This window comes from Flavimobilis sp. BM9 (genome assembly GCF_058313055.1).
In genome coordinates, this window is sequence record NZ_JBZEMO010000005.1 from 114,021 (window position 1) to 344,706 (window position 230,686).

201 protein-coding genes, 2 tRNA genes and 1 pseudogene (2 of these 204 only partly in view) are annotated in these 230,686 nt (G+C 72.3%); 132 read left to right on the forward strand and 72 right to left on the reverse strand.

All coding sequences use genetic code 11. The features are described 5' to 3' along the window. The 19 genes from AC4F3Q_RS10125 to AC4F3Q_RS10215 all read left to right on the forward strand — a co-directional run. Positions 1-378: the 3' portion of a PKD domain-containing protein gene (locus AC4F3Q_RS10125; RefSeq protein WP_491039852.1), read on the forward strand. The gene continues 4,779 nt to the left of window position 1, outside the view; only the last 378 of its 5,157 coding nucleotides appear in the window; its start codon lies off the left edge, out of view; it ends in the stop codon at positions 376-378. A 23-nt stretch (positions 379-401) separates the two neighbouring features. Next, the gene (locus tag AC4F3Q_RS10130) at positions 402-1,307 is read left to right on the forward strand and encodes a glycosyltransferase family 2 protein (protein ID WP_491039853.1); all 906 of its coding nucleotides are present in this window, start codon (positions 402-404) and stop codon (positions 1,305-1,307) included. Between the two features lie 46 nt (positions 1,308-1,353). Next, positions 1,354-2,694 (forward strand): hypothetical protein, encoded by a 1,341-nt coding sequence (locus tag AC4F3Q_RS10135; RefSeq protein ID WP_491039854.1) that lies wholly within the window; start codon positions 1,354-1,356, stop codon positions 2,692-2,694. 42 nt (positions 2,695-2,736) lie between these two features. Beyond that, a complete protein-coding gene (mfd, locus tag AC4F3Q_RS10140) occupies positions 2,737-6,360 on the forward strand; it encodes a transcription-repair coupling factor (RefSeq protein WP_491039855.1) in 3,624 nt (1,207 codons plus the stop codon). A gap of 103 nt (positions 6,361-6,463) precedes the next feature. Continuing rightward, positions 6,464-6,967, forward strand: coding sequence for an FAD synthase family protein (locus AC4F3Q_RS10145; RefSeq protein WP_491039856.1), 504 nt, complete (start codon positions 6,464-6,466; stop codon positions 6,965-6,967). Positions 6,968-7,322: 355 nt separating this feature from the next. Beyond that, positions 7,323-8,852 carry a sugar transferase gene (locus AC4F3Q_RS10150; RefSeq protein WP_491039857.1) on the forward strand — a complete coding sequence of 510 codons (1,530 nt, stop codon included), beginning with the start codon at positions 7,323-7,325 and terminating at the stop codon, positions 8,850-8,852. Between the two features lie 376 nt (positions 8,853-9,228). After that, entirely contained in the window at positions 9,229-11,307 is a 2,079-nt protein-coding gene (locus tag AC4F3Q_RS10155; protein ID WP_491039858.1) for a carbohydrate binding domain-containing protein, read from the forward strand. 164 nt (positions 11,308-11,471) lie between these two features. After that, positions 11,472-12,752 carry a phosphopyruvate hydratase gene (gene eno / locus AC4F3Q_RS10160; protein WP_491039859.1) on the forward strand — a complete coding sequence of 427 codons (1,281 nt, stop codon included), beginning with the start codon at positions 11,472-11,474 and terminating at the stop codon, positions 12,750-12,752. 162 nt (positions 12,753-12,914) lie between these two features. Then, the gene (locus tag AC4F3Q_RS10165) at positions 12,915-13,517 is read left to right on the forward strand and encodes an FtsB family cell division protein (protein WP_491039860.1); all 603 of its coding nucleotides are present in this window, start codon (positions 12,915-12,917) and stop codon (positions 13,515-13,517) included. Between the two features lie 22 nt (positions 13,518-13,539). Continuing rightward, on the forward strand, positions 13,540-14,121 hold the full coding sequence (locus tag AC4F3Q_RS10170; RefSeq protein WP_491039861.1) for a DUF501 domain-containing protein: 582 nt from the start codon (positions 13,540-13,542) through the stop codon (positions 14,119-14,121). A gap of 70 nt (positions 14,122-14,191) precedes the next feature. Continuing rightward, positions 14,192-15,145 carry a Ppx/GppA phosphatase family protein gene (locus AC4F3Q_RS10175; RefSeq protein ID WP_491039862.1) on the forward strand — a complete coding sequence of 318 codons (954 nt, stop codon included), beginning with the start codon at positions 14,192-14,194 and terminating at the stop codon, positions 15,143-15,145. After that, positions 15,138-16,355, forward strand: a complete 1,218-nt coding sequence (locus AC4F3Q_RS10180) for an acyltransferase family protein (RefSeq protein ID WP_491039863.1) — start codon at positions 15,138-15,140, stop codon at positions 16,353-16,355. Before AC4F3Q_RS10175 ends, AC4F3Q_RS10180 begins: the two co-directional genes overlap by 8 nt. 76 nt (positions 16,356-16,431) lie before the next feature. Beyond that, a complete protein-coding gene (locus AC4F3Q_RS10185) occupies positions 16,432-17,868 on the forward strand; it encodes an NAD(P)/FAD-dependent oxidoreductase (RefSeq protein WP_491039864.1) in 1,437 nt (478 codons plus the stop codon). Positions 17,869-17,945: 77 nt separating this feature from the next. Next, positions 17,946-18,019 (forward strand) — tRNA-Leu (locus AC4F3Q_RS10190). 90 nt (positions 18,020-18,109) lie between these two features. After that, positions 18,110-19,099, forward strand: coding sequence for an aldo/keto reductase (locus AC4F3Q_RS10195; RefSeq protein WP_491039865.1), 990 nt, complete (start codon positions 18,110-18,112; stop codon positions 19,097-19,099). Between the two features lie 28 nt (positions 19,100-19,127). Beyond that, a complete protein-coding gene (locus AC4F3Q_RS10200) occupies positions 19,128-19,535 on the forward strand; it encodes a MerR family transcriptional regulator (RefSeq protein ID WP_491039866.1) in 408 nt (135 codons plus the stop codon). Between the two features lie 131 nt (positions 19,536-19,666). Continuing rightward, entirely contained in the window at positions 19,667-20,476 is an 810-nt protein-coding gene (locus tag AC4F3Q_RS10205) for a Bax inhibitor-1/YccA family protein (RefSeq protein WP_491039867.1), read from the forward strand. A gap of 86 nt (positions 20,477-20,562) precedes the next feature. After that, positions 20,563-20,964 carry an FKBP-type peptidyl-prolyl cis-trans isomerase gene (locus AC4F3Q_RS10210; protein ID WP_491039868.1) on the forward strand — a complete coding sequence of 134 codons (402 nt, stop codon included), beginning with the start codon at positions 20,563-20,565 and terminating at the stop codon, positions 20,962-20,964. Between the two features lie 106 nt (positions 20,965-21,070). After that, positions 21,071-21,988 (forward strand): LLM class flavin-dependent oxidoreductase, encoded by a 918-nt coding sequence (locus tag AC4F3Q_RS10215; protein WP_491039869.1) that lies wholly within the window; start codon positions 21,071-21,073, stop codon positions 21,986-21,988. A gap of 15 nt (positions 21,989-22,003) precedes the next feature. On the opposite strand, the gene AC4F3Q_RS10220 is transcribed toward AC4F3Q_RS10215, so the two are convergent. Then, positions 22,004-23,179: a class I SAM-dependent methyltransferase gene (locus tag AC4F3Q_RS10220; protein WP_491039870.1), complete on the reverse strand. Its 1,176-nt coding sequence runs from the start codon at positions 23,177-23,179 to the stop codon at positions 22,004-22,006. Between the two features lie 76 nt (positions 23,180-23,255). Here AC4F3Q_RS10220 and AC4F3Q_RS10225 point away from each other — a divergent pair, with 76 nt between their 5' ends. The 4 genes from AC4F3Q_RS10225 (at position 23,256) to AC4F3Q_RS10240 (ending at position 26,768) form a co-directional block, all read left to right on the forward strand. Next, positions 23,256-24,662, forward strand: coding sequence for a cystathionine beta-synthase (locus tag AC4F3Q_RS10225; RefSeq protein WP_491039871.1), 1,407 nt, complete (start codon positions 23,256-23,258; stop codon positions 24,660-24,662). A gap of 77 nt (positions 24,663-24,739) precedes the next feature. Then, positions 24,740-25,936 (forward strand): cystathionine gamma-synthase, encoded by a 1,197-nt coding sequence (locus AC4F3Q_RS10230; protein WP_168447738.1) that lies wholly within the window; start codon positions 24,740-24,742, stop codon positions 25,934-25,936. After that, complete coding sequence (locus AC4F3Q_RS10235) at positions 25,933-26,358, forward strand: Rdx family protein (RefSeq protein ID WP_491039872.1); 426 nt, start codon at positions 25,933-25,935, stop codon at positions 26,356-26,358. The genes AC4F3Q_RS10230 and AC4F3Q_RS10235 overlap by 4 nt, the downstream gene beginning before the upstream one ends. After that, on the forward strand, positions 26,355-26,768 hold the full coding sequence (locus tag AC4F3Q_RS10240; RefSeq protein ID WP_491039873.1) for a VOC family protein: 414 nt from the start codon (positions 26,355-26,357) through the stop codon (positions 26,766-26,768). Before AC4F3Q_RS10235 ends, AC4F3Q_RS10240 begins: the two co-directional genes overlap by 4 nt. 74 nt (positions 26,769-26,842) lie before the next feature. On the opposite strand, the gene AC4F3Q_RS10245 is transcribed toward AC4F3Q_RS10240, so the two are convergent. Beyond that, on the reverse strand, positions 26,843-27,253 hold the full coding sequence (locus AC4F3Q_RS10245) for a DUF5997 family protein (RefSeq protein ID WP_491039874.1): 411 nt from the start codon (positions 27,251-27,253) through the stop codon (positions 26,843-26,845). 67 nt (positions 27,254-27,320) lie between these two features. Between AC4F3Q_RS10245 and AC4F3Q_RS10250 the strand changes: the two genes are divergently transcribed. Continuing rightward, on the forward strand, positions 27,321-28,280 hold the full coding sequence (locus tag AC4F3Q_RS10250) for a LysR substrate-binding domain-containing protein (protein WP_491039875.1): 960 nt from the start codon (positions 27,321-27,323) through the stop codon (positions 28,278-28,280). A 200-nt stretch (positions 28,281-28,480) separates the two neighbouring features. Here AC4F3Q_RS10250 and AC4F3Q_RS10255 read toward each other — a convergent pair whose 3' ends face one another. Both AC4F3Q_RS10255 and msrA read right to left on the reverse strand, forming a co-directional pair. Beyond that, entirely contained in the window at positions 28,481-29,698 is a 1,218-nt protein-coding gene (locus AC4F3Q_RS10255; RefSeq protein WP_491039876.1) for a pyridoxal phosphate-dependent aminotransferase, read from the reverse strand. Between the two features lie 71 nt (positions 29,699-29,769). Beyond that, positions 29,770-30,426: a peptide-methionine (S)-S-oxide reductase MsrA gene (msrA, locus tag AC4F3Q_RS10260; protein ID WP_491039877.1), complete on the reverse strand. Its 657-nt coding sequence runs from the start codon at positions 30,424-30,426 to the stop codon at positions 29,770-29,772. A 152-nt stretch (positions 30,427-30,578) separates the two neighbouring features. On the opposite strand from msrA, the gene AC4F3Q_RS10265 reads away from it, so the two are divergent. Next, positions 30,579-31,901, forward strand: coding sequence for an AI-2E family transporter (locus AC4F3Q_RS10265; protein ID WP_491039878.1), 1,323 nt, complete (start codon positions 30,579-30,581; stop codon positions 31,899-31,901). A gap of 47 nt (positions 31,902-31,948) precedes the next feature. Beyond that, positions 31,949-33,118, forward strand: a complete 1,170-nt coding sequence (ilvA, locus tag AC4F3Q_RS10270; protein ID WP_491040035.1) for a threonine ammonia-lyase — start codon at positions 31,949-31,951, stop codon at positions 33,116-33,118. A 63-nt stretch (positions 33,119-33,181) separates the two neighbouring features. Here the strand turns inward: ilvA and greA are convergent, their stop codons facing one another. Both greA and AC4F3Q_RS10280 read right to left on the reverse strand, forming a co-directional pair. Next, the gene (greA, locus tag AC4F3Q_RS10275) at positions 33,182-33,667 is read right to left on the reverse strand and encodes a transcription elongation factor GreA (RefSeq protein ID WP_168447742.1); all 486 of its coding nucleotides are present in this window, start codon (positions 33,665-33,667) and stop codon (positions 33,182-33,184) included. A gap of 168 nt (positions 33,668-33,835) precedes the next feature. Beyond that, positions 33,836-34,270 (reverse strand): DUF4307 domain-containing protein, encoded by a 435-nt coding sequence (locus AC4F3Q_RS10280; RefSeq protein WP_491039879.1) that lies wholly within the window; start codon positions 34,268-34,270, stop codon positions 33,836-33,838. Between the two features lie 36 nt (positions 34,271-34,306). Here AC4F3Q_RS10280 and mca point away from each other — a divergent pair, with 36 nt between their 5' ends. Genes mca through AC4F3Q_RS10295 form a run of 3 tightly spaced genes read left to right on the forward strand, consistent with a single transcriptional unit; the run spans position 34,307 to position 36,326 of the window. Beyond that, positions 34,307-35,191 (forward strand): mycothiol conjugate amidase Mca, encoded by an 885-nt coding sequence (gene mca, locus AC4F3Q_RS10285; protein WP_491039880.1) that lies wholly within the window; start codon positions 34,307-34,309, stop codon positions 35,189-35,191. After that, a complete protein-coding gene (locus AC4F3Q_RS10290; RefSeq protein ID WP_491039881.1) occupies positions 35,188-35,520 on the forward strand; it encodes a hypothetical protein in 333 nt (110 codons plus the stop codon). Before mca ends, AC4F3Q_RS10290 begins: the two co-directional genes overlap by 4 nt. 2 nt (positions 35,521-35,522) lie before the next feature. After that, a complete protein-coding gene (locus AC4F3Q_RS10295; protein WP_491039882.1) occupies positions 35,523-36,326 on the forward strand; it encodes a carbon-nitrogen hydrolase family protein in 804 nt (267 codons plus the stop codon). A gap of 36 nt (positions 36,327-36,362) precedes the next feature. On the opposite strand, the gene trhA is transcribed toward AC4F3Q_RS10295, so the two are convergent. After that, positions 36,363-37,073, reverse strand: a complete 711-nt coding sequence (gene trhA / locus AC4F3Q_RS10300) for a PAQR family membrane homeostasis protein TrhA (RefSeq protein WP_491039883.1) — start codon at positions 37,071-37,073, stop codon at positions 36,363-36,365. A gap of 170 nt (positions 37,074-37,243) precedes the next feature. On the opposite strand from trhA, the gene AC4F3Q_RS10305 reads away from it, so the two are divergent. Further along, positions 37,244-38,005, forward strand: coding sequence for an isoprenyl transferase (locus AC4F3Q_RS10305; protein WP_491039884.1), 762 nt, complete (start codon positions 37,244-37,246; stop codon positions 38,003-38,005). 3 nt (positions 38,006-38,008) lie between these two features. Here the strand turns inward: AC4F3Q_RS10305 and AC4F3Q_RS10310 are convergent, their stop codons facing one another. From AC4F3Q_RS10310 to AC4F3Q_RS10320, 3 genes are read right to left on the reverse strand one after another with little or no spacing between them, the layout of a single operon-like run. Continuing rightward, on the reverse strand, positions 38,009-40,663 hold the full coding sequence (locus tag AC4F3Q_RS10310) for a multicopper oxidase domain-containing protein (RefSeq protein ID WP_491039885.1): 2,655 nt from the start codon (positions 40,661-40,663) through the stop codon (positions 38,009-38,011). Next, positions 40,660-41,814, reverse strand: coding sequence for a DUF8744 domain-containing protein (locus AC4F3Q_RS10315; protein ID WP_491039886.1), 1,155 nt, complete (start codon positions 41,812-41,814; stop codon positions 40,660-40,662). The genes AC4F3Q_RS10310 and AC4F3Q_RS10315 overlap by 4 nt, the downstream gene beginning before the upstream one ends. Beyond that, on the reverse strand, positions 41,811-42,674 hold the full coding sequence (locus AC4F3Q_RS10320; RefSeq protein WP_491039887.1) for a helix-turn-helix transcriptional regulator: 864 nt from the start codon (positions 42,672-42,674) through the stop codon (positions 41,811-41,813). The genes AC4F3Q_RS10315 and AC4F3Q_RS10320 overlap by 4 nt, the downstream gene beginning before the upstream one ends. 80 nt (positions 42,675-42,754) lie before the next feature. On the opposite strand from AC4F3Q_RS10320, the gene AC4F3Q_RS10325 reads away from it, so the two are divergent. After that, entirely contained in the window at positions 42,755-43,093 is a 339-nt protein-coding gene (locus AC4F3Q_RS10325; RefSeq protein ID WP_491039888.1) for a DUF2249 domain-containing protein, read from the forward strand. Between the two features lie 3 nt (positions 43,094-43,096). Here the strand turns inward: AC4F3Q_RS10325 and AC4F3Q_RS10330 are convergent, their stop codons facing one another. From AC4F3Q_RS10330 to AC4F3Q_RS10365, 8 genes are all read right to left on the reverse strand, one after another. After that, positions 43,097-44,263 carry a DNA glycosylase AlkZ-like family protein gene (locus AC4F3Q_RS10330; protein ID WP_491039889.1) on the reverse strand — a complete coding sequence of 389 codons (1,167 nt, stop codon included), beginning with the start codon at positions 44,261-44,263 and terminating at the stop codon, positions 43,097-43,099. A 56-nt stretch (positions 44,264-44,319) separates the two neighbouring features. Next, positions 44,320-44,724: a FluC/FEX family fluoride channel gene (locus tag AC4F3Q_RS10335; protein ID WP_491039890.1), complete on the reverse strand. Its 405-nt coding sequence runs from the start codon at positions 44,722-44,724 to the stop codon at positions 44,320-44,322. After that, complete coding sequence (locus AC4F3Q_RS10340) at positions 44,721-45,134, reverse strand: fluoride efflux transporter FluC (RefSeq protein ID WP_491039891.1); 414 nt, start codon at positions 45,132-45,134, stop codon at positions 44,721-44,723. The genes AC4F3Q_RS10335 and AC4F3Q_RS10340 overlap by 4 nt, the downstream gene beginning before the upstream one ends. Before the next feature lie 47 nt (positions 45,135-45,181). Continuing rightward, positions 45,182-46,195, reverse strand: a complete 1,014-nt coding sequence (locus AC4F3Q_RS10345) for a LacI family DNA-binding transcriptional regulator (RefSeq protein WP_168447920.1) — start codon at positions 46,193-46,195, stop codon at positions 45,182-45,184. A gap of 166 nt (positions 46,196-46,361) precedes the next feature. Further along, positions 46,362-47,273 (reverse strand): carbohydrate ABC transporter permease, encoded by a 912-nt coding sequence (locus AC4F3Q_RS10350; RefSeq protein WP_491039892.1) that lies wholly within the window; start codon positions 47,271-47,273, stop codon positions 46,362-46,364. Beyond that, positions 47,270-48,274, reverse strand: coding sequence for a carbohydrate ABC transporter permease (locus tag AC4F3Q_RS10355; protein ID WP_168447754.1), 1,005 nt, complete (start codon positions 48,272-48,274; stop codon positions 47,270-47,272). The genes AC4F3Q_RS10350 and AC4F3Q_RS10355 overlap by 4 nt, the downstream gene beginning before the upstream one ends. A 137-nt stretch (positions 48,275-48,411) precedes the next feature. Beyond that, positions 48,412-49,734, reverse strand: a complete 1,323-nt coding sequence (locus tag AC4F3Q_RS10360; RefSeq protein ID WP_491039893.1) for an ABC transporter substrate-binding protein — start codon at positions 49,732-49,734, stop codon at positions 48,412-48,414. Positions 49,735-50,048: 314 nt separating this feature from the next. Beyond that, complete coding sequence (locus AC4F3Q_RS10365) at positions 50,049-50,555, reverse strand: DUF2505 domain-containing protein (protein ID WP_491039894.1); 507 nt, start codon at positions 50,553-50,555, stop codon at positions 50,049-50,051. Between the two features lie 105 nt (positions 50,556-50,660). Here AC4F3Q_RS10365 and AC4F3Q_RS10370 point away from each other — a divergent pair, with 105 nt between their 5' ends. Beyond that, complete coding sequence (locus tag AC4F3Q_RS10370; protein ID WP_168447921.1) at positions 50,661-52,121, forward strand: sensor histidine kinase; 1,461 nt, start codon at positions 50,661-50,663, stop codon at positions 52,119-52,121. Positions 52,122-52,166: 45 nt separating this feature from the next. Here AC4F3Q_RS10370 and AC4F3Q_RS10375 read toward each other — a convergent pair whose 3' ends face one another. After that, a complete protein-coding gene (locus tag AC4F3Q_RS10375; RefSeq protein WP_491039895.1) occupies positions 52,167-52,901 on the reverse strand; it encodes an alpha/beta fold hydrolase in 735 nt (244 codons plus the stop codon). Between the two features lie 87 nt (positions 52,902-52,988). Here AC4F3Q_RS10375 and AC4F3Q_RS10380 point away from each other — a divergent pair, with 87 nt between their 5' ends. Then, positions 52,989-53,699 (forward strand): helix-turn-helix transcriptional regulator, encoded by a 711-nt coding sequence (locus tag AC4F3Q_RS10380; RefSeq protein ID WP_491039896.1) that lies wholly within the window; start codon positions 52,989-52,991, stop codon positions 53,697-53,699. A 102-nt stretch (positions 53,700-53,801) separates the two neighbouring features. Here the strand turns inward: AC4F3Q_RS10380 and AC4F3Q_RS10385 are convergent, their stop codons facing one another. Beyond that, a complete protein-coding gene (locus tag AC4F3Q_RS10385) occupies positions 53,802-54,050 on the reverse strand; it encodes a WhiB family transcriptional regulator (protein ID WP_098458591.1) in 249 nt (82 codons plus the stop codon). 221 nt (positions 54,051-54,271) lie between these two features. On the opposite strand from AC4F3Q_RS10385, the gene AC4F3Q_RS10390 reads away from it, so the two are divergent. Further along, positions 54,272-54,697, forward strand: coding sequence for a hypothetical protein (locus tag AC4F3Q_RS10390; RefSeq protein WP_491039897.1), 426 nt, complete (start codon positions 54,272-54,274; stop codon positions 54,695-54,697). A 42-nt stretch (positions 54,698-54,739) separates the two neighbouring features. Here AC4F3Q_RS10390 and AC4F3Q_RS10395 read toward each other — a convergent pair whose 3' ends face one another. From AC4F3Q_RS10395 to AC4F3Q_RS10415, 5 genes are all read right to left on the reverse strand, one after another. After that, positions 54,740-58,717 (reverse strand): FtsK/SpoIIIE domain-containing protein, encoded by a 3,978-nt coding sequence (locus AC4F3Q_RS10395; protein ID WP_491039898.1) that lies wholly within the window; start codon positions 58,715-58,717, stop codon positions 54,740-54,742. A 106-nt stretch (positions 58,718-58,823) separates the two neighbouring features. After that, entirely contained in the window at positions 58,824-61,418 is a 2,595-nt protein-coding gene (locus AC4F3Q_RS10400) for an ABC transporter permease (protein ID WP_491039899.1), read from the reverse strand. After that, on the reverse strand, positions 61,415-62,239 hold the full coding sequence (locus AC4F3Q_RS10405) for an ABC transporter ATP-binding protein (protein WP_098458594.1): 825 nt from the start codon (positions 62,237-62,239) through the stop codon (positions 61,415-61,417). Before AC4F3Q_RS10405 ends, AC4F3Q_RS10400 begins: the two co-directional genes overlap by 4 nt. 175 nt (positions 62,240-62,414) lie before the next feature. Then, positions 62,415-63,131: a response regulator gene (locus AC4F3Q_RS10410; protein WP_491039900.1), complete on the reverse strand. Its 717-nt coding sequence runs from the start codon at positions 63,129-63,131 to the stop codon at positions 62,415-62,417. Next, positions 63,128-64,486 carry a sensor histidine kinase gene (locus tag AC4F3Q_RS10415; protein ID WP_491039901.1) on the reverse strand — a complete coding sequence of 453 codons (1,359 nt, stop codon included), beginning with the start codon at positions 64,484-64,486 and terminating at the stop codon, positions 63,128-63,130. The genes AC4F3Q_RS10410 and AC4F3Q_RS10415 overlap by 4 nt, the downstream gene beginning before the upstream one ends. Before the next feature lie 186 nt (positions 64,487-64,672). On the opposite strand from AC4F3Q_RS10415, the gene AC4F3Q_RS10420 reads away from it, so the two are divergent. Together AC4F3Q_RS10420 and AC4F3Q_RS10425 are read left to right on the forward strand one after the other, a co-directional pair. Beyond that, positions 64,673-65,356 (forward strand): response regulator transcription factor, encoded by a 684-nt coding sequence (locus AC4F3Q_RS10420; protein ID WP_168447763.1) that lies wholly within the window; start codon positions 64,673-64,675, stop codon positions 65,354-65,356. Between the two features lie 2 nt (positions 65,357-65,358). Then, positions 65,359-66,696: a sensor histidine kinase gene (locus AC4F3Q_RS10425; RefSeq protein ID WP_168447764.1), complete on the forward strand. Its 1,338-nt coding sequence runs from the start codon at positions 65,359-65,361 to the stop codon at positions 66,694-66,696. Between the two features lie 12 nt (positions 66,697-66,708). Here the strand turns inward: AC4F3Q_RS10425 and AC4F3Q_RS10430 are convergent, their stop codons facing one another. Further along, positions 66,709-67,212, reverse strand: a complete 504-nt coding sequence (locus AC4F3Q_RS10430) for a GtrA family protein (RefSeq protein WP_491039902.1) — start codon at positions 67,210-67,212, stop codon at positions 66,709-66,711. 70 nt (positions 67,213-67,282) lie between these two features. On the opposite strand from AC4F3Q_RS10430, the gene AC4F3Q_RS10435 reads away from it, so the two are divergent. Further along, positions 67,283-68,485, forward strand: a complete 1,203-nt coding sequence (locus AC4F3Q_RS10435; protein WP_491039903.1) for a 5-(carboxyamino)imidazole ribonucleotide synthase — start codon at positions 67,283-67,285, stop codon at positions 68,483-68,485. A 35-nt stretch (positions 68,486-68,520) separates the two neighbouring features. Then, complete coding sequence (gene purE, locus AC4F3Q_RS10440; protein WP_491039904.1) at positions 68,521-69,054, forward strand: 5-(carboxyamino)imidazole ribonucleotide mutase; 534 nt, start codon at positions 68,521-68,523, stop codon at positions 69,052-69,054. Between the two features lie 42 nt (positions 69,055-69,096). On the opposite strand, the gene AC4F3Q_RS10445 is transcribed toward purE, so the two are convergent. The 3 genes from AC4F3Q_RS10445 to AC4F3Q_RS10455 all read right to left on the reverse strand — a co-directional run bounded on the left by AC4F3Q_RS10445 (position 69,097) and on the right by AC4F3Q_RS10455 (position 71,749). Continuing rightward, the gene (locus tag AC4F3Q_RS10445; RefSeq protein ID WP_491039905.1) at positions 69,097-70,485 is read right to left on the reverse strand and encodes an LCP family protein; all 1,389 of its coding nucleotides are present in this window, start codon (positions 70,483-70,485) and stop codon (positions 69,097-69,099) included. A gap of 166 nt (positions 70,486-70,651) precedes the next feature. Then, on the reverse strand, positions 70,652-71,065 hold the full coding sequence (locus AC4F3Q_RS10450; RefSeq protein WP_168447768.1) for a DUF2304 domain-containing protein: 414 nt from the start codon (positions 71,063-71,065) through the stop codon (positions 70,652-70,654). A 6-nt stretch (positions 71,066-71,071) separates the two neighbouring features. Further along, positions 71,072-71,749, reverse strand: coding sequence for a glycosyltransferase family 2 protein (locus AC4F3Q_RS10455; protein ID WP_491039906.1), 678 nt, complete (start codon positions 71,747-71,749; stop codon positions 71,072-71,074). 163 nt (positions 71,750-71,912) lie between these two features. Here AC4F3Q_RS10455 and AC4F3Q_RS10460 point away from each other — a divergent pair, with 163 nt between their 5' ends. The 10 genes from AC4F3Q_RS10460 (at position 71,913) to AC4F3Q_RS10505 (ending at position 82,802) form a co-directional block, all read left to right on the forward strand. Then, positions 71,913-72,512 (forward strand): acyltransferase, encoded by a 600-nt coding sequence (locus AC4F3Q_RS10460; protein ID WP_168447770.1) that lies wholly within the window; start codon positions 71,913-71,915, stop codon positions 72,510-72,512. Then, positions 72,509-73,627: a DegT/DnrJ/EryC1/StrS family aminotransferase gene (locus tag AC4F3Q_RS10465; RefSeq protein WP_491039907.1), complete on the forward strand. Its 1,119-nt coding sequence runs from the start codon at positions 72,509-72,511 to the stop codon at positions 73,625-73,627. Before AC4F3Q_RS10460 ends, AC4F3Q_RS10465 begins: the two co-directional genes overlap by 4 nt. Further along, positions 73,627-74,616: a Gfo/Idh/MocA family protein gene (locus AC4F3Q_RS10470; protein ID WP_168447772.1), complete on the forward strand. Its 990-nt coding sequence runs from the start codon at positions 73,627-73,629 to the stop codon at positions 74,614-74,616. Before AC4F3Q_RS10465 ends, AC4F3Q_RS10470 begins: the two co-directional genes overlap by 1 nt. Further along, on the forward strand, positions 74,613-75,887 hold the full coding sequence (locus tag AC4F3Q_RS10475; RefSeq protein ID WP_491039908.1) for a glycosyltransferase: 1,275 nt from the start codon (positions 74,613-74,615) through the stop codon (positions 75,885-75,887). Before AC4F3Q_RS10470 ends, AC4F3Q_RS10475 begins: the two co-directional genes overlap by 4 nt. Next, positions 75,884-77,698: an ABC transporter ATP-binding protein gene (locus tag AC4F3Q_RS10480; protein WP_491039909.1), complete on the forward strand. Its 1,815-nt coding sequence runs from the start codon at positions 75,884-75,886 to the stop codon at positions 77,696-77,698. The genes AC4F3Q_RS10475 and AC4F3Q_RS10480 overlap by 4 nt, the downstream gene beginning before the upstream one ends. Then, a complete protein-coding gene (locus AC4F3Q_RS10485; protein ID WP_491039910.1) occupies positions 77,688-78,839 on the forward strand; it encodes a glycosyltransferase family 2 protein in 1,152 nt (383 codons plus the stop codon). The genes AC4F3Q_RS10480 and AC4F3Q_RS10485 overlap by 11 nt, the downstream gene beginning before the upstream one ends. Positions 78,840-78,852: 13 nt before the next feature. Beyond that, positions 78,853-80,100 carry a hypothetical protein gene (locus tag AC4F3Q_RS10490; RefSeq protein ID WP_491039911.1) on the forward strand — a complete coding sequence of 416 codons (1,248 nt, stop codon included), beginning with the start codon at positions 78,853-78,855 and terminating at the stop codon, positions 80,098-80,100. A gap of 76 nt (positions 80,101-80,176) precedes the next feature. After that, positions 80,177-81,322 carry a glycosyltransferase family protein gene (locus tag AC4F3Q_RS10495; protein ID WP_491039912.1) on the forward strand — a complete coding sequence of 382 codons (1,146 nt, stop codon included), beginning with the start codon at positions 80,177-80,179 and terminating at the stop codon, positions 81,320-81,322. Further along, positions 81,319-82,455, forward strand: coding sequence for a glycosyltransferase family protein (locus tag AC4F3Q_RS10500; protein WP_491039913.1), 1,137 nt, complete (start codon positions 81,319-81,321; stop codon positions 82,453-82,455). Before AC4F3Q_RS10495 ends, AC4F3Q_RS10500 begins: the two co-directional genes overlap by 4 nt. A gap of 41 nt (positions 82,456-82,496) precedes the next feature. Beyond that, complete coding sequence (locus AC4F3Q_RS10505; RefSeq protein ID WP_491039914.1) at positions 82,497-82,802, forward strand: hypothetical protein; 306 nt, start codon at positions 82,497-82,499, stop codon at positions 82,800-82,802. Positions 82,803-82,809: 7 nt separating this feature from the next. Here the strand turns inward: AC4F3Q_RS10505 and AC4F3Q_RS10510 are convergent, their stop codons facing one another. The 3 genes from AC4F3Q_RS10510 to wecB form a co-directional block, all read right to left on the reverse strand. Further along, the gene (locus AC4F3Q_RS10510; protein ID WP_491039915.1) at positions 82,810-83,667 is read right to left on the reverse strand and encodes a hypothetical protein; all 858 of its coding nucleotides are present in this window, start codon (positions 83,665-83,667) and stop codon (positions 82,810-82,812) included. A gap of 163 nt (positions 83,668-83,830) precedes the next feature. Further along, positions 83,831-85,021: an ornithine--oxo-acid transaminase gene (gene rocD / locus AC4F3Q_RS10515; RefSeq protein ID WP_491039916.1), complete on the reverse strand. Its 1,191-nt coding sequence runs from the start codon at positions 85,019-85,021 to the stop codon at positions 83,831-83,833. A 118-nt stretch (positions 85,022-85,139) separates the two neighbouring features. Next, positions 85,140-86,231 carry a non-hydrolyzing UDP-N-acetylglucosamine 2-epimerase gene (gene wecB, locus AC4F3Q_RS10520; RefSeq protein ID WP_491039917.1) on the reverse strand — a complete coding sequence of 364 codons (1,092 nt, stop codon included), beginning with the start codon at positions 86,229-86,231 and terminating at the stop codon, positions 85,140-85,142. Positions 86,232-86,302: 71 nt separating this feature from the next. Here wecB and AC4F3Q_RS10525 point away from each other — a divergent pair, with 71 nt between their 5' ends. From AC4F3Q_RS10525 to AC4F3Q_RS10540, 4 genes are all read left to right on the forward strand, one after another. Next, on the forward strand, positions 86,303-87,460 hold the full coding sequence (locus tag AC4F3Q_RS10525; RefSeq protein WP_491039918.1) for a glycosyltransferase: 1,158 nt from the start codon (positions 86,303-86,305) through the stop codon (positions 87,458-87,460). Further along, positions 87,457-88,623, forward strand: a complete 1,167-nt coding sequence (locus AC4F3Q_RS10530) for a glycosyltransferase (protein WP_491039919.1) — start codon at positions 87,457-87,459, stop codon at positions 88,621-88,623. The genes AC4F3Q_RS10525 and AC4F3Q_RS10530 overlap by 4 nt, the downstream gene beginning before the upstream one ends. Before the next feature lie 83 nt (positions 88,624-88,706). Further along, entirely contained in the window at positions 88,707-90,008 is a 1,302-nt protein-coding gene (locus tag AC4F3Q_RS10535; protein WP_491039920.1) for a nucleotide sugar dehydrogenase, read from the forward strand. Next, positions 90,005-92,083, forward strand: coding sequence for a DUF6541 family protein (locus tag AC4F3Q_RS10540; RefSeq protein WP_491039921.1), 2,079 nt, complete (start codon positions 90,005-90,007; stop codon positions 92,081-92,083). Before AC4F3Q_RS10535 ends, AC4F3Q_RS10540 begins: the two co-directional genes overlap by 4 nt. Before the next feature lie 63 nt (positions 92,084-92,146). On the opposite strand, the gene AC4F3Q_RS10545 is transcribed toward AC4F3Q_RS10540, so the two are convergent. Further along, entirely contained in the window at positions 92,147-92,914 is a 768-nt protein-coding gene (locus AC4F3Q_RS10545; protein WP_491039922.1) for a TIGR03089 family protein, read from the reverse strand. Positions 92,915-93,022: 108 nt separating this feature from the next. On the opposite strand from AC4F3Q_RS10545, the gene AC4F3Q_RS10550 reads away from it, so the two are divergent. From AC4F3Q_RS10550 to AC4F3Q_RS10560, 3 genes are read left to right on the forward strand one after another with little or no spacing between them, the layout of a single operon-like run. After that, entirely contained in the window at positions 93,023-93,349 is a 327-nt protein-coding gene (locus AC4F3Q_RS10550; RefSeq protein WP_286189564.1) for a WhiB family transcriptional regulator, read from the forward strand. A gap of 49 nt (positions 93,350-93,398) precedes the next feature. Further along, positions 93,399-96,749 (forward strand): glycosyltransferase, encoded by a 3,351-nt coding sequence (locus AC4F3Q_RS10555; RefSeq protein WP_491039923.1) that lies wholly within the window; start codon positions 93,399-93,401, stop codon positions 96,747-96,749. Continuing rightward, the gene (locus tag AC4F3Q_RS10560) at positions 96,746-98,458 is read left to right on the forward strand and encodes a DUF5719 family protein (RefSeq protein ID WP_491039924.1); all 1,713 of its coding nucleotides are present in this window, start codon (positions 96,746-96,748) and stop codon (positions 98,456-98,458) included. The genes AC4F3Q_RS10555 and AC4F3Q_RS10560 overlap by 4 nt, the downstream gene beginning before the upstream one ends. 7 nt (positions 98,459-98,465) lie before the next feature. Here AC4F3Q_RS10560 and AC4F3Q_RS10565 read toward each other — a convergent pair whose 3' ends face one another. Continuing rightward, entirely contained in the window at positions 98,466-98,978 is a 513-nt protein-coding gene (locus AC4F3Q_RS10565; RefSeq protein WP_168447791.1) for a metallopeptidase family protein, read from the reverse strand. A gap of 82 nt (positions 98,979-99,060) precedes the next feature. Between AC4F3Q_RS10565 and AC4F3Q_RS10570 the strand changes: the two genes are divergently transcribed. The 5 genes from AC4F3Q_RS10570 (at position 99,061) to AC4F3Q_RS10590 (ending at position 102,556) form a co-directional block, all read left to right on the forward strand. Further along, entirely contained in the window at positions 99,061-99,438 is a 378-nt protein-coding gene (locus AC4F3Q_RS10570; protein ID WP_168447792.1) for a DUF3499 domain-containing protein, read from the forward strand. 16 nt (positions 99,439-99,454) lie between these two features. Continuing rightward, entirely contained in the window at positions 99,455-99,781 is a 327-nt protein-coding gene (locus AC4F3Q_RS10575) for a hypothetical protein (RefSeq protein WP_491039925.1), read from the forward strand. Between the two features lie 49 nt (positions 99,782-99,830). Next, the gene (locus AC4F3Q_RS10580; RefSeq protein WP_491039926.1) at positions 99,831-101,285 is read left to right on the forward strand and encodes a phosphohexomutase domain-containing protein; all 1,455 of its coding nucleotides are present in this window, start codon (positions 99,831-99,833) and stop codon (positions 101,283-101,285) included. Between the two features lie 11 nt (positions 101,286-101,296). Next, positions 101,297-101,506 carry a Trm112 family protein gene (locus tag AC4F3Q_RS10585; protein WP_491039927.1) on the forward strand — a complete coding sequence of 70 codons (210 nt, stop codon included), beginning with the start codon at positions 101,297-101,299 and terminating at the stop codon, positions 101,504-101,506. 126 nt (positions 101,507-101,632) lie between these two features. After that, positions 101,633-102,556, forward strand: a complete 924-nt coding sequence (locus tag AC4F3Q_RS10590) for a cation diffusion facilitator family transporter (protein ID WP_491039928.1) — start codon at positions 101,633-101,635, stop codon at positions 102,554-102,556. On the opposite strand, the gene AC4F3Q_RS10595 is transcribed toward AC4F3Q_RS10590, so the two are convergent. Further along, positions 102,517-103,650 (reverse strand): acyltransferase family protein, encoded by a 1,134-nt coding sequence (locus AC4F3Q_RS10595; RefSeq protein ID WP_491039929.1) that lies wholly within the window; start codon positions 103,648-103,650, stop codon positions 102,517-102,519. The genes AC4F3Q_RS10590 and AC4F3Q_RS10595 overlap by 40 nt on opposite strands. Before the next feature lie 144 nt (positions 103,651-103,794). Between AC4F3Q_RS10595 and AC4F3Q_RS10600 the strand changes: the two genes are divergently transcribed. Both AC4F3Q_RS10600 and AC4F3Q_RS10605 read left to right on the forward strand, forming a co-directional pair. Further along, positions 103,795-105,084, forward strand: a complete 1,290-nt coding sequence (locus tag AC4F3Q_RS10600) for a hypothetical protein (protein ID WP_491039930.1) — start codon at positions 103,795-103,797, stop codon at positions 105,082-105,084. 58 nt (positions 105,085-105,142) lie between these two features. Further along, positions 105,143-106,408, forward strand: coding sequence for a CHAP domain-containing protein (locus tag AC4F3Q_RS10605; RefSeq protein WP_491039931.1), 1,266 nt, complete (start codon positions 105,143-105,145; stop codon positions 106,406-106,408). Positions 106,409-106,438: 30 nt separating this feature from the next. On the opposite strand, the gene AC4F3Q_RS10610 is transcribed toward AC4F3Q_RS10605, so the two are convergent. Further along, a complete protein-coding gene (locus AC4F3Q_RS10610) occupies positions 106,439-107,530 on the reverse strand; it encodes a glycosyltransferase family 2 protein (RefSeq protein WP_491039932.1) in 1,092 nt (363 codons plus the stop codon). A gap of 81 nt (positions 107,531-107,611) precedes the next feature. Between AC4F3Q_RS10610 and AC4F3Q_RS10615 the strand changes: the two genes are divergently transcribed. From AC4F3Q_RS10615 to AC4F3Q_RS10635, 5 genes are all read left to right on the forward strand, one after another. Beyond that, on the forward strand, positions 107,612-110,470 hold the full coding sequence (locus AC4F3Q_RS10615) for a CDP-glycerol glycerophosphotransferase family protein (protein ID WP_491039933.1): 2,859 nt from the start codon (positions 107,612-107,614) through the stop codon (positions 110,468-110,470). Further along, positions 110,467-112,311: a hypothetical protein gene (locus AC4F3Q_RS10620; protein ID WP_491039934.1), complete on the forward strand. Its 1,845-nt coding sequence runs from the start codon at positions 110,467-110,469 to the stop codon at positions 112,309-112,311. Before AC4F3Q_RS10615 ends, AC4F3Q_RS10620 begins: the two co-directional genes overlap by 4 nt. 87 nt (positions 112,312-112,398) lie before the next feature. Further along, positions 112,399-115,914: a CDP-glycerol glycerophosphotransferase family protein gene (locus tag AC4F3Q_RS10625; protein ID WP_491039935.1), complete on the forward strand. Its 3,516-nt coding sequence runs from the start codon at positions 112,399-112,401 to the stop codon at positions 115,912-115,914. A 97-nt stretch (positions 115,915-116,011) separates the two neighbouring features. Then, a complete protein-coding gene (locus tag AC4F3Q_RS10630) occupies positions 116,012-116,914 on the forward strand; it encodes a polysaccharide pyruvyl transferase family protein (RefSeq protein WP_491039936.1) in 903 nt (300 codons plus the stop codon). 90 nt (positions 116,915-117,004) lie between these two features. After that, positions 117,005-117,706 (forward strand): phosphocholine cytidylyltransferase family protein, encoded by a 702-nt coding sequence (locus tag AC4F3Q_RS10635; protein WP_168447928.1) that lies wholly within the window; start codon positions 117,005-117,007, stop codon positions 117,704-117,706. 52 nt (positions 117,707-117,758) lie between these two features. Here the strand turns inward: AC4F3Q_RS10635 and AC4F3Q_RS10640 are convergent, their stop codons facing one another. After that, a complete protein-coding gene (locus AC4F3Q_RS10640) occupies positions 117,759-120,008 on the reverse strand; it encodes a glycosyltransferase family 2 protein (protein ID WP_491039937.1) in 2,250 nt (749 codons plus the stop codon). Position 120,009: 1 nt separating this feature from the next. Next, positions 120,010-121,434, reverse strand: coding sequence for an SDR family NAD(P)-dependent oxidoreductase (locus AC4F3Q_RS10645; protein WP_491039938.1), 1,425 nt, complete (start codon positions 121,432-121,434; stop codon positions 120,010-120,012). 349 nt (positions 121,435-121,783) lie between these two features. Here AC4F3Q_RS10645 and AC4F3Q_RS10650 point away from each other — a divergent pair, with 349 nt between their 5' ends. Both AC4F3Q_RS10650 and AC4F3Q_RS10655 read left to right on the forward strand, forming a co-directional pair. After that, entirely contained in the window at positions 121,784-122,686 is a 903-nt protein-coding gene (locus tag AC4F3Q_RS10650; RefSeq protein WP_491039939.1) for an ABC transporter permease, read from the forward strand. Beyond that, the gene (locus tag AC4F3Q_RS10655) at positions 122,679-123,530 is read left to right on the forward strand and encodes an ABC transporter ATP-binding protein (RefSeq protein WP_491039940.1); all 852 of its coding nucleotides are present in this window, start codon (positions 122,679-122,681) and stop codon (positions 123,528-123,530) included. The genes AC4F3Q_RS10650 and AC4F3Q_RS10655 overlap by 8 nt, the downstream gene beginning before the upstream one ends. A gap of 21 nt (positions 123,531-123,551) precedes the next feature. Here AC4F3Q_RS10655 and AC4F3Q_RS10660 read toward each other — a convergent pair whose 3' ends face one another. Next, positions 123,552-125,459, reverse strand: coding sequence for a SpoIID/LytB domain-containing protein (locus tag AC4F3Q_RS10660; protein ID WP_491039941.1), 1,908 nt, complete (start codon positions 125,457-125,459; stop codon positions 123,552-123,554). Between the two features lie 232 nt (positions 125,460-125,691). Between AC4F3Q_RS10660 and ahcY the strand changes: the two genes are divergently transcribed. Continuing rightward, on the forward strand, positions 125,692-127,179 hold the full coding sequence (ahcY, locus tag AC4F3Q_RS10665) for an adenosylhomocysteinase (RefSeq protein WP_491039942.1): 1,488 nt from the start codon (positions 125,692-125,694) through the stop codon (positions 127,177-127,179). A gap of 79 nt (positions 127,180-127,258) precedes the next feature. Here ahcY and AC4F3Q_RS10670 read toward each other — a convergent pair whose 3' ends face one another. Next, positions 127,259-128,077, reverse strand: a complete 819-nt coding sequence (locus AC4F3Q_RS10670; protein WP_491039943.1) for an RDD family protein — start codon at positions 128,075-128,077, stop codon at positions 127,259-127,261. 68 nt (positions 128,078-128,145) lie between these two features. Here AC4F3Q_RS10670 and AC4F3Q_RS10675 point away from each other — a divergent pair, with 68 nt between their 5' ends. Then, complete coding sequence (locus tag AC4F3Q_RS10675; RefSeq protein ID WP_491039944.1) at positions 128,146-129,132, forward strand: stage II sporulation protein M; 987 nt, start codon at positions 128,146-128,148, stop codon at positions 129,130-129,132. 48 nt (positions 129,133-129,180) lie between these two features. Here AC4F3Q_RS10675 and AC4F3Q_RS10680 read toward each other — a convergent pair whose 3' ends face one another. The 6 genes from AC4F3Q_RS10680 to AC4F3Q_RS10705 all read right to left on the reverse strand — a co-directional run bounded on the left by AC4F3Q_RS10680 (position 129,181) and on the right by AC4F3Q_RS10705 (position 135,132). Continuing rightward, a complete protein-coding gene (locus AC4F3Q_RS10680; protein WP_286189531.1) occupies positions 129,181-129,303 on the reverse strand; it encodes a hypothetical protein in 123 nt (40 codons plus the stop codon). Positions 129,304-129,406: 103 nt separating this feature from the next. Beyond that, on the reverse strand, positions 129,407-130,699 hold the full coding sequence (locus AC4F3Q_RS10685; protein ID WP_491039945.1) for a DUF58 domain-containing protein: 1,293 nt from the start codon (positions 130,697-130,699) through the stop codon (positions 129,407-129,409). Between the two features lie 40 nt (positions 130,700-130,739). Continuing rightward, positions 130,740-131,825: an AAA family ATPase gene (locus tag AC4F3Q_RS10690; RefSeq protein ID WP_491039946.1), complete on the reverse strand. Its 1,086-nt coding sequence runs from the start codon at positions 131,823-131,825 to the stop codon at positions 130,740-130,742. Further along, positions 131,822-133,078, reverse strand: coding sequence for a DUF4350 domain-containing protein (locus AC4F3Q_RS10695; protein WP_491039947.1), 1,257 nt, complete (start codon positions 133,076-133,078; stop codon positions 131,822-131,824). Before AC4F3Q_RS10695 ends, AC4F3Q_RS10690 begins: the two co-directional genes overlap by 4 nt. Then, on the reverse strand, positions 133,075-133,803 hold the full coding sequence (locus AC4F3Q_RS10700; protein WP_491039948.1) for a DUF4129 domain-containing protein: 729 nt from the start codon (positions 133,801-133,803) through the stop codon (positions 133,075-133,077). Before AC4F3Q_RS10700 ends, AC4F3Q_RS10695 begins: the two co-directional genes overlap by 4 nt. 3 nt (positions 133,804-133,806) lie before the next feature. Next, positions 133,807-135,132 (reverse strand): DUF7847 domain-containing protein, encoded by a 1,326-nt coding sequence (locus AC4F3Q_RS10705; protein WP_491039949.1) that lies wholly within the window; start codon positions 135,130-135,132, stop codon positions 133,807-133,809. 107 nt (positions 135,133-135,239) lie between these two features. Between AC4F3Q_RS10705 and mtrA the strand changes: the two genes are divergently transcribed. From mtrA to secA, 7 genes are all read left to right on the forward strand, one after another. Further along, a complete protein-coding gene (mtrA, locus tag AC4F3Q_RS10710; RefSeq protein WP_168447814.1) occupies positions 135,240-135,923 on the forward strand; it encodes an MtrAB system response regulator MtrA in 684 nt (227 codons plus the stop codon). Between the two features lie 4 nt (positions 135,924-135,927). Then, on the forward strand, positions 135,928-137,688 hold the full coding sequence (gene mtrB, locus AC4F3Q_RS10715) for an MtrAB system histidine kinase MtrB (RefSeq protein ID WP_491039950.1): 1,761 nt from the start codon (positions 135,928-135,930) through the stop codon (positions 137,686-137,688). After that, positions 137,685-139,496: an LpqB family beta-propeller domain-containing protein gene (locus AC4F3Q_RS10720; protein ID WP_491039951.1), complete on the forward strand. Its 1,812-nt coding sequence runs from the start codon at positions 137,685-137,687 to the stop codon at positions 139,494-139,496. The genes mtrB and AC4F3Q_RS10720 overlap by 4 nt, the downstream gene beginning before the upstream one ends. Positions 139,497-139,604: 108 nt before the next feature. Beyond that, positions 139,605-140,360: a ComF family protein gene (locus AC4F3Q_RS10725; RefSeq protein WP_491039952.1), complete on the forward strand. Its 756-nt coding sequence runs from the start codon at positions 139,605-139,607 to the stop codon at positions 140,358-140,360. Between the two features lie 179 nt (positions 140,361-140,539). Next, entirely contained in the window at positions 140,540-141,160 is a 621-nt protein-coding gene (gene hpf, locus AC4F3Q_RS10730; RefSeq protein WP_168447817.1) for a ribosome hibernation-promoting factor, HPF/YfiA family, read from the forward strand. A 137-nt stretch (positions 141,161-141,297) separates the two neighbouring features. After that, a complete protein-coding gene (locus AC4F3Q_RS10735) occupies positions 141,298-142,560 on the forward strand; it encodes a winged helix-turn-helix domain-containing protein (protein ID WP_491039953.1) in 1,263 nt (420 codons plus the stop codon). A gap of 154 nt (positions 142,561-142,714) precedes the next feature. Continuing rightward, positions 142,715-145,486, forward strand: a complete 2,772-nt coding sequence (secA, locus tag AC4F3Q_RS10740; protein WP_491039954.1) for a preprotein translocase subunit SecA — start codon at positions 142,715-142,717, stop codon at positions 145,484-145,486. A gap of 75 nt (positions 145,487-145,561) precedes the next feature. On the opposite strand, the gene AC4F3Q_RS10745 is transcribed toward secA, so the two are convergent. Continuing rightward, complete coding sequence (locus AC4F3Q_RS10745; RefSeq protein WP_491039955.1) at positions 145,562-146,062, reverse strand: Rv3235 family protein; 501 nt, start codon at positions 146,060-146,062, stop codon at positions 145,562-145,564. Between the two features lie 136 nt (positions 146,063-146,198). Next, complete coding sequence (locus tag AC4F3Q_RS10750) at positions 146,199-147,080, reverse strand: LysM peptidoglycan-binding domain-containing protein (RefSeq protein ID WP_491039956.1); 882 nt, start codon at positions 147,078-147,080, stop codon at positions 146,199-146,201. A 243-nt stretch (positions 147,081-147,323) separates the two neighbouring features. Between AC4F3Q_RS10750 and AC4F3Q_RS10755 the strand changes: the two genes are divergently transcribed. Then, positions 147,324-147,878, forward strand: coding sequence for a hypothetical protein (locus tag AC4F3Q_RS10755; RefSeq protein ID WP_491039957.1), 555 nt, complete (start codon positions 147,324-147,326; stop codon positions 147,876-147,878). Between the two features lie 21 nt (positions 147,879-147,899). Here AC4F3Q_RS10755 and AC4F3Q_RS10760 read toward each other — a convergent pair whose 3' ends face one another. After that, positions 147,900-148,109, reverse strand: a complete 210-nt coding sequence (locus AC4F3Q_RS10760) for a helix-turn-helix domain-containing protein (protein ID WP_491039958.1) — start codon at positions 148,107-148,109, stop codon at positions 147,900-147,902. A gap of 150 nt (positions 148,110-148,259) precedes the next feature. On the opposite strand from AC4F3Q_RS10760, the gene AC4F3Q_RS10765 reads away from it, so the two are divergent. The 3 genes from AC4F3Q_RS10765 to AC4F3Q_RS10775 are packed head-to-tail and all read left to right on the forward strand — an operon-like array spanning position 148,260 to position 150,887. After that, positions 148,260-148,919, forward strand: coding sequence for a CpaB family protein (locus AC4F3Q_RS10765; RefSeq protein ID WP_491039959.1), 660 nt, complete (start codon positions 148,260-148,262; stop codon positions 148,917-148,919). Positions 148,920-148,939: 20 nt separating this feature from the next. Further along, positions 148,940-150,391 (forward strand): CpaE/TadZ family protein, encoded by a 1,452-nt coding sequence (locus AC4F3Q_RS10770; protein WP_491039960.1) that lies wholly within the window; start codon positions 148,940-148,942, stop codon positions 150,389-150,391. Positions 150,392-150,395: 4 nt separating this feature from the next. Then, positions 150,396-150,887, forward strand: a complete 492-nt coding sequence (locus AC4F3Q_RS10775; protein WP_491039961.1) for a DUF6912 family protein — start codon at positions 150,396-150,398, stop codon at positions 150,885-150,887. Between the two features lie 31 nt (positions 150,888-150,918). Here AC4F3Q_RS10775 and AC4F3Q_RS10780 read toward each other — a convergent pair whose 3' ends face one another. The 4 genes from AC4F3Q_RS10780 to AC4F3Q_RS10795 all read right to left on the reverse strand — a co-directional run bounded on the left by AC4F3Q_RS10780 (position 150,919) and on the right by AC4F3Q_RS10795 (position 154,764). Next, positions 150,919-151,713, reverse strand: coding sequence for an inositol monophosphatase family protein (locus AC4F3Q_RS10780; RefSeq protein ID WP_168447825.1), 795 nt, complete (start codon positions 151,711-151,713; stop codon positions 150,919-150,921). A gap of 82 nt (positions 151,714-151,795) precedes the next feature. After that, complete coding sequence (rsgA, locus tag AC4F3Q_RS10785; protein WP_491039962.1) at positions 151,796-152,845, reverse strand: ribosome small subunit-dependent GTPase A; 1,050 nt, start codon at positions 152,843-152,845, stop codon at positions 151,796-151,798. Continuing rightward, entirely contained in the window at positions 152,842-154,191 is a 1,350-nt protein-coding gene (aroA, locus tag AC4F3Q_RS10790) for a 3-phosphoshikimate 1-carboxyvinyltransferase (protein WP_168447827.1), read from the reverse strand. The genes rsgA and aroA overlap by 4 nt, the downstream gene beginning before the upstream one ends. A gap of 42 nt (positions 154,192-154,233) precedes the next feature. Beyond that, on the reverse strand, positions 154,234-154,764 hold the full coding sequence (locus AC4F3Q_RS10795) for a hypothetical protein (protein WP_491039963.1): 531 nt from the start codon (positions 154,762-154,764) through the stop codon (positions 154,234-154,236). Between the two features lie 107 nt (positions 154,765-154,871). Between AC4F3Q_RS10795 and AC4F3Q_RS10800 the strand changes: the two genes are divergently transcribed. Together AC4F3Q_RS10800 and AC4F3Q_RS10805 are read left to right on the forward strand one after the other, a co-directional pair. Beyond that, the gene (locus tag AC4F3Q_RS10800; RefSeq protein WP_434060856.1) at positions 154,872-155,558 is read left to right on the forward strand and encodes a sigma-70 family RNA polymerase sigma factor; all 687 of its coding nucleotides are present in this window, start codon (positions 154,872-154,874) and stop codon (positions 155,556-155,558) included. Next, positions 155,555-155,863 carry a mycothiol system anti-sigma-R factor gene (locus tag AC4F3Q_RS10805; protein ID WP_491039964.1) on the forward strand — a complete coding sequence of 103 codons (309 nt, stop codon included), beginning with the start codon at positions 155,555-155,557 and terminating at the stop codon, positions 155,861-155,863. The genes AC4F3Q_RS10800 and AC4F3Q_RS10805 overlap by 4 nt, the downstream gene beginning before the upstream one ends. Positions 155,864-155,975: 112 nt before the next feature. Here the strand turns inward: AC4F3Q_RS10805 and AC4F3Q_RS10810 are convergent, their stop codons facing one another. Further along, positions 155,976-156,050 carry a 50S ribosomal protein bL37 gene (locus tag AC4F3Q_RS10810; protein ID WP_098459088.1) on the reverse strand — a complete coding sequence of 25 codons (75 nt, stop codon included), beginning with the start codon at positions 156,048-156,050 and terminating at the stop codon, positions 155,976-155,978. Between the two features lie 193 nt (positions 156,051-156,243). On the opposite strand from AC4F3Q_RS10810, the gene AC4F3Q_RS10815 reads away from it, so the two are divergent. Beyond that, a complete protein-coding gene (locus AC4F3Q_RS10815) occupies positions 156,244-157,329 on the forward strand; it encodes a type IV pilus twitching motility protein PilT (RefSeq protein WP_491039965.1) in 1,086 nt (361 codons plus the stop codon). Positions 157,330-157,403: 74 nt separating this feature from the next. Here the strand turns inward: AC4F3Q_RS10815 and AC4F3Q_RS10820 are convergent, their stop codons facing one another. Further along, the gene (locus AC4F3Q_RS10820; protein WP_491039966.1) at positions 157,404-158,009 is read right to left on the reverse strand and encodes a GDSL-type esterase/lipase family protein; all 606 of its coding nucleotides are present in this window, start codon (positions 158,007-158,009) and stop codon (positions 157,404-157,406) included. A 98-nt stretch (positions 158,010-158,107) separates the two neighbouring features. Here AC4F3Q_RS10820 and AC4F3Q_RS10825 point away from each other — a divergent pair, with 98 nt between their 5' ends. Beyond that, positions 158,108-159,088 (forward strand): aldo/keto reductase, encoded by a 981-nt coding sequence (locus tag AC4F3Q_RS10825; protein WP_491039967.1) that lies wholly within the window; start codon positions 158,108-158,110, stop codon positions 159,086-159,088. A 78-nt stretch (positions 159,089-159,166) separates the two neighbouring features. Here the strand turns inward: AC4F3Q_RS10825 and AC4F3Q_RS10830 are convergent, their stop codons facing one another. The 5 genes from AC4F3Q_RS10830 to AC4F3Q_RS10850 all read right to left on the reverse strand — a co-directional run bounded on the left by AC4F3Q_RS10830 (position 159,167) and on the right by AC4F3Q_RS10850 (position 167,115). Next, the gene (locus tag AC4F3Q_RS10830) at positions 159,167-162,985 is read right to left on the reverse strand and encodes a multifunctional oxoglutarate decarboxylase/oxoglutarate dehydrogenase thiamine pyrophosphate-binding subunit/dihydrolipoyllysine-residue succinyltransferase subunit (protein WP_491039968.1); all 3,819 of its coding nucleotides are present in this window, start codon (positions 162,983-162,985) and stop codon (positions 159,167-159,169) included. A gap of 343 nt (positions 162,986-163,328) precedes the next feature. Beyond that, the gene (locus AC4F3Q_RS10835; RefSeq protein WP_491039969.1) at positions 163,329-164,120 is read right to left on the reverse strand and encodes an ABC transporter permease; all 792 of its coding nucleotides are present in this window, start codon (positions 164,118-164,120) and stop codon (positions 163,329-163,331) included. Beyond that, positions 164,117-165,082, reverse strand: coding sequence for an ABC transporter ATP-binding protein (locus tag AC4F3Q_RS10840; RefSeq protein WP_491039970.1), 966 nt, complete (start codon positions 165,080-165,082; stop codon positions 164,117-164,119). Before AC4F3Q_RS10840 ends, AC4F3Q_RS10835 begins: the two co-directional genes overlap by 4 nt. Positions 165,083-165,125: 43 nt before the next feature. Further along, the gene (locus AC4F3Q_RS10845) at positions 165,126-166,355 is read right to left on the reverse strand and encodes a HAMP domain-containing sensor histidine kinase (RefSeq protein ID WP_491039971.1); all 1,230 of its coding nucleotides are present in this window, start codon (positions 166,353-166,355) and stop codon (positions 165,126-165,128) included. Positions 166,356-166,359: 4 nt separating this feature from the next. Beyond that, on the reverse strand, positions 166,360-167,115 hold the full coding sequence (locus AC4F3Q_RS10850) for a response regulator transcription factor (RefSeq protein ID WP_491039972.1): 756 nt from the start codon (positions 167,113-167,115) through the stop codon (positions 166,360-166,362). A 158-nt stretch (positions 167,116-167,273) separates the two neighbouring features. On the opposite strand from AC4F3Q_RS10850, the gene AC4F3Q_RS10855 reads away from it, so the two are divergent. From AC4F3Q_RS10855 to AC4F3Q_RS10865, 3 genes are all read left to right on the forward strand, one after another. Then, entirely contained in the window at positions 167,274-168,611 is a 1,338-nt protein-coding gene (locus AC4F3Q_RS10855) for a hemolysin family protein (RefSeq protein ID WP_491039973.1), read from the forward strand. After that, complete coding sequence (locus tag AC4F3Q_RS10860; RefSeq protein WP_491039974.1) at positions 168,608-169,672, forward strand: hemolysin family protein; 1,065 nt, start codon at positions 168,608-168,610, stop codon at positions 169,670-169,672. Before AC4F3Q_RS10855 ends, AC4F3Q_RS10860 begins: the two co-directional genes overlap by 4 nt. Before the next feature lie 219 nt (positions 169,673-169,891). Beyond that, a complete protein-coding gene (locus AC4F3Q_RS10865) occupies positions 169,892-171,505 on the forward strand; it encodes a M15 family metallopeptidase (protein ID WP_491039975.1) in 1,614 nt (537 codons plus the stop codon). A gap of 124 nt (positions 171,506-171,629) precedes the next feature. Here the strand turns inward: AC4F3Q_RS10865 and adhE are convergent, their stop codons facing one another. From adhE to AC4F3Q_RS10880, 3 genes are all read right to left on the reverse strand, one after another. After that, on the reverse strand, positions 171,630-174,383 hold the full coding sequence (adhE, locus tag AC4F3Q_RS10870; protein ID WP_491039976.1) for a bifunctional acetaldehyde-CoA/alcohol dehydrogenase: 2,754 nt from the start codon (positions 174,381-174,383) through the stop codon (positions 171,630-171,632). Between the two features lie 168 nt (positions 174,384-174,551). Continuing rightward, positions 174,552-174,977 (reverse strand): hypothetical protein, encoded by a 426-nt coding sequence (locus AC4F3Q_RS10875; protein WP_491039977.1) that lies wholly within the window; start codon positions 174,975-174,977, stop codon positions 174,552-174,554. 60 nt (positions 174,978-175,037) lie between these two features. Continuing rightward, positions 175,038-176,429, reverse strand: a complete 1,392-nt coding sequence (locus AC4F3Q_RS10880; protein ID WP_491039978.1) for a TrkH family potassium uptake protein — start codon at positions 176,427-176,429, stop codon at positions 175,038-175,040. Positions 176,430-176,636: 207 nt separating this feature from the next. On the opposite strand from AC4F3Q_RS10880, the gene AC4F3Q_RS10885 reads away from it, so the two are divergent. From AC4F3Q_RS10885 to AC4F3Q_RS10900, 4 genes are all read left to right on the forward strand, one after another. Next, positions 176,637-177,782, forward strand: coding sequence for a sensor histidine kinase (locus tag AC4F3Q_RS10885; RefSeq protein ID WP_491039979.1), 1,146 nt, complete (start codon positions 176,637-176,639; stop codon positions 177,780-177,782). Beyond that, a complete protein-coding gene (locus AC4F3Q_RS10890; protein ID WP_491039980.1) occupies positions 177,779-178,453 on the forward strand; it encodes a response regulator in 675 nt (224 codons plus the stop codon). The genes AC4F3Q_RS10885 and AC4F3Q_RS10890 overlap by 4 nt, the downstream gene beginning before the upstream one ends. A 248-nt stretch (positions 178,454-178,701) precedes the next feature. Further along, positions 178,702-179,658 (forward strand): metalloregulator ArsR/SmtB family transcription factor, encoded by a 957-nt coding sequence (locus AC4F3Q_RS10895; protein ID WP_491039981.1) that lies wholly within the window; start codon positions 178,702-178,704, stop codon positions 179,656-179,658. Between the two features lie 28 nt (positions 179,659-179,686). Further along, on the forward strand, positions 179,687-180,124 hold the full coding sequence (locus tag AC4F3Q_RS10900) for an arsenate reductase ArsC (RefSeq protein ID WP_491039982.1): 438 nt from the start codon (positions 179,687-179,689) through the stop codon (positions 180,122-180,124). A 74-nt stretch (positions 180,125-180,198) separates the two neighbouring features. Here AC4F3Q_RS10900 and AC4F3Q_RS10905 read toward each other — a convergent pair whose 3' ends face one another. The 3 genes from AC4F3Q_RS10905 to AC4F3Q_RS10915 all read right to left on the reverse strand — a co-directional run bounded on the left by AC4F3Q_RS10905 (position 180,199) and on the right by AC4F3Q_RS10915 (position 181,753). Then, the gene (locus AC4F3Q_RS10905; protein ID WP_491040036.1) at positions 180,199-180,570 is read right to left on the reverse strand and encodes a hypothetical protein; all 372 of its coding nucleotides are present in this window, start codon (positions 180,568-180,570) and stop codon (positions 180,199-180,201) included. Between the two features lie 341 nt (positions 180,571-180,911). Beyond that, a tRNA-Arg gene (locus AC4F3Q_RS10910) sits at positions 180,912-180,987 on the reverse strand. Positions 180,988-181,096: 109 nt separating this feature from the next. Continuing rightward, positions 181,097-181,753, reverse strand: a complete 657-nt coding sequence (locus tag AC4F3Q_RS10915) for a FadR/GntR family transcriptional regulator (RefSeq protein WP_168447845.1) — start codon at positions 181,751-181,753, stop codon at positions 181,097-181,099. Positions 181,754-181,908: 155 nt separating this feature from the next. Here AC4F3Q_RS10915 and AC4F3Q_RS10920 point away from each other — a divergent pair, with 155 nt between their 5' ends. From AC4F3Q_RS10920 to rho, 7 genes are all read left to right on the forward strand, one after another. Continuing rightward, on the forward strand, positions 181,909-182,583 hold the full coding sequence (locus AC4F3Q_RS10920; RefSeq protein WP_491039983.1) for a hypothetical protein: 675 nt from the start codon (positions 181,909-181,911) through the stop codon (positions 182,581-182,583). 29 nt (positions 182,584-182,612) lie between these two features. Beyond that, a complete protein-coding gene (argS, locus tag AC4F3Q_RS10925; protein ID WP_491039984.1) occupies positions 182,613-184,292 on the forward strand; it encodes an arginine--tRNA ligase in 1,680 nt (559 codons plus the stop codon). Continuing rightward, complete coding sequence (lysA, locus tag AC4F3Q_RS10930; protein ID WP_491039985.1) at positions 184,289-185,695, forward strand: diaminopimelate decarboxylase; 1,407 nt, start codon at positions 184,289-184,291, stop codon at positions 185,693-185,695. Before argS ends, lysA begins: the two co-directional genes overlap by 4 nt. Positions 185,696-185,893: 198 nt before the next feature. Beyond that, positions 185,894-187,183 (forward strand): homoserine dehydrogenase, encoded by a 1,290-nt coding sequence (locus tag AC4F3Q_RS10935; RefSeq protein WP_491039986.1) that lies wholly within the window; start codon positions 185,894-185,896, stop codon positions 187,181-187,183. Continuing rightward, complete coding sequence (gene thrC, locus AC4F3Q_RS10940) at positions 187,183-188,253, forward strand: threonine synthase (RefSeq protein WP_168447850.1); 1,071 nt, start codon at positions 187,183-187,185, stop codon at positions 188,251-188,253. The genes AC4F3Q_RS10935 and thrC overlap by 1 nt, the downstream gene beginning before the upstream one ends. A 3-nt stretch (positions 188,254-188,256) precedes the next feature. Then, on the forward strand, positions 188,257-189,177 hold the full coding sequence (gene thrB / locus AC4F3Q_RS10945; protein WP_168447851.1) for a homoserine kinase: 921 nt from the start codon (positions 188,257-188,259) through the stop codon (positions 189,175-189,177). 312 nt (positions 189,178-189,489) lie between these two features. Further along, the gene (gene rho, locus AC4F3Q_RS10950; protein WP_491039987.1) at positions 189,490-191,472 is read left to right on the forward strand and encodes a transcription termination factor Rho; all 1,983 of its coding nucleotides are present in this window, start codon (positions 189,490-189,492) and stop codon (positions 191,470-191,472) included. A 77-nt stretch (positions 191,473-191,549) separates the two neighbouring features. On the opposite strand, the gene AC4F3Q_RS10955 is transcribed toward rho, so the two are convergent. Next, complete coding sequence (locus tag AC4F3Q_RS10955; RefSeq protein WP_491039988.1) at positions 191,550-192,686, reverse strand: glycosyltransferase family 4 protein; 1,137 nt, start codon at positions 192,684-192,686, stop codon at positions 191,550-191,552. 204 nt (positions 192,687-192,890) lie between these two features. Here AC4F3Q_RS10955 and rpmE point away from each other — a divergent pair, with 204 nt between their 5' ends. From rpmE to AC4F3Q_RS11075, 24 genes are all read left to right on the forward strand, one after another. Further along, positions 192,891-193,106: a 50S ribosomal protein L31 gene (rpmE, locus tag AC4F3Q_RS10960; RefSeq protein WP_168447854.1), complete on the forward strand. Its 216-nt coding sequence runs from the start codon at positions 192,891-192,893 to the stop codon at positions 193,104-193,106. Positions 193,107-193,251: 145 nt separating this feature from the next. Further along, entirely contained in the window at positions 193,252-194,355 is a 1,104-nt protein-coding gene (gene prfA, locus AC4F3Q_RS10965; RefSeq protein WP_491039989.1) for a peptide chain release factor 1, read from the forward strand. Beyond that, positions 194,355-195,278, forward strand: a complete 924-nt coding sequence (prmC, locus tag AC4F3Q_RS10970; protein ID WP_491039990.1) for a peptide chain release factor N(5)-glutamine methyltransferase — start codon at positions 194,355-194,357, stop codon at positions 195,276-195,278. The genes prfA and prmC overlap by 1 nt, the downstream gene beginning before the upstream one ends. Further along, positions 195,275-195,967, forward strand: a complete 693-nt coding sequence (locus AC4F3Q_RS10975; protein ID WP_491039991.1) for an L-threonylcarbamoyladenylate synthase — start codon at positions 195,275-195,277, stop codon at positions 195,965-195,967. Before prmC ends, AC4F3Q_RS10975 begins: the two co-directional genes overlap by 4 nt. Then, on the forward strand, positions 195,964-197,100 hold the full coding sequence (locus AC4F3Q_RS10980; protein ID WP_491039992.1) for an MraY family glycosyltransferase: 1,137 nt from the start codon (positions 195,964-195,966) through the stop codon (positions 197,098-197,100). The genes AC4F3Q_RS10975 and AC4F3Q_RS10980 overlap by 4 nt, the downstream gene beginning before the upstream one ends. Then, the gene (locus tag AC4F3Q_RS10985) at positions 197,090-197,536 is read left to right on the forward strand and encodes a Cg1360 family ATP-synthase-associated protein (RefSeq protein WP_491039993.1); all 447 of its coding nucleotides are present in this window, start codon (positions 197,090-197,092) and stop codon (positions 197,534-197,536) included. Before AC4F3Q_RS10980 ends, AC4F3Q_RS10985 begins: the two co-directional genes overlap by 11 nt. 276 nt (positions 197,537-197,812) lie before the next feature. Beyond that, a complete protein-coding gene (gene atpB / locus AC4F3Q_RS10990; RefSeq protein ID WP_491039994.1) occupies positions 197,813-198,595 on the forward strand; it encodes a F0F1 ATP synthase subunit A in 783 nt (260 codons plus the stop codon). A gap of 96 nt (positions 198,596-198,691) precedes the next feature. Next, the gene (gene atpE / locus AC4F3Q_RS10995; RefSeq protein ID WP_434060860.1) at positions 198,692-198,913 is read left to right on the forward strand and encodes an ATP synthase F0 subunit C; all 222 of its coding nucleotides are present in this window, start codon (positions 198,692-198,694) and stop codon (positions 198,911-198,913) included. A gap of 2 nt (positions 198,914-198,915) precedes the next feature. Further along, positions 198,916-199,476 (forward strand): F0F1 ATP synthase subunit B, encoded by a 561-nt coding sequence (locus tag AC4F3Q_RS11000; RefSeq protein ID WP_491039995.1) that lies wholly within the window; start codon positions 198,916-198,918, stop codon positions 199,474-199,476. Beyond that, positions 199,476-200,291 (forward strand): F0F1 ATP synthase subunit delta, encoded by an 816-nt coding sequence (locus AC4F3Q_RS11005; protein ID WP_491039996.1) that lies wholly within the window; start codon positions 199,476-199,478, stop codon positions 200,289-200,291. The genes AC4F3Q_RS11000 and AC4F3Q_RS11005 overlap by 1 nt, the downstream gene beginning before the upstream one ends. A gap of 96 nt (positions 200,292-200,387) precedes the next feature. Next, on the forward strand, positions 200,388-202,019 hold the full coding sequence (atpA, locus tag AC4F3Q_RS11010; protein WP_491039997.1) for a F0F1 ATP synthase subunit alpha: 1,632 nt from the start codon (positions 200,388-200,390) through the stop codon (positions 202,017-202,019). Between the two features lie 4 nt (positions 202,020-202,023). Further along, positions 202,024-202,920: a F0F1 ATP synthase subunit gamma gene (locus AC4F3Q_RS11015; protein WP_491039998.1), complete on the forward strand. Its 897-nt coding sequence runs from the start codon at positions 202,024-202,026 to the stop codon at positions 202,918-202,920. Positions 202,921-202,996: 76 nt separating this feature from the next. Next, on the forward strand, positions 202,997-204,478 hold the full coding sequence (gene atpD / locus AC4F3Q_RS11020) for a F0F1 ATP synthase subunit beta (protein ID WP_168447863.1): 1,482 nt from the start codon (positions 202,997-202,999) through the stop codon (positions 204,476-204,478). A gap of 46 nt (positions 204,479-204,524) precedes the next feature. Then, positions 204,525-204,794: a F0F1 ATP synthase subunit epsilon gene (locus tag AC4F3Q_RS11025; protein WP_168447864.1), complete on the forward strand. Its 270-nt coding sequence runs from the start codon at positions 204,525-204,527 to the stop codon at positions 204,792-204,794. A 21-nt stretch (positions 204,795-204,815) separates the two neighbouring features. After that, a complete protein-coding gene (locus AC4F3Q_RS11030; RefSeq protein WP_491039999.1) occupies positions 204,816-205,229 on the forward strand; it encodes a DUF2550 family protein in 414 nt (137 codons plus the stop codon). Between the two features lie 31 nt (positions 205,230-205,260). Then, complete coding sequence (gene nucS, locus AC4F3Q_RS11035; protein ID WP_491040000.1) at positions 205,261-205,956, forward strand: endonuclease NucS; 696 nt, start codon at positions 205,261-205,263, stop codon at positions 205,954-205,956. A 207-nt stretch (positions 205,957-206,163) separates the two neighbouring features. After that, complete coding sequence (locus AC4F3Q_RS11040) at positions 206,164-207,183, forward strand: LacI family DNA-binding transcriptional regulator (protein ID WP_491040001.1); 1,020 nt, start codon at positions 206,164-206,166, stop codon at positions 207,181-207,183. Between the two features lie 73 nt (positions 207,184-207,256). Further along, the gene (locus tag AC4F3Q_RS11045; protein WP_491040002.1) at positions 207,257-208,564 is read left to right on the forward strand and encodes an ABC transporter substrate-binding protein; all 1,308 of its coding nucleotides are present in this window, start codon (positions 207,257-207,259) and stop codon (positions 208,562-208,564) included. A 102-nt stretch (positions 208,565-208,666) separates the two neighbouring features. Continuing rightward, a complete protein-coding gene (locus tag AC4F3Q_RS11050; RefSeq protein ID WP_491040003.1) occupies positions 208,667-209,644 on the forward strand; it encodes a carbohydrate ABC transporter permease in 978 nt (325 codons plus the stop codon). A gap of 1 nt (position 209,645) precedes the next feature. Then, positions 209,646-210,530, forward strand: coding sequence for a carbohydrate ABC transporter permease (locus AC4F3Q_RS11055; RefSeq protein ID WP_491040004.1), 885 nt, complete (start codon positions 209,646-209,648; stop codon positions 210,528-210,530). Between the two features lie 150 nt (positions 210,531-210,680). Further along, a complete protein-coding gene (locus AC4F3Q_RS11060; RefSeq protein WP_491040005.1) occupies positions 210,681-211,901 on the forward strand; it encodes an N-acetylglucosamine-6-phosphate deacetylase in 1,221 nt (406 codons plus the stop codon). A 188-nt stretch (positions 211,902-212,089) separates the two neighbouring features. Then, a complete protein-coding gene (locus AC4F3Q_RS11065) occupies positions 212,090-213,118 on the forward strand; it encodes a LacI family DNA-binding transcriptional regulator (RefSeq protein WP_491040006.1) in 1,029 nt (342 codons plus the stop codon). Between the two features lie 43 nt (positions 213,119-213,161). Then, positions 213,162-215,426, forward strand: a complete 2,265-nt coding sequence (yicI, locus tag AC4F3Q_RS11070; RefSeq protein ID WP_491040007.1) for an alpha-xylosidase — start codon at positions 213,162-213,164, stop codon at positions 215,424-215,426. A 201-nt stretch (positions 215,427-215,627) separates the two neighbouring features. Further along, positions 215,628-217,073, forward strand: coding sequence for a GH1 family beta-glucosidase (locus tag AC4F3Q_RS11075; protein WP_491040008.1), 1,446 nt, complete (start codon positions 215,628-215,630; stop codon positions 217,071-217,073). Between the two features lie 69 nt (positions 217,074-217,142). On the opposite strand, the gene AC4F3Q_RS11080 is transcribed toward AC4F3Q_RS11075, so the two are convergent. Further along, positions 217,143-218,156: an acetylxylan esterase gene (locus AC4F3Q_RS11080; RefSeq protein WP_491040009.1), complete on the reverse strand. Its 1,014-nt coding sequence runs from the start codon at positions 218,154-218,156 to the stop codon at positions 217,143-217,145. 506 nt (positions 218,157-218,662) lie between these two features. On the opposite strand from AC4F3Q_RS11080, the gene nrdH reads away from it, so the two are divergent. The 4 genes from nrdH (at position 218,663) to nrdF (ending at position 222,612) form a co-directional block, all read left to right on the forward strand. Further along, positions 218,663-218,908: a glutaredoxin-like protein NrdH gene (nrdH, locus tag AC4F3Q_RS11085; protein WP_168447876.1), complete on the forward strand. Its 246-nt coding sequence runs from the start codon at positions 218,663-218,665 to the stop codon at positions 218,906-218,908. Positions 218,909-219,036: 128 nt separating this feature from the next. After that, positions 219,037-219,453 carry a class Ib ribonucleoside-diphosphate reductase assembly flavoprotein NrdI gene (gene nrdI, locus AC4F3Q_RS11090; protein ID WP_491040010.1) on the forward strand — a complete coding sequence of 139 codons (417 nt, stop codon included), beginning with the start codon at positions 219,037-219,039 and terminating at the stop codon, positions 219,451-219,453. Continuing rightward, complete coding sequence (gene nrdE, locus AC4F3Q_RS11095; RefSeq protein WP_491040011.1) at positions 219,450-221,585, forward strand: class 1b ribonucleoside-diphosphate reductase subunit alpha; 2,136 nt, start codon at positions 219,450-219,452, stop codon at positions 221,583-221,585. The genes nrdI and nrdE overlap by 4 nt, the downstream gene beginning before the upstream one ends. Before the next feature lie 46 nt (positions 221,586-221,631). Next, complete coding sequence (nrdF, locus tag AC4F3Q_RS11100; protein WP_168447879.1) at positions 221,632-222,612, forward strand: class 1b ribonucleoside-diphosphate reductase subunit beta; 981 nt, start codon at positions 221,632-221,634, stop codon at positions 222,610-222,612. Between the two features lie 103 nt (positions 222,613-222,715). On the opposite strand, the pseudogene AC4F3Q_RS11105 reads toward nrdF, so the two are convergent. After that, positions 222,716-223,231, reverse strand: a pseudogene (locus AC4F3Q_RS11105) (phosphoribosyltransferase); the annotation flags it as partial. A 140-nt stretch (positions 223,232-223,371) separates the two neighbouring features. Next, positions 223,372-224,328, reverse strand: coding sequence for an FKBP-type peptidyl-prolyl cis-trans isomerase (locus AC4F3Q_RS11110; RefSeq protein WP_491040012.1), 957 nt, complete (start codon positions 224,326-224,328; stop codon positions 223,372-223,374). 140 nt (positions 224,329-224,468) lie between these two features. On the opposite strand from AC4F3Q_RS11110, the gene AC4F3Q_RS11115 reads away from it, so the two are divergent. The 3 genes from AC4F3Q_RS11115 to AC4F3Q_RS11125 all read left to right on the forward strand — a co-directional run bounded on the left by AC4F3Q_RS11115 (position 224,469) and on the right by AC4F3Q_RS11125 (position 226,428). Then, positions 224,469-224,756, forward strand: coding sequence for an Rv1322 family protein (locus AC4F3Q_RS11115; protein ID WP_168447882.1), 288 nt, complete (start codon positions 224,469-224,471; stop codon positions 224,754-224,756). A gap of 10 nt (positions 224,757-224,766) precedes the next feature. After that, positions 224,767-225,537 (forward strand): alpha/beta hydrolase, encoded by a 771-nt coding sequence (locus AC4F3Q_RS11120; RefSeq protein WP_491040013.1) that lies wholly within the window; start codon positions 224,767-224,769, stop codon positions 225,535-225,537. Positions 225,538-225,612: 75 nt separating this feature from the next. Then, complete coding sequence (locus AC4F3Q_RS11125; RefSeq protein WP_491040014.1) at positions 225,613-226,428, forward strand: alpha/beta fold hydrolase; 816 nt, start codon at positions 225,613-225,615, stop codon at positions 226,426-226,428. A 9-nt stretch (positions 226,429-226,437) separates the two neighbouring features. On the opposite strand, the gene AC4F3Q_RS11130 is transcribed toward AC4F3Q_RS11125, so the two are convergent. Together AC4F3Q_RS11130 and AC4F3Q_RS11135 are read right to left on the reverse strand one after the other, a co-directional pair. Beyond that, positions 226,438-226,857, reverse strand: a complete 420-nt coding sequence (locus AC4F3Q_RS11130; protein ID WP_491040015.1) for a hypothetical protein — start codon at positions 226,855-226,857, stop codon at positions 226,438-226,440. Further along, complete coding sequence (locus AC4F3Q_RS11135) at positions 226,854-229,052, reverse strand: coiled-coil domain-containing protein (RefSeq protein WP_491040016.1); 2,199 nt, start codon at positions 229,050-229,052, stop codon at positions 226,854-226,856. Before AC4F3Q_RS11135 ends, AC4F3Q_RS11130 begins: the two co-directional genes overlap by 4 nt. A 249-nt stretch (positions 229,053-229,301) precedes the next feature. Here AC4F3Q_RS11135 and AC4F3Q_RS11140 point away from each other — a divergent pair, with 249 nt between their 5' ends. Beyond that, on the forward strand, positions 229,302-230,686 hold the 5' portion of the coding sequence (locus tag AC4F3Q_RS11140; RefSeq protein ID WP_491040017.1) for a hypothetical protein. 244 nt of this gene lie beyond the right edge of the window; 1,385 of the gene's 1,629 nt are visible here — the first part of the coding sequence; it begins with the start codon at positions 229,302-229,304; the stop codon falls past the right edge of the window.

Sequence of the window (230,686 nt, forward strand, 5' to 3'; positions counted from 1 at the left end):
GCTGGTCGTGCGGTCGGCACGAGCGGGTATGTCGCTCGGGTGCGGGTGGCGACCGACGGTGCGGTGCAGCTGCACGTGGGTCGTGGGATCTCGTCGGTCACGGCGCTGGCCGGTGGTGTGGTCGACGGGTTGACGCTGGTGCCTGGGGAGAAGCTGCGGGTGCGGTTGCAGGTGACGGGGACGTCGCCGACGACGGTGCGGGCCAAGGTGTGGCGTGAGGGTGACGCGGAGCCGGCGACGTGGCGGGCGAGCGTGACGGACTCGACCGCTGACCTGCAGGTCGCCGGTGGGGTGGCGGTGCAGGCGTACGTCGGTGGGGCGGCTGGTAGCCCGGACGTCCTCGTGGCCTGGGACGACCTCTGGGCGGGCCAGCCGTGACCGCGAGGGCAGCAGGCGATGTGGTGACGGTCGGGATCCTCACGTTCCGTCGCCCGGAGGGGCTCCGTGAGTCGCTGCCGAGACTCCTCGAGCAGGTGCGGCAGGTGCCGGGTGCCGAGCTCCTCGTCATCGACAACGACGACGTGCCGAGCGCCCAGGACATCGTCGCCGAGCGCGCGGCAGCCGGCGACCCCGTCCGGTACGTCCACGAGCCCGACCCAGGGATCGTCTCGGCACGCAACCGCGCGCTCGACGAGGCGCGCGGTGACGTCCTCGTCTTCATCGACGACGACGAGCTGCCGTCGCCCGCGTGGCTGACGACGATGCTCGCGACTCACGAGAGGTACGGGTGCGCAGCGGTGGCGGGTGCCGTCGTCGCGCAGTTCGAGTCCGAGCCGGACCGGTGGATCACCGCGGGCAAGTTCTTCGAGCGCAAGCGCTACCCGACCGGGACACGTGTGCCCGCGGCGGGCACCGGCAACCTCCTGCTCGACCTGCGCGCGGTGCGCGCCTGGGGCCTGCGGTTCGACCAGGCCTTCCGGTTCACGGGAGGGTCGGACACCGCGTTCACGAGCGAGCTGGTCGCGCGCGGCGGCGAGATCGTGTTCTGCGACGAGGCGAGCGTCATCGACGTCGTCCCGGTCGAGCGCGCCACGCGCTCGTGGGTGCTGCAGCGGGCGTTCCGCAACGGCAACGCTCGCGCGCGCGTCCACCTGGTCGGCGTCCGCTCGCGCGGCGCCGCGCTGCAGGGGAGGGTGACGCTCGCCGCGCAGGGTGCGGCGCGCGTCGCGGGCGGTGCGGTGCGCTCGCTCGGGGGGGTCGCCACCCTCGACACAGGGCTGCGGGCGCAAGGTGCGCGGACCGCTGTCCGCGGTGCGGGCATGGTCGCGGGTGCTGTGGGCGGCGTCTACCAGGAGTACCGTCGGTGACGGTCGCGCGCCGGTGAGCGCGCGCGTGCACGCCGGGGGAGGCGAGATGACGGCAGGGCAGGTGACGGGGGTGTCCCCGGCGTCCTCCCTGGCGCGTCGCGGCGTGCCGGTGCACAGCGACGTCGACGAGGTGGCCGTGCGCCACGGCCTGCGGCTCACGCAGGGCACGTCCGCGCTGCTCGTCCTCGTCGTGGGGTCCTGGTACCCGGTCCTCGGCGGGCTCACCGCAGGCACCGTGCTCGCGCTCGCGCTCCTCCCCGTCGTCGTGCCTGCGGCCCTGCGCTTCCGCGGCGCCGGCCTGCTCCTGACGGTCGGCGCGCTCGCCCTCGCCAACGGGCTCGCGCTCGCGTCGCTCGCGCAGGTCGACCACGCGGTCATCCGCAGCGTGACCCGGGACGCGGCGCTGCACGTCGTCGGCATCGTCGTGGGCGTGGCAGCGGTCCTGTGGGCACGGACCGTGTGGCGCGACGCGTGGGTCGCGCTGTTCTTCGGTCTCGGGATGCTCGTCGACGCTGCGCTGGGACCGACCGGGACGAACGCGTGGAAGTTCGCGTACAGCCTGCCCGTGACGGTCCTCGTCCTCGCGGTCGCCTGGCTCACCCGGAGGTGGGTCGTCGAGCTGGGAGCGCTCGTCGTGCTCGCAGGCGTCTGCGCGGTCCAGGACAGCCGGTCGATGTTCGGCCTGCTGCTCATGGCCGCGACCCTCGTCCTGTGGCAGGCGTTGCGGCGGCGCTCACGGCGCCGGATGTCCGCGCGCAGCCTGGTCGTCATGCTGGCGGTCCTCGGCGCCGGCGTCTACCAGCTCGGCAAGGCGCTCGCGCTCGAGGGGGCGCTCGGAGCTGCCGCCGCGGAGCGTTCGGCGCTGCAGATCGAGCAGTCCGGGTCCCTCCTCGTGGGCTCGCGCCCCGAGATGGGCGCGTCGTTCGCGCTCGTGGAGGCGCGGCCGTGGGGTTTCGGGTTCGGCGTCGTCCCGAACGGGCTCGACCTGCGGGCGGCCAAGGGGGGCATGGCGCAGCTCGGGTACGACCCGGACAACGGGTACGTCCACCGCTACATGTTCGGTCGGGGCATCGAGCTGCACTCCGTGCTCGGCGACCTGTGGGCGTGGATGGGACTCGCGGGGGCGGTGCTCGCCATCGTCATGACGGTGCTGCTCGTGCGAGGTCTTGTCACCGGCCTCGCGGGCGGGGTCGCGAGTGGTCTCGTCGTCGCGCTGACGCTGCGCTGCCTGTGGGACATGTTCTTCGCGCCCGTCTACAGCTCGATGTCGATCTTCACGCTCGCGCTCGGGCTCGCGCTGCCGCTCCTGGCGGCGCGCGTCCGCCGCGCGCCCGCGAAGCCGCGCAGGGCCGCGCTCTCAGGGAGCAGGGTCGCGCCGCGCACGTAGACTTGGACGTCGCCCGCCCGCTCCCCATGCTCGAGGAAACCCATGTCGCTCACCGGTGTCCTTTCCCTGCTGCGACAGGATCCCGCGGTCGCGGCGGCTCTCGAGCACGTGCACGCGCGCGGAGAGCTCGACGTCGTCACGCCGTCGGGGGCGCGCCCCCCGCTCCTCGCGCTCCTCTCCGGTGCGCACGGCCAGGACGACGCACCCGCGCCCGGCGCACGGCCGCTCGTCGTCGTCACGGCCACGGGCCGCGAGGCTGACGACCTGGTCGCAGCGCTCGCCTGCTACCTCCCGCACGACGACGTCGCGGTGCTGCCTGCGTGGGAGACGCTCCCGCACGAGCGGCTCTCGCCGCGCAGCGACACGGTCGCGCGCCGTCTGGCTGTCCTGCGCCGGCTCGCGCACCCGACGGTCGAGCACGGCCCCGCGGGCCCCGTCCGGGTGCTCGTCGTGCCTGTCCGTGCGCTCATGCAGCCGGTCGTCGAGGGCCTGGGCGACCTTGAGCCCGTCCAGCTCGCCGCGGGCCAGCAGGCCGACCTGACCGACGTCGCCGAGCAGCTCGTCGCGGCGGCGTACACGCGTGTCGACATGGTCGAGCGGCGCGGGGAGTTCGCCGTGCGCGGCGGCATCCTCGACGTGTTCCCGCCGACCGAGGACCACCCGCTGCGCATCGAGTTCTGGGGTGAGGAGGTCGAGGAGATCCGCTGGTTCGCGGTCGCCGACCAGCGCAGCCTGGAGATCGCGGAGCACGGCCTGTGGGCGCCGCCGTGCCGCGAGCTGCTGCTGACCCCCGAGGTGCGTGAGCGCGCGGCCGCGCTCATCCCGCAGCTTCCCGGTGCGACCGAGATGCTCGACCGCATGTCGCAGGGCATCGCGGTCGAGGGCATGGAGTCGCTCAGCCCGGCGCTCGTCGACCGCATGGTCCCCGTCCTCGATCTCGTGGCGGACGAGTCGCTCGTCGTGCTCTCGGACCCTGAGCGCGTGCGGCGCCGCGCGCACGACCTCGTGTCGACGACCGAGGAGTTCCTCGCCGCGGCGTGGACGTCGGCGGCCGCGGGCGGGTCCGTGCCGATCGACCTGTCGGCGGCGTCGTTCATGTCGCTCGCGGACCTCCGGGCGATCAGCGCGCGCCGCGCGCTCGGCTGGTGGACGCTCAGCCCGTTCGGGCAGGGCCCCGAGGAGGCGGACCTCGTCACGGACGGCGAGACGCTGCGCATGCGTGCGCGCGACGTCGTCGCGTACCACGGTGACGTCGAGCGTGCGCTCGACGACGTGCGTGGGCTGCAGCACGCGGGCTGGCGGCTCGTGCTCGCGACCGAGGGTGCGGGGCCGGCGAAGCGCATGGCTGAGCAGCTCGGCGCTGCGGAGACGGCGGCTCGTCTGGTCGCGGACGTCCCGACGGCGCCCGAGGGAGGCGTCGTCCACGTCGTGACCGCGTCCGTGGGCGCGGGCTTCGTCGACGAGGAGCTGCGCCTCGCGGTGTTCTCAGAGCAGGACATCACGGGTCGTGCGGGCGCGACGACGAAGGACATGCGACGCATGCCGTCGCGGCGTCGCAACGTCGTCGACCCCCTGTCGCTGCGCGCAGGCGACTACGTGGTGCACGAGCAGCACGGTGTCGGGCGGTTCGTCGAGCTCGTGCAGCGCACGCTCGGCTCGGGCGCGAACGCCGCGACCCGCGAGTACCTCGTCGTCGAGTACGCGTCGTCGAAGCGCGGTCACCCGGGCGACCGGCTGTTCGTGCCGACCGACCAGCTCGACCTGGTGACGAAGTACACGGGCGGCGAGGCGCCGACGCTCAACAAGATGGGCGGCTCCGACTGGTCACGGACCAAGGCGAAGGCGCGCAAGCACGTCAAGGAGATCGCGGGCGAGCTCGTGCGCCTGTACTCGGCGCGCATGGCGACGCAGGGGCACGCGTTCGGCCCGGACACGCCGTGGCAGCGCGAGCTCGAGGACGCGTTCGCGTACGTCGAGACGCCGGACCAGCTCGCGACGATCGACGAGGTCAAGGCGGACATGGAGAAGGCCGTGCCGATGGACCGCCTCGTGTGCGGCGACGTGGGCTACGGCAAGACGGAGATCGCGGTGCGGGCCGCGTTCAAGGCGGTCCAGGACGGCAAGCAGGTCGCTGTGCTCGTGCCGACGACGCTGCTCGTGCAGCAGCATTTCGACACGTTCAGCGAGCGCTACTCGGCGTTCCCCGTCACGGTGCGCGCGCTCTCACGCTTCCAGACGGACGCAGAGGCGAAGACCGTGCTCGACGGGCTCAAGGACGGGTCGGTCGACGTCGTGATCGGCACGCACCGTCTCCTGTCCGGCTCGGTGCACTTCAAGGACCTCGGCCTCGTGATCGTCGACGAGGAGCAGCGCTTCGGCGTCGAGCACAAGGAGACGCTCAAGCAGCTGCGCACGAACGTCGACGTGCTCGCGATGTCGGCGACGCCGATCCCGCGCACGCTCGAGATGGCGGTCACGGGCATCCGTGAGATGTCGACGCTGCAGACCCCGCCCGAGGAGCGGCACCCGGTGCTGACGTACGTCGGCGCGTACGACGACAAGCAGATCACCGCGGCGATCCGCCGCGAGCTGCTGCGCGAGGGTCAGGTCTTCTACGTCCACAACAAGGTCGACACGATCTCCAAGACGGCGGCGCGTCTCCAGGAGCTCGTCCCGGAGGCCCGCATCGCGACGGCGCACGGGAAGATGAACGAGGCGCAGCTCGAGCAGGTCATCATGGACTTCTGGGACCGGAAGTTCGACGTGCTCGTGTCGACGACGATCATCGAGACGGGCCTCGACATCTCGAACGCGAACACGCTCATCCTCGAGCGCGCCGACGTCCTCGGCCTGTCGCAGCTCCACCAGCTGCGCGGCCGCGTGGGCCGTGGCCGCGACCGCGCGTACGCGTACTTCCTGTACCCGCCGGAGAAGCCGCTCACGGAGACGGCGCACGACCGGCTCGCGACGATGGCTGCCCACACGGACCTCGGCGCGGGCATGCAGATCGCGATGAAGGACCTCGAGATCCGTGGCGCGGGCAACCTGCTCGGCGGCGAGCAGTCCGGGCACATCCAGGGCGTCGGCTTCGACCTGTACGTGCGCATGGTCGGCGAGGCGGTCGCCGCCTACCGCGGGGACGCGGAGGAGGAGGCTCCCGAGGTCACGATCGAGCTCCCGGTCGATGCGCACGTCCCGCACGACTACATCGCGCACGAGCGCCTGCGTCTCGAGGCGTACCAGAAGATCGCGGCCGCGCAGACCTCGGCGGCGCTCGACGAGGTGCGTGCGGAGCTCGTCGACCGGTACGGCGCTCTCCCCGAGGTCGTCTCGGCGCTGTTCGACGTCGCGGCGTTCCGCAACCATGCGCGCGCGGCGGGGTTGAGCGACGTCACGGCGCAGGGCAAGTTCGTGCGGTTCGCGCCGGTGGACCTGCCGGAGTCGGCGCAGCTGCGCCTCAAGCGCCTGTACCCGGGGACGGTGCTCAAGCCGGCGATCCGGGCGGTCCTCGTGCCGTTCCCGACGACGGCGCGCATCGGAGGCCGTCCGTTGCGCGGTGCTGAGGTGCTCGCGTGGGCGACGGAGCTGATCGAAGCCGTGATCGGCGGGTCTGTCTCTGCCGCGGCGGGGGTCGGGACGTCGGGCGCGGCGGGCTCGTCTCGCTGAGCGAATCACCCGGGGGGCCACCCCGCCAGGGGTGTCTGCTGCTCCGTCCCCGCTCCTAGCGTTGAGGTGCCGCGATCGCAGCGGCGCGACACGACGGGGGAGCATGGTGACAGGGACGGCAGGAGGGCGCGGCGCGCGCCCTGCGAGGGGCGCGGGGGTGGTCGGCTACGCCCCGGGGGCGTGGGACCTGTTCCACGTCGGGCATCTCAACGTCCTGCGGCAGGCTGCAGCGCACTGCGACTACCTGATCGCCGGCGTCGTCGATGACGACATGCTCGAGCGCGCCAAAGGGCGCAGGCCGGTCGTGCCGGTGCACGAGCGTGCTGAGATCGTCAGCCACATCGGTTACGTCGACGAGGTCTTCATCGAGACGCAGCCGGACAAGCTCGAGACGTGGCGCCGGTGCTCGTTCGACGTCTTCTTCAAGGGCGACGACTGGCGTGGCACGCCGAAGGGCGACGAGCTCGAGCGGCGCTTCGCCGCGGTGGGCGTCCAGGTCGTCTACTTCCCGTACACGGTGCACACGTCGAGCACGAAGCTGCGTCGTGCGCTGACGCTCCTGGAGTCGCCGAGCGAGGACCTGGAGACGCTCGTTCTCGAGAGCTGAGCCAGGTACCGCGCATGCGGGCCTGCAGCCTGGAGATACACGATCTGGCGAGGGTCACCTCCGGCCACCCTGAGCATCGCCCGCCGCGCGCCGACGATCACCCTCGCGTCGCCTCTCCGAGACCTGTCTCGTCGCTGGTCACGTCGGTAGTTTTCAAAGCAGGAACGAGCCAGGGCTGAAGGTCCTGGGGTCGTCCGGAGAGATTCTCCTCATGTCGCGGGGGCGACAAGGAGACGGACGGGGCACCGAGCCCGCCCGACGCGGCGGAAGACTCCGCCGCCACCGAGGAGAGACAGATCTGAGCAGTGGGGGAGCTGTGACCGCAGAGGCGACATTCAGGGGCAGGACAAGGACGGTGGCGCAGCCTGCGCCCGCGCCAGCACCGGTGCCCGCACCGGCGCCGGCTCGACCGGAGCCGGTCTCCACGTCCGAGCAGCCGACGCGCACGGCCACGAGCAGCGCCCCGGTCCGCCGGGTGTTCCCGTCGATCAGCTGGCCCACGCGCTACTCGTCGCTCGTGCTGGTGACCGACCTCGCTGCGATCCTCCTCGCCACAGCGACCGCGCTCCTGCTGTCGCTCCCGTCTGCGGACCAGGCCCAGCCCCGCGCCTACGTCGTCGGCCTCGTCCTCGTGACGCTCTGGCTCGCCAGCCTCGCGGCCGAACGGTCGCGAGACCGGCGGATCGTCGGGATCGGGGTCGAGGAGTACGGCCGCGTGTGGCGGGCGACGTGGCACGTGTTCGCAGCGGTCGCGCTCGCGGCCTACGTCGCCGAGGTGGACCTGCCGCGCGAGTACGTCGCGGTCGCGATCCCGCTCGGCACGGCCCTCCTGCTCGTCGGCAGGTACGGGGCGCGCGTCTACCTCAAGCGGCTGCGGCGACGCGGCCGGGCGCTGTCCCGCATCGTCCTGACCGGCTCGCGGTCGGGTGTGGCGGAGCTCGCGCGCGAGATCGCCGCGCGCCCGCTCGCCGGGTACGTCGTCGTCGGGGCGTGCGTGCCCGACGGGGACCCGCTCGAGGGGGAGTGGCTGGGTGACGTCCCGGTCCTCGGTGACGTCCTCGACGTGCCGCACACCGTCACCCGGGTCCGGGCGGACGCCGTCGCGGTCGTCGGCGCCGACCACATCAACTCGAGCGTCGTGCGGGACATCGGCTACCGGCTGGAGTCGACCGGCACCGACCTGATCGTGGCGCCGGGTCTCGTCGACGTCGCTGGGCCGCGCATGGTGCTGAGCCCGGCTGAGGGACTGTCGCTCGTGCACGTCGACGCGCCGCAGTTCACGGGTGTGCGCTACGTCGTCAAGGCTGTCCTCGACTGGGTCGTGTCGCTCGCCATCGTGCTCCTGCTCTCGGTACCGATGCTCGTGATCGCGCTCGTGATCCGCCTGACGAGCGCGGGCCCGGCGCTCTACCGGCAGGAGCGCGTGGGTCGGGACGGCAAGACGTTCCGGATGATCAAGTTCCGTTCGATGCGCGTGGGTGCCGATGCGGAGCGTGCCGTCCTCGAGGGTGAGAACGAGGGCAACGGCGTGCTGTTCAAGCTCAAGGACGACCCTCGTGTGACGCCGTTCGGTCGCGTGCTGCGACGTTACTCGCTCGACGAACTCCCGCAGCTCTTCAACGTGCTGAGGGGCGAGATGAGCCTCGTGGGGCCGCGTCCGCCGCTGCCGTCCGAGGTGGCGCTCTACGACGGGTACGCGCCGAGGCGGATGCTCGTCAAGCCTGGCCTGACCGGGCTCTGGCAGGTCAGCGGCCGGTCCGACCTGTCCTGGGACGAGGGCTTGCGCAAGGACCTCTACTACGTCGAGAACTGGACCATCGCTGGTGACCTGCTCATCCTCCTGCGCACGGCGAGAGCCGTGTTCGCGCACGAGGGAGCCTACTGAGCCGCCCCCCCCGATCGGCTCGACAAGAGCCCGGCCGCGCTCCCTCGTGAGGGGGCGCGGCCGGGCTCTCGCCCACCGGGAGGATGTGGGACGTCGGTGGGAGGGCAGGCGTGAGCACGGCGCGTTGCTGCAACGTTGCAGGCGTTCGAGCCGCACGATCTCGCCATCGCCCTCGATGGGGTTGTGTCACCCAGGCTAGTGGAAGGCTTCTGGTCTGCAAACGGTCGGAACTGTTGCAGAGGCGTTGCTGGCGTGCCACGGTGGACGGGCCTGCCCACGCAGGCTGTCGCCTGGGAGGAGCGGCATCGCACGGGTCGCTCAAGGACGAACGATTCGCCCACGAGAGCGCGCCCTTTTCCCCGTGAGAGGCAGCTTGATGCTCAGCAGAAGTAGCACCACCACGACAACGCCGTCGTCCGTGCGGTCCAAGGCGCTCGCGATCGCCGCGAGCGCCGCCCTGCTCGCCGGAGCCAGTGTCGCGAGCAGCGCCGTCGCCGCTCCCGCACCTGCGACGGTCCCCGCCGCGCCCGTCGCGCTCGCCGCCCCCGAGGTCCCTGGACGCGGCAGCACCGCCCTCAACCTGTTCCAGTGGACGTGGAGCTCGGTGGCCGCCGAGTGCACGTCGACGATCGGTCCAGCCGGCTTCGCGTACGTCCAGGTCTCGCCGCCCCAGGAGCACATCCAGGGCACGAGCTGGTGGACGTCGTACCAGCCGGTCAGCTACCGCCTCGAGAGCAAGCTCGGGACGCGCGCCGAGTTCAAGAACATGGTCGACACGTGCCGGGCGGCCGGGGTCGGCATCATCGCCGACGCGGTCATCAACCACATGACGGGCGCCGACGCTGGCTCAGGCACGGGAACCGGCGGCAGCGCCTTCGGCGTCGACTACTTCCCCGGGCTCTACGACGGGAGCAGCTTCAACGACTGCCGCTCGAACATCTCCAACTATGGCGACCGCTACCAGGTCCAGAACTGCCGGCTCGTCTCCCTCCAGGACCTGCGCACCGGCTCGAACGCCGTGCGGGACCGCATCGCTGGCTATCTCAACGACCTCCTGAGCCTCGGCGTCGCCGGCTTCCGGATGGACGCCTCCAAGCACATCCCCGCCGCCGACCTCGAGGCGATCAAGTCGAGGCTCACGAACCCGAACGTCTTCTGGGTCCACGAGGTGATCGGGTCGGCCGGCGAACCGATCCAGCCGTCGGAGTACCTCGGCTCGGGCGACTCGCACGAGTTCCAGTACGCGCGGAACCTCAAGGGCTACATGGACGGCTCGATCGCCGGGATCCGCGGGATCACCAACGGGCTGCTGCCCTCTGACCGCGCGGGTGTCTTCGTCGACAACCACGACACCGAGCGTGACGGCCACGGCACCATGAACTACCAGTGGGGGCAGAAGTACCTCCTCGGCAACGTGTTCATGCTCGCCTACCCCTACGGGTGGCCGACCGTCTACTCCGGCTACAAGTTCACGTCCCGCGACGCGGGCGTCCCCGGTTCGACCGCGACGCGCGTCCCGGACGCGAGCTGCTCGAACACCGCAGTGTGGACGTGCATGCAGCGCAAGCCCGAGATCAAGGGCATGGTCAAGTTCCGCAACGCCGTGACCGGCACCGCGGTCACGAACTGGTGGGACGACGGCTCCAACCACATCGCGTTCGGCCGCGGCGCCAAGGGCTACGTCACCATCAACAACAGCGCCAGCGCCGTGACGCGCACCTACCAGACGTCGCTCCCGGCCGGGGAGTACACGGACCTCGTCTCCGCGACGGGCACCCGGTACACGGTCGACTCGTCGGGCCGGTTCACTGCGACGGTCCCGCAGTACGGGGCCCTCGCCCTCGCCGTCGGCTCGTCGACGCCCGTCGACCCGGGGGAGCCGGGCACGAACCGGACGACCGTGTTCTACCGCACGTCGTGGAGCACGACGAACATCCACTACCGGGTCGGGTCGGGCGCGTGGACGACAGCCCCGGGCCGGGCCATGACACCCGCGTGCACGGGCTACGTCAAGCTCGACCTCGACCTCGGCTCGGCCACGACCGCCACGGCCGCGTTCAACAACGGGTCCGGGACGTGGGACAACAACGGCTCGCGCGACTACACCCTGAGCGGGGCGTCGGTGATCGTCGAGAACGGCGCGGTGCGTGCGGGCGACCCGTGCCAGGCCTCCGCGACGTCGACGACCGTCTACTACCCGGCGCGCTGGGCCACGACGAAGATCCACTACAAGGTCGGGTCCGGATCGTGGACGGTCGCACCTGGCGTCACGATGGCGCCCGCGTGCTCGGGCTGGGTCCGCCACACCGTCGCGTCCGGCGGGCAGCCCGTCGTCGCAGCCTTCAACGACGGCGGCGGGACGTGGGACAACAACGGCTCGCGCGACTACACGCTGACCGGCGCGGTCGCCCGCGTCGACAGCGGACAGGTCTCCGCGACGAGTCCCTGCCCGTGAGGTGAGCGGCGCAGGACGACGGCTGCGGGCCCGGGGCGACGACCGCCCCGGGCCCGCAGCCCTGCGCCGGAGCGGCCGGTCATAGGACGAAAGACGGTCTACGGGAACGCCGGGGAGGTCCTAGGATTGAGACGACAACCACCAAGTCTTCTCAAGGAGTTTCTGTGGCCATCATCGAAGCCGTGCACGCCCGCGAGATCCTCGACTCCCGTGGCAACCCGACCGTCGAGGTCGAGGTCGTCCTCGAGGACGGCACGTTCGCGCGTGCTGGCGTCCCGTCCGGTGCCTCCACCGGCGCCTTCGAAGCAGTCGAGCGCCGTGACGGCGACAAGGGCCGCTACCTCGGCAAGGGCGTCCAGGACGCTGTCGACGCCGTCAACGACATCATCGAGGACGAGCTCATCGGCTTCGACGCGGGCGACCAGCGCGCGATCGACGCTCGCCTGCTCGAGCTCGACGGCACCCCCAACAAGGGCAAGCTCGGCGCCAACGCGATCCTCGGCGTCTCGCTCGCCGTCGCGAAGGCCGCTGCCGAGTCGGCCGGCCTCGAGCTCTTCCAGTACGTCGGCGGCCCGAACGCCCACGTCCTGCCCGTCCCGATGATGAACATCCTCAACGGTGGCTCGCACGCTGACTCGAACGTCGACATCCAGGAGTTCATGGTCGCCCCGATCGGCGCCTCGAGCTTCAAGGAGGCCCTGCGCATGGGCGCAGAGGTCTACCACTCCCTCAAGTCCGTCCTCAAGAGCGAGGGCCTGGCCACCGGCCTCGGCGACGAGGGCGGCTTCGCGCCGAACCTGCCGTCGAACCGCGCCGCGCTCGACCTGATCCTCGTCGCGATCGAGAAGGCCGGCTACAAGCCGGGCGTCGACGTCGCCCTCGCGCTCGACGTCGCGTCGACCGAGTTCTTCAAGGACGGCGTGTACCACTTCGAGGGTGGCACGAAGACCGGCGCCGAGATGATCGAGTACTACGCGCAGCTCGTCGCGGACTACCCGCTCGTCTCCATCGAGGACCCGCTGTCCGAGGACGAGTGGGCCGACTGGTCCGCCCTCGTCGAGGCTGTGGGCGACAAGGTCCAGATCGTCGGCGACGACCTGTTCGTCACCAACCCGGAGCGTCTCGCCAAGGGCATCGAGCTCAAGTCGGCCAACTCGCTCCTGGTCAAGCTCAACCAGATCGGCTCGCTCACCGAGACCCTCGAGGCCGTCCAGCTCGCGCAGCGTGCCGGCTTCACCGCGATGGTGTCGCACCGCTCGGGCGAGACCGAGGACGTGACGATCGCGGACCTGTCCGTCGCGGTCAACGCGGGCCAGATCAAGACCGGTGCCCCCGCCCGTGGCGAGCGCATCAACAAGTACAACCAGCTGCTGCGCATCGAGGACAACCTCGGCGCTGCTGCTACCTACGCGGGCGCCTCGGCGTTCCCGCGCTGGAAGGCGTGACGCTCGCCTAGAGCGACAGCTCGACCGGAGGCCGGTTCCCGCGAGGGAGCCGGCCTCCGGCGTCCCCGGGCCCGTGAGGGCTCGGTGAAGGAAGCACCTCCGCAGCCGGGGCGCCGAGAGTCGCTGACCCGTTTCACGCCGTCGACGGGCGAGGATGGAGACATGTCTGCTCGGCGCCCCGTGACGCCCGTCAGCCCTGTGCGGGCTGGCGGCGCGAAGCCGCGCGCCCAGCGGAACGACGGGGGCCGTCCTGCGTCCTCGCGACCCGCAGGACGCGAGGCCCGGTCCGCACGGACGCCCTCAGCGGCCCCGGAGCGCCCGCGGTCGTCGTGGCCGCGCGTCCTGACGATGCGGTCCGCGGCGCTCGCGATCGTCGTCATGCTCGCGTTCGTCATGCTCTTCCCGACCGTGCGCGCGTACTTCTCCCAGGCGGCCCACCTCCAGGCGTTGCGCGACCAGGTCGCGGCCGCGACCGACCGCAACTCCGAGCTCGAGTATCAGCGCCGCCGCTGGGCGGACGACGCGTACGTCGCGTCGCAGGCGCGCGAGCGCCTCGCCTTCGTCTACCCGGGAGAGACGGCGTACCGCGTCCTGGACCCCGAGACGGTCGAGGCCGCGGTCAACCCGGGGACGGGCAAGCCCGAGAACGACGGGCCCGTGGACGTCGGGTTTGCCGACACCCCCTGGTACTCGACGATCTGGAACTCGTTCGAGGTCGCCGGCGACGTCGTCGTCGACCCCGAGGACCAGCCCGGCGCACCCTGAGCCGCGCGTGCGCGACAATGGGATGCCCCATCCTTCTCCCGACCGACGGAGTCCCGTGAACGACCAGCCTGCGGCGAGCCCTGCCGCCGACGACCCGACCGCCCTCCTCGGGCACGACGAGACAGCGACCGAGGGCGACCTCGCGGTCGTGGCCGAGCAGCTCGGTCGGCCTGCGCGCGGCGTCGTCGAGATCGCGGCGCGCTGCCGCTGCGGCCGCCCGCTCGTCGTGAGGACCGCACCTCGGCTCGACGACGGCACGCCGTTCCCGACGACGTACTACCTCACGCACCCGGTGCTCGTCGCGGCCGCGAGCACGCTCGAGGCGAACGGCGTGATGAAGGAGATGTCCGAGCGGCTCGTCCAGGACGAGGAGCTCGCCGCGGCCTACCGCCGCGCGCACGAGCACTACCTCGCGCAGCGCGAGGCCCTTGGCCACGTCGACGAGATCGACGGGATCTCGGCGGGTGGCATGCCGACGCGCGTGAAGTGCCTGCACGTCCTCATCGGGCACGCCCTCGCCGCGGGGCCCGGCGTGCAGCCGCTCGGTGACGAGGCGCTCGAGATGATCCGCGACACCTGGAACCGCGACCGCTGCTTCTGCTGACCCGCTGGACCGGCGCCGGGGACGGACCGTCCTGCACGCAGCGTCGGAGACAGGTGCGAGGATGTTCCGCGTGACTCGCGTAGCTGCCATCGACTGTGGGACCAACTCCATCCGCCTCCTCGTCGCCGACGTGGCGCCGGACGGCTCGCTGACCGACCTCGTGCGCCGCATGGAGGTCGTCCGGCTCGGGCAGGGGGTGGACCGCACGGGCGAGCTCGCCCCGGAGGCGCTGGCCCGCACCCTCGAGATGACGCGCGAGTACGCCGCGACGATCGCCGAGCTGGGCGCCGAGCGCGTGCGCTTCGTCGCGACGTCGGCGACGCGCGACGCGCGCAACCGCCAGGAGTTCGTCGACGGCGTCCGCAAGATCCTCGGCGTCGAGCCCGAGGTCGTCGCGGGCGACGAGGAGGCCGAGCTTTCCTTCGCGGGCGCGACGAGCGTGCTCGGGTCTGCGTACGACGGTCCGTTCGTCGTCGTCGATCTCGGCGGCGGCTCGACCGAGATCGTGCTCGGCACGACGACGCCGGACGCCGCGCACTCGATGGACGTCGGCTGTGTCCGCATGACCGAGCGCCACCTGAACGACGACCCGCCCAGCCGCGAGCAGGAGGACAGTGCCCGCGCCGACGTCCGCGCTGCGCTCGACAAGGCCCAGCAGACGGTCGACCTGGGGCAGGCCGTCACCCTCGTCGGCCTCGCCGGCTCGGTCACGACGGTGACCGCCCACGCGCTCGGGCTTCCCGCCTACGACCGCGACAAGATCAACGGTGCGGTCCTCCCCGTCGAGGAGGTCCTCGCGGCGTGCGACAGCCTCGTGCACATGACGCGCGACGAGCGCGCCGCGCTCGGCTTCATGCACCCCGGCCGTGTCGACGTCATCGCGGCTGGTGCTCTCGTCTGGTCGGAGGTCGTCGCGCGCGTGCGCGACGAGGTCGCGGAGCGCGGCGGCACCCTCACGTCGGTCGTCACGAGCGAGCACGACATCCTCGACGGCATCGCTCTCAGCGCCGCAGGTCGTGGCTGACGGGGGAGGACTCCGCACGACGGGCGCCCCCACCGGGGTGCCCGTCCGGCCCGCGAGCCGTCCGGCTCGTCTCGATGCGCTCACCGGCCTGCGTTGGTGGGCTGCGTTCGCCGTCTTCGTGCACCACGTCGGCCAGCTCGTCGTCCTGCCGCCGACGCTCGCGCGCACCCTGACCCTCGGCACGCACGGTGTGACGTTCTTCTTCGTCCTCTCGGGATTCGTGCTGACCTGGTCGTCGGGACGGGCTGTCCCCGGGTTCGCCCCACCAGACGCCCGGACGTTCTGGTGGCGTCGTGTCGCACGGATCTACCCGGCGCACCTGGTCGCCCTGCTGCTTGCGCTCCCGGTGTTCACGTCGCTCGTCCTCGCCGAGGGCAGCCATAGCGGTGTTCGTCCGTTCGACGTCGGGATCGTGCTGCTCTCGGTGCTCCTCCTGCAGGGCTGGTCAAGGGACGCGAACGTGCTCTTCTCGGGCAACCCGGCGTCGTGGACGTTGTCTTGCGAGGCGTTCTTCTACGCGCTGCACCCGGCCGCCGACCGCGCTCTCGCACGCACCACGCGGCGCGGGGCACTGTGGGCAGCCGGAGGCGTCGTCGGCATCGCCGTCCTGCTCCGCGTGCTCGTCATGAGCGGGGGCGAGGTCGGCATGACGATCGGCGCCCTGCCGTGGCCCGTCCTGCGTCTGACGGAGTTCCTGCTCGGGATGGCCCTCGCGCGCGCTGTCGCGCTCGGGTGGCGCCCGCGGCTGCGGGTCGGCCTCGTCGCGACGGCCGTCGGCGCGGTCGGTGCGTGGCTCGTGAGCGGCAGCACGCTCCTCGCAGCGGCGGGCCTTGAGGGCGGCGTCGCCGCGCAGGCGCACGCGCGGCTCGCGGGCGGGCTCCAGGAGGTCATGACGGTCGGGCTGGCCGCCCTCGTCGTCGCGGTCGCGGTCGGCGAGCTCGAGGGGCGCTCGAGCACCCTGGGCCGGCCCGCGATCGTCAGGCTCGGCGAGTGGTCGTTCGCCTTCTACCTCGTGCACGCGACCGTGATCTATCTCATGGTGGCCGTGCTCGGTCCGCACCGCGGCCCCGTCGGGGTGCTCGTCGGGGCGCTCGCCCTGGTGCTGTCGCTGGCTGCGGCGTGGGCGCTGCACGCGGCGGTCGAGCGCCCCGCGGAGAGGCGCCTGCGCAGAGCGTGGGACCAGCGGCGCGCGGTCCGGGTGGCCGGCTGACCTTGCCGCACCCGTGGTGATCCCGTGTGACGGACGTGACGGATGCGAGGCTCTGAGCCCGTATTAGCATGACCTCATGCCCCAGAATGATCTGTCCTCGGTGGACGCTGCCCAGAACCAGGCAACGGCCCAGCCGAAGCCCCGCAAGGTCCCGCGCATCGTCGTCCTCGGCGGTGGCTCGGTCGGCCTGTACTCCGCCCGTCGTCTTCGCAAGCGTCTGGGGAAGCGTGAGGCGGCGATCGTCGTCGTCGACCCGCGTCCTTACATGACCTACGCGCCGTTCCTCCCGGAGGCTGCCGCCGGTTCGATCGACGGCCGTCACGTCGTCGCGCCGCTGCGCCGCGCCCTGCGGAACGTCGACCTGCTCCAGGGCATGGTCACGGGTATCGCGCACGCCGACCGCAAGGTCACGATCCAGCCTGAGGGTGGCGAGGCGTACTCGATCACCTACGACCACCTCATCGTCGGTCTCGGCTCGGTCGCCCGCACGCTCCCCATCCCGGGCCTCGCAGAGCAGGCGATCGGCTTCAAGACGGTCGAGGAGGCCATCGCCGTCCGCAACCAGGTGCTCAACCGGATCGACGTCGCGTCGTCCACCTGGGACCCTGAGGCGCGCAAGCGCATGCTCACGTTCGTCTTCGTCGGTGGCGGCTTCGCCGGTATCGAGGCGCTCGGCGAGGTCGAGGACATGGCTCGCGCCGCGGTCAAGTACTACCCCGAGCTCGACGCCGCGGACCTGCGCTTCGTGCTCGTCGAGGGCTCGCCCCGCATCCTCCCGGAGGTCTCCGAGGAGCTCGGCGGCTACACGCTCGAGGTGCTGCGCAAGCGCAACATCGAGATCCACCTGTCGACGTTCCTGAGCTCGTGCGAGGACGGGCACGTCGTGCTGTCCAACAAGGTCGAGTTCGACGCCGACACGATCGTGTGGACCGCGGGCGTCAAGGCCAACCCGGTCCTCCAGGACTCCGACCTGCCGCTCGACAAGCTCGGTCGCGTGACCTGCCTGCCGACGCTCCAGATCGTCGACGCCGAGGGCGCGGTCGTGCCCGACGCCTGGGCCGCCGGCGACTGCGCCGCCGTCCCGGACCTGCTCAACGCGGGCATGTTCTGCCCGCCGAACGCCCAGCACGCGATCCGCCAGGCGAACCACCTCGGTGACAACCTCGCCAAGGTGCTGCGCAGCGCGGAGCCGACCGAGTACAGCCACAAGAACGTCGGCGCCGTCGCGTCGCTCGGCATGTACAAGGGCGTCGCCCAGATGTTCGGGCGCATCAAGGTCCGCGGCCCGCTCGCGTGGGTGCTGCACCGCACGTACCACGTCATGGCGATGCCGACGTGGAACCGGAAGATCCGCATCATGGCCGGCTGGACCGGCGCGTTGTTCCTGCGCCGCGAGGTCATCTCGCTCGGGTCGATCCACGACCCGCGCGCGTCCTTCCGCGCCGCGTCGGCAGCACCGAAGCCCAAGCCCGATGCCGCGCCGGACTCCGCGGTGACGTCGCACGGCAAGTAGTCACGCACAGCGAGAGGGGACGGCCCGGCGGGCCGTCCCCTCTCGCTATGCTCGGGCGGTGCCGCCCGGGGTGGCACGCCCCCGTAGCCCAACCGGCAGAGGCAGTCGGCTTAAACCCGACCGAGTGTGGGTTCGAGTCCCACCGGGGGCACACCACTTCGTGCACCGGTGTCTGCACAGCTGGATCGTCCGTCCGACGCCCCTTGACCTGGAGCGCGCTCCAGGTCTGACGATGGCTCGTATGGAGAACACGAGAACCGACCAGCAGACCACGCCAGCCGCCCCGGCCGCGATCCGGGAGACCGAGGCAGGCGTCGTCCTCGGGACGATGTACTACGGCACCCTCGTCGAGCCCGCACGCGCCTTCGCACTCCTCGACCAGTTCGTAGAGGCGGGTGGTGTCTGGCTCGACACCGCGAACTGCTACTCGTTCTGGACCGACCCGGCGGGCGTCGGCGGCGCGAGCGAGCGTGTGCTCGGTCAGTGGCTGCGCGCCAACCCGGGCGTGCGCGACGTCGTCCGCATCGCGACGAAGGTGCGTCAGGACCCGCTCGTCCCGCACGTGTGGCCGGAGTCCGCCGAGGGCTTGTCCGCCGCCGCGATCGAACGCGGCATCGCAGGCAGCCTCGAGCGTCTCGGCGTCGACCACGTCGACCTGCTGTGGGCGCACGCCGAGGACCGTGCCGTGCCGCTCGAGGAGGCCGCCGAGGCGTTCGGTGAGCTCGTCGAACGAGGTGTCACGAGGCGCGTCGGCGCCGCGAACCATGCGTCGTGGCGGGTCGAGCGAGCCCGCACGATCGCCACCGCCCGAGGGCTCGAACCGTGGTCTGCGCTCCAGCTGCGGCACTCGCTCGCGCAGCCGCGGCCCGGCGCGAGCCTGCCCGACCAGGGCCACCGCCTCCTCACGCCCGACGACCTCGACCTCGCGCGCGACGCCGAGATGAACGTCTGGGCGTACACGCCGCTCGTCCAGGGCGCGTACACCCGTGCCGACAAGCCCTTCCCGGACGCCTACGACCACCCTGGCACGGCCCACATCCTCGAGGCGCTCGACGTCGTGTCCCGCGACGTCGGCGCGACGCCCCACCAGGTCGTGCTCGCGTGGCTGCTCCACCAGGGGATCGCGCCCATCGTCGGGGTCTCGCAGCCCGAGCAGCTCGCCGAGGCGCTCGGCGCCCGCAGCCTCGTCCTCGACGACGCCCACGTGGCATCGTTCGAGGAGGCCCGCTGACCGGGACGGCAAGCAGGGGAGGACCACCATGACGACGACGATCACGCCCGCCGATGCGGCCGAACGCACCGGGCTCACGCTCGACACCCTGCGCTACTACGAGCGCGAAGGCCTCGTCGGGCCCGTCGGCCGTTCTCCGGGCGGCCACCGCGCGTACTCGGAGGACGACCTGTTCTGGGTCGGGCTCGTCACGTGCTTGCGCGACGCGGGGCTCGGCATCGCCGAGCTGCGCGAGTTCACGGCACTCCTGCGCAGCACCGGACCGAGCGCGGACCGGGTCGAGTTCCTCGTCCGACACCGTGCCGAGCTCGAGCGCCGCGCGAGGAGCATCAACGCGGCGATGGCGGTGCTCGACGAGAAGATCGCGTACTACTCGGCCTCTGCGGTCGCCCCGCGGGCCGGGAACACTCAGGCGACGTTCAGCGTAGGCACATAGGATCAGGAGACGCGGCGTGCAGGCGCGGACGGTCCCGGCAGGCGCCGGGAACGGATCGCCACCCTCGTGCGTTCAGCGTGCAGGGGCGTCATCCAGACGCTTCGTGAACACACCCGGCCCCTGGAGGACCAGTGTCCAACCCCGCCTTCGGATCCAACCCCGTCTTCGCCGACCCGGTGAAGCGCCGCGGCGAGGCTTCCGTCAGCCCTGCGACCCTCGACGCGATGTACGGAGCGCCGTCCGCGACGCCGGTGCAGACGAACCGCATGACGTACGACGACGTCATCGTGAAGACCGGCGGCCTGCTCGCGCTGCTCGCGATCGTCGCCGCCATCACCTGGCAGCTCACCGACACGATGCCCGGCCTGTACCTCGTCGGCCTCGGTGTCGGGTTCGTGCTGGCCCTCGTCAACATCTTCAAGAAGACCCCGAGCCCCGCGCTCATCACCGCGTACGCCGTCGCAGAGGGCGTGTTCCTCGGTGGCCTGAGCGCCATCCTCGACAGCGTGTACCCGGGCATCGCGATGCAGGCGCTCATCGCGACGGTCGTCACCGCTGGTGTGACCCTCGCCCTGTTCACGTCGGGCAAGGTCCGTGTGACTGCCAAGTCCACGAAGATCTTCCTCGTCGCGATGATCGGCTACGGGGTGTTCAGCCTCGTCAACCTGGGCATGATGCTGTTCGGTGCGACCGACTCCGCGTGGGGCATGCGCTCCGACATCACGATCGGCGGCATGCCGCTCGGCGTCGTCATCGGCGCGCTCGCCGTCGTGCTCGCCGCGTACTCGCTCGTCATGGACTTCGACTCCATCAAGCGCGGCGTCGAGTCGGGTGCCCCGCGGCAGTTCTCGTGGAGCGCGGCATTCGGTCTGATCGTCACGCTCGTGTGGCTCTACACCGAGTTCCTCCGGATCTTCGCGCTCCTGTCCGGGCGCGACTGACCGACGCGACTGCGACGCCCCCGCGGGCGTCCTAGGCTTGACCACGGTCGCGCTCCTGCGCGCCCGTCCGACGACGAGAGGCAGTCATGGCTTCACTTCCCCAGGCGTCCGGTGGCTTCGGCGACAAGCCGGTCCTGACCTTCCCCGACGCAGCAGCCCCTGAAGAGCTCGAGATCCAGGTGCTCGTCCAGGGCTCCGGCGACACCGTCGAGGCTGGCAACACCATCGTCGTGAACTACCTGGGTCAGACCTGGGGCGGTCACGTCTTCGACAACTCCTACGACCGCGGCGCGTCGATCGACTTCCCGATCGGCGTCGGCGCCGTCATCGGCGGCTGGGACCAGGGTCTCGTCGGCCAGCAGGTCGGCTCCCGCGTCCTGCTGTCGATCCCGCCGCACCACGGCTACGGCTCGCGCGGCGTGCCGCAGGCCGGCATCGGTGGCGACGACGTGCTCGTCTTCGTCGTCGACATCCTCGGCGTCAGCTGACACACCCGCTGCACGCGCAGGGCCGGACCTCGTGAGGGGTCCGGCCCTGCGCGCGTCTGCGCCCCCCTACGAGCCCTGACTGTGAGCCGCCCACTATCGTGGCCGCATGCGAGTCGGCGTCTGCATCCTTCCCCAGTACCGGTGGCCCGAGGCCGAACCCATGTGGCGTGAGGTCGAGGACCTCGGCTTCGACCACGCGTGGACGTACGACCACCTCGCGTGGCGCACCCTCGCCGGCGAGCCCTGGTTCGCAACCGTCCCGACCCTGACCGCGGCCGCGCTCGCGACCGAGCGCATCGGGCTCGGCACGTTCGTCGCCTCACCCAACTACCGGCACCCCGTGACGTTCGCGAAGGACGTCATGACGCTCGACGACATGTCCGGCGGACGCCTCCTGCTCGGCATCGGCGCAGGGGGGCGCGGCTTCGACGCCGCCGTCCTCGGCCAGGACGAGCTCACCCCCGGGCAGCGCGTGCGCCGCCTCGACGAGTTCTGCGGCCTGCTCACGACGATGCTCGCCCAGCCCGTCACCGACCACGCCGGCGAGTTCTACACCGCCGTCGACGCCCGCACGTTCCCCGGCCCGCTCGACGGCCCGCCGCCCCTGCTCGTCGCGGCCAACGGCCCGCGCGCGCTCGACGTCGCCGTGCGCCACGGCAGCGGCTGGGTCACGACAGGCCTCGAGGACATGGAGTCCGAAGAAGCGTGGTGGGAGGGCCTCGCGATGCTCACCGGTCGTCTCGACGAGGCGCTCGTGCGTGGTGGCCGTGAGGACGCCGTCGAGAACCACGAGCTGTTCCCGCGGTACCTCTCGCTCGACTCGTTCACCTACTCGCTCGGCCCCGCAGACGACGGCGGCCACCTCGCGGGCGTCGCCCGGCTCGAGCACATGGTCGGCCGTGCGGCCGAGCTCGGCTTCACCGACGTCGTCGTGCACCGGCCGCGCCCCGACGGGCTGTACGCGGGAGATCCGGCGATCCTCGCCGAGGTCGCCGACGCGCTCCCGCGGCTGCGTGCGCTCTGACGCCCGGCGCGCCCGCTACCGGCGCACCGACCGGGTCACGGTGAACTTGGGGTTCTGCCCCGCGTGCGTCGTCGGGCCGACGACGCGCCCCAGCTCGCCGCGGTACCGCAGGGGCGTGTTGTAGACCGTCCACAGCACCCCGCCCGGGCGCAGGACGCGCGCGGCCGCGCGGAACATCGCCGAGGCGATGTCCGTGCTGAGCGCGGCCCCGGCGTGGAACGGCGGGTTGCACACGACGACGTCGACGCTCGCGTCCGGGACCGATGCCGCGACGTCGTCGCGCAGTACGTCGACCCGGTCGCCGACGCCGTTCGCGCGCGCCGTGAGCCCCGCCGAGGCGACCGCGGCGGCAGACCGGTCGGTCGCCGTCACGCGGGCCGACGGCACCGCACGCGCGACGGCCGCCGCGAGCAGCCCCGTGCCGCAGCCCAGGTCGAGGGCCGTACCGCCCGCGGGCAGGTCCGCCGCGACGTCGTCGAGGAACGTCAGCAGGAAGCGCGTGCCGATGTCGAGGCTCGTCCCCGCGAACGCGGCGCCGTGCGCGACGACGTGCAGGCCGACGTCACCGTGGTGCACCGACCTCGGGAACGGGACCGCGCCCGCGGGCGCCGAGCGAGGGGAGCGCGCGACGAGCGCGCGCGACTTGCCGTGCGCGAGCGTCGCGCGCACGTCGTCGAACCGGGTCGCGAGCACGTCGTTCATGCTGCGGCTCATGTGCTTGAGGCGGCCCGTCGCAAGGAACGTGACGTCCGGCGCGGCGTGGTCGGCGACGAGCGCCGCCGTCTCGGCGAGCGCGTCGAGCGCGCGGGGGAGCCGCGCGAGCACGAGGCGTGCGCCAGCGACGACCGACGGCGTGAGCACGGGCTCGACCCGCAGCTCGGGCGCGAGGCGGGGGATGTCCGCGCCGTCGACCCGCGCGGCGTTCGCGAGGATCGCGCGCTCGCTCGTGACCGCGTCCGTGTGCACGCGCACGCCCCGCGCGCCGAGCGCGATCGCGCCGAGCGCGAGCGCCCCGTACGCGTCGTCGAGCACGACGACCTCGCCCGGCCCGGATGCCGCGATCAGCGGGGCGGCCTCCGCGAGGAGGAGACGGTCGGCGGCGTCGACCGCGACCAGGTCGCCCTCGACGTCGGGCCAGCGGCGCAGGCCGTCCAGGACGGCGTCGACGGCGGGCGGCAGGACGAGCGGCATGGTTCCGATTCTCCCGCACTCCGGACGGCCCGGGCGCGGGACCGCCGGGCAGCCGCCGAGCGGCTAGCGTGGGCGCATGAAGTTTGCCGAGCACGTCAGCGAGCTGGTCGGGAACACCCCTCTCGTCCGGCTGAACACCGTCACCGCGGGCCTGTCCGCGACCATCCTCGCCAAGGTCGAGTACCTCAACCCCGGCGGCTCCATCAAGGACCGCATCGCGCTGCGCATCATCGAGGCCGCGGAAGCGTCAGGAGAGCTGCAGCCGGGCGGCACGATCGTCGAGCCGACGAGCGGCAACACGGGCGTCGGCCTCGCGATGGTCGCGCAGCGCAAGGGCTACCGCTGCGTGTTCGTGTGCCCGGACAAGGTGAGCCAGGACAAGCGCGACGTGCTCGCCGCGTACGGTGCCGAGGTCGTCGTCACCCCGACGTCCGTCGCGCCCGACGACCCGAGCTCCTACTACTCGGTCTCCGACCGGATCGTCCGCGAGACGCCGGGCGCGTGGAAGCCCGACCAGTACTCCAACCTCAACGGACCGGCGTCGCACTACGCGACGACGGGGCCCGAGATCTGGGCGGACACCGACGGGAAAGTCACCCACCTCGTCGCTGGCGTCGGCACCGGCGGGACGATCACGGGCACGGGCCGCTTCCTGCGCGAGGCGTCCGCCAGCCGCGCTCCCGAGGCCGGCGGTGAGGTCCAGATCGTCGGCGCGGACCCCGAAGGTTCCGTGTACTCGGGCGGGACCGGCCGGCCGTACCTCGTCGAGGGCGTCGGCGAGGACTTCTGGCCGAAGGCCTACGACCCGGCCGTCCCGCACGAGATCATCGCCGTCTCCGACGCCGACTCGTTCGCGATGACCCGGCGCCTCGCGCTCGAGGAGGCGCTCCTCGTCGGGGGCTCGTGCGGGATGGCCGTCGAGGCCGCGCTGCGTCTCGCCCGCCGCCTCGAGGACGAGGACCCGGAGGCCGCGAAGCGGGCCGTGATCGTCGTGCTGCTGCCCGACTCGGGGCGCGGGTACATGTCGAAGATCTTCTCCGACACGTGGATGCGCTCGTACGGGTTCCTCGACGCGGGTGAGGGCGTCACCGCCGGCGACGTGCTGCGCGGCAAGGCGGGCGACCTGCCCGCGCTCGTGCACACGCACCCGACCGAGACGGTGCGCGACGCGATCGAGATCCTGCGCGAGTTCGGCGTCTCGCAGATGCCGGTCGTGCTCGCGGAGCCGCCCGTCGTCATCGGTGAGGTCGCAGGCTCGGTGAGCGAGCGCGACCTGCTCGACGCGGTGTTCTCCGGGCGGGCGCAGCTGACCGACACCGTCGGTGCGCACATGGCCCCGGCCCTGCCGAAGATCGGCTCGGGCGAGCCGCTCGAGGCGGTCCGGGCGGCGCTCCACGACGCGGACGCGCTCATGGTGGTCGACGACGGACACCCCGTGGGCGTGCTCACGCGGCACGACCTGCTGGGATATCTCGCAGGCTGAGCCGCGCGTCGTCTCACGTGCTGGCGCGACACGCCCTTCCTGGGCCCGTGTCAGTGCGTCCGCGTAGCCTCGGATACGTGAACGCACACTGGGACGACGCAGGTTTCTCCACCAAGGCCATCCACGCCGGCCAGGACCCGGACGCGACGACGGGCGCCGTCGTCCCTCCGATCTACCAGGTCTCGACGTACAAGCAGGACGGGGTCGGCGGCCTGCGCGGGGGATATGAGTACTCCCGTTCCGGCAACCCGACGCGCACCGCGCTCGAGACCGCGCTCGCCGCGGTCGAGGGTGGGGAGCGCGCGTTCGCGTTCTCGTCCGGCCTCGCCGGCGAGGACGTCCTCCTGCGCGCGCTCACCCGGCCGGGCGGTCACGTCGTCATGCCCGACGACGCGTACGGCGGCACCTACCGTCTCGTCGCGCGCGTGCACGGCGCGTGGGACGTCAGCCACACCCCGGTCAACACGTCCGACCCGCAGGCCGTCGCCGCGGCGATCCGCCCCGGGCAGACGACCGTCGTGTGGGTCGAGACGCCGTCCAACCCGCTCCTCGGCGTCACCGACATCGCCGCGGTCGCCAAGGTCGCTCACGATGCCGGCGCGGTGCTGGTCGTCGACAACACCTTCGCGTCGCCCGCGCTGCAGCAGCCGCTCGCGCTCGGCGCCGACGCGGTCGTGCACTCGACGACGAAGTACGTCGGCGGGCACTCTGACGTCGTCGGCGGCGCCGTGGTCGTCGGGGCGGGCGTCGAGCTCCCGGGTGGTGTCGCCGGCCCGACGGGCACGACCAGCCTTGCGGACGCCGTCGGCTTCCTGCAGAACGCGGCGGGCGCCGTCGCGGGCCCGTTCGACGCGTGGCTCACGCTGCGCGGCCTCAAGACGCTCGCGGTGCGCATGGAGCGCCACAGCTCGAACGCTCTCGCCGTCGCACGGTTCCTCGAGACGCACAGCGCGGTCACGGAGGTCCTGTACCCGGGCCTCGAGTCCCACCCGGGGCACGAGGTCGCCGCCCGTCAGATGCGCGCGTTCGGCGGGATGGTGTCCTTCCGCACGGGCTCGCTCGACTCGGCGCTCGCGCTCGTCGACCGCACGCGCGTGTTCACGCTCGCGGAGTCGCTCGGGGGCGTCGAGTCGCTCATCGAGCACCCCGGCCGCATGACGCACGCGTCGGTCGTCGGGTCGGCGCTCGAGGTCCCGGAGGACCTCGTGCGGCTGTCCGTCGGTATCGAGGACCTCGACGACCTGATCGCTGACCTGACCGAGGCGCTCGGGTGACGGCCCAGGAGAGCTGCCCTGTCGACGTCCCGACCGTCCATGCAGCCGGCGGTGGGGCCCACGTCGAGCCGGGCACCACCGAGACGGGTGCGAGCGGGGCGGGAGCGACCGCCGACGCCCCCGCGCGTGGCGCGCACCGGGTGGCGCTGACCTACTGCACGCAGTGCCGGTGGCTCGCGCGGGCAGCATGGATGGCGCAAGAGCTCCTGACGACGTTCCCCGAGGGCACCGAGGTTGCGCTCGTCCCCGGCCGCGGTGGTGTCTTCCAGGTGCGGGTCGACGACGTCCTCGTCTGGGACCGGCGCACCGGCGGCGGCTTCCCCGAGATCACGACGCTCAAGCGGCTCGTCCGCGACGTCGTGGCCCCGGGCCAGCCCCTCGGGCACAGCGAGCGGTCGCGCGAGACGGTGGGGCAGGCATGAAGCCCCGCGTGACGGTCGTGACGCTCGGCGTCGCGGACGTACAGCGCGCCCGGCGCTTCTACGTCGTCGGTCTCGGCTGGCCGGTGCGCTTCGAGGCCGAGGCCATCGTCATGCTCGACGTCGAGCCAGGGCTCGTGCTCTCGCTGTGGGACCTCGACGCGATGCGTGAGGAGATCGGCGAGGTCGGCGAGCCAGGGCTCGCCCCGATGACGCTCGCACACAACCTCAAGGAACCGGCTGACGTCGACGCGGCGATCGCGGGGGCGGTCGCCGCGGGCGGGCGTCTCGTCTCGGCGGGAGTGCGCCGCGAGTGGGGCGGATACTCCGGCTACGTCGCGGACCCCGACGGCTACCGCTGGGAGATCGCGGTCAACCCTGAGTGGCCCGAGCTCGTGCCCGACAACGACTGAGCCGGGCGCGCGTCGCAGGCGCGCCCGGCTCAGGGCATCCAGGGGTGGGGCGTCGTGCGCGCAGGCGCGAGGTCTCAGGAACGAGGCGCCTTGCGTGCCGCCTTCTTCGCGGCCTCAGCGTCACGCGCCTTGATCCGCTCCTCCTCGCGGCGCACCTCCGCCTGCGTCTCGCGCTCACGCTGGAGCCACGTCGGGTTCGACTCGCGCAGCTCGGTGATCTGCTCGGTCGTGAGCGGCTCGGTCACGCCGCCACGGGCGAGGCCCGCGATCGAGACGCCGAGGCGCGCAGCGACGACGGGGCGCGGGTGCGGCCCCTCGCGGCGCAGGTCGGCGAGCCACTGCGGCGGGTCCGCCTGAAGCGCGTCGAGCTCTTCGCGGGTGATGAGGCGCTGCTGGAAGTCCTCCGGGGTCGCGGGGAGGTACACGCCCAGCTTCTTCGCCGCGGTGGCGGCCTTCATCGACTGCGGGCTCTTGCGTGAGGTCATGGCGACCATCCTATCGGCGTCCGCAGCGGCCGCGTGGTGCCGCAGGACCGACCGGTAGCCTTGGCAGGTGAACGAGACCCCCCACGAGACCGCGCCGACCGAGCCCGAGGCGTCCGCCGCCCCGCAGGCGTTCCGGCTCGGCTTCGCGCCAGGCGTCACCCCCGCGAAGTGGGTGCGCACGTGGCGCGACCGGCTCACGGTCCCGCTCGAGCTCGTGCCGATCGGCACGCTCGACGCCGGTGCGAGCGTGCGCGACGGTGCGGTCCACGCCGCTCTGGTGCGACGGCCCGTCGTGCGGACCGGCCGCCCAGGCACAGCGGAGGCCCGCACGAAGGTCCTGCACGCGATCCCGCTGTACGACGAGGTTCCGGTCGTCGTCGTGGGCAAGGAGCACCTCCTGTCGCTCGCCGACGAGGTGACGATCGTCGACCTCGCCGACGAGCTCGTGCTGCACCCGCTCGACGACGTGCTCGACTGGGCTGGCGTCGGTGACGACGCCGCTCCCGCCGACCGTGGGACGCCGCCCGGGCTGCCCGCGCTCGAGCGTCCCGACGACGCCGCGGCCGCGATCGCGCTCGTCGCCGCCGGGGTGGGCGTCGTCGTCGTACCGATGTCCGTCGCGCGGCTGCACCATCGCAAGGACGTCGTGCACGTGCCCTACGCGGGCGGTCCGACGTCGGGCGTGAGCCTCGTGTGGCCCGTCGACGGTGCCCACGAGCTCGCCGAAGAGCTTGTCGGGATCGTGCGCGGCCGCTCGGTCAACAGCTCGCGCGGCGCCGCAGCGACCGACACGCAGCAGGCGGCGCCCGGGAGCGACCGCCAGGCCGCGCCGCTCACGCGCGCCGAGAAGGAGCGCCGCGCCAAGGCCGCGGCGACCCGCAAGGCCGAGGACCACAAGGCCGCGCGCATCCGCAAGGTGGCCGAGCGCAACGAGGCTGCGCGCGCGAAGGCCATGGGCAAGAAGGCCGCGAAGGCCAAGAAGCCCGGCAAGCTCAGCAAGGGTGGCGGCAAGGGCCGCAAGCGCTGACCCGCGTCCCGTCCCGGCGGCGCGAGGCAGGTGGTGCCGCGCGAGGCAGCTCCGCCAGGACGGCGCGAGGTAGTCGCGCCCGGACGGCGTGAGGTGGCTTCCACGGGAGGTAGGGCTTCCCGCGCGAGGTAGGGGCTTGCAGGGCCCTACCTCGCGTGCAGCCCGCTACCTCGCGTGCAGCCCCTGTCGGCAAGTGGCGGCTAGAGGCGGATCTCCTCGAGGTACTCCGCGATGCGGCCGATCGCTTCCTCGAGCATCTTCACGTCCGGGAGTGCGACGAGGCGGAAGTGGTCCGGCTCGAACCAGTTGAACCCGGTGCCGTGCGTCACGAGGATGTGCTTCGACTGCAGCAGGTCGAGCGCGAACGCCTCGTCGTCCTTGATGTCGTACGCCTCGGGCTCGAGCTTCGGAAAGCAGTACAGCGCGCCGCGAGGCTTCACCGACGTGACCCCGGGGATCTCGTTGAGCAGCTTGTCCGCGAGCATCGCTTGATCGTAGAAGCGCCCGCCGGGGACGATGAGCTCGTTGATCGACTGGTAGCCGCCGAGCGCCGTCTGGATGGCGTGCTGCGCCGGGACGTTCGCGCACATGCGCATGTTCGCCATGAGAGTCAGGCCCTCGATGAAGTCCGTCGCGAGGTGCTTGGGCCCCGAGATCATGAGCCAGCCGGAGCGGTAGCCGCACACCCGGTACGCCTTCGACAGGCCGGAGAACGTCAGGCACAGCACGTCGTCGCCCGCGTACTTGGCGGTGTGGTGGTGCTGCGCGCCGTCGTACAGGATCTTCTCGTAGATCTCGTCGGAGAAGATCACGAGGTCGTGGCGCCGCGCGATGTCGACGATGCCCTTGACCGTCTCCTCCGAGTAGACCGCGCCGGTCGGGTTGTTCGGGTTGATCAGCACGAGCCCGTACGTGTTCTCGGTGATCTTGGACTCGATGTCCTCGAGGTCCGGGTTCCAGCCGTTCGACTCGTCGCACCGGTAGTGCACCGGGGTGCCGCCCGTGAGCGTCACCGCACCGGTCCACAACGGGTAGTCGGGAGCGGGGACGAGGATCTCGTTGCCGTCGTCGACGAACGCCTGGAGCGTCATCGTGATGAGCTCGGAGACGCCGTTGCCGATGAACACGTCCTCGACGTGCGTGTCCGTCAGACCCTCGGCCTGGTAGTACTGCGCGACGGCGGTGCGCGCCGAGTAGATGCCGCGCGAGTCCGAGTAGCCCTGCGCCTCAGGAAGATGATGGATGACGTCCGCTGCGATGGTTGCGGGTGCCTCGAAGCCGAACGGCGCCGGGTTGCCGATGTTCAGCTTGAGGATCTTGTGGCCGAGCGCCTCGAGGCGCTGCGCCTCGACGAGGATCGGGCCTCGGACGTCGTACCGGACGTTCTTGAGCTTCCTGCTCTGTGTGATGGAGCGCATGTTCCATTCTGGCACTTCCGAGCAAGGCCATTCCCGGGGCGTCCGTGCTGGCCGCCCCGGGAGCGTGCAGGTCAGCCGCAGCGCACACCTGTCGCGTGGACGGGGCAGTACCCGTTCGGCACCTTGTGCAGGTACTGCTGGTGCTGCTCCTCGGCGTAGTAGAACGGCCCTGCCTCGGCGGCGGGGCGCAGCTCGGTCGTGATGTCCGAGAAGCCGCGCTCGCGGAGCCTCTCCTGGAAGACGGCGTGGGTGCGGCGCACGACCTCCTCCTGCTCCGGCGTCGTCCAGTAGACCGCGGAGCGGTACTGCGTGCCGACGTCGTTGCCCTGGCGGTAGCCCTGCGTCGGGTCGTGGTTCTCCCAGAACGTCCGCAGGACGTCCTCGTCGCTCACGACGGCCGGGTCGTACGCGACGAGCACGGTCTCGGTGTGGCCCGTGAGAGACGTGCACGTCTCCTCGTACGTGGGGAACCGCGTGTAGCCGCCCTGGTAGCCCGCGGCCGTCGTCACGACGCCGGGCAGCTCCCAGAACAGCTTCTCCGCGCCCCAGAAGCACCCGAGGGCGAGATAGAGGACGCGCGTGCCGTCGGGCCACGGGCCCTGCAGCGCGGTCCCGAGCACGGCGTGCGTCTCGGGGACCGGGTAGGCGGACGCGTCCCGCCCGGCGAGCGCGCGCTCGCGGCTGACCATCGTGGATCTCGCTGACGAACCGAACAGACCTTCGAGCATGACGACCTCCCTCGCTCGCTGCGCACGCGCGGCGGTGGCAGCACCGGTCAGAACGCGGCGACGCGCGCAGATGTTCCCGCCTGTCAGGAGGCGGTGCGGCCCGTAGGCTGGTCGGGTGCGCCCGAGCGGCGGAGCACCCGGCGGGAGGTCAAGTGAGCGCGAACGGCAGCGGGACGACGGACGAGGTCACGGACGGCGGCGCGACCGTCGACGCGGCCGTGGTCGGGCGGCACGACCGGCCGACGGCGGCAGGAGCGGAGTTCCGGGCCGCCGACAGCATCCCTCCGGTGATCCAGAGCGCCGCCGCGTGGACGTGGCGCCTGCTCGTCGTCGGGCTCGGGGTCGCGGCCGCGATCTGGCTCGTCAAGACGTTCAGCCCGCTCCTGATCCCTATCGCGGTCGCCCTCCTGTTCACGGTGCTGCTCGCCCCGCTAGTCAAGACGCTCCAGGTCCACCTGAGGTTCCCGCGCGCCCTGGCCGCGGCGGTCGGTGTGATCGGCCTGATCGCCGTCATCTTCGGTCTCGTGTTCATCGCCGGGCGCTCGATCGTCACAGGCTTCGCGAACCTGTCGACCCAGGCGTCCGAAGGGCTCAACCAGGCGATCGACTGGCTGTCGACGGGACCGCTCGAGCTGGACGTGCAGCGCCTCGACGAGGCGATCGAGACGGCGACGACGACGATCGAGGACAATCTCGGGACGATCCTCGCGGGTGCCGCGAGCGTCACCGCGACGGTCACGGGTGTCCTGACGGGCACCGTCATCGCGCTGTTCTGCACGTTCTTCTTCCTGCTCGACGGCCGCACGATCTGGACGTGGGTGGTGGGCCTCCTGCCGCGCCAGGCGCGTCAGCAGGTGCACCAGGCGGGCCGTCGAGGTCTGGTCACGCTCGCGGCCTACACGCGGACCCAGATACTCGTGGCCGCGGTCGATGCGACAGGCATCGGCGTCGGCGCCGCGATCCTCGGGCTGCCGCTCGCGCTCCCGCTCGGCATCCTCGTGTTCGTCGGTTCGTTCATCCCGTTCGTCGGTGCGCTCGTCACAGGGGCGATGGCAGTCCTCGTCGCGCTCGTCGTCAAGGGCTGGGTGACGGCGGTGATCATGCTCGTGATCGTGCTCGCGGTCCAGCAGATCGAGGGCAACGTGCTCCAGCCGTTCCTCATGGGCCATGCGGTCGCCCTGCACCCGGTGGCTGTCCTGCTCGTCGTGACGGGCGGGACCATGTACGCGGGGATCGTCGGCGCGCTGTTCGCCGTCCCGGTCGCGGCGGTGCTCAACACGGTGCTGCTGTTCTTCCACGGGCACGACAAGTTCCCCGACCTCGGTATCGACGACCGCCTGACTGTGAGACCCACGGCCGAGGCGGAGCTGCGCGCGCGTGCCCGCGCCCTGCGCCGCGGCACGGACGACGGCCCGGACTACTCCGCGGCTGACGAGGGTGACGCTGAGTCGGCGTCGCGCAAGGGCGAGCGGTGACGGGCGCTCCCGTGGTCACGCGCGAGTCGATCCTCGACGCCGCGCGGATGCTCGAGGGTGTCGTGGTGCGCACCCCCGTCGAGACGAGCCGCGTCCTGAGCGAGCTCACGGGGCAGCGCGTCCTGCTCAAGTGCGAGAACCTCCAGCGCGCCGGGTCGTTCAAGGTGCGTGGCGCGTACGTGCGGATGGCGCGGCTGAGCGAGGAGGAGCGCCGCCACGGCGTCGTCGCGGCGAGCGCCGGCAACCATGCGCAGGGCGTCGCGGTCGCAGCGCGGAACCTCGGCATCCACGCGGTCGTCTACATGCCGACTGACGCTTCCTTGCCGAAGGTCGCGGCGACGCGCGAGTACGGCGCGGAGGTGCGGCTCGTCGGTTCGAGCGTCGACGACGCGCTCGCGGCTGCGCACCAGCACGCCCGGGCGACGGGCGCGGTGCTCATCCACCCGTTCGACCACCCGGACATCGTCGCGGGGCAGGCGACGATCGCGTGCGAGATCCTCGAGCAGGTGCCCGACGTCGCGACGGTCCTCGTCCCCGTCGGCGGGGGAGGGCTCGCGGCCGGTCTCGTCGCCGCCTTCGGCTACCTCGCACCGCACGTCCGGGTCGTCGGCGTGCAGGCGGAGCGCATGGCGTCGTACCCCGGCTCGCTGCGCGGCGGCGCACCTGCTGCGGTCGAGCCGCGCTCGACGATGGCGGACGGCATCGCGGTCGGCATGCCCGGGCAGGTCCCGTTCGACGTGATCGCGCACGGCAACGCAGAGATCCGCACCGTCTCCGAGGAGCATCTCTCGCGCGGGCTGCTGCTCGTCGCGGAGCGCGCCAAGCTGCTGGTCGAGCCTGCAGGGGCGGCGGGCGTCGCCGCACTGATCGCGGAGCCGGGCTCGGTCGAGGGTCCGGTCGTCTGCGTCCTCTCCGGGGGGAACATCGACCCGGTCGTCCTGCTGCGGGTCGTCCGGCACGGTCTCGCGTCGGCGGGCCGCTACCTCCAGGTGCGCGTGCTGCTGACCGACCGCCCGGGTGCGCTCGCGAACCTCATGCTCGACCTCGCCGAGGTCGGCGGGAACGTCATGCACGTCGAGCACGTCCGCACGGGACCGCACCTCGCGATCGACGAGGTCGAGGTGGTTGCGCAGGTCGAGACGAAGGGGCACGAGCACTGCGCCGAGCTGCTGGACCACCTGCGTCGTCAGGGCTACGTGCTGCCCGACGAACGCTGACTCTCGAGCGCACGAGGGCCCCGGTCACCTCGCGGTGACCGGGGCCCTCGTCGTTCGTCTGCGTCAGCCCTGGAACGGCTTGGCGCTCTTGATGACGACCGTGATCTCGGCGCCGTTGGGCGCGTTGTACGAGACCGTGTCACCGACGGCGCGGCCGTTGATCGCGGCGCCGAGCGGGGACTTGTCCGAGTACACGGCGATGTCGGTCGTGCCAGCGATCTCGCGCGAGCCGAGGAGGAACTCGATGTCGTCACCCGCGACCTCGGCGAGGACGAGCATGCCCGGCTCGACGACGCCGTCGTCCGGCGGGGTGCCGATCTGGGCGTTCTCGAGCTTCGCCTTGAGCTCGCGGATGCGCGCCTCCTGCTTCGCCTGCTCCTCGCGGGCGGCGTGGTAGCCGGAGTTCTCCTTCAGGTCGCCCTCGTCGCGCGCCTGGGCGATCCTCGTCGCGATCTCGGTGCGGCCAGGACCGGTGAGGTGCTCGTACTCGGCCTTCAGCCGGTCGTAGGCCTCCTGGGTCAGCCACGTGGCGGCGGTGGTCTCGGCCACGATCGCTCCTTCCGTCAGTAAAGAAGTAGGCGCACGGTCAGTCACCGTGCGCCAGATGTGCTGCCCCATCTATTTCGCGCAGGCGCGCGAGATCGAGGACAGCGGTCGAAACACTCAGCATAGCCGGTGCTTCGTGTCTGGCGCGAGACTCGCGCCCGCGCGAGGGCGCTAGCGCGCGGTGCAGCTCTCGACCATGCCGGTCGTCGCGAGCTCTGACGTGCGCACCTCGACGGTGAAGGTCTCGCGCTCGGAGGTGCCCGGGCCGATCGTCACGTCACGGAAGCCGACCTGGCCGTACGCCGTGTTGAGCGCGACGAGACGGCAGTCGAGCGTCAGGTCGGCGTCCTTGGTGACGTTGAAGGTCACGGTCACGACCTCGGGGCCCTGGACGGCGAAGCCGACGTCCTGCGTCGTGAACTTCTCGCTCGCGACCATGCTCCAGCCGCTCCATGCTGCGGCGAACGTGCCGACGACGCCGACCGTCCACAGGGCGGCGACGCGCAGGCGGCGCGCACGCGCGTCAGGAGCGACGGTGCCGTAACGCTCGGCGAGCGCTGCGGGAGCCGGATCTGTCGACGGGCCGCTGGGCGAGGTCTCGGACATAGAATCATTGTCTCTCACCTCGAAGGGAAGTGGCTTATGTCCTCGACTCCGTTGCGCCTGCTGGCGGTGCACGCGCACCCCGACGACGAGTCGAGCAAGGGCGCGGCGACGATGGCCCGCTACGCGGCCGAGGGGGTCGAGGTCCTCGTAGTCTCGTGCACCGGAGGCGAGCGTGGCTCGATCCTCAACCCGAGCTGCACGCTCGCGCCGTCGACGATCGACGAGATGGCTGCGATCCGGCGCGTCGAGATGGCTGCGGCCGCCGAGGCGCTCGGCGTCCAGCACCGCTGGCTCGGGTTCGTCGACTCGGGCCTGCCCGAGGGCGACCCGCTCCCGCCGCTCCCCGAGGGGTGCTTCGCGCTCGTCCCGCTCGAGGAGGCGTCCGCGCCGCTCGTCGAGATCGTCCGCGACTTCCGTCCGCACGTCATGACGACGTACGACCCGTCCGGCGGCTACCCGCACCCTGACCACGTCATGTGCCACCGGGTCGCCTTCGAGGCATACCACGCGGCAGGCGACGCCGAGCGCTACCGCGGCCACGGTGAGCCGTGGGCCCCGTCGAAGCTGTACTACAACCACGACTTCTCGATGAAGCGGATCCGCACGGTCCACGAGGCCATGGCCGACGCGGGCCTCGAGTCGCCGTTCGGCGAGTGGGTCGAGACGCGGGCGGCGCGCGAGATCGTCGAGCGTCAGGCGACGACCGCGGTGCACTGCGCCGACTACTTCGACCGCCGGGACCGCGCGCTCATCGCGCACGAGACCCAGATCGACCCGGACGGGTTCTTCTTCGGCACGCCACGCGACCTCGAGGCCGAGGTCTGGCCTGTCGAGGAGTTCGAGCTCGCCCACTCGCGCGTGCCCACCGCGCTCCCCGAGGACGACCTGTTCGCCGGGATCCGTCACGAGGAGATCGCATGACCGTCCAGCTCGCCCCGCACCCGTCGGCGCTCACGTTCGAGACCGTCAGCCCGAGCCCGTCGCCGACCGACGTGCTGCGCGGTGACCTCAACGAGTACGACGTGACGCCAGGCCTGATCGGCTTCCTCGCGATCTTCTTCATCGCGGTCGTGTGCATCCTCGGCTGGTTCTCGATGAACCGCCGCGTGCGCCGGCTGCGCTTCGAGGAGCGCGCCGAGGCGGCGCGCGAGCCGCGCGACGTCACGGTCGCCGAGGCAGCGGCCGAGGGCCCCGGGGCCGCTGAGCCGGCCGGTGACCACAGTCCGACGCCGGGCCGCGCCGACGGCTGATCGTGCGCGTCTCGCTCGCGCAGGTCGCCGCGGTCGCTGACGCGGACGCGTGCCGTGCGCTCGCGCGCGCGGCGGTCGAGCGCGGGGCCGACGACGGCGCGGACCTCGTCGTGCTGCCCGAGTACGCGTCGTACTTCGATCCGCGGGGCGTGGACGCGGGGGCGGCCGAGCCCGTGGACGGGCCGTTCGTCACCGAGATGCGTGAGGCCGCGCGACGCCACGACGTCGCCGTCGCGGCAGGCGTCACCCTGGAGGGTGACGGCCGAGGGCGCGCGAGCAACGGCGTCGTGCTCGTCGACGCTCAGGGCGAGTTGCGGGGCGTGTACCGCAAGGTCCACCTGTACGACGCGTACGGCGAGCGCGAGTCCGAGCGGTTCGCCCCCGGGCCGTTCGACATGCCCCCGACGATGACCGTCGGTGACGGGACCGTCGGCGTCATGACCTGCTACGACCTGAGGTTCCCCGAGTCGGCGCGGCGCGCGGTCGACGCCGGGGCTGACGTCCTGCTGTGCCCGGCGGCGTGGGCTACGGGGCCGGGCAAGATCGAGCAGTGGACCGTGCTCGCGCAGGCGCGTGCGATCGAGAGCACGGCGTTCGTCGTCGCGGTCGGGATGGCGGGGCGCGGCGTGTGCGGGAGCAGCACCGCGGTGGGCCCGGACGGGACTGTCCGGGCACGGCTGGGTCTCGAGCCTGGTCAGGTGACGGTCGACCTCGACCACGCGGACGTCGTGCGCACGCGTGAGCGCAACCCGTCGCTCGCGAACCGTCGGTTCGCCGTCGTGCCGCGTGAGGGTGCGGGAGGCTGAGCGCAGCTCAGGACGCTCGGGGGAGGGGCAGGCAGGTCAGAGCGTGTTGAGCGCGACGACGACTGCCGCGAAGTGGCACCAGAACCCGACCACGGTGCCCGCGTGGAACAGCTCGTGGAACCCGAACCAGCGCGGCACCGGGTTGGGCCGCTTGGTCGCGTACATGACCGCGCCCACCGTGTAGGCGAGCCCGCCGAGGGCGACGAGCCACACGACGTCCTGGAAGCCCAGCCCCCAGAAGGTCGGCATGTAGCCGACCGCGACCCAGCCGAGCGCGATGTACACCGGCGTGTAGATCCACCGGGGTGCGCCGAGCCAGATCATCCGCGCGGTGATGCCGAGCGCTGCGCCGCTCCAGACGATCAGGAGGAGGATCGTGGCCGCGCGCGTGTCGAGCATGAGCACGGCGAGCGGGGTGTAGCTGCCCGCGATGATCAGGAAGATGTTCGCGTGGTCCGCCCGGCGCAGCGCGGCCTTGACGGAGGGCCGCCAGTTCCCGAGGTGGTAGACGGCGCTCGTGCCGAACAGCAGGGCCGCGGTGATCGCGAAGACCAGGGACGCGACGCGCGGGGCGGTCGGCGGCGCTGAGACCGTCAGGAGGATGCCCGCGACGACCACGAGCGGGAAGTTGATCGCGTGGATCCAGCCGCGCAGGCGCGGCTTGACCGCGTCGACGGGACCGGGGAGGTCGTCTGCGGGGCCTACGGGGTGTGCGGTCGCGTCGGTCGGGCTCGTGTCCTGCGCCATGGCGTCAGACTAACCTACGGTCCCGTAGGTTACGTGTCGGGTGTTGTGAGAGTTTGGCGGACGGGCCTGTGGGGTCCGGTCTGAGGCGCACCGCCGTCCGGTACCGTGATCCTCGTCGCGCCGCGGGCCCCTGCGGGCGGCACCACCTCCGGCACCATGAGCGAGGACCAGTGCGGTTACCCCAGCAGCTCTACGGGCTCTACGAGCGTCAGCTCATGCGGTCGTTGCCGCACGAGGCGCTGCCCCGCCACATCGGCGTCATCCTGGACGGCAACCGCCGCTGGGCGCGCACCTTCGGCGAGTCCACCGCGACCGGTCACCAGCGCGGCGCCGAGAAGATCACCGAGTTCCTCGGCTGGAGCGAGGAGATCGGCACCGAGGTCGTCACGCTCTGGATGCTCTCGCCGGACAACCTCAGGCGAGACCCGGAGGAGCTCGAGGCGCTCCTCGGGATCATCGTGTCAGCGGTCGAGGGCCTCGCGGCGTGCGGCCGCTGGCGGCTGCGCATCATGGGCCGGCTCGACCTGCTTCCCGACGCCGTCGCCACGACGCTGCGCGACGCGGAGGCCAGCACGGAGGGCAACACGGGGCTGCACGTCAACGTTGCGATCGGCTACGGCGGCCGCCACGAGATCGCCGACGCCGTACGCGACTACCTGCGCGACCGCGCGCAGGCGGGGCTCACGATCGCCGAGGTCGCCGACGTCGTCGACGTCGAGGACATCGCCGCGCACCTCTATACGCGCGGACAGCCCGACCCTGACCTCGTCATCCGCACCTCCGGGGAGCAGCGGCTCTCCGGGTTCCTCCTGTGGCAGTCCGCGCACTCGGAGTACTACTTCTGCGAGGCGTACTGGCCGAGCTTTCGACGCGTCGACTTCCTGCGTGCCCTGCGCTCCTACGTCACGCGCGACCGCCGGCTCGGTCGCTGAACCTCACGGCGCCACGACGAACGCCCCGCGCGCGCCGCGCTCGGCGTCCGACATGACGTGCGTGACGAACGGGTAGGTGCCAGCCTCGGGAAGCTCGAGCTCCACGAACCCGCCCTGCGCGACGGTGAGACCGAGCGCTTGCGCGCCGCCCTGCTCGGCGCCGCCAGGGCGCAGGCGGTACGCGCCCTCGTGGAACACCGTGTCGAACTGCCCGCCCACGACGTGGAACGACGAGCCCACGTTCGGCCCCGCCGCGAGGACCCACACGCGCACACGGTCGCCAGCACGGACCTCGACCGGGTCGTGCAGGTAGCCGTCGGCGTACCCGTTGAAGACGACCAGGTCGGGGTGGCCTGAACCGACCCGCTCGGCATCGACCTCGCCGCCCTGCGGGCCGAGGTACATCTCCGACTGCACGAGCACGAGCTCGTGGTCGACGGGCGCGAGGTCGGGCGGGTCGATGACGACCGCGCCCATCATCCCGTTCGCGATGTGCGCGCTCATCGGCGCCGTCGAGCAGTGGTACATCCAGATGCCCGAGCGGGTGGCCGTGAAGCGGTAGGTGAGCGTCTCGCCCGGGGCGATCGTCCGCATCGGCTCGTCCGGGGCGAGCGCACCCGCGTGGAAGTCGATCGAGTGACCGATGCTCCCGTCGTTGACGAGCGTGATCTCGAACCGGTCCCCGACCTTCCCGCGGATGACAGGCCCGGGCGCCGACCCGCCGAAGGTCCACAGGGTCTGCGTGACCCCGGGCGCGACCTCGGTGAGCTGGTCCGTCACCTCGAGCGTGATCCGGTGCACCTTCTCGTCCGTCGCGGGCGCGACGCGCGGGTCGCGGGCCTCGAACCCCGGCGCGGGAGCGCGGGACAGGTCGACGTCGGCGGCGGCGCTCGCGGCCGGCTGCCCGGTCCCCGCGGTCGCGTGGCCCGGGTGGCCACCGACCGTCGCGGTGGGCACGCCGGTCGGGACGATCGTCAGGCGCATGCCCGACTGCTTGTGCCCGACGATCGTGCACCAGCCCTCGATGGTCCGGTCGACGACGCCCACGTCGAGCGTGACCGTCTCGCCGACCCCGATGCGCCCCGAGTGGTGGCCCGTGTCGAGCGCGAGGTCGTGGACCGTCGTCGTGTCGGTGTTGGTGATCGTCAGGACGAGGTGGTCACCCACGGGCACGGTGATCTGCGAAGGGATGAACGTCATGTCGCGCGTCGAGATCGCGACGGTCGTCGTCCGTCCCGTCGGCGTCACGCGAGCCGGCTCCGCATCGGTGGCGGCGGCCGACGTCGCCGGACGCACCGGCGGGTCGAGCGCCGTCGCGCCGGCGACGACGAGGAGCAGGACGCTCACACCTGCGACGAGGGCGCCCGTCGGGCGGCGGAGGGGAGCGGGCTCCGCTGCGCGCGGCAGGTCGCCGCCCGCGGCGACGACCCGGCGGGCGCGCCGGTGGTCGCGCAGCGCGAGCCCGAGCACGGGCAGGAACGAGGCGAGCGCGACGAGCGCAGCGATGCTCGCGAGCGCGGCGAGCGCGCTGCTGCCTGGCAGGACGAACAGCAGCAGCCCGCCGTTCGCCACGACCACCCGCACGACGGCGCCGCTCTCGAACCGCGCCGCGGTCGCCCGGACGGTCGCCGGGCCGCCGCCGAGGACGACCGGCACGAGATAGGTGAGCGCACCGAGGACGAGCTGTGCGGCGAACCCGCCGACGAGCGGCGCGACGAGGGCGCCGACACGCGTCGAGACGGCCTCCCACGTGGGGCTCACGAGCAGCAGCACGACGAGCGTGGCGAGCGAGCCGACGAGCCACGTCGTCGCTGCGGCGGTGGACCATGTCGCGAACGACGACGGTCGTCGTCGGCGGGCGCTCGCGACCATCGGCACGAGCGACACGACGACCCCGCCCACGTAGACGAGCACCCCCGCCGCGGCCACGGGCCGCACGCCGACGAGAGCGCCACCGACTCCGACGGCGAGCCCCGCGAGCATGAGCGCGAGCGTGCGCCCAGCGGCGCGGGGCGCTGCAGGGGCCATCGCGGTGCGCAGCATCGTCGGCCACAGCGTGACGAGAGTGCCGAGGACCGTGAGCCCCACGAAACCGAGCAGGTTCAGTCCGGCGTGCGCGAGGACGAGGCGCACGTGCCAGCCTGTCGCGGCGCCGCCGCGCGCGAGCAGCACACCGAGCGCCGCGCCGAGCGGCAGGAGCGCGCCCGCGGCGACGTAGAAGCGCACGCACACGAGGAACCGGGGCGCGAGCGCGCTGCGGGACTGGAGCCACAGCGTCACGGCGTGCGCGGCGACGGCGAGGCCCACGAGGACGGCGCCGACGAGGGTCGCGGTCCAGCGGCTCGTCACCATCCCGGTCACGGTCGTGACGACGCCGACGTTGAGCACCACGAGGCGGGCAGCCTGCCAGCGCCGCGACGCGGGCGTGACGCGGCGTCGCAGGAGGGCGTCGGCGAAGTGCGCGCTCCACACGCAGACGGCGTTCGTGACGGCGCCGAGCAGCGTCATGTGCACGAGGAGCCACGTGGAGGCCGGGATCTCGCGGTGCGCGACCGCGACGACGACGGTCGCGGCGAGCCAGGCGACGACGGGCGCGTTCGCCCCGAGGTGCCACGTCGACCGTGCCGAGAGCGGGCGGGGGGACGGGGTCGCGGTCATCTCAGGGCGTCCTCGGTGGCGGTGGAGGCGGGCGCGGGTGACGCGGCGCCCTCGGTCGGTCCGGCGGGTGCCGGGGGCGCCGCGGGGGCGCGGGTGCGTCCGCGCACGCCCGCCGCGACCATGGTGACGACGAGCAGGAGCACGGCGACGACGTTGCCGACGCCGCCGACCTGCACGATCGTCGCCAGGCCGTGGGCGTCACCGACCGCGACGCGCACGAGGAGCGTCGCGTGCAGCACGACGACGGGGACGTACATCGCCGGGTGGTAGGGGAGCCGGACGCGCAGCACGGCCGGCAGGATGACGGGTGCGTGCGCCATGATCATCGAGATCGTGAACCCGAGGAAGACGCTGTGCAGCACGGCGTCGTACCCGGGCCCGCTCGACTGCCGGCCGGCGAGGAGCCACACGAGACCGGCCGTCGCGAGCCACGCGTACGCGGCGAGCAGGCTCCAGGCCATGTACCGCGGGAGTCCGGTGCTGCGGACGGTCCGGCGGGCGACGTCGTGCACCGCGAGCCAGCCGCACAGCGCGAGGAGTGCCGCGCCGAGGAGCGGGTAGCCGGCCGTCGGCCAGAGCGTCGTCGCGACGCACGCGCCCGCGATCGCCAGGCACAGCGCGAGCACGCTGCTCTCGGCGCGCGCGCCGAGCATCGCGACGCGCGCGAGCTCGAGCCGCTCGCCTGCGATCGTCGTGACGACGAACGCCGCGAGCCAGGGCACGACGTCGGGCATCGCGGCACCGCCCCACCACTGCAGCGCCGCGCCGAGAGCGAGGACGGCGCCGAGCAGCTGGACGACGACGGAGTCGTCGCGCGTGCGGCGCCACAGCGGTACGTAGAGCGCGACGAGCGCGCCTGTGCCGGCGACGAGCAGCCCTTGCCCGGCGGCGAGCGGGAGGGGGCTCAGCAGCGCGACGCCGCCGAGGCCGAGAAGGACCGGAGCGAGGAAGCCCCAGGCGCGACGCAGCGCGACCGCGCGCTCGAGCGCGATCACCGTGCCGACGAAGCCGAGCGTCATGAGCATGCCGTGCACGAGTGGCAGCCGGGCGGTCGTGACCGGGGCGGGGAGGCCGAGGAGGAGCAGCCCTGCGTCGAGCCCGGCGAGGAGGGCGAGCCCCGCGGGGAGCAGGAAGACGGCGCGGCGGGTCATGCGGGCGCGCCGTCCTCGGCCGGCGTGCTGGCGGCGAGGGCGTTCTCGGCGTCGAGGAACGGGTCGCCTGCGAGGAGGAGCCGGCACGCGCCCTTCTCCGCGAAGGGGACGAGCGTGGTGCCCGCGGTCGGGGCTCCGAGCGCCTCGAGCGCGCCGCGGGCGAGCCCGAGATGGACGGCGCACACGACGTCGGGGTGGCGGTACGCGGCCTCGAGGAGCGGGCAGCGCCGCAGTGCGACGTCGCTCGCGTCCTCGTCGGTCGACGGCGCGAAGCCCAGGTCGTCGAGGAGGCGCACGACGGCGCGGCGGGCATGGGTAGCGTCGTCGACCGCGTCGGGGCCTTGCGGCTCGGGCGGCTGTGCAGCGTCGCGTGGGGCGGGAGCGTCGGGGGTGAGGCCTGCGTCGCTGGCCTCCTGGGGGCGGCGGGTGCGGACGAGCTCGGCGCCCCAGCGGCGCCCTGCCATGATCGCGTCGCCCGACGGGTCCGTGCTCGTGCGTGTGATCGTGTCGGCGAGCACGGCTGCGAGCGATGCGTACTCGACCGCGCCGTCGCTGAGGCCGGGCTGCGGGACGGCGGTCGCGTAGAGCCAGGCGGGTCGGCCGCGGCCCTGGGCGGGCGCGCGGCGGCGCTCGGCGAGCCGTGCGTCGACGAGGGTGTCGAGGTGCTCACGGACGGTGTTCGTGTGCTGGCCGAGGACTGCCGCGATCGCGGCGACGGTGCACGGCTCGGGCTGGGCGGACAGGACGTCGAGCACCTGCATCCGGGCCTTGGAGAGCCGGGCGGTGGGCGGGAGCTGGGGGGTCGGCGACGGTCCGTAGCCGGGGCGCGGGGGCGCGGGGAAGCCCTGTCTATTTTCCACGGATAAAACTGTACTAATATTGCGAGCTCGAGGGAAGCGCGGCGAGCGCGCCCACCCTGCCCCACGACGGAAGGCCCGCCATGACCACCGAACCGATCGCTCTGACCACCGCCGCCGAGGCGGCCGCCGCAGTGCAGCCGGACCTCGCGACCGCACCCGTCCCGGGCACGTGCGGCTGCGGCGGGCACGACGACGCCAGCCTCCCCGTCCTCGACGCCCGCGTCATCCCGCACGCCATCCGGCACGCGACGATCTTCGGAGCGCTCGACAGCGTCCGCCCGGGCTCCGGCCTCGTCCTCCTCGCACCGCACGACCCCGTCCCGCTCCTCGCTCAGGTCGAGCAGCGGTGGCCCGGGAGGTTCACCCTCGAGTACCTCGAGAGCGGACCGGTCGACTGGCGGCTCGCCTTCCTCGGCTGACGCTCACACCGCGACGGCGGCGCGCTCGCCCTCGACGGTGAGCCGCACGTCAGCGACGCCCCGGTGCCTCGCGAGCAGGGCGGCCTGCTCCTCGACGAGGTGCCCCAGCGACGCGCGCCAGCGCCCCCACGGGCGCACCGTCACGTCGAGGTGACGCCCCGAGACCTCGCTCCGCCACGACCCCACGAGCTCGCCGTCTGCGAGCACCGCGCCCGGGCGCCCGACAGGCCGCCACAGGTCCTTGCGGTCGTGCGCGTCTGGCACGAGCAGCTCGCGGTCGCGCGCGCCGAGGAACGGGTCGCCCGGCCCGAGGAGACGCACGCCCGACGGCGCGCCCGCACGCCGTGCCCGGCCCACCGCAGCCTCGTCCTCGGCAAGGATCTCGACGCCGTCCTCGTCGTGGCCCTGGACCGTGACGGGGATCGTGTCCCGCGGCCACGCCGCACGCACGTCGCGCACGGGCGCCTCGAGGAACGCGGCCACCTGCGCGGGCGAGGCAGGACCGTAGAAGCGCAGGTAGCCGCGGACGACGTCGAACCGCGGCGCAGCGTCACCGGCACGGTGCCCGAACATCGCCGGCTCGAGCCCCGGCACGCGCCGCAGCACCGGCGGCGCCGTGTCCGGGCACAGCTCGAGGCCAGCCTGGAAAGCGGCCAGCCGGAACGGGAGCTCGAACAGGTGGCGCGTGCCGCAGCCGGGGCAGTCGCGCAGGTACGGGTCGCCGACCGTCGCCGACAGCGCCGTCGACGCCTCACCCTTGGGCACCGGGTCTCGTGCGATCTCACGCAGGTGCCGCGCGACGATCGTCAGCGCGTCGAGAACCGGGATGCCCGCCTCCCGTAGCGGCTTCGCGGCGTTCAGCACCCGCTTGGCGGCATCGGCCTCCGAGAACGGTGCCGTCGCGACCGCCACCCGGGCGAGGTCCGAGCGCCGGTACAGGTGCGGCGCGCCGCGCAGCGTCCACACCCGCGCGAGCTCGTCCGGGCCGGCAGGCGGCGCCCCACGGTTCGCGAGCGCCCAGGCGCCCGCGGGCGATCCGGTGTCGGGCACGCCGAGGTCAAGGATGTCCGCGTCGCGCGGGTTCTGCGCGACGCCGGGAGCCCGGTCCAGCTGGTGACGCGCGACGCGGAGCCTCATCACGTCCGCGCGCGTCAGGGTCAGTGTCCCCATGCACAACTCCTCGTCGAGTCGTCGGACCTGCACCATATCGCGCGCCCTGCGCGAGGTCACACGATCGTGCCGAGCCGATACCCGATCGTGGCGCAGGCGAGACCAAGGACGACGTGCGCGGCCAGCAGGAGGGCGAGCCGGGCCCGTGCGCGGTCCCGGACGAGGTCGACGATCTCGACGCCGAGCGTCGAGAACGTGGTCAGCCCGCCCGCGACGCCCGTGCCCAGCGCGAGCAGGCCCGTGGTGCCGAGCGCGCCGACGTCGTACCGCCCCGCAGCCCAGCCCAGGAGGACCGTGCCGACCAGGTTGACCGCGAGCGTCGACCAGCCGGGGGAGAGGTACCAGCGCTCACCGTGCCGCGCGAGAGCGTGCGCGAGCACGACCGCCTGCACCCGCTCGGCGAGCGCCCGGAGCACTGCGCCGACGGCCGCTCCCGCGGCCACCACGAGCAGGGCCGTCACCGCGCCCGCCTCGCGATCCTCGACCCGGCGACGCTCCCAGCCGCGGCCGACGCGACCCCGACGACGAACGACAGGCCCAGGTATGCGAGAGCCGTCCCGGCCGAGCCCGAGCGTTCGAGGCCGGCGACCGCATGCATGACGGCGGAGAACGTCGTGAACGCCCCGAGGAACCCGGTGCCGATCAGCGGCCGCCACCAGCGCGGGGCGAGGCCGGGACGCACCCACCCGGTCAGGAGGAGACCGAGGGCGAAGCAGCCGACGACGTTGACCGCCCATGTCGTCCACGGGAAGCCGCTCCCGTCGGGGAACGCCTGCGTCAGTCCGTAGCGTGCGCTGCCGCCACCAGCGCCACCGAGAGCGACGAGGGCGAGCGACCAGCCGAGAGGCAGGTCAGGACGGGGGCGCAGCACGTCGCAAGGGTACGCCTGCCGCAGCGGAGGCGGAGACGCGGAGGCGCTCAGGCGCTCAGGCGCTTGACGAGGCGAGCCGGGAACACGACCGGCGGGACGTCGTCACGCACCGACGAGTGCGTGCCGCTCTCGAGGAGCGCGAGGAGCTGCTCGACCGCGCTCGACGCCATCTCCACGACCGGGTTCCGCATGGTCGTCAGCGGTGGGATCGCGGTGGCCGCGAGGCCGAGGTCGTCGTAACCGATCACCGCGACGTCGTCGGGGATCGACTTGCCCGCCGCGCGCAGCACGCGCATCGCACCGATCGCGAGAGCGTCCGACGCCGCGAAGACCGCGTCGATGTCCGGGTGGGACTGCAGCAGGCGCGCCATCGCACGCTCACCTTCGGGGACCGAGAAGTCCACCTCGACGGACGCGTCCGTGCGCAGGCCCGCCTCGGTCAGCACCTCGAGCCAGCCCGTGCGCCGGTCGATGCCCGCAGCCATGTCCTGAGGGCCCGCGATGTGCGCCACGCGACGCCGACCGAGCCCGAGGAGGTGCTGCGTGGCCATCCGGCCGGCCGAGACGTTGTCGACGTCCGTGTAGAACAGGCGGTCGGCGCTCTCGAAGGGGCGGCCGACGAAGACTGCCGGGACCGGCGACGTCTCGAGGGTCTTCTCGAGCCCGTCCTCACGGTGGTGGGACACGATGACCGCGCCGTCGACGTGCCCCGAGCGAAGGTACCGCGCCACGCTCGCGGCCCCCTCGCCCTGCCGGGCGATGAGCAGCACGAGCTGGAGGTCTGTGTGGGCGAGTGCCGCGCTCACGCCGCGCAGCGTCGCACCGATGAACGGGTCCGTGAGCAGACGCTCGTCGGGCTCAGGGACCACGAGCCCGATCGAGTCGGTGCGCCTCGTCACGAGGGACCGCGCCGCGCGGTTGGGGACGTATCCGAGCTGCCGCGCCGCGTCGTCGACCGCCGCCTGCGCCTCGGGGGAGACCCGGGCGCCGCCGTTGAGGGCGCGCGACGCCGTCGAGCGCGACACGCCCGCCGCCGCAGCGACCTCGTCGAGCGTGGGCATGGAGGAGTCGTTCGCCGTGACCAGAGTTCGAGTCGTCACTGGCTCCTGCTTCCGGTGCGGTCTCCGTCGAGCGGATGTCGACGGCAGGGTAGCGCGTCAGGCGCCCACCCACAGAATCGGCCAGGTGCTGCGGGCGGTGCGGCAGGTGCCGCACCGCCCGGAGACCTCAGCCCTTGACGGCGCCGGCCATGATGCCGGCGACGAGCTGCTTGCCCGCGATCACGAAGACGATGAACAGCGGGAGTGTCGCCAGGAGCACGCCCGCCATGATGAGCGAGTAGTCCTGGAAGTACGACGCCTGCAGCTGACGCACCACCATGGGCAGCGTCGGGTTCTGGTTCGTCAGGATGATCGACGGCCAGAAGTAGTTCGTCCACGAGCCGATCGCCGTGAACAGCGCGAGCATCGCCGCAGCCGGGCGAGCCGCGGGAAGCGCGACGTGCCAGAACGTGCGGATCATCGACGCGCCGTCGACGCGTGCCGCCTCGATCAGCTCGTACGGCAGGGCGTTCTCGAGGAACTGGGTCATCCAGAACACGCCGAACGCGGTGACGATGCCCGGCAGGATCACCGCGCGCAGGTCACCGGACCAGCCGAGCTCCCGCATGACGATGAAGAGCGGGACGACGCCGAGCTGGGTCGGGATCGCCATCGTCGCGATGACGAACACGAGCAGCGGGCCACGACCGCGGAAGCGGAGCTTCGCGAACGAGTAGCCGGCGAGCGTCGAGAACATCACGACGCTCGCGACCTGGACCGCCGCGACGATGAACGAGTTCAGCAGACCCTTCATCAGCGGGATGTCGCTGTCGAAGACGCGCTTGATGTTCTCCGCCAGGTGACCGTCCGGCACGAGGTCCGGCAGCGGCGACTGCGAGATGATCTCCTGCGTCGACGACGCGAGCAGGATGACGTAGTAGAGCGGGTACGCCGAGATCAGGATGACCGCACCGAGCAGGAGGTACGTGACCCAGCCCGGACGCTTGTTCGCGCCACCGACGTTGCGGTTGCGCTTGCGCGCGGCGGCCTTGGCTGCGCCGGGGCCGGCGCTCTGGGCGATGGTGGCGACGGAGCTCATCGCTTACCCCCGATCTTCTTGCGGGACTTCTTGACCATCTGGTCGGAGGCCGCGATGCGGTTGGACAGTGCGAAGTTGAGGATGCCGATGATCACGATCACGAGGAACAGCAGCAGCGCGACCGCGGAGGCGCGGCCCAGGTTCTTCTGGTTGCCCCAGCCCAGGTCGTAGAGGAAGAGCGTCACGGTCAGCCACTGGCCGTCGGCGCCGCCGCGGCCGGTCGAGTCGAACACGCGCGGCTCGTCGAAGATCTGCAGACCACCGATCGTCGAGGTGATGACGACGAAGATGATCGTGGCCTTGAGCTGCGGCACGGTGATCGAGAAGAACTGGCGGACGCGTCCCGCGCCGTCGATCACTGCGGCCTCGTAGAGGTCGCGCGGGATGGCCTGCATCGCAGCGAGGAAGATGAGGGCGTTGTAGCCGGTCCAGCGGAAGTTGACCATGCTCGCGATCGCGAGGTGCGACGGGAGCACCTCGGCGTGCCACGCGATCGGGTCCATGCCGATGAGGCCGAGCAGCTCGTTGATCGCGCCGTACTGGTCGCCGAAGAGGCGGGAGAAGATGAGGCCGACTGCGACGGGGGCGACGATGTAGGGCAGCAGCACGCCCATGCGCCAGAACGTCTTCATCCGCAGGTTCGCGTCGAGGACGGCGGCGATGAGGATCGCCGCGATGACCTGCGGGACCGACGACAGCAGGAAGATCGAGATGGTGTTGCGCAGCGCCAGCCAGAAGTTGGGCTGCTCCATGACGGACGTGAAGTTCTCGAACCCGACGAAGTCGCCCTGCCCGCTCAGCAGGTTCCACTCGTGGAGGGAGACGTACCCCGTGTAGATGAGGGGGAACAGGCCCGTGATGGCGAACAGGATGAAGAACGGCGAGATGTAGAGGTAGGGCGAGACCTTGACGTCCCACCGGCCGATCTTCTGGCTGAACGCGACTCGCCGCGGGGGGCGCGCGGGCGCGTGCGCGGGCTTGTCTGGTGCGAGGACTGACATGGATTTCCTTCGGAGCGCGGGGGGCACGTCGGCGGGCGTGACGCTGATCAGCCCCGGATCGTGGGGTGCGTCGCCCCCGCCCGAGGGCGGGGGCGACGCGTGCGGCTAGGCCGCGGTGTGGCAGGTGAGACGACGGATCAGAGGCCGAGGGCCTTGAAGTCGCTCAGAGCCTTGTCCCACGACGCCGCAGCGTCCGTGTTCTGGTTGACGTCCACGCGGTCGATCGCGTCCTGGACCGTCTGGTGGATCGCGAAGTAGTTCTTGCCCTTGAACGGCTGCGGGACGCCGTCGATGGCCTTCGCGCGGGCGGAGAAGATGGCGCCGACGGGGGCGTCGTTGAAGAACTCGTTCTTGGCGTCGAGCAGGTCCTTCGAGGACTGCGCCTCGATCTGGCTCGGGAAGGTGCCGGCCGAGTTGAAGGCCTTGATCTGGACCTCGGGGGAGGTCAGCCACTGAGCGAGCTTCTTCGCCTCGTCGACGTTCTTGCCGGAGGCCGGGACGGTCAGGAAGGAACCGCCCCAGTTGCCGCCGCCACCGGGGAAGACGTCAGCGACGTCCCAGCCCTCGACGCCACCGGAACGCTCCTCGATCGGACCCGTCATCCACGCGGGGCACAGCATCGTCGCGAAGCCGTTCTTCTGGAACGCGGTGTCCCAGTCGCCCTGCCACTGCTTGAGGTGCGCGGACAGGTCCGGCGCGACGGCGAGGATCTGGTCGTACAGGCCCTTGACCGTGGTGTTCGACGCGAGGTCGGTGGGCTCACCGGTGGCGGGGTCCTCGTACGGCGCCTCGACCTGGCCGATCATGCCCTGGAGGATCGCGTTGGAGTCGTCGTACCAGGCGGCGTCGGACTTGCCGACGAACTGCTTGCCGACCTCGAAGTAGTGGGCCCAGTCGCCCTCGAGGAGCTTCGCGACCTCTTCGCGGTCGGTCGGGAGGCCGGCCTCCTTGAACAGGTCAGAGCGGTAGCAGACGGCCTCGGGGCCGATGTCGGTGCCGTAGCCGATGAGCTTGCCGGACGGCGTCTTGCCCTGGTTGAGCTTCCACTCGAGCCAGCGGCCGTCGACCGCAGCGTCGGTGAGGTCCGTGAAGGCGTCCTCGACCTGCGAGAGCTCGGGCATCCAGTCGATCTCGATGGCCTCGATGTCGGCGAGGCCGTCGCCGCCCGCGGCGATGCGGGTGGTCAGGTTGGCGCGCGCGTCCTTCGACTCGGCGGCCTTGGTGTGGACGACCTTGATGCCGGGGTTGGCGTCCATGTACTCCTTGAGGAGCTCGTCCGTGTAGCCGAAGTTGTTGAACGTAGCGACGGTCAGGGTGATGTCCTTCGCCCCGCCGGAAGTGCCGCCGCTCGCGCCCGGGGTCGCGGGCGTCTCCGTGTCGTTGCCGCCGCATGCCGAGGCGAGCAGCGAGATCGAGGCGATCCCCGCTACAGCGACCCACTTCTTGCTGTTCTTGCGCACTGTGACTCCTTCGTCCTGGCAGGCGTCGTCGCCGTGCCGTCCGCGTGCCTGCCCCTGATGGTCCGACACGATGTCCGGCGGCCCCGGTCCGGGTGAACCGAGGTGGAAGCGCTCCCACATGCAGACCTGCGCGGGTCTGACTCGAGTGTGGAAGCGTTCCCATGCCGCTGGTGTCATCGTGGCTTTGGTGTGGGAGCGCTGTCAAGGCGGGGTGTGACCGGCGCCTCGTCGTCTGTTGCCGAAACAGTGAAACTGCAGGTCAGAGCGTCGCGACGAGCGCTCGTGTTGCGGAATCGTTATGGATACGGGAGCGCTCAGGCGCTCTCGCGCGCCCCGCCGAGCCAGGCGCGGACACGCTCCTCCTCGGCGTCGAGGACCGACCTCAGGGTCGCTGCCGCGGCCTCCTCGACTGCCGCGCCGAACACGGGGAGGGATGCCGTGACGGTCCCCTCGTAGGTGACGGTGCAGCCCTCGGGGGTCTCCGCGAGCGAGACCGTGCCCGACATCCGCACAGGCGTGCCCGTGATCTCGACCGCGACCGTCCCGAACCAGCGGCCAGGCTTCGGCGGCTCCCACACCTCGACGTGGCGCACCTCGAGGCGTGAACCCACGAACGCGCGCACCTGCACGGGGATCTGCGTCGTGGGCATCGTCCTGCGCAGGGTGATCCGCAACGAGCCGTCCGCCGCAGGGTCGACGACGCTCCCCTCGACGGTCGTCGACTCGACCGACGCGCGGAACACGACGAACTCCTCGTCGCTCATGAGCGTCATGAGCTCGTCCGGACGGACGGGAAGGCTCTGCTCGACGGACAGCCGCACGGTCGCTCCTCGATGCTGGGTCTCGGTCAGCACCGAGCCTAGTGCGTAGATCCCCGCGGGGCACGGGGCACCGACCCGTCTCGTTAGGCTGGGCGCGTGTCCACGATGAGCGACCTGATCTCCCACCACGGCGACCTCGACCCGGCCGACGTCGACTGGCTCCACCTGCTCGTCGGCGACTGGCAGGTGATCTCCGACCTGGCGTTCGCCGACCTGGTCCTGTGGCTGCCGACCCGGGAGGGCGACTTCGTCGCGATCGCGCACTGCCGCCCCTCGACCGGGGCGACGGTGCACTACGACGACATCGTCGGGTCGCGGCCCCCGGCAGGACAGGTCGCGTGGCTGCGGCGCGCGCTCGACGAGGTGCGGTCCCAGCGTGAGCGTGAGCCTCGCTGGCTGGGCGCCTACGCCGTGCGCGAGGAGGCGGTGCCGGTCGTGCACCGTGGCCGCCCGCTCGCCGTCCTCGTCCGCCAGACCTACCTCGGCTCCGGCCGGACACCGAGCCGCCTCGAGCTCAACTATGTCGAGGCTGCCGACGGGCTGCTCGGCATGATCCCGCGAAGCGAGTTCCCCCACCCCGACTCGGCTGCAGGCCCCCGCCGTGGCGCGCCGCGCGTCGGCGACGGCCTCGTCCGCCTCAACTCTGAGGGCGAGGTGCTCTACGCGAGCCCCAACGCGCTCTCGTGCTTCCACCGGCTCGGCGTGCTCGGCCCGCTCGTCGGCGAGTCCCTCGTCGAGGTGACCGCCGAGCTCGTCGAGCAGAAGGCCCCCGTCGACGAGTCGATGCCGCTCGTGATGATGGGGCGTGCGCCGTGGCGCACGGAGCTCGAGTCCTCGACCGTGTGCCTCTCGGTGCGCTCGCTGCCGATCACCGAGGACGGCCGGCGCATGGGCGCCGTCCTCCTGTGCCGGGACGTCACCGAGGTCCGTCGTCGTGAGCGTGAGCTGCTCACCAAGGACGCGACGATCCGCGAGATCCACCACCGCGTGAAGAACAACCTGCAGACCGTCGCGGCGCTGCTGCGCCTGCAGGCCCGCCGCATGAACGTCCCGGAGGCTCGGGCCGCGCTCGAGGAGGCGATGCGGCGCGTCGACACGATCGCGCTCGTGCACAACTCGCTGTCGCAGACGATCGACGAAGAGGTCGAGTTCGACGACATGCTCGGCCGCGCGCTGCGGCTCGCCGCGGACATCGCGTCGGCGGACACCTACGTGCGCACGGTCTCGACCGGGTCGTTCGGCAAGGTCTCCGCCGAGGACGCGACCGCGCTCGCGCTGATCCTCACCGAGCTCGTGACCAACGCGGTCGAGCACGGGTTCGTCGGGCGGTCGTCGGGGACCGTGACGATCGACGCGCAGCGCGAGGGCGCGCACCTCGTGGTGCGCATCGCGGACGACGGCGTCGGGCTCGAGGGCGGCACCGCCCCGGGCTCGGGGCTCGGCACGCAGATCGTGCGGACGCTCGTCAGCAACGAGCTGCGCGGATCGATCGACTGGCACGGCCGCCCCGAGGGTGGGACCGAGGTCGTCGTGTCGGTCGACCTGCGCGGCGCACGGCAGGACTAGGCCGGACGGCGCGATCACGCGCGAGCCGCCCGGCCGGAGCCTGCGTCAGGGGCGGGCTGCGACGTCCGCGACGACGCGGGCCAGGTCCGCGGGCCTGCTCCACATCGGCCAGTGGCCCGTCGGGAGGTCCACCACGTCGACGTTCGTCAGGCGTCCCACCTCGGCGAACATCGGGTGCCCGCCGGTCGCGAGCTGGTGCACCTGCTCGCCGGAGATCGAGCAGCACACGAGGGTGGTCGGGACGTGGCGGCGGGCGTCGTCCGTCAGGGCGACGGGAGTGCGGATCGCGGCAGCAGGTTGCGGGACGGAGCGGGCCCGGAAGCGGGCGAGGGCGGCTGCGTCCAGCCCGTCGAGGCTCGCTTGCGCGCCGAGGACGTCGAACGGGGGCAGCGGCACCTCGGTCTGCTCCTCGGGGAGGTCGGGAGCGGGGGTGGTGCCGGGCGTCACAGGGCCGCTGTCGACCCACACCACGTGGCTGATCGATCCCGGGTGGCGGTCGAGGGCGACGCTCACCGGGGCGTTGGCCCCGCTGTGGGCCACGACGACGGGAGCCGTTCCCTCCTCGACGGCGGCGCGGACCGCGGCCTCGATCGCGGCGACCTGGTCGTCGAGCGTCCGCCCGCGCCGCTCCGGGTCGTCGCCGTCCAGGCCCGGAAGGGTCAACGGCACGGGTCGGTGACCCAGGGTGGTCAGCTCGGCTGCGACCTCGTCCCAGGCCCAGGCGCCGAGCCAGTGGCCGGCGATCAGCAGGATGGTCGGTGGTTTCGTGTGCGTCGTCATGGGTCGATGCTCGCAGCGCCCGGGGACAACGTTGTGTCACCATCTCTGACATGATCATCGGACGCGGAGCATGAGGACGAGCACGCGGTGAAGCGGACGGAACGGCTGCACGCGCTGTCCGAGGCCCTGCGCCGCAGCGGCCCGCGCGGGTGCACGGCGCAGCGCCTCGCGACCGACCTCGGCGTCTCCGTCCGCACGATCAAGAGGGATCTCGCGGCTCTCGACGCCGCCGGTACGCCCGTCTGGTCGCGGCCGGGGCCGGGCGGCGGATACGGGCTGGCCGCCCGCACCCGGCTCCCGCCCGTGAGTCTCTCGCCCGCGCAGGCGGTCGCGCTCCTCGCCGCGGTGTCCGCCGCGCGTGACGCCCCGTTCGCCGACCTGGCCGCGACCGGCGTCCGCAGGGTCCTCGACGTCCTCGACCCGGTGGCGCAGGCGCGGGCCGAGCAGCTGGCAGGACGCATCTGGGTGGACTCCGCCCCGGCGTCGCGCCGGACCTGGTCGGCGCTCGAGCAGGCGATGGCGGAGCGGCGGGTGGTGCGGATCCGCTTCGTGGCGCGGGACGGCGCCGTCACCAGGCGGGACGTCGATCCCGTCCTCTTCGCTCAGGCGGGCGGGAGCTGGTACCTGATCGGGTGGTGCCGCCTGCGGCGCGCGATGCGCTGGTTCCTCGTCGCGCGGATCGCGCGGGCGAGCGTGACGTCGACCCCGTGCGACGAGCATGCCGTCGCCGACGTCGGCGTCCCTCCGGCAGGCGCGCGGCCCGTGCACGAGGGACCGCACGTGCCCGGGGCCGTGTAGGGGACGCGGGGGAGGGCCGGGGGCCCGCACGGCAGACCCCGACGACGGACGAGGCCGGCCCCGCCATGCGGGACCGGCCTCGTCGGACGTCGTGCGGAGGGCTCAGCCAGCGCGGCGAGCGCGCGCCGTACGGCGCTTGAGCGCGCGGCGCTCGTCCTCGGACATGCCGCCCCAGACGCCCGCGTCCTGACCGGACTCGAGCGCCCACTTGAGGCACGTGTCGACGACGTCGCAGCGACGGCAGACCGCCTTCGCGTCGTCGATCTGAAGGAGCGCCGGACCGGTGTTGCCGATGGGGAAGAAGAGCTCGGGGTCCTCGGTCAGACACGCGGCGCGGTGACGCCAATCCATGGGTACTCCTCGGGATGTGGACGCTCCTGGGCACAGTCCTGCCCGGGGATCCATCGGTGGGGGAAAGTTGCGGCGACGAAAAGTCGACCTCATCAAGGTTCACACCGCAACGCCCTGATGACAAGAGTGTGACGGTGACTATCTCGAAGAATGGCGTGAGGGTTTTGTCACAGGCCACAAGCCTTTACAGCCGCGCTCGTGCGTTCGCCTAGGGTGGTGGCGTGCATCGATCCCCGCTGGACGAGTCCCCTGCCGTCCCCGTCGTGCCGCCGGCGCTGCGCGTCGTGCTCGCGGCCGTGGCCGTCGAGGTCGTCGCTCTCGTCGCGGCCGGCGGGTTCACGCTCGTCGAGCTCGTGCGCGGCAACGGCTCGGCCGGCATCAACATCTTCCTCGCCGCGTTCGCGTGGGCGCTCGCCGCGGTGCTCCTCGCGGCGGTGCGCGGTCTGCGGGACGGTCGGCGCTGGGGGCGGTCGCCCGTCATCACCTGGCAGCTCTTCCAGGTCGTCATCGCGATCACGTGGCTCCAGGCGGCGCTCAACCCGTTCGCTGTCGGGCTCCTCGTCCTCGCCCTGGGGATCGTCGTCGGGCTCCTCCTCCCGCCCGTTGTCGAGGCGACGACGCGCGACGCGCGCACGCCCGACGCCTGAGCCCGCCCCGGCCGGACACCCCACCCGCGGCTCGCGGCGTCCTCACGGCTCGACGAGCTGGACAGGCTCGACCAGCCGGCCGTGCACGAGAGCGCCGCGCCCGGGGGCGCCCGGACCAGGCTCGGTCGCACGGCCGAGCGGGCTGCCGAGCACGTCCACGCTGCCGGGCCGCCCCGGGTCCAGGACGATCCCCGTGCGGCGCGCCCGCGCGGTCGCGAGCGGCCCGCGCACGGCGCCGAGGGCGGTACCGGTCGTCGCCGTGAGGATCGCCCGCGTCACGGCGGGCACCGCCAGGAGACGCTCGAGCTCGACCGGGGCGCTCTGCGCGAGGAGCGGTACGTCGTCCACGACGACCACGAGGTCCTGAGCCTCACCCGCTGACGCCGCCTCCTCGATCTCCGCCGCGAGCCGGACGAGGTCGGACGGTGAGCCGTCGACCGCGTGGTGCGCCGCCCCGGAGGTGACGAGCGGACCGTCGAGCGCGACGGTCACGACGCGCCCGGCTCCGTGCCGGGCGACGAGCAGCCCGGCCAGGTGGGCGGCCGCGGTCGAGCGACCCGCGCCGGGCGGGCCCACGACGAGCGCGCCGCGACCCACGTCGAGGAAGCGCACCCCGCCGTCGTCCCCGCCCATCCCGACGGGGAGGTGCCACGGTCCGGGCGCCAGCCGGCCCTCGCGGTCTCGCCAGGCTGCGAGCGCGTCGTCGAGGTCGCGTCGGCGGACGCGCCCAGGGACGGGCGCCAGCCGCACGGGCGGCGTGCGGGCGACCGTGGCACCGGCACGGGCCCGAGCAGCTGGGTCGTGGGAAGCCCCGACGTCCGGGGAACCGTCGACGAGCGCAGGCCCCCCGAGCGGGGCGACCGCGGGGTTGGTTCGCGGTCCCGTGCCGGGCAGCAGCACCTGCGCGAGGAGCGGGCCGCCCGGCCCGAACCAGACGGCGCGCCCCGGAGGGCCCCCGAGGCCTGCGAGGGCGGTCGGGACGCCGCGCGAGACGTCGGCGGCCTTGCTCCGGTCCCCGAGGACGACGCGCGAGCCGACGTGGGCGAGCAGCGTGCCCGGCAGAGCCCGCGCGGAGGCGAGCGCGAGGTGCACGACCGTGCTGCGCGCGAGCGCGACCAGAAGGTCCGGTCCTGCGCCGCGGTCCACGAGCGCGAGCGCTGCGAGCACCGTCTCGAGGTCGTCGACGAGCAGGAGCGTCGGGTGCGCGTCCCGTGCACGCGCCAGGCGGTCGAGGAGGTCGGCTGCGCGGCGGGGGTCGCGCGCGTCGACGACCGTGCCGAGCCCCGACGCCGCCGTGTCAGCGAGAACCTCGCCAAGGGTGTGCACGTGCCACCCGCGCGCGAGCGCCGCGAGTCCGAGCAGGCGCAGCGTGCTGCTCCGTCCGCTCCCCGGCCCGCCCTCGACCACGAGGTGCCCGTGGCGCGCGGGGTCCCACCGGGCGAGCGTGCGCCGCTGCTCGGAGGGCACGTCAGCGAGCGCGACCGCGAGCCCGGGGAGTGGGTCGCTGACGCCCTCGACGTCGTCGAGCGTGACGCGTGCGGGCAGGCCGGGGAGCCACGGACGGCGCGGGCGAGCCTGTCCTGTGGCTTCCGCCGCGGCGCGGGCGGCGGTGACGAGACCGCGCAGGACGTCGTCGGGTGAGGTCTGCGGCCCGAGCGCGCGTGCCGTGCGGGTGCCCCACGCGGGGATCCGTCGGGCGTCGGGCGTGTCCACGGGCGCTGCGCTCGAGGCGTGCGCCACCTGCACCGTGCGGGCGCCGCTGCGGCTCGTGACGACGACGGCGCGCCCCGGCGCGTGCGCGGGCAGGTCGGCGGCCTGGGGGGTGTCGACGACGTCGCGCGACTCGGCGGGGTCGTTGACGCGCAGCGCGACCCGCAGCCCGAGGTTGGCGCGCATGTCTGCGTTGACGGCGCCGCCCGGCCGCTGCGTCGCGAGCACGAGGTGCATGCCGAGCGAGCGGCCCTGCGCGGCGAGGCGCAGGAGGGACGGGACGAAGTCGGGGAGGTCCTGGGTCATCGAACGGAACTCGTCGACGACGACGAGCAGCCGGGGGACGAGCTCGTCTCCCGGCCGGGCGAGCGCGCGGTGCTCGTCGAGGGTCGTCGCGCCCGAGGCGGCGAACAGGGCCTCGCGGCGGCGCATCTCCGCCTGCAGCCCGGTGAGCGCCCGCGCGGCGAGGCCGCGTTCGAGGTCGGTGACGATCCCGACGACGTGCGGCAGCCCGGCGCACGCGCCGAACGACGCGCCGCCCTTGTAGTCGACGAGGGCGATCGCGAGGTCCGACGGCGGGTGGGTGAGCGCGAGGCCGCACACGAGCGTCTGGAGGAGCTCGGACTTGCCCGCGCCCGTCGTCCCCGCGACGAGACCGTGCGGTCCGTCCCGGGTGAGGTCGAGCTCGAGGACCTCGGGCGGCCCGACGCGGCTGGCGGCGAGCCCGAGCGGGGTGCGCAGACCGCTCGGAGGGCCGCTCCAGCGGTGTGCGACGGCGTGGGCGACGGCGCCCTGGTCGCTCGAGGCGGGCAGCCCGAGCAGGGCGGCGAGCGGCACGACGGCGGGGAGCGCGCCACCTGCCACGGCGCGGGAGGCGAGGTGCCGGGCGACGTCGTCGGCCCACAGCACGTCGACGCCGGGGCCCGCGACGCGGTCCGCGCACCACGCGGGGACGTCCTGCTCCTCGGCCACGAGGAGCAGGGACGTGGTGGGAGGGGCGCCGGCCCACCACCGGCTGAGGGCGCCGTCGTCGAGGTCGCCGCCCCGCACGACGACGAGCGCCAGGTCCTCGCCGTCGAGCGGCGACGCGCCCGTGACGAGGACGTCGGGACGGGTGATCGTGGCGCCGGGCACCCACCGGCACCAGGACCAGGCGCTCGCGGCGTCTGCGGTCGCGACGACGACGCGTCCGTGCGGGTGCGCCGCCGCCCATGCGCACACGTGGGCCCTGGCGTGCCGCTCGGCGTCGGGGCCGGTCGCGGCGGTCGCGCGCGGGGCCGTGCTGGCCGCGGTGCCGCGAGCGCCACCGTCGCCAGGGGTGCGCAGGAGTGCGTCGAGCAGGGCGGCTGGTCGGTCCCGCAGAGAGGTCCAGTCGACGCCGCCCAGGTCGACGTGGCCGCCTCCCGGCCGCGGCTCGGACGCACCCTGGGTCCCGTCGGTGCGGGCCGCCGGGAGCCCGCCGCCGGACGACCCTGCGGGCTGGGCCCGTCCGGACAGCGCCGGGGGCTGCGTGGCCGACCGCGAGCGCACGAGGCTCTGCAGCCCGAGCGTGAGGGGCCCGGCGAGCGCGAGCAGCGCGTAGGCGGGACGTCCGGTCATCGCCGCGAGCGCGAGGCCCGTCAGGGCGGGGGCGACGAGGAGGGCCCACGGCGGGCCCTGGCGGTGCGGGTCGGTCGACGGGACGCGCGACGTGACGACGGCGACGTGGCTCGCGCCGTTCGCCTGCCACACGAGGGCGCCGCCGGGCCGCAGGAGCAGGGGACGGCCGCTCCAGCGGCGCACGCGTCCGCTCGCCGTGCGGATGCGCACGGCGCGGTCGCGCTCCGGAGGGAGCGTGGCTCGTCGTCGCACGGTCATGCCTCGCGGGCCTGGGGCGGCCCGCAGCCGTGGCCCACCCAGGACCGTCGGGAGGGCGTCGGCCGCGAGGACGAGCCCGGCGTGCGGGCCGTCGACGACGTGCCACACGAGGGCGTCGTCGCGCGCGTGCCGCGCGAGGTCGACGGGACCGAGGCGGTGCGGACCGCGCCGCGCGTCCGTGCCGCTCGGCTCGATGCGTGCGCCGTCGAGCAGCGGCGCGTGCCCCGTGAGGGCGTCGGCGTCGAGCGGGGTGGCTCCGCAGCGGAGCGGCACGTGCAGGAGGTCGGAGCGGCCGAGGGTCCGCGCGAGCGTGGGCCGCAGGTCGGCCAGCCGGATCCCCGCGCGGACTTCGACGTCCTCGTCAGGGGCGAGGGTCAGGCGGACGTACGACGGCGAGGGCCCGGATCGCGGGGGAGCGGGACGGGCGATCGGCGAGAGCGGGGAGCGTGGCACGGGACCTAGCGTGCGTGCCGCTCGCGGGTGCTACGACGCCGGGCCTGCAGCCGGTGGACGAGGTCCACCGGTCCACAGGCCCGGCGTCGTGCGGTGGTGGGGTCCGTCAGTCGACGGCGAGCGCCTCCACCGGGGAGGTGCGGGTCGCGCGGCGCGCCGGGAGGACCGACGCGACGAGCCCGGCGAGGACGGCGACGACCAGGACGAGCCCGAGGTCGCGCCACGGCACCGCGAGAGCGATGTCGCCGATCGTGCCCAGCGCGGCGGCCGAGCCGGCCCAGCCGTACACGGTGCCGAGCACCACGCCCAGGCCGGTGCCGACCAGGGCGATCAGCAGGCCTTCGACCGCGAGGGTGAGGCGCAGCTGCTTGCGGGTCAGGCCGATCGCACGGAGCATCGCGTTCTCCCGCTGCCGCTCGAGGACCGACAGGGACAGCGTGTTGGTCACGCCGATGAGCGCGATGAACACGGCGACCGCGAGGAGGCCGACCACGACTGCGAGCAGCGCGTCGATCACCTGGTCGAACATCGCCCGCTCGACGACAGGACCTGTCGTCCACACACCGAGGTCGTCCACGACCTCCTGGATGTCAGCGACCGTGCTCCGGGGGTTCTCCGGGTCGGCGACCCGGACCAGGAGCGAGTTCGTCACGGCGCCAGGGTCGAGCTTGAGCAGCGTCGCGGTGGTGACGGCGATCTCGAGGCCGGCGGGCATGGACGGCACGACCTGGACGGTGAGGTCGGCGGTGGCACCGCCGGCACCCACGAGGGTGACCTTCTGCCCGTCAGTGACGTTCGAGCCGGATGCCCAGTTCTTGCTGATCACGAGCGAGTCGTCGGTGAACGGTGCGAGGTCCGTCGTGTCCCGCATGACCGTGGCTGCGGTCGCCGGGTCGATCGCGTCGATGATCGGCCGTCCCTCGCCGTCGCCCATCGCGACGTCGAACGGGACGTCGTCGCCCTTCGCCTCGACGAGGCCGCGGGTGATGGTGGCGGTCGCGGTGACACCGTCGACGGCAGCGATCTGCGAGGTGACCCCGGCGTCGAGCTGGGTCTTGTTCTTGCCGTCCGCGCTGAGCTGGTGCCCGCCGAGCACGGCGACGTCGACCGAGTAGCGCTCGTCGAACGACGCGTTGAACGTCTGGCGTGCGCTCTCGGCACCCGTCGTCATCATGACGACGAGCGTGACGCCGATCAGCAGGGCCGTGCTCGTCGCCGCGGTGCGGCGCGGGTTGCGCAGCGTGTTCGCCGTGGCGAGGCGTGCGCTCGGGCCGGTCCTGGCGGCGAGGCTGCCGACCCAGGCGGTGACCTTGGGGATCCAGAACACGGAGCCGACGGCGACACCGACGAAGCTGAGTGCCCCGCCAGGGATGCCCACGAGGAGCCCGATCATCGGCTCCTTCATGAGGCCTGCGGCGGCGCCGAGCCCGAGCATCACGAAGCCGATCACGGTCATGAGGGTCGCCGTGACGAGGCGACCGGTCGAGCCGCGTCGGACCGACGGGGCGTCCGCCGGGCGGAGCGCGGCGAGGGGCGCGACGCGGGTCGCGGCACGTGCGGGAGACGTCGCGGCGAGGACGGTGACGAGCAGGCCGGCGAGGAGCGGCACGGCGAACACGGCCACGGACACGGGAACGACGGTGGGCAGGGGCACGCCGACGTCGCGCGTCGAGAGCACGCTGAGCGTCACCTGGGCGGCGCCGAGGCCGAGCGCGATGCCGGAGAGCGACGCGAGGACGCCGAGGATCGTCGCCTCGAGGAGGACGGACGTGCGCAGCTGCCGCTTGTTGGCGCCGACGCAGCGCAAGAGCGCGAGGGTCCGGGTGCGCTGCGCGACGAGGACCTGGAACGTGTTGGCGATGACGAGTCCTGCGACGATGAGTGCGAGCGCCGCGAACGCGAGGACGACGTACGTGACCGTGTGGGCGTCACCCGTGAGCTGTCGGGCGATCTCGCCCGCCTGCTCCTGGAGCGTTCGGGCCACGACCTGGCGGCCGTCGGTCGACAGGGTCGACTCGATCGTCTGGGCGACCTCGGCGCGGTCGGTGTCGTCGGCGAGCGTGAGCCCGACGGCCTCGGCCAGCGGCTGCTCGCCCCCGTTGTAGGAGAGGAGCCAGCGGTCCACGTCGGCCTGGCTGGCCATGACGGCGCCGCCCTCCATCGCGAACGCACCGTTCGGGTCGTCGAGGATGCCGACGACGGTGAGCGTCTCGGCGCCGGTCGCGTCGGAGCCGTCCGTGGCGACGACGGGCGTCGTGACGGTGCCGCCGACAGTCGCGCCGAGGCGGTTGGCCATGTCCACCGGCAGTGCGACCTGGCCGGGGCTCGTGGGCAGCGCGCCGCGGAGGACGACCTGGGCGTCGAGGCGCGGGTCGCTCGCGGTCGGGACGACGCGCGCCCAGATGTTGCGCTTGTCGGTCTCGATCTGGACGCCGAGCTGGGAGTGGACGGCCGTCGCCTTGACGCCGTCGACTGCCGCGACCTTGGCGACCTCGTCGGGAGTGAGGCGGTCGCCGAGGCCGACGACGACGAGGTCGGACTTGGCGTACACGGCGGCGATCGCGTCGGTCGACGTGCGGGTGATCGTCTCGCCGGCGACGAGGGTCGCGGCGACGAAGGCGGTCCCGATCATGATGGCGACGCCGGCGGCGACCAGCCGGCCGACGCTCTTGCGCATCTGGGAGAGGGTGAGGCGGATCATCGGCGCTGCCCCCCTGCGGCAGCGTCGACGCCCTGGGGCGCGGTGGTGACTGTGTCGAGCGACCGGAGCGCGTCGAGCCCGGCGAGGACGGACTCGGGCGTCGGGTTCGAGATGTCGCCGGCGATGCGGCCGTCGGCGATGAGGATGACGCGGTCGGCGTACGCGGCGGCGGCCGGGTCGTGGGTGACCATGATGATCGTGCGGCCGAGCTCGCGCACGGACGTGCGCAGGAAGCTGAGGACCTCGGCGCCGGAGCGCGAGTCGAGGTTGCCGGTGGGCTCGTCGGCGAAGACGACGTCGGGCTTGGCGATCAGCGCGCGGGCGATCGCGACGCGCTGCTGCTGGCCGCCGGACAGCTCGGACGGCCGGTGGTCGAGGCGGTCCTGGAGGCCGAGCGTGTGGACGAGCGTGTCGAACCACTGCTTGTCGAGCTTGGTGCTGCCGAGGTCGAGCGGCAGGGTGATGTTCTGCTCGGCCGTGAACATGGGCAGGAGGTTGAACGACTGGAAGACGAAGCCGAGGCGCGTGCGGCGCAGGTTCGTCAGGCCGTCGTCGTTGAGGCTCGTGATCTCGGTGTCGCCGAGGAACGCCTGGCCGGCCGACGCGGAGTCGAGGCCTGCGAGCAGGTGCATGAGGGTCGACTTGCCCGAGCCGGACGGGCCCATGATCGCGGTGAACTGACCGCCGGTGAAGTCGACGTCGACGTGGTCGAGCGCGACGACCTGGCTCGCCCCGGAACCGTAGATCTTGGTGAGGGACCGGGCGCGCACCGCGGCGTCGTGCGACAGTCCCGTCGCGCTGGGGGCGGGGGTGGTCTGCATGGGTCGTTCTCCCTGAGGATCGTCGTGCTGTGGTGGGTGCTCGCGGCGGCGAGCTCCCTGACACTGACGACGTTACGGATCCCCAGGTGGCGGCCGCGTCCCGCCTCGGGCGGGTCCTCGGTCGGGGCCTGTCATCCCGTGGTCGTACCCCCGCGTGCGGCGGGGGTACGACGGGTCAGGTACCTGGCCGGACGACGCCCGCCTCGTAGGCGACGACGACGGCCTGGACGCGGTCGCGGGCGCCGAGCTTGGCGAGGATGCGGCCGACGTGGGTCTTGACGGTCGCCTCGGCGACGAACAGCTCGCTGGCGATCTCGGTGTTGGAGCGGCCGCGCGCCATGAGCACGAGGACCTCGTGCTCGCGCTCGGTGAGCGTCGCGACCGCGTCGGCGGCAGCAGGGTCTGCGGCGGTCTCGGGGGTGAGCGCGGTGACCATGTGCTCGAGGAGCCGGCGGGTGCTCGACGGCGCGATGACGGCGTCGCCCTGGTGCACGGTGCGGATCGCGGCGAGCATCTCCTCGGGCGGGGCGTCCTTGAGGAGGAAGCCGCTCGCGCCTGCGCGGATCGCCTCCATGACGTACTCGTCGAGGTCGAACGTGGTCAGGACGATGATCTTGGGCTGCTGGTCGGCAGGAAGGCGCTCGTGCCAGGCGGCGGTGAGCTGTGCGGTCGCCGCGAGGCCGTCGAGCTGGGGCATGCGCACGTCCATGAGCACGACGTCGACGGGGTGGTCGGAGAGCAGGCGCACGGCCTGCGCGCCGTCGCCCGCCTCGATCTCGACGCGCAGGTCGGGCTGCGAGTCGATGACCATGCGGAAGCCGGCCCGGACGAGCTGCTGGTCGTCGACGAGGGCGACACGCACCTGGGCGGTGTCGGTCGAGGGGACGGTCACGGTGTGCTCCCGGGGGTGGGGACGCCAGCGGCGTCGGGGTAGGCCGGTGCGGCTCCTGGCCGCACGGTGACGGGAGGCACGGGGAGCTCGAGGTGGACGCGGAAGCCACCTCCGGGCCGGGGCCCGGCGGAGAGGCTGCCGCCGAACATGGTGGCACGTTCGCGCATGCCGACGAGGCCGTGCCCGGCGCCGTCGCTCGCGGCGGCGGCGCCGCGTCCGTCGTCGGTCACGTCGAGCGTGAGCTGGGTGGCGTCCCAGCGCAGGAGCACCGTGACCGACGCTGAGGGACCCGCGTGCTTGAGCACGTTCGTGAGCGACTCCTGGCACACGCGGTAGACGCTCAGGCCGACTCCGGGCGGGAGCTGCCGCGGGGTGCCCATGCGGACGTAGGACACGTCGACGCCGCTCGCGCGGACCTGCTCGACGAGCGTCTCCAGGTCGCCGGACGCTGGCTGCGGTGTGCGCTCGGCGCCGTCGGCGACCGGTGCGCCTGCGGGACCGGGCCGCTCGAGGCCGGGCTGCCCGCCGAGGCGGCCGGAGGTCGACGACGGGTCGTCGGCCCGCAGGACGCCGAGGAGGCGGCGCATGTCGGCGAGCGCGTCGCGTCCCGTCTCGGCGATCGTGCCGAGCGTGCGCGCGGCGGCGTCGGGGTCGGTCGCGGCAGCGTACCTGCCGCCGTCGGCCTGGGCGATGATCACGGAGAGCGAGTGCGCGACGATGTCGTGCATCTCGCGCGCGATGCGGGTGCGCTCGGCAGAGGTCGCGAGCTGTGCCTGCTGGTCGCGCTCCCGCTCGAGGCGGTCGGCGCGGTCGACGAGCGCTGCGATCGTGTCGCGCCGGGAGCGGCGCATGAGCCCGAACGCCCACGAGGTGACGAGCACCATCGACGACGTGAACATCACGATGACGCCGGTGACGAAGCCCTCACCGGTCGGGTCGCTGCTGAGGAGCGCCGCGTTCGCGGAGAGGATCGCGCAGCCGACGAGGCCGCTCAGGAACGCGGTGAGGTAGGACCAGCGCGGTCCGTGGAGGGTCACGGAGTACAGCGCGACCGGCACGGCCACGACGCCGAAGGGCAGCGCGACCGACGCGTTCGAGAACGCGAGGGGCAGGCCGGCGAGGTAGACGAGGACGACCGAGGTGACGGGGAAGCGGCGGCGTACGGCCAGCGGTGCGAGCAGCGCGACGCTGTAGACGAGCTCGCGGCCGGCGTTGCCGTAGAGGAGGACAGTGAAGAACAGGACCGTCAGGGTGAGGAGCGAGTCGATCCACAGCGCGTTGCGCTCGTGCCAGGGCACGCGTCGCACCGGGGCGGGTGCTGCCCGCCAGGGCGTGGGGTAGGTCGGGTCCGGCACGCGTCCAGCGTAGGTGCGCGCCGACGACGCGGCGTCATCCTGCGGGCCGACGTGGGGGCGCGGCCGGTACGTCCGGGGGCGCACGGCGTGACGTGCGCGACACGACGGCGGTGAGACGTGCGACAACCGGGGCTCTTTCCGCGAGCGAGGACTGGTCTTCAACGACTCATGACCTAACATGAACGAATGACCCATGTGCTGCTGGCTGAAGACGACCCGGCGATCGCAGAGCCTCTCGCGCGTGCGCTGACCCGCGAGGGATACAGCGTGGTCGTGCAGGGGACCGGCCAGGGAGCCATCGATGCTGCTCCTGGCGTGGACCTCGTCGTCCTCGACCTGGGCCTGCCCGACATGGACGGCCTCGACGTCGCCCGGGCGATCCGCTCGCAGGGCCTGACGACGCCCGTACTGGTCCTGACGGCGCGTGCCGACGAGGTCGACCTCGTCGTCGGGCTCGACGCCGGCGCTGACGACTACGTGACCAAGCCGTTCCGGCTCGCCGAGCTCCTCGCGCGCGTCCGGGCGCTCCTGCGCCGCACGCACGGCGAGGTCGAGACGGACGAGGAGCTGCGCGCGCAGGACGTGCGTGTCGACGTGTCCGCGCACCGCGCGTTCCAGGGTGAGCACGAGCTGCACCTGACGACGAAGGAGTTCGAGCTGCTGCGCGTGCTCGTCGCGAACGCGGGCTCGGTCGTCGTGCGGGACTCGCTCATGCGTGAGGTGTGGGGCTCCGAGCTCGTGGGCTCGACCAAGACTCTCGACATGCACGTGTCGTGGCTGCGCCGCAAGCTCGGCGACGACGCGAACGCGCCGCGCTACATCTCGACGGTGCGGGGCATGGGCTTCCGCTTCGAGACCGGAGAGCACTGACCTTGCGTCGCCGGATGATCCTGGCCACCGTCTCGGCGGTGGCCGTCGCGGTCATCCTCCTCGGCTTCCCGCTGGCCTTCCTCGGCGCTCAGCTCGTCAAGGACAACGAGCTGCGCGAGCTGCAGATCCGCGCGACGAACATCGCGCGCGCGGTCGAGGGCCGGCTGGGCCGTGAGGACCCCGTCACTGCCGACGTCCTCGAGCCGTACGTCGGCGGCGAGGGTCGCCTCGGCGCCTACATCGAGGTCGTGCTGCCCACGGGCGAGCGCGTCACGGCGGGCGACGTCGTCGAGGGGCGGCGCCAGATGGTCGGCGCGCTCGGCTCGAGCAGCAACACGCTCGTCTACGTGTACGTCCCGTACTGGGACCTCTACCTGCGCTCAGTGCAGATCATCATGCTCGTCGTCGTCGCGGCGGTCGTCGCGCTCGGCGCGAGCATCCTCGTGGCGATCTGGCAGGCGAACCGCCTCTCGGCACCGCTGCTGTACCTTGCTGCGTCGGCTGAGCAGATCGGCTCGGGCCAGGTGCGGCCGCGCGTCGAGCCGTCCGGTGTCGAGGAGATCGACCTCGTCGCTGCCGAGCTCGTGCGCAGCTCGGACCGCCTCGCGCAGCGGCTCGCGGTCGAGCGGCAGTTCTCGTCGGACGCCTCGCACCAGCTGCGGACACCGCTGACGGCACTGACGATGCGCATCGAGGAGATGGCGCTCGCGGCCCCGGACAACGAGGAGATCCAGGAGGAGGCGCGCGTCTCGCTCGAGCAGGTCGAGCGTCTCGTCACCGTCGTCGACGACCTGCTCGCCCGGACCCGGCGCGCGCTCGGCGGCAACAACGAGGCGGTGCGGCTCGCCGACGTCGTGGGCCAGCAGGTCGAGGAGTGGGGCCCGACCTTCGAGGCGCTCGACCGCGAGCTCGTCGTCGACGTCGACCGGGCGACGATGGTGCTCGCGACGCCGGGAGGTCTCGCGCAGGTGATCGCGACGCTCGTCGAGAACTCCCTCAAGCACGGTGGCGGTACGACGACGGTGCGCTCGCGTGCGAGCGGTACGAGCGGCGCGGTCGTGATCGAGGTCTCGGACGAGGGGCCGGGCATCCCGGACGAGATCGCGCCGCACATCTTCGAGCGTGAGGTGACGTCGGGTGCTGGGACGGGCCTGGGCCTCGCGCTCGCGCGGGACCTCGCGGCCGCTGACGGCGGCCGGCTCGAGCTGTCGCAGCGTCGCCCGCCGGTGTTCTCGCTCTTCCTGTCGGGCGTGCCGAAGTCGCTCGACCCGTCGATCGTCCTGCCGGTCGGGTCGGTCGTGTCGTCGGGCTGGAGCCGACGGCGGCGTCCGCCGACCTGACCGAGCCGTGGATCAGTGCGTCGGGGTGGCCGACGACGGGGCCGCCGGCTCCTGCACGGCGACGTCCGAGACCGCGCCGTCGCGCACGTTGGTGAACACGAAGGTGCGGTAGGCGACGTAGCGGAACGCCATGCCCAGCGCGAGGCCCACCCCGTTGGCCGCGATGTTGTCCGCGAGCGGCGAGTCGAGCCGCAGCACGTACCGGCTCACACCGAGGCATGCGACCGCGATGAGCATGCCGCCGACGTTGACGATGACGAACGCGACGAGCTCGCGTCCGTGGGTGTCCTGGCGGCGCGCCGAGAACGTCCAGTAGCGGTTGCCGAGCCACGACACGAGGGTCGCGACCACGACGGAGATGACCTTGCTGGTCAGCGGCTTGTGCCCGAGCACCTGCCCGGGTCCGAACATGAGCAGGTTGAACAGGCCCATGTCCACGACGAACGCGACCGCGCCGACGGATCCGAAGCGGAAGAGCTCGAGCAGCCTGCTGACGACTGCGGAACGGGACACCATGGTGACCGAGCGTACGCCGTACTGCGGACGCCCCGGTGGTGCGACGGGCCGTCGTCTACCCTGGGTTCCCGTGAGCACACCGGTCGTCGCAGTCGTGGGTGGGGGCCAGCTGGCCCGGATGATGGCGCCTGCCGCCGGGGAGCTGGGCGTGCACCTGCGTGTCCTCGTCGAGGCGCCCGGCGCGTCAGCCGGACAGGTGCTCGCGGACACCCCCGTGGGCGCAGCGTCCGACGCCGCAGCGGTGCGTGCGCTCGTCGCGGGCACGAGCGTCGACGGGTGGGACGCACCTCTCGGGCGTGCACGCGCCGACGTCCTGACGTTCGAGCACGAGCACGTGCCCGGCGAGATCCTCGCCGAGACCGTCGAGGCCGGTGTCCCGGTGCACCCGGGCGCGCACGCCCTCGTGCACGCCCAGGACAAGATCGTCATGCGCGAGCGCCTCACGGCGCTCGGCGTCCCGTGCCCCGCGTGGGCCGCGCTCCCGCGAGACCCGGAGGACGCTTCTGTCGCCCTCGCGGCCTTCCTCGCCGAGCACGCCGACGCGGCCGGCCAGGCCGTGCTCAAGACGTCGCGCGGCGGCTACGACGGCAAGGGTGTGCGGCTCGTGTCCTCGGCCGAGGAGGCCGCGGACTGGTTCGACGGCGTCGCCGCGGGCGGTCCTGCGCTCCTCGTCGAGGAGAAGGTGCCGTTCACGCGCGAGCTCGCGGTCGTCGTCGCACGCCGCCCGTCGGGCGACGCGGTCACCTATCCGGTCGTCGAGTCCGTCCAGCGTGACGGCGTGTGCGCGGAGGTCGTCGCGCCCGCGCCCGACCTCGCCGACGCGCTCGCGCACGAGGCGCGAACGATCGCGCTGACGATCGCCGAGGGCCTCGACGTCACGGGCGTCCTCGCGGTCGAGATGTTCGAGGTCGACGGCCGCGTGCTCGTCAACGAGCTCGCGATGCGGCCACACAACTCAGGCCACTGGACGATCGACGGCGCCGTGACGAGCCAGTTCGAGCAGCACCTGCGCGCGGTGCTCGACCTGCCGCTCGGGGACACGTCACCGCGTGCGCGGTGGACGGTCATGGCGAACGTCCTCGGCTCGGCGCACGCGGAGCTCGCGGACGCGCTGCCTGCGGTGCTCGCCGCGGACCCGGGCGCGCGCGTGAACCTGTACGGCAAGGACGTGCGCCCCGGCCGCAAGCTGGGGCACGTGAACGTCAGCGGGGACGACCTCGCGGACGTGCGGCGTCGGGCCCTCGCGGCCGCGGCGATCCTGCGCGGCGAGTGACCGCGCGCACCGACCGAGATCGAGGAGACACAGCAATGAGCGCAGCACCGGTTGTCGGCATCGTCATGGGCTCGGACTCGGACTGGCCGGTCATGCGCGCGGCTGCCGACGCGCTCGCCGAGCTGGACATCCCCGTCGAGGTGGACGTCGTCTCGGCGCACCGCATGCCGACCGAGATGATCGACTATGGCCGTGACGCGTCGGCGCGGGGCCTGCGTGTGATCATCGCCGGAGCAGGCGGCGCCGCCCACCTGCCGGGCATGCTCGCCGCCGTGACCGAGCTCCCGGTCGTGGGGGTGCCTGTCCCGCTGAAGTACCTCGACGGGATGGACTCGCTCCTGTCGATCGTCCAGATGCCCGCAGGCGTCCCGGTCGCGACCGTGTCGATCGGGGGAGCGCGCAACGCGGGGCTGCTCGCGGCGCGCATCCTCGCGGCGGGCGAGGGCAAGGACGCGGAGGTGCTGCGCGCACGCCTGCGCGGGTTCCAGGAGGAGCTGCGGGACGTCGCCCAGGAGAAGGGGCAGCGGCTGCGCGAGGCGTACGCCGCGGGGGTCAGCGAGGAGGAGTGACCGGAGGGGAGCGACGTCGGCGGCGCGGGTCCGCCGGCCCGGTCACTTCGAGTCGCTGGACTTCTTCTCGTCGGACGTGGACTTCTCCTTGACGAGCCCGTCGGCGTCGTAGCGGCCGGGCTCGAGCGTCCCGGCGAGGATGCCCTTGAAGAACGCGGGGGCCTTGTCGGGTGCGAGCAGGACCGTGGAGCCGACGCCGCCGGGACGGTAGTCGAGCGACTCGATGGGCGGGGTGCCCGTGATGCCGCCCTCGCCCGACGCGGCGCGGAACGCGAGCGCGAGCTGACCGAGGTTCATGATCCCCGTGCCGTCGCTCGCACGGATCGCGCCGAGGCCCGAGTCGATGAGCGAGACCTGCTTGCCGGGGTTGACGAGCGTCCCCGCGTTCGCAGCCTTCTTCGTCACGGCCGAGATGAGCTGACGCTGTCGCTCGGCGCGGCCGATGTCGCCCTTCGGGTCGGAGTAGCGCATGCGGACGAAAGCGAGCGCCTTCTTGCCCTTGACCGTGTGGCAGCCGGCCTTCCACTTGAGCTTGGACTTCTTGTCGTCGACGTCGTAGTCGAGGCACAGCTCGACGCCGTCGACCGCGTCCACGAGGTCCTTCACCCCGCCGAGGCCGACCTCGACGTAGTGATCGACCGTCAGGCCGGTGAGGTTCTCGACGGACGCGACGAGCAGCTCGGGGCCGCCCCACGCGTACGCGGCGTTGAGCTTCGCAGGGCCGCGGCCGGGGATCTCCGTGTACGCGTCGCGCGGGAGGCTGACGAGCGCTGTGGGGCCCGACTCAGGGACGTGGAGCAGCATGATCGTGTCGGTGCGGGCGCCCTCGGTGCCGTCGGCTGCGATCGCGCCGTCGTCGCGCGCGTCCGAGCCCGCGAGGAGGTACGTCGTACCGGGGGTGCCGCTCGCGCCGGAGAGTGCGGCGACGTGGTCGATCTTCGAGCCTGCCCACATCACGAGGCCCACCGGCCACGCGATCATGAGGACGAGCAGGAGCGCGAGGGCGAGCGCGACGATGCGTCGCCGGCGCAGACGCCTCCGTGGCGGCCGGGGTCCACCGCCAGGCCCAGCGGCGTCGCCGCGCCCCGCGGGCCCGCCGGGCCCGCCGGGTCCGGCCGACGTGGACGCGGTCGCGCGCGCCGGCCGGACGGCGCCGTGCGGTGACGAGCTGACGCGGGCGGGACGAGCCGACGGTGGCCGCGCAGCGGGCGAACCGGTGCGGGCCGGGGGCACGGACGAGGGCGGGCGCTGCTCGCCCGCGGGACGACGCGTCGTCGGGCGCGAGGGGACGTGCGAGACGGGCGCATGGTCACCGCCGACCGGGACCGCGTCCTGCGTCGAGCGCGGGCGTCCCGTCGGCGTGTTCTGGGGTGTGAAGCTGGGCGGCGGCTGACCGCCCGCGGACGGCATGCGGCGCGTCTCGTCGTTCATGCGCGCACCCCGCTCGTCGCCACCCGGGGGTTGCGAGCGGGCAGAGGGTAAGAGTCGGTGGTGCACGTCACGAGAAAGATCCTAAGGAAGCCCCTCGGAGGAGGCGGGCACCGCGGGCACCGATCGGGTGGAGTTGTTGTGGAGATGGCCCCGGGCGGCGGTCGCGTCAGCCGACCGGCCCCGCGCTGGTGTCCTCGTCGTCCTCGGCCTGCGCGTCCTGCCCCGGGGCGACGACTCCGCGCGTCTCGGCGTCCTCCGCACGCGCCTGGGCGAGCGTGAGCTCGCGGGCGAGCACCGTGATGCGTGACTGCAGCTGGTTCATCCGTCGGAACGTCGTCGCCATGAAGCTGAGGAACGCGATCACGAGCGCGTAGAGCAGCAGGTCCGCACCACGGCCGACGCCGATGAGGTTCGCGACCCGGGTGAGGATCTGCGGGAAGAGCACCGACGCCGCCGCCCCCGCCACGAAGAGCATCAGCAGGAGCCGGCGGATCGCCTGGTGCCGCGCGTCCGCCGTCGAACGGTTCAGGACCAGGGCGACGCCGACGATCGCGGCGAGAAGGATGAGCTGGATCCACATGGTGGCCTACCGGAAGACGAGGTCGACGAGGATGTTGACCGAGTTGAGCAGCGACTGACCCTTGCCGCGCGAGTAGTCCGTGTACAGGACGTGCACCGGGTGCTCCCGCCATGGCAGGCCGGTGCGGCCGAGGTGCAGGACGATCTCGCTCGCGTGGGCCATGCGGTCCTGGCGCAGGTGGACGCCCCGCGCCGCGTCCGCGCGGATGACGCGCAAGCCGTTGTGGGCGTCGGTCAGCCGCAGCCCTGTCGACTGGTTGGTGAACCACACGGCGACCTTGAGCACGATCTTCTTGAGCAGCCCCGCATCCGTGCGGTCGTCGAGGAAGCGCGACCCGAAGACGATCGCGAGACCCTCGTGCCGGGCCCGCTCGACCATCGCGACGGCGTCGTCCACGCGGTGCTGACCGTCCGCGTCGAACGTCACGACATACGTGGCGCCCGCGCTGACGGCGTAGTCGAGGCCCGTCTGCAGCGACGCACCCTGGCCCAGGTTGATCGGGTGACGCAGGACGCGCGCACCTGCCGCGCGCGCGGCGCCGCCGGACCCGTCCGTCGACCCGTCGTCGACGCACACGACGTGCTCGAAGCGTTCGCGTGCCCCGCGCACGACGTCCCCGATCACGCTCGCCTCGTTGAACAAGGGGACCACGAGCCACGCGTCGCTGATCCGGGGGGTGGGCATGACGGCCATTCTTGCACCCGGACAGGTGACGATCGTCCCATCCGCCACGGTGCAGGGCGGTACTCTGGCCGAGGTCGGTGGCGAGGCGCGCCGCAGGCTGTGCGGGCCCGGGCCCGCCCCGCAGGTCCGCTCCTGCGCTCGCGACGACAGACGGAGAAACAGCATGGGTGTGCGCATCGCGGAGACTGCCGACGTCTCCCCGGACGCCACGATCGGAGACGGCTCGTCCGTCTGGCACCTCGCGCAGGTGCGCGAGCAGGTCGTCCTCGGCGAGGGCTGCATCGTGGGCCGTGGCGCCTACATCGGCACCGGCGTCCAGGTGGGCGCCCACTGCAAGATCCAGAACTACGCGCTCGTCTACGAGCCTGCGTCCCTCGCGGACGGCGTGTTCGTCGGGCCGGCTGCGGTGCTGACGAACGACACGTACCCCCGCGCGATCAACCCGGACGGGTCCCTCAAGGACGCGTCCGACTGGCACGCGGTCGGGGTCACGATCGGGCAGGGCGCGTCGATCGGTGCGCGCGCCGTGTGCGTCGCGCCCGTGACGGTCGGCGCGTGGGCGACGGTCGCCGCGGGCGCGGTCGTGACGAAGGACGTGCCGGCGCACGCCCTGATGGTCGGCGTCCCCGCGCGTCGTGTGGGCTGGGTCGGACGCGCGGGCGAGCCGCTCGTGGCCGACGGCGACGGCTGGCGCTGCCCGGCGACCGGCCAGCGCTACGAAGAGACTGACAACGGAACCCTCCGAGAGGTGGAGAACGCATGACCGAGTTCATCGCACCAGCCAAGCCGATCATCGGTGACGAGGAGCGTGCTGCGGTCGACCGTGTGATGCGCTCGGGCATGGTCGCCCAGGGGCCTGAGGTCGCGGCGTTCGAGCAGGAGTTCGCCGACCAGATGGTCGCCGGCCGCCGCTGCGTCGCGGTCAGCTCGGGCACGTCCGGTCTTCACCTCGGTCTGCTCGCTGCGGGGATCGGTCCGGGCGACGAGGTCATCGTGCCGTCGTTCACGTTCGCCGCGACCGGCAACTCGGTCGCGCTCACGGGTGCGACGCCGGTGTTCGTCGACATCGAGCCCGACACGTTCAACCTGTCGCCTGAGGCCGCCGCCGCTGCGATCACCGAGCGCACGCGCGCCATCATGCCGGTGCACCTCTACGGCCACCCGTTCGACGCGCCCGCCTTCCAGGAGCTCGCCGCCGAGCGCGGCCTGCAGCTCTTCGAGGACGCTGCGCAGGCGCACGGTGCGAGCCTGGGCGGCCAGAAGGTCGGCACGTTCGGCACGTTCGCGATGTTCAGCCTGTACCCGACGAAGAACATGACGTCGGGCGAGGGCGGCATGGTCTCGTGCGCGACCGACGACGTCGCCCGCCAGGTGCGTCTCCTGCGCAACCAGGGCATGGAGAAGCAGTACGCGAACGAGGTCATCGGCTTCAACACGCGCATGACCGACATCCACGCCGCGATCGGCCGCGTGCAGCTGACGAAGGTCGGCGCGTGGACCGAGCAGCGCCGCGCCAACGCAGCGTTCCTCGACGCTGGGCTCGCGGACGTCGCCGGTGTGGTCCCGCCGCCGGTGCGCGAGGGGGCCGAGCACGTCTACCACCAGTACACGATCCGCCTCGACGGCGCGTCGAGCGCCGAGCGGGACGCGTTCGTCGCGGCGCTCAAGGCCGAGCACAACGTCGGCTCGGGCGTGTACTACCCGATCCCGAACCACCGCCTCGCGAGCCTGGAGAAGTACGCGCCGGGCCTCGACCTCCCGGAGACCGAGCGCGCGGCACGCGAGGTCGTGTCGCTGCCCGTCCACCCGTCGCTGACGCAGGCCGACCTCGAGCGCATCGTCTCGGCCGTCGCCGCTGTCGTGAAGGCGGGTGCGTGATGGCTGCCGCGCTGCGGGCCGGGGTCATCGGGCTGGGGGCGATGGGTCGCCACCACGTGCGTGTCCTGCGTGAGATCGACGGCGTCGACGTCGTCGCCGTCGCCGACCCGGCGGGTGACCCGTACCGGGTCGCGGGCGCGCTCGACGTGCTGCCCGACGTCGAGGCGCTGATCGCTGCAGGGATCGACATGGCGGTCGTCGCGGTGCCGACGAAGTTCCACGAGCAGGTCGCGCTCACGCTCGCCGCCGCGGGCGTGCACACGCTCGTCGAGAAGCCGATCGCGGTCGACACGGACGCAGGTGCGCGGCTCGTCGCCGCGTTCGACGCTGCGGGCCTCGTCGGCGCCGTCGGTCACATCGAGCGCTTTAACCCGGCGATCCAGGAGGTGCGCCGTCGCATCGCGGACGGCCAGCTCGGCGAGGTGTACCAGATCTCGACGCGCCGCCAGGGGCCGTTCCCGGCGCGCATCTCCGACGTCGGCGTCATCAAGGACCTCGCGACGCACGACATCGACCTCACGGCGTGGGTCGCGCAGAGCAGCTACGAGTCGGTGGCCGCGCAGACGGCGTTCCGCTCGGGCCGCGAGCACGAGGACATGGTGCTCGTCACCGGCCGCCTCGCGGGCGGCATCAACGTCAACCACACGGTCAACTGGCTGTCCCCGATGAAGGAGCGCGTGACGATCGTCGCGGGCGAGCGGGGCACGCTCGTCGCCGACACGTCGACCGCGGACGTGACGTTCCACGAGAACGGCACCGTCCAGACCGAGTGGGACTCGATGGCGAACTTCCGCGGCGTGACCGAGGGTGACGTCATCCGGTACGCGATCGGCAAGCGCGAGCCGCTGCGCGCGGAGGCGGAGGCGTTCCGCGACGCGGTCCTCGGCCTCGAGAACCGCACGGTGTCGATGGCCGAGGGGCTCGCTACGCTGCGGGTCGCCGAGGCGATCGAGCGCTCGGCCGTCACGCAGGAGACCGTCCGCCTGTGACGGCGGCGTCTCGCCTGCGGGTCGCCCTCGTCACCCGCATCTTCGCGCCCGAGCCCGCTGCGGCGTCGTTCCGGCTCGAGGCGCTCGCCCGCGCCCTCGGGCGCATCGGCGCCCGGGTGACGGTCCTGACCACGACGGCGCGGCGTGACCTGCGCGTTGCGGCCGCCGCGGTCGACGAGGACCTGCGCGAGGCGCGGGTCGAGGTGGACCGTGCGCCCGTCGTGCGTGACCGCACGGGATACGTGCGCGGGTACCTGCCGTACCTCAGCTTTGACGTCCCGGCCCTCGTCCGCCTGCTCGCCGAGCTTCGCCCGGACGTCGTCGTGTGCGAGCCGCCGCCCACGACGGGCGCGGTCGTGCGCGTCGCGTGCGCGCTGCGACGGCTGCCGTACGTCTACTACGCGGCGGACGTGTGGTCGGACGCGACGGCGGGCGACGGCACGACGCCGGGGCTCGTCTCGCGCGTGCTCGCGGCGGTCGAGGGGTGGGCCATGCGGGGCGCGGTCGGTGTCGTCGCGGTGTCGCCCGAGGTGGCCGAGCGGGTCGAGGCGCTCGTCGAGCGTCGTCCGCGCGCGGCGGCGCGGCGCCGGCCCGAGGTCGTCGTCGTGCGCAACGGCGTGGACACGGACGTGTTCCGGCCGGGGCTGCCCCGCCCGGACGAGGCGCCCGGGCGGTTCCTCGTCTACGCGGGCACGACGTCCGCCTGGCAGGGCGCGGACGTGTTCGTGCGCGCGATGCCCGCTGTCCGTGCTGCTGTGCCGGACGCGGAGCTCGTGATACTGGGGCAGGGGAGCGACTGGGACGATCTCGCGGCGCTCGGCGCCGAGCTGGCACCGGGGGCGGTGCACGTGCGCAGGCTCGTCCCGGCGGCCGAGGCTGCGGCGTGGCTGGGCGCGGCGAGCGGCGCGCTCGTGAGCGTGCGCCCCGGCGTCGGCTACGACATGGCGCTGCCCACGAAGACGTTCGCCGCGGCTGCGTGCGGCACTCCTGTCGTGTTCGCGGGCCCGGGGCCTGCGGTGCCGATCGTCCGGGAGAACGACCTGGGCCACGCCGTCGACCACGACGTCGCTGCGGTGGCGGACGCGATGGTCGCGGTGCTGCAGGCCGACGCCGCCGCGCGGGCCGCCCAGAGCGAGCGGCTGGCCGCCTGGGCGCGGGACAACGCGAGCATCGCTCGCGTGGGTGAGGCTGTCGCCGCCCACGTGCGACGATGGCGCGACGGTGCGGCCACGGCCGCAAGGACGAGGCAGGACGGGGACGGCACGCCGTGAAGGTCATCTGGCGCACGTGGGCGCGGCTGATGCCGCTCCTGCCGGGCCGCGCGCGCCGGTTCCTGGTCTGGTACATGGTCGCGAGCGCGTGCTTGTCGCTGCTCGACGTCGCGGCGCTGGGCCTGCTGGCGCTCGCACTCACGCCGATGCTCACGGGCTCGGGCGGGAGCGCGTCGCTCCCGCTCCTCGGCGAGGTCGGCAACGTCGCCGTGATCGGCGTCGTCTCGGGCCTCATCGTGGTCAAGGGGGTGCTCGCGGTCACGCTGCAGTGGGTCGCGACGCGTCGCTTCGCGACCTACGAGCTCGAGATCGGCGACCGGCTCTTCGACGCGTACATCCGCGCTCCGTGGACGGACCGGTTGTCCCGCTCGACGTCGCAGCTCGTGCGGCTCGCGGACGTCGGCATCGCGAACGCGACCGCGGGGTTCCTGCTGCCTGTCGCAGGCTTGCCGGCGCTCGCCGCGACGTTCGGCTCGGTGCTCGTCGTGCTCGTCGTCGCGCAGCCCGTCACCGCTGCGATCACGCTCGTGTACCTGGGTTTCGTCGGCGCGGTGATGTATGCGTTCGTGTCGCGCCGCTCGATCCAGGCGGGGCTCGTCAACCGTGACTACTCGTTCAAGGTCGCGCGGCTCATGACGGAGATGGTCGGGGCGCTCAAGGAGATCACGCTGCGGGACAAGGCGGGGGAGGTTGCCGACGTCGTGCGCAGCAACCGTCGTCACACGGTCCGGGCGCGTGCGAACCTGTCGTTCCTGTCGGCCGTGCCGCGGTACGTGATCGAGTCCGCGATCGTCGGCGGGTTCGTCCTCGTGGGCGGGGCGGCGTACCTCATGGACGGGCCGGAGCAGGCGTTCGCGGCGCTCGCGATGTTCGGCGTGGCGGGGTTCCGCATGGTCCCGGCGATCACGAGCTTCCAGGCTGTCATCGCGACGACGGCCGCGAACATCCCCAACGTCGAGGCCGTCATCACGGACATCGAGGCGGCGGAGGGCTACCTGCGCCGCGCCGAGGAGACGGGTCGCGAGCCGCTCGCGCGGGAGCCGGAGCACCTGCGGCTGCGCGGCGTCGCGTTCACGTACCCGGGCGGTGCCGAGCCGGCGGTGCGCGACGTCGACCTCGACCTGCCGATGGGCTCGTCGCTCGCGCTCGTGGGCGTCTCGGGCGCCGGCAAGTCGACCCTCGTCGACATCCTGCTCGGCCTGCTCGTGCCGTCGGAGGGCACGATCGACGTCGACGGTCAGCGGCTCGAGGACGTGCTCGGCGCGTGGCGGTCGCGGGTCGGCTACGTGCCGCAGGACGTGTCGCTGTTCGACGGGACGGTCGCGCAGAACGTCGCGCTCACGTGGACGGACGACATCGACCGCGACCGCGTGCGGGACTGCCTCGCTCGTGCGCAGCTGCTCGACGTCGTCGACGCGCGCGACGGCGGCCTCGACGCGCGCATCGGCGACCGCGGCATGGCGCTCTCGGGCGGGCAGCGGCAGCGGCTCGGCATCGCGCGCGCCCTCTACTCGGACCCGCTCGTGCTCGTCCTCGACGAGGCGACGAGCGCGCTCGACACGCAGACGGAGGCGAGCGTCGCGGCGGCGATCGCGGGGCTGCGCGGGCAGGTCACCTTGATCTCGGTCGCGCACCGGCTCTCGACGATCCGGCACTCGGACCAGGTCTGCTTCATGGCGGACGGGACAATTGCAGCGCGCGGCACGTTCGACGAGCTCGTCGCCCAGGTGCCCGACTTTCAGGTGCAGGCCGCGCTCGCGGGTCTCGTCGACGATGCTGAGCGGGTGGAGGGGGACGACGATGAGGGCTGACCACGCTGTCGACGTCGTGATTGCGGTGCACTCCCCGACGCGGCCCGTCGAGCGTGCCGTGCGCAGCGCGCTCGCGGGCTCGGAGGACCTCGTGCGCGTGACCGTCGTGTGCCACGACGTGGGTGTCACGACGATCGAGGAGCGCCTCGACCTCGACCCCGCCGAGCGCGACCGCGTGCGGCTCCTCGGCTACCAGGACCATGTCCGCAGCCCGGCGGGCCCGTTCAACCAAGGCCTCGACAACACGTCGGCTGCCTTCGTCGCGGTCCTCGGATCTGACGACGTGCTCGAGCCCGGCGCGGTGCGTGCGTGGTTCGACGTCGCGCGGGAGCGTGGGTCGGACGTCGTGCTCGCTCCGCTGCGCGGGCCGGACGGGAAGCCGTTGCGCAACCCGCTCGTGCGCGCGGGCACCGGGCGCCCGGGCAGGCGTGCTGCGACGCCCCTCGACCCGGTCGCCGACCGCCTCGCGTACCGCTCCGCTCCGCTCGGCCTGCTGCGCCGCGCGACCGTCGACCGGCTCGGGCTGCGCTTCACGGAAGGGCTCGCGACGGGGGAGGACCTCGCGTTCTCCGTACCGCTGTGGTTCTCGGGTGCTCGCATCGACATGGTGCCGTCAGGCCCGGCGTACGTCGTCGGTGGTGGCGCGGACGACCGCGTGACCGAGGTGGTCCGGCCGGTCGCCGACGAGCTCGCTGCTCTCGACGACCTGCTCGTGCGCGTCCTGCGCGAGGGTGGGCTCGCCGACCGCATGCGGCGGTCGGAGCGTCGCGCGCTCGCGGTCAAGGTGCTGCGCATCCACGTGCTCGGCGCGCTGTCGCGGCGTCCGCGCCGCGAGGACTGGCGAGACGGCGACGCGTCCGTCCTGCGCGGCGCGGCGCGCGCCTGGCTCGACCTCTCACCTGCTGCGCTGCACGCGTTCGCGCGCGGCGACCGGGACGCGCTCGACGTGCTCACGGGCAGCGGGCCGGTCGGCCGCGCCGAGGATGCCGACGACGGCGCGCTCGCCGACGCGTTCGCCGCAGCCGCCCGCCGCCGCGCGAGGGCGGGCCGCGTCGCGACCCTCCTGCCGCGCGACCTGCCCGACGTCCTCGACCCCGAGAGCACGCTGCGCCGGTACGTGCGCTACCGGATGCCGTGGTGACAAGGACCCTGCTGTGACTCCCAAGATCCCCGCCCCCGTCTCGCGCCTCGCGGGCGCCGTCGTGCGCCGCATCCCCGAGCCGGTGCTGCACCGGGTGGCGCCGAGCCTCCTGCCGTTCAGCCCGCGGGACGTGCCGCCGACCCCGCCCGTCCCCGCGACGCCGGTGCGCCTGTACCTCGGTCCGGCCAACTATGCGGGCCAGGGTTATGCGTGGGCGCGCGCGGCTGAGCGGTTGCCAGGGGTCGGCGCGATCAGCATGGCGGCCGAGCGTCCCGGCGGCTTCGGCTTCACGTCTGACTACCCGGTGCCGATCGCGGTGTACGGGTCGTCGCGCCGCTGGCAGCGTCGGCAGAAGGCGTACGTCGAACGGTTCACGCACGTCGTGGTCGAGGCGCAGCGTGCGCTGTTCGGCACGCTCATGGCGACCCCGAGCCAGCGCAACGGTGCGTATGCGGAGGCGCGCGCGCTCGCGGTGCACGGGGCGTGTGTCGCGATGCTGTGCCACGGCTCCGACATCCGCGTGCCGTCGCGCCACCTTGCGGGTGCGACGCCGTGGTCGCCGTTCGGCGACCCTGAGTGGGAGCTCGTCGGGCATCTCGAGCGGCAGACCCGCGCGGCTGAGGCAGCGCTCGTCGAGCTGCGCGCGGCGGGCATCCAGACGTTCGTCTCGACACCTGACCTGCTGCTCGACCAGCCGGAGGCGACGTGGCTGCCGGTCGTCGTCGACCTGGAGGTGTGGCGCACGCAGGCGCCGCCGCTCGAGCGGGAGGTGCCGCTCGTGGTGCACGCGCCGTCGGCGTCGCGGCTCAAGGGAACCGAGCTCGTCGAGCCTGTGCTCACGGAGCTGGACCGGCGCGGCTGGATCACGTATCGCCGCGTCGAAGGGGTCACGTCGGCGCAGATGCCGGCGCTCTACCGGGACGCGGACGTCGTGCTCGACCAGTTCGCCCTCGGCAGCTACGGCGTCGCGGCGTGCGAGGCGATGGCTGCCGGTCGGGTGGTGGTGTCGCACGTGACGCAGCAGTCTCGCGACGTGGTCCGGGCTGCGTGCGGGCTCGACCTGCCGATCCTCGAGGGAACCCCGGACACTCTCGAGGACGTGTTCACGGCGCTCCTCGACGACCGTGCGGGCGCGGGGGAGCGGGCGGCGCGGCAGGGCCCCGAGCTCGTCCGCGTCCTGCACGACGGCGCGGAGTCGGCTCGCGTGCTCGCGCCGTTCCTCGGCGTCGAGGCGGCGGAGCCCGACGCCGGCGAGCGCTGACGCGGCGTCTGCCTGGTTCCGTCGGCGCCTCGCGCGTGTGCGCGTCGTGCCCTGCGCACCTGGGAGGATGGACGGCGTGAGTGCCTCGAACCGACCGCGCCTGCTGATCCTGTCGTTCTCCCCGATCGCGTCGGACGCCCGTGTCCTCAAGCAGGTCGAGCTGTTCGCCGGCCGGTATGACGTCACGACGTGCGGCTACGGGCCTGCGCCGGCGGGCGTCGTCGAGCACCTGCAGCTGCCTGACGACGCGACGATCGCGCTCGACGGGCGCCTCATCACGCTGCGCGCCTACCCGCTCGTCTACACGCGCACGCCCGCGGTCGTCGCGGCGCGGGCTGCGCTCGCGGGCCGCAGGTTCGACGTCGTGCTCGCGAACGACGTCGAGACGGTGCCGCTCGCGCTGAGCCTGCGCGCGCCGGTGCACGCGGACCTGCACGAGTACTCGCCGCGGCTGCACGACGACAACCCGGCGTGGGCGCGGCGCATCGGCCCGTACGTGCGCTGGCTGTGCCGCCGCTATGTCAGCCGGGCGGCGTCGGCGACGACGGTCGGCGAGGGGCTCGCGCGGGCGTACGCGTCCGAGGTCGGGGTGCACGCGCAGGTCGTGACGAACGCTGCGCCGTACGCCGAGCGGACACCCACCGAGGTCGTCTGCCCGTTGCGGCTCGTCCACTCGGGCGCCGCGCTGCGCAACCGCGACCTCATGGTGCTGCTCGACGCCGTCGCGCTCACGACGACGCCCGTCACGCTCGACCTGTTCCTCATGCCGAACGATCCGGCGTACATCGCCGAGCTGCGTGCCCGCGCGGCGCAGATCGACGGCGTGCGCGTGCTCGACCCGGTGCCGTACGCGCAGCTCGGGGACACGCTCGCGGGGTACGACATCGGTATCCACGTGCTGCCGCCGGTGAATTTCAACAACGCGAACGCGCTGCCCAACAAGCTGTTCGACTACGTGCAGGCGCGGCTCGCGCTCGTCGTCGGCCCGACGCCGGAGATGGCGGCCGCGGTCGAGCGGCACGGCATCGGGACGGTCGCGTCGGGCTTCGACGCGCGCTCGCTCGCGGACGTGCTCGACGGCCTCACGCCGGAGCAGGTCGCGGAGCAGCGGGCGGCGTCGCACGCCGTCGCGCGGGAGCTGAGCGCCGAGCAGCAGGTGCTCGTGTGGGAGCGCGCGATCGATGCGCTCGTCGGGGCTCCGGCCGACGGGGGTGCGCGATGACCACCCGTCCGACCCTGCTGATCCTGTCGTTCTCGCCGATCGCGTCCGACGCGCGCGTCCTCAAGCAGGTGCGCATGCTCGCGCAGGAGCACGACGTCACGACGTGCGGGTACGGCCCGGCGGTCGTGCTCGACGACGGTCGTGTGGTCGAGCACCTGCGCGTCGACGACGCGAACGAGCACTGGCGCAAGGCACCCGTGCCCCTCCTCGCGCGCCAGTACGGGCGTGTGTACTGGGGGAACGCGGCGGTCGCGCAGGCGCGCGACCTGCTCGCGGGCCGCACGTTCGACATCGTCCTCGCCGACGACGTCGACGCCGTGCCGCTCGCGCTGTCGACCGAGCCGCGCTGGGGCGTGCATGCCGACCTGCACGAGTACGCCCCGAAGCAGAACACCGAGCTGCGCCGCTGGCGCTGGTTCGTCGCGCCCTACATGCGCTGGCTGTGCCGTCGCTTCGTCACGCGCTGCGCGTCGGTGACGACGGTCGCGCAGGGCATCGCGGACGAGTACGAGCGGCGGTTCGGGTTCTGCGCGGGCGTCGTGACGAACGCGTCGCCGTACCAGGACCTCACGCCCGGCCCGGTGGGGTCGCCCGTGCGCCTGGTCCACTCGGGCGTCGCGCTGCGCAACCGCAGCCTCGAGATCCTGGTCGACGCCGTCGCCGCCTCGACCGCCAACGTCACCCTCGACCTGTTCCTCGTCCCGAACGACCCCGGCTACCTCGCGGAGCTGCGCGCGCGGGCGGCGGGCGAGCCTCGCGTGCGCATCCACGACCCGCTGCCGTACGCCGAGCTGGTCGCGACCCTGAACGGGTTCGACGTCGGGTTGCACCTGCTGCCGCCCGTGAGCTTCAACAACGCGAACGCCCTGCCCAACAAGGTCTTCGACTACGTCCAGGCGCGGCTCGCGCTGATCGTCGGGCCGAGCCCCGAGATGGCGCGCGTCGTGCGCGAGCACGGCGTCGGTGCGGTGACGGCGGATTTCGCGCCCGCCGCGCTGACCTCGGTGCTCGACGCGCTCGCCGCCGAGCAGGTTGAGGCGTGGAAGGCCGCGTCGCACGCGAGCGCGCGCGAGCTGTCCTCGGAGAGCCAGGTCGAGATCTGGCGCGAAGCGATCGAGGCGCTGCACCCGTAGCGCCCTCGTCTACGCGCCGCGGGACGGCTAGGTTGGCTGGCATGGAGCCGGTCCTGGTCGACGAGCGAGACACGAAGTGGGAGAGCGACACGACGAACCTGCGCGTGTTCATCCATCGACCCGGGTGGTTCATCAGTGCCTACGACGTCGACGACGCGACGCTCGGTGAGGTCGAGGCATGGGCACAGGGGGTCGAGGGCGCGATCGGGTACCAGATCGCGCAGCGGGTCGTGCTGCCCGACGCAGGCCCCGGGCTCGTCTGGCTCGTCGACCGGGCGCCCGCGCCGCCGGCTCGTGAGGGTCCCGACCCGACCCCCGCGATCGCCACCGGCTTCGCCGAGGACTGATCCTGCCTCAGTCGGCGTCGAGCGCCTGGGCGACCGCGTCCTCGACCGCCGTCGCGTCGACTGGTGTGCCCCAGGCTCCGTAGAGACGTTCGGACGTGTTGCCGTCTCCGGTCGAGATCATGACCTCGGTCGCTCCCGGGACGTCCGTGTAGAGGCTGACGTCGGCTGGCATGCCTGCGACGAGCTCGACGGGCTTCGCGGACGCGATGCGCCACAGCGAGCGCTTGGTGCCGTCGAGCACCGTGACCTCCTCACGTCCTTCGACAAGCCACGTGTCGGCGAGTCGCACGAGCGCTGCCTGGAAGTCGGGCTGCACCTGAGGCCGCAGCGCTTCGACGTGGCTGGACGCCAGCTGTTCGTCGAACGAGCCGCCCGCGTCCGCGCGCACCCAGCGGCCCTCGTCCTCGCTCGCGCCGCCGTCGGGGGTGACGACGACGCGGTCGCCACCGTCGCGGCCCGTCAGCAGGGCGTACGTCCCGTCGTCCGCGTGGAGCCACTGCGTCTCGACGCCCGGGTCGTCCGGTGTGAGCCGCACGAGGCTGCTGCCGGTGCGGGCAGCACGCTCGAAGTCCTCGAGGCACTGGCCCAGGTCGTCGCCCGTGACCTGCGTTCCCTCGACGAGGGAGATCGCGGCGCACGACGTCGGAAGGGCGGGGGCGTCGGGAGCTGCGGGTACGTCGGTCGACGCCGCTTCCGCCGTGCCGCCGGGCGCGGCGGCTGCTGGCGTCGTGCTGGCCTCTGTCGCGGGCTTGGATGGTGTCGGATCCTCGCCTGTGGAACAGCCTGCGAGCGTCACGAGCGCGAGGGCGACGAGAAGGGTGCCGCCGCGGAACGTGGACGGGACGGGTCGAGACGGCGCGTGCACGGAGGTCTCCCTGGCGTCGGGTCGGCGAGCTGGCCGACCTCGGAAGGCCGACGATCTCACGATATGGGGGCCGGGCCCGTCGCGCGCCCGCAAGCCTCTCGGTCTGCGGAGCGCCTGCTCGGTCGCCGGACCAGGGCGCCCCTCAGCGGTGGGTTCGGCGTGACTACCGGGCCGCGAGCGACCGGAGCGCGTCACCGAGGACGTCGAGGCCGTGGTGCAGGTCGCCGGTGCGGATCGTGAGCGGGGGAGCGAGGCGGATGGTGGTGCCGTGGGTCTCCTTGGCGAGCACCCCACGGCGGGCCATCTCCTCGCAGAGCGCGTGTCCACCGTTGGGCCCGTGCGTGCCGTGCACGTCGAGGCCTGCCCACAGCCCGACCGAACGCACGCCGTCGAGCAGGCCCTCGTCGACGAGCGCGTCGAGACGCTCGCGCATCTGCGCGCCCAGCACCGCCGCGCGCTCCTGAAGGTCGCCGGGGCTCAACAGCTCCGCGACCGCGAGGCCGACGGCGCACGCGAGCGGATTCCCGCCGAACGTCGACCCGTGCGTCCCGGGTGTGAGCACGCCGAGCACGTCGGCCCGCCCGACGACGGCGCTCACCGGCAGGATCCCCCCGCCGAGCGCCTTGCCGAGCGTCGTCAGGTCGGCCTGCACGCCCGCGAGGTCCTGCGCGAGCGTCGTCCCCGTGCGTCCGAGCCCCGACTGCACCTCGTCGAGGACGAGCAGCACGCCCGCGTCGTCGCACGCGCCGCGCAGCCGCGGCAGGTAGTCCTGGGGCGGCACGATCACGCCCGACTCGCCCTGCACGGGTTCGACGAGCACCGCCACGGTCGTGTCGTCGATCGCCTCCGCGACCGCGTCGGCGTCGCCGTACGGCACGACGACGAAGCCGGGCGTGTACGGACCGAACCCATCGTGGGACTCGGGGTCCGTCGAGAACGACACGATCGTCGTCGTCCGGCCATGGAACGCGCCGTCGGCGACGATGATCGTCGCCTGCTCGGGCGCGACACCGCGCACCTCGTAGCCCCACTTCCGCGCCGCCTTGATCGCCGTCTCGACCGCCTCGGCGCCCGTGTTCATCGGCAGGAGCATCTCGGTGCCCGTGAGCGACGTGACCGCCTCGGCGAACGGCTCGAGCAGGTCGTGGTCGAACGCCCGCGAGGTGAGCGTGACCCGGTCGAGCTGTGCGTGCGCCGCCTCGACGAGCGCCGGGTGCCGGTGCCCGAAGTTCAGTGCCGAGTACCCCGCGAGCAGGTCGAGGAAGCGCCGGCCGTGGACGTCCGTGACCCAGCTGCCCTCGCCGCTCGTGAGCGTGACGGGCAGGGGAGCGTAGTTGCGTGCGAGCGCGGACACGTCAGCCTCCTCACCGAGGCGCGCCGTCGCGCCCCGTGCCTCGACTCTAGGGCCCGGAAACTCCGACGGTGTCGTCGTACGGCGACACGGTCACGGTGTTGCCGTTTGACGACACCGCTCAGCCCAGCAGCGCCTCGATCACACGCCCGGCGGCGTGCCCGTCGCCGTACGGCGTCGCGTCCGTGTCCGCGGGGCGCGGGCGCACGACGGCGTCACGCACGGCCGCGGAGCCGGCCTCGCCCGTCGGGTCGGTCACGAGGACGTTCCAGCCGAGCTCGACCGTCTCGACCCACTCGGTCTCCGTGCGCAGGGTCGTGCACGGCACGCGCAGCAGGAACGCCTCCTTCTGCAGGCCGCCCGAGTCGGTGACGACGCCCGCGCTCGCGGACACCGCCGCGACGAGGTCGGGATACGCCAGGGGAGCGTGCGTGCGCAGCGAGCCGCCCTCGAGGGCGAGCCCCGCGTCCGCAGCCTTCGCGACGAGCCGCGGGTGCGCGAGCAGCAGCACCGGCCGATCGAGGCTGCGCAGCGCGTCGAGGATCCCGCCGAGGCGGGCGACGTCGTCCGTGTTCTCCGCGCGGTGGATCGTCGCGACGTAGTACTCGCCTGCGGTCAGGCCCGCCGCGGCGAGGAGCGCCGGACCGCCGTCCGTGCCGCCGTCGGCCAGCGCCTTGTCACGCGTCGCGTACAGGACGTCCGTCATGACGTCCCCGACGAGGACCGATCGCGCCGCAAGCCCCTCGTCCGCGAGGTGCTTCATCGCGACCTCCGTCGGCGCGAGGCACAGGTCCGCCGCGTGGTCCGTCATGACGCGGTTGTGCTCCTCGGGCATCGCCCGGTTGAACGAGCGCAGGCCGGCCTCGAGGTGCGCGACGGGCACGTGCAGCTTCACCGCCGACAGCGCGCCCGCGATCGTCGAGTTCGTGTCGCCGTACACGAGCACCCAGTCCGGGCGGTGCTCCAGCAGCACGTCGTCCATCCCGGCGAGGATCGCACCCGTCTGCGCGCCGTGGCCGCCCGAGCCCACGCCCAGGTGCACGTCCGGCGCCGGGATGCCGAGGTCCTCGAAGAACACGTCGGAGAGCATCGGGTCGTAGTGCTGCCCCGTGTGCACGATGACGTGCTCGACGCCCGCTGCCGCAGCGGCGTGCGCGATCGGTGCGAGCTTGACGAACTGAGGACGGGCGCCGACGACGGACAGGATCTTCACGCCGCTCACCCTACCGAGGCCTCGCGTCGCCGCAGGCAGGGAACCTGGCGCCGGGCCGCTAACCTGGGCAGGTGAAGATCCTCGTGGCCACGACCTGGTTCCCGACGCCGGGATCGCCCGCGACCGGCTCGTTCGTCGCGAAGGACGTCGCCGCGCTCTCCGAGAACAACGACGTGCGCGTCCTGCACCTCGTCGCCCCACGCCTCGCTGAAGGCGCCCCGACGCAGACCGAGGTCGGCGGAGTCCCGGTCGAGCGTGTCGTCATGGAGCCCAGCGCCGTGCGGCAGCACGCCGCTGCGCGCGCGGCGATCCTCGAGCGTGCGAGCGACGCCGACGTGCTGCACACGATGGCGTTCTCGACGCTCCTGCCGTTCGTCCGGAACGACCGGCCGCAGGTGCCGTGGGTGCACACCGAGCACTGGCACGGCGTCACGACGCGCGTCGACCTCCCGCTCGTCATGCGCCTCGCGACCCCGCTCCTGCTCCCGGTCCTGCGCAAGCCCGACGTCGTCACCGCCGTGTCCAAGATGGCGACCGCCCCGATCCGCGACCTGCGCGGGGACCGCCCCACGTCCGTCGTGCCGTGCATCGCGGCGACGCCCGCCGTCGTCCCGCCGCGCCGCGTGCGCGCCGGCACCACCGCCGAGGGCGCGCCGCTGCGGCTCGTGTCCGTCGGCGCGATGGTCCCCGGCAAGGACCCCGTCCTCATGGTCGAGACGCTCGGCGAGCTGCGCCGCCGCGGTGTCAACGCGTCGCTCACGTGGGTCGGTGACGGCCCGCTCCGCGGCGACGCGCTCGCGGCCGCCGACCGGCTGCGCGTCCGCGACCACCTCACGATCACCGGGCAGGTCGAGCCCGACGTCGTGTTCGCGCAGCTCGCGGCCGCTGACGTGTTCGTCCTGCCGACCCGCTCCGAGACGTTCGGCGTCGCGATCGCCGAGGCGCTCGCGCACGGCCGTCCCGTCGTCGTCGGCGCCGAGGGCGCGCAGCGCGAGTACGTGCGCGGCGAGGTCGGCACGTTCGTCGAGGGACGCGCGCCCTCCGACTGGGCAGACGCCGTGCTGCACGTCGACGAGGAGACCCAGGGGCTCTCCGCCGCGCAGATCGCAGCGTCGATCGGGCGCGCGTTCTCGCCGCAGTCGGTCGTCGCCGGGTTCGAGCGGGCCTACCGCGACGCGATCGTCACGGCGGCCCGCGAGCACGGCATCGTAGGACGCAGGCGCGGATGAGCGGCGGCACGCTCGGCGGGGAGCAGCCGGTCGTGGACGTCGTCGTCGCCGTCCACTCGGAGCACCGCCCGATCGAGCGTGCCGTCGCCTCGGCCCTGGCCGGGAAGGTCCCGGTCCGGGTGACGGTCGTGTGCCACGAGGTCGACCCCGGCCTCGTCGAGGCGCGGCTGCACCACGTGAGCCGGACGTCCGCCGCGGGGCCGCACAGCATGTGGCTCGTCTGCTTCTCCGACGGCGTCCGCAGCCCTGCGGGTCCGTTCAACCACGGTCTCGACTGTGCGCAGGCGCCGTTCGTCGCGCTCCTCGGCTCCGACGACGTGCTCGAGCCCGGCGCGATCGACTCGTGGGTGCGCCTGCAGCGCCGGACGGGCGCGGACGCGGTCGTGCCGAGGTTGCGTCACGGCGCTCTCGGCGCGCCGGGCGCACCTCCGGGCCCCGGGCCTGCCGTCCCGACGCCGCCCGCGCGGCCCTTCCGCGCGCGTCGCCTCGACCTCGTGCGGGACCGCCTCGCGTACCGCAGCGCACCGCTCGGGCTGCTGCGCCGCGAGACTGTCGAGCGGCTCGGGCTCGCGATGACGCCCGGCATGCCGGTCGGGGAGGACACCTGGTTCGGGCTCGGCCTGTGGGCGGGTGCGGACGCCGTCGCGTACGACCGTCGCGGCCCGGCGTACGTCATCGGCGCCGACGCCGCGGACCGCGTCACCTTCACCGCCAAGCCCGTCGAGGACGAGCTCGCGTGCGTGCACGACGCCGTCGCGCGCCCCACGCTCGAGGCGCTCCCGCGCCCGGCACGCCGGGCCGTCGCCGCCAAGCTCACACGCATCAACCTCTTCGCTGCCGTCCACAACAGGGGCACCGCCCACGCCTGGACGCGCGGTGACCTCGCAGGCCTGCGCGCGGCTGCCCTCGCGCTCGCGGACTTCGCACCCGGCTACGAGCGCGTCCTGTCGGTCGCCGAGCGCGACCTGCTCGACGCGGTACGCGCCCCGGAACCGTCGGACGACGACGTCGCGCAGCGCGGCGCGGACCTCGCGCGCCTCTCCGTGCGACGCCGACGCCACGGCACGCTCGTGACCCTGCGGACGCGCGACCTGCGTGCCCTCCTCGCCCGAGAGGCGCCGCTGCGCCTCATGACGGCGTCGGTCCTCAGCACGCGTCTGTGAGGTCGCGCGGTCGTATGCTCGGGGGCGGAGAGCGCCGACCAGGTCGACGCCCCACCCCCGACACGCAGATCTCTAGGAGCCCCATGCGCATCGCAGTACTCGCCCTCGGCAAGATCGGCCTGCCGCTCGCCGTGCAGTTCGCCGACGCCGGGCACGACGTCGTCGGGGTCGACGTCAACGCGCGGACGGTCGAGCTCGTCAACGCGGGGACCGAGCCGTTCCCCGGCGAGACGGACCTCGCCGAGAAGCTCGCCGCGACCGTCGCCGCGGGGCGCCTGCGTGCGACGACCGACTACGCCGACGCCGTCCCGGGCGCCGACGCGGTCGTGCTCGTGGTGCCGTTGTTCGTCGACGAGGAGACCGCCGAGCCCGACTTCGCGTGGATGGACGCCGCGACCCGCGCGCTCGGCGAGCACCTGACGCCTGGCACGCTCGTCTCCTACGAGACGACCCTCCCGGTGGGCACGACGCGCGGCCGCTGGAAGCCGATGCTCGAGGAAACGTCAGGCCTCGTCGAGGGCCGCGACTTCCACGTCGTCTTCTCCCCGGAGCGGGTGCTCACGGGCCGCGTGTTCGCGGACCTGCGCAAGTACCCCAAGCTCGTCGGCGGGCTCAGCGCCGAGGGTGCTGCCCTCGCGACCGAGTTCTACGAGGCCGTCCTGACGTTCGACGAGCGCGACGACCTGGCGCGGCCGAACGGCGTGTGGGACCTTGGCTCCGCGGAGGCCGCCGAGATGGCGAAGCTCGCCGAGACGACGTACCGCGACGTCAACATCGCGCTCGCCAACCAGTTCGGGGCGTTCGCCGAGAAGGCCGGCATCGACATCTACCAGGTGATCGAGGCCTGCAACTCGCAGCCCTACTCGCACCTGCACCGCCCGGGCATCGCCGTCGGCGGTCACTGCATCCCCGTGTACCCGCGCCTCTACCTGTCGGTCGACCCGGACGCGTCCGTCGTCCGCGAGGCGCGCGCGGTCAACGCCGCGACGCCCGCCCGGGTGGTCGCCCGCGCGGAGGAGCTGCTCGGCTCGCTCGACGGCCTCACGGTCGCAGTGCTCGGTGCGTCCTACCGCGGCGGCGTCAAGGAGACGGCCTTCTCGGGGGTGTTCCCGGTCGTCGCGGCGCTCGAGTCGCGCGGCGCGACGGTGGTCGTCCACGACCCGATGTTCACCGACGAGGAGCTCGAGAAGATCGGGCTCGTCCCGTTCCACCTCGGTGGCTCCGCCGAGGTCGCGATCGTCCAGGCCGACCACCGGGACTACGCGCAGCTCGCCCCGGCCGACGTGCAGGGCGTGCGCCTGCTCGTCGACGGCCGCCGCGTGACCGACGCAGCCCTGTGGCAGGGCGTCCCGCGTCTCGTGATCGGCACGGGGGCGCCTGCATGAGCTGGTGGGAGCTCCTCCCGGGGCTCCTGACCATGACTGTCGCCGTCGTCGTGCCGGGTGCGCTCGTGCTGCGCGCGGCGGGCGTGCGCGGGATCCTCGCGCTCGGGGGCGGCGCGGCCGTGTCGGTCGCGCTCTACGGCACGACGGCGATCGTGCTCGGACGCCTCGGCATCGCGTGGTCGTGGCCGCCCGTCCTCGTCGCACTCACCGCCGCCGTCGGCCTCGCCGCGCTCCTCGGAGGGTGGGGACGCCGCACGCGCCGTGCGCGCGGCTCGGCCCCCGACGGCCTCGCGGACCCCGACCTCCGGCTCGACCGGCCCGGAGCGGCCTGGGTCGGCGGGGCCGTCGCGGTCTCGGCGCTCCTGCTCGCGCTCCCGATCGCGCGCGGCATGGTGGCCCCGGACGCGCTCATGCAGCACTGGGACGGCGTCTACCACGTCAGCGGGATCCAGGCGATCCTCGACACCCGGAACGCGTCGTCGCTCGGCGCGATGGCGCCGCTGTACGGGGCGGTGTCGCCGACCGTCTACTACCCGGCGGCGTGGCACGCCATCGTCGCGCTCGCTCCGGGCTTCGCGAGCGTCGCCGCCGCCGCGAACGCGTCGACCTTCGTGTTCGGCGTCGTCGTGTGGCTCCTGGGCACGGCCGCCCTCGGCCGCACCTTGCTCGGCGGGGACCCGCGGCGCACCGCGCTCGTCGTCGTGCTCGGGGCAGGCTTCAGCGCGTTCCCGGTCGTGATCCTCTCGACGCTCGCCCAGTGGCCGTTCGGTGCGGGTATCGCGTTGATCCCCGGTGTCCTCGCGCTCATGGTCGCGGCGCTGCGGGGGCACCCGGGCGTCGCGCCGATCACGGCGCCCGGGCGGCTCGTGCCGACCGGCGTCGTGCTCCTCACCGCGCTCGCCGGCGTCGCGCTCGCGCACGCGTCGGCGCTGTTCTCCGCGCTCCTCCTGCTCGTACCCGGAGTGGTCGCGCTGCTCGCGCGCGGGCTCGCGCGCCGCTGGCGCACGGGCGAGCCTGCCCGACGCCGCCGCGTGGCTGTCGGGACGTCCGTCACCGCGGTCGCGCTCGTCGTAGGCGGTGCGGTGCTGCTCGCGAACCCGGTCGTGCGCAACGTGCTCGCGTACGAGCGCGACGTCGACACGCCCTTCCACCTCGCTGTGCTGCACACGGTCCTCGGGCAGCCGCTCGGGTGGCCCACCGTCGGGAACCTGCCGGTCGCCCTGCTGACGATCGTCGGCATCGTCGCGGTCGTGCGGGCGTCACTGCGCCGGGCGCGCACGGGTGCGCCCGACGCGCCGCGGGACGCGGCCGTCGTCGGTCAGGCGAGCATCTGGATCGTCGTCGCGTACGTGCTCGTCGTGGCGCTGACGGCGCTCGCGTCCGGGCCTCCGAACGTGCTGAGGCTCCTCACCGGGCTCTGGTACACGCAGGCGGCGCGTGTGGGTGCCGTGCTTCCCGTCGTCGCGGCGCCCCTCGCGGCGGTCGGCGCGCTCGCCTGCGCCCGCTTCATGGGGACGTGGGCGACGCGGACGGACGGTCCGGTCGCCCGGCGCCTGCGGGGCGTCCCTGTCGTGGCGGCCGCGTCCGGGCTCGTCGTCGGGCTCGTCGTCGTGACGGTCGGGTGGTTCGTGCCCGCGCGCACGGGCCGGTTCGAGCAGGCCTACGTCCCCGAGAAGATCGTGTGGGGCACGATGGTCCGCGCCGAGGAGGTCGAGCTGCTGCGCCGCATGCCGCAGACGACGCCTGCGGACGCGGTCGTGCTCGGCGACCCGCGCAACGGCGCGGCCTTCACCTACTCCGTCGCGCACCGCCGGGCGGTCTTCCCGCAGCTCGCCGTGCAGAACCTGTCCGCAGACCAGCGTCTCCTGCGCGAGCGGTTCGCCGACCTGGACGCGGAGGTGTGTGCGGCGGTCGAGCGGCTCGGGGTCACGCACTTCTACCTCGACACGGCCGGCGTCGCGGACGGTGCGAAGGTCGACGTCGACGCGGTCGGGCTGCTGCGTGCGCCCGCGTCGGGCGTCGAGGTCGTCGACACGGCGGGCACGACGACGCTCTACCGCATCACCGGCTGCTAGCGGCGCGCTCGACCGGCGGTCCCTCGTGGTGGCGGCGGAGGCTGACGTGCTGCGGGCGGCACCTCACGCAGCGGTGATGCGCTCGCTCGCGACGAGCCGCGCGAGCGCGTCCTCGGAGGAGTGCCGTTCGGACGCCTCTGCGCCGAGGAGGACGACCGAGCCGTCCTGCCCCCACACCCCGAGCGCGGTCCGCAGTGTCGGGGCGACTCCGGCGTCTGCTCGCAGGAGCGCTCGCGCCCCGGCGGGCGCGCTGGTCCCGGAGGCGGCCCACGTGACGAGGTCCGCGTGGGTGATCGCGGGCGCGTCGTCGGCCACGAGAGCGTCGGCGTCCGGGTCGGTCGGCGGGACGTACCCGACGACGTCGCCGTAGGTCATCGTGTCAGCGGCGGCGTCGAGGGTGCCCGCCGGGAGCGGGGCGCCGAAGGACCGGGCGAGCCCCGGCAGTGCGACGGCGACGACGTCCGTGCCCGGGGGGACCGCGTCTGCGTCGACCCATGCGGCCGGGCGGGTCGTGACGAGCGCGCGGGCGCCCGCTGCGGTGCCGGGCTGCGGCTCTCCGGCGGGGGAGAGGCGCACGGTCGCACCCGTGCCCCACGTCGCGAGCGCCCACACGAGCGTGCGCCAGTGGGCGGGCAGGTCGAGGACGACCGTCTCGCCGGCGGCGGAGTCGAGCTCTTCGACGAGCAGGTTGGTCGTCTTGGCGACCCAGTTGGCGAGCACCGCGCCCGAGAGCTCGATGCGTTCCGGGCCGTCGCCGTACCAGGTCAGGCGCGGTCGGCCGGGTTCGCGCTGGAGGAGGGTGAGGACGTCGGAGGGCGTCGTGGGGCTCATGGTCCGAGCCTACGAGAGGGTCCCGCTAACACACACCGGCTTGACTTCGGTGGATGACACGCGTGTAATTTCCCTAGTGCAACTAGGCGAACGATGAGGGGCGCACCCATGTGGAACCTGCTCGATGACGAGGGGCCTTTCCCCTCTGACGCATCGCGGCGCCCGGAACCCGCCGGCGCCGTCCTCCCGCTCTTCGGTGGAGACACCGACGAGGCGGTGATGGGCTGGCAGGAGCGTGCCCTGTGCGCCCAGACCGACCCCGAGGCGTTCTTCCCCGAGAAGGGCGGCTCGACCCGCGAGGCCAAGAAGGTCTGCACCGGGTGCGAGGTGCGCGCCGAGTGCCTCTCCTACGCACTCGAGAACGACGAGCGCTTCGGCATCTGGGGCGGGCTGTCCGAGCGCGAGCGTCGCAAGCTCAAGCGCCAGGTCGTGTGACCTGCACGTCCACGCTGCTGCGAGCAGCAGGGCGCAGGATGACCGCAGGATGACCCACCCCACGCCGCACCCCTCGACCCAGGTCCCGACCATCGACGTCACCGCGATCGTCGTGACCCGAGGCGCCACCCCCTTCCTCCCGACCACGCTTGCCGCGGTGGGGTCGTCGACGCTCGCTCCGCGCCGAGTCGTCGTCGTCGACGTCGCGCCCCGCGAGAAGGACCGGGCAGAGCTGCCCGACCGGCTCGGGCCCGACACCGTCGCAGTCACCGCACTGCACGCGCCCGACGCCGACACGTTCGGCGAGGCGGTCTCCGCCGCGATCGCGCACCTCACGGGCGTCCCCGTCCCCGACACCGGTCGACGCCAGCGACGCCCCAGCCCCGCACAGCACGCGCCCGCTCCCGACATGGCGCTGGACGGCTGGCTCTGGTTGCTGCACGACGACTCGCCGCCCGAGCCCGGCGCGCTCGACGCCCTCGTCCGCGCGGTCGAGAACAAGCCGTCCGTCGTCATCGCAGGAGCCAAGCAGCGAGACCTCGACAACCCCACCCGGCTCCTCGAGGTGGGCCTGACCACCTCGCCGACCGGCGAGCGGATGACCGGCATCGAGGACGGCGAGGTCGACCAGGGCCAGCACGACGGAGCCGAGGACGTCCTCGGGGTCGGCCTCGCCGGTGCCCTCGTCAACCTCGACGCGTGGCGCACGCTCGGCGGTACCGACCCCGCCTACGGGCGCTACGGCGACGGGCTCGAGATGTGCCGCCGGGCACGCCTCGCGGGGCGCCGCGTGATCGTCGTCCCCCAGGCGGCCGTGCGGCACGCGCGGGCGAGCCTCACCGACCGCCGGGACCTCGACCCCGAGCACGTCCCCGAGCCCGAGCGCACCTTCGGGGCCCGCCGCCGCTCCACGCTCCACTACCGACTCGTCGGCGCTGCGCCCGCAGCCGTCCCGCTGCACATGCTCGCGATCCTCCTCGCCGCACCGTTCCTCGCGATGGCCCACCTCGCGGCGAAGCGTCCGCGCCGGGCTCGCGCAGAGCTCACCGCGGCAGTCCGCTCCGTCCTGCGCCCCGTCGCCCTCGCCCGGTCCCGCCGCCGTGCCCGTCTCACCGCGGCCCTCCCTCGCCGCGCGATCACACCGTTGCGCGCGACGTGGCGCGACGTCGCCTCCGAGCGTCGGGACCGTCGCCTCTCGCAGGCCGCACGCCGCCGTGCAGCGATGACCGCCGACCCGTTCGCCCGCGCCGAGCGACGCCGCGATCTCGCGCGCCGGACGGGCGCGCTCGTCAGCACCGTCCTCCTGCTCACCGTCGCGACCGTGTGGTGGCTCGGCCCCGCGATCGGGCCGCTCGCCGACGGCGGCCGCTTCGTGTCCGCCAACCTCCTGCCGGCCGGTGTGTCGCTCTCCGGGCTGTGGCACGACGTCGCCGACGGCTGGCTCCGGACCGGGACGGGCGCGCCGGGCGCCTCCGACCCCCTCCTCGTGACCTTGCTGCCCGCGACCGCCGTCGCGCACGTGCTCGGCGGCGACCTGCAGAGCGTCGTCAACGTCCTGCTCCTGCTCTCGCCCGTGCTCGCCGGCACGGGCGCCTGGTTCGCCGCGGGGACCGCCACGAAGTCCCTCGTGCTGCGCACGGTCGCCGCGCTCGCCTGGGTCGCGGCCCCGAGCCTCGCGGTCGGGCTCGTCGACGGTCGCTTCGGCGCGGTGCTCGCGCACGTGGCGCTGCCGTGGGTCGCGTGGGGCGCGCTGCGCGGCGTCGGGCTCGGTGCCCGCGCACCGCTCGCACCCGCCGCGGCAGGCGCCGACGTCGTGCTCGCACCGGGCGGTTCCCTCCCCGCGGCTGCGCTCGGCGGCCTCGCCGCCGCCGCGGCGGTCGGTGGGGCGCCGCACCTCGCGCTCCCGCTGCTCGTGTCGCTCCTGATCCTGGCGGCCCTCCTGCCCCGACCCCGAGGCCAGCGCGGCTACCGACGCAACCTCGGGCTCGTCGCGGCCCCCGTGCTCCTCGTGATCGCGCCGCTCGTCGCCGAGCTGTTGCGCTCGGGTCCGCGCGCGCACTGGCGCGTCCTGCTCACCGACCCCGGGGTCGCGACGGCGTCGTCGACCGTCCCCGCCTGGCAACAGCTCCTCGGGTGGCCGGCACCGGCCGAGGAGTGGTTCCCTCGCTGGACGGGGATCGCATGGTTCGACGCCGCGCTGCCGTTCGCGGTCGGGACGCTCGTGGTGCTCGCGGCCGTGTCCGCGCTGACCCGGTCCGGGCTGCGGGCCCGCGCCGTGCGTGGCGCGTGGCTCGTCGCGGCCCTCGCGCTCGCGGCCGCGGCCGCAGCGGGGCTCCTCGTCGTCGGGCAGGGGGCCGACGGCGGCGTGCGCACGTGGACCGGGGGAGCGGTCTCGCTCGTCCTCCTCTCGCTCGGCGCTGCCGCGCTCGTCGGGCTCGACGGCGTCACGGTGCGTGCTGCGCAGCACTCGTTCGGCTGGCGCCAGCTCGGGCTCGGTGTCGGTGTCGCCGCCATCGTCGCGGCCTCCGGTGCGACGATCGCTCACGCCGGGCTCTCCGCCGACCTCACGGCGTCGTCGGGCCATGGGCTGCGTGTGCTCGACCGCGACGTCGTGCCTGCCGTGGGCCGCCAGATCCAGGACGCGCCCCGAGCCGGACGGGTCCTCGTGCTCGACGCGGGCGACGAGATCACCTCCCAGCTCTTGCGCGGCAACGGCCCCCTCCTGACCGAGTCGTCCGTCGTGCTCACCGAACGTGCGCTGCATGCCGACGACGCCGAGCGGCCGCTCGGCCAGGCCGTGGCCGCCCTTGTGGGCGTCTCTGGCGAGGAGGCTGCCCCGCTCGCCGACCTCGGTGTCGCGGCCGTCGTCGTGTCCCCGGCCGGGACGCCTGCGCAGCGCGAGTCGCTCGTCGCGACGCTCGGCACGTCGGCGGCCCTCGAGCAGGTCGCCGAGGGTGACTACGGCACGATCTGGCGCGTCTCGGCGGGACAGCCGTCCGCCGACGGCATGCCCGCGGTCGTGTCGTGGGCGCGCGTCGTCGACGCCGAGGGCGCTGCCACGGTCGTGCCCGCGGACGGCACGTCGATCGACGTCGACCTGTCCGCGCCCAGCCAGCCGGCCGCCGCCGGGACCTGGGCGGCCGAGCCGGGACGCCGCGTGCTCGTCCTCGCCGAGTCCACCGACCCGGGGTGGCGCGCGACGCTCGACGGCAGGCCGCTCACCCCTGTCGAGGGCGATCGGTGGGAGCAGGCGTTCGAGCTTCCCGCCGACGCCGACGGGCGGCTCGTCGTGCGCTTCGAGTCCACGGGCAGCGGGTGGTGGCGCGCGACGCTCGTCGGTTTCGCCGTCGTGTACGCCCTGCTGCTGATCCCCGTCCGGAGGAAGGTGACGGTCCGATGACCGACGACGAGCGCGAGGACGTCGGGCAGGACGAGCCCGTGGAGCCGACCGGCGGGGCCGAGGCTCCCGCACCTCGTCGAGCCGTCGGGGCGGCCGTCCTGCGCGGCTTCACCGGGGTGCTCGTCGTCGGGCTCACCGTGGGTGTCGCCTACGGCGCAGGCCTCGTCGCCCCGGAGGAGACGACGGCCGCGCCGGCGACCACCGTCGACCTCGTCCCCGCGACGACGCCCCTCGTCTGCGCCGGTCCCACCCAGCTCGTCACGACCGACGCCGCGACCGACCCGGGGTTCGACCCGGCACCCGTCGGGACGACGTCCCTCGTCACGGGCGCCGTCCTCCCGCCGACGACGATCGCCGACCCCGTCCTGCGCACGCTCGACGAGGGAACGGTCGGTGCTCCCGTCGCCGCGGGCGCGGGTGCGTCCGTCTTCGGCGTCGCCGTCGCGAGCGGTACCGCGGTCTGGTCGGTCCCGGCCGCCGACGGCTCGGTGCACACGGCGGCGACCGCGTCGTCGGTCACCGCGGCAGGCGACCTGCGCGGCCTGGCCGCGACGGGCTGCCAGGCTCCGGCGATCGACCACTGGCTCGTCGCGGGCGGCACGGAGGTCGGGTCGAGCACGCGGCTCGTCGTGCAGAACCCGTCCCGCACCCCCGCCACCGTCGAGATCGAGGTGTTCGGCCCGGCCGGACGCGTCGACCTGGCGGGCCCGGCGATCCTCCCCGTCCCGGCCGGCGGCGCGACGACGACCCTCCTCGAGGGAGTCGCCGCTGGCCAGCGTCGTGTCGCGGTCCACGTCCGCGCGTCGGGCGCGCTCGTCGCGACGCACCTGCAGGTGTCGGCGCTCGACGGCGTGCGCCCGCTCGGCGTCGACCTCGTCGGCGCAGGTGCGGAACCTTCGACGCGCCAGGTGCTCGCAGGCGTGGTGACACCCGGCTCCGCAGTCGGCGACGACGGTCCGGTCGTCCGGCTGCTCGCACCCGAGCAGGCGACGACGGCGCGCCTCGCGATCTACGGGCCTGCGGGCCGCGTGCTGCTGCCGGGGGCCGACGACGCGACGCTCGAGGCGGGCGCCGTCACCGACGTCAGCCTCGCCGGCCTCCCCGCCGGCTCGTACGACGTCCTCGTCGAGTCCGACGCACCGGTCGTCGCCGCGGCGTCGACCAGGACGCCGGGGACGGAGGGCGACGACGTCGCGACGCTCACCTCCCAGGACCCGGGCAGGGCCCCGGTGCAGGCCGCTGCGGCGCTACCCTCCGGCCTGCGGCCGACCGTCGTCCTCGGCGCGGTCCCCGAGTCGGTCGACGCGGTTCCCGGCGCGCTCGTCGCAGGCCTCGACGCGACGACCCCGCCCGTCAGCGAGGACGCCGCCGCCGCGGCTGGTGTGCGTGCGCAGGTCGTCGCGCTCGACCGCGCCGGGAACGTGGTGTACGACCAGGTCGCCGAGCTGCCTGCCGGTGCCACGCGCGACCTCCCGGTCGGGGCGACCCTGCCGGGGGTCGACGTCGCGTCGGTGCTCGTGCGTGAGGTCGACGCCTCGGGTGCACCGGTCGCCGGGGCGACGACACGTCTCGTGTGGTCGGTGCGGCTGACGGCCGACGCCCAGGACGGGACGGTCGACGGTCTCGTCGCGTCGCTCAGCCCGACGCCGCTGCGCAGCGCGGGCACGGAGATCATCCTGCGCGAAGGGTTGCGCGCAGGCCTCGACTGACCCCCGCTCAGGGACCTTCGACGAATCCGGGGTCGATCTCCTCGGGGCTGCGCCCGAGCATGTGCGCGACCTGCTCGACGACGACCGTCCGCACGATCTCGGCGATCTCCTCGCGGTCGACGGCACGCTCCTCGACCGGGCGCCGGTAGACGACGATGCGGTGCGCGAGCGGCCCGTCCGCAGGGAAGTAGCGGCCCATCGGCACACCGCGGCTGTGCTCCCACGGCGCCGGGTCCGACGGCGGCACGTCCTCGACCGCGAACTCGGTCCCCACGAGCTGCTTCGCCCAGGAGCGCTCGAGCCGCTCGACGGTCGCGAGGACCAGCTCGTCGAACCGCTCGGCCCGGGTGCGCGCCGCAGGCAGGTGCGGCGGGATGAGGGGGCCGCGCAGGCCGCGTCCGCGGCGGTCGCGACGGCGCACGCCCGCAGGGGGCACGGGGAGGCTGGGCCACCCCGAGCTGTACGCGGCCGGGAGGTCGCCCTCGGGTGCCTGCGGCGTGCGGCGGCGTCTGTCGGGCATGGCTCCAGGATAGGCGTCGCGTACGGGCGTCGCGGCGTGGGAGGTCATCAGAGGGTCTCAGGACGACGTAGCATCGACCATTGTGAGAAGCGTCCGTCAGTGTTCCCGAACCGCGTGCCTGCGCCCCGCCGTGGCGACGCTGACGTACGTGTACTCCGACTCGACCGCGGTCCTCGGCCCGCTCGCCACGAACGCCGAGCCGCACAGCTATGACCTGTGCGGCGAGCACGCGGAGCGGTTGACCGCCCCGCGCGGCTGGGAGGTCGTGCGGCTCGAGACCGACTTCGTCGAGGCTGGCCCCTCGCCCGACGACCTGCTCGCGCTCGCGGACGCCGTCCGTGAGGCAGGCCGGACCACGCCGCCGTCGCCGCGTGGCCGCCACATGGCGCTGCCGGAGCCCGTCCAGGTGGGCGAGGTCGCCCGCAAGGGGCACCTTCGCGTGCTGCGCGGAGAAGGCTGAGCGGGGCGGTAGCTCGATGGCGCGCGGCACACCGGGAGAGCGGCCTGCCACGGGCGGGCCTGCGGAGAGTGCGAGCGCCCCGCGCGGACGCCGGCGCTCCGCCAAGACCCCCGACGTGGCGCCGCTCGGCTCGCTGAGCCAGTCCGCCCCCGTCCCTGCCGGCACACGCGGTTGCGTGTCGTGCGGCTCGCGCGACCTCACGCGGGTGCCCCTGCGTCTGACGGACGGATCCGAGGTCGTCTTCGTCTCGTGCCACGACTGCGAGTCGCGCGGCTGGGTCGACACCGAGGGCGCTGCCGTGGCCGACGAGTACGTCCACGCGCGGTCGGGGCGCAAGTCCTGACCTCGCGCCGGGCGACCGCGACCCGCCCTGCTGCGGCTAGGGTTGTCAGGTGAGCAGCGTGCCGAGAGACCTCTCCTCCGTCGTGAACGCCTACGACGTCCGCGGCCACGTACCCGGACAGCTCGACGCGACCGTCGCCGCAGCCCTCGGCGCCGCGTTCGCGACGGCCGTCGTCCTCCCCGAGGTGCCGAACGGCGAGAAGCCGCGCGTCGTCGTCGGCTATGACATGCGCCGCTCGGGCCCCGGCCTCGCCGACGCGTACGCGGCTGCGCTGACGACCGCGGGGATCGACGTCGAGATCGTCGGCCCGTGCTCGACCGACATGCTCTACCACGCGTCCGGTGTGGCGGGGGTCCCGGGGACGATGGTCACGGCGAGCCGTGAGCCCCTCGACCTCAACGGCTTCAAGCTGTGCCGCGCCGGCGCCCGTCCCGTCGGGCAGGGCAGCGGTCTCGAGGAGCTGCAGGCTGCCGCCGAGGGTTTTCTCACGGGTGGCCCTGTGCCCACGGCGGACGTGCCGGGCGGCGTGACGCGCCGCAGCACGCTGACCGGGTATGCGACCTTCCTGCGCGGGCTCGTCGACGTCGAGCACGTCCGGCCGTTGCGCGTCGTCGTCGATGCCGGGCACGGCATGGCGGGCCTGACGGTCCCGGCCGTGCTCGGTCGCGCGGCTGACCTGCCGAGGGTGCCGATCAAGGTGCTGCCGCTGCGGCTCGAGCACGACGGGGATCCTGACCGGCCCGTGAACGACCCGTCGGCCGAGGGCGGTCTCGCCGCGCTGTGCGAGGAGGTCGTCGCCGAGGGTGCCGACATCGGTCTGGCGTTCGACGCCGACGCGGACCGCGTCATCGTCGTCGACGAGAACGGCGTCCCGGTGAGCGCGTCTGCGCTCACCGCGCTCATCGGGCTGCGGCTCGTCGCACGCGAGAGCATGGAGCGTCGCACCGCGACCGTCATCCACGACCTCGTGACGTCGCGCGTCGTCCCGGACCTCGTCTCGGCGACGGGTGCCACGGCCGTGCGCACGCGCGTCGGCCACTCGTACGTGAAGGCCGAGATGGCCGCGCACGACGCCGTGTTCGGCGGGGAGCACTCCGCGCACTACTACTTCCGCGACTTCTTCTTCGCGGACACGGGCATGCTCGCCGCGCTGCACGTGCTCGCGGCCCTCGGCAGCCAGCCCCACCCGATGTCCGCGCTCGCCGAGATGTACGAGCCGTACAGCGCGGACGCGATCGACCTGCCGATGACGCCCGAGCAGATGACGCGGGCGCGCGAGCGCGTGGTCGACGCGTACGTGCACCAGCGTGGCGCGGGCGACGTCGAGGTCGACGAGCTCGACGGCCTCACCGTCTCCCACTGGGCCTCGATGCCCCAGTGGTGGTTCAACCTGAGGCCTGCGAACACGGAGCCCGTGCTCCGGTTCGTGGTCGAGGCGGCTGACGAGGACATGCTGACCAAGGTGCGCGACGACGTGCTGACGCTCCTGCGCGCGCAGGACTGACCGGAGGAACGATGAACCAGCCCCAGACCCCCGCCCCCCTCTCCGTCGAGCCCTGGGTCCGCGACATCCTGCGCTGCCCGGTGACGGGCGCGACGCTCGTCGACGGCGTCGGCCCGGGCGGTGAGCCTGAGCTGCACTCGACGGACGCCGAGCGCCCGCTCGCGTACCCCGTGCGCGATGGCATCCCGGTCCTCCTCGAGGACGACGCGCGCCCCCTCTGACGTGCTCACCAGCCCGGCGTCTTGCCGGGCTGGTGAGCCGCCGCGCGCGGTGCGCCGTCACGGCTTTACACTGATCCGCGCCCGAGCAGCCGCTCGGGCGCGGGAGACAGTCAGTCGGGAGGCACCGTGGCGCACGGTGGAGGAACCAAGGCGATCATCGCGGCGCTCGCCGCCAACCTGGGCATCGCCGTGACGAAGTTCGTCGCGTACCTGCTCACGCACTCGTCGTCGATGCTCGCCGAGTCCGTGCACTCGCTCGCCGACTCCGGCAACCAAGCCTTGCTGCTGCTCGGCGGCAAGCGTGCCCGCCGCGAGGCGACCCCCGAGCACCCGTTCGGCTATGGGCGCATGCGCTACGTGTACGCGTTCCTCGTCTCAATCATCCTGTTCACGCTCGGCGGGCTGTTCGCCCTGTACGAGGCGTACCACAAGTGGCACGACCCGCACCCGATCGAGTCGTGGCACTGGGTTCCCGTCGTCGTCCTCGTCGCAGCGATCGGCATGGAGTCGTACTCGTTCCGCACGGCGATCGTCGAGTCGAACACCGTTCGCGGGAACCGCTCGTGGTGGCAGTTCATCCGGACGGCGAAGGCGCCCGAGCTGCCTGTCGTGCTCCTCGAGGACCTGGGCGCGCTCGTGGGCCTGATCCTCGCGCTCGCCGGCGTCAGCATGACGCTCGTGACCGACAACGGTCTGTGGGACGCAGCGGGTACCGCGTCGATCGGCGTGCTGCTCATCGTCATCGCGGTCGTGCTCGCGCTGGAGATCAAGTCGCTCCTGGTGGGCGAGGCAGCCTCGCCTGAGCACGTCACCGCCGTGCGCACGTCGCTCATCGGTGAGGGCGTCGTCTCGGTCATCCACCTGCGCACGATGCACCTCGGCCCGGAGGAGATCCTCGTCGCGGCGAAGATCGAGGTCGACGCCGCAGAGACCGCCGCCGAGGTGGCCCACGCGATCGACGCGGCCGAGAAGCGCGTGCGCGCGGCTCTCCCCGGGATGGACGTGACGATCTACCTCGAGCCCGACCTGCGCCGCGCGCTCGCGTCCTGACGCTCGGCGCGGGCCCGGTCGGGGTCGACGAGCATGTGCACGAGCGGCGGCTCGACGAGCCAGCGCGTCGCGGCGACCACGGGCGGAGACGCGAGCAGGAGCGTCATCGCGACCGCGATCAGCGGGAGGACGACGGCGACGAAGGGCTCGGTTCCCCAGAAGTCCGGCCAGTCGAGGTGCCTCACGCAGTTGATGAGGACCGCGTGGAGGAGGTAGACGTACATCGTCTGCTGCCCCACGAAGGTCCACCACTGTCGTGTCGCCGGGGCGAGGGCGAGGACGGCCACCGTCCCGACGGCCCCGGTCGCGAGCACGAGCACGCGGACCGCGATCCCCCCGGCGGGAGACAGGCCCATGGCGTCGTAGCTCAGGTCGAGCGTGAACAGCCCCTTCCTGAGGTCGTCACGCAGCAGGACGACCGCGGCCAGGCCCGCGACGAGGACCGCTGCACCGAGCCAACGTGCGGTGCGTGCGCGCAGGAGCGCGAGGTGGTGGGGCTTGACCACCATCCCCGCGACGAAGAACGGCAGGAACGAGAAGAAGCGCGCGAGCGTCATCGTCTGGTTCAGGTTGTCCATCAGCGGCATGAGGACGGCCAGCAGGATCGCGGTCAGGAGGGGCCAGCGCAGGATCTGCAGGACCGGGGTGACGAGACGCCACATCGCGAGGGCGAGCAGGAACCACAGCGTCCAGGTCGGCTTGAGGTACTGCACGGGGAAGTCGCCGTCGACCGTGACGAAGCGGATGAGCGCGTGGACCGTCTGGAAGATCACATACGGGATGAGCAGGCCGCTGACGATGCGCGCGACCTGGTGGGGAGCCCCGCGGTACGAGCGTGCGAGGTAGCCGCTGACGAAGACGAAGGCCGGCATGTGGAAGCTGTAGATCCACACCGAGAGCACCTTCGCGAAGGGTCCCGGTACCTGCGACAGGAGATGGCCCAGCACGACGAGCACGATGAGGATCGCGCGGGCGTTGTCGAGGACGAGGTCTCGACCCGCGGGCGTGCCGGGTGCAGCCGGGCCGGACGCAGCCGGGTTGCCCCCGACGGGCTCGCTGCTCGGCGTCGTCGGAGCGGGAGGAGGAGAGATCACCGGACGACGCTAGCAAGAGTCCAGCGCCCCTGCGCGCCGTCGTGCGGAGTTGCCGCCCACGAGCTGCCGACCGATGGTTGAGACATGGTCGACCCGCACCGCCGTCATTCTTCCGTACCTGCCAGCACCGCCGATGGGAGGGACATGATCCGTCGCCTCGAGCCGCCCGCCGTCACGGCGCCGGCCGCTCCCCGTGCACGGGCCGTGACCGTCCGGCGCGCGCTCGCCGCCCTCGTCGCGGCCGCCGTCTCCCTCCCCGCGGGCGCCGCCGTCGCGACCGCCCACGGCCCGGCTCCGGTCGGCTCGCAGGTCACCGCCTCGCGCGCAGAGACGTCGCTCTCGCTCAGCGTGAGCCACGACGTCGCGCGCAGGTACGAGGCCGTGTGGGCCACCGGCAGGGTGTCCGCAGCGGGAGCGGCCCTCCGCGACCGGAAGGTCACCGTCCAGGTCCGTCCCGCGACAGGCGGGTCGTGGACCTCGGTCGGCAGCGCGCGCACCAGCGCGACGGGACGCTACAGCGTCGCGCTGCGCGTGCCCGGGACGGTCCAGGTGCGCGCCAAGGTGGCGGCGACGGGCTCGACAGAGGCGGCCCGGTCGCAGGTGCGCGAGGTCGCGACCGTGACCTCCGACCGGACGCTCGGCGCTCGGCGGGCCGCGCTGGCCTCCCGCGCCGGAGACTGGACCTCAGGGACGAAGAAGCTGACCAAGAAGCAACGGACGGCGACCAGGCTCAAGGGGCTCAAGGCCGTGCGCTACCGCGCCGTCGAGAATGGGCTTCTCGTCGAGACGCGGACGACGAAGGAGACCCGCACGTGGCGCGTCGCGGGCAAGATCCTGACGGCCTACCGAGCTGCTGGCGGACCGAAGGGACGCTACGGCGTCCCCGTCGGTGACGCACGCTGCGGCCTGATGTCAGGTGGGTGCGTGCAGCGGTTCTCGCGCGGCGTCCTCTACTCGTCGTCGGCGAAGAAGAAGGCGACAGGCACGGGCGTGCGCGGGGCACGCGGTGAGGTCGCTGCGGCAGCCGCGTCGCAGCTGGGCTACGCCAGACGAACGACCAACTCGCAGGTGCAGCACACCAAGTTCAACTCCTGGATGGGCTCGACCCGGCCCTGGTGCTCGATCTTCATGTCGTGGTCCTTCGCAGCGAGCGGCCACCGCAGCACCGTGCCGCAGGCCACGAGCTACACGAAGTTCCGCGCGGAGGTGCGTCGCACGATGCCCACGGGACGCACACCCCAGGTCGGCGCGCTCGCGTTCCTGGACACCCGGCCACCGGCCGACGACAACCATGTCGCGCTCGTCGTCGCGCGCAAGGGCAAGAACGTCACGATCATCGAAGGCAACATGGGTGCCGGCTGGGGCAAGCGGGGTGTCGTCACCCGGACGATCCGCGCCTCGAGCGTCATCTTCTACGCCTACCCCTCGTACTGAGCCCCACCCCCGACGGGAGCGGCGCTGGCCGCACCCCCGAACCCCCGATTGCGAGCACATGCAGACACCTCGCCGCACACTCACGACCCTGGCCGCCGCCGTCGCGCTCACCCTTGCCGTACCGGGCGCCGCGCACGCAGCACCCGCCCCGAGCGTCGCCGTGGAGGTGGTCACCACCCCGGTGGTCGCCTCCCCGAAGGCGACCGCGCGGTCGGCGTCGCGGGTCTCCCTCAAGGCGAGCCAGTCGTCCGTGCGCAAGGGTGAGCTGGTGTGGCTCTCGGGCAAGGTCACCGGCGCGAAGCCGCACGGCCGCAAGATCGTCGTCGAGCGCCGCAAGGCAGGCGGCGCATGGAAGAGGTACACGACCGCGACGACGAGCCGCGCCGGCTCGTTCTCCCAGTCCGTCCGTCCTACCGGCGTCTACCAGTACCGTGCGCGCGTCGCGGCGACGAGCAAGGCGACCGCGGCAGCGAGCCCCGCGCTCACGGTGACGTTCTCGAAGGGGAAGCGGACGCTCGCACAGCGTGCCGCGGTGATCGGTTCCGCGCGGCTGGGCGCGCCGGCCGCTGGCGTCGCAGCCCTCACCGGGTCCCAGGCTCGGGCGACCCGGGCCACGAAGGTCACCCGCGTGCAGCACCGTCAGTACGCGAAGGGCATGCTCGTCACCGTGGAGCGCGGCTCGACCGTGCGTACCTGGCTCGTCGCCGGCAAGATCCTCACGGCCTACCGCGCTCAGGGTGGTCCCACCGGGAGGCTCGGTGTCCCGGTCGCCGACCCGAAGTGCGGGCTCGTCGACAAGGGGTGCGTCCAGAGGTTCAGCCGCGGCACCGTCTACTCGAGCAAGGCCCACGCCCGGGCGACGGTGACCACCGTGACCGGGGCCGAGGGAGAAGTCGTGGCCGCCGCCCGGTCCCACGTGGGTTACCGGAAGAAGTACGCGAAGCAGAGCGTGCAGCACACGAAGTTCAACACGTGGATGGGCTCGACCGGCGCGTGGTGCAGCTTCTACCAGTCGTGGGCTTCGGCGGCGGCGGGCAGGGGATCGACCATTCCCAAGATCGCGAAGTTCTCCACGTTCCGTGACACGGTCAGGTCGCGCATGAAGACGGGCTCGAAGCCCAAGGTCGGTGCGCTCGTCTTCTTCAACACGTACCCGCCGGCGGGGGTCGCGACCCACGTCGGCCTCGTCACCGCGGTCAAGCCCGGGAAGATCACCGTCATCGACGGGAACACCCTCGGCAACCTGCCCGCCGGCACCCGCGGGGTCCTCGAGCGGACCTGGCCCGAGTCGCGCGCGCTGTACTACGCGTACCCCTCGTACTGAGCCGGCCGGCCCAGGGCGGCGCCTTGCCGATCAGGTCGGGGTTCCGCCTGTGGTCAGGCGGGACGTGTCGTGGGTCGTGTGCGCGCCGCGGAGCAGGCCGTTCCAGAACCCGGCGCCCCACGCGAGGTGCACGGACGGGAAGACGACGAGAGACCTGAGCCGGTCACCGAGCGTGCGTCCGCCTGCAGGGCTCGCGACGACCGCGAGCAGCGCGATCACGTAGAGCGCCGCACCGGCCCCGAGCGCCGCGCTGATCCAGGGCCACGCGCCGCCGAGGCTCGCGAGGCCCGTGACCGCGCCGACGACGACGGTCAGCGCGAGCCAGGCGACGAGCGCGGGCGGCACGAAGTAGCGCAGCCCGTTGCGCGACCCGAGGCGTCGAGCGAGCTCGCCGCGCCACGACCCGGTCGCGAAGAACTGGCGGACGAGCTGGCCCCACGTCTCGCGGGGACGGTAGGTCACGGCGAGGCGCGGGTCGAACCACACCGTGTAGCCCGCTGCACGGATGCGCAGGTTGAGCTCCCAGTCCTCACCGCGCCGCACAGACTCGTCGTACAGGCCGACCTCGTCGAGCACCGCGCGGCGGAACACGCCGAGGTAGGCGGACTCCGACGGGCCTTCGTCGCCGCCCACGTGGTAGCTCGGGCCGCCGAGACCGAAGCGGCTCGTGTACGTGCGCGCGACCGCGCTCTGGAACGGCGAGAGGCCCTCCGCCTTCATGACACCGCCGACGTTCGCCGCGCGGGTGCGGGCGAGCGTCTCGAGCGCCTGCCGCGTGTAACCCTCCGGCAGCACGGAGTGCGCGTCCACGCGGACGACCGTGGGGTACCTGCTCGCCCGGATCGCCAGGTTGAGGCCCACGGGGATGTGCGTCCGGGGGTTGTCGACGAGGACGACACGATCGTCGTCGGCGGCGATGCGCCGGGCGAGCTCGGTCGTCCCGTCGTTCGACGGGCCGAGCGCGAGCACCACCTCGCACGGCTCGGACGTCTCCTGCTCGAGGATCGAGCGCACCGCCGCCTCGAGGTACCGCACCTCGTTGAGGACCGGCATGACGTAGCTGACTCCGGCCCCGGGAGGGGGGACATCGGCGGGGCGGGACGCGGGCGCAAGGGAGGACATGGTGCCTTCTGGTCGGGAGCGGCGATGTGCTGCCCCGATGATGGCAGATCCGCCGGGAACCCGGCTGATAGCGTTCCAGCCGTGCTCCGATTCACGTTCGCCCGCGGGAACGTCCGCAAGCTGTTGTCCCTCCCGGCCTACGGCGCGGGGCACCTCGCGAGCCGCGTGATCCGTCGGGACCCGAAGCTGTGGGCCTTCGCGAGCGGCATCGGCGTCGGTGAGGGTGCCCGCGTCCTGCTCGAGCACGTGCGTCGCGTGGACCCGGACGTGCGGGTCGTGTGGGTCGCGCGCCACGAGCGCGACGTCGCGGACGCGCGGCGCCTCGGCATCGAGGCGGTGCTCAGGTCGAGCCGCGAGGGCCTCCTCACGACCCTGCGTGCGGGCGTGCTCGTCGTCACGCACGGGTTCGGCGACGTCAACCGGTTCGGTACGAGCGGCGCGCTCGTCGTCCAGCTGTGGCACGGCGTCCCGTTCAAGAGCCTCCACCTGGACTCTCCCGAGGCGCTGCGGCTGCCCGGCCCGCTGGGCGCCGTCCCGGGCGCGCGAGCGCTCATCCGGTTCGCCTACCGCTGGGCGTCCCGGGGCATCGGGATCTTCGCGGTGGCGTCGGTCGAGTCGGGCCGTCGCCTGCGCAGCGCGTTCGGGCTGCGCAGCGACCAGGTTGCGGTGACGGGCGACCCGCGCGACGACGTCCTGCTCGCCGGGGCCCCGGACGAGCTTGCGCTCGCGGCGCGCAGCAGGCTCGCCGACCTGCTCGGCGACGAGCGCCTCGAGGACCGTCGCACGCTCCTGTACGCGCCGACGTGGCGCGACGGCGCCCCCGACCCTGCGGTCCCGTCGACCGACGAGTGGGCGCGGATCGCGGCCTACCTCGACGAGACCGACTCGCTCCTGCTCGTGCGCTCGCACCCGCTCGGTGCTGGCAGCTACGCGGCCGCCTCCGAGCTCACCGACAGGGTCCTCATGCTCGGGGCCGACGTCCAGACGGACGTGACCCCGGTGCTGCCTGCCGTCGACGTCCTCGTGACCGACTACTCGTCGATCGCGATCGACTTCGCGCTGCTCGGGCGGCCCGTCCTGTTCCTCGCGCCCGACGCCGAGGAGTACGTCGCGCGACGCGGCACGTACGAGCCGTACGCGCAGCTCTCGGGCGGCAGCGACGTGCCGACGTGGGACGAGCTCCTCGCCCTGCTCGCCCGCGCCGACGCGGACGACGCGACGCACGACGCGCTCGTCGCGCACGCCCGCGCGCTCGCGCTCCGCTTCCACGACCTTCCCGACGGCCAGGCCGCCGCACGCGTGTACGACGAGGTGCGGCGTCGGCTCGCGGGCCTTGCGTCCGAGCGCCTGCTGACCGGCGCCGAGCCGAGGCCGGAGCCCGAGGCGCGCCCCGACGACGGCGTCGTGGTCGACACGGTCGACGTCCGGCTCCCGGGCGAGGGGCTGCTCGACGCGACGGCGGACGGACCGGTCCTCGAGCTGGGCGGCGCCGTGGCGGAGGGCGCACCGTCGACCGTCGAGGTCGTCGGAAGCCGCTGGCGCGCCTCGGCACCTGTCACGGTCGAGGGCGAACGGTGGTGGGTGCACGTCCCGCTGCTCTCGTCGCGGTGGGGCGGTCCCGCGCTGCCGCCGCCATCGGGCGCCTACCGGGTCGCCGTGGCGCGCGACGGCCACGGGCCTGCCGCGCCCCGCCCGCACGGCCACCTCGTGCCACGGACGCGGCTCGTCGCCGGCCTGTTCAGCGCGACCCTCCGCACGGAGAGCGGTCAGCTCGTGCTGCACCTCGCCCCACCGTTGCGCGACGACGAGCGCGGCACCCTCGCGCAGGCCCGCTGGGAGGCCTGGTACCGTCGCGACGCAGGCCCCGCGGCGGCTGCGGGACCGTCCGTGTTCTTCGAGAGCTTCTCCGGGCGCAACGCGTCCTGCAACCCGCGCGGGATCGACCGAGCGCTCGCCCGCGAGCTTCCCGACGTCACCCGGTACTGGTCGGTCGTGGACGCCTCGGTCGAGGTGCCGCCCGGCGCGGTCGCGGTCGTCGAGGGCAGCCGGGAGTGGTGGGCGGCACGCTCGCGCGCGCAGGTCCTGGTCGTCAACGACTGGTTGCGCAAGCGGTTCCGCGCCCGGCCCGGGCAAACGGTCCTCCAGACGTGGCACGGAACGCCGCTCAAGCGCATCGCGCTCATGCGACCGGGCCTGCGCCCGGCCGCGGCGGTCGCGACGTGGCGCGAGAGCGGCCGCTGGGACGTGCTCCTCGCGCAGAACCCGTTCGCGGTGCGGATGCTGCGCCGCTCGTACGCGTTCCGCGGGAAGGTCTGGCAGGACGGATACCCGCGCAACGACGTCCTGAGCGACGGCGCGGGCGTGCGCGAGGCCGTGCGCGAGCGGCTGGGCCTCGCGGACGACGTCACGGCGGTGCTCTACGCCCCGACGTGGCGCGACGACCGCCTCGACCAGGTCGACCACCTCGACGTCGCGCGTCTCGCCCGTACGCTCGGCCCGCGCTTCGTGATCCTCGTGCGCGGGCACGCTCGCACGCTCGCCGAGGCTGACGACGTCCTCGCCGACGGCGTCCTGGACGTGTCGACGTACCCCGAGATCTCCGAGCTCTTCCTCGCGTCCGACGCTCTCGTGACGGACTACTCCTCGGTCATGTTCGACTTCTGCGTCACGGGCCGCCCGATGCTCTTCTTCGTCCCTGACCTCGCCGACTATCGTGACCGTCTCCGCGGGTTCACGTTCGACCTCCTACCCGTCGCGCCGGGCCCCGTCGTGGAGGACGCCGACGCGCTCGCGGACCACCTCCGTGACCTGCCGCGGGTCGCCCGCGACCACGCCGACCGGTACGACGCGTGGCGGAGCCGCTTCGCCCCGCGTGACGACGGTCTGGCCGGCGAGCGGGTCGTGCGCCGGCTGCGCGCCGAAGGGCGGTTGCGGCCGTGACGGCCGTTCCGGCCCACGCGGGCCCTGCGCGTGCCGACGCCCCGACGCCGAGCGTCGTCGTCGACGTGCCCGTCCCGCGGGTGCGGCGGGAGGACGCTCGCGCGTGGCTCCCGCTCGTCGAGACGGTCGCGCGCAGCGTGCCGACCGTCCTCGTCGCGCGCGACGCGCGGGCCGCGCGGGACCTGCGGCGGCTCACGTCGCTGCGCGTGGTACGGGCCCGGACGACCGACGAGCTCACGGCTGTCTACGACGTGCTCGGTGCCGCCGTCGTGCTGCACCCGCTGACCGCACGCCGCACGTTCCAGGCGTTGTCCTACCGGCGTGCCCTGCACGTCTACCTCGGGTCGCCCGAGGCGGCGGGGGAGGACGGGACGTCGCGGCTGCTCGTCGCCTTCGACCGGGTCCTCGTGCACGACGACGCCCAGGTGCGCCGCGTCCTGGGTGACCTCCCGGCGATCGATCGGCACCGCGTGGCCACCGTCTCGGCGCGATCGGTCGCGGACGAGGTCGCGCGGGTCGTCGCCGACCGGGAGGTGCTGCTCCGTTCGGCGCCCGACCTGCCCGAGCCCGCCCGCACGGCGGCAGCGCTGCGCGACGCCGGGGTTCGCGGCCGCGCGGTCGAGCTCGCGCTCGCCCTCGCGGAAGGGCCAGGGCGCCGCGCCCGGTCCGCGCTCGTGCGCGTGCGCTCGCGGGGTGCTGCCCCGCAGGTGCAGGCGGTCGACGGCCGCGCCGACGTCGTCCTCTACGTCGCGGACGACCCGGCACGGCTCTACCAGTCCGGCCAGTGGCTGCGGGTGCTCGAGGCCCTCGACGGCCTCGAGGTCGCGGTCGTCGCGCGGCACCCGGGGTCGGCGGCGGCGCTCCGCAGCGCCACGTCCCTCCCGGTCCACCTCGCCGTCAGCACGGCCGCGCTGCGCACCGCATACCGGGAGCTGGGCACCCGCGTCGTGATGTACCCGAGCAACTCGGTGCGCAACGTCGACTCGCTGGGCGCACGCTCCGTGCGGCACGTCCACGTCGGCCACGGCGAGTCGGACAAGGCGTCGAGCGTCGCGCGGCAGTCCTTCGCGTACGACCTCGTGGTCGTCGCCGGTCAGGTGGCGATCGAGAGGTTCCGTCGGGGGCTGCTCGACGGCGACCGTCTGCCCCTGGTCGCGTGCGGGCGCCCCCAGCTCGACGTCCTGCCGGCGCCGACGCTCGACCGGGTGCCGGGCCGACGCACGGTGCTGTACGCCCCGACCTGGTTCGGCGAGAGCCAGGACAACAACTTCACGTCCCTCGACGTGCTCGGCGAGGCGATCGTGCGAGCGTGCGTCACCACGCCGGGGGTCCGTGCGGTCTACCGGCCGCACCCCCGGACGCTCGCGGCCCCGCCCGGGGCCGAGCGGGACGCGCACGAGCGCGTCCTGGCGGTCCTCCGTGAGGCGGGCGAGAGCGACCCGGGCGCGGGTCACGTGTGCTCGGTCGACGGCGACGTCACCGGCTTGTTCGACGCCGTCGACCTGGTCGTCGGGGACGTGTCCTCGGTGCTGATCGACGTCCTCGTCCTGCGGCCCGACGCCCCGGTCGTCGTCACGGACCGCCGCGGCGACCGCGCCGCGCTCGTCGCGCGCTCGCCCCTGGCCGGGGTCGTGCCGGTGCTCGAGCCCGGGAGCGGGGCGACCGTCAGCGCCGTGCTCGCAGAGCAGCTCGACCACGACCCGGCGCGGTCCGACCGCGAGCGGCTGCGCGACCGCTACGTCGCGTACCCGCCGGGGACGGCGACCGCGGCTCTCCAGGCGCTCCTTCTCGACGAGGTCCGCGCCTCCGGCAGCGCCGAGGAGCCAGGCGTCGCGGGCTAAGATCGTCAGCGCCGACATCGCCCGACCTGGAGCTCCTCACATGCGCGTCACCCTCCTTCGCCCGTCCACCTGCGGGGAGGTCGCACCGTGCTGACGCTCGACCTGTGGACCAGGCTCGTGCGCGGCGTCGTGACGGCGCTCGTCGCGACGGTCGCGGTCGCGACGTGGTCCGGCTCCGTCACCCCCGCGTGGGGCGCCGCCGTCCTGGTCGCCGGGGCCGTGGCGGTCGTCGTCGTGGCGCTGCGGGACCCGGTGGGTCTGAAGGCCCGCCCGCGCGGCGGCGCCGCGACGCTCGTCGTCGCCCGTACCGCGCTCGTGGTGCTCGGTGGAGGTCTCGTCGTCGACGAGGTCGGGACGTCCCTGACCGCGTCGCTCGTGGCCGTCGCGGTGCTCGTCGTCGGTGCGGAGCCGCTCGTGCTGCGGGTCGCGCGCGCCCGCCGTCCCTGGGCGGCGCACCTGCCGGGCGTCCCGGACACGACGTCGCGCGGCTGGGGTCTCGTCTGGCTGCTCCCCTCGAGCCTCGTCGGGCCGCTCGCCGCAGCGGCGGTCGTTCTCGGTGCCCCGGGCGCGACGTGGTGGGCCGCGACGCTCCTCGGCATGGTGCACGTCGTGGCGCTCACGGTGCGCGGCGTCGTGACGCAGGTGCGCAGCCCGCGGCTGCGTCGTGCGGTCCTGCGCGCCGTGCGGAAGTACGACCCGGAGTTCATCGTCTACACCTCCCGGCCCGACGACGCGTCGTACCAGGTGAAGATGTGGCTGCCGTACCTCGAGCGGACGGGCCGACGCTACGTCGTCGTCGCGTGGACGCCCGAGGCCGCGGGGCCGCTCGCGGAGCTGACGACCGCACCGGTCGTCGTACGCGCGTCGAACAAGGACCTCGACGGCATGCTGAGCCAGAGCCTCGGCGCCGTGTTCTACGTCAACGCGAGCTCGGGCAACAACGCGATGGTCCGCTACAGCCAGCTCACGCACGTCTACCTCGGTCACGGCGACTCGGACAAGCCGCCGTCCTACAACCCGACCCACGCCATGTACGACCAGGTGTTCGCGGCGGGCCAGGGCGCGATCGACCGCTACCCGGCGCACGGTGTCCACATCTCGCCCGAGCGGTTCGTCGTCGTGGGTCGCCCCCAGGTCGAGGACATCGACGTGATCGACCCGCACGCGGCGACCCGCGGTGGCACCCCGACCGTGCTCTACGCGCCGACCTGGCGGGGCCACGTCGCGGAGACCGCGCTGCAGTCCCTGCACCTCGGTGAGCGCATCGTCGCTGCGCTCCTCGAGCGCGGCGCGCGCGTGGTCTTCCGCCCGCACCCGTTCAGCTACGCCTTCCCGGAGGACGCGGCGACCATCGAGCGCGTGCACACCATGCTCGCCGCGCACCGCCAGACGACCGGCACCGAGCACCTGTGGGGTTCCGCCGCGGAGAAGGAGCGCTCGATCGTCGAGTGCATCAACGAGTCGGACGCGATGGTCTCCGACGTCTCGTCGGTCGTGTCGGACTACCTCTTCTCCCGCAAGCCGTTCGCGATGATGGCGATCTCGGCACCGGTCGACCGGTTCGTCGACGAGTACCCGGTGGCTCGCGGCGCCTACGTGGTCGACGCCGAGCTCGAGGGGCTCGGGGCTGCGCTCGACGCGATGCTCGGTCAGGACCCGCTCGCGGAGCAGCGCACGTCGGTGCGCAACTACTACCTGGGCGACTTCGAGCCTGAGGGCTACGCGGACCACTTCGTGCAGGCGGCCTCGCGAGCGATCGACAACCGGGTCGGCGCGTCGCGGGGCGACGAGCGCGACGAGGAGCCGAACGACACCGACGACGCTGCCGCCGACGACGCCGAGGCGGGGGTGGCAGCCGAGGCCGCGACGCCGCAGAACGAGTTCGTGGCGCGTGTGCGCGGGATCCTCACGCGGCCGAGCACCAAGCGAGCGGTCGACCCGGTGCGCAACGTCGTGCTCGCGGCGCTCGCTGCCTGGCTCCTGCTCGTGGACGCCCCCGTCGCTGTCGTGCTCGTCGCCGCGCTGCTCGCGGCCACCGCGATCCTCGAACGTCCTGTGACCGGTCTCGTCACGGACGTCCCGTTGCGGCGCTCCGTGGGGGCCGACGCCGGTGCGTGGGTCGTCCTGCTCGCGGCTGCGGCGCACCAGGTCGAGGCTGGCGCGCCCGCAGCCTGGGGCATCGCGCTCGCCGCGCTCGCCGCAGCGACCGGCGCGGAGACGCTCGCGCTGCAGCTCTGGCGCGGCGCGGACGCCAAGAACCTCCCCGGGATGCGCGTGGACATGCAGCAGGCGCCGGCGAGCTCCGCTGCCGCGGTCGTGCTCGCGGTGGTCGCTGCGCTCGTAGCGACGTTCGCCTCGGTCGTCGCCGCTCCGCTCGACGGGACGACGGGCTGGCTCGTCCTCGCCCTGGGCGTCGCTGCGGCGGCCTCGGCCGTCGTCGCGTTCGTCGCGGCCGCGCTCCAGGCGTTCCGCAGCCGGGCCGACGGCGAGCAGCTGCGCGAGCTCGTCATCGCGTACGCGCCGCAGTTCGCGGTCTACTTCGCCTCCAACGGTGGGGCGCGCTACCAGTACGGGATGTGGGAGGACTACTTCCGCCGGATCGACCGGAAGTACGTCGTCGTCACGCGCACGCCCGCGATGGCCCGCCAGATCGCCGAGCTGACGGACGCGCCCGTGATCTACCGGCAGACCCTGCGCAGCCTCGACGACGTCGACGTGCCGAGCCTGTCGACCGTGTTCTACGTGAACAACGCGACGCGCAACACGCACATGGTCGAGCGCCCGGAGCTGACGAACGTCTGGCTCAACCACGGCGACTCCGAGAAGCCGGCGTGCTTCAACCCCGTCCACGGGATCTACCACTACATCTTCGCCGCAGGTCAGGCCGGCATCGACCGGTACGCCCGCCACGGGGTGAGCATCCCGCGCGAGAAGTTCATGATCGTCGGGCGGCCCCAGGTCGAGCTGATCTCGGCCGCACGCGGGCCGGTCGCCGGGCTGAGCGACCGCACCGTGCTGTACGCGCCGACGTGGGTCGGCCCGTACAAGGACACCGAGGTGTACTCGCTCCCTGTGGGGGAGGAGCTCGTCCGCCGCCTCCTGCAGCGCGACGTCCGCGTGATCTTCCGTGCGCACCCGCTCAACTACGGGCAGGACGAGGGGCGGGCGCTCGTCGCCAAGGTCCAGCAGATCCTCGCGCAGGACGCGCGCGAGACCGGTCGCGAGCACCTCTGGGGGCCTGCGGCCGAGGAGGACATGTCCGTCGAGGACTGCTTCAACGCGTCGGACGCCATGGTCTGCGACGTGTCCGCGGTCGTGTCGGACTACCTGAAGTCGGGCAAGCCGATGGCGATCATGTCGATGGACCGCACGGTCGAGCAGATCGTCGAGGAGGTGCCCGCCGCCCGAGCCGCGTACATCGTGCCCGGCGACCTCGCCGGTCTCGACGAGCGGCTCGACGAGCTGCTCGGCGAGGACCCGCTCGCGGGTGCGCGCACCGAGATGATGAAGTACTACCTCGGCGACTTCCCCGACGGCGACTATGCGTCCGGGTTCCTCGAGGCAGCACGTATGCTCATCGACCGGGGCCGTCGCCGATCCTGACCGGCGCGCCTCGACCCACGCCACCGTGCTGCCCCAGCCTGCCCGTCTTGCCCCAGCCCGCTGGACATCGTCCTGCTCAGAAAGGTCGCGACGACCCATGACCCGATCGATCGTCTCCCGCTCCGCGCGACGCGCCGCCCGCACGATCCTCGGCCGGTGGATGCCTGACCGTTTCGGTCCGGGCAGGTACCGGTCGATCGCCGACGAGTACCGCGTGAGCGACCTCGCGGTCGAGGACGGCAAGGTCCCGCTCGTGTGGTGGCCCGTGGCCCCCAACTTCGGTGACCTCCTGTCCCCGTGGCTCATCGAGAAGATGACGGGCATCCCTGCGGGCAAGCCGCGACCTGGTGGCCCCAGCTACGTCTCGATCGGCTCGGTCATCAAGCGTGCGCTCCCGGGGTCGCTCGTGTGGGGCACCGGCATGTTCGGCCAGGAGGCCGAGACGGAGCTCCAGCCCGACGCGACCTACCTCGCCGTCCGCGGGCCGCTCACCCGCGCGCGCCTCCTGAGCCACGGCATGTCGTGCCCCGAGGTGTACGGGGACCCTGCGCTGCTCGCGCCGCTGTACTACTACCCCGAGGTCAAGAAGACCCACGAGATCGGCGTGATCGTGCGCTGGTCCGAGCGCAAGTGGCAGAAGGTCGAGCCCGGTCCTGGCGTCCGGCTCATCGACTTCGGCACCGACCGGATCGAGGAGACGATCGACGCGATCCTCTCCTGCAAGCGTGTCGTGACCTCGTCGCTGCACGGCCTCATCGTCGCGGACGCGTACGGCATCCCCAGCGCCTGGCTCGCGTCCACCACGCCGAAGGGGCGGGACTTCAAGTTCCACGACTACAACCTGTCGGTCAACAAGCACCGCACCCCGAAGAAGTACGACCTCGCGGCACACCCGCTGACCGTCGAGCAGCTCGACAAGGTCTTCGACTTCGACGGTCGCGCTATCGAGTTCAACTACCGGCGTCTCCTCGACGCGTGCCCGTTCCTCGAGCGCGTCTGACACGGGCGGGAGCGGCGCTCTCGCGGGTGCTTTCCGATAGTCTGCCGTGGTGACCGCACCGGTCAGCACCGACGACGGATGACGAGGAAGTTGATGGTTCAGGTAGCGATTCTTGCGGCTGGCATGGGGACGCGTCTCGGCAAGCCGTTCCCGAAGTCGCTCACGCCGCTGCGCGACGGGCGCAGCATCATGGCGCAGCAGCTCGAGAACATCAGCGTCGGCTTCGGCGACGCGCAGGTGTACATCGTCGTCGGCTTCAAGCTCGAGATGATCATGGAGGCGCACCCGCGCGCCCTGTTCGTCTACAACGAGGAGTTCGACCGCACCAACACGTCGAAGTCGCTGCTGCGCGTCCTGCGTGCGTCGGGCCCCGGCGGTGTCATCTGGATGAACGGCGACGTCGTCTTCGACCCGCGGATCTTCGAGCGCTTCGCACCGCTCATCGAGGCCGACACGTCGGTCATCGCGGTCAACACCTCGACCGTCGCCGAGGAAGAGGTCAAGTACACGGTCGACGCCGACGGTCACGTCAAGCTGCTCTCGAAGCAGATCCCGACGGACGAGGCGCTCGGCGAGTCGGTCGGCATCAACTACGTCGCCGCGAAGGACAAGGAGACCCTGATCCGTCGCCTCGAGGAGGTCGGCGAGCAGGACTACTTCGAGCGGGGCATCGAGGTGGCGATCGAGAAGGACGGGATGGTCGTCGAGGCGATCGACATCTCCGACCTCTACGCGGTCGAGGTGGACTTCGCCGAGGACCTGGCCCGGGCGAACGAGCACGTCCCTGAGTGACGGGTCTCGACGACCGCTGACCTGACGCCGCGCACCCCTGGGGTGCGCGGCGTCAGTCGTCGGTGCCCGCGGTGCGCGTGGCGGGGACGGGCATGGCCGGGATGCGGCGGCGCGTCGTCACGTGAGCGAGGCCTCGTCGCGTGTGCAGCTCGAACGTGAGGTCGCCGTGATCGATGGTCACGGGCAGCTCGGCGGCGAGGACGGGCGAGACTGCGAGCGGCGTCCCCGAGGGGTCCGTGAGCGCCGTCGTCGGTGCGGCGTCGAACGGGTTGCGCTCGACCGCCTCCGCGCGGGTCAGGCGTGCGCGCAGGTCGGCGATCGGGACGGCCGTCTCGCCGGGGTGCTCGCGATTCTCACCTGAGCAGGTGAGGAGGAGCGCGTCCGGGGACGTGCCCAGTGCGAGGAGCAGGGGCGGTGCGGGCACGAGGACGCGCACTGTCGAGCGGGGGCCTGGGCGCAGAGGGTCCACCAGGAGGGCCGCCGTGGCCTCGTCGACACGTACGCGCACCCAGCGCTGCGCGACCTGCGCCTCGATGACCCAGGTGCCGTCGCCCAGCGGCGGGAGACGCCACGCGCCGTCCCGAGGTGCTGCGGCTGTCTGGACGTCGGTGTTCCGTGCACGCACGGCCGTCACGGCTCCGGGCCCGCCCGTCGGACGGACCTCGAGGGTCGCACCGTCGGGGGTGCTGTGCGCGGAGACGAGCGTCGCAGGTGCGTCGAAGAACCTCAGCCCGAGCCCGTCAGGGAGCTCCTTGGCGGTCGTGAGCGCTGCGACGCGCGCGGGTGTGCCGGGCAGGAGCGTGCTCGGGCGGTGCGAGGCGCCCGAGCCCGGGGCGACGGCGAGGGGGGCGGTGCGCGACCACTCGCCGACGCGGACCTCGACCGTCAGGTCGACGTCCGGCGGTGTCGGACCCTGCGCTGCCGCCGCGGGGTCGATCTGTGCGCGCACCCCGAGCGTCGTGCCGCGGGGAGCGCGGGCGCCGCCCGTGCGCACCGACGGGTCCACGGAGGCGGGGAACCGGTGCGCCCGGCCGTCGGGCTCGGTCGCGACGACCGTGCACACGACGTCGTCGGCCGGCACGTGGACGCCGTGGACCCGTGCAGCGAGCTCGACGTCGAGCGAGCCGTCCGGGCGCCACCGGGTGCGCAGCACCCGTGCGGACAGTCGCGACTCGTGGACGGACACGGCCCGCAGGTCGTCGGGGAGATCAGGTGCGTCCGTCGCGACCGGGCGGGCCGGCAGGCGCGCGACGCCTCCGTCGAGCACCGCGAGGACGGGTGCGGCGCCCGGGGCGACGAGACCGCCCAGAGCCTCCCAGTCGCCGTGGGCCACGAGCCAGGCGGCGACCGTGTGCGGGGCGTTGACACGGTCGAGCGCGCCGCTCTCGCGGGCGGGCTCGAGGTACGTCGTGACGGTGCGGCGCAGGACGTCGCGGTACTCGTCCGAGGCCTCCACCGCGAGACGGTGGTAGAGCGGCAGGTCGAGGTCCAGGACCCGTGCGAGCCAGAGCCTGCGCTCGAGCTCGGTGCCCTCCGACGTGAGGAGCTGCCAGGCGTCGTCCTTGGCCTGCGCGCGGTCGAGCAGGTTCTGGAGGTCGGCCTTCTGCTGCGAGGTGCCGGTCGCGTTCTGCCGCCAGAGGTACGTGTCGTCGGTGAGCACGTCGAACCGCGCGCCGTGCAGGTAGGCACGCAGCATCGGCACGTGGTCCTCGTAGACGACCCCCTCGGGGAAGCCGCCGACCTGCCGGTCCCAGAACTCGCGGCGGTAGAGCCGGTCGCACGCGAGGACGTCGAGCATCGCGTCCGGGCACGTCTCGAGCGTCGCGCCGTCCATGGGGCGGGCGTGCGCGGCGCGCACCCAGTGCGGCCGCCACTCTCGCTCGCTGTGGAACCTGCGCACGGCGCCGACCACGAAGTCCGAGCCTGTGCGCTCGAGCGTGTCGACCATCAGCTCGTACGCGTGGGCCGGGATCAGGTCGTCCGCATCCATGAACGTCACGTAGCGGCCGGTCGCGTGCCGCAGCGCGAGGTTGCGCGCCGCACCCGGCCCGCTGTGGGGCTGGTGGAGGACGGTGAGGCGGGCGTCTGCGGCCGCGGCCCGCGCGAGGATCTGTGCGGACCCGTCCTGCGAGCCGTCGTCTACGAGGACGACCTGCAGGTCGGTCAGGGTCTGTGCGCGCAGGCTCGCGAGGGCGTCGTCGAGGTAGTCGGCCGCGTCGTGGACCGGGACCACGACGCTCAGCGTCGGCGCCGCGCGCCGGGTGCGGCCGAGGAGCCTGCCGAGCTGCCCCCGCAGGGTCATGTCAGACCTCGTCGGAGGTGCTCGTCCCGGACCCGTCCGCCTCGTTGCTCAGGGCGGCGTCCTCGCGGCGCACGTCGACGACGAGCCCGGTGATGGCGGACGTGATCACGTCGAGCGACGTGGTCGCGACCGCCTCGGCGGACAGGAGGGTGCCGGGCGGCTCCTCGCCGAACGCCTGCGTGCGCATCGGCGTGGCCGTGCGCTCCGGGTTGATGACGTTGACCTTGATGCCCTGCGCGGCCCACTCCTCGGAGAGCGCCTGGGTGAGGTTGACGACGGCGGACTTCGCGGACGAGTACAGCGCGTAGTTCTCACGGCCGCGCGTGTAGGACGACGAGGTGAAGAACAGCAGGTGGCCCTGCGTCTCCTTGAGGTACGGGTAGGCGGCCTTCGCGACCTGGACGGGCGCGACGTAGTTGACCTGGATCGACTCGACGACGTCCTCGTCGGACGCGTCGGCGAGGCGGCCCGTGCGCAGCACGCCCGCGGTCAGGACGACGGCGTCGATGCGCCCGTGCTCGCGCGCGGCCTCCGCGAACGCTGCGGCGATCTGGCTCGGGTCCTGGACGTGCACGCCCGTCGTCGAACGGCCGTGCGCGACGACGTTCGCGCCCGCGGCGGCGGCCAGCTGTGCGATCTCGGCACCGATGCCGTACGAGCCGCCGAGGACGACGATCGTCTTGCCGCGCAGGGCTGCGTCCCGCGACGCGCGGTCGGCGTGGCCCGGGGCGGCGTGGGACGCGAGCTGGAAGAGCTTGTCGGCGATCGAGAGGTCGACCGGGTGGGTGACCTTGAGGTTGTGCTCGGCACCAGGGACCGTCTTGATCGGCACCTCGGGGAGGTACTTCAGCACGACGCCGCAGTCGTCCGTCGCGGAGAAGCCCGGGTCCTCGTGCGCCTTGGCGTAGGCGGCCTTGAGGACGGAGAGGTGGAACGCCTGCGGCGTCTGCCCTCGGCGCAGCGTGCTGCGGTCCGGGATGGACGTGATGACGTCGTCCTCGTCGACGGCGACGATCGTGTCGGCCGAGGGGATCACGACGTCGACCGCCTGGTGAGTGTCGAGCGCAGCGACGCAGTCAGCGATGATGCGCTCGTCGATGAGCGGGCGGACCGCGTCGTGCAGGACGACCTTGCACTCCTCGTCACCGAGCGCGTCGAGCACGCGCCGCGTCGTCTCGTTGCGGGTCGAGCCTCCCTCGAGGATCCGGGTGAGCTTCTCGTACCGGCTGCCGAGGAGCGTGGCAGTCTGCTCCGACCAGCCAGGCGTGATCATGACGATCAGCTCGTCGATGTGCGGGGAGCCGTTGAGGGCGGCCACCGTGTGCTCGAGGATCGTCTTGCCCGCGACCTTGACCATCTGCTTCGGGACGTTGAGCCCCAGCCTGGCGCCGACACCTCCGGCGAGCACGACTCCAACGGTTCGCACCTGTGACCATCCTCCTCGAACGGGACGCGTGGGTGGGCCGCCCGACCGTGCGGTCGGGCTCTCGTGGCGGATCAGGGAGCGACGGCGTCGTGGACGACGGCACGACCTGGTCCGGGCGCCGTCCGTCAGTCTAGTGGCGCGCCCGTGCGTGGTCCTGGGGCGTGAGCGGCACCTGGGTGAAGATCTCGCAGACATCTGTGCTGGCTGTGCACGATTCACTGGCTGGACAACCGCGGGCTTGTAGGATGAAGCGCTGGTCGGTGCCTGGTCCTGGGCGCCGCCGCCCACCGTCCCCGCCGATCGGAGCGCAGTGCCAGGCACACCCTCGAGCCCGCCGTCGGTCACGCCCATGCTGTCCCAGGAAGAGGTCCTGGCCGACGCCGCGGCGCAGGCCGAGCTCCACGGCCTCCACCGCATGGGGGTGCGTCCGCCTCTCGGTCAGTACATCCGCTCGACGTGGGAGCGGCGACACTTCGTCCGCTCGCTCGCGACGTCGAAGGCGTACGCGGAGAACCAGAACACCTACCTCGGGCAGTTCTGGGCGCTGCTGAACCCCGCGCTCAACGCGGCCGTGTACGTGATCATCTTCGGGTTCCTCCTGGGGGCCCGGGGCGGCATCGACAACTCGATCGCGTTCATCGTCGTCGGCACGTTCATGTGGCGGTTCGTGAGCGACTCGGTCACGGGTGGCGCCAAGTCCGTCTCGAGCAACATGAACCTCGTGCGGTCGCTGCACTTCCCGCGGTCTGTGCTCCCGCTCTCGGCCGTGCTGTCCCAGCTCGCGTCGCTCCTGCCCGCGCTCGTCGTCATGGTGCTGTTCACGATCGCGTCGGGGTTCTTCCCGGACAACACCCCCGTCCCGATCACGTGGCGATGGTTGCTCATCATCCCGGCGACGCTCCTGATGTTCGTGTTCAACTCGGGTGTCGCGTTCATGGTGGCGCGCTGGAACGCGATCGTCCCGGACCTGGTCAACGTGCTGCCGTTCCTGCTGAGGCTCGGCATGTACGCCTCGGGCGTGATCTTCCCGGTGACGCACTACGTGAAGAACGCCGGCCCTGTCCTCCACGCCGTGCTCGAGTACCAGCCCTTCGCGGTCATGCTCAACCTCGCTCGGCAGGCGCTCCTCGACGAGCCCCAGATCCCGCTCGACGCGACGATGTGGATCGCCGCGGTGGTGTGGGCCGTGGCGACGTTCGTGGCGGGCTTCATCATCTTCTGGCGTGCGGAGGCGAGGTACGGACGTGAGTGACGTCAGCGCTGAGGAGATCGACTTCGAGGTCGACGCCGACGACCTGCCCGAGCATGCGGCGCAGACCGTGCTGGGCGCGCCGTCTGTCATCGTCGACGACCTGCACGTCCACTACCGGGTCTTCGGTGCGGGCAAGGCCGTCGCGCCGGGCAGCTCGTCGTCCGTCGCGCGGCGCCTGCTCGGGAAGGGACGCCAGGAGCAGAAGGGCATCCGCGAGGTCAAGGCCGTCCGCGGGGTCTCGTTCGTGGCGCGGCACGGTGAGTCGATCGGCATCGTCGGGACCAACGGGTCCGGGAAGTCGACACTGCTGCGCGCGCTCGCGGGCCTCATCCCGCCCGCAGGCGGCAACGTCTACGTCTCTGGCACGCCGTCGCTCCTCGGGGTCAACGCGGTCCTGATGAAGCAGCTGACGGGCGAGCGCAACATCATGATCGGCGGGCTGGCGCTGGGCTTGACGACGAAGGAGGTCCGGGCGAAGTTCGACGAGATCGTCGACTTCTCCGGGCTCGGCGACTTCGTCTACCTGCCGATGCGCGCTTACTCGGCGGGGATGTCAGCTCGTCTGCGGTTCGCCATCTCGACGGCGGCGACACCGGACATCCTGATGATCGACGAGGCCCTGGCGACGGGCGACGCAGCCTTCCGGCAGAAGAGCCGTGAGCGCATCGACGCGATCCGTGAGCAGGCGGGCACGATCTTCCTCGTCAGCCACTCGCTCGCCTCGGTGCGAGCGATGTGCAACCGCGTGATCTGGATCGACAAGGGCCTGATCCGGATGGACGGCGACGTCGACACGGTCACCGAGGCGTACCGCGAGTTCACCAAGGACCGCCCCAAGCGCTGAACCGCCGGGCTGGTCGTCGCGTCAGCCTGGGTCGATCGACGTGACCCAGGAGGCTGGCAGGCCGAGCAGCGAGCGCAGCCGGTCGGCCTTCTGCGTCACGCTGACCTTCGTACCGTTCGTCGTCGTCGCGGTGAGCGTCTTCATCTGCCCGCTCGAGTAGGTCGCAGTGACGGCGACGCTGACGATGTCCTTGACGCCGAAGATCGACTGCGCCTTCGCCTGGGTGAGCGTGCGGGTCCATGCCCGCATCGAGTTGCCCGTGGCGGCGAGGCTGTACGTGTCGGGGACGGACTTGAGGTAGCTGACCGTCGCAGACCAGACGTCCTCGCTGTTGGCGGTGCGGCCACCGCTCGAGGAGAAGTAGTAGGCGTTGACCAGGGTGCCTCCCGCCGTGAGGACCTGAGCGGACGTGGACGAGGTGACGGTCGCGTCGACGGCGGCGGTCCAGCGCTTGCCCCACTGGGCGTTCGTGCCCTCGCTCTCCTTCTTCCACCCGGTGAAGTTCTGGGACCGGGTGTCGTCGTAGACGTGGCAGTCGCACGTCGCCGAGCGGGCCTTCGCGGCGGCGGTCGAGGCGTAGTTGCGTCCGGCGATCACCTGCGCCTGGAGGGCTGCTGGCGTCCACGAGGACGGCATCTCGCCGAGGCCGTAGAGGTATTCGGTGTTGAGCAGCAGCTCGTTGACGATATTGAGGTGGCCGTTGATCACGCGGACGGTCATCCGGCCGTGCCGGTAGGTGCCGTGCGTGCCGGAGAGGCTCGCGACCGCCTGGGCGCCCGTGGCGGAGTAGTACCGGGTGCCCGTCCAGTGCAGCCGGAGCACGGACCGGTCGCCTGTCCAGCTCGCGCTCGGGTAGGTCGTCCCGCCCACGACGGCGACGGGGCGGCCGTCGACGACCTTGAGCGTGACCGGCGAGGACTTGTCCCCGGTCCGGAGCGTCGTGCCCTCGCCGCTGCGCAGGCGCCAGGACCCGGTGCTGACCGAGAAGGCCGTGGTTGCGGCGTCGGAGGCGCCGAACACCTGCACGGCGACCTCCTCGGGCGTCGTGGCGGTCGTGACCCTCGCCCCCGTGTAGTAGTGGCTGAGGATCTCGGCGGCGGTGCGACCCTCCTGTGCCATGCGGTAGGCCCCGTACTGCGACATTCCGATGCCGTGCCCGTACCCGGAGCCACTGATGGTGAACGAGGCTGGTGGGGCCTTCGGGGTCGTGCTGGTCGGCGGCTGGTTGCCGTCCTGCGGGGTGCCCCCGAGAGGCGCGGAGACGGTGACCTTGACGGTCTTGCTGCGCACCCCGAGCCCTGTCGTCGTCACGCGGTACGACGTCGTCGTGGCGGGCTTGACCGTGAAGGTCGCCTTGCCGGACGTGACCGCCGCGCGTGAGAGGGTGACCCATCCGGCCGTCGTCCTGTGCTGGAGCTGGACGACGCCCTTCGCGACGAGCCTGCCCTGCGCGCGGTAGGTCGCGGTGATCGTGCTCGCCTGGCCGGACGTGACCGTCGGTCGCGACGCCGTGACGGCGATCGCGGAGCGGACCGTGACCGTCCTGGTCGCGGAGCGGGTGTTGCCGCTCATGGTGACGAAGCGGTAGCGCGTCGTGACCTTCGGGTTGACGACGACGCTCACCTTCCCGTTCTTCGGCTTCACGGTGCGGACGTTCTTCCAGCCGCCGGTGGTCTTCGACTGCAAGCGCACGGAACAGCACGTGATGGGCTTCGTGCCCTGCCGGTAGGCGACCTTGAGGGTGACCTTGCCGCCCCGGTCCACCGTCGTCGCGCTCTGGGTCGCTGTGAGCGTGACCTTGGCTGCGGCGTCGGCCGCGGGGGCCGCGACGACCCCGAGGGTGCCGAGCAGCGCCGCGAGGACGACGGCGAGGGAGAGCCGGGAGCCCGGGCGGTGGCGTGGGGCGGTCGGCGGGGGAGCGGGGCGCATGGAGACAGTGTGCAGAATGGGCGGCGCTGATAAAAGACCGTGGCCCAAATTCACACCTGCCTCAGCAGTCACCCGGGGGTGCATCGTGGTCAAACCGGGCAGGCCGGGCGCGACAGGCTCTCGCGAAGGCGGTTCCTGGCCGAGGTCGGGCGCTCCCCGCGGACGGGCCGGGAGCGTGCCGCGGGCGCGCGATAGCCTTGGGGGACCCGTCCCACCCACCCTGGGGAGAAGAATGTCCACGTTCGACGAGGTTCCTGGCCGCTACAAGGTGCGTTCGCTCGCGCTCGCCGAGGCCGGGCGCCACCAGATCCGCCTCGCCGAGCACGAGATGCCCGGGCTCATGGCGCTGCGCGCCGAGTACGGGCCGAGCCAGCCGCTCGCGGGCGCCCGCATCGCCGGCTCCCTGCACATGACCGTCCAGACGGCCGTCCTCATCGAGACGCTCGTCGACCTCGGCGCGCAGGTGCGCTGGGCGTCGTGCAACATCTTCTCGACCCAGGACGAGGCCGCCGCGGCGATCGCCGTCGGCCGCGACGGCACCCCGGACGCGCCCGCGGGCGTGCCCGTCTTCGCGTGGAAGGGCGAGTCCCTCGAGGAGTACTGGGACTGCACCGAGCAGATCATGCTCTGGCCGACCGACGACGGCGGGCTGCAGGGCCCCAACATGATCCTCGACGACGGTGGTGACGCGACGATGCTCGTCCACCTCGGCGTGGACTACGAGGCCGAGGGCGGCGTTCCTGCCGACACCGCGGAGGGCGATCTCGACCACTCCCACGAGATGAACGTCGTGCGCGCCGTGCTGCGTCGCTCCCTCGAGACGGACCCGCAGCGCTGGACGCGGATCGCCCCGGCGATCGTCGGCGTCACCGAGGAGACGACGACGGGCGTGCACCGCCTGTACCACCTCGCCGAGAAGGGGGAGCTGCTCTTCCCCGCGATCAACGTCAACGACTCCGTGACCAAGTCGAAGTTCGACAACAAGTACGGCATCCGCCACTCGCTGCCGGACGGCATCAACCGCGCGACCGACGTCCTCATCGGCGGCAAGGTCGCGTTCGTGGCCGGCTACGGCGACGTCGGGAAGGGCGCCGCCGAGGCGTTCCGCGGGCAGGGCGCGCGCGTCATCGTCTCCGAGGTCGACCCGATCTGCGCGCTCCAAGCCGCGATGGACGGGTTCCAGGTCGCCCGCATCGAGGACGTCCTCGACCAGGCTGACTTCTTCATCACCACGACCGGCAACTTCGGTGTCATCACCGCCGAGCACATGGCGGCGATGAAGGACAAGGCGATCGTCGGCAACATCGGCCACTTCGACAACGAGATCGACATGGCCGGGCTCGCGCGCATCCCGGGCGTCACCCGCACCGAGATCAAGCCCCAGGTCCACGAGTGGACGTTCACCGACGGCCGCTCGATCATCGTCCTGTCTGAGGGCCGCCTGCTCAACCTCGGCAACGCGACCGGTCACCCGTCGTTCGTCATGAGCAACTCGTTCGCCAACCAGGTGATCGGGCAGATCGAGCTCTTCACGAAGGCGGACGGACCGGACGCGTACGCGACGGACGTGTTCCGGCTCCCGAAGGTCCTCGACGAGAAGGTCGCGAGGCTCCACCTCGACGCGCTCGGGGTGCGTCTGACCGAGCTCAGCCAGGCGCAGGCGGACTACCTCGGCGTCAAGGTCGAGGGCCCCTACAAGCCCGAGCACTACCGCTACTGACGCGAGCGCCGTCGCTGCAGCGCCGGAGCCCGGGCCTTCTCGGGGCCCGGGCTTCGCTCGTCCCTGCGCTCGCTCCGGCTCAGCTGAGCGGGTCCGGCACGCCGTACGGCAGCCGGTGGATCATCTCCTCCTGCTCGCGGGCGAGCGCCCGCGCCCGCTGCGCGGCAGCCCACTCGCGGTCCCGGCGCGCGGCGAGCACCGCCATGAGGAACGCCTCCGGGTGCGTGCCCCCGGGCGGCCCGGGAGCCACGAGCTCCTCGACCTCCGCCGCGAGCGACATGCCCAGCCGAGCCCGGGACTGCACCGCGAGCCTCGGGGCGCGGCCGAGGAACTGGCGCACGGCGAGCGCGAGGCCGTCAGGCAGGCGGCGGATGTCGGCCTGCGCCGCCCATCCGGCGAGCTCGGGCGGCATGACGATCGTCGCGTTGTCGACAGCCCCGCCGCGCGAGCGCACGGCGTGCGTGCCTGCGAGCAGGTCGCCGACGCGCTTGCCCGAGGGGTGCGCGAGCGACACGATCAGCGCGACCGCGCCCATCGTCAGCCAGACCTCGCCGACGCCGACGAGCGCACGGACGAGCGCGTGCCGCAGCCGTACCGGGCCGCCGTCGTCCCGCACCACGCGGATCCCCATGACGACCTTGCCGAGCGACGCGCCGCGGCTGAGGGTCTCGATCGTCGTCGGGATCACGACGAGGAGCAGCACCATCCCGGCGATCGCCACGATCGTCTCGGCGTACGGCGTCATGAGACCGTCGGCGAGCCCCACGATGACCACGCCCGCGACCGCGAGGAGGGCGAGGGCGACCATGTCGATCGCCGCGCCCACCGCTCTCGTCGCGAACGATGCAGGTCGAGCGTCGACGACGACGCCCTCGCCGATGATGATGCCCTCGCGCACGTGCTCCCCCGGCTGGTTCGTCGGACGTCGCCGCCCGTCAGCGGCGCACTCTCGATAGGGTAGCGCCCGTGGACCTGGACGCCTTCAGCGAGACGCACGCCCCCGAGTGGGACCGCCTGGCCGAGCTCACGCGACGGCGCGTGCTCGACGGTGCCGAGGCGGACGAGCTCGCACGGCTCTACCAGCTCACGGCGACGCACCTGTCGATGGTGCGCTCTGCCGCCCCGGACCCGGCGCTGATCTCGCGGCTCTCGACGCTCGTCTCGCGTGCCCGCGCGCGTATCGCCGGCGCGCACGAGCCCGCCTGGTCGGACGTCAAGCGGTTCGCGCTCGTCTCCGCTCCTGCCGCGCTGTACCGGATCAGGTACTGGACCTACGTCGTCACGGCCGTGTGCGTCGTCATCGGGGTCGTTGCCGGCGTCACCGCCGTCAACGACCCTGACGTGCTCGCCATCCTCGGCACCCCGTCTCAGCGCGCGAGCTACGTCGAGGAGCAGTTCGCGTCCTACTACGACCCGGGCATCGGGTTCGCGGGGCGCGTGTGGACCAACAACGCGTGGATCGCGGCGCAGTGCGTCGCGTTCGGGATCTCCGGGGTGTGGCCCGCGTTCGTCCTGTTCAACAACGCGGTCCAGGTGGGCGCGATGGGCGGCCTGATGGCCGAGGCCGGTCGCCTCGACATCTTCTTCTCGCTGATCCTGCCCCACGGTCTGCTCGAGCTGACGGCGGTCTTCGTGGCCGGCGCGGCGGGCCTGCGGCTCTTCTGGACCGTCGTGTCGCCGGGGCGGAGACCGCGAGGTCTCGCGCTCGCTCAGGAGGGGCGTGCGCTGTTCACGGTCGCGGTGTCGCTCGTCGTCGTCCTGGGGGTCTCCGGCCTCATCGAGGGTTTCGTGACCGGCTCCGGGCTGTACTGGTGGCTCAAGATCGCGATCGGGGTCGTCGCGCTCGCCGCGTTCTGGACCTACGTGATCGTGCTCGGCCGTCGCGCCGTCGCGGACGGCGAGACCGGCGACCTCACCGAGGACCGCGCGGGAGCGGCGCTGCCCTACGCGTGACCAGCGCTGATGCTCGCACCTGATCGCGGTGCGGCGGCACGCGGCGCGTCAGAGGAAGAGGATGCCGATCGCCGGGAGCGCGACGGCGGCGAGCATGGAGACCGCGACGACGAGCGCGACGCGGCGCTGGTGCCGCTCGCGGGCGGCGGGGCTGGAGTACCTGCGCATCATGGCCCCAGTCTGCCAGGGACCGCGAGGCGAGCGTGCCACGGCCCCTGTCAGCGCCCCGTGCCAGGCCGCCGCCGCGTGCCACAGCCCCCGGCGGCCCGGAGCGTCAGAGCCGTCCGGCGGACTTGAGCGCCAGGTACAGGTCGGCGAGGGCGGGCGCGAGCGACTCGGGCACCTCGTGCAGGACCTCGGCGCCGTGCCGCCGCAGCACGACGGACGCTGCGGTCCGTTCGAGCTCGGTGCGCTCGACGGCCGCGGCGTCGAACAGCGCGGCTGAGTCGGTGCGGTCCGTGCGCAGCTCCTCGAGCTCCGGGTCCCGCACCGACGCGACGACGACGACGTGATCCTGCGCGAGACGTCCGAGCACCGGCAGGAGCCCCGACTCGACGGGGGCGGGGTCGGTCGTCGTCAGCAGGACGACGAGCGCGCGGTGGGACAGCCGCTGCCGGATCGCGCCGACGAGCGCGGGCCAGTCCGTCTCGAGCAGCTCGGGCTCGACGGGGGCGAGGGCGTCGGCGAGCGCGGGCATGAGGCGCGGTCCCTGCGCGCCCGCCACCCGGGCGCGGACGCGGCGGTCGAACGCCATGACCTCGACGCGGTCGCCTGCGCGGGACGCGAGCGCGGACAGCAGGAGGGTCGCCTCGATGCTCGCGTCGAGGCGCGGCTCGTCCCCGACACGCGCCGCGGACGTGCGGCCGGAGTCGATGACGACCATGACGCGACGGTCCCGCTCGGGCCGCCACGTGCGCACGACGACCTCGCTGCGCCGTGCCGTCGCACGCCAGTCGATCGAGCGGACGTCGTCGCCGATCACGTACTCGCGCAGGGAGTCGAACTCGGTCCCTTCACCGCGCACCTGGACCGCGGCCCGGCCGTCCATCTCGCGCAGCCGCGCGAGGCGCGACGGCAGGTGGCGGCGGGAGCGGAACGGCGGCAGGACGCGCAGCCGTGCGTCGACGGCACGGGTCGACTGACGTCCGGCGAGCCCGAGCGGGCCGATCGACCGGACGGTGACGCCAGCGGCGTCGCGGTCGCCGCGGCGCGTCGGGACGAGCAGCGTGCGCAGCCGGACCGACTCGCCCGCGGGCAGCCGGAAGGGGTGCACGGGCTCGACGGCGCCTGCCGAGGGCTGCCACGCGTCGCGCAGCCGCCCGCGCGCCGCGCGGCGCGATTCGTTGGTGAGCGTGACCGTGCACGTCGCATGCTCGTCGAGACGCACGGCGTCGGGTACCGCGCGGCGCACCGTGAGGCGCGGCGTCGGCACGGCGAGCAGCGCGTCGAGGACGCAGAGCGCGACGACGGCGAGCAGCCAGGCGACGACGGTCGAACCGTCCGGCCGCAGGACGACGGCGATCGCTCCGAGCGCGGCCAGCGCGACCGCACGGCCCGTCACGACCACGGGGCCTCCCGACGCGAGCGTGCGGCCAGGTGGAGCGAGGTCATCGCGGCACCGGGACGTTCGCGAGGACGGTCGACAGCACCGTCTCGGCGGTCACGCCCTCGAGCTCGGCCTCGGGCCGCACCTGGACGCGGTGCCGCAGCGTCGGGTGCGCGAGCGCCTTGACGTCGTCGGGCGTCACGTAGTCCCGGCCCGAGAGCCACGCCCACGCGCGGGACGTCGCGAGCAGCGCCGTCGCGCCACGCGGCGAGACGCCGAGCGAGAGCGACGGGGACATGCGCGTCGCGCGGCACAGGTCGACCGCATAGCCGAGCACCTCGGGCGCGACCTGGACGTTCGCGACACGGTCGCGTGCGGCGTCGAGCACGCCACGGTCCGCGACAGCGGTCACGCCTGCGCCCGCGAGGTCGCGCGGGCTGAAGCCGGTCGCGTGGCGGCGCAGCACCTCGATCTCCTGGTCACGCTCCGGCAGCGGCAGGACGACCTTGAGCAGGAAGCGGTCGAGCTGGGCCTCGGGCAGCGGGTAGGTGCCCTCGTACTCGACGGGGTTCTGCGTCGCGATGACGAGGAACGGGTCGGGCAGCGGGCGCGGCGTGCCGTCGACCGAGACCTGACGCTCCTCCATGGCCTCGAGGAGCGACGCCTGGGTCTTCGGAGGCGTGCGGTTGATCTCGTCGGCGAGCATGAGGTTCGTGAAGACGGGGCCCTCCCGGAAGGAGAACTCCGCGCTGCGCGCATCGTAGATGAGCGAGCCGGTCACGTCGCCGGGCATGAGGTCGGGCGTGAACTGGACGCGCGTCGTGTCGAGGTCGAGCGAGGCGGACAGCGTCCGCACGAGGAGGGTCTTCGCGACGCCGGGGACCCCTTCGAGGAGGACGTGCCCGCGGCACAGGAGCGCGATGAGGAGGCTCGTGACGGCGGCGTCCTGCCCGACGACGGCCTTCGCGACCTCCGCGCGCACGGCCGCGAGGGCCCCGCGCAGACGGTCGTCCTCCGACGCCATGGCCGGTGCCGTGGGCGCCGGCGCCGCGACGGGAGCCGGAGGGGCCGGGGGAGCCGCGGGCGCCGCGGGCGCCGCGCCCTCGGACGGGTGGTCGGGCGTGGCGGGGAAGGGCTGGTCGGTCACGTGCGGTCAACCTCACTCTCGAGCTGGTCAAGCATCTGGGTCAGTCGGACGAGCGCCGCGTCGTCGGCGGGCGGGGGGCCGTAGAGGAGCTCGCCGACGTCGGCGGCGCGTCGACCGGTGGCCCGGCAGACGGCGTCGACGACCTGCGGCCCGGACGCCGACCTGGGCAGGCCGGTGCGTCGGGCGAGGCGGTCGGCGGTGCCGGCGCGCAGCGCGGCGCCGGCATGCCCGTGCGCCCGGCCGCGCCGGTAGAGCCGTGCGCGGCCGCGCGTCGCCTCGCCTGCGTGCACGACGACGGGCAGGGGTTCCGCGACGACGGGGCCGAGCTGACGCCCGCGCCACACGATCGCGACGCCGAGGACGCCTGCGGCGAGCCACAGGAGCTGGGCCGCGGGGCCGGGAAGGAGGTCGAGGATCGAGACGTCCGCGCCGTCGGCGGTGTCGTCGACCGCGAGCGGCTGGTACCAGACGAGCGACCCGGTCCTGCCGAGGACGCGCAGCGCGAGGGCTGCGTTGCCCTCGTCGATGATCTCGGCGTTCGTGAGGAGGTCGGCGGAGGAGAGGGCGGTCACGCGCGATCCGTCGGGCCGCGTGGCCGAGGCGACGGCGTGGAGCGGCTCGCCCGCGCTCCCCGTGGCACCGGTCGGGAAGCAGAGCGAGGTCGAGGGGTCGCCGGTGAACCCGCGGCCGCCCGCGCGGATGGGCCCGGCGGCTGCCGCGTCGGGGTCGGTGCACCCCGCGTCGAGGACTGTGGCGGGGATCGACTGGTTCGGGCGGGTGATCCGGCCGTCGCTCGCCTCGGAGACGAGGTCGCTCTGCGGGTCCGCGAGCACGAGGTCCGCGCCCGACGCGAGCAGGACCTCGCGTGCCTCGGGCGTCATGAGGTAGTCGTCGAGGACGAGGACGGTCGTGCCGGTGCGCGCGCGCTGCTCCAGATCGGCGGTCGCGCGGACGTGCGAGACCTCGACGCCCTCGCCTCGCAGCACCGCGGCGAGCGCCATCGCGCCGCCGGGGTCGGGGTTGTCGGGCGCGTACGGGGTCGACGACGTCGAGGGGGTCACGAGGAGGAACACGAGGCTGCCGACGACGAGCGCGCCGACCACGGCGAGCGGCCAGCGCGCACGGGAGAGACGGGCGCGCCACGTCGTGCGTGCGGCCGGGACGGGCGCGGCGTCGTCCGTGGGGAGCCCAGGCGTCATGTCGTCGAGCAGCGGGGCCTCGACGACGGGCGCGTGCGGCGGCGGGACGGTCATCGCTGAGCCCCCGTCCCGTCCGTGCCGGACGGCGCGCCTGCGAGGACGCTGGCAGGCTGTTCGTCGTGCGCGCGGACCGGGCGTGTCTGCGCGAGGGTCTCGTCGAGCGTGGCGACGCTCGCGTAGCCCGCCTCGTCGACAGCGCGGTGCCCGTAGAGCACCGCGTCGAACAGCCGGGCGGCGGTGAGGATCGACTGCGCGTACGTCGGGAAGAAGACGCCCGCGTCCGCCGCGGCCTCCTCGGCCGTGCGGCTGGGCACCTCCTCGAGGAGCGCGCGCTCCTCGAGGGAGCGGACGACCGCGCGGAACCTCTCGACGGTCGCGAGGGCGAGGTCGCCGCCTGCGACGGCTGCGACGGCGCTCGCGCGGATCTGCGCGGCTGTCCGGGCGTCGTCGCGGCCCAGGACCGCTCCGCCCGTCGTCCGCACCGCGCGGCGGCGACGCACGGGCCCGGCGACGACGAGCGCGATCGCGGCGACCACGAGGACGACCGCCATGACGATGATGGCGATCCACGTCCCGCTCAGGTCGCCGCTGAGCGACCCGAGCTCGGAGAGCCTCTCACCGAGCCACTCGAGGAGACGTTGCAGGAGGCCCTTGGTCTGGCGGTACACGGGCTTGCCGAGCTCTTCGACGACCATGCGCCGAGCCGTCTCCCGGTCGGGGTCGACCGGGATGCTCGCGAGCAGGTCCGCCGCGGGGTGCCGCAGGCTGCCTGGGACCATCCGTCAGCCGTCCTGGAGCCGCGCGGCGGCCGCGGTGAGCTCGACGTCGAGCCCCTCGCGGCGCATCCGCACGTCGATGTAGAGGAGGGAGACGACCGAGGCCAGGAACGAGATCGTGATCGTGTAGACGAGCGCGTAGAGGACGCCCTGCGCGATCGAGAGCGCGAGGATCGACGTGGTCGAGAACATGACGACGGCGAGCCCGAGGGACAGCGGGACCGAGAGCACGCCCGTGACGACCTGGACGATGATGTTGGTGAGGATGTAGAGCCCGAGGAGCCGCCAGAACGCACCGCGGCTCAGGAGCCAGCCGCGCTTGAGCGCGACGACCGGGCCGAGCCTCTCGAGGACGAGGGCCGGTGCGGCGAGCATCGTGCGGACCGTGAACCAGACGAGACCCACGGCTGCGGCGAGCCCGACGAGGATCCCGGTGATGACACCGAGGCCCACGGACACGGTGTCGCCGAGGAGGTAGGCCCCGAAGATGCCCGCGCCGCCCGCCGCGACGATGAGCGTCGAGCCGAGCCCGACGAGCAGCGTTAGGAGGAGCAGCCACCCGAGCCGGGACCTGCAGGCCTTCCACACCTCGGCGACCGTCGCCCGCTGGCCGAGCACCGACCGGCTCACGGAGTAGGTCAGCATGCCCGTGATCATGGGCGTGACGAGGACCATTAGGAGCGCGGACGTGATCTGGAAGAACACCCCGGCCTCGTCCTCCCCGGAGATGAGGATGACGGACGGGTCCGACGCGGAGGAGGTTCCTGCGATGTCCTTGACGATGCCCGGGAGGAACTTGGCGACGGCGAGCTGGACGAGGACGGCGACGACCATCACGGCGCTCATCGCGATCGCGGTGAGGCCGAGCATGACGCGCGGGTTGGAGCGCAGCGCGCCGAACGAGCCGTCGAGGAACTCGCCGACGCGCATGGGCCGCAGCGGGACGATGCCGGGGCGCGCTGCGGTCGTGTGCCCGACGTAGGCGCCCTGCGCGCCCGTGAAGCCGGTCGGCGCCTGCGGCCCGCCGGGCTGCCCGTACTGCGACTGCCCGTACTGTCCTTGGCCGTACTGGGCCTGCCCGTACTGGGCCTGCCCGTAGCCTGGCTGGCCGTACGGGGGCTGCCCGTACGGGGGCTGCCCGTACGTCGGCTGTCCGGGGGCCGGCTGGCCGTAGGCCGGTGGTGCGGGCGCGGGCGGAGCTCCTGCTGGCGCCGTCTGCCCGTACCGGGGAGCCGGCGGCGCGGGTGGCGGAGGTGGTGCGTACTGCCCGTAGCGCGGAGCCGGCCGCTCGTCGGGCGACGGAGCGTCGTCGCGGTCGTCCGGGCTCGTCATCAGGGCTTCCTTCCCAGGTCCAGGCACGCGCCGCCCCCTGCGGCGCACCAGGCGCCATCGTGCCACGAACGGGCCCTCCGGCGCAGGAATGGTGGCACACTGTCGGCATGAAAGAACGAGTCCTGGTGGTCGACGACGACACCGCGCTTGCGGAGATGATCGGGATCGTCCTGCGCGGCGAAGGATTCGAACCGTCCTTCTGCGCGGACGGCGACTCGGCGCTCGCGGCCTTCCGCTCCGCGAAGCCGGACGTCGTGCTCCTCGACCTGATGCTGCCCGGCAAGGACGGCAACGAGGTCTGTCGGCTGATCCGCGCCGAGTCTGGTGTCCCGATCATCATGCTGACCGCCAAGTCGGACACCGTCGACGTCGTCCTGGGGCTGGAGTCGGGCGCGGACGACTACATCTCGAAGCCGTTCAAGCCCAAGGAGCTCGTCGCGCGCATCCGCGCACGCCTGCGCCGCAACGACGACCCGGAGCCGGAGCGCCTGACGATCGGCGACCTCGAGATCGACGTGACCGGGCACCGGGTGACGCGTGCCGGCAACCCCATCCTGCTGACGCCGCTCGAGTTCGATCTGCTCGTCGCGCTCGCACGCAAGCCCTGGCAGGTGTTCAGCCGCGAGGTCCTGCTCGAGAAGGTGTGGGGCTACCGCCACGCCGCCGACACACGCCTCGTCAACGTCCACGTGCAGCGCCTGCGCTCCAAGATCGAGCACGACCCGGAGAAGCCGGAGATCGTCGTGACGGTGCGCGGCGTCGGCTACAAGGCCGGCGTCTCGGTCTCGTGACCCCGTGAGCACGCCCACGCGCCCGGTCGTCGCGCGCGTCCGGCGCAGAGCGACGCTCGTCGCCGAGGGCGTGCGGCGCGGTGCGCGCCGCTGGCGCACCTCGATGCAGCTCCAGGTCGTCACGACGTCGCTCGTCGTGGGGCTGCTCGCCGTCGGCGCGCTCGGGGCGTACCTGACGACGTCGATCCGCGACGGCGTGTTCGACCAGCGCCTCGAGGAGATCCTCATGGAGAGCGCACGGTCGACCGAGCAGGCGCAGGCACAGTTCGACTCGGCGACCGCGGGCACGGGCACGCAGGTCCAGCAGCTGCTCAACGACATGCTCCCGCGCCTGCGCACGAGCGGCGCCGGCAGTCGTGAGGTGTTCTTGTGGCGCCCGGAGAACAGCACCGCCTCCGCGGCGGTCATCGACCTCACGACCGCGCCCGCCCTCAACGGGCTCGTCAGCCCCCAGATGCGCGCGCAGGCGGTGCGCGGGGAAGGCCAGGTGTGGCAGTCGGTCGCCATCCCCGAGGACCCGGGCGCGGAGGTCTCGGGCGTCGTGCCCGGGATCGTCGTCGGCTCCCTCGTGGAGGTGCCGCTCGCCGGGCCGTTCGAGCTGTACTACGTCTACTCGCTCAAGGGAGAGGCCGAGACCCTCGGGTTCATCCAGCGGATCCTGGGTGCCGGTGGCATCACCCTCGTCGGCATGCTCGGCATCATCACGTGGATCACGACGCGGCAGGTCGTCCAGCCGGTGCGCAACGCGGCGCTCGTCGCTGAGCGCCTCGCCGACGGGCACCTCGACGAGCGGCTCACGGTGCGCGGTCAGGACGAGATGGCGACGCTCGCCCGGTCCTTCAACGAGATGGCCGCGAGCCTGCGCGACCAGATCCGCCAGATGGAACAGCTCTCGGCGCTGCAGCGCAGGTTCGTCTCCGACGTGTCCCACGAGCTGCGCACGCCGCTCACGACGATCCGCATGGCGAGCGAGGTCATCCACTCGTACCGCGAGGGTTTCGACCCGGCCGTGCGTCGCTCGGCGGAGCTGCTCGCGCTCCAGCTCGACCGCTTCGAGGACCTCCTGGCCGACCTCCTGGAGATCTCGCGGTTCGACGCCGGCGCTGCGACGCTCGACGCCGAGCGGCGCGACCTGCGTGACGTCGTCGACCGCGCGACGGACCAGGCCGTGGCCCTGGCCGAGCGCAAGGGGGTGTTCCTCTCGGCGGAGTACCCGCCGGAGCCCGCGATCGCCGAGTTCGACCCGCGACGGGTCGAGCGCATCGTGCGGAACCTGCTCGTCAACGCGATCGAGCATGCGGAGGACGGTCCCGTCGAGATCACGATCCGCCACGACCATGAGGCGGTCGCCGTGACGGTCCGGGACTTCGGCGTCGGCATGACGACCGAGGCCGCGTCGCACGTGTTCGACCGCTTCTGGCGCGCCGACCCGGCGCGTGCGCGCACGTCCGGCGGCACCGGGCTCGGCCTGGCGATCTCCCTCGAGGACGCGCACCTGCACGCAGGGTGGCTCGAGGCGTGGGGACGGCCGGGCTCGGGTGCGTGCTTCCGACTGACCCTGCCTGTGCGTGCCGGGATCGTGCTGACGACGTCGCCGCTCCCGCTCGTCCCCGAGACGTCGCGTCCGCGTGCCGGCGGACCGACGGGGCCCACGACGGGGCAGGTGCCGGTCGTCGTGATCGACCGGCACGGTCCGAGCGCGCTGCCGGACCTGGAGGCGCTCACGGCCGACGGCGGGCCCGACCGACCTCAGGAGGTCTCATGAACCGCACCGCCCTCGTCCACGGCGACGGTCGCCGTCGCGCGCGTCGCGCGGTGCCGGCGATGTCACTCGCTGCGGTGACCGCGCTCGTCGTCCTCGCGGGGTGCGCCGCGATCCCCACCCAGGGGCCGGTCGCCCAGGGGGACGTCGTGCTCACCGAGAACGACGCGCTGTTCCTCCAGGTCTACGGGCCGGACGCGAACGCGACGCCCGAGCAGATCGTGCGGGGCTTCCTGTCTGCGCAGGCTGCGGGAGTCAACGAGGTGTTCGCGACCGCTCGTGAGTTCCTCACGGAGCGTGCCAGCCAGGAGTGGGACCCGTACGGCCAGGTGACCGTCTACTCGGGCGACCTCGGCCTGACGATGAGCCACGCGCCGTCGGCCGACGGCGACGCGGAGGACGCTGCGCCCGCGACAGAGCAGCCGGCGCCCGACCTCGCGACCGTCGACCAGGTCGTGCTGTCAGGCCCGGCGAACGTCGCGGGTGTCGTCGACGTCGCCGGGCAGTATGTCGAGGCGTCGAAGGACGCCCGGCAGGACGTCTCGTTCGTGCTCACGAAGGACGACGCAGGGCAGTGGCGCATCGACGAGGTGGCCGACGGCGTCCTCGTGTCCCAGCCGAACTTCGCGTCCGTCTACCGCTCGACCCCCGTGTACTTCTTGTCGCAGGACCTCACGACGCTCGTCCCCGAGCTGCGGTGGTTCCCGCAGCGCAACATCGCGACGAACGCGGTGCGGGCGCTGCTCGCGGGGCCGTCCGAGTGGATGCGTGACGCGGTCGTGTCGGGCGCCCCGGCGGGCACCTCGCTCTCGGTCGAGGCCGTCGCGGTGGACTCGGCGGGCACCGCGAGCGTCGACCTGACCGGCCCTGTGCTTGCTGCCGACGAGGACCAGCGTGCGCTGCTCTCTGCCCAGCTCGAGGCGACGCTGCAGCGGATCTCGGGCGTGTCGGACGTCGCGCTGACGGTGGGTGGCGCCGCCCTGACGGTCAAGCCGCACCCTGAACTCGAGCGGGACCTGGCACCCGCGGGGCCTGCGCTCGGTGTCCGTGAGGGGACGGTCGTCTCCCTCGACGGCCGCCAGCTCTCGCCGGTCGTCGGGATGCCGTCGCTCGTGTCGCTCGACCCGACCGCGATCGCGGTGCGCGACGGCGTCGTCGTCGCGAGGCTGGGCCGGGACCGGCTGGCGCGCCTGGCGACGGGGGGCGAGGTGACGGACCTCCTGGCGGAGCCTGGCGTCGTCGCGCCGTCGGTCGACAGGTTCGGCTGGGTGTGGACGGCGTCCGAGCGCGCCGACGGCGGCCTGATCGCGGTCCGGGCGTCGGACGGCATGCGGATGGACGTCGTCGTGGACTGGTTGGCGGGACAGGTCGTGCGTCAGGTGCGGGTGTCCCGGGACGGCGCTCGCGTGGCTGTGCTGTCGGCGGGACCGGAGGGCACGCAGGTCGAGGTCGCGGGGATCGTGCGCGACCCGGACGGCGGCCCGCAGCGGGTCAACGCGTCCGTCCCGGTCGGTGGGTCGCTCGCGTCGGCGTCGGACGCGGCGTGGGTCGACGAGGTGACCGTCGCGGTGCTCGGTGACCCGTCGGACGGGCAGGCGCCTGGCGTCGCGACGAGCGTCTCGCTGGTCCCTGTGGGCGGCCAGACGGAGAGCCTGCAGCCGGTCGAGTCGGCGGACGGGATCGCAGCAGGGCGGGGGAAGCGCGCGGTGTACGTGCGCACGGGCAGCGGCGACCTCTTCACGCGCTCGACGACGGGGACGAACTGGTCGCTCGTGACGGCCGGGGTCGAGCTGTTCACCTTCCCGGGGTGAGATGACGCCAGGGGGCAGGCCTGCCCACAGCCTCGATGCATCGCAGCACCGCCTCCGGGGTGCGCGTCGCGCGCCCCGTGCACGGGCCGCGCGCGACACTCTCGCAGGATGCTGCGAGAGGTCGTGCGGCTCGTGCTGCCGCTCGAGTGCGCGGGGTGCGGGCGCCCCGACGTCGTGCTGTGCCCCGGGTGCACGGCGCTCGTCGCCGGGCCCCCTCGGCGTGTCGACGCGGACGCACCGCGGCTCGACCTCGCAGGACGCGCGGACCGTCTGCCCGTGTGGGCGTTCGCGGAGTACCGCGGACCCGTCCGTGAGGCGGTCGTCTCGTGGAAGGACCGCGGGCGCGCCGACCTGGACCCCGTCCTGACCGCTGCCCTGCGCTCCGGCGTCCGCGAGCTCGTGCCGACCGTCCGGCTCGCTGCTGGTCCCGCGACCGAGCTTCTCGTCGTGCCCGTGCCGTCGTCTCCGCTCGCTTCGCTGCGCCGCGGACGCTCGCCCGTCGGCGTCCTCGCCGGTGCCGTCGTCGACGGCTTGCGGTCCGCGGGTGCTCGAGCGCGGCTGTGCACCGCGCTCGTCGGGCGAGCGTCGGCCCGGGACCAGGTGGGGCTCGGCCAGCGCGCGCGGCAGCGCAACGTGAGCGGGAGCATCGCCGTGCGGGGCGCCCGCCTGGCGCGCGCCGCCGGTCGCGAGCACCCGACGGCGATCGTGCTGGTCGACGACGTCCTGACGACCGGGGCGACGCTCGCCGCGGCCGACCGTGCCCTCGGTGTGGCGCGCGTCCCGGTGCTCGCTGCGCTCGTCCTCGCGGCGACCCCGGCTCCGGGAGGGACTTTGGTGCTGCCGCTCGGGCCGTGCGCGGGATAGTCTGGCTGCGAGCCAGTTCACCGGTGGTTCGCAGCAGGACGGTTGTGCCCGAGGCCCCGTTCGCTCGGCCACCGACGATCGTGGGGAGGTGATCGACACTCGTGGCCCAGGTGGCCCACCCCCTCTGATTCATGCCGGGCGGCCGGAGCGCCGCCCCACCACCCACGTGGAGGCTCAAAATGGAGATTGCCATCGTCGGACGGCACACTGAGGTGCCCGAGAGGTTCCGGCGTCACGTTGAGGAGAAGCTCGCCAAGGTCTCGCAGCTCGCGCCGAGCGCGCAGCGCATCGATGTCGAGGTCACGCACGAGAACAACCCCCGGCTCTCCGACGTGCGCGAGAGGATCGAGCTCACGGTCCGCGACAAGGGCCCGGTCATCCGGGCCGAGGCGTCTGCTGACGACCGGTTCGCGGCCCTCGACCTCGCCACCACCAAGCTGCTGGAGCGTCTGCGCAGGTCCCGCGACCGTCGCAAGGACCACCGTTCGAACAACCCCATCCCGCCCGTCGACGTGAGGCCGTACGAGCCGGCACCCGAGCCCGAGCCGGAGGCGCGCGGCCCGCTCGCCCCGGGCGAGGAGATCGAGGTCCCGCTCGGCGACTCGCCGGTCGTCATCCGGCAGAAGGTGCACGCAGCGAAGCCGATGACGATCGACGACGCGCTCTACGAGATGGAGATGGTCGGTCACGACTTCTTCCTGTTCGTGAACCGCGAGACAGGTCGCCCGTCTGCGGTCTACAACCGCAAGGGCTGGAGCTACGGGGTCCTCGAGCTGGATGTCAGCGCCGAGACCGCGTAACCCCCCCGACCGGCCCTGCCGGACGCTCGCACAGGACCCCGGCCGCTCACGCGGCCGGGGTTCTGTCGTGCGCCGTCTGCGCCAGACGCGCGGCGCGGTGGCGCGTGGGTGTCGGTGGGTCGCGGTGGAATGGTGCGGTGGCGATCACCCGGGAGACCCTGTCCTTGTCGGAGGCGCGTCGCGTCGCGCTCGCAGCGCAACGGCTGCACCGGGCTCCCGCGCCGGGCCGGGCTCCGGCCGGCGGCGCCGCGGTCGGCCGCCTCGTCGAGCAGATGGGCGTGCTGCAGATCGACTCGGTGAACGTCCTTGCGCGTGCGCACCTCATGCCGGTCTACTCGCGTCTCGGCCCGTACCCGACGACGGCGCTCGACCGGGCCGCGAGCCGCAGGCCCCGGCGCCTCGTCGAGGCGTGGGCGCACCAGGCGTCCTACGTCCCGGTGCAGACGTACCCGCTCCTCGCGTGGCGGCGTCGCGAGTTCGAGCGCGAGGCGTGGGGGAGCATCGCGTCGGTCGCGTCCGCGCACCCGCAGACGCTGCAGCGTGTCATCGAGATCGTCTCTGCGGACGGCCCGGTGACGGCGACGCAGGTGCAGGCGGAGATCGAGCACGAGCACCCGCGCGGCAAGGCCGAGGACTGGGGCTGGAACTGGTCCGCAGCGAAGATGTGCCTCGAGCACCTGTTCTTCGTCGGCCGCGTCGCGGTCGCGGAGCGTAACGCGTCGTTCGAGCGGCGCTACGACCTCACCGAGCGGGTCCTGCCGCCCGCGGTGCTCGCGTCGCCGGACGTGCCGGAACCCGAGGCCGTCCGAGCGCTCCTCGAGATCGGGGCGCGTGCCCACGGGGTCGGGACGCTGCGCTGCTTCCAGGACTACTTCCGGCTGCGCGGGCCCGCAGTGCGCACGGCGCTCGACGAACTCGTCGAGGAGGGCGCGCTGCGTCCTGTGCGGGTGCGGGGCTGGGACCGGCCGACATATCTGCACCGCGACGCCCAGCTGCCGCGCAGCGCGACAGCGGTGACGTTCCTGAGCCCGTTCGACCCGCTCGTGTTCGAGCGGCGCCGTCTCCAGGAGCTCTTCGGCGTCGACTACCGGATCGAGATCTACACGCCCGCGCACAAGCGGGTCTACGGCTACTACGTGCTCCCGCTGCTCGTCGGTGAGGCGATCGTCGCGCGGCTCGATCTCAAGGCCGACCGTGCGGCGGGTCGGCTCGTCGTCCGGTCGGCTGCCCAGGAGCCCGGCGTGACGGGCGACGTCGTCGCGGCCGCACGCGGGGAGCTTGCCCGGCTCGCGGGCTGGCTCGGGCTCGGGACGGTCGTCGTCGAGCGGGACGCGCGGGGCGAGCTCGCGGGGCGGCTGGTCGGCGGCGCGAGCGGGGTGGAGGCAGTCGTGCGGGCGTGAGGCCGGCGCCTCCTGCGCACGTGCAGGGTCCGGTGCGGTCCTGAGGCGGACCGTGATGTGACTCGGCGCACCCTGGCGCGCATAGGATGGTGGAGTATGTCGCCTGGGCACGAGGCTCGGGGCGGCCAGTGACCCAGACGATCAGGAGTGACGCGTGGCTGCGATCCTCGAGAAGGTCCTTCGCTTCGGCGAGGGGCGCATCCTCAAGAAGCTGTCGAATGTGGCGAAGCAGGTGAACGCCCTCGAGGAGAGCTTCCGGGAGTTCAGCGACGAGGAGCTGCGCGAGGAGACGGCACGCTTCAAGGCGCGCCTCGCTGACGGCGAGACGCTCGACGACCTCCTGCCCGAGGCGTTCGCTGCGGTCCGTGAGGCGTCCCGCCGCACGCTCGGGCAGCGGCACTTCGACGTCCAGCTCATGGGTGGGGCGGCGCTCCACCTCGGCAACATCGCTGAGATGAAGACCGGTGAGGGCAAGACGCTCGTCGCGACGCTCCCGGCGTACCTGAACGCGCTGTCGGGCAAGGGCGTCCACGTCGTCACGGTCAACGACTACCTTGCGCAGTACCAGAGCGAGCTCATGGGGCGTGTCTTCCGGTTCCTCGGCCTGACGACGGGCTGCATCCTGTCGTCGATGACGCCTGCGGAGCGCCGGGAGCAGTACGCCGCCGACATCACGTACGGCACGAACAACGAGTTCGGCTTCGACTACCTGCGCGACAACATGGCGTGGTCGACCGACGAGCTCGTGCAGCGCGGCCACAACTTCGCGATCGTCGACGAGGTCGACTCGATCCTCATCGACGAGGCGCGCACGCCGCTCATCATCTCCGGCCCCTCCTCGGGTGACGCGAACAAGTGGTACAACGAGTTCGCGAAGATCGCCCGTCGCCTGAACGCGGGCGAGGACTACGAGGTCGACGAGAAGAAGCGCACGGTCGGCGTGCTCGAGCCGGGCATCGCCAAGGTCGAGGACCACCTCGGGATCGACAACCTGTACGAGTCGCTCAACACCCCGCTGATCGGGTTCCTCAACAACGCGATCAAGGCGAAGGAGCTGTTCAAGCGCGACAAGGACTACGTGGTCCTCAAGGGCGAGGTCCTCATCGTCGACGAGCACACCGGGCGCATCCTGCCGGGCCGTCGCTACAACGAGGGCATGCACCAGGCGATCGAGGCGAAGGAGGGCGTGGCCATCAGGGCCGAGAACCAGACGCTCGCCACGGTCACGCTGCAGAACTACTTCCGCCTGTACGGCAAGCTCTCGGGCATGACCGGCACCGCCGACACCGAGGCGGCCGAGTTCCAGGGCACGTACAAGCTCGGCGTGGTGCCGATCCCGACGAACCGTCCGATGCAGCGCATCGACCAGTCGGACCTCGTCTACAAGACGGAGGCCGGCAAGTTCAGCCAGGTCGTCGCCGACATCGTCGAGCGTCACGCGAAGGGCCAGCCGGTCCTCGTCGGGACGACGAGCGTCGAGAAGTCGGAGCTGCTGTCCGGCCTGCTCAAGAAGCAGGGCGTCCCGCACGAGGTTCTCAACGCGAAGCAGCACGAGCGTGAGGCGCGTGTCGTCGCGATGGCTGGCCGCAAGGGAGCGGTCACGGTCGCGACGAACATGGCTGGTCGAGGCACCGACATCATGCTCGGTGGCAACGCCGAGTTCCTCGCGGTCGACGAGATGGAGAAGCGCGGGCTCGACCCGGCGGAGAACGTGGAGGAGTACGAGGCCGCCTGGCCCGACGTGCTCGCGGCTGCCCAGAAGGCGGTCGAGGCGGAGCACAACGAGGTCGTCGGCCTCGGGGGGCTGTACGTCCTCGGCACGGAGCGTCATGAGTCTCGCCGCATCGACAACCAGCTGCGCGGCCGTTCCGGCCGTCAGGGTGACCCGGGCGAGTCCCGGTTCTACCTGTCGATGGAGGACGACCTGATGCGCCTCTTCAGCTCGGGCCTGGCCGAGCAGATGATGACGCGCGCGGGATTCCCTGACGACATGCCGCTCGAGTCGAAGATGGTCAGCCGCGCGATCGCGTCGGCGCAGGGCCAGGTCGAGGCCCGCAACTTCGAGATCCGCAAGAACGTCCTCAAGTACGACGACGTGCTGTCCCGCCAGCGTGAGGTCATCTACGACGAGCGTCGTCGTGTGCTCGAGGGCGAGGACCTGGGCGACCAGATCCAGCACTTCATCGATGATGTCGTGACCGGGTACGTCGACGCTGCGACTGCCTCGGGCACGAACGACGAGTGGGACCTCGAGACGCTCTGGACGGCGCTGCGCGGGGTCTTCCCGATCTCGATCACGGTCGACGAGGTTCTCGGGGAGGTGGGCGGCAAGCACATGCTGACGCGTGACCGCCTGCTCGAGGAGGTCCTCTCCGACGCTCACGTCGCGTACACGAAGCGCGAGGAGATGCTCGGAGCGGAGAACATGCGTCAGCTCGAGCGTCGCGTCGTCCTGTCGGTCCTCGACCGCAAGTGGCGTGAGCACCTCTACGAGATGGACTACCTCAAGGAGGGCATCGGCCTGCGCGCGATGGCGCAGCGCGACCCGCTCATCGAGTACCAGCGCGAGGGCTTCCAGCTGTTCGCCGCGATGACGGACGGGATCAAGGAGGAGTCGGTCGGCTTCCTCTTCAACCTCGAGGTCAAGGTCGCGGACGAGTCTGACGACGAGGTCGAGCTCGAGATCGACGTCGAGGGTGCGGTCGAGGGTGCCGGTGAGGACGTCGACGTCGAGGAGGCGCCGCGCAAGAAGGCGCCGAAGCTTGTCGCGAAGGGCCTGGACGGTCCCGAGCGTCGCGTGCCGCTGCAGTACAGCGCTCCGTCGGTCGACGGCGACTCCGCTGTCGCGGAGGAGGCGAGCGGTTCGGCGTCCGGCAACCGTGAGGAGCGTCGTCGCGCGGCTCGCGAGGCCAAGAAGAAGCGCTGACGCGCCAGGCACGACATGACGGCGGCCGTCGTACCGGGTTCGGTACGGCGGCCGCCGTCGTCGTGGCGGGGTGCGTCAGCCCAGGACGAAGGCGACGACACGCCACGCGCCGCGGTGGTGCTCGAGGCGCAGTGCGGCCGCACGGACGCGGTCGAGGTCCTCGATGACGACGGTCGCCTCGACGGCCCGGTCGGAGACGCGGTGCACGCGTGCCCTGCGGATCCGGGCGGGGCGGGTGGAACGGGGGCCGGCGGCGAGGGTGAGGCGGCTGCGCGTCAGCAGTGCCTCGTAGACCTCGGGCGCGAGCCACTGCACGAGCTGTGAGACCGGGCGGACGCCGCGCAGGGACTCGACGGCTGCCTGGGTGATCGAGCAGCACAGTGCGGTGGGGTCCGTCGGGGCCGCATCACGTCCGGGCACGGGGATGCCGGGCCGGCGCTCGTCCGCACGTGAGGGCGCGACCGCGGTGAGCGTCGAGGCGACGCGGGACGCCGTGCGGCGCGACACCACGGCACCGGAGCGCGCAGAGGGGGCCGCCGGGCTGCGGTCGGGAGCGCCGCTCGTCCGAACTGCCACCCGCGCAGCCTTGGTACCAGCTGCGGACCCCTGCGGTGCGCTCCGGGCGAGGTGGCTAGCGCGGTCGCGGTGCGGACGGGACGCCGGTGCTGTGCGCACGTGGGGTGTGGTCGTGACGGTCATCGTGACTCCTCTGTCAGCCGCGCGCGGCGTCGGTCGTGGTGGGGGTGGTTGTCGTGGGCTCGTGGGTCGGCACGGTGAGGACGTCGCCCGGCCGGATGAGGTGCGGATCGTCGCCGAGGAGGTTGCGGTTGGCGTCGTGCCAGCGGGGCCACTCGTGGGCGATCTGCGCGTCGGTCGCTGCCGACCCGAGCGCCCCGGCCGCCAGCGCCCAGAGCGTGTCGCCCGACCGCACGGTGACGGTCTCGCGGCCGGGGCTCGTCGTGGCTCGCGTCGACGGTTGCGTCTGGCCCGTGACCGGTGCGTCCTTGCGCGCCTGACTGCCCTCGGGCCGCGCCTGTTCCTGGGGAGTCGTCGCGTCCTGCGTCGCCGCGGTCGACGCACGGGCGCGGGGCGCGCTGGGAGTCGACCTGCGTGCTGCGGCCGAGGACTGCGCCGTGACGTCGGCGCGCTGCGGGGCTGTCGTCCCGGGGCCTGCAGCGTCGGGCGTCCCGGACGGGAGGTGGGTCCCGCTGGAGGTGGCTGAGGGGGCGGCGCTGCTGACCTGCCAGCCGACGTCGGCGACGGGCACCGCGTCGGAGGCATGGGCGGGCAGGGCGCCGACGGCGATGCTCGCACCGAGCGCGGCGGCCACGAAGCGCCGTGCGACCGCTGGTGCGATGCGCAGGGCCGTCCGTTCGAGGGTGTCCCGTCGCCGTCCCGCACGCGCCGCGACGACGCAGGCGAGCGTGAGGCCGAGCCACGCCGTGGTCCATGCTGCGGCGCAGGCGCCGGCCGCGAGCACGGCCGCGCCGACCGCGGCGTCGATCCGCTGTGTCGCGTCCTGTGCGAGCGGGAGGCAGGCGGTGCCGAGCGCGACGGCTGTCCCGAGGCTGAGCACCGTCAGGAGGGCGAGCACGAGAGCGTGTGAGCTGCCGGTGGCGTGCCTGGTGGTGGCTCGATGGTCTTCGGCGGGGCCGAGCGTAGCTCGGCCCCAGCATGGTGCGGGCAAAGGACCCTCCTCGGGCCGCCTCGATCGCGTTCGATGCGGTTTGACGGGATTTGATGTGGCTACATCACACCTGACGATCTGCGCTCTGTCCACCGGAACGGGCTGATGGGGACAAGTCGCGCGCGGTAACTGGCGCGCTAGGGTGTCGACGTGCGCTGGACCCGACTGTTCGCTGACCTCGACGCCCGCATGGACAACGCCGCAGCGCAGGAGCGGGCGGACGCCGTCGCCGAGCTCGTGCGTGCGGAGGAGGCCGGCGTCGCTCTCGTCGACCGGCTCAGGGCGGGGTCAGGGGCGAGCCTCGTGATCCGCACCCACGACGGCGCGTCCGTCACGGGTGTGGTCGCCCAGGTCGCGGACCAGTGGGTCCTCCTCGAGACCGCAACGGGCGCGAGCACACGTGCCGTGGTCGTGCCGACGTCCGCCATCGAGACGGTCGGCGGGCTGGGACGCCGGACGACGGCGCCGCGAGAGGACGTCGCCTCCAGGCTCACTCTCGCGCACGTGATGCGCCGGCTCGCGCGGGACCGGGTCGTCGTCGAGGTGCGCACCCGCAGCGGCAGCTGCGTCGGCCGGGTCGACAGGGTGGGCTCCGACCACCTCGATGTCGTCCCCGCCTACGGCTGGGGAGAGCGCGGAGCGCGCGAGACGCACGGCACTACGGTGCCGTTCAGCGCGATCGCCTCGGTCGCCGAGTCTGCCTAGGGCGCCTGAGCGCCCCGACGGTCAGGCGCGGGACTTCTCGCGGGCCTGCCGGGCCTCGGTGTACTTCCGCTCGATGAACTTCTCGAGCTCATCGACCTCGACGCGCCACTGGTTGCGTCCGCCGATCTGGATCGCCGGGAGCTCGCCCGAGCGCACGAGCGCGTACGCCTGGTCGGACTTGATGGCCAGCTGCTCGGCCACGTCGGCGAGAGTCATGAATCGCGGGCTCATGGCCCCATCAAACCACGCTGGCGTGCAAGGACGCGGATCTCCACAGGAAGGACGCTCGACGCGCGCGGACGCGCGATCCGCGCCAGGATGTCCGCCGGGGGCGACCGGCACGGGGTCCGGGTCGCACACGAGAGGCAAGGAGCAGGGGAGATGACAGGGGTGCTCACAGGGACCAGGGAGACGCTGCCCGCACCGGTCGCGTCGCGGCTGCGCCGACCGGGATGGCGCGACCCGAGGCTCGTGCTGGGGGTCGTGCTCGTCGCCGCGTCCGTCGGGCTCGGCATCGCGGTCGTCGACGGCGCCCGGACGACGGTGACCGTCCATGCCGCGGCACGAGAGCTCACCCCGGGCACGACGCTCGTCGAGGGCGACGTACAGCTCGTCGAGGTCGCAGACGACGCGACGGCGTCGCTCTACGTCGGCGCCGACGCGCTCGAGGACGGGACGGTCGTGCTGCGCGGTGTGGGTGCGGGCGAGCTGATCCCGAGGTCGGCGCTCGGCGACGCCGCAGCCGTCGGGGTCCGCCCTGTGGCTGTTCCCGCCGGCCCGCACCTGTCGACCGCCGTCGTCGCGGGCAGCTGGGTCGACCTGTGGCACGTGCCCGAGCAGACCGACGGCGCCGTCGCGCCCGCACCTCTCGTCACGGGGGTCGAGGTCGCCGAGGTGGATCGCGGCGGTTCTTCCCTCTCGGTCTCGGCGGGGGCTGTCGTGCACGTCCTTGTCCCGGCGGGTGACCTGCCGACCGTGCTCGCCGCTCTTGCCGGACCTGGCCAGGTCACCCCGGTCGCTGTGCCGGGCGCCGCCCGATGAGACCGGGTGAACCGTGCGAGGTGATCGGGGCTGTCCTCGGTCCGAGCGAGACCGCGGTCGCGGAGGCGCTCTCCGCACGCCGCGGCCCGGCCCGGCTCGTCCGACGCTGCGGCGATCTCGCAGAGCTGCTCGCCGTCGCCGAGGCCGGGTGCGGTCACGTCGCGCTCGTGAGCGTGGACAGGCCCGCTCAGGACCGCCTCGACCTCGAGGCCGTCACGCGGCTGCACGCCGACGGCCTCGTCGTCCTCGCCGTGCTCGACGGCGCCTCGCCGGACGAGGAGGACGTAGCCCGCGCTCTCGGCGTCGACGGCGTCGTCCGCCCGCCCTTCGACGCCGAGGCGCTCACCGCTCTCGTCCTCGCGGCGCAGGCCGCCGGACCGGGCGGCGTCCCGGCCGGACGCGATGGCCGGGACGGCGAGGGCGCGGACCGAGCGGGCGTTCGCGAGCCCGGAACGTTCGAAGGCGTCCCGGACGCGCCTCCGCCACCTCGGGACGGCGTGCTCGTCGCCGTCTGGGGTCCTCCGGGAGCGCCGGGGCGGACGACGCTCGCCGTCAACCTCGCGGCCGAGCTCGCGCGGCCGCCCGCGGTCCGCGCCCGCGGTGCCCGGGAGGTCGCTGTCCCGGAGGTGCTGCTGATCGATGCGGACACGCACGCCCCGGCCGTCGCGCAGCACCTCGCTCTGCTCGACGAGTCGTCCGGGCTCGTGCTGGCCGCCCGGGCCGCGACCCAGGGCCGCCTCACGGCGCACGCTCTCGCCTCGCTCGCTCCCGTCGTCCTGCCACAGCTCCGGGTCCTCACGGGGATCGGGCGTGCCGCTCGATGGGGCGAGGTGCCTGCGTCGACCCTTCCGACCATCTGGGCGGCCGCACGGCAGGTCGCGGACGTCGTCGTCGTGGACTGCGCGGCGTCGCTCGAGCAGGACGAGACGCTCGTCTACGACACCCGTGCGCCCCAGCGCAACGCCGCGACCTTCGCCGCGCTCGCGGCCGCTGACGTGGTGGTGGTCGTCGCGGGCTGCGACCCGGTCGCGGTGCAGCGGCTGGTCGTGGCCCTCGACGACCTCCGGGAGGCGGGCGTCGCTGAGCGTGCCCGCCGCGTCGTCGTCCTCAACCGCGCCCGAGGGACGGTCGCCGGTGGTCGCCCGGCGGCCGTGCTCCGCGACGCTCTCGAGCGCTTCGCCGGCACGACGCCCGACGTGATCGTGCCCGAGGATGGTGCGTCCGTCGACGCTGCGCTCCTCGCGGGACGCGTCCTCGCGGAGGAGGCGCCGGGCTCGGCCGCACGCAGGGCTGTCGTCGAGCTCGCCGGCGCCCTCGGGCTGACCCCTGCAGCGACGGACGAGGCGCGCGTGACAGCGGAGCCCGCACCAGGGGGCTCCGGCCAGGCAGGACGCCCGGGCTTGATGGCGCGCCTGCGGCGCAGCCAGACCGGCGAGCGTGCCGCCGTGCGAGCGGGTGCGGTGGTTGACTGAGCCCATGCGGATCTACCTCCCGGCGACGCTCGACGAGCTCACCGCCCTCGCAGTGTCGACCAGGCGCCCCGCCTCGCTCGATCTCGAGCCGCGCGGCGCGCACGCCGTGACGGCCGCGCTCGCGGCCGCCCTTCCCGACGAGGACGAGGAAGGGCTCGAGTACTCGGCGCACCTCGCTGCTGCCGACGACACGCTCGCGCTCATCGCGGCCTCGCCGACCGCCGACCGCCGCCGGCTCGTGCTGACGGTCGAGGTCCCCGACGACGCGGTCGTGGCCGCGGCAGGCGACGCGACCGTCATCTCGCCCTCGGCCGTCGACATCGTGGTGCCCGTCCCGGGCGCGGTCGTCGTGTGCGGTCACATCGACGAGACCGACGCCGTGGCTGACGTCGAGGCGACCCTCGCGGGCGACGACGCCGCCGTCGAGCGGCTCGTCGAACGCGACCTGCTCTGGTACGACGCGAGCGAGCTGCCGGGCCTCGTCGCGCGCGGCTGACGCGCTGCGACCCTCGGTCAGCTGCGCCGGCTCACGGCCGGTGGAGGTAGCTGCGGACCTCGTCGTGCAGCAGACCGTTCGACGCGATCGCATCGCCCCCGAACGGCCCGTCCTCACCCGCGAGCGACGTGAACCGCCCACCGGCCTCCGTCACGATCGGGACGAGCGCCGCCATGTCGTGCAGCGCGAGCTCCGGCTCGGCGGCCGCGTCGACCGCACCCTCGGCGACGAGCATGTACGACCAGAAGTCGCCGTAGGCGCGCGTGCGCCAGACCGTGTCGGACAGCTCCAGCAGGCCGGGGAGCGCACCGCGCTCGTCCCAGCCTGTCAGGCTCGAGTACGAGAACGACGCGTCCGCGAGGTCGCGGACTCCGGACACGCGGATCCGCGTCGCGCTGCTCAGGCTCCGGCCGGTCCACGCGCCCGTCCCGCGCGCCGCCCACCAGCGGCGCCCGAGCGCCGGGGCGCTCACGAGCCCGACGACCGGGACGCCGTCGTGGAGGAGCGCGATGAGCGTCGCCCAGACGGGGACGCCGCGCACGAAGTTCTTCGTCCCGTCGATCGGGTCGACGACCCACTGCCGGGCCCCGTGGCCCGTCGCCCCGGACTCCTCGCCGAGGAACGCGTCGCGGCCGCGCGCGCGGGCGAGCTGTCCCCGGATCTGCTCCTCCGCGGCACGGTCCGCGTCGGAGACGGGAGTGTGGTCCGGCTTCGTCTCGACGTGCAGGTCGAGCGCCTTGAAGCGCGACATCGTCAGCGAGTCGACCTGGTCAGCCATGACGTGCGCGAGGCGGAGGTCGTCGTCGTAGGACTCCTGGAGGGTCATGGCCTCCACGCTAGCGTCCGCGCCGTCCGTGCAGGTCCCACGTCCGCGGCGCGGCGCGCACCGGGCCTACTCCCAGCCGGTGTCAGTCGCCGCGTCCCGCAGGCTCGGTGCGTGCGCTCATGACGCGGCGGAACGACTCGAGGCGCGCGGCGCGCGCCGGGGCGGCCTCCGGGTCCTCGGCGGCCCACGCGTCGAGCTCGCAGTCGGGTGCGCCGTCGAGGTGCGTGCAGCCGCGCGGGCACTGCTCGGCCACCTCGGCGAGGTCCTCGAACGCGGCGAGGATCGTGCTCGGCTCGACATGGGCGAGGCCGAACGAACGCACGCCCGGGGTGTCGATGACCCAGCCGGCCTGCCCGGGCAGGCGCAGCGCCACGGCGGACGTGGAGGTCTGCCGTCCGCGGCCGGTGACGGCGTTGACGTGACCGGTGGCGCGGTGCGCGTCCGGCACCAGGGCGTTGACCAGGGTGGACTTCCCGACGCCGGAGTGGCCGACGAACACGCTCGTGCGGCCCACGAGCTCGGCGCGCACCCGCTCGACCGAGTCGGCGTCGAGCATCGCGCCGTCCTCGCCGCGCCGCGAGACGACGACCTCGACCCCGAGGGGCCGGTAGAGCGCGGCGAGCGGCTCGGGGTCGGCGAGGTCCGCCTTCGTGAGGCAGAGCAGGACACGCATGCCCGCGTCGTAGGCGGCGACGACGCAGCGGTCGATCATGCGGGGCCGCGGCTCGGGATCGGCGAGCGCGGTCACGATGACGAGCTGGTGCGCGTTCGCGACGATGATGCGCTCGTACGGGTCCGTGTCGTCGGCCGTGCGCCGCAGGACCGACGCGCGCTCGGTGATGCGCACGATGCGGCAGAGCGCGCCGTCGTCGCCCGAGATGTCGCCGACGACGTCCACGCGGTCGCCGCACACGACGCGCGACCGCCCGAGCTCGCGTGCCTTCATCGCGATGATGACGCGCTCGTCCGGCAGGCCCTCGTCGACGAGGAGCGTGTAGCGGCCACGGTCGACGCCCGTGACGAACGCCGTCTGCGCCTCCTCGTGGGCGGGCCGCTGCTTGCTGCGGGGACGGCTGCCGCGCTTGCTGGGGCGCGACTTGAAGTCGGACTCGTCGCGGTAGCGGGCGCTCACGCGGTCGCCCCGCCCGGGGTGCCGGCGCTGCCGATCATGCGCGCCCACATCGTCGGGAACTCGGGGAGGGTCTTGGCGGTCGTCCCGACGTCGCGGACCTGGACGCCCGGGACGCGCAGTCCGACGAGGGCGGCGGCCATCGCCATGCGGTGGTCCTGGTAGGTGTCGACGACGGCGCCGTGCAGCGGCGCGGGCGCGATGACGACGCCGTCCGACGTCTGCTCGCAGCGCCCGCCGAGGCGCGTGATCTCGGTCGCGAGCGCGGTGAGGCGGTCGGTCTCGTGGCCTCGCAGGTGGCTGATGCCCCGCAGGCGGCTGGGGGAGTCGGCGAGGGCGGCGAGCGCCGCGATCGTCGGCGTGAGCTCGCCAGCGGTATGGAGGTCGACGTCGATGCCGTGGATCGTGCCGTCGCCCGTGACCGTCATGACGTCGCCGCGCTGGCGGACCTTGCCGCCCATCGCGGCGAGCAGCTCGGGGGCCAGCGCGCCGGCCTGGGTGGTCTCGGTGGGCCAGCCGGGGACCGAGACGGAGCCGCCGGCGACGAGCGCGGACGCGAGGAAGACGGCGGCGTTGGACAGGTCGGGCTCCATGCGGACGTCGCGCGCGGCGATCGGTCCGGGCTCGACGATCCAGATGGCGGGCCGCGAGTCGTCGATCTTGACCCCGGCGTCGCGCAGGACGGCGACGGTCATCTCGATGTGGGGCAGGCTCGGGAGGGTCGGTCCGACGTGCCGCACCTGGAGGCCGCGGTCGAACCGGGCGGCCGCGAGCAGCAGGCCGGAGACGAACTGGCTCGACGCGCTCGCGTCGAGGTCGACGGCTCCGCCGACGACGCCGCCGTGCCCCGCGACCGTGAAGGGGAGGGTGCTCGGGCGGCCGCCGTCGTCGTCGGTGACCTCGACGCCGAGCGAGCGCAGCCCCGCGAGCACAGGCCCCATGGGCCGCAGGCGAGCGGCCTCGTCGCCGTCGAACCGGACGTCGCCGTCAGCGAGCGCGGCGACTGCCGGGAGGAAGCGCATGACGGTGCCGGCGAGGCCGCACCGGATGGTCGCGGGCCCGGTGATCGGGCCGGGCGTCACGCGCAGGGAGCTCGCCGCGCCGTCTGTCTCGATGCGGGCGCCGAGGGCGCGCAGAGCGTCGGCCATGAGGTCGGTGTCGCGGCTGCGCAGGGCCCCCGAGATCGTCGAGGGTCCGTCGGCGAGGGCCGCGACGACGAGGTGCCTGTTCGTGAGGGACTTCGAGCCGGGGACGTCGACGGTCGCGTGGAGCGTCCCGACCGCGGTGGGCGCTGCCCACGTGTCGCCGGGGGTGGGGCGCACGGGAGAGCCGAGCGAGGGTGACGTCATGGCTCCAGGGTATCGGGGTGCGTCCGTCCTGCCCTGTTCTTGTCAGCCGATCGAGGCCTTGCGGCCGAGGCGCTTGCCCGTCGAGCTCGCGGACGAGACGACGGTGTCGACTGCTTCCGACGCCTGGGCGGCCAGGTTGCCGCGTGCCTGGCGGACGCGCCAACCGAACGACGGGCTGCCGGCGGTGTCGGCGCCCGCGAGGAGGGCTGCGCCGAGGGCGCCGAGCGACTGGGCGAAGGGCGTGACCTTCTCAGGGTCGAGGTGGCGGCCGGTCCACGGCTGGTGGACGACGGCGAGCGGCGCCGTGAGCGCGGCGAGCGCGAGCCCGCTCGAGCGTGGGGCTCGGCCGACCGCGAGGTTCGCCGCGGCGACGGCCGTCGCGACGCCGTGCACGCGCACCGCGATCTTCAGCTCGCGATCGGTCAGCGTGCGGCGCAGACCGGCGGCGCTCGCGACCTTGTCGGCGAGGGGACGGGCGGCGTCCACGTGGGGTGCGGGCTTGCGGACCGCGTCGACCCCCGTGACGAGGTACCAGGACGCGAGCAGGGGACGGGCAACGCGGCGGACCAGCATCGGGATCTCCTTCGACCGGGCTTTTCCTCCCACCGTATCGCCCGGGACGTCGGTCGGCCTTGCGCGGCGCCGGGAATGATCGCGCGCCGGAGCGTGTTCCTCCCGTTGTGACCTGCCAAGCACCGCCCGCCCCGCGAGCCCGTACCGCCCTGTCCGGGCTAGGCTCGTCGGTGATGACTGAAGACACGGACCGCGCGCCGCAGACAGAGACAGACGTCGAGAGGCGCCTGCGGTTCGAGCGCGACGCTCTCGAGTTCCTCGACCCCCTCTACGCGGCTGCGCTGCGCATGACGCGCAACCCGACGGATGCCGAGGACCTGGTCCAGGAGACGTTCACGAAGGCGTTCGCGGCGTTCCACCAGTACCGGCCGGACACGAACCTCAAGGCGTGGCTCTACCGGATCCTGACGAACACGTTCATCAACGGGTATCGCAAGAAGCAGCGCGAGCCGCAGAAGGCCGCGACCGACGAGATCGAAGACTGGCAGATCGCCCGCGCGGCGTCGCACACGTCGACCGGGCTGCGGTCCGCGGAGGTCGAGGCGCTCGACGCGCTCCCGGACTCTGACGTCAAGGAGGCGCTCGCGGCACTCCCGGAGGATCGCCGCATCGCGGTGTACCTCGCCGACGTCGAGGGGTTCCCCTACAAGGAGATCGCGCAGATCATGGGTACCCCGATCGGCACCGTGATGTCGCGGCTGCACCGCGGCCGCGCACAGCTGCGCGACCTGCTGGCCGAGTACGCAGCGGACCGGGGTCTCCTCCCGGCGCGCACGACGAAGGACGAGTCATGAACACCGATCCCTTCCGCGGGAGCCCCGGCGACGAGCAGCCTGAGGTCCCGGGCGCGCCTGCGCTGGACCAGGACGAGTGCGCTGAGGTCATCGGTCACGTCGAGGAGTTCCTGAGCTCCCCGATGTCGCCCGACGACGCGCGGGACCTGCGGCACAACGTCGCGGGTGCGCTGCCTGGCCTCGCTGACCTGGAGGTCGAGGAGATCATCCGTGTGATCGTGAAGCGTTCGTGCTGCGAGCGCGCCCCGGAGGCGCTGCGTGTGCGCGTGCGCACGCAGATGGCGGTCTGGCGGCTGGAGGGCTGAGCGCGGGCGCGTCCCGTTCGGGGGCGCCTCTGACATGCACGAAGGGCCTCGGTGCGCAGCACCGAGGCCCTTCGTGTGCGCCGGACGAACCGGCGATGTCGTGTGCGCCTGCTCAGGCGTTGGGACGACGGCCGTGGTTGGCGGCGTTGCCCTTGCGGCTGCGACGCTTGCGTCCGCGCTTGCTCATGGTGACTCCTGTCGATCGTGCGGGTCCGGGGTCGTGGCACAGGGCGCCACCGGACCAGAGGTCCGCGCACGCTCTCGGCTCACGCGCCCACCATGATCCCACACCTGCGCGCCTCGGGGAAACTTGGGGGTTTCGACCCTGCAGTCGGTGGCGCGGGGTCAAGTCCGCGGGGGATCGTTCCGATACCTCTGACGTGAACGCTACGCCTCAGTCCGTGATCCCCCTGCTGCACGCCGTCGTCAAGGCCGGGGCGTCCGACCTGCACTGCAAGGTCGGTTCGGCGCCGCGCGTGCGCGTCGACGGCCGTCTGCGCCGTCTGCAGGTCCCGACGCTCGAGCCGGTGGACACGGACCACATGCTCTACGAGGTCCTCCCGGCCGACCTGGTCGAGGACTTCGAGCGCACCCACGAGGCGGACTTCGCGTACTCGGTCGCCGGCGTCGGCCGCTTCCGTGTCAACGCCTACCAGGCCCGCGGCACGACGGCGATGGTGTTCCGTCTGGTCTCGGTCGTGTCGTCGTCGATCGCCGAGCTGGGCCTGCCGCCCGTCGTGGGCGACCTCGCCCTCGAGCCGCGCGGCCTCGTGCTCGTCACGGGCCCGACCGGGTCGGGCAAGACGACGTCGCTCGCGGCGATGGTCGACCTCATCAACACGTACCGCGAGGTCAACATCATCACGATCGAGGACCCGATCGAGGTCCTCCACGAGGACAAGAAGGCGATCATCTCGCAGCGTGAGGTGCGTCAGGACACCCGGACGTTCGCGACCGCGCTGCGCGCTGCGATGCGCCAGGACCCCGACGTGATCCTGGTCGGTGAGATGCGAGACATCGACACCGTGCGCGCAGCCCTGCAGGCCGCGGAGACCGGTCACCTCGTGCTGTCGACGCTGCACACGCTCGACGCGCAGGAGTCGATCAACCGCGTCGTGGACTTCTTCCCGCCGCACGAGCAGACGCAGGTGCGCAACGCCCTGGCGCAGACGCTGCGCGGGATCGTCTCGCAGCGCCTGGTCCGCACGGTCGACGACGGCCGCTGCCCGGCGGTCGAGGTGCTCGTGAACACGGGGCGCACGGCGGAGGCGATCGTGGCGCCGCTCGACAACCCGCCGCTCACGGACCTCATCGCCGAGGGCGAGTACTACAAGATGCAGACGTTCGACCAGCACCTGGGCGGGCTCGTCCTCGAAGGACGCATCTCGTACGACGAGGCGCTCCAGACGGCGTCGAAGCCTCAGGACCTCACCCTGGCCCTGCGCGCGGCTGGCATGCAGGTCTGACGGCGGCTGTGCCGCTGGCCGTGCCCTGCGGCCCGCCCCCGGGGGACGGGCCGCAGGGCCCTCGGTCCTGACGGTCAGGCGACGGCGTCGGGGACGCCGAGCCAGCCGTGCCAGCCGGAGTGCAGCACGAGCCACGCCATGAGGCCGTACCCGGCCTGCGCGGGCAGGTCGTCGCCCCGCGTCGCGAGGTCGGCGTGCCACTGGTCGTGCGTCTCGAGGGGGGCGAACGTCTCGACGTAGGTGACGCGGCGGCGGTGGGTCACGTCGGCGAACGCGCGGGAGAGCTCGCCGAGGCGCGCGTTGTCCGTGTGTGCGCCCGGCGGAGGCCCGACGACGAGGGTGGGCAGGTTGCGGGACTCGGCGACGTCGAGGATGTTCGCGAGGTTGAGGCGGCTGCGCGCGACGGAGAGGCCTGCTGCGACGTCGTGCCGTCCGAGCGCGACGACGAGGCGGTCGTCGACGTCGGGGGAGTGGGCGAGCCGCCGGTCGACCTCGCCCTCCCAGCGTGCGCTGAGCGCTGTCGTGGTCTCGCCGGGCACGGCGAGCACGTGGTGCGAGAGCGTCCCGGGCGCCTGGGTGCGCGCGACGACGCGGCCGACCCAGCCGAGGGCCTTGGGGTCTCCGGTGCCTGCCGCCAGCTCGTCGCCGACGACGCAGATCCGCACTTCCTGCCCGCTCACGTGTCCTCGTTCCTCTGGTGGTGCATCCTGCCCATTGTCCGCCACGTCGCTCACGCGGAAGGGCAACACGCCGGGGTTTCGATGGCTAGGCTGGGGCGATGGACATGAAGCGATGGAGCGACGGACGCACGGTGTCGTGCGTCGGGCTCGGGACGTGGCAGCTGGGTGCGGACTGGGGCGAGGTCAGCGAGGCTGACGCCCACGCGGTGATCGACGCCGCGGTGGGGGCGGGCGTGACCTTCCTCGACACCGCGGACGTGTACGGCGACGGGAGGTCCGAGCAGATCATCGGGTCCTACCTCGAGGAGAACCCTGGGCTGGACCTCTTCGTCGCGACGAAGATGGGCCGCCGGGTCGACCAGGTGCCCGAGGCGTACAACCTCGAGGCGTTTCGCGGGTGGACGGACCGCTCACGTCGGAACCTCGGCGTCGAGCGCCTGGACCTCGTGCAGCTGCACTGCCCGCCGTCCGCCGTGTTCGAGGACGACGAGGTGTTCGACGCGCTCGACACCCTCGTCGATGAGGGGGTCATCAAGCAGTACGGCGTGAGCGTCGAGAAGCGCAGCGAGGCGCTGCGCGCGCTCGAGCGTCCGGGCCTGGCGAGCATCCAGATCATCGTCAACGCGTTCCGGCTCGCGCCGCTCGACGACGTGATCCCGGCGGCAGCCGAGCGCGGCGTGTCGATCATCGCGCGGGTCCCTCTCGCGTCGGGGCTGCTCTCGGGCCGGTACACGCTCGACACGACGTTCGCCGCGGACGACCACCGCACGTACAACCGGCACGGGGAGGCGTTCGACGTCGGCGAGACTTTCGCGGGCGTCGACTACGCACGCGGGGTGGCCGCAGCGCAGGAGCTCGCGGCTGCGGTGCCCGCAGGGATGACGCTCGCGCAGGCGTCGATCGCGTGGCTGACGGAGCAGGCAGGCATCACGACGGTCATCCCGGGCGGGCGTTCGCCCGAGCAGGTGCGCGCGAACGCTGCGGCGGGCGAGCTCGGACCGCTGCCGACGTCGTTCGACGCCGCGGTCCACGACGTCTACGACCGGCTCATCCGGGCTGACGTGCACGACCGCTGGTGAGCATCTCGCAGCGCTGACACGACACGGAGGGCCGCCCGGTCTGGGCGGCCCTCCGTGTCTTGCGCGTGCTTGGAGCTGTCAGCGGGCGAAGGCTGCGGTGAGCAGGTCCTCCTGCTGGCGCAGGTGCTTCTTGGACGTGCCGGCCGACGGCGACGCGGACGCGGGCCGGGAGACGACCCGGATCTCGCGGCCGAGCTCACGGGTGGCGTGCACGTGCATGAACGGCCACGGGCCCTGGTTCTCGGGCTCGTCCTGGACCCAGACGACCTCGGCGTCCCCGAACGGCGCGAGCGCCTCACGCAGGGCGTCGCCCTCGAGCGGGAACAGCTGCTCGACGCGCACGATCGCCGTGCGGTCGTCCTCGAGCTTCGTGCGGCGCGCGAGGATGTCGTAGTAGACGCGACCCGAGCAGAGGATGACGCGGTCGACGCCACCGCGCGCGGCAGCCTCGGCGTCGCCGATGACCGGCTGGAACGAGCCCGTCGTGAACTCCTCGACGGGCGAAGCCGCAGCCTTGAGCCGGAGCAGCTGCTTGGGCGTGAACACCACGAGCGGGCGGCGCGGCCGGAAGTACGCCTGGCGGCGCAGCAGGTGGAAGTGCGACGAGGGCGTCGACGGCTGCGCGATGAACATGTTGTCCTGCGCGGCGAGCTGCAGGAAGCGCTCGATGCGAGCCGACGAGTGGTCGGGTCCCTGGCCCTCGTAGCCGTGCGGGAGCAGCATGACGAGCGACGAGCGCTGGCCCCACTTCTGCTCGGAGGAGGAGATGAACTCGTCGATGACGGTCTGTGCGCCGTTGACGAAGTCGCCGAACTGCGCCTCCCACAGCACGAGCGCGTCCGGGCGCTCGACGGAGTAGCCGTACTCGAACGCGAGGGCCGCGTACTCGCTCAGCGAGGAGTCGTAGACCCAGAACTTCGCCTGGTCGCCCGTGAGGTAGAGCAGCGGGGTCCACTCGGCGCCCGTCTCGCGGTCGTGCATGACGGCGTGGCGCTGCACGAACGTGCCGCGACGGGAGTCCTGGCCGGCGAGACGCACCGGTGTGCCCTCGACGAGGAGGGAGCCGAACGCGAGCAGCTCGCCGAAGCCCCAGTCGATGCCTCCCTCGCGGGACATCTGCTCCCGCTTGGCGAGCAGCTGCTTGAGCTTGGGGTGGACCGTGAACCCCTCGGGCGGGTTGACGTGCGAGCGGCCGATGAGCTCGACGATCGACGACGGGACCGCCGTCTGCCAGCCGACCATCGTGCCGGCGTCTTCGCGCTGCGACTCGGGGCGCTCGAGGCCGCGGACCGACTCGGTGTCGGTGGGCGGCATGAAGCCGCCCTCCTTGGTCTCGGTGAAGACGCGCTCGAGCTGCGACTGGAAGTCCTGGAGGACCTGCTCGGCCTCCTCGAGCGTGATGTCGCCGCGGGCGACGAGGTTCTCCGTGTAGATCTTGCGCACGGAGCGCTTCGCCTCGATGAGGTTGTACATGAGCGGCTGCGTCATCGAGGGGTCGTCACCCTCGTTGTGGCCGCGGCGGCGGTAGCAGACGACGTCGATGATGACGTCGCGGTCGAACTCCTCGCGGAACGCGAACGCGAGCTCGGCCACGCGGACGACAGCCTCGGGGTCGTCGCCGTTGACGTGGAAGATCGGGACCTGGAGGCCCTTCGCGACGTCGGTCGGGTAGAGCGTCGAGCGCGACGACGCCGGGCCGGTCGTGAAGCCGACCTGGTTGTTGATGATGACGTGGATCGTGCCGCCGGTGCGGTACCCGCGCAGCCCCGCGAGGTTGAGCGTCTCGGTGACGACTCCCTGGCCCGCGAAGGCCGCGTCTCCGTGGATGAGGATCGGCAGCACGGAGAAGCCGTCGCCACCGAGGTCGATGCGGTCCTGCTTGGCGCGGACGACGCCCTCGAGGACGCCGTCGACAGCCTCGAGGTGGGACGGGTTCGCAGCGATGTAGACGCTCGTCTGCTCTCCCGTCTCTGACGTGAACGTGCCCTCGGTGCCGAGGTGGTACTTCACGTCGCCGGAGCCCTGGACGGTGCGCGGGTCGAGGTTGCCCTCGAACTCGGCGAAGATCTGCGCGTAGCTCTTGCCCGCGATGTTCGCGAGGACGTTGAGGCGGCCGCGGTGAGCCATGCCGATGCAGACCTCGTCGAGTCCGCTCTTGGCGGCCTTGTTGAGGACGGCGTCGAGCAGCGCGATGACCGACTCGCCGCCTTCGAGCGAGAAGCGCTTCTGGCCGACGAACTTCGTCTGCAGGAACGTCTCGAACGCCTCCGCGGAGTTGAGGCGGCGCAGGATGCGCAGCTGCTCCTCGCGCGGGGTGCGCTCGTAGCCGGCCTCGAGGCGCGCCTGGAGCCACTTGCGCTGCGTGCGGTCGGCGAGGTGCATGTACTCGGAACCGATCGAGCGGCAGTACGAGTCGCGCAGGAGGCCGAGGATGTTGCGCAGCGTGTCCTTCGGCTTGCCGCCGAACCCGCCCGTGGGGAAGGTGCGGTCGAGGTCCCACAGCGTGAGGTCGTGCGTCTGGACGTCGAGGTCCGGGTGCCGGCGCACGCGGTACGCGAGGGGGTCGGTGTCGGCCATGAGGTGGCCGCGCGAGCGGAACGAGTGGATCAGCTCGGCGATGCGGGCGGGCTTGGCTGCCTCCACGTCGTCGTCGACCGTGTTGTCCTGGACCCAGCGCACGGGCTCGTACGGGACGCGCAGAGCCGCGAAGATGCGGTCGTACAGGCCGTCGAGGCCGAGGAGCTTGTTGGCGAGGATCCGGAGGAACTCGCCCGAGTGCGCGCCCTGGATGATGCGGTGGTCGTAGGTCGAGGTGACTGTCAGGACCTTCGAGATGCCCATGCGCGAGAGGCGCTCGGGGGACGCGCCCTGGAACTCGGCCGGGTAGTCCATCGCGCCGACGCCGATGATCGCGCCCTGGCCCTGCATGAGGCGCGGCACGGAGTGCACCGTGCCGATCGTGCCGGGGTTGGTCAGGGAGATGGTGACGCCCGCGAAGTCCTCGACGGCGAGCTTGCCGCCGCGTGCACGGCGCACGACGTCCTCGTAGGCGGCCCAGAACTGAGCGAAGTCCATCGCCTGCGCGGCCTTGATCGCCGGGACCAGGAGCTGGCGCGTGCCGTCCGGCTTGGGCAGGTCGATCGCGAGGCCGAGGTTGACGTCCGCCGGGTGGTGGACGCTCGGCTTGCCGTCGACGAGCGTGTAGGCGGCGTTCATCGCGGGCATCTCGGCGAGGGACTCGACGAGCGCGAAGCCGATGATGTGCGTGAAGGAGATCTTGCCGCCGCGCCCGCGGGCGAGGTGGTTGTTGATGACGATGCGGTTGTCGACCATGAGCTTGGCCGGGACCGCACGCACCGAGGTCGCCGTGGGGACCTCGAGGCTCGCCTCCATGTTCTTGACGACGCGCGCGGCGGGGCCGCGGAGCTTCTCGACGTTCTCGGTGCCGCCGGCGACGGCGGCGTCGGTGCGGGTCGCGGGCTTCTGCGCGTAGACGGCGGTCGGTGGCTGCGCGATGACGGCGGGTGGCGGCGTGTGCGTGCCGTGGCCGCCGGGCGCTGCCGGCGCGGGAGCGACGGGCGGCGTGGCCTTCGGCGTCGGCTGGGCGGCGGCGGCGCGCGGTGCGGGAGCCGGGGCGGCCGGAGCCGCAGCGGGCGTGGCCTGCGCGGCGGCGGGCTCCGCTGCGGGCTTCGCGGCGTCGGCGGGCTGCGCTGCGAGCCTCGCGGCGTCGTCGTCGGTCTCGGCCGGCTTGTAGTCGGCGAAGAAGTCCCACCACGCAGCGTCGACGGAGTTCTTGTCCTTGAGGTACTGCTCGTAGAGCTCGTCGACGAGCCACTCGTTCGCCCCGAAGGACGCGTTCGCGGGGCTGATCGGCTTTGATTCAGCGTTCGGGGCCACTCGGCGCTCGCCTCTTTCACACGATGTTCGTGATCTTGGTGATGTGATCGGGTTCCTCGACCACCTCAACCCTACGGTGCTAGAGCCTCCCTGGGGGCTCGGATCAGGCCGTTGGACCCAGGTGCTCCCGGCATCGTCGTGCCCCGCCCCGGGGATGGCAAACGACGGGCAAGGAGGTGGCCGTCAGGCACCCAAAGAGGTCTGACGAATTGCCATCAAACGGTAGGGGCGCCACGCTAGTGTGACGAACATCACTCCCAGGTGTGGTGTGTGCCTCGACACCCATCGTCGTGACGCTGGGGGACGGCGGCCCGCACCCGTCGGGCCGCCGTCCTCGCGCAGGTCAGCCGACGTCGCGCCGGAAGGTCGTCACGCGGCCGACCACGGCGAACAGGAGCGCATAGCCGACGAGGACGAGCGCGCCCTGCCACCACTCGAGGATCCCGCCCATGGACAGGGCGTTGAAGAGGCTCGCACCCGTCATCGCCTCGCCCGCCGCGCCGGGGAGGAAGGACGCGACGCGCGAACCGGCGTCATCGAGCACGGCAGGCAGCGCCATGCGGGCGACCGGTTCGACGAACTGCGTGAACGCGAGGAGCGTCACGAGCGACGCGACCTGGTTCGGCAGCATCGCGCCGAGACCGACACCGACGACCGACCACACGGTCAGCGCGGCGACCGACAGCGCCGCAGACCGCCACACCTCGGGCGAGCCGAGCAGCGGGTCGACGTCGCCGAGAGCGAACGCGCCAGCGCCCGCGCCGAGGCAGGCGACCGTGCCGACGATGCCGAAGAGGAGGCCGATCGGCACGGCGGCGATCATCTTCGCGGCGAGCAGGCGCGTCCGGCTCGGGTCCGCGAGAAGGGTCGGCACGATCGTGCGGTGCCGGAACTCGCTCGTCACCGCGAGCGTCCCGACGATCGCCGGGAAGACGTACCCGAGCGACGTCGCGACCGTGTAGATCGAGCGGACGACGTCGATCTTTTCGCCCTGGAACTCTTGCGGCGTCGCCGTGATCGAGAAGGCGAGGACCGCGGCGAGGAACGCCATGTAGCCCGCCATGATGAGGAGCAGGACCCACCAGAGCCGGGTCGAGAAGAACTTGCGCATCTCGGTGCTGACGGCGGTGCTCATGAGCGGCCCTCCTGGTCGGTCGTCGGCGCGGCGGCGTGGCGCTGGAGCGGGGGAGCCTCGCCGACGAGGCTCAGGAAGACGTCCTCGAGGCCCGGGGACTCGCCTCGCAGCTCGTGAAGCTCGAGGTGTGCTGCGTGGGCGGCGGCGCCGACGGCGCTCATCGTCGTACCGACGAGCGTGATGCTCGCGCGGGTCTCGTCGGCCGGTGCGGTCGGGGTGGCTGCCCAGCCGTGGGCTGCGACGAGCCGGGCGAGGCCCGCGGCGTCGGGGCTCGTCACGTGGACCGCAGGGGTCGCGAGGTCGGCGAGCGCCGCGAGCGGCGAGGCGTGGACCATGCGGCCGCGCGCGATGACGACGACGTCGTCGACCGACTGCTGGACCTCGGACAGGACGTGGCTCGACACGAGGACGGTGCGGCCGTCGGCCGCGAAGCCGCGCAGGAAGGACCGCAGCCAGGCGATGCCGCCGGGGTCGAGGCCGTTGGTCGGCTCGTCGAGGATGAGGACCTGCGGGTCGCCGAGGAGGGCGGTCGCGAGCCCGAGGCGCTGGCGCATGCCGAGCGAGAAGCCCCCGACGCGACGGTCGGCGGCCTCGGTCAGCCCGACGAGGCCGAGCAGCTCGTCGCACCGCGCCCGAGACGCCCCTGCGGCCGGTGCGAACAGGAGGAGGTGCTGCATCGCGGTGCGTCCGGGGTGGAAGCTCGAGGCCTCGAGGACGGCGCCGACCTCGCGGGCGGGCTGGGGGATGTCCGCGTAGGCGCGGCCGCCGATCGTCGCGGTCCCCGCGTCGGGCCGGGCGAGGCCGAGGATCATCCGGAGCGTCGTCGTCTTGCCTGCGCCGTTCGGCCCGAGGAAGCCGGTGACGCGGCCAGGGGCGACGTCGAAGCTGAGGTCGTCGACGGCGAGCACCTGGCCGAACCGGCGGGTCAGGCCGTGGACGGTGATGGGGGTTCCTGGGGTCATGTCCTCACCCTACTTCCCCCAATAGTTCTAGATCAACTAGAACTTACGCGCCGCCTGAGGTAGGTGGCGTGACCGCCGTCGGAGCCGTACCCCGCACGTCGGGATCGAGCTCGTCCTCCTCGCGCGACGCCGCGTCGACCCGCGGCGTCCCCTCAGTTGCAGGGACCGCCGGCGTGGGGCCCGACGCCGGACGGCCGAGCCCACGAACGCCGGGCTGCGGTGCCGGGAGCGTCACCCGGAACGTCGCGCCACGCTCGGAGTCCACGACCTCGACGTGCCCGCCGTGCAGCGCCACGGCCCACCGCACGATCGCCAGCCCGATCCCCGTGCCGCCGCCAGACGTCCCCGGCCCGACCTGCACCGGCGACGTGCCGTGCACGAAGCGCGCGAAGATCCGCTCCCGGTCCTCCGGCGCGATACCCGGCCCTTCGTCCGCGACCTCGACGAGGACCTTGTCCCCGCGGCGCCGCGCGCGCAGCCGGATCGTCGACCCGTACGGGGAGTGCCGGATCGCGTTGTGCAGAAGGTTCAGCACGACCTGCTGGAACCGGTCACGGTCGAGCGCGACCGTGAGGTTCTCAGGGTGCACGTCCACGACGAACTCGAGCTGTTTGCCAGCCTCGAGCATCTCGACCTCGTCGACCGCGTCGTCCAGGAAGTCCTGCAGGTTGACCTGCGTCGGGCGCAGGTCCGTCGCACCCGCCTCGATCCGCGAGAGGTCCAGCAGGTACGTCACGAGACGCGTGAGCCGCTCCGTCTGGTGCAACGCCGAGCCGAGGGCCGCAGGCGTCGCGGGAGTCACGCCGTCGACCAGGTTCTCGAGCTGCGCCTGGAGCGCAGCGACGGGCGTGCGCAGCTCGTGGGACACGTTCGCGATCAGCTCGCGACGCTGGAGGTCGCCCGTCGCGAGGTCCTCCGCCATCGAGTTGAACGTCGCCGCGAGCTGCCCCACCTCGTCGCGGCTCGTCGCCCTCACGCGGCGCGTGTAGTCACCGTCGGCCATCGCGCGGGCCGCGCTGCGCATCTCCCGCAGGGGAGAGGTCATGCCCTTGGCGAGCAACCACGTCATCGCGATCGACAGGACGATCGCGAACGGGAACGTGCGGGTCGGCCCGAACCCGATCTGCAGGCCGGTCCACGTCACGAGGACGGACAGGAAGTTCGTCGCGACGACGAGGACGCCCAGCTTGATCTTGAGCGAACGGAACCGGTCGAGCGGGCGCACGTCGGGAAGGTGCGGACGCGGGAGCGACCCGTGCCGGGGCTGGTCCACGTGCTCAGGCGCCTGCAGCGTCGTCGGGCGGGGTCGGAGGCTCGAAGGCGTACCCGACGCCGTGGACGGTACGGATCAGCTCCGGACCGAGCTTGCGGCGCACCGCCTTGATGTGGGAGTCCACCGTGCGCGTGCCGCTCGCGTCAGCCCAGTCCCACACCTCGGCGAGCAGCCGCTCGCGGGTGAGCACCGTGCGCGGGGTGCTCGCGAGCATCACGAGGAGCTCGAACTCGGTCGGAGTGAGGTGCACCTCCTCGCCGGCGCGCATGACGCGCCGCTGGGCGCGGTCGATCACGACGTCGCCCGCGACGATCGGCGGCTCGCTCGACGGCGTCGCCGCCGCCTGCGCGGCACGGTCGACGCGCCGCAGGAGCGCCTTGAGCCGCGCGACGAGCTCACGCATCGAGAACGGCTTCGTCATGTAGTCGTCGGCGCCGACGCCCAGGCCCACGAGCATGTCGGTCTCGTCGTCGCGCGCCGTGAGCATGAGGACAGGGACCGGGTTCTCCGCCTGGAGCCGGCGGCACACCTCGAGCCCGTCGATGCCCGGGAGCATGACGTCGAGCACGACGGCGTCGGGGCGCAGCCGCTCGGCGGCGCTCACGGCGGTCAGGCCGTCGCGAGCGACCTCGACCTTCCACCCCTCCGCCGTCAGACGCTGCGCGATCGCGGTCGCGATCGTCGACTCGTCCTCGACGACGAGCACCGTGGTGGCTCGCGGCGCGGCGCCGCCTGTCGTTGCTGGTGACGTGTGTGCCATGCGTCAAGCGTGGCACACCCCAACTCCCCGGGCACCCGACATCGGCGACCTGTGCTGTGGAGAGAAGGTGGGGAGAGCGCGACGACGATACGATCCGAGACGATGAGACCTCGACGAACCCCGACGGCGGTGGCCGAGACGTGCTAGCCGACTGGCTGATGATCCTCCTCGGTGTCGCCCTCACGGCGGGCACCGCAGTCTTCGTGGCGAGCGAGTTCGCGCTCGTCACCCTCGACCCGGGCGTCATCGAGGGTGGCGCCGGCGACGGCAGGCCGACGAAAGTCCTCGACCGCCGCACCCGCTCGGTGGTGCGTGCGCTGCACGAGCTGTCGACCGAGCTCTCGAGCGCGCAGGTCGGCATCACCGTCACGACGATCCTCCTCGGGTACACGGCGCAGCCCGCGCTCACGCGGATCTTCGAGGGCCTCCTCGAGAACCGAGCGTGGGCCACGGCGGCCGGGTCCGCGCTCGCGGTCACCCTGACGCTCGTCGTCGTCAACGTCTTCTCGATGCTCTTCGGCGAGCTCATCCCCAAGAACTTCGCGCTGAGCCGGCCCCTCGAGACCGCTCGCGTGGCGGTACCGCTGCAGCGCGTCTTCACCATGGCGCTTCGGCCTGTGATCACCGTGCTCAACGGTTCCGCGAACGCGCTCCTGCGCCGCATGGGCATCGAGCCGCGCGAAGAGCTGTCGGGGGCCAGGTCGGCACCCGAGCTCGCGGCGCTCGTGCGGCGCTCGGCAGAGCAGGGGACGCTCGAGGCGTCGACCGCGCGGCTGCTGACGAACTCGCTCGAGCTCGAGGATCTCTCGGCCGTCGACGTCATGACAGACCGCACGCGGCTCGCGGTCGTCGACCGCGACGACACGGCAGCAGACGTCGTCGCGCTCGCCCGCCGGACCGGTCACTCGCGGTTCCCCGTGATCGGGGACTCGCGCGACGACATCATCGGGTTCGTGCACCTGCGCCGGGCCGTGGGCGTGCCGCGTGAGCGGCGTGGCGACGTCCCCGTGGTCGCGCTCATGGTCGAGGCGCCGACGGTCCCCGAGACCGTCCGCCTGGGACCCCTCCTCGTGACGCTGCGCGGCCTCGGGCTGCAGATGGCTGTCGTGCTCGACGAGTACGGCGGCACCTCCGGCGTCGTCACGCTCGAGGACGTCGTCGAAGAGCTCGTCGGCGAGGTCGCCGACGAGCACGACACCCGTCGCGTCGGCGCCGCGCGCCAGACCGACGGCTCGTGGACGCTGCCGGGCCTCCTGAGGCCCGACGAGCTGACGGAGGCCACCGGGCTCGCGGTCCCCGACTCGCCCGCCTACGAGACGCTGGGAGGCCTCGTGATGGCACGCCTGGGGCGCGTGCCCGAGGTGGGGGACACGGTCCACGTCGACGACGTCGTGCTCACCGTCGTCGCGATGCAAGGCAGACGTGTCGACCGGCTTCGGCTGGAGCAGGCCAGCGACCGGCCTGACGGTGACGAGGACCCGGAGGTGAAGCGATGAGCACCGGGACGGCACTCGTCGTCGGGCTCGTGCTGCTGCTCGCCAACGCATTCTTCGTCGGAGCGGAGTTCGCCGTCCTCTCCGCGCGGCGCAGCTCGATCGAGCCTCTCGCCGAGGCCGGCGACCGCCGCGCGCGCACGGTCCTGTGGGCGATGGAGCACGTCTCCCTCATGCTCGCGGCAGCCCAGCTCGGCGTCACGGTGTGCTCGATCGGGCTCGGAGTCGTCGCCGAGCCTGCGGTCGCGCACCTGATCGAGGTGCCCTTGCGCGCCGCAGGTGTCCCCGACGGGTGGCAGCACCCGATCGCGCTCGTCGTCGCTCTGTCGATCGTCGTCTACCTGCACGTCGTGCTCGGCGAGATGGTCCCCAAGAACATGGCGGTCTCCGGGCCCGACAAGGCTGTCATGTGGTTCGGCCCACCGCTCGTGTGGGTCGGGCGCGTCCTCAAGCCGGTGATCGTCGTCCTCAACTGGATCGCCAACCAGGCGGTGCGGCTGTCCGGCGTCGACCCGAAGGACGAGGTCGCGTCCGCGTTCACCGCCGCCGAGGTCCAGTCGATCGTGCTGCGCTCCCAGAAGGAGGGCGTGCTCGTCGACGAGCAGGGCCTGCTCTCCGGAGCGATCGAGTTCTCGGAGCGCCTGGCCGGCGAGGTGATGGTCCCCATCGAGGACCTGGTGACGACTGCGCCGGACGCGACGCCCGACGACGTGGAGGGCCTCGTCGCGCGGACAGGCTTCTCCCGGTTCCCCGTCGCCGCCCCCGGCGTCGGGGCGGACGGCGAGGCGCGGCTGAGAGTCGTGGGCTACCTGCACCTCAAGGACGTGCTCTATGCGCACGGCCCCGAGCGGGCGACGCCCGTGCCGGGCTGGCGCGTGCGTGCGCTCGCGGGCGTCGGGCCGCACGACGAGATCGAGGCGGTGCTCGCCGCGATGCAGAGGTCGGGCGCGCACCTCGCGATCGTCGAGGAGGGCGGGGAGCAGCAGGGCGTCGTCTTCCTCGAGGACATCCTCGAGGAGCTCGTGGGCGAGGTGCGCGACGCGATGCAGCGGCGCGGGATCTGAGCCACGACCTGTGACACCTGGTGACAAATGAGACATACGTCGTACTTCCTGGCCAGGTCTTGGATCCGGACCCCGGGTGACGTTATGGTTCCGTTATCGTCCATGAGGTGAACGGACGATCCCGTCCTGCCGACACACAAGAGACAGGACGTTTCTGTGCCCGCTCGGCTTGCGCCGACGGGACCTGAGTCAGGCAGTGCGAGTACGCGAGGAGGTGTGATGGAGTCGCAGGACCAGGCCACGGCGCCGACCCTCCAGACGCGCCGTGCGCGCCGCGAAGCGGCACTTGCAGCCCTCGAGTCCTCGCCCGTCACGATGTCGGTTCCCGACAGCTCCGTCCCTGGCGCTGTTCGCACACCCGCCCCCCACGCCGCTCCGTCACGGCCCGACGGCACGTTCCCGCCGACGTTCGACGCGCACCGCGAGCCGCCCGTGTCGCCGCTGCGCACGACCAGCGGTTCCCGGATGACCGGACCGGCCCCCCACGCTGCGCTCGGCCGCCCCGCACAGCGCGCGGCTGCGCCGCACGCCTCGTCGCCGTCCGTCGTCGCGGACCCCGAGAGCCTTGCCCGGCTCGCGGCGTTCAGCGAGATCGCCGAGCTCCGCCGTGCGCGCGAGAGCCGTACCCGCGACCTCGCGCCTGCGGCCCACCAGTCCACGCCGCGCAGCAGCGCGCCCTCGCGTCCCGGCGTGGCGGCTGCGGCACGTCCCGTCGTTCCGCAGCCCGTCGTCGTCCCGTCGCTCGAGCCCGACGAACAGCCGGTCGCCCTGCGCCCCGCTGCTCCCGTCACGCAGTCCCGGCCGACCGCGCCAGCCGCCGCCCAGCTCGCGCGGCCGCAGGTCGCCGCGACCTTGGCCCAGCCCGTCCTCCCGGACCCGGTAGCAGCGGCCCCCGCGAGCGAGGCCCTCGCGGCCCCGGTCCTCGCAGCAGCCACCCCCGCAGCAGCGACCACGTCCGACGTCCCGTCCGGTCCGCTCGCCGCACCTGCCGAGACGCCCGGCGATCCGGCGGTCACCTCCAGCGCCGCCGCCTGTGCGCCGATGAGCCGGCGGGCGACCGTCGAGGCGCGTCGCGCTGCCGCGGGCAAGAAGCCGCGCTCCGCAGGTTCGTCGTTCCACCGGCCCGCTGGACGCGCGCACAAGGGCGGCTGGGTCGCTCGTGCAGGCATCCTCGCGGCACTAGGGATCACGACGATCGCCGTGCCCCTCGCGAACGCCTCGCAGCAGGGCGCTTCGGCGACGTCCGTCCCGCTCGTCGCCGAGGGGCGCAGCACGCTCGACGTCATCACCTCGAGCTCGAGCTCCGCCGCCGCGACCGAGGCGGTCATCGTCGCCGAGGGCGGCACGCTCGCCGGGCGCGACGCAGCCGTCGCCTCACGCGGCTCCGCCCGTGACACCCTGGCGGGTTGCGACCTGACCACGACGGTCCGCAGCGAGAACGGTCACCTGCGCAACGACGAGCTGTGCGACCTGACGCAGTCCGGACACCGCCTCCAGCCGTACGCAGCCGTCGCGTTCGACGCGCTCAACGACGCCTACCGCGCGAAGTTCGGCACGGACATCTGCCTGACCGACTCGTACCGCAGCCTCGCGGGCCAGTACTCGGTCGCTCGGACCAAGCCGGGCTTGTCGGCCCGCCCGGGCACCTCGCAGCACGGCCTCGGCCTCGCGGTCGACATGTGCAAGCCGGCGTACTCGTCGACCCAGCGCTGGAACTGGTTGAAGGCCAACGGCCCGACGTACGGCTGGGACAACCCGGCATGGGCCCGGGCCGGGTCTTCCGGCAAGTACGAGCCCTGGCACTGGGAGTACTTCCCGCTCGTCGAGTACTGAGCACCTCCACACCTCACGAGAGGCCCCGCCCGATGGGCGGGGCCTCTCGTCGTCGTGGGGCACGGCGCGTCCCGGGTACGCAGAAGGCGCCCCGTCGGTGACGGGGCGCCTTCTGGTGCGCGAGCTACTTCTTGGCGGCCTTGCGGGGCGCCTTGCCCTTCGGGGTCTCGTCAGAGCCGCTCTCGACCGCAGCAGCGGTCACGGAGCGACGTCCGGCGCGGACCTCCTCGAACGAGGTGCCGTAGTACGCGGCCTCCATGAGGGTCTTCATGTCGTCGAGCATCGGCATGCGCGGGTTGGCCGGCGCGCACTGGTCCTCGTAGGCACCCATGGCGAGCTTGTCGAGGCTGCCGATGAAGTCCTCCTCGGCGACACCCTGAGCCTGGAACGAGCGCGGGATGCCGACCTTGTCGCGGAGCTCCTCGACGGCGCGTGCGTAGGACTCGACGCCCTCCGCTGGGGTGCTCGCGGGGAGACCAAGGTGCTTGGCGATCTCCTGGAAGCGCTCCGGGGCGACGTAGTGCTCGTACTTCGGCCAGCTCGTGAGCTTGGTCGGGACAGTGCCGTTGTAGCGGATCACGTGCGGCAGGTACGTCGCATTGGTGCGCCCGTGGATCAGGTGGAACGTCGACCCGGTGACGTGAGCCATCGCGTGCACGATGCCGAGGAACGCGTTGCCGAACGCCATGCCGGCGATCGTCGCGGCGTTGTGCATCTTCTCGCGCGCCTTGACGGTGCGCTCGTCGGTGGCACCCGGGCCGCCGACGACCGACGCCTCGATGTTCTCGAAGATCAGCTTGATCGCGTGGAGGCACAGACCGTCGGTGTAGTCGTTCGCGTAGACGGAGACGAACGCCTCGGTCGCGTGCGTCAGAGCGTCGAAGCCCGAGTCGGCAGCGAGGAAGCCGGGCATCATCGCAGTCAGCGCCGGGTCGACGATCGCGACGGTCGGCGTGAGCGCGTAGTCGGCGAGCGGGTACTTCTTGCCGGACTCCTGGTCGGTGATGACCGCGAACGGCGTCATCTCCGAGCCGGTGCCCGAGGTGGTCGGGATGCAGACGAGCTTCGCCTTGTCGCCGAGCTCGGGGAACTTGAACGCGCGCTTGCGGACGTCGAAGAACTTCTCCTTCATGTCGGCGAAGTTGATCTCCGGGTGCTCGTAGAGCAGCCACATGACCTTGGCGGCGTCCATGGGCGAGCCACCACCGAGCGCGATGATCGTGTCGGGGGCGAACTGGCGCATGAGCTCGGCGCCGTGCTGGACGGAGTCGACGGTCGGCTCGGGCTTGACGTCGTCGATGATCTGCAGCGCGATGCGCTGGCCGCGACGGTTGAGCACGTCGAGGATCTTGTCGACGAAGCCGAGACGGGTCATCGTCGTGTCGGTGACGATCGTGACGCGCTCGATGCCGCGCATGTCCGTGAGATAACGGATGGCGTTCGGCTCGAAGTACGTCTTCGCGGGAACCTTGAACCACTGCAAGTTGTTGTTCCTCCGCCCGATGCGCTTGATGTTGACGAGGTTGATCGCGGACACGTTGTTCGAGACCGAGTTGTGGCCGTACGAGCCGCAGCCGAGCGTCAGGGACGGGATGAACGCGTTGTAGATGTCACCGATGCCGCCGAGCGAGGACGGGGCGTTGGTGATGATGCGGACCGCCTTGATGCGCGACCCGAACTCGTCGATGATCTCCTTGTTCTCGGAGTGGATCGAGCCCGAGTGGCCCAGACCGTCGAACTCGACCATCTGCTCGGAGAGGCGGATGCCCTCCTCGGCGCCGTCGGCGCGCAGCACGGCGAGGACGGGGCAGAGCTTCTCGCGGGTGAGGGGCTCGTTCACGCCGACCTCGGACACCTCGGCGAGGATGATCGACGTGTCCTCGGGGACGGAGAAGCCGGCGTTCTCGGCGATCCACTGCGGGGTCTTGCCGACGACGGTCGGGTTGAGCTTCGCGCCGGCGCAGTTCTCGCCACCGGCGGTCACGCCGAAGATGAACTCCTCGAGCATGGCCTTCTCGGCGGGGGTCGCGCGGTAGGCGTGGAGGGTCGCGAACTCGGCCATGGCCTCGTCGTAGATGGGGGCGTCGAGGATGACGGCCTGCTCGGAGGCGCAGATCATGCCGTTGTCGAACGCCTTGGAGAGGACGACGTCGTTGACGGCGCGCTTGAGCTTGGCGGAGCGCTCGATGAAGGCGGGGACGTTGCCCGCGCCGACGCCGAGGGCCGGCTTGCCGCACGAGTAGGCGGCGCGGACCATCGCGTTACCACCGGTCGCGAGGATGAGCGCGATGCCGGAGTGGTTCATGAGGAGGTTGGTGGCCTCGAGGGACGGCTCCTCGACCCACTGGATGCAGTTCTCCGGGGCGCCGGCTGCGATGGCTGCGTCGCGCACGACCTTGGCGGCGGCGACGGAGCACTGCTGCGCGCTCGGGTGGAAGCCGAAGACGATCGGGTTGCGGGTCTTCAGGGCGATGAGCGCCTTGAAGATCGCGGTCGACGTCGGGTTGGTGACCGGCGTGACGCCGCAGATGACACCGACGGGCTCGGCGATCTCGGTGATGCCCGTGATCTCGTCGCGGTTGATGACGCCGACGGTACGCAGGCTGAGCATCGAGTTGGTGACGTGCTCGCACGCGAAGATGTTCTTCACGGCCTTGTCCTCGAACACACCGCGGCCGGTCTCGGCGACGGCCTTGACGGCGAGCTCGCCGTGCTCGGAGAGCGCGGCGACCGAGGCCTTCTTGACGATGTGGTCGACCTGCTCCTGGTCGAGCTTGAGGAAGGCGGTCAGCGCCTCCTGGCCGCGGGCGACGAGTGCGTCGATCTTCGCGGCGACCGACGACTGCTCGGCGGCGGGCGTGGCCTGGGTGGTACTCATCTGAGGTCCCCTTCGATGTCGGGTTCGCGTGCCTTGTTGTGGTGCGCTTGTGATCTTGTGCACAAGGCTACGGCGCATCTCGGGCCCGGTCCCATGTCAAAGGTCCCACCTTTTGTCCTGTATTTCCGCAGGTCAAAGGTGGTGTGGAGGCAAACGTCCCAGACGGGTCTAGCGCTGCTCGCCGCTGGTCCCTGCGTCACGACGTCGAACACGCTCGCGGCGGACAGCCTGAGCCGCGATCGAGGCGACGACGAGCGACGCCGCGTTCTGAGCGGACGCCGCCACGACGAGCTGGGCGCGCGACACCTCGATGCAGCGCTCCGCCATGGGCTGCGCCGTGGGCTCGAACGCGCTCGGGCTCCAGTCCCGGACGATCTCGAGCGCCGATGGCCCGCACGGTTCCCCGGCCAGGTTCCCCCCGACGACCAGACCCCCTGTGGCGATCAGGACGAGGAGGTACACGACGCCGGTCCGCACGACGACCGGGCGTCGCTCCGGCGCGACAACCCGGTGCACGAGCACGGTCGCGCCGATGATGACGGCCGAGATCACGTAGGAGATCCCCATGTAGACCTGTATGCCCGTCGCCCCCATGCAGCGAGACGCTACCGTGTCGCCAGCGACGACGGCGCCTCCGGCGTCGGGCCGCGGCCGTCAGCCGATGAGCGGGCGCCCCTCGGGCCGACGGACAAGTCGCTGACGCTCACGCAGCACCAGCGCCGAGGCGAGGGTGACGGGGCCGAGACGGCCCGCGAACATCAGGCCGACGAGGAGGATCTGGTGCCCCGCTGCTAGTTGTGCCGTGATGCCCGTGGACAGCCCGACGGTCGCGAATGCGGAGACGACCTCGTACAGCACCTGGTCGAGCGTGTAGGTGCTGGTCATGGCGATCACCATCGTGGAGACGACGACGACGGCGACGCTGAGGAGAGCCACGGCGAGGGCCTGGCGGATCACCGCGGGGGAGAGGCGCCGGTCGAACAGGTCGACGTCGGGGTCGCCTCGCAGCTCCGCTGTGATCGCGAGCAGCAGCACGGCGAAGGTGCCGACCTTGATCCCGCCTGCGGTCCCGGCGCTACCTCCTCCGATGAACATCAGGACGTCGCTGCCGAGGAGCGTCCCGGTGTTCATCGCGGAGATGTCGACGCTGTTGAAGCCAGCAGTCCGTGGCATGACGGCCTGGAAGAAGCCCGCAAGCACGCGACCTGGTGCATCGAGCGCGCCGAGCGTGCCTGGGTTGGTCCATTCTGCGGCGGTGACGAACAGGGTCCCGCCGCCGAGCAGGATGGCAGTCATGAGCAGGGTGAGCCTCGTGTGGACGCTCCACCTACGGGGGCGACGATGCTGCCGCATCACCTCCATGATCACCGGGAACCCGATGCCGCCCAGGATGACTGCAGCGGCGATCGGCAGGCAGATCCACGGGTCGGCGACGAACCCCGAGAGGTTGTCGCTGAACAGCGCGAAGCCAGCGTTGTTGAAGGCGGAGATGGAGTGGAACACGCCCAACCACACGCTCGAGCCCAGGGATCTGTCGTAGGCGACGGCAAATCGGACGGCGAGCACGACCGCGGTGAACGCTTCGACGGCGAGGCTGATCCGGGCCACACCGAGAAGAACCGTCCGGACGTCGCCGAGGCCGACGCTCTTCGTCTCCGTGGCGGCGACGATCCGTGAGCTCAGACCGAGCTGCCGGGAGATGAGGAGCCCGAGGAGCGATGCGAGAGTCATGATCCCGAACCCGCCCACCTGGATGAGGACGAGGATCGTCGCCTGCCCGAAGGCGGACCAGTCTGTCGCGGTGTCCACGACTGCGAGCCCGGTCACGCAGAGAGCCGACGTGGCGGTGAACAGCGCCTCGAGCGCTGTTGCGCCACCAGGACCCGGGGTGGCCACCGGGAGCATCAGGAGCCCAGTGCCGATGGCGATCCCGGACGCGAAGCCTGCGACGACGGTGCGCCCGGGGTTGTGGCTCCACGTACGTCGCCAGTCCCGAGCCTGCCGGGGATGACGGCGTACCGGCGGGCGTGGTGTCCAGATGCTCATCGACGTGCTGTGCCTCGGTCGGGGGGCGCGGATCGGGGGCGTCCGCGGCGCCAGCATTCGCCAGTGCCGTACGAGCCTAGGTTCTGCGTGCCGGAAGACGGTCACGAGCGGGGCTCGTCCGACATCAAGATTTCGTAAGGAGGCCGCGGGTCGTCACCGGCGGCGATCGGTGTGCGTGGGCGGGCCTCGCTGTGGGACCGTGTCAGGGTGGCTCGGTGGACGATCTCGTGGCAGCGCGCACAGCGTCGTGCTCGCGGAGGGGTCGCGACCCATCGGCAGGTCGTAGGCCTGATCCTCTCGCTGCTCGTCCCGCCCGGGGGCAGCGCGTTGCTGCTGCTCGCTCGGGACGACCTGGCGCTGGGCAGCGTCCTGCTCCTCTACCTCCTCGGCGTCGTCGTCGTCTCGGCCGTGGGCGGCCTGATCCCGGGTCTCGTCGCAGCGACGCTGTCGTTCGGCCTCGCGAACTGGTTCTTCGCCCCGCCGTTCTACACGCTCGCGGTCGAAGGGCGGGACATGGTGATCGAGCTCGTGGTGTTCGCTGCTGTCGCTCTCGTCGTCGCCACGACGGTCGAGGTCGCGGCCCGCGACCGTCTCCACTACCAGCGCGACCTTGACGTGCACCTGGCTCGCACGCGCGACCTCGCCGCGCAGGACAAGGTTCGTGCCGCGCTCCTGGCCTCGGTCGGGCACGACCTGCGAACGCCGCTGGCGAGCGTCAAGCTCGCCGTCAGCAGCCTCCGACAGACGGACGTCGCGTGGTCGGGCGCAGCACGGGCGCAGCTGTTGGAGACGATCGAGGACTCGACCGACCGGCTGTCTCGACTGGTGGCGAACCTCCTGGACATGACCAGGCTGCGCTCGGACGCGGTCACGGTCGCCCTCGCTCCGGTCGCGCTGGACGAGGTCGTCCTCGGGGCGCTGCGGACGGAGGACCGGAGTCGTGTCGAGGTGTCGCTCGACGACGGCCTTCCGCTCGTGCTCGTGGACCACGGTCTTCTCGAGCGGGTCGTCGAGAACCTGGTGGACAACGCGCTTCGCTTCAGCCCTCCCGACGCGCGCGTCGAGGTGTGCGCGCGGGAGCATGCCCGCGCGACGGAGGGCCACGCTGCCGGGAAGGTGACGACGATCGACCTGAGCGTCGTCGACCACGGGCCGGGGATATCCCCTGATCGCTGGGACGAGGTGTTCGTGCCGTTCCAGCGTCTGGACGACCGGGACAGTCGATCGCACGTCGGTCTGGGCCTGGCGATCGCGCGCGGGTTTGCCGAGGCGATGTCGGGCGAGCTGAGCCCGTCGACGACGCCCGGCGGAGGCCTGACGATGACGCTGCGACTGCCGGTGGCGGGGACATGACCAGGCTGCTCCTCGTCGAGGATGACGAGTCCCTGGTCCGGACTCTCGACCTGGCTCTGACCGCGCACGGCTTCGACGTGCGGGCGGCGGCTCAGGGCGAGCGGGCGCTAGTGCTCGCCACCACCTTCCAGCCTGCGGTCGCGATCGTCGATCTCGGCCTGCCCGACGTCGATGGGCTCGCCGTGGTGAGGCAGCTTCGCGCGTGGTCGGACCTGCCGGTGATCGTCCTGTCGGCACGCGACGCCCAGCGTGACAAGGTCGCGGCCCTTGACTCGGGCGCGGACGACTACGTGACCAAGCCCTTCGGGATGGACGAGCTCTTGGCGAGGCTGCGTGCGACGCTGCGCCGTGCCTCTGGCGGTGATCGCCTGCCGGTCTTCGAGTCAGGGCACCTGCGGATCGACCGCACCGCCCGACGCGTCGAGCGCGACGGCGACCGTGTCCATCTCACCCCGACGGAGTGGAGCCTGCTGGAAGCGCTCGTGTGCTCGGCCGGACGCGTGGTGACCCAGCGTGACCTGCTCAACGAGGTGTGGGGGCCGCAGTACGTCGACGAGGTCACCTACCTCCGCGTCTACGTCGCCCAGCTGCGCCGCAAGCTCGAGACGGACCCGGCCTCGCCCCGCCACCTGCGCACCGAGCCCGGAGTGGGGTACAGGTTCGAGCCGTAGCGGTCCCTGGCGCACGGTGGCGCCCTTGGAGCGGGGCGCCCCCTCCTGTCGTTGCTCTCTGTTCATCCGGAGTTGGTTCGAGAATGCCTCGACACCTGTCAATATAGATCGACATCGATACAGGTGGGCGTTCATCGCGGCCGGCAACAACGTCGGGCGGGCGATCGCTGTCCGATCGCCACGTCCGGGAGGGCATCATGACCACGTCACGCGAGGAGTGCCCGGCGAGTCCGGCTGAGGCTCACAGCATGAGCCTGGACGCCGCGACCCAGGTCGCGGCCGTCCTGAGAGCGCTGGCCGAGCCGCTCCGCCTGCGGATGCTCTCGTTCATCGCGACCGGGCCCACCGGCGAGGCTTGCGTCTGCGACATCGCGACGGTCGCCGACGTCGCACAACCCACCGTCTCCCATCACCTCAAGGTGCTCAAGAGCGTCGGAGTCCTGGTCTCCGAGCGGCGCGGCACCTGGGTCTACTACCGGATCGCTCCCGACCTGCGGGGCGCGGTGAGCACTCTGCTCGATGCCTTTGCCCCGGCCGTGCTCGAGATCGCGCAGGCGACCCGCGGCAGCGACGGACTCAGCGATGTCGACGACGTGCTGGCACGTATCGCAGGCCAGCTGGCCGCCCGCTTCGGGAACATCGACTCCGCCCTCGTCACGGCCACGGTCCGCGAGTCCTACACCGCGCTCGCGCGGAGCGCCGGGGTCCGGGCTCATCTCGTTGCGACGGCGGAACGCTTCGCCCGTCAACGCCTCGAGGACATCACCCGTACGAGCCAGCCGTCCGTGAAGGTTCCGCAGGTGCTGTTCATCTGCGTCGCCAACGCGGGGCGCTCGCAGATCGCCGCGGAGCTCGTTCGCCAGTACGCCGGGGACGCCGTCATCGTGCGGTCAGCAGGATCGGCGCCCGCCAGCGACATCCATCGTGGCGTCCGTACGGTGCTGGCTGCCATGGGGTCCAGCGGCGACGCTTATCCCAAGCCGCTCACCGATGACGCGGTGCGGGCGGCGGACGTCGTGGTCACGATGGGCTGCGGAGACACCTGCCCGGTGCTCCCAGGGGTCCGCTACGAAGACTGGGTCGTCGGCGACCCTGCGCTCGCTTCGCACGACGGGGTCATGGCCATCACCGCCCAGATCGACGCTCACGTGCGCGCCCTGCTCACTTCCCTGCTCCCCGATCTCGAGCTCCCGGAACCCCGGTGAGCTCTCTTACCAGCACCAGGAGATACCCATGAACCCCACCGCCGGACACGCCTCGGCCAAGCCTTCTGTCCTGTTCGTCTGCGTCCACAACGCCGGTCGCTCCCAGATGGCCGCTGGCTATCTGCACGCTCTGGGGGCGGGGCGGGTCGAGGTCCGTTCCGCGGGGTCCCAACCAGCCGACCAGATCAACCCGGTCGCTGTCGCGGCCATGGCCGAGGACGGCGTCGACATCACGTCCTTCGCCCCCAAGGTCCTCACGACGGACGCGGTCAAGGCGTCCGACGTCGTGATCACGATGGGCTGCGGTGATGTCTGCCCGATCTTCCCCGGCAAGCGCTACGAGGACTGGAAGCTCGACGATCCTGCTGGCCAGGGCATCGACGCGGTCCGCCCCATCCGCGACGCCATCAAGGCTCGCGTGCGGGTGCTGCTGGACGAGCTCGGCATCGACCCGGTCACCGCGTGAACACCTGGTGAGCGCGACGCGCCGCCGCGCCTGCGTCGGCTCGCAGCGCGAGAGGTCGCGCAATGGTCCGGGTATCAGCTCGGCGGGCCGTAGAGCAGGCGCCTGACAGCAGACCGCGACACCAGCAGCGCGATGACGAGCAGCGTGACGGGGAGGAACCCCCCCAGGCTTACGGAGCCGCCGAATGCGACGTCGATCAGCCAGAGCACGACGAACTTGCTCCCCGCTGCCACGGTCCAGAGCATCAGACCAGACACGGCCTTGGACAGTCGCGTCCGGGCCTCGCGCAGCCGGGTCATCACGGCGCCTTTGAGGACCAGGACAACCTCGAGGGTGATCTTGAGCAGTGCGGCCGTCAGCATCGAGAGGGTGAAGGTCTCGCTGATCACCGGGGCGAAGAACTGAATGGCGACGTTCAGGACGACGACATACACGAAGAGGTCCATCACGTCTGCCGGGTGCGTGAGGACCCAGGCTCGCAGCTGTCCGAGCCGCGAGCGCGCCTCACCTACGGCCGGATCGGACGACTCGCTCATAGCACTCACCCTCCGCCTGCGATCGCGGGGTTCGCAAGAGCCTTGACCAGCGCGACCCGCCCGGATCAGGGGCCGTGCCGAGAACGTTCTCAGGCCCGCTTCATGTTCGTCTTACGCCTGTTGTCGTGCTTCGCTGTCGTGTCGAGATGAGGCCGCCCCCCGGCCCTCGATGAGGACCGGCCCCCAGACATGACAACGGCGGACCTACGATTTCGTAGGTCCGCCGTCGCGGATGTCCTGAGACATCACAATGGTGCCCTCGACAGGATTCGAACCTACGACCTTCTGCTCCGGAGGCAGACGCTCTATCCACTGAGCTACGAGGGCGGGACCAGGACTGACCTGGAACCTGTGCCGGTCGCAGACGCGTCCAGCACGAGCACCGAGACTACCACCGCGGCGCTCCCGGTGCGCACGCGCGCCGGGCCTGGGCCGGTCAGCCGCGCAGCGGGGAGAGGTACTCCTCGAGGTAGCCGTAGATCTCGTGGGCCGCGCGGTCCTCGTCGCCGTCGGCGATCGCCTCGACGAGCGCGTCGTGCGTGTGGTCGGGGTGGTCGGTCTCGACGTTCGCGCGGATCGAGTCACCGATCGCGTCGATGAGGTTCTCGTAGAGGTCGAGCAGCAGCGGGTTGCGGGCGGCCGCGACGATCGCGCGGTGCAGCGCGAGGTCGGTCGTGACCATCGCGTCGATCTCACGGGCGGCGAACGATTCTCCGCGGTGCTGGTTGAGCGTGCGCAGCGTCGCGACGTCGCGATCGGTGCGGCGCTGCGCGGCGAGACGGGCAGCCTCGACCTCGAGGCTGCGGCGCACCTCGAGGATGTGCTGCTGGTGGACGTGGGCCATCTGCCGTCCGAGCGCGACGGTGAGCTCGGAGTCGGACAGGACGTAGGTGCCGGATCCCTGGCGGCGGGCGAGCAGCCCGGAGTGCACGAGCGACTGGACGGCCTCGCGGATGGTGTTGCGGCCGACGCCGAGCGTCGCAGCGAGGTCGGTCTCGGTGGGGATCCTGCTTCCGACGGGCCAGGTGCCGTTGACGATCGCGTCCCGCAGGTGGGACACGGTCCGGTCGATCAACCCGGTGCGCGTAGACATACGAACAGCTCCGTTCTCAGGGTGCTTGCCCACAGTCAACACCGCAGGCACCCGATCGGCCTAGCCGTCTCGCGACACCGCGGCTCAAGTCCGCCCCGCCGAGGCCGAAGTAGAGGGTGAGGGCAGCAGCCGTCCGACAGGGATGAGGTGGCGAGGTGGTCGTCGCACGAGGGCGTGAGATGTCGCGTGGCCTGGGCCGCGTGGCGCTGGCGCTCGTCGTGCTCGCGCTCGGCGTCTGGTTCGTCTTCGCGTGCGTCGCCGTGCGAGACGTGACGCACGCGCCGGAGGACGTCCAGCTCGGTGCTGAGGCCGCAGCGCCTGAGGTGACGACTGCGGCTGACGTGGACTCCCGGGCCAGCAGCAACGCGGGCGACCGCGCGATGTCGGGGCTGGCGGACGCGGCTCCCGAGGCGGAGCCGAGCGGCGTCCCTCTCAGCGGTGAGAGCGCGCTCGAGGCCTCTCTTCCCGCGGACGTCCCCGGTTTCGGCACGGACGGGTTCTTCCCGGTGTCCGCGCCCGACGGCGTGCAGGCCTACCGGGCCGATTTCGTCCCCGTCGTCGCGGCGGCGAAGGACGAGCCGGTGCACGTCGAGGTGTCGACGTGGCCCACGACGACGGCCGCGCTCAGCGCGGGCGACGACGCGATGCGTTCCGTCGTCGACCAGGGCGGCAAGGTCCGCAAGGTGCCCCGCGGCCTGCCGGAGGACGCGCGCAGGGCGGACGTCGACGGTCGGGCCATGGTCGTGTGGACAAGGTTCACGACGACGTTCGTCGTCGTCGGCACCCCCGGCCAGGCTGCGTCGCTCGCCCGCGAGCTCGACCTCGGCTGACGCCCTCCCCGCGCCGGTAAGATGGCCCGGTGACCCCTCTCGAGCTTTCTCACGCGATCAGTGCCGCCCTGGCAGCGGCCGTCTCCGACGGTGCGCTGGCCCTCCCTGTCGAGGACGTGCCGGAGTCCGTCCACGTCGAGCGTCCGCGTCAGCGCGAGCACGGCGACTGGGCGACGAACGTGGCGCTGCAGCTCGCCAAGAAGGCGGGCATCGCGCCGCGTGCGCTCGCTGAGGACCTCGCGGCGCGACTCGCGTCGACGCCGGGCGTCGCGAAGGTCGACGTCGCAGGTCCGGGATTCCTGAACATCACGCTCGACGCTGCCGCTGCGGGTTCGCTCGCACGCACGATCGTCGAGGCGGGTGCCGCGTACGGGCGCGGCGACGCGGAGGCGGGGCGCCGCATCAACCTCGAGTTCGTCTCGGCGAACCCGACGGGCCCGATCCACATCGGTGGCGTGCGCTGGGCTGCCGTCGGTGACTCGCTCGCGCGCGTCCTCGAGGCTGCGGGCGCCGAGGTGACGCGCGAGTACTACTTCAACGACCACGGCGCGCAGATCGACCGCTTCGCTCGGTCGCTGCTCGCTCGCGCCAAGGGCGAGGCTGCGCCTGAGGACGGGTACGGCGGCCAGTACATCGAGGACATCGCCACGGCCGTGATCGCGGACGCCGTCGCCGCCGGTGATCCCGACCCGCGCACGCTGCCCGACGACGAGGCGCAGGAGGTCTTCCGTGCCCGCGGCGTCGAGCGCATGTTCGGTGAGATCAAGGAGTCGCTGCACGGCTTCGGCGTGGACTTCGACGTGTACTTCCACGAGGACGAGCTGCACGAGTCGGGTGCGGTCGACCGCGCGATCGAGCGGCTGCGCGCCGCCGGCCACATCTTCGAGGCCGACGGCGCGACGTGGCTGCGCACGACGACCTTCGGCGACGACAAGGACCGCGTCGTCATCAAGTCGGACGGCGAGGCCGCCTACATCGCGGGTGACATCGCCTACTACCTCGACAAGCGTGAGCGAGGGTTCGACGACGCGATCCTCATGCTCGGTGCCGACCACCACGGGTACGTCTCGCGGATGATGGCCGTCTGCGCGGCGTTCGGCGACGAGCCGGGCCGCAACCTGCAGATCCTCATCGGCCAGCTCGTCAACCTCGTGCGCGACGGCGAGCCCGTGCGCATGTCGAAGCGCGCCGGCACGGTCGTCACCCTCGAGGACCTGGTCGACGCTGTCGGCGTCGACGCTGCGCGCTACTCGCTCGCGCGCTCGTCGAGCGACTCGACGATCGACCTCGACCTGGGGGTCCTCGCGAGCGCGACGAACGAGAACCCTGTCTACTACGTGCAGTACGCGCACGCGCGCACCGCGAACGTCGCGCGCAACGCGGCCGAGCACGGGGTGCGCCGCGAGGACGGGTTCGACCCGTCGCTCCTCACCCACGAGACCGAGGCGGCCCTGCTGGGCATGCTCACGGACTTCCCGCGCGTCGTCGCGCAGGCCGCGCAGCTGCGCGAGCCGCACCGCGTCGCGCGGTATGCGGAGGCGCTCGCGGGCAGCTACCACAAGTGGTACGGCGAGTGCCGCGTGACGCCGCTCGGCGACGCGCCCGTCGAGGACGTGCACCGCACGCGCCTGTGGCTCAACGACGCGACGCGCCAGATCCTGGCCAACGCTCTGGGCCTCCTCGGGGTCAGCGCGCCGGAGCGGATGTGAGCGCGGCGCCCGCAGGCGCCGCGGTCCCCGCGTACCCCGCGGGCGGGACGACGATCCCGGGCGAGCCGTGGTCGCGCGGTGTGGAGCGTGGCCCTGACGGCGCGGCGAGCGTCGGCGGCGTCGACGTCCGCGACCTCGCGGCGCAGCACGGCACGCCCGCGTACGTCGTCGACGAGCGGGACGTGCGCGAGCGTGCGCGGGCCTACCGCGAGGCGTTCGAGATGGCGTTCGCCGAGATCGGCGCGGGCGTCGACGTCTACTACGCGGGCAAGGCGTTCCTCTCGGTGGGCTTCGCCCGCTGGGTGCACGCGGAGGGTCTGCGCATCGACACCGCGTCGGGCGGCGAGATGGAGACGGCGCTGCGCGCCGGCGTCCCGGGCAGCGACCTGGGCCTGCACGGCAACAACAAGTCGGACCAGGAGATCGCTCGCGCGCTCGACGTCGGCGTCGGGCGGATCATCGTCGACTCGCTCGTCGAGATCGAGCGCGTGGCCGACGCCGCCGCTGCGGCGGGCGTCCGCGCGCCGGTCATGGTGCGCGTGACGACGGGCGTCCACGCGGGCGGGCACGAGTACATCTCGACCGCGCACGAGGACCAGAAGTTCGGCCTGTCGATGGCGCCGGGGGAGGGCGGCCAGGACGCGTCGGCGATGGTCGCGCTGCTCGCTGTCCTCGCGCGTCCCGAGCTCGAGCTGCTCGGTATCCACTCGCACATCGGCTCGCAGATCCTCGACCCGTCGGGCTTCGAGGTCGCGGCTGAGAAGGTTCTCGGTCTTCGCGCCGAGCTCGCGGAGCGCACGGGCGTGCTGGTCCCGGAGGTCGACCTCGGCGGGGGCTACGGCATCGCGTACCTCCCGGGCGAGGTCGCGCTCGACCCGGCGCGCATCGCGAAGGACGTCGCGGCGTCGGTCGCGCAGTCCGCGGCGCGCCTCGGCACGCCGCTGCCGCGCTTCTCGATCGAGCCCGGGCGCTCGATCGCGGGCCCGGCCGGCCTGACGCTCTACACGGTCGGCACGGTCAAGCCCGTGCGCACCGACGACGGCGTGCGCACGTACGTGTCCGTCGACGGCGGCATGAGCGACAACATCCGGCCTGCCCTGTACGGCGCGGCGTACCACGCCGAGATCGTGGGGCGGCTCTCGGTCGCGGAGCCGGTGCTCGCGCGCGTCGTCGGCAAGCACTGCGAGTCGGGCGACATCGTCGTCCACGACGTCTACCTGCCGGGTGACGTCGCGGCAGGCGACCTGCTCGCCGTCGCAGCGACCGGCGCGTACGGACGGTCGATGGCCTCGAACTACAACATGCTCACGCGGCCCCCCGTCGTCGCGGTGCGCGACGGCGCGAGCACGGTGCTCGTCCGGCGCGAGACGGTCGACGACCTGCTCGCCCTGGACGAGGGCTGAGCACCCGTATCCTGAGACGGTCGGCCTCGGGCTGACCGCACGCGGGAGGATCGTGGCGCCGGCGAGGACGCGAACGGCCCGCACGGGTCCCGTCACGCCGGCTCTGACGCATGACAGGCAGGACGTGCGCCCCGGCGGTCGACGGCGCGGCGCACGACGGCCGCGCGCACGCGCGGCACGGACGAAGGGTGTGGTCACGTGGTGGCACCGAAGGAGGCGCTCCGCGTCGGCCTGCTCGGGTGCGGGGTCGTCGGATCGCAGGTCGCACGCCTGCTCGTTGAGCAGGCGGGGGACCTCGCGGCGCGCGTGGGCGCCCCGCTCGAGCTCGTCGGCGTCGCGGTGCGTGACACGACGAAGCCGCGTGACGGCGTCGCCCCGGAGCTCCTGACGGACGACGCGCACGGCCTGGTCGCGCGGTGCGACATCGTCGTCGAGGTGCTCGGCGGCATCGAGCCCGCGCGCTCCCTCATCCTCGAGGCGTTCGCCGCCGGCGCGAGCGTCGTGACCGCGAACAAGGCGCTCCTCGCCCAAGACGGCCCCACCCTGTACTCGGCTGCCGACGCCGCGGGCGTCGACCTGTACTTCGAGGCTGCGGTGGCCGGGGCGATCCCGCTCGTGCGGCCCCTGCGCGAGTCGCTCGCAGGCGACCGCGTCACGCGGGTCCTCGGCATCGTCAACGGCACGACGAACTACATCCTCGACGAGATGACCACGAAGGGCCTCGCGTTCGACGAGGTGCTGCGCGCGGCGCAGGAGCTCGGCTACGCCGAGGCCGACCCGACGGCGGACGTTGAAGGGCACGATGCCGCGTCGAAGGCTGCGATCCTCGCGTCGCTCGCGTTCCACACGCGCGTCTCGCTCGACGACGTCGCGTGCGAGGGCATCACGAAGATCTCCGCCGACGACGTCGCGTGGGCGACGGAGACCGGTCACGTCATCAAGCTGCTCGCGATCGCCGAGATGACCGAGGCAGGCGTGTCCGCCCGCGTGCACCCTGCGCTGCTGCCCGCACGCCACCCGCTCGCGGGTGTCAGCGGTGCGTTCAACGCGGTGTTCGTCGAGGCGGCGGCAGCCGGGCCGCTCATGTTCTACGGCCAGGGCGCGGGCGGCGCCCCGACCGCGTCGGCCGTCATCGGCGACGTCGTCTCGGTCGCCCGCCACCGCGTGCTCGGCGGCAAGGGCCCCGACGAGTCGAGCTACGCGTCCCACCCGCTCGCCCCTGCGGACGCCGCGGTGACGAGCTACCAGTTCCGCCTGCGCGTCGAGGACCAGCCCGGCGTGCTCGCACGTGTCGCGCAGGTCGTCGCGGAGCACGGCGTGTCGATCGAGGCGATGCGCCAGCAGGGCACGCCTGCTGGCGGCGTCGCGAACCTCGTGCTGACGACGCACCGCGCTCCCGAGGCCGCGCTCGCCGCGACGGTCGCGGCGGTCGCCGAGCTCGACGTCGTCCAGGAAGTCACCTCCGTTCTGAGAGTCGAGGGAGCCTGATGGCCCACCAGTGGCAGGGAATCATCCGCGAGTACGCCGACCGGCTGCCCGCGCACGTGCAGTCGTCGATCGTCACGCTCGGTGAGGGCGGCACGCCGCTCGTCCCGGCACCGGCGCTGTCGCGCCGCACGGGCGCGGACGTGTACGTGAAGTTCGAGGGCATGAACCCGACGGGCTCGTTCAAGGACCGTGGCATGACGACGGCGATCTCGGCTGCCGCCGGCCGTGGTGCGAAGGCGGTCGTGTGCGCCTCGACGGGTAACACGTCGGCGTCGGCCGCGGCCTATGCGACCGCTGCGGGCATGACCTGCGCGGTGCTCGTCCCGGACGGCAAGATCGCGATGGGCAAGCTGAGCCAGGCGGTCGCGCACGGCGCCCGCCTCCTGCAGGTCGACGGGAACTTCGACGACTGCCTCGTCGCGGCGCGCAAGCTCGCCGAGGTGTACCCGGTCGAGCTCGTGAACTCCGTGAACCCCGACCGCATCGAGGGGCAGAAGACCGGCGCGTTCGAGATCGTCGACGCGCTCGGCGACGCCCCTGACATCCACGCGCTGCCCGTCGGCAACGCCGGCAACATCACGGCGTACTGGAAGGGCTTCGTCGAGTACGAGCAGGACGGCCCCGCGACGCGCCGCCCCCAGATGTGGGGCTTCCAGGCCGCAGGTGCTGCGCCCATCGTGGCCGGCCACCCGATCACCGAGCCCGAAACGATCGCGACCGCGATCCGGATCGGCAACCCCGCGTCGTGGCAGCAGGCCGAGGAGGCCCGTGACACGTCCGGCGGCGTGATCGAGGCGGTGACCGACGAGGAGATCCTCGCGGCGCACCGCATCCTGTCGTCCGAGGTCGGCATCTTCGTGGAGCCCGCGTCCGCCGCGGGCGTCGCGGGCGTCCTCAAGCGTGCCGAGGTGGGTCTCGTCCCCGCCGGGGCGCGCATCACGATCACGGTCACGGGCCACGGCCTGAAGGACCCGCAGTGGGCCTTGCGCACCGCGGACGGTTCCGAGATCGAGCCGCAGAAGATCTCCGCCGACGTCGTGTCGATCGCGGCCGCGCTCGGTCTCGACTGAGCCATGCGTCTGGGAGCTGACCACGTCCGGGTGACCGTGCCTGCGACGAGCGCGAACCTGGGGCCCGGTTTCGACGCGCTCGGGCTCGCGCTCGGCCGGCACGACACCGTCGAGGTCCGTGCCATCGGTGCCGCCGAGACGGTCGTCGAGGTGATCGGCGAGGGCGCGGGCGAGGTCCCGCTCGGCGAGGACCACCTCGTCGTGCGCGCGCTGCGCGCGGCGATCGACCTGGTCGGCGCGCCGCAGACCGGCCTGCACATGGTCTGCCGCAACGAGATCCCGCACGGCCGGGGCATGGGCTCGTCAGCCGCCGCCGTCGTCGCGGGCATCGTCGCAGCGCGTGCCCTGATCGCGGACCCCGAGGCGCTCGACGACGACGCGGCGCTCGCGCTCGCGACCGAGTTCGAGGGGCACCCGGACAATGCAGCGCCTGCTCTCGTGGGCGGCGCGACGATCGCGTGGTCGGGCAGCGAGGGCCCGCGCTCGGCGCGGCTCGAGGTGCACGCCGACGTCGAGCCGTGGGTCTTCGTCCCGACGGTCCGCCTCGCGACGAAGAAGGCGCGCGGCGTGCTGCCCGCGCAGGTCCCGCACGCGGACGCGGCGTTCAACGCCGGCCGCGCGGCCCTGCTGGTCGAGGCGCTCACCCGCCGCCCGGACCTGCTCTTCGAGGCGACCGAGGACAGGCTGCACCAGGACTACCGCGCCGAGGTCATGGCGAGCTCGACCGAGCTCGTGCGCGGTCTGCGGGGTCTCGGCCTGCCGGCTGTCGTCTCGGGCGCGGGCCCGACGGTGCTCGTGCTCGGCCGTGCGAGCGAGGGCGACCGCGTCGCGCAGGCGGTCGCCGAGCTGCTCGGCGACGACGGCCCGTTCGACGTGCTGACGCCGGGGCTCGACCTCGTCGGTGCGCGCGGCGAACGCCTCTGAGACACCGGTCGCGGACTGTGTCGGGGACCTCGGGTGCGATGCTACGATTGCCGTGGTTCCCCGCAGCAGAGCGAATCCGCTCTCGCGACGCCGTGAGCATCCCGCGCGTCAGAGCTCGACTCGACACGTCCGCGGTCGGGGGAATCAATCCAGGTCACGTGAGTCAGCCCGCGCACACCGTCGTCGGTGTCGCTTGGCGGCACGCGCGATCGTCGGGAGCCCACCGCGAGAACGCTCGCGGGTCCGGGCCCCGGCTCCACCCGCGGTCGGCCCACGAGCCGTCTCGCACAACCCCCAGGGGAAGGGTCCTTCGTGACTGACACCATCGATGCCCCCACCGGCGCCATCTCCGCGATGCGCCTCCCCGAGCTGCAGGCCGTCGCCGCGCAGCTCGGCGTGAAGGGCACGTCCAAGATGCGCAAGAGCGATCTGGTGGACGCCATCAACTCCGCGCGTTCCGGCTCGGGCGCACCTCGCGGCGTGGGCAACGCCCGCAAGAGCAACGCTGCGGACAAGCCCGCGCAGGCCCCCGCGGCGGAGCAGCCGCGCGATGCCGCCCGCGGCACCGACGACCAGCCTCGCAGCGAGGACCGCCGTGGCGGCTCCAGCTCGGAGGACGCGGCAGTGGCCCGCGAGGAGGCCGCCCGCAAGCGTGCCGAGGCACGTCTCGCCGCCAAGGAGCGCCGTCGCGCCGAGCAGGGCGACCAGCGCGGCCAGGCCGAGCAGGGCTCGGGCCAGGGCGAGGTCAAGGGCCGCGACGCCGTCGCAGCCGACCTCGCCTCGATCGAGCGTGGGCTCGAGCGCGGGCAGCGCTCCCGCCGCTCGGGTCGTGACGCCGGCGCCCCGCAGCAGGACGGCGAGCGCACCGACAAGGTCGGCGGCGACGAGCGCCGTCGCGAGCGCAACGACCGCCAGGACCGGCAGGAGCGCCAGGACCGCCCGCAGCGGGCCCAGGGCGAGCAGCGACGCCAGCAGCAGGAGAGCCAGGACGACGACGAGCGCGGCGGTCGCCGTCGCCGCGGGCGCGACCGCTACCGCGACCGGGACCGCAAGCGCGGCCGCACGCCGCGTGGCGCCGCTGACATGGGCGCCGAGGACTTCGAGGTCCACGAGGACGACGTCCTGCTCCCCGTCGCGGGCATCCTCGACATCCGCGACAGCTACGCGTCGATCCGCACGACCGGCTACCTGCCGGGTGCGAGCGACGTCTACGTGTCCCTCGCGCAGGTCAAGAAGAACGGCCTTCGCCGCGGTGACGCGATCACGGGTGCTGTCCGCCAGCCTCGTGAGGGCGAGCAGCCGCAGGTGCACACGGCCCGCAGCAAGGTGAACCCGCTCGTCCGCCTCGACACGGTCAACGGCATGTCGCCCGCCGAGGCGATGGACCGCCCGGACTTCGCGAAGCTGACGCCCCTGTACCCGCAGGAGCGCCTGCGCCTCGAGAACGTCGGCGCGACCAAGCTCACGCCGCGCGTCATCGATATCGTCGCCCCGATCGGCAAGGGCCAGCGCGGCCTCATCGTCGCGCCCCCCAAGGCGGGCAAGACGATCATCATGCAGCAGATCGCGAACTCCATCACGGCGAACAACCCTGAGGTGCACCTCATGGTCGTGCTCGTCGACGAGCGGCCTGAAGAGGTCACCGACATGGAGCGGACGGTCCAGGGCGAGGTCATCGCCTCGACGTTCGACCGGCCGGCGTCCGACCACACGATCGTCGCGGAGCTCGCGATCGAGCGCGCGAAGCGTCTCGTCGAGCTCGGCCAGGACGTCGTCGTGCTGCTCGACTCGCTCACGCGTCTGTCGCGTGCGTACAACCTCGCGGCGCCCGCGTCGGGCCGCATCCTCTCCGGTGGTGTGGACGCCTCGGCGCTCTACCCGCCCAAGCGGTTCTTCGGCGCGGCGCGCAACATCGAGAACGGCGGCTCGCTCACCATCCTCGCGTCGGCGCTCGTCGAGACCGGCTCGAAGATGGACGAGGTGATCTTCGAGGAGTTCAAGGGCACGGGCAACATGGAGCTGCGCCTGTCCCGTTCGCTCGCCGACAAGCGGATCTTCCCGGCGGTCGACGTCAACGCGTCGGGCACGCGTCGCGAGGAGATCCTCATGGGCTCCGACGAGCTCAAGATCACCTGGAAGCTGCGTCGTGTGCTCGCCGCGCTCGACCAGCAGCAGGCGATCGAGCTGCTCCTCGGCAAGTTCAAGGAGACCAAGTCGAACGTCGAATTCCTCCTGCAGGTGCAGAAGACGACGCCGACCGGTCCGCACGACGACGACGCCGGCAAGACGGTCTGACCGTCACCTCCCGGCATGACGAAGCCCCCGCGACCTCGTGGTCGCGGGGGCTTCGTCGAGTGTGCGCCGCGCGCTGATCAGCGCGGCAGGCCCAGGTACCCGTGGAGCGTCGTCGCGACCTCGTCCCACGTCCAGTCGCGCGCGACGCGCTCGCGCCCTGCGGCGCCCATGCGTCGTGCCTTCTCGGGATCCTTGAGGAGCTCGACGAGCCGCGCCGCGATGTCGGCGGGATCGCGCGGGTCGACGACGTAGCCGGTCACGCCTTCCTCGATCGCGTCAGGAGCGCCGCCGGAGCGGCCCACGATGACGGGGAGCGCGGTGGCTGCGCCCTCGAAGAACGCGAGCGGCAGGCCCTCGGGCTCGAGGCCCATGAGGCGGGTGCGCGACGGCATGGCGAACACGTCGCCGGCGTCGACGTACGGCGGGACGTCGGTCCAGGGCAGGGGACCGGTGAAGACGACCGAGTCTGCGACGTCGTGCTTGACGACGAGCCTGTCGAGGCGCTTGCGGGCGGACCCGTCGCCGACGATGAGGAGGATCGCGCCGGGCACCTCCGCGCGCACGCGCGGCCAGGAGGTGATGAGCATGTCCTGGCCCTTGCGCGCGACCACGCGTGCCGCGCAGACGACGACGGGCGCGTCGGCCGCGATGCCGAGCCGCTCGCGCACGGCGTCGCCGCCGTTGTCGGGCTTGAAGCGTGTGACGTCTGCGCCGGGGTGCAGGCGGCGCATGCGCTCGCGCGCGGCCGGTGTCATGGGCCGGGCGATGATGTCACGGCACCAGTCGTTGATGAACGTGACGTGGTCGGTCGCCTCGCCCGCGGTGCGGATGACGCGGCGGACCCCGGGGACGCGCGCCCACCAGGTCTCGGCGGAGTGTGTGATGCCGACGATCTTCTGGGCGCCTGCGGCGCGCAGCGCCGGGGCGAGGAGGGCGAGCGGCGCGGAGGCGCCGAAGACGACGCGGTCGCAGTCGTAGCGCCGGAACGTCTCGAGCACCTCGAGACGAACACGTCGGGTCGGCAGGAGCGTCGTGCGGCGGTCGCGCACGACGGGGTAGGGGAGCGTCGCGTCGAGCTCGGTGGCGCCGGGCATCGCGGCGGTGTGCACGACGACCTCGTCGGCCGGGAAGCGCGCCGCGACGGCGCTCACGAAGGCCTCGATCCCTCCCTGTCGTGGCGGGAAGTCGTTCGTGACGATCAAGGTGCGGGGCACCGTTCCTCCTGTGGATCGGCCAGCCGGGTCGCAGGCGTGCCCATCGTAGCGGCGCGCCCTCGCGGGGCCGTGCGTCACCGTGAGGAGCGCCACGTCCTCACCCTGGTCACACGGTCTTGACGGGCGTGGCAGAATAGATCGCTGGTATCCGGTTCACGGCCACGGAACGTGGGCGACCCGGGTCCGTTCCCCTCAAGGAGAATCATGAAGAAGGACATCCACCCCGAGTACGTCGAGACGACGGTCACGTGCACCTGTGGCAACTCGTTCACGACCCGGTCCACGCAGACCTCTGGTGAGATCCGCGCGGACGTGTGCAGCGCCTGCCACCCGTTCTACACGGGCAAGCAGAAGATCCTCGACACCGGCGGCCGCGTCGCCCGCTTCGAGGCTCGCTACGGCAAGAAGGCTGCCAACTAGCGACTTTCCAGCGCCGGCGGAACCGTGCCGACAACCTCTCCAGGGGCAGTCGGGGAAGCGGTCCCGCCGGCGCTGTCGTGTCTCCGGCGTGCTGCGGTGCGCCGATCCCTGAGCAGACCCGGCCCCAGCGCACCGAAGGAACCCGATGAGCAAGCCCGACGACGTCTCCGAGAGCTTTGCCGCGGTCGAGCCGCTGCTCGCCGAGCATGCGCAGATCGAGCGACAGCTCGCGGAACCGGGGATCCACGCGGACGCGGGCAAGGCCCGCACGCTCGGCCGTCGCTATGCCGAGCTCGGCCAGGTCGTCGGCGCCTACCGCACGTGGCGCACGGCAGCCGACGACGTCGAGGCGGCCCGCGAGATGGCGTTCGAGGACGCGTCGTTCGCCGCCGAGGTCCCGGCGCTCGAGGAGGCGGAGTCTGCCGCCCGTGAGAAGCTGCGCCGCGTCCTCGTGCCGCGCGACCCGGACGACGGCCGCGACGTCATCCTCGAGATCAAGGCAGGGGAGGGCGGTGAGGAGTCCGCGCTCTTCGCGGGTGACCTCTTGCGCATGTACCTGCGGTTCGCGGAGCGCCAGGGCTGGAAGACAGAGATCATCGAGGCCACGGCCTCGGACCTCGGCGGGTACAAGGACGTGCAGGTCGCCGTGAAGGCGAAGGGTGCGGTCGCGCCCGAGGACGGCGTGTGGGCGCAGCTCAAGTACGAGGGCGGCGTGCACCGCGTCCAGCGCGTCCCGGTGACGGAGTCGCAGGGACGCATCCACACCTCGGCGGCAGGTGTGCTCGTGTTCCCCGAGGTCGAGGACGCGGGCGAGATCGTCATCGACCCGAACGACCTGCGGATCGACGTCTACCGCTCGTCCGGGCCGGGCGGGCAGTCCGTCAACACGACCGACTCGGCCGTGCGCATCACGCACGTCCCGACGGGGATCGTCGTGTCGATGCAGAACGAGAAGTCGCAGCTGCAGAACCGCGAGCAGGCCATGCGCGTCCTGCGCGCCCGGCTCCTCGCCGCGCAGCAGGAGGAGGCCGCCGCGGCGGCCAACGACATCCGGCGGTCGCAGGTCCGCACGGTCGACCGTTCCGAGCGCATCCGCACCTACAACTTCCCGGAGAACCGGATCGCGGACCACCGCACCGGGTACAAGGCGTACAACCTGGATGCGGTGCTCGACGGCGACCTGGGTCCTGTCGTGCGCTCGGCGATCGAGGCGGACGAGGCTGCCCGTCTCGCCGCGGCCGGCAGCTGATGGGCGAGGGCGTCGCGACGCGCGATCTCCTCGGCCGGACCGCCGCGACCCTTGCGGCCGCGGGCGTGCCCTCCCCGCACGCGGACGCCGAGCTGCTGCTCGCGCACGCGTGGGGCGTCGACCGTGGAGAGGTCGCGACCGCGGCCGTGCTCGGCCGTGAGGTCCCGGCCGACGTCGTCGCGTCGCTCACGGACGTCGTCGCGCGGCGCGCGCGTCGCGAGCCGCTCCAGCACATCGTGGGGAGCGCACCGTTCCGCCACCTCGAGCTCGCCGTCGGCCCGGGCGTGTTCGTGCCTCGCCCCGAGACCGAGGAGGTCGCGCAGGTCGCGATCGACGAGGCGCGCCGTGTCGCTGCGGCCGGCGCGCAGCCGGTCGTGGTCGACCTGTGCACCGGCTCGGGGGCGATCGCGCTCGCCCTGGCGACCGAGGTCCCTGAGTCGCGTGTGCACGCCGTCGAGCTCGACGCGGACGCGCACGCGTGGGCCGAGCGCAACGTCCGCGCCGTCGGAGCGGCTGCGGGGCGTCCCGACCTGGTGACTCTCGTACGGGGCGACGCGCGCACCGCCGTGCGGGGCCTCGACGGGACCTGCGACGTCGTCGTCTCCAACCCGCCGTACGTCCCGCCGGGCGCGGTGCCCGTCGATCCCGAGGTCGCCGAGCACGACCCGCAGGTCGCGCTGTACGGCCTCGGCCCCGACGGGCTCGAGGTCCCGCGCGGCATCGCCGCTGCAGCCGCGCGTCTCCTGCGTGCGGGCGGCCTGTTCGTCATGGAGCACGCCGAGGTGCAGGCTGACGCCGCGCGCGCCCTCCTCGAGGCGACCGGGAGCTTCACCGCCGTCGAGACCCGGGCCGATCTGACCGGGCGACCACGCATGGTGGTCGGCCGCCGTGCAGCGCGCGACGTGGCAGGATCGACGTCGTGAACGCGATCCTGAAGGTCGACGATCCGCAGTCCTGGGGACCGTCGCTCGACGAGGCCGTCGCGGCGCTGCAGCGCGGCGCCGTCGTCGTCCTGCCCACCGACACCGTCTACGGCATCGGCGCCGACGCTTTCGACGCCGACGCGGTCGCCGCGCTCCTCGCAGCCAAGGGCCGCGGCCGACAGATGCCGCCGCCCGTCCTCGTCCCGGACGTCCGCACGCTGGACGGCCTCGCGACCGACGTGACCGACGACGTCCGCGCGCTCGTCGAGCGCTTCTGGCCCGGCGGCCTCACCGTGATCCTCACGGCGCAACCGATGCTCGCGTGGGACCTCGGGGAGACCCACGGGACGGTCGCGCTGCGCATGCCCGACCACCCGGCCGCGCTCGCGCTCCTGCGCCGGACGGGGCCGCTCGCCGTGTCGAGCGCGAACCGCACCGGACAGCCTGCGGCGATGAGCGCCCAGGAGGCGCACGACCAGCTCGGCACCTCCGTCCAGGTCTACCTCGACGGAGGAGAGGCCCCCGGCGGTGTCGCGGCCCCGATGGGCCCCGCGACCGGTCCGCGGATGCGCGTGGTGCGCGCGGGCGCGATCATGGTCGAGGACCTGCGTTCCGTCGTCCCGGGCGTCCTCGACGTCGGCGAGGACGATGCCGCGTCCGCCCCTGACGGCGCGGCGGGAAGCGCGTGAGGGTCTACCTCCTCGTCGCGCTCGTCGCGGCGTGCGTCACCCTGCTCACCACGCCGCTCGCGCGGTGGGTCGCGATGCGCACGGGCGCGATGACGGCCGTGCGTGCGCGTGACGTGCACCAGGTCCCGACGCCGCGGCTCGGCGGCATCGCGATGCTCCTCGGGCTGTGGGCCGCGTTCGTGCTCGCGTCGCGGATGCCCTTCCTCGCTGGCGTGTTCACCGCGTCGAACGAGGCGTGGGCGATCCTCCTCGGCGCGACGATGGTCTGCCTGCTCGGTGTCGCGGACGACATCTGGGACCTCGACTGGATGACGAAGCTCGCGGGCCAGGTGCTGGCCGCGGGTGTCATGGCGTGGCAGGGCGTCCAGCTCATCACCGTGCCGATCGCGGGCGTGACGATCGGCTCGAGCCGTCTCTCGCTCTTCGCGACCGTGCTCGTCGTCGTGGTCGCGATGAACGCCGTGAACTTCGTCGACGGTCTCGACGGTCTCGCTGCCGGTCTCATCGCGATCGGCGGGACGGCGTTCTTCGGGTATACGTACCTGCTGACCCAGGACACGAACCCGACCGACTACTCCGACCTCGCGAGCCTCGCGACGGTCGCGCTCGTCGGCGCGTGCCTGGGCTTCCTGCCGCACAACTTCCATCCGTCGCGCATCTTCATGGGCGACTCGGGCTCGATGCTCATCGGACTCGTTATCGCGGCTGCCGCGATCGTCGTGACGGGCCGGATCGACCCGGCACGGCTGTCCGAGGGGCAGGCGGTCCCGGCGTTCCTGCCGATCCTGCTCCCGCTCGCGGTGCTCGTCCTCCCGCTGCTCGACATGATCCTCGCGGTCGTGCGACGCGTCAGCCAGGGCAAGTCGCCGTTCCACCCTGACCGGATGCACCTGCACCACCGCCTGCTCGCGCTCGGGCACACGCACCGGCGCGCGGTCGTGCTCATGTACCTGTGGACCGCGGTGTTCGCGTTCGGAGCCGCGTCCCTCATCACGTTCAGCGTCGCGCAGGTTGCCGTCGGGCTCGGCGTAGGGGCGCTCGTCGCGCTCGCGCTGACCCTCGGGCCCTTGCGCCCGCAGCGCTCCCGGCCGGGAGCGTCCACCACCGCCGTCGAGGAGAAGCATGTCGCCTGAGCCCGCCCCGTCCTCCGCCGTGCGCACCGCGTTCGGTGCCGTGCTGCGTGACGTCGTCGTCCTCGTGGGAGTCCTCACCGTGCTCGGCGGCCTCGTCGGGTTCCTCGTCCGCGGCACCGAGGGCCTGTGGGGCGCGCTCATCGGCGCGGCCATCGCGGCACTGTTCACGCTCACGACCGCGGTGATCATGTACGCGACGGCCGACAAGCCGATCCACGTGACGACGGCGTCGGCAGCGGGTGCGTGGCTCGGGAAGATGGTCGTGCTCGTGGTGGTGCTCGCTGTGCTCAGGGACCAGGACTTCTACGACAAGGTCGTGCTGTTCGTCGTCCTGACGCTCGCGATCCTCGGGTCGCTCGTGGTCGAGATGCGTGGCCTCGCGGCGGCGCGCGTGCCCCACGTCGAGCCGGGTGCGGGGGCGCGCGCGGACGACTGACGGTCAGGGCTGCAGGGCCACGACCGGCCCTCAGGTGCCGTAGGACCTACGTCCTGAAACCGGTGTGCACCGATGTGCTCGCGAAAATGTCGCTCACGTCACACCGTGCGCCCCTCATGCGGTCCTGCGGGACGACCCCATGGGTTAGTCTTGGACCCGATTCCGACAATGTAGTCCGACGGACGTGCGACGAGCCGGGACCGGCTCGTTCAACTGTGCGTCGACGCGAAAGCTTGGGAGCTCATCCTGTCCGCCCTGAACCACCTCGGTGCCACTGTGCTCGCCGCTGGCGACGGGGGCTTCCACGTCCCCACGCTGGCCGACTTCTTCCCGGAAGCGATCCTGTTCGAGGGCACGATCTTCGAGTTCAACCGGATCACGATGGTCCGCGTCATCGCGACGCTCGTCCTCGTGACGATCTTCGCGATCGGTGCTCGCCGGGCGCGGCTCGTCCCCGGACGCTTCCAGGGCGGCCTCGAGATGATCCTGGACTTCGTCCGCGTCTCCATCGCTGAGGACATCATCGGGAAGAAGAACGCGCGCAAGCACGTCTCCCTCCTGACGATCATCTTCCTCGCGGTCTTCGCGATGAACATCACCGGGATCGTCCCCGGCCTCAACATCGCAGGCTCGTCGCTCATCGGCTTCCCGATCGTGCTCGCGCTCGTCTCGTACGTCGCGTTCATCGCTGCTGGCGTGCGCAAGCAGGGCGGGCTGCACTACCTGAAGAGCTCGCTCTTCCCGTCGGGCGTGCCGTGGCCGATCTACTTCATCCTGACGCCGATCGAGATCATCTCGACGTTCATCCTGCGGCCGGCGACGCTCGCGGTGCGTCTCCTCGTGAACATGGTCGCCGGGCACCTGCTCCTCGTCCTGTGCTTCGCTGCCACGCACTTCCTCTTCCTCGAGGCGGCCGGCGCGATCAAGGCGGTCGGCGCGGTCACTCTCGCTGCCGGGCTCGCCTTCACGGGCTTCGAGCTCTTCATCGCTGCGCTGCAGGCGTACATCTTCACGCTGCTCACGGCGGTCTACATCAATCTGTCCGAGGAAGCCCACTGAGGGATCCCTCGTTCCGACGGGCCGCGGACCGGCTCGTCGTCAACACCATGGGTGGGGGTTCTCCCGCCCACGATGGAAGGAAGCAATTCGGTGGAAATCTCGAACCTCGCTGAGCTCACGGGCAACATCGCCACGATCGGCTACGGCCTCGCGGCGCTCGGCCCGGGCATCGGCCTCGGCATCATGGTCGCCAAGACGCAGGAGGCCACGGCTCGCCAGCCTGAGGTCGCCGGCGCGCTGCGCACCAACATGTTCATCGGTCTGGCCACGATCGAGGCGCTCGGCCTCATCGGCTTCGCCGCTGGCTTCGTCTTCTGATCGTGCTCACCGCAACGATCCTGGCAGCCGAGGAGGCGGAGCACTCGATCCTGCTCCCCGCCACCTACGACATCATCTGGTCGGCCGTCTGCTTCGTCATCATCGCCTTCGTCCTCGGCAAGCTCGTCCTTCCGGTGTTCAACCGGATCCTCGACGAGCGCACCGAGAAGATCGAGGCGGGCCTCGCCTTCGCCGACACGGCGAAGGAGCAGGCCGAGGCCTCGGCCGTCGAGCAGGAGCGTCTGCTCCTCGAGGCGCGCACCGAGGCTGCTCGGGTGCGTGACGACGCCCGCAGCGAGGCGAACCAGATCGTCGTCGAGGCTCGTGCCAAGGCCTCGCAGGAGGCTGAGCGTCTTCTCGAGAACGCCAAGCGGCAGATCGAGGCCGAGCGGCAGGCGGCCTCCGTCTCGCTCCGTGCCGACGTCGGTGCGCTCGCGACCGAGCTCGCCTCGAAGATCGTCGGCGAGTCGCTCGACGACGTGGCGCGCCAGTCGCGTGTCGTCGACCGCTTCCTCGACGAGCTCGAGTCGTCTGCTCTGTCCGGAACCGTCAAGGAGAAGTGATGCGGGGTACCAGCCAGCGATCGCTGTCGACCGTGTGGTCGGGCTTCGAGCCCGTCCTCCAGGCGGCCGGCGACGATGCGAGCGTGATCGGGGAGCAGCTGTTCGCCGTCCTCGACGCGCTCGACTCCTCGAAGGCGCTCGTGCGCGCTCTCGCTGACCCGGCACGCTCGGGTGACAGCAAGGCCGCGCTCGTCCGCCAGATCCTCGGCGGCAGTCTCGACCCCCGTGTGGTCGACGTCGTCGCGGGACTCGTCGTGGAGCGCTGGACGGCTGACGCCGACCTCGTGGAGGCCGTCGAGCATCTCGCGGTCGCCTCCCTGCTGGTCTCGGCCCGTTCCCGCGGGCAGCTCCAGGTGGTCGAGGACGAGCTGTTCACGATCATGCGGTCGCTGCTCGGCTCGCGTGAGGCACGCTCGGCGCTCAGCGCGCCCGGCGTGACGGTCGAGGACCGCCTGCGGCTCCTCGACAGCGTCCTCGCTGGCCGTGGCGACGAGGTGACTCAGCAGCTCGCTCGTCGAGCCACGAGCCACCCGCGTGGACGCCGCTTCGTCGCGGCGCTCACGTGGTACTCGAGCATCGCTGCAGACCTCCGCGACCGCCTCGTGGCGCTCGTGACCGCGAGCCAGCCCTTCTCCGAGGAGCAGCTCGACCGGCTCGGCCGCATCCTCGCGCAGGCCTACGGCAAGGAGCTGCAGCTCAACTTCACGGTGGATCCCGCCGTGCTGGGTGGGCTGCGGATCCAGGTCGGGGACGACGTCGTGGACGCGACCGTCCTGAGCAGGATGACCGACGCGCGACGCCGGATGGCGAGCTAGTCAAGGCGCCCCGGCGCACCGATCGCACCTGCGGCCCTCACGGGTCGCGCACAGATGAACGTGAGACCGCACGGCGGTCATGACAGGAGACAAGCAATGGCTGAGCTGACGATCCGGCCCGAGGAGATCCGGGCTGCGCTGGACAGCTTCGTGAAGTCCTACGAGCCCCAGAAGACCGTGACCGAAGAGGTCGGCCGCGTCACCCTCGCCGGTGACGGTATCGCCCAGGTCGAAGGCCTCCCCGGCGTCATGGCGAACGAGCTCGTGCGGTTCGAGGACGGGACGCTGGGCCTCGCGCTCAACCTCGACGTCCGCGAGATCGGTGTCGTCATCCTCGGTGAGTTCACCGGCATCGAGGAGGGCCAGACGGTCCACCGCACCGGCGAGGTCCTCTCGGTCCCCGTGGGCGAGGGCTACCTGGGTCGCGTCGTCGACCCGCTCGGCAACCCGATCGACGGGCTCGGCGACATCGCGACCGAGGGCCGCCGCGCCCTCGAGCTCCAGGCTCCTGGCGTCATGGCCCGCAAGTCGGTCCACGAGCCGCTGCAGACCGGCCTCAAGGCGATCGACGCGATGATCCCGATCGGGCGCGGCCAGCGCCAGCTCATCATCGGCGACCGCCAGACCGGCAAGACGGCGATCGCGATCGACACGATCATCAACCAGAAGGCCAACTGGGACTCGGGCGACCCCGACAAGCAGGTCCGCTGCATCTACGTCGCGATCGGCCAGAAGGGCTCGACCATCGCGTCGGTCCGTGGCGCCCTCGAGGACGCAGGCGCGCTCGAGTACACGACCATCGTCGCGGCCCCGGCGTCCGACCCGGCCGGCTTCAAGTACCTCGCCCCGTACACCGGCTCGGCGATCGGGCAGCACTGGATGTACCAGGGCAAGCACGTCCTCATCGTCTTCGACGACTTGTCCAAGCAGGCCGAGGCCTACCGTGCCGTGTCGCTCCTCCTGCGCCGCCCGCCGGGCCGCGAGGCCTACCCCGGCGATGTCTTCTACCTGCACTCCCGCCTGCTCGAGCGCTGTGCCAAGCTCTCGGACGAGCTCGGTGCCGGGTCGATGACGGGTCTGCCGGTCATCGAGACGAAGGCCAACGACGTCTCGGCGTACATCCCGACCAACGTCATCTCGATCACCGACGGTCAGATCTTCCTGCAGTCCGACCTCTTCAACGCGGACCAGCGCCCGGCCGTCGACGTCGGCATCTCGGTCTCGCGAGTCGGTGGCTCTGCGCAGATCAAGGCCATGAAGAAGGTCTCGGGAACGCTCAAGCTCGACCTGGCGCAGTTCCGCTCGCTCGAGGCCTTCGCGATGTTCGCGTCCGACCTCGACGCGGCGTCCAAGGCGCAGCTCACCCGAGGCGCCCGCCTCATGGAGCTGCTCAAGCAGGGGCAGTACTCGCCGTACCCGGTCGAGGACCAGGTCGCTTCGATCTGGGCCGGCACGAAGGGCAAGCTCGACGACGTCCCGCTCGAGGACGTCCGCCGCTTCGAGGCGGAGCTGATCGACCACCTGCGCCGCAACACCGACGTCCTGACGACCATCGCGACCACGGGCAAGCTCGAGTCGGACACCGAGGACGCCCTCTCCGCGGGCGTCGACGCGTTCCGTGAGGGCTTCCTCAAGGCCGACGGCACGCCGCTCCTCGGCCAGGCCGAGGACGAGGACCAGGCGGCGCCGGTCGAGCAGGAGCAGATCGTCCGCCAGAAGAAGGCCTGAGCAGATGGCGGGTCAGCAGCGCGTCTACCGGCAGCGGATCCGGTCGACCCAGTCGCTGAAGAAGATCTTCCGCGCGATGGAGCTCATCGCGGCATCCCGCATCGGCAAGGCGCGTCAGCGCGTCGCGGCGGCGACTCCGTACTCGGAGGCGCTCACGCGCGCGCTGTCGGCCGCGGCGACGCACGCTCGCGTCGACCACCCGCTCCTGTCGGAGCGGACCGACACGAACCGCGTCGCGGTCCTCCTCGTCACCTCGGACCGCGGCATGGCGGGCGCCTACTCGGCGAGCGTCATCCGTGAGGCCGAGTGGCTCATCGAGCGGCTGAAGGCCGAGGGCAAGGAGATCGACCTCTACGTCTCCGGTCGCCGTGGTCTCCAGTACTTCTCGTTCCGCGGTCACACGCTCGCGGGCGAGTGGTCGGGCGACTCCGACGCCCCGACCGTCGAGGTCGCCAACGACATCGCCGACCGGCTCCTCGCGGCGTTCCGCGCACCGGCCGACGAGGGCGGTGTCGGCGAGCTGCACGTCGTGTACACGCAGTTCGTCAACATGGTGACGCAGCGTCCGCGTGTCATCCGGCTGCTTCCCCTCGAGGTCGTCGAGGGCGTGGTCGAGGCCGGCGAGCACGACGCGCTCCCGCTCTACGAGTTCGAGCCGTCCGCCGATGCGGTGCTCGACGCGCTGCTCCCGCGGTACGTCCGGCGTCGGATCTTCGCGGCCCTGCTCCAGGCAGGCGCTTCCGAGCTGGCGGCACGTCAGAGCGCGATGCACACCGCGACCGACAACGCCGAGGACCTGATCCGCACCTACACGCGCCTCGCGAACTCGGCACGTCAGGCGGAGATCACGCAGGAGATCTCCGAGATCGTGTCCGGCGCAGACGCACTGGCGGCCTCGTGATGGCGCCGCTCACCCCCGTAGCAAGCAACGTCCCCGCCGGAGCGACCTCCGGCCTTGTGAAGCGAGGCAAGAAGTCATGACTGCCACCACTGTTGAGAACGGTGCCGCAGGCGCCAAGGCGCCCGGAGTCGGTCGCGTCGCCCGTGTCATTGGCGCGGTCGTGGACATCGAGTTCCCCGCGGACCAGCTCCCCGAGATGTACAACGCGCTCCAGGTCGACATCGACCTGTCCGCGCAGGGTGAGGGCGAGAAGAAGTTCACGCTCAACCTCGAGGTCGCTCAGCACCTCGGCGACTCGATGATCCGCGCGATCGCCCTCAAGCCGACGGACGGTCTGGTGCGCGGCGCTCAGGTCCGCGACACGGGTGCGCCGATCTCCGTCCCCGTCGGCGACGTCACGAAGGGTCACGTCTTCGACGTGACGGGCGAGGTGCTCAACGCCAAGCCGGGCGAGACCATCGAGGTGACCGAGCGCTGGCCGATCCACCGCACCGCTCCGAAGTTCGACCAGCTCGAGTCCAAGACGCAGATGTTCGAGACGGGCATCAAGTCGATCGACCTCCTGACCCCGTACGTCCAGGGCGGGAAGATCGGTCTCTTCGGAGGCGCCGGCGTCGGCAAGACGGTCCTGATCCAGGAGATGATCTACCGCGTCGCGAACAACCACAACGGTGTCTCCGTGTTCGCCGGTGTCGGTGAGCGCACGCGTGAGGGCAACGACCTCATCGAGGAGATGACCGAGTCGGGCGTCATCAAGCAGACCGCGCTCGTCTTCGGTCAGATGGACGAGCCGCCGGGCACGCGTCTGCGCGTCGCCCTCTCGGCCCTCACGATGGCCGAGTACTTCCGCGACGTGCAGAAGCAGGACGTGCTCCTGTTCATCGACAACATCTTCCGCTTCACGCAGGCGGGCTCCGAGGTCTCGACCCTCCTGGGCCGCATGCCCTCGGCGGTCGGCTACCAGCCGAACCTCGCCGACGAGATGGGTCAGCTCCAGGAGCGCATCACGTCGACCCGTGGCCACTCGATCACGTCGCTGCAGGCCATCTACGTGCCTGCTGACGACTACACGGACCCGGCCCCGGCGACGACCTTCGCGCACCTCGACGCGACGACCGAGCTGAGCCGTGAGATCGCCTCGCGCGGTCTCTACCCGGCCATCGACCCGCTCGCGTCGACGTCGCGCATTCTCGACCCGCGCTACGTGGGCCAGGAGCACTACGAGGTCGCGACGCGCGTGAAGTCGATCCTGCAGCGCAACAAGGAGCTCCAGGACATCATCGCGATCCTCGGTGTCGACGAGCTCTCTGAAGAGGACAAGACCGTCGTCGGGCGCGCCCGGCGCATCCAGCAGTTCCTCTCGCAGAACACCTACATGGCTGAGCAGTTCACGAACGTGCCCGGTTCCACCGTCCCGCTCTCGGAGACGATCGAGGCGTTCAAGAAGATCGCCGACGGCGAGTTCGACCACATCTCCGAGCAGGCGTTCTTCAACATCGGTGGCCTCGAGGACCTCGAGCGCAACTGGGCACGGATCCAGAAGGAGTACGGCGTCTGACGCCGTACCCTGACTGACCAGCCGACACATCAGAGTAGGAGTCCCAGTGGCAGAGCTCACCGTCGACATCGTCGCGGCTGACCGACACGTGTGGTCGGGCACGGCGCGCAGCGTCGTCGCGCCCGCGCACGACGGCGAGGTCGGCATCCTTGCCGGTCACACGCCTCTCCTCGCGCTGCTCACGAGCGGCACGGTGCGAGTGACGCCCACGTCCGGGAGCGCGGTCGCCATCGCGGTGACCGGCGGATTCGTCTCGGTCGACTCCGACCAGGTGACGGTCGTCGCGGACTCCGCCGAGCAGCCGGTCTCCGGCTGACGACACGAGGCGATCATCAGGATGGATCTTGTCGGTTGGATCGCTGCGATCCTTGCGGCGCTCGTCCTGGTGGTCGCCTCTGTCGTCGTGTCGCGGCTGCGGTCGCTCGGGCACAGGGTGGGGTCGTTCGAGTGCGCGGTCGTCCCCGTCGGCCCCCATCACCTCGCCCCCGTCAAGGGCATCGCACACTACGCCGTCGGGCGGCTCGACTGGTGGCGGCGGTGGTCGCTGAGCCCGAAGCCTGCGGAGTCGTGGGCTCGGGGCGCTCTCGAGGTCGTGTCGCGAGAGCATGTCGAGGGCGACGACGAGCTGTACGTCGTCCGCTGCAGCTATCAGGGCGACGAACTCGTCCTCATCATGTCCGTCCAGGCCTACGCTGGCCTCACGTCGTGGCTCGAGTCGGCACCGCCGAGCTCGCACGGCGCCGTCGCCTAGGCGACCACGACCCACCTGGTAGGCAATTCTCGTGAGACTGGTGATCGCTGAGTGCTCGGCGCACTACACGGGCCGGCTCTCGGCCCACCTCCCGCTCGCTCGACGGCTCATCGTCGTGAAGGCCGACGGGAGCGTCCTGCTCCACTCTGACGGCGGGTCGTACAAGCCGCTCAACTGGATGAGCCCGCCGTGCGCGATGGCAGTCCGGCCTGCTGACGCGACCGAGGCGGAGGCAGGCGTCACCGAGATCTGGACCGTGCAGCACGCCAAGAGCGACGACCGCCTCGAGATCGAGCTCCACGAGGTCGTCCACGACTCGGCGCACGTGCTCGGGATCGACCCGGGGCTCATCAAGGACGGCGTCGAAGCGCACCTCCAAGCCATGCTCGCCGAGCAGATCGAGCTGCTCGGTGCCGGGCACACGCTCGTGCGGCGCGAGTACATGACGGCGATCGGGCCGGTCGACATCCTCGCGCGTGACCCGCAGGGCTCGGCGGTCGCGGTCGAGATCAAGCGTCGTGCCGAGATCGACGGGGTCGAGCAGCTCACGCGGTACCTCGACCTCCTCAACCGGGACCCGCTGCTCGCTCCTGTGCGTGGCGTGCTCGCCGCCCAGGAGATCAAGCCTCAGGCGCGCGTCCTCGCCGAGGACCGGGGGATCCGTTGCGTCGTCCTCGACTATGACGCGATGCGCGGCGTCGACGACGTGGACTCGCGTCTCTTCTGACCAGCCACAGCGCCCGTCCGACGGAGGACGGGCCCCTGTGACGGCTGTGTGCGTGACCGTTCTGTAACCAGATCTCTTCCCCCGCGCGGTTGACGGACTCGATTAGTTCAGTTGATACTCATAATCGAAGCGCTTCACGGAAGCGTTTCGACCACACCGCAACCGGCGCGGTGGGAGGGCGACGAGGCCTGACGAACGGGGCGAGACATGGTGACGATGGCGGACGTGGCGCGGCGCGCCAACGTGTCGTTGAGCACGGTCTCCTATGCCCTCAACTCGACCCGGCCCGTCGCGGTGGACACCCGCGAGCGCGTGTTCTCCGCGATGGCGGAGCTCGGCTACCACCGCAACGCGGCTGCGCGCAGCCTCGCGGCCCGCAAGAGCCACGTCGTCGCACTGATCTTCCCGGCCGTGGAGATCGGGATCGGCTCGACCATCGGCGAGTTCGTCGCCAGTGCCGCGGCCACGGCGCGGGAGCGCGGCTATCACCTCGTCCTCTGGCCGTTGCGCGCGGACGAGAGCGCCGACATGGTCGAGCTCGCCAGGCAGGGCCAGGCCGACGGGGTCCTGCTCATGGAGGTCACCCTCGAGGACGCGCGCGTCGCGGCACTGCGCGACGCGGGCATCCCTGTGACGCTCATCGGACGCACCCGCGAGCCGGAGGGGTTGTCCTACGTGGACATCGACTTCGAGTGCACCGCCGCCGAAGCGGTCGCCCACCTGGCGGGGCTAGGCCACGAGCACATCGGCTTCGTCAACCACTCGGTGCGGACGCAGGAGGCCGGCTACGGCCCGACCGTGCGCATGTCGGCAGACCTCGCGACGAGCGCCGCCGCGCACGGCGTGCGCCTCGTGCAGACGCTGTGCGAGGAGACCCCGGTGGCCGGCCGAGCCGCCGTCCATGACCTGCTCGCCGCCGACAGCGAGCTGACCGCGATCATCACGATGAACGAGATGGCGACGTTCGGCGTCACCGCCGAGCTGGCTCAGCTCGGACGCCGGATCCCTGAGGACGTCTCCGTCCTCGCCGTCGTCACCTCGCCCGGCGTGGTTGCCTCCACCATGCCCCCGCTGACCGTCCTGCTGTCGCCCGGCGCCGAGCTCGGTCGTCTGGGCACGCTCTGCCTGATCGACCAGATCGAGGCGACGGTCCCCGTTCCCCGGCCCGTGCTCGTCCCCTGCGGCCTCGCCGCCGGAGGGAGCACCGCACCGGTCCGGCCGCACTGATGGCCCCTCGGCTCCGCGCAACCGCGCAAGCCGCCCTGTTGATCTGTCCGCACGTCTCGAAGAGGAGAACATGATGAAGAAGCTCAATCGCCGCGCAGGGCTGATCGCGGCCCTGGTCGCGGCGCCCCTCGCGCTGACCGCCTGCTCGGGCGGCTCGAGCGACGACCCGAGCAGCGACGGGGGATCTCTGACGGTCTGGCACTACGAGTCCGACACCTCGGCCATGGGTCAGGCGTGGGCGAAGGCCATCGAGATCTTCAAGACCGAGCATCCCGGTGTGGAGGTCAAGGTCGAGAACCAGACCTTCGAGGCGATCCAGAAGAACGCGAAGATCGTGCTCACCGGCGACGACGTCCCTGATGTCATGGAGTACAACAAGGGCAACGCGACGGCTGGCCAGCTCGCCGCCCAGGGGCTGCTCAGCACCCTGACGGACGACGCCGAGGAGCTCGGCTGGAGTGACAAGCTCGCCTCGTCGCTGCAGACCACGGCGAAGTACAACGAGCAGGGTCTCATGGGGTCGGGCGAGTGGTACGGCGTCCCGAACTATGGCGAGTACGTCTCGGTGTTCTACAACAAGGACATGTTTGCCGAGCAGGGTCTGGAGGTTCCCACGACCCTCGAGGAGTTCGAGAAGGTCATGGACGCCTTCGTCGCCAAGGGCATCACGCCGCTCGCCGAGGCCGGCGCCGAGTACCCGCTGGGGCAGCTCTGGTACAACCTCGTGCTCGCGAACGCTGACCGTCAGTTCGTCAACGACTACCAGCTCTTCGAGAGCGACGTCGACTTCCAGGGTCCGGCGATGACCGCTGGCACCGAGAAGCTCGACGAGTGGATCAAGGACGGATACGTCGCGAACGACGTCGCCGGCCTCACTGCCGAGGACATGGGCACCGCGTTCATCTCGGGCAAGTACCCGATGATGGTCTCCGGCTCCTGGTGGTTCGGACGTCTCGTCGACGAGATCCAGTACGACTGGGGCCAGTTCCTGTTCCCGGGCAACACTCTCCACACGGGTTCCTCCGGCAACCTCTGGGTCGTCCCGGAGAACGCCAAGAACAAGGAGCTCGCGGTCGACTTCATCGACATCACGCTGCGCCCTGAGGTCCAGAACATCCTCGGCGAGAAGGGCGGCCTCCCGGTCGCCGGCGACCCTGCCGCGATCACCGATCCCAAGACGCAGGAGTTCACCAAGGCCTTCGCGGACATCAATGCCCAGGACGGCCTCGCGTTCTACCCGGACTGGCCCGTCGCTGGCTACTACGACCAGATCGTCAGCGCCCTGCAGTCGCTGGCCAACCAGTCGAAGTCGCCCGCCGAGGTTCTCAGCCAGCTGGAGACCCCGTACGTCGAGGGCAAGGCCGACCTGATCGAGGGCTGACGAGCCCCTGCGCAGGCCGCACACCCCGTCGGCCATCCGTCCGACCCCCTGCGGGCGGATGGCCGACGGCCCGCTTGACCGTTCCACCGAGAGAAGAGACCGATGCCAGCTTCCTCCTTGCCCACGGGCACGCGCGAGCTGCAGCCGACGGCTACCGCCGTCCGCTCCGCGCGGCGCCGCCCCTGGCGTGTGTCCCCCTACTGGTGGTACCTGCTGCCTGGCGGCATCGGGTTCGTGGCCATCATCGGCATGCCCTTCGTGCTGAACATCTGGTACTCCCTGCACCGGTGGAAGGGCGGCAACGCCCCGATGCGCTTCGTCGGGCTCGAGAACTACCAGAACCTGATGAAGGACGAGCAGTTCTGGCACTCCTTCCAGAACTCCGTCTCGATGATCGTCGCGATGGTCATCGTGCCGACGCTCATCGGGCTGATCCTCGCCGCAGTGCTGTTCGACTACATCGGCAAGCACTTCGGCTCGCGCACGGCGTCGTTCCTCCGTGCCACCTACTACCTCCCGCAGATCCTCCCCGTGTCGGTCGCGGGCATCCTGTGGAACTGGGTGCTCAACTCGCAGACGGGTGCGGTCAACGAGATCCTGCGGGGCGTGGGCGTCGACAGCCCGCCGAACTGGTTGGGCGACCCGGGCACCGCGATGCCGTCCGTGATGCTCGTGCTCATCTGGATGCAGATCGGGTACCCGACGGTGATCTTCATGTCGGCGCTGCAGCGTGTCGATCCTGAGCTCTACGAGGCCGCCGAGCTCGACGGCGCCGGCTGGTGGCGCCGGTTCCGGGCGATCACGATCCCTCAGATCAAGCCCGAGACGTTCGTGGTGTCTCTGACGTGCACGATCGCCGCGCTCAAGGTCTTCGCTCCGATCTACGTGCTCACCCGCGGTGGGCCCGAGGGGTCGACCCTGGTCCCGTCGTACTACTCGTACCTCAACTTCTTCGACAAGTCGAAGGTCGGGTACGGCTCGGCGATCGCGACCGTGCTGACCGTCGTGATCATCATCGTGGCGTTCGGCATCCAGTACTTCCAGAACCGCAGCGCCAAGCGTGAAGAGGAGGGCCGCTGACATGGCCACCATGACCACCTCGCCGACCTCGGCGGTCGCGGCACCCGCGACGACGCAGCGGCGGCGCAAGACTCCCGGACAGTGGGTCGTGCTGGGCGTGACCGTCGTGTTCGGTGTGCTGATGCTCGCGCCGTTCCTCATCATGCTGCTCAACGCGTTCAAGTCCCCGGCGGACTACTCGGCGAACGGTCCGTTGTCGCTGCCTGAGAACCTCTACTTCGACGGCCTCGGGACGTTCTGGGAGCGGGTGGGTTTCGAGACAAAGCTGTGGAACTCGATCTGGACATCGGCCTTGGTGGCGTGCTTCGCGGTCATCGTCTCGCTGCTCAACGCCTACGCCCTGGGCGTCGGGCGGGTCAAGGGCCGCCTATGGATCGTCGCTCTGTTCCTCCTGGCGAACATGCTCCCGCAGGAGATGCTCGTCTACCCGCTCTTCACGATGATGCAGAACATCGGGCTGAACAACTCACCGTGGTCGATCGTCCTGATCTTCACGGTGATCCAGTCGGCGTTCGGGACCTATCTGCTGGCCTCGGTGCTCGGTACCTTCCCGCCCGCGCTGCTCGAGGCGGCCGCCCTCGACGGAGCGGGACGCTGGCGGACGCTGTGGAGCATCGTCTACCCGGTGGTGCGCCCCACGATGAGCGTGCTGATGATCTTCTTCTTCATCTGGACGTGGAACGAGTTCTTCATCCCGTTGGTCATGCTCACGACGAACGACACCCAGACGGTCCCGATCGCGCTCGCGTCGCTCCAGGGTGACCGCATGCTCGACGTGCCTACGCTCAACGCGGGCACGCTGGTCTCGCTCGTACCGACTCTCGTGTTCTTCCTGCTGTTCCAGCGCACGCTGACGCGGGGCGTGACGGCGGGCGCGGTCAAGTAGCGGGCGGCGCGGTTCCCTGCCGTCGAGCGGAGTCTCGGCTCCCCGCCCTCATGGGGAGCCGAGGCACGTCGGCGCAGGTCGTCGGCGCAGGTCGGCACGTGCCCGGTGGGTCCTACGCAACCTGAGCCCGGGACACGAGACGATGGGTGCATGGTCGAGAACGAGCTCAACGGGTGGGCGTCGCGTGGACGCGTGGTGACGGGCGAGGGCGTCCTGGCGGACGGCGTCGTCGTGGTCGAGGGGGACCGGATCGTCCTGGTCTCATCGTGGGAGGACGCGCGTGCGTCGGCCTGGGCGGTGCACGTCGAGGGTCTCGGCGCGACGGACGACACCCTGGTCCCGGGGCTGATCGACCTGCACTGTCACGGCGGTGGGGGAGCGAGCTTCCCCGACGCGCCCGACGTCGCTACCGCCGCCGTCGCGGCCCGTGAGCACCTGCGCGCAGGGACGACGTCGCTCGTCGCGTCGCTCGTGACGGCGTCGCCCGAGACGCTGCTCGAGCGGACGGCGGTGCTCGCGGACCTCGCGGACGCGGGGGAGATCGCGGGCATCCACCTCGAGGGACCGTTCCTGTCGGCGGCGCGGTGCGGAGCGCAGGATCCTGACCTCATGCAGGCTCCCGACGCGGGGCTCGTGCGTGAGGTCGCGCGCGCGGCGCGGGGTCACCTCGTCACGATGACGGTTGCCCCGGAGGTGCCCGGCGTTGCAGGAGCGGGCGGGGTCGCGGACGCGCTCGCGGACGTGGGTGCGCTGCCGTCGTTCGGGCACACGGACGCGGCGGCGGGCGAGATGCGGGCGGCGATCGAGGAGTCGTTCGACAGGCTCGCGGCCGACGGCGTGCGTTCGCGGCGCCCGACGGTCACGCACCTCTTCAACGGCATGCGCCCGGTGGCGCACCGTGAGGCGGGGCCGATCCCGGACTGCCTCGCCGCGGCTGCGAAGGGGCGGGCCGTCGTCGAGCTCGTGGCGGACGGGACGCACGTGCACCCGGCGGTGGTGCGGGACGTGTTCGACATGGTGGGGCCGGGCAACGTGGTGCTCGTGACGGACGCGATGGCGGCTGCGGGCATGCCGGACGGCGCGTACCGCCTGGGGTCGCTCGACGTGACGGTCGTGGACGGGGTGGCGCGTCTGACGCACGGCAGGTCGATCGCGGGCGGGACCGCGCACCTGTCGCAGGTGCTGCGGGTGACGGTCGAGGGCGGTGTGCCGCTCGTCGACGCGGTCCGTGCGGTGACGGCGACGCCGGCGGAGGTGCTGGGGCGCCAGGACCTGGGCCGGCTCGCGGCCGGGGCGCGTGCGGACGTCCTGGTGCTCGGCCCGGACCTCTCGGTGCGTCGGGTGGCGCGTGCCGGGGCGTGGGTCGCGTGAGCGGGGCGGGCTGAGCCTGCACGGAGTGCGGCACTGCTCTTGAATGCCGCGCAGCCGTCGCGCTTGACGTCGCGCCGGGCGCGTGTGCGATAGTTGGTCATCGAAGCGCTTCACCAGAGCGTTCTTCCAGTTCCCGCGCCACCGGCGCGACCCGCGCCACGCGCGCACGACGACGAGGTCAGGGACCCATGGCGACGATGCAGGACGTAGCACGGCACGCAGGCGTGTCGCTGAGCACGGTCTCCTACGTGATCAACAAGACGCGCCCCATCTCGGACGCGACGCGCGCCCGCGTCGAGGCCGCCATGGCCGAGCTCGGCTACCGCCGCAACGCCGCCGCACGCTCCCTCGCGAGCAAGCGCAGCCGCACGATCGCCCTCGTCCTGCCCTCGACCGAGAACGCCCTCGGCGGGACGCTCTCCGAGATCGTCACGCAGGCCGCCCGCGTCGCCCGCGCCCATGACAACCACGTCGCCGTCTGGCCCGGGCTCGGCTCCGAGGAGCAGGACGCCGCCGAGATCCACGACCTCGTGCTCGAGGGTGCCGTGGACGGCGTCGTGTTCCTCGAGGTCTCGCTCGACGACGCGCGCGTCGCGACGCTCGAGAAGGTCGACGTGCCCTTCGTGACGCTCGGCCGACCCGCCCGCACCGAGGGTCGCGCATGCGTCGACATCGACTTCGAGGCGGCCGTCGACGAGGCCGTCGCGCTTCTCGCCGCCCAGGGGCACCGCGAGATCGGCTTTGTCAACCACTCCGAGGCGAGCAGGACGCGCGGCTACGGTCCCAGCGTCCGCGCGGAGGCCGCGTTCGCAGACGCCGCGCTCCGCCACGGCGTCTCCGGAACCCACACCTGGGCCGACGAGGACGCCGCAGGCGGCCGCGGCGCGCTCGACGCGCTGCTCGGTGCGGCACCCGCACTGACCGCCGTCGTCCTCATGAACGAGACCGCCGGCTTCGGGCTGCTCGCGCAGGCCCGTCGCCGCGGGCTCGACGTCCCCGCCGACCTGTCCGTCCTCGCGATCGCGACGTCCCGCGGCGTCGGAGCGCTCGCAGAGCCCCAGCTCACCTCGCTCGAGGTCCCCGCCGAGCGGCTCGCCCGCCACGCCGTGGAGACCCTGCTCGACCTCGTCGAGGGCCGCCAGGCCCCGTCCGAGCCCATCCTCGTCCCGTGCGCGCTCGCGCCGGGCGACTCCGTCGCGCCCCCGCGCGCCGGCTGAGCCGCGGGCCCCGCGCCCGACACGAACACCCGCAAGGAGTGCCATGAAGTTCACCGACGGCTACTGGTGCGTCCGCGAGGGCATGCACCCCCAGTTCGCTGCCCAGGCCTACGACGTCTGGCCGGGGGAGCGGACCCTCACCGTCCACGCCCCGACCAAGCGCATCGAAGGGCGCGGCGACGCGCTCAACCGCACCCTCCTGACGCTCGACTACTCGGCGCCGATCGCCGACGTCGTCCGGGTGCGCATCACGCACCACGCGGGCGCACGCGACGACGGCCCGCACTTCCAGGTCGCCGACGACGAGGGCTTCGCGCCGACGGTCGAGGTCGCCGACGAGGCAGGCCTCCTCACGTCGGGCGCGCTGAGCGTCCGGGTGCACCGCGGCGACTCGTGGCGGGTCGACTTCGAGGCGGACGGTCGCGTCCTGACGAGCTCGCTGCCGAAGTCCGTCGGCGTCGTGACCGACGACGACGGCCGCACGTACGTGCACGAGCAGCTCTCGCTGTCCGTGGGGGAGCACGTCTACGGTCTCGGCGAGCGCTTCGGACCGGTCGTCAAGAACGGCCAGACGGTCGACGTCTGGCAGGCCGACGGCGGCACGTCGTCCGAGCAGGCGTACAAGAACGTGCCGTTCTACCTGACGGACCGCGGCTACGGCGTGTTCGTCAACCAGCCCGAGCTCGTCTCGTTCGAGGTCGGTTCCGAGGTCGTGTCCCGGACGCAGTTCAGCGTCGAGTCGCAGTCCCTCGAGTACTTCGTCATCTACGGCGCGACGCCCAAGGCGATCCTCGAGCGCTACACGACGCTCACGGGACGGCCGGCGCGCGTGCCGGACTGGTCGTACGGGCTGTGGCTCTCGACGTCGTTCACGACCGACTACGACGAGGCGACCGTCACGAGCTTCATCGACGGCATGGCTGAGCGGGACCTGCCGCTGAGCGTGTTCCACTTCGACTGCCACTGGATGCGCGAGTTCAACTGGTGCGACTTCGAGTGGGACCCGCGGACGTTCCCCGAGCCTGAGGCGATGCTCGCGCGGCTCAAGGCGAAGGGGCTGCGGATCTGCGCGTGGATCAACCCGTACATCGCGCAGCGCTCGCCGCTGTTCGCGGAGGCGGCGGAGCAGGGCTTCCTCGTCAAGCGCGCGGACGGTTCCGTGTGGCAGTGGGACCTGTGGCAGGCGGGCATGGCGCTCGTCGACTTCACCAACCCGGACGCGACCGCCTGGTACACGAGCAAGCTCGCTCGTCTTCTCGACCAGGGCGTCGACGCGTTCAAGACGGACTTCGGCGAGCGGATCCCGACGGACGTCGTCTGGCACGACGGCTCCGATCCGGCGCGCATGCACAACTACTACACGCAGGCCTACAACAAGGCCGTCTTCGACCTGCTCGAGCGCAAGCGCGGCGCGGGCGAGGCGGTGCTGTTCGCACGGTCCGCGACGGCCGGCGGCCAGCAGTTCCCCGTGCACTGGGGCGGCGACTGCTTCTCGACGTTCGAGGCGATGGGCGAGTCCCTGCGAGGCGGGCTGTCGCTCGCGTTCTCGGGCTTCGGCTACTGGAGCCACGACATCGGCGGCTTCGAGGGCACGCCTGACCCGGCGGTGTTCAAGCGCTGGCTCGCGTTCGGCCTGCTCTCCTCGCACTCGCGGCTGCACGGCTCGTCGTCGTACCGCGTGCCGTGGGCGTTCGACGACGAGGCGGTCGACGTCACGCGTCTGTTCACGCGGCTCAAGCTGTCGCTCATGCCGTACCTCGCGGGCGCGGCCCGCGACGCGTACGAGGCGGGCACGCCGATGGCGCGGCCGATGCTGCTCGAGTTCCCCGAGGACCCGAGCGCGGCGACGATCGAGACGCAGTACATGCTCGGCGGGTCGCTCCTCGTGGCGCCCGTGTTCACGGCGGACGGCACCGTGACGTACTACGTGCCCGAGGGGACGTGGACGCACCTGCTCGACGGCCACCAGGTCACGGGGCCGCGCTGGGTGACGGAGCAGTACGGCTTCGACTCGTTGCCGCTGCTCGTGCGTCCGGGCACGGTGCTTCCCGTCGGGGCGGGGACCCGGTCGCCCGAGTACGACTGGGCCGACGGCGTCACGCTGCGGCTCTTCGAGCTGCCGGACGGGTTCTCTGCGACGATCGTCGTGCCCGCGGCTCAGGCCGTCGGCGGTCCGGACACGCTGTTCGACGTCGTGCGCGAGGGCTCGCAGGTGCGCGTCACGTCCGCGTCGACGAAGCCGTGGCGCGTACAGGTCGGTGACCGTGCGGTCGACGGCGGTCCGTCCGGTGCCGTGATCGACCTGTAGTCCCCGCCTGTCCGCCGTCCGTGCCGTCGCGGCCCCGCAAGGGCCGCGGCGGCCGGTCTCGGCGGACGCGGCAGGCCTCTCGAGCGAGGTTCTCACCCCCCTTTCTCGAATCGATTCGAGATCCCTCTTGAATCGTCCCGTGGGGTGTGAGAGCGTTCCCACGGACACATCTCCCGCACTCCCGTCTAGAAAGCAGAGACGATGGCCGACGCCACCACCGCCCGCACGTTCCCCGAGGACTTCGTCTGGGGCGCCGCGACCGCCTCCTACCAGATCGAGGGAGCCGCCGACGAAGGCGGCCGCACCCCGTCGATCTGGGACACGTTCTCCCACACCCCCGGCAAGGTCCTCGGCGGTGAGACCGGCGACGTCGCCGACGACCACTACCACCGCTGGACCGAGGACCTCGAGCACATCAAGAAGCTCGGCCTCGACGCCTACCGGTTCTCGATCTCCTGGTCGCGCGTCCAGCCGCACGGCTCCGGACCGCTCAACCCCGAGGGCGTCGCGTTCTACGCGAACCTCGTCGACGCGCTCCTCGAGGCCGGTATCAAGCCCGTCGCGACGCTCTACCACTGGGACCTCCCGCAGGAGCTCGAGGACGCCGGCGGCTGGCCCGCGCGTGGGACCGCCGAGCGCTTCGCCGAGTACGCACGGCTCATCGCCGAGGCGCTCGGCGACCGCGTGCACACATGGACCACGCTCAACGAGCCGTGGTGCTCCGCCTTCCTGGGGTACGGCTCGGGCGCCCACGCCCCGGGGCGCAAGGAAGGTCCGGCCGCGCTCGCCGCCGCGCACCACCTCAACCTCGCCCACGGCCTCGCCGCCCGCGAGATCCGCGCCGCGCTCGGCGCCGACACCCGCGTCTCGATCACCCTCAACCTCCACGTCGTGCGCCCGCACGACCCGGAGTCGGCCGCGGACCGCGAGGCCGCGCGCCGGATCGACGCCGTCGGCAACGGCGTCTTCCTCGGTCCGCTCCTCGAGGGTGCCTACCCGGCCGACCTGCTCGCCGACACGGCCGACCTCACGGACTGGTCCTTCGTGCAGGACGGCGACCTCGAGCTCATCAAGGTGCCGCTGACCAACCTCGGCGTGAACTACTACGACACGAACATCGTCAAGGCGTTCGACGGCGAGGGCACGCCTGAGATGGCCGACGGCCACAAGGTGACCGACGCGACGCCGTGGACGGGCTGCGAGGACGTCGAGTTCCCCGCCAAGCCCGGCCCGCACACGGCCATGGGCTGGGGGATCGACCCGACCGGCATGACCGAGCTGCTCGCCGGCCTCACCCGCCGGTTCCCCGGCCTCCCGCTCGTCATCACCGAGAACGGGGCGGCCTTCCCCGACACGGTGTCGCAGGACGGCCGGGTGCACGACGACATGCGCGTCGCCTACCTCCACGACCACATCGACGCCGTCGGCCAGGCGATCGACGCGGGCGCCGACGTGCGCGGCTACTTCGCGTGGTCGCTGCTCGACAACTTCGAGTGGGCCTGGGGCTACGACCGCCGGTTCGGCATCATCCGCGTCGACTACGAAACGCTCGAGCGCATCTGGAAGGACTCGGCGTTCTGGTACCGCTCGCTCGTGACCTCAGGGCAGCTCCCGCCCGTCGAGCCGATCGACTACGCCGGACGCTGAGCCTCACGCGAGAGGGCTGCACCCCGACGGGGTGCAGCCCTCTCGCGCGTCACGCGGCCGTGACGCCCGTCACGGCGCCGTCCTGCCCGCGTCCCGTGCGGCGAGCGCCGCGAGCCACTCGAGCTGACGCGCCTCCTGGAAGCCCCCGCCGCCCTCGTGCTCGTTGTGCGGGTACACCTCCATCGTGCGGTCGCTCGCGCCGCGCGAGCCCGGGCGGCCGTAGTGGTTGTACGCCGCGTACACCGTCGACGGTGGGCAGATCGGGTCCCGCAGCGCGACCGACGCGAGGAGCGGTGCCGTCGCGCGCCGTGCGTGGTTCACGCCGTCGATGTAGGAGAGCGTGCGGAACGTGGTCTCCTCGAGGTTCCGGTTGATCGACAGGAACTTCGTGATCTCACCGTACGGGTGGGAGTCGACGAGCCCGACGGCACGCCTGATGTGGCACAGGAACGGGACGTCGGCCATGACGGCCCAGAGGTCCGGCACGAGCCCGGCGACGGCGAGCGCCGTCCCGCCGCCCTGGCTGCCGCCCGTGACCGCGACACGGGTGGCGTCGACCTCGGGGAACGTGCGGACGGCGTCGACCGCGCGCACCGCGTCCGTGAACAGGCGTCGGTAGTAGTGGTCGTGCGGGTCCTCGACGCCCTGGGTCATGACGCCCGGGTGAGCGGGCCCGGAGCCGACCGGGTCGGGCGTGTGCCCGCCGTCGCCCCACGTGGAGCCCTGGCCGCGCGTGTCCATGAACAGGTAGGCGTAGCCGGCGGCCGCCCACAGCAGGTGCTGGTGCGGCAGGCCGCGGCCGCCGCCGTAGCCGTTGTAGTGGACAACGGTGGGCAGCGGCCCGCTGCGCTCGCGGGGGAGCGTGAGCCACGCCTTGACCGGCTGCCCGTCGAACCCGGGGAACGTCACGTCGTCGACGTCCACGGCCGTGAGCGGGGTGTCGACCGGTGTCCGGACGACGGGGGTGGCGTGGGCGCGCGCGGCCTCGATGGTCTCGCGCCAGAAGGCGTCGAAGTCGTCGGGCTCGGCCACCTCGGGCCGGTACGAGACGAGCTCGTCGGGTGACAGGTCGTAGAGCGGCATCGCTCTCCTCGTTCGTCGTGCGGGGGTGGTGGCTGTCTGCGTCGAGCGTCGTCGCCCGGCTCCACCGCAGACCACGATAGGGCCCTCGCGGCGTCTGCGACGACGGCGTGACGCGTGTTCGTCCACGGGTTGTGGACGAGCGTCGTCCACGGGTGTCAGAGGGTGCGGGCAGACTCAGGACAGAGGGTGGTCGCGGCTCGCGACCGCTGCTCGCGGGCCCCGCGTCGCGGGTGCAGCCGGCGCCGCCCGGATCGGCTCTGCCCGGGGCCGCCGGGGTGGTCCACAGGGTATGCACACCGTTGTCCACGGGCCGCGAGTGGTGGGATGACATGCGTGTCATTCACAACACCTAGGGGTGGTGGCTTTGCTCGACCCCTAGGTGTAGTGTTGACGCAGTCCGGTCGTCGCGAGGCCCACAAGCCTGCAGGAGCACGACCGACCTGAATCACACGAACGTCATCACACCGCTGGTATGCGGGCCAATCCGACCCGAGGGGACACGTGACATGAGCATCACCGTCTACAGCAAGCCGGCATGCGTGCAGTGCGACGCCACCTACCGTGCGCTCGACAAGCGCGGACTGGACTACACGGTCGTCGACATCAGCCAGGACGCCGAGGCGCTCGACATGGTCCGCTCGCTCGGCTATATGCAGGCCCCCGTCGTCGTCGCCGACGACACTCACTGGTCGGGCTTCCGCCCGGACCAGATCGCGGCCCTCGCCGCCCAGAAGGCCACCGCCGTCGCCTGACCCGCCGGTGCGCCCGGCCCGCCGGCCGGGCGCGCGCGTCGCGGACGCCACCGACCGTCAGGCGCCACAGAGTCGTCGAGCCGGTCGGTCGGGACCCCCGCTGGCGCGACACCCAGGAGGGGAGCAGTGTGTCCTCGCTCGTCTACTTCTCCAGCGCGTCGGAGAACACCCACCGGTTCGTCGAGAAGCTCGGCCTCCCGGCGCAGCGCATCCCGCTGTACCCCCGGCAGAACCCGCCCCACGTCGACGAGCCGTACGTCCTGATGGTCCCGACGTACGGCGGCGGGAAGGACTCCGGCGCCGTCCCCAAGCAGGTCGTGAAGTTCCTCAACGACCCGCACAACCGGAAGCTCCTGCGCGGCGTGATCGCTGCGGGGAACACCAACTTCGGCGAGGCCTACTGCATCGCCGGTCCCATCATCTCCGCCAAGTGCGACGTCCCGTACCTCTACGGGTTCGAGCTCTTGGGCACCACTGAGGACGTCACGCGCGTCCGCGAAGGATTGAGGCAGTTTTGGCTACGACAGTCACGGATCTCGGCATGACCGTCCCGGCGGCCCACGACGACGAGCTCGACTTCCACGCGCTCAACGCGATGCTCAACCTGTACGGCCCGAACGGAGAGATCCAGTTCGACAAGGACCGTGAGGCGGCGCGCGCGTACTTCCTGCAGCACGTCAACCAGAACACGGTCTTCTTCCACAACCTGCGCGAGCGCCTCGACTACCTCGTCGAGCACGAGTACTACGAGAAGGCGGTGCTCGACCAGTACTCGTTCGAGTTCATCTCCGCGCTCAACGACCGCGCGTACGCCAAGAAGTACCGCTTCGAGACGTTCCTCGGCGCGTTCAAGTACTACACGTCCTACACGCTCAAGACGTTCGACGGGAAGCGCTACCTCGAGCGCTTCGAGGACCGGGTCGTCATGACCTCGCTCATGCTCGCGCAGGGCGACGAGACCCTCGCCGAGAGCCTCGTCGACGAGATCCTCGCGGGTCGCTTCCAGCCCGCGACCCCCACGTTCCTCAACGCGGGCAAGGCACAGCGCGGCGAGCTCGTCAGCTGCTTCCTGCTGCGCATCGAGGACAACATGGAGTCGATCGCGCGTGCGATCAACTCCTCGCTCCAGCTCTCCAAGCGAGGCGGCGGCGTCGCCCTGCTGCTGTCGAACATCCGCGAGGCCGGCGCGCCGATCAAGCAGATCCAGAACCAGTCCTCGGGCATCATCCCCGTGATGAAGCTCCTCGAGGACTCCTTCTCCTACGCCAACCAGCTCGGCGCGCGCCAAGGTGCCGGCGCGGTGTACCTCTCGGCGCACCACCCGGACATCATGAAGTTCCTCGACACCAAGCGTGAGAACGCCGACGAGAAGATCCGCATCAAGACCCTCTCGCTCGGTGTCGTCGTCCCCGACATCACGTTCGAGCTCGCGCGCAAGAACGAGGCCATGTACCTCTTCTCGCCGTACGACGTCGAGCGCGTCTACGGTGTGCCGTTCGCGGACATCTCCATCACGGAGAAGTACCACGAGATGGTCGAGGACTCGCGGATCCGCAAGACGAAGATCAACGCTCGCGAGTTCTTCCAGACGATCGCCGAGATCCAGTTCGAGTCGGGCTACCCGTACATCGTGTTCGAGGACACCGTGAACCGGGCCAACCCGATCAAGGGCCGGATCAACATGTCGAACCTGTGCTCGGAGATCCTCCAGGTCAACACGCCGACGACGTACAACGAGGACTTGTCGTACGACGTGATCGGCAAGGACATCTCCTGCAACCTCGGCTCGCTCAACATCGCCAGGGTCATGGACTCCCCGGACTTCGGTCACACGATCGAGACGGCGATCCGCGGTCTGACGTCCGTCTCGGACCAGAGCCACATCAGCTCGGTCCGCTCGGTCGAGGACGGCAACGACAAGTCGCACGCGATCGGCCTCGGACAGATGAACCTGCACGGGTACCTCGCCCGCGAGCGGGTCTTCTACGGCTCCGAGGAAGGCATCGACTTCACGAACATCTACTTCATGACCGTGCTGTTCCACGCGCTGCGCGCGTCGAACAGGATCGCGATCGAGCGCGGCACGACGTTCGAGGGCTTCGCCGACTCGAAGTACGCGACGGGCGAGTTCTTCGACAAGTACACCGAGCAGGAGTGGGTGCCCGTCACCGAGCGCGGCCGCGAGCTGTTCGAGAAGGCCGGCGTGACGATCCCGACGCAGGACGACTGGCGCGAGCTCAAGGCGTCCGTCATGGCGCACGGCATCTACAACCAGAACCTGCAGGCCGTCCCGCCGACCGGCTCGATCTCCTACATCAACAACGCGACCTCCTCGATCCACCCGATCGCGTCGAAGATCGAGATCCGCAAGGAGGGGAAGATCGGGCGTGTCTACTACCCGGCCCCCTACATGACGAACGAGAACCTGGAGTACTACCAGGACTCCTACGAGATCGGCTACGAGAAGATCATCGACACGTACGCCGCGGCGACGCAGCACGTGGACCAGGGCCTGTCCCTGACGCTCTTCTTCAAGGACACCGCCACCACGCGCGACATCAACAAGGCGCAGATCTACGCGTGGCGCAAGGGCATCAAGACCATCTACTACATCCGCCTGCGCCAGCTGGCGCTCGAGGGGACCGAGGTCGAGGGCTGCGTCTCCTGCATGCTCTGACCCGACCGCCAGCCCAGCACACACTGCCCGAACGAACGAGGAACGCATGTCACCCAGCCCGAAGATCAAGCTGATCGACCGAGTCACGGCGATCAACTGGAACCGCATCGAGGACGACAAGGACCTCGAGGTCTGGGACCGACTTGTCGGCAACTTCTGGCTGCCGGAGAAGGTCCCGCTGTCCAACGACATCCAGTCGTGGGCGACGCTCACCGAGGCCGAGAAGACCCTGACGACCCGTGTGTTCACGGGGCTCACGCTCCTCGACACGATCCAGGGCACCGTCGGCGCGGTCAGCCTCATCCCCGACGCGCTGACCCCTCACGAGGAGGCCGTCTACACGAACATCGCGTTCATGGAATCGGTCCACGCGAAGAGCTACTCCTCGATCTTCTCGACGCTCATCTCGACGCAGGAGATCGACGAGGCGTTCCGCTGGTCGGAGGAGAACCCCAACCTCCAGCGCAAGGCCGAGATCGTCCTCGAGTACTACCGGGGAGACTCGCCGCTCAAGCGCAAGGTCGCCTCGACGATGCTCGAGTCGTTCCTGTTCTACTCGGGCTTCTACCTCCCGATGTACTGGTCCAGCCGGGCCAAGCTCACCAACACGGCTGACCTCATCCGCCTGATCATCCGTGACGAGGCGGTGCACGGGTACTACATCGGCTACAAGTACCAGAAGGGCCTCGAGCAGCTCACGCAGGCTGAGCGCGACGAGATGAAGGCCTACACGTTCGAGCTCCTCTTCGAGCTCTACGAGAACGAGGTCCAGTACACGCAGGACCTGTACGACGGCGTCGGGCTCACCGAGGACGTCAAGAAGTTCCTGCGGTACAACGCCAACAAGGCCCTCATGAACCTCGGCTACGAGGGGCTGTTCCCCAAGGACGAGACGAACGTCAACCCGGCGATCCTCTCGGCCCTGTCTCCCAACGCCGACGAGAACCACGACTTCTTCAGCGGGTCCGGCTCGTCGTACGTCATCGGCAAGGCCGTCAACACGGAGGACGAGGACTGGGACTTCTGATCCCGGCAGCCTGACGACGAGAGCGCCGCACCCCGCGGGGGGCGGCGCGCGCGGCGTGTGTGCGGGCGGGCGCCGCCGCGGCCCCGCCGGGGCAGTCGCCCGGGCGGTCCGAGCCGATCGCGGGGCGGTCGGACCAGGGGAACGTGATCCACTTGTCCGTGTCCATCCAGGAGTAGTCCGGGCGGATGATCGACCGCGGCTTCGAGTACAGCACAGCCGAGCGCGCCTCGGCGCCCTGATGCGCGAGCATCTCCATCACGAGCTTGAGCGTGCGGCCCGAGTCCGCGACGTCGTCGACCACGAGCACGCGGTGGCCCGGCAGCTCGGACGTGTCCATGAGCGGGGGCAGGACGCGAGGGTCGGCGAGCGTCTGGCCGATGTCCGTGTAGAACTCGACGTTGAGCGTGCCCACGCCCTTCGTCCCGAGCGCGTACGCCACAGCGCCACCGGGAAGCAGGCCGCCGCGGGCGACAGCGACCACGACCTCGGGCTCGAAGCCCGAGTCGACGACCTGCTGCGCGAGCTCACGCGCGGCGACGCCGAACCTCTCCCAGGTCAGCACCTCCCGCTCGGGCTCGCTCGCGGGGACGGGGCTGTCGGCAGGAAGCTCGGTCGTCATCCGTCCACGATACGTCCCGCTCGAGAGTGATCGGTGCGGCAAAGGGCCCGGTGCGACGACCCTCACACGAGGTAAGCAGAACGGCCGGGGTGGACGAGCGCGACACCGCACCCGTCCACCCCGGCCGTGCCGGACGTCGATCAGCCCTCGGTGACGAGCTTCTCGATCGTGACCACGAACACGAGCGTGTCGGCCTGCAGCGCGTTGCCAGCGCTCAGCCCGTACCCGTAAGCGGGCGGGATCACGAGGAGCACCGTCGTGCCGACCTTGAGCCCGGCCAGTCCGTGCGTCCAACCCGCGACGACCCCGTCGAGGCCGAACTCGAGCGGCTCCGCGCCGCGGTCCCACGACGCGTCGAACTGCTCACCGTCAGAGCCCTTGACCCCCACGTAGTGGGCCGCGATCTTGTCCGTCGTCTTCAGGACCTCGCCGTCACCCTCGGTGAGCACCACGCGCGTGACACCCTCGCTCGTGACGCCACCCTCGGGGATCGTGATGGTGGGCTTCTTGCCCGCGGGGGCGTCCGCCGTCGGGAGCCCCTCGTCGCCGACCTTCTTGTCCGTCACGACCGGGACACCCGGGACGCTCGCGACGAGCTCGAGGACCTGGACCGCCGGCGCGCCGTCGTTGGGCGTCGCCAGGACCAGGCGCGTGCCGACGTTCAGGCCAGCGAGCCCGCCCTCCGACAGCTCGCCCTTGAGCGCCTGCATCATCGCGACGTTCTCGGTGACACCGAGCTCCGTGCTGTCGGCGACCGAGACGGCGCGGCCGAGGTAGGACACGATGTCGCCCTCAGCGATCGCGGGACCGTCGCCGTTGCACGCGACGACGATCTCCTCGGCGGTGACCTCGAGCTTGGGGTCGACCTTGAGGGTCGGCGCGGTGCCGAGCTCGCCGCCGATGGTCGTCGCCGCGATCAGCTTGGACGAGCTGTCGGTGACGGGCGTGCACGCGGTCGCCGCGGTCGTGACCGAGGAGCCCGACGTCGGCGCGGGCGTCGTCGGCGCGGAGGGCTCGCTGTCGTCGGAGCAGCCGGCGAGGACGAGCAGGCTCGCGACCGCGAGGATCGCGGTGCGGCGCTGAAGGGTGCGGGACAATGTGGTTCCTTAGGTGTCGGGCCTTCGGGGGCATCAGATCGTGGCCAACCCTACGCGGTCCGCCTGGGAGGGCGCTGCGCCCCGCGTGCCCGCGACCGACCGTCGACGGGTGTCGCGGCGCCGCGTGGCACCATGGAGACATGCCCTCCGCACGTCCGTCCCGCCGTCGTCCCTGGGGCGAGCCGCACCGTGAGCTCGACCTCGACCGGGCGACCGGCGGCCGGTCGTCGGCGACCCGGCGCGGCGAGTCGTGGACCGTGCAGAAGGTGCGCGGCAACGACAAGACGTACCGCTGCCCGGGGTGCCAGCAGGAGATCGCCGCAGGCACCCCCCACGTTGTCGCGTGGGCTGACGACTCGCTCTTCGGCGCCGAGGCCGCTCTCGCGGCCCGCCGGCACTGGCACACGGCCTGCTGGGACCGCGGCTAGGCTCGAGACGATGAACGAGCCGACCCACACCCAGATCCGTTCCACGACCGTCCTGCCGGCACGCCGCGAGGACATCGAGCTGCACACGGCCGACGGCCTCACGCTCGTCGGCGAGCTCGCGCTCCCCGCCGACCGCGACCCCGTCGCGACGCTCGTGACGCTGCACCCGCTGCCGACCCACGGCGGCTACATGGACTCGCACGTGCTGCGCAAGGCGTCCTGGCGACTGCCTGCGCTCGCCGACCTCGCGGTCCTGCGCTTCAACACGCGCGGCACGTCGTCGCCCCGTGGCACGAGCGAGGGCACGTTCGACGGCGGCGACGCCGAGCGCTTCGACGTCGCCGCGGCGATCGAGCTCGCGGAGTTCCGCGAGCTCCCGCACCCGTGGCTCGTCGGCTGGTCGTTCGGCACCGAGCTGGCGCTCTGCCATGGGACGGACCCGGCCATCGAGGGTGCGATCCTGCTGTCACCGCCGTTGCGCCGGGCGGGCGACGAGGACCTCGCGCGCTGGGCCGAGTTCGGGCGACCGCTCGTCGCGCTCGTGCCCGAGCACGACGACTACCTGCGCCCTGACGAGGCACGTGAGCGCTTCGCCGCAGTGCCGCAGGCGGAGGTCATCGGCGTCGACGGTGCCAAGCACCTGTGGGTGGGAGAGGCGTCCGTGCGTCGCGTCCTCGACGAGATCGTCGCCCACGTCCTGCCCGGCCACCCGCCCCTGCCGACCGTGTGGGACGGCAGCGCGGTCGAGTCCGCAGACCTGGACCAGCCTGACGAACGCTGACGGGCGTCGTCCTCTGGCGCGGTGAGGCGCTGGCGAGCATCATCGGAGGCAGGCACCTACCTGGGAGGACACCTCATGATCACCGGTGACGGACTTCTCGCGCACCACCGCCTTCGTTCCGGCGCGGGCGTGCCGCTCGTGCTCCTGCACGGGTTCCCGCTCGACTCGCGGATGTGGCTCGACGTCGTCGACCTGCTGCCGGGGGAGCCCGACGTGATCGCGCTCGACCTCCCTGGGATGGGCGAGTCCCCGACCGGGTCCGACGTCGCGACGACGCTCGGCGTGCCCGACGAGCCGTCGATCGACGTGTCCGGCGACGCCGTCGCCGCGACCCTCCGCGCACTCGGCGTCGACCGGGCCGTCGTCGCGGGGCTCTCGATGGGCGGGTACGTCGTCATGAGCCTCCTCGCGCGGCACCCGGAGCTCGTCGCAGGTGCGGCGCTCCTCGACACGAAGGCGGGGGAGGACCCGCAGGCTGCTCGGGACAACCGGCTGCGCATCGCCGACGAGCTCGAGTCGCAGCACAACGTCGAGCCTGTCCTGTCCATGCGACGCTCGCTCCTCGGTCAGACGAGCCGCGAGCAGCGCGAGGACCTCGTCGAGCGGCTCGAGGCGTGGATCCGTGACCAGGGGCCCGCGGGCGTGGCCTGGTGCCAGCGGGCGATGGCGCCGCGGCCCGACCGTCTCGACGCGATCGCCGCGTTCGACGGCCCGCTGCTCGTGGTCGTCGGTGAGGAGGACGAGCTGTCGCCCCTCGACGAGGCGCAAAAGATGGTCGACGCCGCGAAGGACGCCGAGCTCGTCGTGGTCCCGCGTGCGGGGCACATGACGACGATCGAGGCGCCCGAACCGGTCGCCTCCTCGCTCGCCGCGCTGATGCGCCGGGTCTGAGCGGGGCCGCTACTCGGGCGCGACGCGGGCGAGCGCGTCGCGCAGCGCGATCGACTCGCCGTCGCGCCCGCCCGCGCCCAGGACGAGGGGCGGGTCGCTCGGCGTGAGCGTCGCGCCGCGCAGTCGCGACATGAGGCCGCCTTCGACGACGAGGACGTAGAACTCGCCGTCGTCGCCGACGGCGGCCGTCCGGTTGGTGCGCACGTACCAGCCGCGCTTGTCGGTCCGGAACGGGCCGCGCCCGCTGTAGTCGCGCGCGACGAGCTGCTCGGTCGGTACCCCGGCGGCCTGCGCACGCTCGACGAACGCTGCGACGAGCGCACGGGCGCGCACGGTCTCCTGGGCCTTCGCCTGAGCGAGACGCTCGCCGTGGGCGAGCGCCTGCTCGCGGCGCTGCTCGGCCCAGGCCTTGTCCCCGTCCGTCGTCACTTGGACGCCGAGCCCTCCTCGGCGGCGCCTGCGGCCTTGTCGCCAGGCTCGTCCTCGTCGGCGGCCTCGTCGACGTCGGTCGACTCCGCCGCGACGGCGTCGGCGTCCTCGATCGTGTCAGCCGGAGACGGCGCCGAGGGAGAGGGCGCCGAGGGAGCAGAGCCCGCAGAGGGGCCAGACTCGGCAGACGCCACCGAGTCGGCGGAGGCGCTCGAGCCGGCGGACTCGGTCGACGCTGCTGACTCAGCGGGGCCCTCGGTGTCGACGATCTCCTCGGGGGACTCGGTCACGGTCGCCTCGATCTCGTCGAGCTCGACAGCCTGCTGAGCGCGGAACGACTCCTCGGCGGCCGACGCCTTCTCCAGGGTGCGGCGCGACGGGATCGGGTCGCCGCCGAGCAGGGACCGGAGCTCGTCGAGGTACGTCGTGATCGCTTCGCGCTGACGGTTGAGGTCGTCGACCTGACGCTGGGCGGCGCTGCGCTCGCGGTCGGCCTCGAGCACGGCGTCCGACAGGGTCTTCTCCGCGTGCTCGCGTGCCTGGGACACGACCGCATCGGCGTTCTTGCGAGCGTTCGAGAGGAGCTGCTTGGCGTGCTCGTCCGTCTCGCGGCGCACCTTCTCGGCCTGCTCGACTGCGCGCACGACCCGCTGCTCGGCGTCGGCAGCGTGGGCTTCGGCCTCGTTGACCATCCGCTCGGTCTCGGCGCGCGCGGCCGCCTGACGGTCGGCTTCCTCGCGCTCGGCGGTCTCGCGACGCTGCGCGATCTCGATCTCGGTGTCGGCGAGAGCGGTGCGCGCCCGCTCGAGCTGTGCTGCGGACTCGGTGCGTGCCTGGGCGATGATGTCGGCGGCCTCGCGCGTCGCGTCAGTACGCGCCCGCTCGACCTCGATGTCGGTCGTCGCGCGGAGCTCGTCCGTCTCCCGCTTCGTCTTCTCGCGCAGGGCGGCCGCTGCCGCCTCGGTGGTCTCGCGCAGCTCGGTCGTCTCGCGGACCGTGGTCTCGCGCAGGGTCGTGCTCTCGAGGCGGGCGGACTCGCGCAGCTCTGTCGCGTCGCGCTCGGCAGCGGCACGGACCGACGACGCGTACTGCTCGGCCTCCGTGCGCAGTGCTGCTGTCTCGGTCGCAGCCGTCGCGCGCAGCTCGTCGACCTCCGACTGTGCGGCCGTACGCAGCTCGTGGACCTCACGCTCGGCAGTCGTCCGCGTGAGCGCGGCGTACTGGTCGGCCTCGGTGCGCAGCGCGTGCGTCTCCTTCTCGACGCGCTGGCGCAGCTCGGTCGTCTCCCGGTCAGCGGACTCGCGCAGCGAGTCGGAGTACTCCTTCGCGCGGGCGCGCAGCTCCGTGACCTCGGCGTCCGTCGTCGCACGCAGCTCCGCGGCCTCCTTCGCGGTGCGCTGGCGCAGCTCGGTCGTGTCCGTGTCGGCTGCGGCACGCAGCTCCGCGACCTCCTTCTCGGTGCGCTGGCGCAGCATCGTCGTCTCGAGGTGCGCCGTCTGGCGGACGTCCTCGACGTACCGGTCGGTCTGCTCGCGCAGCTCTGTCGTCTCGGCCTCGGTCTTCGCCTGCAGGGCGGCGGCGTCGCGCTCGGTCGTGATGCGCAGCTCGGTCGTCTCGCGCTCGGTCGTCGCGCGCAGCGTCGCGATCTCACGTTCGGCGGTGGCGCGACGCTCGGCGACCTCGGTCTGCGAGACGCCCTGGATCCGGGCGGCCTCGCGTTCGGCCGAGCCGACCATCTCCTCGGCGCGCCGCTGGGCGCTCGTGATCGTGCTCTCCGCCTCGGTCTGGGCGGCCGCGCGCATCTCGTCCGCCTCACGACGCGCGGTCGCGAGCAGCTCGGCGACCTCGTTCTCGGCACGGCCGCGGATCTGCCCCGCGGCGAGCTTGGCCCGGGCGAGGGCGTCGGAGGCCTGCGCGTTGGCCTGAGCGAGGACGTCCGACGACTGCTCCTCCGCGGATCGCATGAGCTGCTCGATCCGGGTGCCGAGACCTGAGTACGTGGGCCGCTCGGCCTCGCGGAGCTGACGCTGCGCCTCGGAGAGCTCGCCGCTGATCTGGAGGGTGCGCTCGTCGAGCTGCGCGACCTGGGCGCGGGCACCCTCGAGCTGCTTCTGGAGGCGCGAGACCTCACCGTCGACCTGGGCACGGTCGTAGCCACGCATGACGACGGGGAACAGGGGACGATCTTCAGTCACGAGAGAACCTCGGCAGTCCTGGGGGCGGTCGGAACCGTCCCCGTGAGCGACGCACCACGTCAGCGGTGGGTGCACAGGCGGCGTGCACCGACCCAGCCTATCGGGTGAGGGCGCGCGCGGTCTTGCGCGGCCAGCTGGTGCGACGGTCCTGGGCGGTGCCCGACTCGTGCAGATTCGGTGCGTGCCCGGGCGGCGGGCGTCCGCCTTTGGCCGCGCGGCCACCGGCCGCCGTAGGGTAGAACGTCCGACGTGAAGGGAATGACGGTGCTGCAACGTGTGATGGCCGTGGTGCTCGCGGTCCTGGGAGCTGCCTCCCTGGGGCTGGCGGTCGCCTCGGCGACCCTCTGGCGGCCCGACGACGTCGTCACGGCGTCGCTCGCTCCGTCGGGTGCCGTGACGATGCTCGTCGCCGAGCCCGGCGTCCTCGGTCTCGTCGGTGACGAGGTGACCGTGACGGCTGCGCGCGCTGACGGCGGCCCTGTCGCGATCGTCGTCGGCCGCGACGCCGACGTCCGCGGATGGGTCGGCACCGACGCGCACGTGCAGGTGACCGGCTTGGCGTCCTGGACCGAGCTGGCGGCGACGGCGGTCGCTGGCGAGACGACGCCCGTGGCCGACCCTGGCGGCGACGAGACGGCCGAGCCTGAGGGGGACGCTGAGAAGCCGCTCGTCGGAGCCTCCGGGATCGTCGGGCCCGACCCCCTCGGCTCGGACATGTGGCTCGCCGAGTCGGGTGGCTCCGGGACTGCCACGCTCACCCTGGACCAGGAGCTCGGGCGCGAGATGCTGCTCGTCGCCGGGACCGGCGACGGCGCCGTCGCGCCGACGGTCACGCTGAGCTGGCCGCGCACCGTGGCCACCCCCGCGCTCGTGCCGGGGATCATCCTCGGCGTCGTTCTGCTCGTCGCGGCGGCGGTCGTGTTCTTCCTGCCCCGTCTGCCCGCGCTCGCGCTCAGGCTCGTCGAGGCGCGCAACGCCCGGCGCGGCGCCCCCGCGCCCGTGCAGGTCGCGCCGGACGCCCCGCACGGAGGACCGATCGTCGCCCCGACCTCACGGTTCGCCACGTCGATCACCGCTCGTGACGACGCTGCTCCGGCCGCGGTCACAGCAGGCGCGTTCCAGGCCGGCGCGCAGCCGCAGCCGCAGACCGGTGCTCCCGCTGCGGCCGCCCAGGACGCCCAGGGCGCGCCCGGCGAGCCAGGCGGACGCCCTCTGACACGACGAGAGCTGCGCGAGCGTGCCGAGCGCGAGGCCGCGGAGGCTGCGCGGGACCGTGGGCGCAAGCGGCCCCGGACCGGGATGCTCCCGCAGGTCCGCTCCCGGACGGAGTCGGCTGCTGAGACCGCCGCACCTGCTGCGCCCAGCCAGGCCGTACCAGGCACTGCGACGCCCGGCGCGGAGGTGCCGGGTCAGTCCGGTGCCCGTCCGGCGGCCGCCACCCACGGGGCACCGGGCGACGGGGCAGCACCGTCGCAGCACCTCGGAGACAACAACCCGAGCGCCCGCGCTGACGCCTGGCGCGCTGCGTGGGGTTTCCAGGCCGACGGTCCAGCTGCAGCCGCACCTGACCCGGCGACCGCACCTGGCCGAGCGACCGAACCTGCACCCCGCACCGCGCCCGCACCGACTGCGCG

Bases quoted from the DNA above. Each gene is read 5' to 3' on its own strand.
- AC4F3Q_RS10500 (WP_491039913.1), top strand. From the start codon at position 81,319: ATGACCACCCGTCCGACCCTGCTGATCCTGTCGTTCTCGCCGATCGCG.
- AC4F3Q_RS10775 (WP_491039961.1), top strand. From the start codon at position 150,396: ATGCGGATCTACCTCCCGGCGACGCTCGACGAGCTCACCGCCCTCGCA.
- AC4F3Q_RS10555 (WP_491039923.1), top strand. From the start codon at position 93,399: ATGACCCACCCCACGCCGCACCCCTCGACCCAGGTCCCGACCATCGAC.
- mtrA (WP_168447814.1), top strand. From the start codon at position 135,240: ATGAAAGAACGAGTCCTGGTGGTCGACGACGACACCGCGCTTGCGGAG.
- AC4F3Q_RS10420 (WP_168447763.1), top strand. From the start codon at position 64,673: ATGACCCATGTGCTGCTGGCTGAAGACGACCCGGCGATCGCAGAGCCT.
- AC4F3Q_RS10780 (WP_168447825.1), bottom strand. From the start codon at position 151,713: ATGACCCTCCAGGAGTCCTACGACGACGACCTCCGCCTCGCGCACGTC.
- AC4F3Q_RS11115 (WP_168447882.1), top strand. From the start codon at position 224,469: ATGCCCTCCGCACGTCCGTCCCGCCGTCGTCCCTGGGGCGAGCCGCAC.
- AC4F3Q_RS11120 (WP_491040013.1), top strand. From the start codon at position 224,767: ATGAACGAGCCGACCCACACCCAGATCCGTTCCACGACCGTCCTGCCG.
- AC4F3Q_RS10550 (WP_286189564.1), top strand. From the start codon at position 93,023: ATGTGGAACCTGCTCGATGACGAGGGGCCTTTCCCCTCTGACGCATCG.
- AC4F3Q_RS10880 (WP_491039978.1), bottom strand. From the start codon at position 176,429: ATGAGCATCTGGACACCACGCCCGCCGGTACGCCGTCATCCCCGGCAG.
- AC4F3Q_RS11055 (WP_491040004.1), top strand. From the start codon at position 209,646: ATGGCCACCATGACCACCTCGCCGACCTCGGCGGTCGCGGCACCCGCG.
- AC4F3Q_RS10325 (WP_491039888.1), top strand. From the start codon at position 42,755: ATGACCACCGAACCGATCGCTCTGACCACCGCCGCCGAGGCGGCCGCC.
- AC4F3Q_RS10860 (WP_491039974.1), top strand. From the start codon at position 168,608: ATGAGCACCGGGACGGCACTCGTCGTCGGGCTCGTGCTGCTGCTCGCC.
- AC4F3Q_RS10350 (WP_491039892.1), bottom strand. From the start codon at position 47,273: ATGAGCTCCGTCGCCACCATCGCCCAGAGCGCCGGCCCCGGCGCAGCC.
- AC4F3Q_RS10310 (WP_491039885.1), bottom strand. From the start codon at position 40,663: ATGACCGCGACCCCGTCCCCCCGCCCGCTCTCGGCACGGTCGACGTGG.
- AC4F3Q_RS10650 (WP_491039939.1), top strand. From the start codon at position 121,784: ATGCTGTCCCAGGAAGAGGTCCTGGCCGACGCCGCGGCGCAGGCCGAG.
- AC4F3Q_RS10530 (WP_491039919.1), top strand. From the start codon at position 87,457: ATGAGCGGCGGCACGCTCGGCGGGGAGCAGCCGGTCGTGGACGTCGTC.
- mfd (WP_491039855.1), top strand. From the start codon at position 2,737: ATGTCGCTCACCGGTGTCCTTTCCCTGCTGCGACAGGATCCCGCGGTC.
- aroA (WP_168447827.1), bottom strand. From the start codon at position 154,191: ATGACGTCACCCTCGCTCGGCTCTCCCGTGCGCCCCACCCCCGGCGAC.
- AC4F3Q_RS11050 (WP_491040003.1), top strand. From the start codon at position 208,667: ATGCCAGCTTCCTCCTTGCCCACGGGCACGCGCGAGCTGCAGCCGACG.
- AC4F3Q_RS10540 (WP_491039921.1), top strand. From the start codon at position 90,005: ATGAGCTGGTGGGAGCTCCTCCCGGGGCTCCTGACCATGACTGTCGCC.
- thrB (WP_168447851.1), top strand. From the start codon at position 188,257: ATGCGTCTGGGAGCTGACCACGTCCGGGTGACCGTGCCTGCGACGAGC.
- atpA (WP_491039997.1), top strand. From the start codon at position 200,388: ATGGCTGAGCTGACGATCCGGCCCGAGGAGATCCGGGCTGCGCTGGAC.
- AC4F3Q_RS10405 (WP_098458594.1), bottom strand. From the start codon at position 62,239: ATGCAGACCACCCCCGCCCCCAGCGCGACGGGACTGTCGCACGACGCC.
- AC4F3Q_RS10505 (WP_491039914.1), top strand. From the start codon at position 82,497: ATGGAGCCGGTCCTGGTCGACGAGCGAGACACGAAGTGGGAGAGCGAC.
- ahcY (WP_491039942.1), top strand. From the start codon at position 125,692: ATGTCCACGTTCGACGAGGTTCCTGGCCGCTACAAGGTGCGTTCGCTC.
- AC4F3Q_RS10805 (WP_491039964.1), top strand. From the start codon at position 155,555: ATGAACACCGATCCCTTCCGCGGGAGCCCCGGCGACGAGCAGCCTGAG.
- AC4F3Q_RS11045 (WP_491040002.1), top strand. From the start codon at position 207,257: ATGAAGAAGCTCAATCGCCGCGCAGGGCTGATCGCGGCCCTGGTCGCG.
- AC4F3Q_RS10170 (WP_491039861.1), top strand. From the start codon at position 13,540: ATGCCCCATCCTTCTCCCGACCGACGGAGTCCCGTGAACGACCAGCCT.
- ilvA (WP_491040035.1), top strand. From the start codon at position 31,949: ATGCTCGAGGGTGTCGTGGTGCGCACCCCCGTCGAGACGAGCCGCGTC.
- AC4F3Q_RS10835 (WP_491039969.1), bottom strand. From the start codon at position 164,120: ATGAGCACCGCCGTCAGCACCGAGATGCGCAAGTTCTTCTCGACCCGG.
- AC4F3Q_RS10825 (WP_491039967.1), top strand. From the start codon at position 158,108: ATGGACATGAAGCGATGGAGCGACGGACGCACGGTGTCGTGCGTCGGG.
- AC4F3Q_RS10700 (WP_491039948.1), bottom strand. From the start codon at position 133,803: ATGGTCCCAGGCAGCCTGCGGCACCCCGCGGCGGACCTGCTCGCGAGC.
- AC4F3Q_RS10245 (WP_491039874.1), bottom strand. From the start codon at position 27,253: ATGACCTCACGCAAGAGCCCGCAGTCGATGAAGGCCGCCACCGCGGCG.
- AC4F3Q_RS11080 (WP_491040009.1), bottom strand. From the start codon at position 218,156: ATGCCGCTCTACGACCTGTCACCCGACGAGCTCGTCTCGTACCGGCCC.
- AC4F3Q_RS10355 (WP_168447754.1), bottom strand. From the start codon at position 48,274: ATGTCAGTCCTCGCACCAGACAAGCCCGCGCACGCGCCCGCGCGCCCC.
- AC4F3Q_RS11005 (WP_491039996.1), top strand. From the start codon at position 199,476: ATGCGGGGTACCAGCCAGCGATCGCTGTCGACCGTGTGGTCGGGCTTC.
- AC4F3Q_RS11065 (WP_491040006.1), top strand. From the start codon at position 212,090: ATGGCGACGATGCAGGACGTAGCACGGCACGCAGGCGTGTCGCTGAGC.
- nrdH (WP_168447876.1), top strand. From the start codon at position 218,663: ATGAGCATCACCGTCTACAGCAAGCCGGCATGCGTGCAGTGCGACGCC.
- AC4F3Q_RS10765 (WP_491039959.1), top strand. From the start codon at position 148,260: ATGACAGGGGTGCTCACAGGGACCAGGGAGACGCTGCCCGCACCGGTC.
- AC4F3Q_RS10720 (WP_491039951.1), top strand. From the start codon at position 137,685: ATGAACCGCACCGCCCTCGTCCACGGCGACGGTCGCCGTCGCGCGCGT.
- AC4F3Q_RS10725 (WP_491039952.1), top strand. From the start codon at position 139,605: ATGCTGCGAGAGGTCGTGCGGCTCGTGCTGCCGCTCGAGTGCGCGGGG.
- AC4F3Q_RS10575 (WP_491039925.1), top strand. From the start codon at position 99,455: ATGGCGCGCGGCACACCGGGAGAGCGGCCTGCCACGGGCGGGCCTGCG.
- AC4F3Q_RS10600 (WP_491039930.1), top strand. From the start codon at position 103,795: ATGATCCGTCGCCTCGAGCCGCCCGCCGTCACGGCGCCGGCCGCTCCC.
- rpmE (WP_168447854.1), top strand. From the start codon at position 192,891: ATGAAGAAGGACATCCACCCCGAGTACGTCGAGACGACGGTCACGTGC.
- AC4F3Q_RS10585 (WP_491039927.1), top strand. From the start codon at position 101,297: ATGAACCAGCCCCAGACCCCCGCCCCCCTCTCCGTCGAGCCCTGGGTC.
- adhE (WP_491039976.1), bottom strand. From the start codon at position 174,383: ATGAGTACCACCCAGGCCACGCCCGCCGCCGAGCAGTCGTCGGTCGCC.
- thrC (WP_168447850.1), top strand. From the start codon at position 187,183: ATGGCCCACCAGTGGCAGGGAATCATCCGCGAGTACGCCGACCGGCTG.
- AC4F3Q_RS11040 (WP_491040001.1), top strand. From the start codon at position 206,164: ATGGTGACGATGGCGGACGTGGCGCGGCGCGCCAACGTGTCGTTGAGC.
- AC4F3Q_RS10165 (WP_491039860.1), top strand. From the start codon at position 12,915: ATGTCTGCTCGGCGCCCCGTGACGCCCGTCAGCCCTGTGCGGGCTGGC.
- AC4F3Q_RS10565 (WP_168447791.1), bottom strand. From the start codon at position 98,978: ATGCCCGACAGACGCCGCCGCACGCCGCAGGCACCCGAGGGCGACCTC.
- AC4F3Q_RS10465 (WP_491039907.1), top strand. From the start codon at position 72,509: ATGACCGAGTTCATCGCACCAGCCAAGCCGATCATCGGTGACGAGGAG.
- AC4F3Q_RS10875 (WP_491039977.1), bottom strand. From the start codon at position 174,977: ATGGGGGCGACGGGCATACAGGTCTACATGGGGATCTCCTACGTGATC.
- AC4F3Q_RS10865 (WP_491039975.1), top strand. From the start codon at position 169,892: ATGGAGTCGCAGGACCAGGCCACGGCGCCGACCCTCCAGACGCGCCGT.
- AC4F3Q_RS10680 (WP_286189531.1), bottom strand. From the start codon at position 129,303: ATGATGCGCAGGTACTCCAGCCCCGCCGCCCGCGAGCGGCACCAGCGC.
- AC4F3Q_RS10890 (WP_491039980.1), top strand. From the start codon at position 177,779: ATGACCAGGCTGCTCCTCGTCGAGGATGACGAGTCCCTGGTCCGGACT.
- yicI (WP_491040007.1), top strand. From the start codon at position 213,162: ATGAAGTTCACCGACGGCTACTGGTGCGTCCGCGAGGGCATGCACCCC.
- nrdF (WP_168447879.1), top strand. From the start codon at position 221,632: ATGTCACCCAGCCCGAAGATCAAGCTGATCGACCGAGTCACGGCGATC.
- AC4F3Q_RS10290 (WP_491039881.1), top strand. From the start codon at position 35,188: ATGACCGTCCAGCTCGCCCCGCACCCGTCGGCGCTCACGTTCGAGACC.
- AC4F3Q_RS10185 (WP_491039864.1), top strand. From the start codon at position 16,432: ATGCCCCAGAATGATCTGTCCTCGGTGGACGCTGCCCAGAACCAGGCA.
- AC4F3Q_RS10915 (WP_168447845.1), bottom strand. From the start codon at position 181,753: ATGTCTACGCGCACCGGGTTGATCGACCGGACCGTGTCCCACCTGCGG.
- AC4F3Q_RS10400 (WP_491039899.1), bottom strand. From the start codon at position 61,418: ATGATCCGCCTCACCCTCTCCCAGATGCGCAAGAGCGTCGGCCGGCTG.
- AC4F3Q_RS10840 (WP_491039970.1), bottom strand. From the start codon at position 165,082: ATGACCCCAGGAACCCCCATCACCGTCCACGGCCTGACCCGCCGGTTC.
- AC4F3Q_RS10630 (WP_491039936.1), top strand. From the start codon at position 116,012: ATGACCCGATCGATCGTCTCCCGCTCCGCGCGACGCGCCGCCCGCACG.
- AC4F3Q_RS10145 (WP_491039856.1), top strand. From the start codon at position 6,464: ATGGTGACAGGGACGGCAGGAGGGCGCGGCGCGCGCCCTGCGAGGGGC.
- AC4F3Q_RS10375 (WP_491039895.1), bottom strand. From the start codon at position 52,901: ATGACGACGCACACGAAACCACCGACCATCCTGCTGATCGCCGGCCAC.
- AC4F3Q_RS10535 (WP_491039920.1), top strand. From the start codon at position 88,707: ATGCGCATCGCAGTACTCGCCCTCGGCAAGATCGGCCTGCCGCTCGCC.
- AC4F3Q_RS10225 (WP_491039871.1), top strand. From the start codon at position 23,256: ATGAAGTTTGCCGAGCACGTCAGCGAGCTGGTCGGGAACACCCCTCTC.
- AC4F3Q_RS10385 (WP_098458591.1), bottom strand. From the start codon at position 54,050: ATGGATTGGCGTCACCGCGCCGCGTGTCTGACCGAGGACCCCGAGCTC.
- AC4F3Q_RS10330 (WP_491039889.1), bottom strand. From the start codon at position 44,263: ATGGGGACACTGACCCTGACGCGCGCGGACGTGATGAGGCTCCGCGTC.
- AC4F3Q_RS10315 (WP_491039886.1), bottom strand. From the start codon at position 41,814: ATGACCCGCCGCGCCGTCTTCCTGCTCCCCGCGGGGCTCGCCCTCCTC.
- AC4F3Q_RS10460 (WP_168447770.1), top strand. From the start codon at position 71,913: ATGGGTGTGCGCATCGCGGAGACTGCCGACGTCTCCCCGGACGCCACG.
- AC4F3Q_RS10855 (WP_491039973.1), top strand. From the start codon at position 167,274: ATGATCCTCCTCGGTGTCGCCCTCACGGCGGGCACCGCAGTCTTCGTG.
- AC4F3Q_RS10450 (WP_168447768.1), bottom strand. From the start codon at position 71,065: ATGTGGATCCAGCTCATCCTTCTCGCCGCGATCGTCGGCGTCGCCCTG.
- AC4F3Q_RS10795 (WP_491039963.1), bottom strand. From the start codon at position 154,764: ATGCTGGTCCGCCGCGTTGCCCGTCCCCTGCTCGCGTCCTGGTACCTC.
- hpf (WP_168447817.1), top strand. From the start codon at position 140,540: ATGGAGATTGCCATCGTCGGACGGCACACTGAGGTGCCCGAGAGGTTC.
- AC4F3Q_RS10215 (WP_491039869.1), top strand. From the start codon at position 21,071: ATGCGAGTCGGCGTCTGCATCCTTCCCCAGTACCGGTGGCCCGAGGCC.
- AC4F3Q_RS10605 (WP_491039931.1), top strand. From the start codon at position 105,143: ATGCAGACACCTCGCCGCACACTCACGACCCTGGCCGCCGCCGTCGCG.
- AC4F3Q_RS10370 (WP_168447921.1), top strand. From the start codon at position 50,661: ATGAGCGACCTGATCTCCCACCACGGCGACCTCGACCCGGCCGACGTC.
- AC4F3Q_RS10545 (WP_491039922.1), bottom strand. From the start codon at position 92,914: ATGAGCCCCACGACGCCCTCCGACGTCCTCACCCTCCTCCAGCGCGAA.
- AC4F3Q_RS11125 (WP_491040014.1), top strand. From the start codon at position 225,613: ATGATCACCGGTGACGGACTTCTCGCGCACCACCGCCTTCGTTCCGGC.
- AC4F3Q_RS10345 (WP_168447920.1), bottom strand. From the start codon at position 46,195: ATGCCCACGCTCGACGAGGTCGCTGCGGCGGCGGGCGTGTCGCGCTCG.
- AC4F3Q_RS10280 (WP_491039879.1), bottom strand. From the start codon at position 34,270: ATGTCCGAGACCTCGCCCAGCGGCCCGTCGACAGATCCGGCTCCCGCA.
- AC4F3Q_RS10660 (WP_491039941.1), bottom strand. From the start codon at position 125,459: ATGCGCCCCGCTCCCCCGCCGACCGCCCCACGCCACCGCCCGGGCTCC.
- AC4F3Q_RS10200 (WP_491039866.1), top strand. From the start codon at position 19,128: ATGACGACGACGATCACGCCCGCCGATGCGGCCGAACGCACCGGGCTC.
- AC4F3Q_RS10610 (WP_491039932.1), bottom strand. From the start codon at position 107,530: ATGTCCTCCCTTGCGCCCGCGTCCCGCCCCGCCGATGTCCCCCCTCCC.
- AC4F3Q_RS11060 (WP_491040005.1), top strand. From the start codon at position 210,681: ATGGTCGAGAACGAGCTCAACGGGTGGGCGTCGCGTGGACGCGTGGTG.
- nrdE (WP_491040011.1), top strand. From the start codon at position 219,450: ATGACCGTCCCGGCGGCCCACGACGACGAGCTCGACTTCCACGCGCTC.
- AC4F3Q_RS10895 (WP_491039981.1), top strand. From the start codon at position 178,702: ATGAGCCTGGACGCCGCGACCCAGGTCGCGGCCGTCCTGAGAGCGCTG.
- AC4F3Q_RS10705 (WP_491039949.1), bottom strand. From the start codon at position 135,132: ATGACGAGCCCGGACGACCGCGACGACGCTCCGTCGCCCGACGAGCGG.
- AC4F3Q_RS10455 (WP_491039906.1), bottom strand. From the start codon at position 71,749: ATGCCCACCCCCCGGATCAGCGACGCGTGGCTCGTGGTCCCCTTGTTC.
- prfA (WP_491039989.1), top strand. From the start codon at position 193,252: ATGAGCAAGCCCGACGACGTCTCCGAGAGCTTTGCCGCGGTCGAGCCG.
- AC4F3Q_RS10195 (WP_491039865.1), top strand. From the start codon at position 18,110: ATGGAGAACACGAGAACCGACCAGCAGACCACGCCAGCCGCCCCGGCC.
- AC4F3Q_RS10220 (WP_491039870.1), bottom strand. From the start codon at position 23,179: ATGCCGCTCGTCCTGCCGCCCGCCGTCGACGCCGTCCTGGACGGCCTG.
- AC4F3Q_RS10900 (WP_491039982.1), top strand. From the start codon at position 179,687: ATGAACCCCACCGCCGGACACGCCTCGGCCAAGCCTTCTGTCCTGTTC.
- atpD (WP_168447863.1), top strand. From the start codon at position 202,997: ATGACTGCCACCACTGTTGAGAACGGTGCCGCAGGCGCCAAGGCGCCC.
- AC4F3Q_RS11030 (WP_491039999.1), top strand. From the start codon at position 204,816: ATGGATCTTGTCGGTTGGATCGCTGCGATCCTTGCGGCGCTCGTCCTG.
- AC4F3Q_RS10210 (WP_491039868.1), top strand. From the start codon at position 20,563: ATGGCTTCACTTCCCCAGGCGTCCGGTGGCTTCGGCGACAAGCCGGTC.
- AC4F3Q_RS10470 (WP_168447772.1), top strand. From the start codon at position 73,627: ATGGCTGCCGCGCTGCGGGCCGGGGTCATCGGGCTGGGGGCGATGGGT.
- AC4F3Q_RS10560 (WP_491039924.1), top strand. From the start codon at position 96,746: ATGACCGACGACGAGCGCGAGGACGTCGGGCAGGACGAGCCCGTGGAG.
- AC4F3Q_RS10445 (WP_491039905.1), bottom strand. From the start codon at position 70,485: ATGAACGACGAGACGCGCCGCATGCCGTCCGCGGGCGGTCAGCCGCCG.
- AC4F3Q_RS11075 (WP_491040008.1), top strand. From the start codon at position 215,628: ATGGCCGACGCCACCACCGCCCGCACGTTCCCCGAGGACTTCGTCTGG.
- mca (WP_491039880.1), top strand. From the start codon at position 34,307: ATGTCCTCGACTCCGTTGCGCCTGCTGGCGGTGCACGCGCACCCCGAC.
- AC4F3Q_RS10905 (WP_491040036.1), bottom strand. From the start codon at position 180,570: ATGGACCTCTTCGTGTATGTCGTCGTCCTGAACGTCGCCATTCAGTTC.
- AC4F3Q_RS10255 (WP_491039876.1), bottom strand. From the start codon at position 29,698: ATGCGCTCCATCACACAGAGCAGGAAGCTCAAGAACGTCCGGTACGAC.
- prmC (WP_491039990.1), top strand. From the start codon at position 194,355: ATGGGCGAGGGCGTCGCGACGCGCGATCTCCTCGGCCGGACCGCCGCG.
- AC4F3Q_RS10695 (WP_491039947.1), bottom strand. From the start codon at position 133,078: ATGACCGTCCCGCCGCCGCACGCGCCCGTCGTCGAGGCCCCGCTGCTC.
- AC4F3Q_RS10760 (WP_491039958.1), bottom strand. From the start codon at position 148,109: ATGAGCCCGCGATTCATGACTCTCGCCGACGTGGCCGAGCAGCTGGCC.
- AC4F3Q_RS10485 (WP_491039910.1), top strand. From the start codon at position 77,688: ATGAGGGCTGACCACGCTGTCGACGTCGTGATTGCGGTGCACTCCCCG.
- AC4F3Q_RS10850 (WP_491039972.1), bottom strand. From the start codon at position 167,115: ATGGCACACACGTCACCAGCAACGACAGGCGGCGCCGCGCCGCGAGCC.
- msrA (WP_491039877.1), bottom strand. From the start codon at position 30,426: ATGCTCGAAGGTCTGTTCGGTTCGTCAGCGAGATCCACGATGGTCAGC.
- AC4F3Q_RS11015 (WP_491039998.1), top strand. From the start codon at position 202,024: ATGGCGGGTCAGCAGCGCGTCTACCGGCAGCGGATCCGGTCGACCCAG.
- AC4F3Q_RS10240 (WP_491039873.1), top strand. From the start codon at position 26,355: ATGAAGCCCCGCGTGACGGTCGTGACGCTCGGCGTCGCGGACGTACAG.
- AC4F3Q_RS10640 (WP_491039937.1), bottom strand. From the start codon at position 120,008: ATGACCCTGCGGGGGCAGCTCGGCAGGCTCCTCGGCCGCACCCGGCGC.
- AC4F3Q_RS10155 (WP_491039858.1), top strand. From the start codon at position 9,229: ATGCTCAGCAGAAGTAGCACCACCACGACAACGCCGTCGTCCGTGCGG.
- purE (WP_491039904.1), top strand. From the start codon at position 68,521: ATGAGCGCAGCACCGGTTGTCGGCATCGTCATGGGCTCGGACTCGGAC.
- AC4F3Q_RS10135 (WP_491039854.1), top strand. From the start codon at position 1,354: ATGACGGCAGGGCAGGTGACGGGGGTGTCCCCGGCGTCCTCCCTGGCG.
- trhA (WP_491039883.1), bottom strand. From the start codon at position 37,073: ATGGCGCAGGACACGAGCCCGACCGACGCGACCGCACACCCCGTAGGC.
- AC4F3Q_RS10430 (WP_491039902.1), bottom strand. From the start codon at position 67,212: ATGGTGTCCCGTTCCGCAGTCGTCAGCAGGCTGCTCGAGCTCTTCCGC.
- AC4F3Q_RS10985 (WP_491039993.1), top strand. From the start codon at position 197,090: ATGTCGCCTGAGCCCGCCCCGTCCTCCGCCGTGCGCACCGCGTTCGGT.